Source organism: Aquimarina sp. AU119 (assembly GCF_900312735.1).
In the GTDB taxonomy this organism is placed as follows: Bacteria; Bacteroidota; Bacteroidia; order Flavobacteriales; family Flavobacteriaceae; genus Aquimarina; species Aquimarina algiphila.
In genome coordinates this window covers 1-230,686 of the sequence record NZ_OMPF01000035.1, presented here as the reverse complement: position 1 = coordinate 230,686, position 230,686 = coordinate 1, and the positions used below count along the sequence as shown (strand labels likewise).

185 protein-coding genes, 1 tRNA gene, 1 pseudogene and 1 riboswitch (1 of these 188 cut by a window edge) are annotated in these 230,686 nt (G+C 32.7%); of the genes and pseudogenes, 127 read left to right on the top strand and 60 right to left on the bottom strand.

Annotation, left to right across the window (positions count from 1 at the left end):
• The 5 genes in view from DK442_RS26085 to DK442_RS26065 are tightly spaced (at most 30 nt apart) and all read left to right on the top strand, a layout consistent with a single transcriptional unit that may run on beyond the window.
• Nucleotides 1-431, top strand: the end of a protein-coding gene (locus DK442_RS26085; RefSeq protein WP_109438854.1) for an alpha/beta fold hydrolase. 532 nt of this gene lie to the left of the window's left edge; 431 of the gene's 963 nt are visible here — the last part of the coding sequence; its start codon lies off the left edge, out of view; the stop codon is at nucleotides 429-431.
• A gap of 10 nt (nucleotides 432-441) precedes the next feature.
• Complete coding sequence (gene thrA / locus DK442_RS26080; protein ID WP_109438853.1) at nucleotides 442-2,856, top strand: bifunctional aspartate kinase/homoserine dehydrogenase I; 2,415 nt, start codon at nucleotides 442-444, stop codon at nucleotides 2,854-2,856.
• Complete coding sequence (locus DK442_RS26075; protein ID WP_109438852.1) at nucleotides 2,856-4,067, top strand: cytochrome-c peroxidase; 1,212 nt, start codon at nucleotides 2,856-2,858, stop codon at nucleotides 4,065-4,067. The genes thrA and DK442_RS26075 overlap by 1 nt, the downstream gene beginning before the upstream one ends.
• 30 nt (nucleotides 4,068-4,097) lie before the next feature.
• Complete coding sequence (locus tag DK442_RS26070; RefSeq protein ID WP_109438851.1) at nucleotides 4,098-4,523, top strand: OsmC family protein; 426 nt, start codon at nucleotides 4,098-4,100, stop codon at nucleotides 4,521-4,523.
• Nucleotides 4,520-5,698 (top strand): PLP-dependent aspartate aminotransferase family protein, encoded by a 1,179-nt coding sequence (locus DK442_RS26065; protein WP_109438850.1) that lies wholly within the window; start codon nucleotides 4,520-4,522, stop codon nucleotides 5,696-5,698. Before DK442_RS26070 ends, DK442_RS26065 begins: the two co-directional genes overlap by 4 nt.
• 52 nt (nucleotides 5,699-5,750) lie before the next feature.
• Here DK442_RS26065 and DK442_RS26060 read toward each other — a convergent pair whose 3' ends face one another.
• Complete coding sequence (locus DK442_RS26060) at nucleotides 5,751-6,296, bottom strand: lipocalin family protein (protein ID WP_160114368.1); 546 nt, start codon at nucleotides 6,294-6,296, stop codon at nucleotides 5,751-5,753.
• Between the two features lie 319 nt (nucleotides 6,297-6,615).
• Here DK442_RS26060 and DK442_RS26055 point away from each other — a divergent pair, with 319 nt between their 5' ends.
• From DK442_RS26055 to DK442_RS26010, 10 genes are all read left to right on the top strand, one after another.
• Complete coding sequence (locus tag DK442_RS26055) at nucleotides 6,616-6,882, top strand: DUF2061 domain-containing protein (RefSeq protein ID WP_109438848.1); 267 nt, start codon at nucleotides 6,616-6,618, stop codon at nucleotides 6,880-6,882.
• Nucleotides 6,883-6,897: 15 nt separating this feature from the next.
• Nucleotides 6,898-7,524 (top strand): phosphoadenosine phosphosulfate reductase family protein, encoded by a 627-nt coding sequence (locus DK442_RS26050; RefSeq protein WP_109438847.1) that lies wholly within the window; start codon nucleotides 6,898-6,900, stop codon nucleotides 7,522-7,524.
• A 21-nt stretch (nucleotides 7,525-7,545) separates the two neighbouring features.
• Nucleotides 7,546-8,505: a sulfate adenylyltransferase subunit CysD gene (cysD, locus tag DK442_RS26045; RefSeq protein ID WP_109438846.1), complete on the top strand. Its 960-nt coding sequence runs from the start codon at nucleotides 7,546-7,548 to the stop codon at nucleotides 8,503-8,505.
• Nucleotides 8,506-8,622: 117 nt separating this feature from the next.
• Nucleotides 8,623-9,870, top strand: coding sequence for a sulfate adenylyltransferase subunit 1 (locus tag DK442_RS26040; RefSeq protein ID WP_109438845.1), 1,248 nt, complete (start codon nucleotides 8,623-8,625; stop codon nucleotides 9,868-9,870).
• Nucleotides 9,871-9,992: 122 nt separating this feature from the next.
• Nucleotides 9,993-12,083, top strand: a complete 2,091-nt coding sequence (locus tag DK442_RS26035; RefSeq protein ID WP_109438867.1) for a HEPN domain-containing protein — start codon at nucleotides 9,993-9,995, stop codon at nucleotides 12,081-12,083.
• 66 nt (nucleotides 12,084-12,149) lie between these two features.
• Nucleotides 12,150-12,917, top strand: a complete 768-nt coding sequence (gene cobA, locus DK442_RS26030; RefSeq protein WP_109438844.1) for a uroporphyrinogen-III C-methyltransferase — start codon at nucleotides 12,150-12,152, stop codon at nucleotides 12,915-12,917.
• 20 nt (nucleotides 12,918-12,937) lie between these two features.
• Nucleotides 12,938-13,540: a bifunctional precorrin-2 dehydrogenase/sirohydrochlorin ferrochelatase gene (locus tag DK442_RS26025; RefSeq protein WP_109438843.1), complete on the top strand. Its 603-nt coding sequence runs from the start codon at nucleotides 12,938-12,940 to the stop codon at nucleotides 13,538-13,540.
• Entirely contained in the window at nucleotides 13,527-14,582 is a 1,056-nt protein-coding gene (locus tag DK442_RS26020; protein WP_109438842.1) for an NAD(P)/FAD-dependent oxidoreductase, read from the top strand. Before DK442_RS26025 ends, DK442_RS26020 begins: the two co-directional genes overlap by 14 nt.
• An 86-nt stretch (nucleotides 14,583-14,668) precedes the next feature.
• Nucleotides 14,669-14,989 carry a 2Fe-2S iron-sulfur cluster-binding protein gene (locus DK442_RS26015; RefSeq protein ID WP_109438841.1) on the top strand — a complete coding sequence of 107 codons (321 nt, stop codon included), beginning with the start codon at nucleotides 14,669-14,671 and terminating at the stop codon, nucleotides 14,987-14,989.
• 493 nt (nucleotides 14,990-15,482) lie between these two features.
• The gene (locus DK442_RS26010; protein WP_109438840.1) at nucleotides 15,483-17,012 is read left to right on the top strand and encodes a T9SS type A sorting domain-containing protein; all 1,530 of its coding nucleotides are present in this window, start codon (nucleotides 15,483-15,485) and stop codon (nucleotides 17,010-17,012) included.
• Between the two features lie 64 nt (nucleotides 17,013-17,076).
• Here DK442_RS26010 and DK442_RS26005 read toward each other — a convergent pair whose 3' ends face one another.
• Nucleotides 17,077-17,508 carry a hypothetical protein gene (locus DK442_RS26005; protein ID WP_160114367.1) on the bottom strand — a complete coding sequence of 144 codons (432 nt, stop codon included), beginning with the start codon at nucleotides 17,506-17,508 and terminating at the stop codon, nucleotides 17,077-17,079.
• A gap of 564 nt (nucleotides 17,509-18,072) precedes the next feature.
• On the opposite strand from DK442_RS26005, the gene DK442_RS25995 reads away from it, so the two are divergent.
• The 6 genes from DK442_RS25995 to metF all read left to right on the top strand — a co-directional run bounded on the left by DK442_RS25995 (nucleotide 18,073) and on the right by metF (nucleotide 26,668).
• The gene (locus DK442_RS25995) at nucleotides 18,073-19,626 is read left to right on the top strand and encodes a family 16 glycosylhydrolase (protein WP_109438837.1); all 1,554 of its coding nucleotides are present in this window, start codon (nucleotides 18,073-18,075) and stop codon (nucleotides 19,624-19,626) included.
• Between the two features lie 313 nt (nucleotides 19,627-19,939).
• Entirely contained in the window at nucleotides 19,940-20,788 is an 849-nt protein-coding gene (locus tag DK442_RS25990; RefSeq protein WP_109438836.1) for a hypothetical protein, read from the top strand.
• Between the two features lie 289 nt (nucleotides 20,789-21,077).
• A riboswitch (SAM riboswitch) is annotated at nucleotides 21,078-21,181 on the top strand.
• A gap of 164 nt (nucleotides 21,182-21,345) precedes the next feature.
• Nucleotides 21,346-22,347: a homocysteine S-methyltransferase family protein gene (locus tag DK442_RS25985; RefSeq protein ID WP_109438835.1), complete on the top strand. Its 1,002-nt coding sequence runs from the start codon at nucleotides 21,346-21,348 to the stop codon at nucleotides 22,345-22,347.
• 3 nt (nucleotides 22,348-22,350) lie between these two features.
• Nucleotides 22,351-25,044, top strand: a complete 2,694-nt coding sequence (metH, locus tag DK442_RS25980) for a methionine synthase (protein ID WP_109438834.1) — start codon at nucleotides 22,351-22,353, stop codon at nucleotides 25,042-25,044.
• A gap of 21 nt (nucleotides 25,045-25,065) precedes the next feature.
• Nucleotides 25,066-25,536, top strand: a complete 471-nt coding sequence (locus tag DK442_RS25975; RefSeq protein ID WP_109438833.1) for a DinB family protein — start codon at nucleotides 25,066-25,068, stop codon at nucleotides 25,534-25,536.
• Between the two features lie 178 nt (nucleotides 25,537-25,714).
• Nucleotides 25,715-26,668: a methylenetetrahydrofolate reductase [NAD(P)H] gene (metF, locus tag DK442_RS25970; protein ID WP_109438832.1), complete on the top strand. Its 954-nt coding sequence runs from the start codon at nucleotides 25,715-25,717 to the stop codon at nucleotides 26,666-26,668.
• A gap of 23 nt (nucleotides 26,669-26,691) precedes the next feature.
• Here the strand turns inward: metF and DK442_RS25965 are convergent, their stop codons facing one another.
• Nucleotides 26,692-27,372: a haloacid dehalogenase type II gene (locus DK442_RS25965; protein WP_109438831.1), complete on the bottom strand. Its 681-nt coding sequence runs from the start codon at nucleotides 27,370-27,372 to the stop codon at nucleotides 26,692-26,694.
• A 449-nt stretch (nucleotides 27,373-27,821) separates the two neighbouring features.
• Here DK442_RS25965 and DK442_RS25960 point away from each other — a divergent pair, with 449 nt between their 5' ends.
• From DK442_RS25960 to DK442_RS25940, 5 genes are all read left to right on the top strand, one after another.
• Nucleotides 27,822-28,769, top strand: coding sequence for a hypothetical protein (locus DK442_RS25960; protein WP_109438830.1), 948 nt, complete (start codon nucleotides 27,822-27,824; stop codon nucleotides 28,767-28,769).
• 313 nt (nucleotides 28,770-29,082) lie between these two features.
• Nucleotides 29,083-30,180, top strand: a complete 1,098-nt coding sequence (locus tag DK442_RS25955) for an acyloxyacyl hydrolase (RefSeq protein ID WP_109438829.1) — start codon at nucleotides 29,083-29,085, stop codon at nucleotides 30,178-30,180.
• A 78-nt stretch (nucleotides 30,181-30,258) separates the two neighbouring features.
• Complete coding sequence (locus DK442_RS25950) at nucleotides 30,259-31,002, top strand: head GIN domain-containing protein (RefSeq protein WP_109438828.1); 744 nt, start codon at nucleotides 30,259-30,261, stop codon at nucleotides 31,000-31,002.
• Nucleotides 31,003-31,335: 333 nt separating this feature from the next.
• Complete coding sequence (locus DK442_RS25945; RefSeq protein WP_109438827.1) at nucleotides 31,336-34,065, top strand: PAS domain S-box protein; 2,730 nt, start codon at nucleotides 31,336-31,338, stop codon at nucleotides 34,063-34,065.
• Complete coding sequence (locus DK442_RS25940; protein ID WP_109438826.1) at nucleotides 34,052-34,462, top strand: response regulator; 411 nt, start codon at nucleotides 34,052-34,054, stop codon at nucleotides 34,460-34,462. The genes DK442_RS25945 and DK442_RS25940 overlap by 14 nt, the downstream gene beginning before the upstream one ends.
• 13 nt (nucleotides 34,463-34,475) lie before the next feature.
• Here the strand turns inward: DK442_RS25940 and gldA are convergent, their stop codons facing one another.
• Nucleotides 34,476-35,372, bottom strand: coding sequence for a gliding motility-associated ABC transporter ATP-binding subunit GldA (gene gldA, locus DK442_RS25935; RefSeq protein ID WP_109438825.1), 897 nt, complete (start codon nucleotides 35,370-35,372; stop codon nucleotides 34,476-34,478).
• 313 nt (nucleotides 35,373-35,685) lie between these two features.
• Here gldA and DK442_RS25930 point away from each other — a divergent pair, with 313 nt between their 5' ends.
• Nucleotides 35,686-36,999, top strand: coding sequence for a glycoside hydrolase family 1 protein (locus tag DK442_RS25930; RefSeq protein WP_109438824.1), 1,314 nt, complete (start codon nucleotides 35,686-35,688; stop codon nucleotides 36,997-36,999).
• On the opposite strand, the gene DK442_RS25925 is transcribed toward DK442_RS25930, so the two are convergent.
• Complete coding sequence (locus tag DK442_RS25925) at nucleotides 36,982-37,443, bottom strand: Lrp/AsnC family transcriptional regulator (RefSeq protein ID WP_109438823.1); 462 nt, start codon at nucleotides 37,441-37,443, stop codon at nucleotides 36,982-36,984. The two genes, DK442_RS25930 and DK442_RS25925, sit on opposite strands and share 18 nt — an antisense overlap.
• A 180-nt stretch (nucleotides 37,444-37,623) precedes the next feature.
• Between DK442_RS25925 and DK442_RS25920 the strand changes: the two genes are divergently transcribed.
• The 6 genes from DK442_RS25920 to DK442_RS25895 all read left to right on the top strand — a co-directional run bounded on the left by DK442_RS25920 (nucleotide 37,624) and on the right by DK442_RS25895 (nucleotide 44,221).
• Nucleotides 37,624-38,598, top strand: coding sequence for an NAD-dependent epimerase/dehydratase family protein (locus tag DK442_RS25920; protein WP_109438822.1), 975 nt, complete (start codon nucleotides 37,624-37,626; stop codon nucleotides 38,596-38,598).
• Nucleotides 38,599-38,661: 63 nt separating this feature from the next.
• On the top strand, nucleotides 38,662-39,849 hold the full coding sequence (gene kbl / locus DK442_RS25915; protein ID WP_109438821.1) for a glycine C-acetyltransferase: 1,188 nt from the start codon (nucleotides 38,662-38,664) through the stop codon (nucleotides 39,847-39,849).
• 395 nt (nucleotides 39,850-40,244) lie between these two features.
• Nucleotides 40,245-41,075 carry a prephenate dehydratase gene (locus DK442_RS25910; protein WP_109438820.1) on the top strand — a complete coding sequence of 277 codons (831 nt, stop codon included), beginning with the start codon at nucleotides 40,245-40,247 and terminating at the stop codon, nucleotides 41,073-41,075.
• Entirely contained in the window at nucleotides 41,072-42,229 is a 1,158-nt protein-coding gene (locus tag DK442_RS25905; RefSeq protein WP_109438819.1) for a pyridoxal phosphate-dependent aminotransferase, read from the top strand. Before DK442_RS25910 ends, DK442_RS25905 begins: the two co-directional genes overlap by 4 nt.
• Complete coding sequence (locus DK442_RS25900) at nucleotides 42,226-43,074, top strand: prephenate dehydrogenase (RefSeq protein WP_109438818.1); 849 nt, start codon at nucleotides 42,226-42,228, stop codon at nucleotides 43,072-43,074. Before DK442_RS25905 ends, DK442_RS25900 begins: the two co-directional genes overlap by 4 nt.
• Before the next feature lie 64 nt (nucleotides 43,075-43,138).
• Entirely contained in the window at nucleotides 43,139-44,221 is a 1,083-nt protein-coding gene (locus tag DK442_RS25895; protein ID WP_109438817.1) for a bifunctional 3-deoxy-7-phosphoheptulonate synthase/chorismate mutase type II, read from the top strand.
• Between the two features lie 55 nt (nucleotides 44,222-44,276).
• Here DK442_RS25895 and DK442_RS25890 read toward each other — a convergent pair whose 3' ends face one another.
• Complete coding sequence (locus DK442_RS25890; RefSeq protein ID WP_109438816.1) at nucleotides 44,277-44,732, bottom strand: hypothetical protein; 456 nt, start codon at nucleotides 44,730-44,732, stop codon at nucleotides 44,277-44,279.
• A 136-nt stretch (nucleotides 44,733-44,868) separates the two neighbouring features.
• Between DK442_RS25890 and rsgA the strand changes: the two genes are divergently transcribed.
• The 17 genes from rsgA to dnaG all read left to right on the top strand — a co-directional run bounded on the left by rsgA (nucleotide 44,869) and on the right by dnaG (nucleotide 65,868).
• On the top strand, nucleotides 44,869-45,819 hold the full coding sequence (rsgA, locus tag DK442_RS25885; protein ID WP_109438815.1) for a ribosome small subunit-dependent GTPase A: 951 nt from the start codon (nucleotides 44,869-44,871) through the stop codon (nucleotides 45,817-45,819).
• A 168-nt stretch (nucleotides 45,820-45,987) separates the two neighbouring features.
• The gene (gene dtd, locus DK442_RS25880; RefSeq protein WP_109438814.1) at nucleotides 45,988-46,440 is read left to right on the top strand and encodes a D-aminoacyl-tRNA deacylase; all 453 of its coding nucleotides are present in this window, start codon (nucleotides 45,988-45,990) and stop codon (nucleotides 46,438-46,440) included.
• Nucleotides 46,441-46,465: 25 nt separating this feature from the next.
• Complete coding sequence (locus DK442_RS25875; protein ID WP_109438813.1) at nucleotides 46,466-48,382, top strand: DUF3857 domain-containing protein; 1,917 nt, start codon at nucleotides 46,466-46,468, stop codon at nucleotides 48,380-48,382.
• 17 nt (nucleotides 48,383-48,399) lie between these two features.
• Nucleotides 48,400-50,424, top strand: a complete 2,025-nt coding sequence (locus DK442_RS25870) for a transglutaminase (protein ID WP_160114366.1) — start codon at nucleotides 48,400-48,402, stop codon at nucleotides 50,422-50,424.
• A 2-nt stretch (nucleotides 50,425-50,426) separates the two neighbouring features.
• Entirely contained in the window at nucleotides 50,427-50,753 is a 327-nt protein-coding gene (locus DK442_RS25865; RefSeq protein ID WP_109438811.1) for a nucleotide pyrophosphohydrolase, read from the top strand.
• Nucleotides 50,753-51,007 (top strand): hypothetical protein, encoded by a 255-nt coding sequence (locus DK442_RS25860; RefSeq protein ID WP_109438810.1) that lies wholly within the window; start codon nucleotides 50,753-50,755, stop codon nucleotides 51,005-51,007. Before DK442_RS25865 ends, DK442_RS25860 begins: the two co-directional genes overlap by 1 nt.
• Nucleotide 51,008: 1 nt before the next feature.
• Nucleotides 51,009-52,235, top strand: a complete 1,227-nt coding sequence (locus DK442_RS25855) for a 3-phosphoshikimate 1-carboxyvinyltransferase (protein ID WP_109438809.1) — start codon at nucleotides 51,009-51,011, stop codon at nucleotides 52,233-52,235.
• A 241-nt stretch (nucleotides 52,236-52,476) separates the two neighbouring features.
• Entirely contained in the window at nucleotides 52,477-53,526 is a 1,050-nt protein-coding gene (gene queA / locus DK442_RS25850) for a tRNA preQ1(34) S-adenosylmethionine ribosyltransferase-isomerase QueA (RefSeq protein WP_109438808.1), read from the top strand.
• A gap of 291 nt (nucleotides 53,527-53,817) precedes the next feature.
• Nucleotides 53,818-54,741 (top strand): chalcone isomerase family protein, encoded by a 924-nt coding sequence (locus tag DK442_RS25845; RefSeq protein ID WP_160114365.1) that lies wholly within the window; start codon nucleotides 53,818-53,820, stop codon nucleotides 54,739-54,741.
• A 125-nt stretch (nucleotides 54,742-54,866) separates the two neighbouring features.
• Nucleotides 54,867-55,907 carry a 23S rRNA (adenine(2503)-C(2))-methyltransferase RlmN gene (gene rlmN, locus DK442_RS25840; protein ID WP_109438806.1) on the top strand — a complete coding sequence of 347 codons (1,041 nt, stop codon included), beginning with the start codon at nucleotides 54,867-54,869 and terminating at the stop codon, nucleotides 55,905-55,907.
• 54 nt (nucleotides 55,908-55,961) lie between these two features.
• Entirely contained in the window at nucleotides 55,962-56,495 is a 534-nt protein-coding gene (locus tag DK442_RS25835; RefSeq protein WP_109438805.1) for an alpha/beta hydrolase, read from the top strand.
• A 120-nt stretch (nucleotides 56,496-56,615) separates the two neighbouring features.
• The gene (locus DK442_RS25830; RefSeq protein ID WP_109438804.1) at nucleotides 56,616-57,593 is read left to right on the top strand and encodes a polyprenyl synthetase family protein; all 978 of its coding nucleotides are present in this window, start codon (nucleotides 56,616-56,618) and stop codon (nucleotides 57,591-57,593) included.
• A gap of 115 nt (nucleotides 57,594-57,708) precedes the next feature.
• A complete protein-coding gene (locus DK442_RS25825) occupies nucleotides 57,709-58,278 on the top strand; it encodes an RNA polymerase sigma factor (protein WP_109438803.1) in 570 nt (189 codons plus the stop codon).
• Nucleotides 58,259-59,095, top strand: coding sequence for a hypothetical protein (locus tag DK442_RS25820; protein ID WP_109438802.1), 837 nt, complete (start codon nucleotides 58,259-58,261; stop codon nucleotides 59,093-59,095). Before DK442_RS25825 ends, DK442_RS25820 begins: the two co-directional genes overlap by 20 nt.
• A gap of 82 nt (nucleotides 59,096-59,177) precedes the next feature.
• Nucleotides 59,178-60,245, top strand: a complete 1,068-nt coding sequence (locus tag DK442_RS25815; protein ID WP_109438801.1) for a hypothetical protein — start codon at nucleotides 59,178-59,180, stop codon at nucleotides 60,243-60,245.
• Nucleotides 60,246-60,861: 616 nt separating this feature from the next.
• Nucleotides 60,862-63,771 (top strand): T9SS type A sorting domain-containing protein, encoded by a 2,910-nt coding sequence (locus tag DK442_RS25810; protein ID WP_235011034.1) that lies wholly within the window; start codon nucleotides 60,862-60,864, stop codon nucleotides 63,769-63,771.
• A 132-nt stretch (nucleotides 63,772-63,903) separates the two neighbouring features.
• Nucleotides 63,904-65,868, top strand: a complete 1,965-nt coding sequence (gene dnaG / locus DK442_RS25805; RefSeq protein ID WP_109438799.1) for a DNA primase — start codon at nucleotides 63,904-63,906, stop codon at nucleotides 65,866-65,868.
• On the opposite strand, the gene DK442_RS25800 is transcribed toward dnaG, so the two are convergent.
• Both DK442_RS25800 and nadE read right to left on the bottom strand, forming a co-directional pair.
• On the bottom strand, nucleotides 65,865-66,497 hold the full coding sequence (locus tag DK442_RS25800) for a response regulator transcription factor (protein WP_109438798.1): 633 nt from the start codon (nucleotides 66,495-66,497) through the stop codon (nucleotides 65,865-65,867). The genes dnaG and DK442_RS25800 overlap by 4 nt on opposite strands.
• 144 nt (nucleotides 66,498-66,641) lie before the next feature.
• Nucleotides 66,642-67,430: an NAD(+) synthase gene (nadE, locus tag DK442_RS25795; protein ID WP_109438797.1), complete on the bottom strand. Its 789-nt coding sequence runs from the start codon at nucleotides 67,428-67,430 to the stop codon at nucleotides 66,642-66,644.
• Between the two features lie 175 nt (nucleotides 67,431-67,605).
• On the opposite strand from nadE, the gene gldB reads away from it, so the two are divergent.
• From gldB to DK442_RS25780, 3 genes are all read left to right on the top strand, one after another.
• Nucleotides 67,606-68,577: a gliding motility lipoprotein GldB gene (gene gldB, locus DK442_RS25790; protein WP_109438796.1), complete on the top strand. Its 972-nt coding sequence runs from the start codon at nucleotides 67,606-67,608 to the stop codon at nucleotides 68,575-68,577.
• Nucleotides 68,574-68,912, top strand: coding sequence for a gliding motility protein GldC (gene gldC, locus DK442_RS25785; RefSeq protein WP_109438795.1), 339 nt, complete (start codon nucleotides 68,574-68,576; stop codon nucleotides 68,910-68,912). Before gldB ends, gldC begins: the two co-directional genes overlap by 4 nt.
• A 98-nt stretch (nucleotides 68,913-69,010) precedes the next feature.
• On the top strand, nucleotides 69,011-69,334 hold the full coding sequence (locus tag DK442_RS25780) for a GTPase (protein WP_160114364.1): 324 nt from the start codon (nucleotides 69,011-69,013) through the stop codon (nucleotides 69,332-69,334).
• Here the strand turns inward: DK442_RS25780 and yihA are convergent.
• Nucleotides 69,331-69,936, bottom strand: coding sequence for a ribosome biogenesis GTP-binding protein YihA/YsxC (yihA, locus tag DK442_RS25775; protein WP_109438793.1), 606 nt, complete (start codon nucleotides 69,934-69,936; stop codon nucleotides 69,331-69,333). The genes DK442_RS25780 and yihA overlap by 4 nt on opposite strands.
• A 13-nt stretch (nucleotides 69,937-69,949) precedes the next feature.
• Nucleotides 69,950-70,720, bottom strand: coding sequence for an alpha/beta fold hydrolase (locus tag DK442_RS25770; protein ID WP_109438792.1), 771 nt, complete (start codon nucleotides 70,718-70,720; stop codon nucleotides 69,950-69,952).
• 301 nt (nucleotides 70,721-71,021) lie between these two features.
• On the opposite strand from DK442_RS25770, the gene mraZ reads away from it, so the two are divergent.
• From mraZ to tnpA, 16 genes and pseudogenes are all read left to right on the top strand, one after another.
• The gene (gene mraZ, locus DK442_RS25765; RefSeq protein ID WP_109438791.1) at nucleotides 71,022-71,489 is read left to right on the top strand and encodes a division/cell wall cluster transcriptional repressor MraZ; all 468 of its coding nucleotides are present in this window, start codon (nucleotides 71,022-71,024) and stop codon (nucleotides 71,487-71,489) included.
• Between the two features lie 89 nt (nucleotides 71,490-71,578).
• Nucleotides 71,579-72,475, top strand: coding sequence for a 16S rRNA (cytosine(1402)-N(4))-methyltransferase RsmH (rsmH, locus tag DK442_RS25760; RefSeq protein WP_109438866.1), 897 nt, complete (start codon nucleotides 71,579-71,581; stop codon nucleotides 72,473-72,475).
• The gene (locus tag DK442_RS25755; protein WP_109438790.1) at nucleotides 72,472-72,783 is read left to right on the top strand and encodes an FtsL-like putative cell division protein; all 312 of its coding nucleotides are present in this window, start codon (nucleotides 72,472-72,474) and stop codon (nucleotides 72,781-72,783) included. Before rsmH ends, DK442_RS25755 begins: the two co-directional genes overlap by 4 nt.
• A gap of 6 nt (nucleotides 72,784-72,789) precedes the next feature.
• On the top strand, nucleotides 72,790-74,784 hold the full coding sequence (locus tag DK442_RS25750; protein WP_200825175.1) for a penicillin-binding protein: 1,995 nt from the start codon (nucleotides 72,790-72,792) through the stop codon (nucleotides 74,782-74,784).
• A complete protein-coding gene (locus DK442_RS25745) occupies nucleotides 74,781-76,244 on the top strand; it encodes a UDP-N-acetylmuramoyl-L-alanyl-D-glutamate--2,6-diaminopimelate ligase (protein WP_109438788.1) in 1,464 nt (487 codons plus the stop codon). The genes DK442_RS25750 and DK442_RS25745 overlap by 4 nt, the downstream gene beginning before the upstream one ends.
• A 43-nt stretch (nucleotides 76,245-76,287) precedes the next feature.
• Nucleotides 76,288-77,517 carry a phospho-N-acetylmuramoyl-pentapeptide-transferase gene (gene mraY / locus DK442_RS25740; RefSeq protein WP_109438787.1) on the top strand — a complete coding sequence of 410 codons (1,230 nt, stop codon included), beginning with the start codon at nucleotides 76,288-76,290 and terminating at the stop codon, nucleotides 77,515-77,517.
• A gap of 1 nt (nucleotide 77,518) precedes the next feature.
• A complete protein-coding gene (murD, locus tag DK442_RS25735; protein WP_109438786.1) occupies nucleotides 77,519-78,853 on the top strand; it encodes a UDP-N-acetylmuramoyl-L-alanine--D-glutamate ligase in 1,335 nt (444 codons plus the stop codon).
• Between the two features lie 59 nt (nucleotides 78,854-78,912).
• On the top strand, nucleotides 78,913-80,118 hold the full coding sequence (locus tag DK442_RS25730; RefSeq protein ID WP_109438785.1) for an FtsW/RodA/SpoVE family cell cycle protein: 1,206 nt from the start codon (nucleotides 78,913-78,915) through the stop codon (nucleotides 80,116-80,118).
• Nucleotides 80,115-81,227, top strand: a complete 1,113-nt coding sequence (gene murG / locus DK442_RS25725; protein ID WP_109438784.1) for an undecaprenyldiphospho-muramoylpentapeptide beta-N-acetylglucosaminyltransferase — start codon at nucleotides 80,115-80,117, stop codon at nucleotides 81,225-81,227. The genes DK442_RS25730 and murG overlap by 4 nt, the downstream gene beginning before the upstream one ends.
• An 8-nt stretch (nucleotides 81,228-81,235) precedes the next feature.
• Nucleotides 81,236-82,582, top strand: coding sequence for a UDP-N-acetylmuramate--L-alanine ligase (gene murC / locus DK442_RS25720; RefSeq protein ID WP_109438783.1), 1,347 nt, complete (start codon nucleotides 81,236-81,238; stop codon nucleotides 82,580-82,582).
• A complete protein-coding gene (locus DK442_RS25715) occupies nucleotides 82,579-83,298 on the top strand; it encodes a cell division protein FtsQ/DivIB (RefSeq protein ID WP_109438782.1) in 720 nt (239 codons plus the stop codon). The genes murC and DK442_RS25715 overlap by 4 nt, the downstream gene beginning before the upstream one ends.
• Nucleotides 83,299-83,305: 7 nt before the next feature.
• Nucleotides 83,306-84,661: a cell division protein FtsA gene (ftsA, locus tag DK442_RS25710; RefSeq protein WP_109438781.1), complete on the top strand. Its 1,356-nt coding sequence runs from the start codon at nucleotides 83,306-83,308 to the stop codon at nucleotides 84,659-84,661.
• A gap of 199 nt (nucleotides 84,662-84,860) precedes the next feature.
• A complete protein-coding gene (gene ftsZ / locus DK442_RS25705; RefSeq protein WP_109438780.1) occupies nucleotides 84,861-86,843 on the top strand; it encodes a cell division protein FtsZ in 1,983 nt (660 codons plus the stop codon).
• A gap of 126 nt (nucleotides 86,844-86,969) precedes the next feature.
• The gene (locus DK442_RS25700) at nucleotides 86,970-87,419 is read left to right on the top strand and encodes a GatB/YqeY domain-containing protein (protein ID WP_109438779.1); all 450 of its coding nucleotides are present in this window, start codon (nucleotides 86,970-86,972) and stop codon (nucleotides 87,417-87,419) included.
• Nucleotides 87,420-87,437: 18 nt separating this feature from the next.
• Nucleotides 87,438-87,511 (top strand) — tRNA-Arg (locus DK442_RS25695).
• A gap of 471 nt (nucleotides 87,512-87,982) precedes the next feature.
• Nucleotides 87,983-88,404: pseudogene (gene tnpA, locus DK442_RS25690) on the top strand (IS200/IS605 family transposase).
• A 42-nt stretch (nucleotides 88,405-88,446) separates the two neighbouring features.
• Here tnpA and DK442_RS25685 read toward each other — a convergent pair.
• On the bottom strand, nucleotides 88,447-88,644 hold the full coding sequence (locus DK442_RS25685; protein WP_109438778.1) for a hypothetical protein: 198 nt from the start codon (nucleotides 88,642-88,644) through the stop codon (nucleotides 88,447-88,449).
• Nucleotides 88,645-88,863: 219 nt separating this feature from the next.
• On the opposite strand from DK442_RS25685, the gene DK442_RS25680 reads away from it, so the two are divergent.
• The 13 genes from DK442_RS25680 (at nucleotide 88,864) to DK442_RS25610 (ending at nucleotide 115,264) form a co-directional block, all read left to right on the top strand.
• Nucleotides 88,864-89,595, top strand: a complete 732-nt coding sequence (locus DK442_RS25680) for a hypothetical protein (RefSeq protein ID WP_109438777.1) — start codon at nucleotides 88,864-88,866, stop codon at nucleotides 89,593-89,595.
• A gap of 609 nt (nucleotides 89,596-90,204) precedes the next feature.
• The gene (locus tag DK442_RS25670) at nucleotides 90,205-90,963 is read left to right on the top strand and encodes a sensor histidine kinase (RefSeq protein ID WP_109438775.1); all 759 of its coding nucleotides are present in this window, start codon (nucleotides 90,205-90,207) and stop codon (nucleotides 90,961-90,963) included.
• Nucleotides 90,963-91,640 (top strand): response regulator transcription factor, encoded by a 678-nt coding sequence (locus DK442_RS25665; protein WP_109438774.1) that lies wholly within the window; start codon nucleotides 90,963-90,965, stop codon nucleotides 91,638-91,640. The genes DK442_RS25670 and DK442_RS25665 overlap by 1 nt, the downstream gene beginning before the upstream one ends.
• A 347-nt stretch (nucleotides 91,641-91,987) precedes the next feature.
• Nucleotides 91,988-92,683, top strand: a complete 696-nt coding sequence (locus DK442_RS25660; protein ID WP_109438773.1) for a hypothetical protein — start codon at nucleotides 91,988-91,990, stop codon at nucleotides 92,681-92,683.
• Nucleotides 92,684-92,755: 72 nt separating this feature from the next.
• Entirely contained in the window at nucleotides 92,756-93,661 is a 906-nt protein-coding gene (locus DK442_RS25655) for a lipase family protein (protein WP_109438772.1), read from the top strand.
• 130 nt (nucleotides 93,662-93,791) lie between these two features.
• Nucleotides 93,792-93,971 (top strand): hypothetical protein, encoded by a 180-nt coding sequence (locus DK442_RS25650; RefSeq protein WP_160114363.1) that lies wholly within the window; start codon nucleotides 93,792-93,794, stop codon nucleotides 93,969-93,971.
• Nucleotides 93,972-95,419: 1,448 nt separating this feature from the next.
• The gene (locus DK442_RS25640) at nucleotides 95,420-96,154 is read left to right on the top strand and encodes a thioesterase II family protein (RefSeq protein ID WP_109438769.1); all 735 of its coding nucleotides are present in this window, start codon (nucleotides 95,420-95,422) and stop codon (nucleotides 96,152-96,154) included.
• Between the two features lie 5 nt (nucleotides 96,155-96,159).
• Nucleotides 96,160-101,232, top strand: a complete 5,073-nt coding sequence (locus DK442_RS25635; protein ID WP_160114362.1) for a non-ribosomal peptide synthetase — start codon at nucleotides 96,160-96,162, stop codon at nucleotides 101,230-101,232.
• Between the two features lie 31 nt (nucleotides 101,233-101,263).
• Complete coding sequence (locus DK442_RS25630) at nucleotides 101,264-104,188, top strand: type I polyketide synthase (protein WP_109438767.1); 2,925 nt, start codon at nucleotides 101,264-101,266, stop codon at nucleotides 104,186-104,188.
• Nucleotides 104,185-105,438, top strand: a complete 1,254-nt coding sequence (locus tag DK442_RS25625; protein ID WP_109438766.1) for an MFS transporter — start codon at nucleotides 104,185-104,187, stop codon at nucleotides 105,436-105,438. The genes DK442_RS25630 and DK442_RS25625 overlap by 4 nt, the downstream gene beginning before the upstream one ends.
• Nucleotides 105,439-105,449: 11 nt before the next feature.
• Nucleotides 105,450-107,198, top strand: a complete 1,749-nt coding sequence (locus DK442_RS25620) for an acyl-CoA dehydrogenase family protein (protein ID WP_109438765.1) — start codon at nucleotides 105,450-105,452, stop codon at nucleotides 107,196-107,198.
• Between the two features lie 562 nt (nucleotides 107,199-107,760).
• The gene (locus DK442_RS25615) at nucleotides 107,761-114,345 is read left to right on the top strand and encodes a BspA family leucine-rich repeat surface protein (RefSeq protein ID WP_109438764.1); all 6,585 of its coding nucleotides are present in this window, start codon (nucleotides 107,761-107,763) and stop codon (nucleotides 114,343-114,345) included.
• Nucleotides 114,346-114,349: 4 nt separating this feature from the next.
• Nucleotides 114,350-115,264, top strand: a complete 915-nt coding sequence (locus tag DK442_RS25610; RefSeq protein ID WP_109438763.1) for a PorP/SprF family type IX secretion system membrane protein — start codon at nucleotides 114,350-114,352, stop codon at nucleotides 115,262-115,264.
• A 272-nt stretch (nucleotides 115,265-115,536) separates the two neighbouring features.
• On the opposite strand, the gene DK442_RS25605 is transcribed toward DK442_RS25610, so the two are convergent.
• Together DK442_RS25605 and folE are read right to left on the bottom strand one after the other, a co-directional pair.
• Nucleotides 115,537-115,707 (bottom strand): Lacal_2735 family protein, encoded by a 171-nt coding sequence (locus DK442_RS25605; RefSeq protein ID WP_109438762.1) that lies wholly within the window; start codon nucleotides 115,705-115,707, stop codon nucleotides 115,537-115,539.
• A 103-nt stretch (nucleotides 115,708-115,810) separates the two neighbouring features.
• Nucleotides 115,811-116,509, bottom strand: a complete 699-nt coding sequence (folE, locus tag DK442_RS25600) for a GTP cyclohydrolase I FolE (RefSeq protein ID WP_109438761.1) — start codon at nucleotides 116,507-116,509, stop codon at nucleotides 115,811-115,813.
• 287 nt (nucleotides 116,510-116,796) lie between these two features.
• On the opposite strand from folE, the gene DK442_RS25595 reads away from it, so the two are divergent.
• Nucleotides 116,797-117,291: a CIA30 family protein gene (locus DK442_RS25595; RefSeq protein ID WP_200825174.1), complete on the top strand. Its 495-nt coding sequence runs from the start codon at nucleotides 116,797-116,799 to the stop codon at nucleotides 117,289-117,291.
• A gap of 132 nt (nucleotides 117,292-117,423) precedes the next feature.
• Here DK442_RS25595 and DK442_RS25590 read toward each other — a convergent pair whose 3' ends face one another.
• Nucleotides 117,424-117,855 carry a hypothetical protein gene (locus DK442_RS25590; RefSeq protein WP_109438759.1) on the bottom strand — a complete coding sequence of 144 codons (432 nt, stop codon included), beginning with the start codon at nucleotides 117,853-117,855 and terminating at the stop codon, nucleotides 117,424-117,426.
• A gap of 50 nt (nucleotides 117,856-117,905) precedes the next feature.
• Nucleotides 117,906-118,127 carry a hypothetical protein gene (locus DK442_RS25585; protein ID WP_109438758.1) on the bottom strand — a complete coding sequence of 74 codons (222 nt, stop codon included), beginning with the start codon at nucleotides 118,125-118,127 and terminating at the stop codon, nucleotides 117,906-117,908.
• 1,275 nt (nucleotides 118,128-119,402) lie between these two features.
• Here DK442_RS25585 and DK442_RS25580 point away from each other — a divergent pair.
• From DK442_RS25580 to DK442_RS25530, 11 genes are all read left to right on the top strand, one after another.
• A complete protein-coding gene (locus DK442_RS25580; protein ID WP_109438757.1) occupies nucleotides 119,403-120,362 on the top strand; it encodes an FHA domain-containing protein in 960 nt (319 codons plus the stop codon).
• Nucleotides 120,363-120,416: 54 nt separating this feature from the next.
• A complete protein-coding gene (locus DK442_RS25575) occupies nucleotides 120,417-124,505 on the top strand; it encodes a TOMM system kinase/cyclase fusion protein (RefSeq protein ID WP_109438756.1) in 4,089 nt (1,362 codons plus the stop codon).
• 51 nt (nucleotides 124,506-124,556) lie between these two features.
• Nucleotides 124,557-125,507, top strand: coding sequence for a hypothetical protein (locus DK442_RS25570; RefSeq protein ID WP_109438755.1), 951 nt, complete (start codon nucleotides 124,557-124,559; stop codon nucleotides 125,505-125,507).
• 267 nt (nucleotides 125,508-125,774) lie between these two features.
• On the top strand, nucleotides 125,775-126,689 hold the full coding sequence (locus tag DK442_RS25565) for a hypothetical protein (protein ID WP_109438754.1): 915 nt from the start codon (nucleotides 125,775-125,777) through the stop codon (nucleotides 126,687-126,689).
• A 173-nt stretch (nucleotides 126,690-126,862) separates the two neighbouring features.
• The gene (locus DK442_RS25560) at nucleotides 126,863-129,121 is read left to right on the top strand and encodes a TOMM precursor leader peptide-binding protein (RefSeq protein ID WP_109438753.1); all 2,259 of its coding nucleotides are present in this window, start codon (nucleotides 126,863-126,865) and stop codon (nucleotides 129,119-129,121) included.
• A gap of 15 nt (nucleotides 129,122-129,136) precedes the next feature.
• A complete protein-coding gene (locus DK442_RS25555; protein WP_109438752.1) occupies nucleotides 129,137-130,432 on the top strand; it encodes a KamA family radical SAM protein in 1,296 nt (431 codons plus the stop codon).
• Between the two features lie 527 nt (nucleotides 130,433-130,959).
• The gene (locus tag DK442_RS25550; RefSeq protein ID WP_109438751.1) at nucleotides 130,960-131,319 is read left to right on the top strand and encodes a hypothetical protein; all 360 of its coding nucleotides are present in this window, start codon (nucleotides 130,960-130,962) and stop codon (nucleotides 131,317-131,319) included.
• Between the two features lie 441 nt (nucleotides 131,320-131,760).
• Entirely contained in the window at nucleotides 131,761-132,342 is a 582-nt protein-coding gene (locus DK442_RS25545) for an RNA polymerase sigma factor (protein ID WP_109438750.1), read from the top strand.
• Nucleotides 132,343-132,345: 3 nt separating this feature from the next.
• Nucleotides 132,346-133,086 carry a tetratricopeptide repeat protein gene (locus DK442_RS25540; RefSeq protein WP_109438749.1) on the top strand — a complete coding sequence of 247 codons (741 nt, stop codon included), beginning with the start codon at nucleotides 132,346-132,348 and terminating at the stop codon, nucleotides 133,084-133,086.
• Nucleotides 133,087-133,277: 191 nt separating this feature from the next.
• Entirely contained in the window at nucleotides 133,278-136,469 is a 3,192-nt protein-coding gene (locus DK442_RS25535) for a CHAT domain-containing tetratricopeptide repeat protein (protein WP_160114361.1), read from the top strand.
• Between the two features lie 291 nt (nucleotides 136,470-136,760).
• The gene (locus DK442_RS25530) at nucleotides 136,761-137,009 is read left to right on the top strand and encodes a GlsB/YeaQ/YmgE family stress response membrane protein (protein WP_109438747.1); all 249 of its coding nucleotides are present in this window, start codon (nucleotides 136,761-136,763) and stop codon (nucleotides 137,007-137,009) included.
• A gap of 676 nt (nucleotides 137,010-137,685) precedes the next feature.
• Here the strand turns inward: DK442_RS25530 and DK442_RS25525 are convergent.
• Together DK442_RS25525 and DK442_RS25520 are read right to left on the bottom strand one after the other, a co-directional pair.
• Nucleotides 137,686-142,185: a DUF6443 domain-containing protein gene (locus tag DK442_RS25525; RefSeq protein WP_160114360.1), complete on the bottom strand. Its 4,500-nt coding sequence runs from the start codon at nucleotides 142,183-142,185 to the stop codon at nucleotides 137,686-137,688.
• A 35-nt stretch (nucleotides 142,186-142,220) separates the two neighbouring features.
• Nucleotides 142,221-145,427, bottom strand: a complete 3,207-nt coding sequence (locus tag DK442_RS25520; protein WP_109438745.1) for a hypothetical protein — start codon at nucleotides 145,425-145,427, stop codon at nucleotides 142,221-142,223.
• 694 nt (nucleotides 145,428-146,121) lie between these two features.
• Between DK442_RS25520 and DK442_RS25515 the strand changes: the two genes are divergently transcribed.
• From DK442_RS25515 to DK442_RS25505, 3 genes are all read left to right on the top strand, one after another.
• Nucleotides 146,122-147,027, top strand: a complete 906-nt coding sequence (locus DK442_RS25515; protein WP_160114359.1) for an AraC family transcriptional regulator — start codon at nucleotides 146,122-146,124, stop codon at nucleotides 147,025-147,027.
• A gap of 194 nt (nucleotides 147,028-147,221) precedes the next feature.
• Nucleotides 147,222-147,788 (top strand): hypothetical protein, encoded by a 567-nt coding sequence (locus tag DK442_RS25510; RefSeq protein ID WP_109438865.1) that lies wholly within the window; start codon nucleotides 147,222-147,224, stop codon nucleotides 147,786-147,788.
• Nucleotides 147,789-148,581: 793 nt separating this feature from the next.
• A complete protein-coding gene (locus tag DK442_RS25505) occupies nucleotides 148,582-149,181 on the top strand; it encodes a Crp/Fnr family transcriptional regulator (protein WP_235011033.1) in 600 nt (199 codons plus the stop codon).
• Between the two features lie 2 nt (nucleotides 149,182-149,183).
• Here the strand turns inward: DK442_RS25505 and DK442_RS25500 are convergent, their stop codons facing one another.
• The gene (locus DK442_RS25500; protein WP_109438742.1) at nucleotides 149,184-150,062 is read right to left on the bottom strand and encodes a sterol desaturase family protein; all 879 of its coding nucleotides are present in this window, start codon (nucleotides 150,060-150,062) and stop codon (nucleotides 149,184-149,186) included.
• Between the two features lie 118 nt (nucleotides 150,063-150,180).
• Between DK442_RS25500 and DK442_RS25495 the strand changes: the two genes are divergently transcribed.
• The 4 genes from DK442_RS25495 to DK442_RS25480 all read left to right on the top strand — a co-directional run bounded on the left by DK442_RS25495 (nucleotide 150,181) and on the right by DK442_RS25480 (nucleotide 153,376).
• Nucleotides 150,181-150,393 (top strand): DUF2892 domain-containing protein, encoded by a 213-nt coding sequence (locus tag DK442_RS25495; RefSeq protein ID WP_109438864.1) that lies wholly within the window; start codon nucleotides 150,181-150,183, stop codon nucleotides 150,391-150,393.
• A 65-nt stretch (nucleotides 150,394-150,458) separates the two neighbouring features.
• A complete protein-coding gene (locus DK442_RS25490) occupies nucleotides 150,459-151,523 on the top strand; it encodes a YncE family protein (protein WP_109438741.1) in 1,065 nt (354 codons plus the stop codon).
• Between the two features lie 213 nt (nucleotides 151,524-151,736).
• Nucleotides 151,737-152,603: a zinc-dependent peptidase gene (locus DK442_RS25485; RefSeq protein WP_160114358.1), complete on the top strand. Its 867-nt coding sequence runs from the start codon at nucleotides 151,737-151,739 to the stop codon at nucleotides 152,601-152,603.
• A 71-nt stretch (nucleotides 152,604-152,674) separates the two neighbouring features.
• Nucleotides 152,675-153,376 (top strand): Bax inhibitor-1 family protein, encoded by a 702-nt coding sequence (locus tag DK442_RS25480; protein WP_109438739.1) that lies wholly within the window; start codon nucleotides 152,675-152,677, stop codon nucleotides 153,374-153,376.
• Nucleotides 153,377-153,459: 83 nt separating this feature from the next.
• Here DK442_RS25480 and DK442_RS25475 read toward each other — a convergent pair whose 3' ends face one another.
• The 13 genes from DK442_RS25475 to DK442_RS25415 all read right to left on the bottom strand — a co-directional run bounded on the left by DK442_RS25475 (nucleotide 153,460) and on the right by DK442_RS25415 (nucleotide 168,334).
• Nucleotides 153,460-154,422, bottom strand: coding sequence for a YpdA family putative bacillithiol disulfide reductase (locus DK442_RS25475; RefSeq protein ID WP_109438738.1), 963 nt, complete (start codon nucleotides 154,420-154,422; stop codon nucleotides 153,460-153,462).
• A gap of 123 nt (nucleotides 154,423-154,545) precedes the next feature.
• Nucleotides 154,546-156,315: an FG-GAP-like repeat-containing protein gene (locus tag DK442_RS25470; protein WP_109438737.1), complete on the bottom strand. Its 1,770-nt coding sequence runs from the start codon at nucleotides 156,313-156,315 to the stop codon at nucleotides 154,546-154,548.
• 84 nt (nucleotides 156,316-156,399) lie between these two features.
• Nucleotides 156,400-157,530 (bottom strand): helix-turn-helix domain-containing protein, encoded by a 1,131-nt coding sequence (locus DK442_RS25465; RefSeq protein ID WP_109438736.1) that lies wholly within the window; start codon nucleotides 157,528-157,530, stop codon nucleotides 156,400-156,402.
• A gap of 9 nt (nucleotides 157,531-157,539) precedes the next feature.
• On the bottom strand, nucleotides 157,540-158,202 hold the full coding sequence (gene rpe, locus DK442_RS25460; RefSeq protein WP_109438735.1) for a ribulose-phosphate 3-epimerase: 663 nt from the start codon (nucleotides 158,200-158,202) through the stop codon (nucleotides 157,540-157,542).
• Nucleotides 158,203-158,252: 50 nt separating this feature from the next.
• Entirely contained in the window at nucleotides 158,253-158,660 is a 408-nt protein-coding gene (locus DK442_RS25455) for a BLUF domain-containing protein (protein WP_109438734.1), read from the bottom strand.
• A 170-nt stretch (nucleotides 158,661-158,830) separates the two neighbouring features.
• Nucleotides 158,831-160,537, bottom strand: coding sequence for a GMC oxidoreductase (locus DK442_RS25450; RefSeq protein WP_109438733.1), 1,707 nt, complete (start codon nucleotides 160,535-160,537; stop codon nucleotides 158,831-158,833).
• Entirely contained in the window at nucleotides 160,534-161,076 is a 543-nt protein-coding gene (locus DK442_RS25445) for a gluconate 2-dehydrogenase subunit 3 family protein (protein WP_109438732.1), read from the bottom strand. Before DK442_RS25445 ends, DK442_RS25450 begins: the two co-directional genes overlap by 4 nt.
• Before the next feature lie 279 nt (nucleotides 161,077-161,355).
• Nucleotides 161,356-162,339 carry an aldo/keto reductase gene (locus DK442_RS25440; protein ID WP_109438731.1) on the bottom strand — a complete coding sequence of 328 codons (984 nt, stop codon included), beginning with the start codon at nucleotides 162,337-162,339 and terminating at the stop codon, nucleotides 161,356-161,358.
• 196 nt (nucleotides 162,340-162,535) lie between these two features.
• Nucleotides 162,536-163,399 carry an RNA polymerase sigma factor RpoD/SigA gene (locus tag DK442_RS25435; RefSeq protein WP_024772554.1) on the bottom strand — a complete coding sequence of 288 codons (864 nt, stop codon included), beginning with the start codon at nucleotides 163,397-163,399 and terminating at the stop codon, nucleotides 162,536-162,538.
• A gap of 458 nt (nucleotides 163,400-163,857) precedes the next feature.
• On the bottom strand, nucleotides 163,858-165,303 hold the full coding sequence (locus DK442_RS25430; RefSeq protein WP_109438730.1) for a hypothetical protein: 1,446 nt from the start codon (nucleotides 165,301-165,303) through the stop codon (nucleotides 163,858-163,860).
• Nucleotides 165,296-165,850, bottom strand: a complete 555-nt coding sequence (locus DK442_RS25425) for an RNA polymerase sigma factor (RefSeq protein ID WP_109438729.1) — start codon at nucleotides 165,848-165,850, stop codon at nucleotides 165,296-165,298. Before DK442_RS25425 ends, DK442_RS25430 begins: the two co-directional genes overlap by 8 nt.
• A 260-nt stretch (nucleotides 165,851-166,110) precedes the next feature.
• Nucleotides 166,111-167,184 carry a hypothetical protein gene (locus DK442_RS25420; RefSeq protein ID WP_235011032.1) on the bottom strand — a complete coding sequence of 358 codons (1,074 nt, stop codon included), beginning with the start codon at nucleotides 167,182-167,184 and terminating at the stop codon, nucleotides 166,111-166,113.
• A 181-nt stretch (nucleotides 167,185-167,365) separates the two neighbouring features.
• Entirely contained in the window at nucleotides 167,366-168,334 is a 969-nt protein-coding gene (locus DK442_RS25415; protein ID WP_109438728.1) for a hypothetical protein, read from the bottom strand.
• 156 nt (nucleotides 168,335-168,490) lie between these two features.
• Between DK442_RS25415 and DK442_RS25410 the strand changes: the two genes are divergently transcribed.
• The 4 genes from DK442_RS25410 (at nucleotide 168,491) to DK442_RS25395 (ending at nucleotide 171,839) form a co-directional block, all read left to right on the top strand.
• Nucleotides 168,491-169,192 (top strand): LA_2272 family surface repeat-containing protein, encoded by a 702-nt coding sequence (locus tag DK442_RS25410; protein ID WP_109438727.1) that lies wholly within the window; start codon nucleotides 168,491-168,493, stop codon nucleotides 169,190-169,192.
• A 2-nt stretch (nucleotides 169,193-169,194) separates the two neighbouring features.
• Nucleotides 169,195-169,581, top strand: coding sequence for a hypothetical protein (locus tag DK442_RS25405; protein ID WP_109438726.1), 387 nt, complete (start codon nucleotides 169,195-169,197; stop codon nucleotides 169,579-169,581).
• A gap of 115 nt (nucleotides 169,582-169,696) precedes the next feature.
• Nucleotides 169,697-170,794 (top strand): acyl-CoA desaturase, encoded by a 1,098-nt coding sequence (locus DK442_RS25400; RefSeq protein ID WP_109438725.1) that lies wholly within the window; start codon nucleotides 169,697-169,699, stop codon nucleotides 170,792-170,794.
• Nucleotides 170,784-171,839, top strand: coding sequence for a fatty acid desaturase (locus DK442_RS25395; RefSeq protein WP_109438724.1), 1,056 nt, complete (start codon nucleotides 170,784-170,786; stop codon nucleotides 171,837-171,839). Before DK442_RS25400 ends, DK442_RS25395 begins: the two co-directional genes overlap by 11 nt.
• 77 nt (nucleotides 171,840-171,916) lie before the next feature.
• Here the strand turns inward: DK442_RS25395 and DK442_RS25390 are convergent, their stop codons facing one another.
• On the bottom strand, nucleotides 171,917-174,109 hold the full coding sequence (locus tag DK442_RS25390; RefSeq protein ID WP_109438723.1) for a polyribonucleotide nucleotidyltransferase: 2,193 nt from the start codon (nucleotides 174,107-174,109) through the stop codon (nucleotides 171,917-171,919).
• A gap of 222 nt (nucleotides 174,110-174,331) precedes the next feature.
• Nucleotides 174,332-174,601, bottom strand: a complete 270-nt coding sequence (gene rpsO / locus DK442_RS25385) for a 30S ribosomal protein S15 (RefSeq protein ID WP_109438722.1) — start codon at nucleotides 174,599-174,601, stop codon at nucleotides 174,332-174,334.
• Between the two features lie 166 nt (nucleotides 174,602-174,767).
• Here rpsO and DK442_RS25380 point away from each other — a divergent pair, with 166 nt between their 5' ends.
• On the top strand, nucleotides 174,768-175,595 hold the full coding sequence (locus DK442_RS25380) for a hypothetical protein (RefSeq protein WP_160114357.1): 828 nt from the start codon (nucleotides 174,768-174,770) through the stop codon (nucleotides 175,593-175,595).
• 120 nt (nucleotides 175,596-175,715) lie between these two features.
• Here DK442_RS25380 and DK442_RS25375 read toward each other — a convergent pair whose 3' ends face one another.
• The 4 genes from DK442_RS25375 to DK442_RS25360 form a co-directional block, all read right to left on the bottom strand.
• The gene (locus DK442_RS25375) at nucleotides 175,716-178,586 is read right to left on the bottom strand and encodes a GNAT family N-acetyltransferase (protein WP_109438720.1); all 2,871 of its coding nucleotides are present in this window, start codon (nucleotides 178,584-178,586) and stop codon (nucleotides 175,716-175,718) included.
• A gap of 280 nt (nucleotides 178,587-178,866) precedes the next feature.
• Nucleotides 178,867-179,724, bottom strand: a complete 858-nt coding sequence (accD, locus tag DK442_RS25370; protein WP_109438719.1) for an acetyl-CoA carboxylase, carboxyltransferase subunit beta — start codon at nucleotides 179,722-179,724, stop codon at nucleotides 178,867-178,869.
• A gap of 66 nt (nucleotides 179,725-179,790) precedes the next feature.
• Nucleotides 179,791-180,858: a class II fructose-bisphosphate aldolase gene (gene fbaA, locus DK442_RS25365; RefSeq protein WP_109438718.1), complete on the bottom strand. Its 1,068-nt coding sequence runs from the start codon at nucleotides 180,856-180,858 to the stop codon at nucleotides 179,791-179,793.
• Nucleotides 180,859-181,057: 199 nt separating this feature from the next.
• Nucleotides 181,058-183,631, bottom strand: coding sequence for a BamA/TamA family outer membrane protein (locus DK442_RS25360; RefSeq protein WP_109438717.1), 2,574 nt, complete (start codon nucleotides 183,629-183,631; stop codon nucleotides 181,058-181,060).
• 37 nt (nucleotides 183,632-183,668) lie between these two features.
• Between DK442_RS25360 and DK442_RS25355 the strand changes: the two genes are divergently transcribed.
• A complete protein-coding gene (locus DK442_RS25355) occupies nucleotides 183,669-184,400 on the top strand; it encodes an RNA methyltransferase (RefSeq protein ID WP_109438862.1) in 732 nt (243 codons plus the stop codon).
• Nucleotides 184,401-184,406: 6 nt separating this feature from the next.
• Here DK442_RS25355 and DK442_RS25350 read toward each other — a convergent pair whose 3' ends face one another.
• Both DK442_RS25350 and ubiE read right to left on the bottom strand, forming a co-directional pair.
• Entirely contained in the window at nucleotides 184,407-185,114 is a 708-nt protein-coding gene (locus DK442_RS25350; RefSeq protein WP_109438716.1) for a porin family protein, read from the bottom strand.
• A gap of 1 nt (nucleotide 185,115) precedes the next feature.
• A complete protein-coding gene (ubiE, locus tag DK442_RS25345) occupies nucleotides 185,116-185,844 on the bottom strand; it encodes a bifunctional demethylmenaquinone methyltransferase/2-methoxy-6-polyprenyl-1,4-benzoquinol methylase UbiE (protein ID WP_109438715.1) in 729 nt (242 codons plus the stop codon).
• Nucleotides 185,845-186,053: 209 nt separating this feature from the next.
• Here ubiE and trkA point away from each other — a divergent pair, with 209 nt between their 5' ends.
• Both trkA and DK442_RS25335 read left to right on the top strand, forming a co-directional pair.
• Complete coding sequence (trkA, locus tag DK442_RS25340; RefSeq protein ID WP_109438714.1) at nucleotides 186,054-187,403, top strand: Trk system potassium transporter TrkA; 1,350 nt, start codon at nucleotides 186,054-186,056, stop codon at nucleotides 187,401-187,403.
• 1 nt (nucleotide 187,404) lies between these two features.
• Nucleotides 187,405-188,901: a TrkH family potassium uptake protein gene (locus DK442_RS25335; RefSeq protein ID WP_109438713.1), complete on the top strand. Its 1,497-nt coding sequence runs from the start codon at nucleotides 187,405-187,407 to the stop codon at nucleotides 188,899-188,901.
• Between the two features lie 21 nt (nucleotides 188,902-188,922).
• On the opposite strand, the gene DK442_RS25330 is transcribed toward DK442_RS25335, so the two are convergent.
• The 3 genes from DK442_RS25330 to DK442_RS25320 all read right to left on the bottom strand — a co-directional run bounded on the left by DK442_RS25330 (nucleotide 188,923) and on the right by DK442_RS25320 (nucleotide 191,778).
• Nucleotides 188,923-189,210: a hypothetical protein gene (locus tag DK442_RS25330; RefSeq protein ID WP_143917098.1), complete on the bottom strand. Its 288-nt coding sequence runs from the start codon at nucleotides 189,208-189,210 to the stop codon at nucleotides 188,923-188,925.
• 236 nt (nucleotides 189,211-189,446) lie between these two features.
• Complete coding sequence (locus tag DK442_RS25325) at nucleotides 189,447-190,634, bottom strand: pyridoxal phosphate-dependent aminotransferase (RefSeq protein WP_109438861.1); 1,188 nt, start codon at nucleotides 190,632-190,634, stop codon at nucleotides 189,447-189,449.
• 40 nt (nucleotides 190,635-190,674) lie between these two features.
• Nucleotides 190,675-191,778, bottom strand: a complete 1,104-nt coding sequence (locus DK442_RS25320; protein ID WP_109438860.1) for an acyl-CoA desaturase — start codon at nucleotides 191,776-191,778, stop codon at nucleotides 190,675-190,677.
• Between the two features lie 139 nt (nucleotides 191,779-191,917).
• Here DK442_RS25320 and rsmG point away from each other — a divergent pair, with 139 nt between their 5' ends.
• The 3 genes from rsmG (at nucleotide 191,918) to DK442_RS25305 (ending at nucleotide 195,211) form a co-directional block, all read left to right on the top strand.
• Nucleotides 191,918-192,547 carry a 16S rRNA (guanine(527)-N(7))-methyltransferase RsmG gene (gene rsmG / locus DK442_RS25315; RefSeq protein WP_109438711.1) on the top strand — a complete coding sequence of 210 codons (630 nt, stop codon included), beginning with the start codon at nucleotides 191,918-191,920 and terminating at the stop codon, nucleotides 192,545-192,547.
• A gap of 201 nt (nucleotides 192,548-192,748) precedes the next feature.
• Nucleotides 192,749-194,074: a M949_RS01915 family surface polysaccharide biosynthesis protein gene (locus tag DK442_RS25310; RefSeq protein WP_160114356.1), complete on the top strand. Its 1,326-nt coding sequence runs from the start codon at nucleotides 192,749-192,751 to the stop codon at nucleotides 194,072-194,074.
• Between the two features lie 24 nt (nucleotides 194,075-194,098).
• Nucleotides 194,099-195,211: a YARHG domain-containing protein gene (locus tag DK442_RS25305; protein ID WP_109438709.1), complete on the top strand. Its 1,113-nt coding sequence runs from the start codon at nucleotides 194,099-194,101 to the stop codon at nucleotides 195,209-195,211.
• A gap of 28 nt (nucleotides 195,212-195,239) precedes the next feature.
• On the opposite strand, the gene DK442_RS25300 is transcribed toward DK442_RS25305, so the two are convergent.
• The 3 genes from DK442_RS25300 to pruA all read right to left on the bottom strand — a co-directional run bounded on the left by DK442_RS25300 (nucleotide 195,240) and on the right by pruA (nucleotide 198,606).
• Entirely contained in the window at nucleotides 195,240-195,713 is a 474-nt protein-coding gene (locus tag DK442_RS25300; protein WP_109438708.1) for a GNAT family N-acetyltransferase, read from the bottom strand.
• 54 nt (nucleotides 195,714-195,767) lie between these two features.
• Nucleotides 195,768-196,877 (bottom strand): FAD-dependent oxidoreductase, encoded by a 1,110-nt coding sequence (locus tag DK442_RS25295; RefSeq protein ID WP_109438707.1) that lies wholly within the window; start codon nucleotides 196,875-196,877, stop codon nucleotides 195,768-195,770.
• Nucleotides 196,878-196,977: 100 nt separating this feature from the next.
• Complete coding sequence (gene pruA, locus DK442_RS25290) at nucleotides 196,978-198,606, bottom strand: L-glutamate gamma-semialdehyde dehydrogenase (RefSeq protein ID WP_109438706.1); 1,629 nt, start codon at nucleotides 198,604-198,606, stop codon at nucleotides 196,978-196,980.
• Between the two features lie 316 nt (nucleotides 198,607-198,922).
• Between pruA and DK442_RS25285 the strand changes: the two genes are divergently transcribed.
• Complete coding sequence (locus DK442_RS25285) at nucleotides 198,923-199,639, top strand: NRDE family protein (protein ID WP_109438705.1); 717 nt, start codon at nucleotides 198,923-198,925, stop codon at nucleotides 199,637-199,639.
• Nucleotides 199,640-199,663: 24 nt separating this feature from the next.
• Complete coding sequence (locus DK442_RS25280; protein ID WP_109438704.1) at nucleotides 199,664-200,659, top strand: DUF6695 family protein; 996 nt, start codon at nucleotides 199,664-199,666, stop codon at nucleotides 200,657-200,659.
• On the opposite strand, the gene apaG is transcribed toward DK442_RS25280, so the two are convergent.
• The 3 genes from apaG to DK442_RS25265 form a co-directional block, all read right to left on the bottom strand.
• Complete coding sequence (apaG, locus tag DK442_RS25275; RefSeq protein WP_109438703.1) at nucleotides 200,652-201,038, bottom strand: Co2+/Mg2+ efflux protein ApaG; 387 nt, start codon at nucleotides 201,036-201,038, stop codon at nucleotides 200,652-200,654. The two genes, DK442_RS25280 and apaG, sit on opposite strands and share 8 nt — an antisense overlap.
• Before the next feature lies 1 nt (nucleotide 201,039).
• Nucleotides 201,040-202,194 (bottom strand): DUF3667 domain-containing protein, encoded by a 1,155-nt coding sequence (locus DK442_RS25270; RefSeq protein WP_109438702.1) that lies wholly within the window; start codon nucleotides 202,192-202,194, stop codon nucleotides 201,040-201,042.
• A gap of 78 nt (nucleotides 202,195-202,272) precedes the next feature.
• Nucleotides 202,273-203,541 carry a DUF5103 domain-containing protein gene (locus DK442_RS25265; RefSeq protein WP_109438701.1) on the bottom strand — a complete coding sequence of 423 codons (1,269 nt, stop codon included), beginning with the start codon at nucleotides 203,539-203,541 and terminating at the stop codon, nucleotides 202,273-202,275.
• A gap of 415 nt (nucleotides 203,542-203,956) precedes the next feature.
• On the opposite strand from DK442_RS25265, the gene DK442_RS25260 reads away from it, so the two are divergent.
• The 10 genes from DK442_RS25260 to DK442_RS25215 all read left to right on the top strand — a co-directional run bounded on the left by DK442_RS25260 (nucleotide 203,957) and on the right by DK442_RS25215 (nucleotide 213,244).
• Nucleotides 203,957-205,312, top strand: a complete 1,356-nt coding sequence (locus DK442_RS25260; protein WP_109438700.1) for a Na(+)-translocating NADH-quinone reductase subunit A — start codon at nucleotides 203,957-203,959, stop codon at nucleotides 205,310-205,312.
• 4 nt (nucleotides 205,313-205,316) lie between these two features.
• Entirely contained in the window at nucleotides 205,317-206,543 is a 1,227-nt protein-coding gene (locus tag DK442_RS25255) for an NADH:ubiquinone reductase (Na(+)-transporting) subunit B (protein WP_109438699.1), read from the top strand.
• 2 nt (nucleotides 206,544-206,545) lie between these two features.
• On the top strand, nucleotides 206,546-207,301 hold the full coding sequence (locus DK442_RS25250) for a Na(+)-translocating NADH-quinone reductase subunit C (protein ID WP_109438698.1): 756 nt from the start codon (nucleotides 206,546-206,548) through the stop codon (nucleotides 207,299-207,301).
• A 3-nt stretch (nucleotides 207,302-207,304) separates the two neighbouring features.
• Entirely contained in the window at nucleotides 207,305-207,997 is a 693-nt protein-coding gene (locus DK442_RS25245) for an NADH:ubiquinone reductase (Na(+)-transporting) subunit D (protein WP_109438697.1), read from the top strand.
• 11 nt (nucleotides 207,998-208,008) lie between these two features.
• Complete coding sequence (nqrE, locus tag DK442_RS25240; RefSeq protein WP_109438696.1) at nucleotides 208,009-208,725, top strand: NADH:ubiquinone reductase (Na(+)-transporting) subunit E; 717 nt, start codon at nucleotides 208,009-208,011, stop codon at nucleotides 208,723-208,725.
• Nucleotide 208,726: 1 nt separating this feature from the next.
• Nucleotides 208,727-210,034 carry an NADH:ubiquinone reductase (Na(+)-transporting) subunit F gene (gene nqrF / locus DK442_RS25235; RefSeq protein WP_109438695.1) on the top strand — a complete coding sequence of 436 codons (1,308 nt, stop codon included), beginning with the start codon at nucleotides 208,727-208,729 and terminating at the stop codon, nucleotides 210,032-210,034.
• Nucleotides 210,035-210,148: 114 nt separating this feature from the next.
• The gene (locus DK442_RS25230; protein ID WP_160114355.1) at nucleotides 210,149-210,862 is read left to right on the top strand and encodes a hypothetical protein; all 714 of its coding nucleotides are present in this window, start codon (nucleotides 210,149-210,151) and stop codon (nucleotides 210,860-210,862) included.
• Nucleotides 210,863-210,875: 13 nt separating this feature from the next.
• Nucleotides 210,876-211,754: a DUF4846 domain-containing protein gene (locus DK442_RS25225; protein WP_109438693.1), complete on the top strand. Its 879-nt coding sequence runs from the start codon at nucleotides 210,876-210,878 to the stop codon at nucleotides 211,752-211,754.
• Nucleotides 211,755-211,859: 105 nt separating this feature from the next.
• Complete coding sequence (locus DK442_RS25220) at nucleotides 211,860-212,237, top strand: Na(+)-translocating NADH-quinone reductase subunit F (RefSeq protein WP_109438692.1); 378 nt, start codon at nucleotides 211,860-211,862, stop codon at nucleotides 212,235-212,237.
• 8 nt (nucleotides 212,238-212,245) lie between these two features.
• Nucleotides 212,246-213,244, top strand: a complete 999-nt coding sequence (locus DK442_RS25215) for an FAD:protein FMN transferase (protein WP_109438691.1) — start codon at nucleotides 212,246-212,248, stop codon at nucleotides 213,242-213,244.
• A gap of 103 nt (nucleotides 213,245-213,347) precedes the next feature.
• Here the strand turns inward: DK442_RS25215 and DK442_RS25210 are convergent, their stop codons facing one another.
• The 5 genes from DK442_RS25210 to gpmI form a co-directional block, all read right to left on the bottom strand.
• Complete coding sequence (locus DK442_RS25210; RefSeq protein WP_109438690.1) at nucleotides 213,348-214,340, bottom strand: hypothetical protein; 993 nt, start codon at nucleotides 214,338-214,340, stop codon at nucleotides 213,348-213,350.
• A 305-nt stretch (nucleotides 214,341-214,645) separates the two neighbouring features.
• Entirely contained in the window at nucleotides 214,646-215,413 is a 768-nt protein-coding gene (locus DK442_RS25205) for a class I SAM-dependent methyltransferase (RefSeq protein WP_109438689.1), read from the bottom strand.
• Nucleotides 215,414-215,472: 59 nt separating this feature from the next.
• A complete protein-coding gene (gene map, locus DK442_RS25200; protein WP_109438688.1) occupies nucleotides 215,473-216,291 on the bottom strand; it encodes a type I methionyl aminopeptidase in 819 nt (272 codons plus the stop codon).
• Between the two features lie 120 nt (nucleotides 216,292-216,411).
• Nucleotides 216,412-216,873, bottom strand: coding sequence for a RidA family protein (locus DK442_RS25195; protein ID WP_109438687.1), 462 nt, complete (start codon nucleotides 216,871-216,873; stop codon nucleotides 216,412-216,414).
• 110 nt (nucleotides 216,874-216,983) lie between these two features.
• Entirely contained in the window at nucleotides 216,984-218,501 is a 1,518-nt protein-coding gene (gene gpmI, locus DK442_RS25190; RefSeq protein WP_109438686.1) for a 2,3-bisphosphoglycerate-independent phosphoglycerate mutase, read from the bottom strand.
• A gap of 320 nt (nucleotides 218,502-218,821) precedes the next feature.
• Between gpmI and DK442_RS25185 the strand changes: the two genes are divergently transcribed.
• Together DK442_RS25185 and DK442_RS25180 are read left to right on the top strand one after the other, a co-directional pair.
• On the top strand, nucleotides 218,822-219,205 hold the full coding sequence (locus DK442_RS25185) for an ankyrin repeat domain-containing protein (protein ID WP_109438685.1): 384 nt from the start codon (nucleotides 218,822-218,824) through the stop codon (nucleotides 219,203-219,205).
• A 478-nt stretch (nucleotides 219,206-219,683) separates the two neighbouring features.
• A complete protein-coding gene (locus DK442_RS25180; protein WP_109438684.1) occupies nucleotides 219,684-220,064 on the top strand; it encodes an ankyrin repeat domain-containing protein in 381 nt (126 codons plus the stop codon).
• A 65-nt stretch (nucleotides 220,065-220,129) separates the two neighbouring features.
• On the opposite strand, the gene DK442_RS25175 is transcribed toward DK442_RS25180, so the two are convergent.
• The 4 genes from DK442_RS25175 to DK442_RS25160 all read right to left on the bottom strand — a co-directional run bounded on the left by DK442_RS25175 (nucleotide 220,130) and on the right by DK442_RS25160 (nucleotide 222,962).
• Nucleotides 220,130-220,894: a M48 family metalloprotease gene (locus DK442_RS25175; protein WP_109438683.1), complete on the bottom strand. Its 765-nt coding sequence runs from the start codon at nucleotides 220,892-220,894 to the stop codon at nucleotides 220,130-220,132.
• 171 nt (nucleotides 220,895-221,065) lie between these two features.
• Nucleotides 221,066-221,575 carry a CAP domain-containing protein gene (locus DK442_RS25170; protein WP_109438682.1) on the bottom strand — a complete coding sequence of 170 codons (510 nt, stop codon included), beginning with the start codon at nucleotides 221,573-221,575 and terminating at the stop codon, nucleotides 221,066-221,068.
• Between the two features lie 57 nt (nucleotides 221,576-221,632).
• Complete coding sequence (locus tag DK442_RS25165; protein ID WP_109438681.1) at nucleotides 221,633-222,358, bottom strand: M15 family metallopeptidase; 726 nt, start codon at nucleotides 222,356-222,358, stop codon at nucleotides 221,633-221,635.
• Between the two features lie 40 nt (nucleotides 222,359-222,398).
• Nucleotides 222,399-222,962 carry a ClpP family protease gene (locus DK442_RS25160; protein ID WP_370444685.1) on the bottom strand — a complete coding sequence of 188 codons (564 nt, stop codon included), beginning with the start codon at nucleotides 222,960-222,962 and terminating at the stop codon, nucleotides 222,399-222,401.
• A gap of 126 nt (nucleotides 222,963-223,088) precedes the next feature.
• On the opposite strand from DK442_RS25160, the gene DK442_RS25155 reads away from it, so the two are divergent.
• On the top strand, nucleotides 223,089-223,514 hold the full coding sequence (locus DK442_RS25155; RefSeq protein ID WP_109438859.1) for a GNAT family N-acetyltransferase: 426 nt from the start codon (nucleotides 223,089-223,091) through the stop codon (nucleotides 223,512-223,514).
• 73 nt (nucleotides 223,515-223,587) lie between these two features.
• On the opposite strand, the gene DK442_RS25150 is transcribed toward DK442_RS25155, so the two are convergent.
• The 3 genes from DK442_RS25150 to DK442_RS25140 all read right to left on the bottom strand — a co-directional run.
• Nucleotides 223,588-224,751: a gliding motility-associated C-terminal domain-containing protein gene (locus tag DK442_RS25150; RefSeq protein WP_109438679.1), complete on the bottom strand. Its 1,164-nt coding sequence runs from the start codon at nucleotides 224,749-224,751 to the stop codon at nucleotides 223,588-223,590.
• Nucleotides 224,752-224,988: 237 nt separating this feature from the next.
• Entirely contained in the window at nucleotides 224,989-228,783 is a 3,795-nt protein-coding gene (locus DK442_RS25145) for a Calx-beta domain-containing protein (protein ID WP_109438678.1), read from the bottom strand.
• A gap of 17 nt (nucleotides 228,784-228,800) precedes the next feature.
• Nucleotides 228,801-230,686 (bottom strand): collagen-like protein (locus DK442_RS25140; protein ID WP_200825173.1); only part of this gene is annotated, 1,886 nt, incomplete at its 5' end.

Genomic DNA, 230,686 nt, shown 5'->3' with positions numbered 1-230,686 from the left:
ATGACGCAAGATTACATGCAATGCTTATCTATAGGTCTCCAGAGTCATTTAAACAAAAATTTGATAGAACTTTTAATGAAGAAAGAGGTGTGTATAATGTAGAAAGTTGGCTTTTATATCATGGTGAACGATTGGATAGAAGGTTTACACTTTCTGCATATAAAGAATTAAATCATATTCTGGGTAATATTGATATCACAGAAAAAAGAGGGAGTTTTAAAGAAGTAGCCAAATCTATACAATCCAATATTCATATTATTAGCGTGGATTCTGATATCTTTTTTACTGCAGCAGAAGATAAAATTACATTTAAGGAGTTACAAGAAGTTAAGCATAATGTTACACACGCAATTATTAATTCTGCACACGGTCATGATGCTTTTTTAATAGAGTTTGAACAATTGAGCAAATTGTTAAAAGATATTTTTTAAATATAAAGAAATGAAGATCTTAAAATTTGGAGGAAAGTCATTAGCTAACGGAAAAGGAATTCGTACGGTAATTGAAATAATTGAAGACAAGGTTAAGAAAGATGAGAAAATAACAGTTGTGCTTTCTGCCAGAGGCAATACTACTGATGAACTAGAAGGAATTCTTGAAAAAGCATCAAAAAGTAAACCTTATCAAGAGCAATTGGATGCATTTAAAAAGTATCAATTAGATGGTTTTAAGAGTATAGATTTTACTCAGGAATTCGAAACACTAGATAAGCTTTTTGAAGGGGTATCTCTTTTAGGAGATTATAGTAAAAGAATAAAAGATCAGGTATTGTCTCAAGGTGAGGTGATTTCTGCCAAATTAGTAACACAACTTCTTCAGGAAAAAAATATTAAAGCCAATTTTACAGATAGTAGATCACTTATAATTACAGATGCTCAGTTTGGAGATGCTCAACCTCTGGATAAATTATCCAAGAAAAATGTAATTAGCCATTTTAATAAACATAATGGATCTACAGTAAACGTGGTTACTGGTTTTATAGCGTCTAATGCTAACAATGAAACTACTACTTTAGGTAGAAACGGAAGTAATTATACTGCCTCGTTACTGGCAAATTATCTAGAGGCTGAGGAATTACAAAATTTTACTCATGTTAATGGAATTTATACAGCAAATCCTGATTTAGTACCAGATGCAAGGAAAATAGAAAAATTATCATTTGCAGAAGCTAATGAATTAGCATATTTTGGAGCTAATATTCTTCATGCAAAAACGATAATTCCGCTAATAGAAAAGAATATTCCCCTTAGGGTATTAAATACTTTTGACTATAAAAATAAAGGTACCTTAATAACAGCTACATCAAACGAAAAAGGAATTAAATCCCTGTCGGTCTTAGAACATGTAGCTTTGATTAATCTCGAAGGGAGAGGACTTTTGGGTAAAGTTGGTGTAGATGCAAGAATTTTTAGAGCATTAGCACATAAAAATATTAGTGTTAGTATTATTTCTCAAGGTTCTTCAGAACGAGGAATAGGATTTGTTGTAGAAGCTAATAAAGCAAAAGAAGCTAAAACAGTATTAGAACAAGAATTCGAATCTGATTTTCACAAACGAGATGTAAGTGGTATTTCAATAGAAGAAAATGTATCTGTGATTTCAATTATTGGTCAGGATTTAAGTACATTTCATAAACCGTATAATGCATTAATTAAAAACCAGGTAATCCCTTTGCTTTTTAATAATACGGTTACTGGTGCTACCATAAGTCTGGTAGTGAAAAAAGAACAATTACATCGTGCATTGAATGTGATTCATGGAGAGATTTTTGAAATCGCTAAAAAAATTAACCTTGCAATATTTGGTCACGGATTGGTAGGAGGTACCTTAATAGAACAAATCCTGAAATCCTCTGAGCAGATCGAAAAACGAAAGAAAATAAACCTTAATATTTTTGCAGTTGCAAACTCTAAAAAAGTACTTTTAGATAAAAATGGTATTAATGAACATTGGAAAAACAGTATTGATGAAAAAGGAATTTCTTATACCATAGAAGATATAGTTCGATATGCAGATGAACATCATCTAGAGAATTTAATCGCTATTGATAATACAGCTAGTGAAGCATTCACAGCAAATTATATGCATCTGGTAGAACATGGTTTTGATCTGGTATCTTCTAATAAAGTAGCAAATACATTAAGTTTTGATTTTTATAAAGAATTACGAAAGAAACTAGAGGATAATCAAAAACAGTATTTGTATGAAACTAATGTAGGAGCAGGATTACCGCTTATTGATACGATTAAGTTATTGCATTTGTCAGGAGAGAATATCACAAGAATTAAAGGAGTTTTTTCTGGGTCATTAAGTTACTTGTTTAATACATATTCTAATGAAAATCGATTATTTAGTGAAGTCTTACAAGAAGCTATAGATAAAGGATTCACAGAACCAGATCCTCGTGAAGATCTTTGTGGAAATGATGTTGGTAGGAAATTATTGATTTTGGCAAGAGAGCTTGATTTAAGTAATGAATTTGAGGATGTGAATATTCATAATTTGATTCCTGAAGGACTTAGACAAGGAGAAGCTCAGGAATTTTTGGAGAAATTAGATAACCTGAACTTGGTATATCAAAAAGTTAAAGAAGAGCAAAAACCTAATCATGTATTGAGGTATATTGGTGATCTTTGGGGAGATTTATCCAAAGAGAAAGGAAATCTTGATGTAAAATTGGTTTCCGTTCCTCAAAGTAGCGCGTTAGGACAGGTAAAAGGTTCCGACTCTATATTTGAGATTTATACAGAATCTTATGGGGATCAACCGATAGTAATTCAAGGAGCAGGAGCAGGAGCAGCAGTTACAGCAAGAGGTGTTTTTGGAGATATATTGCGATTAACAGAAAAAGGATAATGAAGATTATAATTGGAGATACGGTTATTTGGCAAAACAAGAACGTATTGTTTTTATTGATTTTGGTACTTTTTGTTATTGCAGGTTGTTTTAATTCAGAAAAAACTGATTACAAAACAATAGCTAAAGAGGATGTGCTAGTACAATATACAGCGCTCCCTAAAACTGTAAAATCACCCAAAGATAATCCTAGTTCTCCTGAAAAAGCTGCCTTAGGAAAATTACTTTTTTTTGATCCGATATTGTCAGGAAATAAAGATGTAGCTTGTGCTACTTGTCATCATCCTAAGAATGGTTATGCTGAGTTTCGGGATATTTCTATTGGAGTAAATGGAAAAGGTTTTGGAAGTACTCGGGTGTTTAATACGCCAAATGATATTCCTTTTGTAAAAAGAAATGCTCATACCATTTTAAATACAGCATATAATGGTATTGATACAAATAATGAATATGACCCTGAGAAAGCACCAATGTTTTGGGATTCGCGAGTAGAAAGTTTAGAAAAACAAGCATTAGAGCCGATCAAAGCACTCGAAGAAATGAGAGGGCGTAAGTATGCTGAAAAGGATATCCTGGATGTGGTTATCGCCAGACTGAAAGCAATTCCCGAATATCAAACATTATTTGAGGAAGCGTTTGGAGAGAAAGATGCAATCAATAGCATTAATTTATCCAAAGCGATAGCGGTTTTTGAAAGGACTTTGGTAACGAATAATTCTCGTTTTGATCAATATGTAGCAGGAGACGAAAATGCAATTTCTCTTTCAGAAAAAGAAGGTTTTAAATTGTTTAAAAAAGTAGGTTGCGCGAATTGTCATAAAGGACCTATGTTTTCTGATTATAAAATGCATGTGTTGAGTTTGCAGGAAAACAATAAATTAAAAATAATAGATAGTGGTTTTGGTCAACAATTTTCCTTTAGAACTCCAAGCTTACGAAATTTACAATTTACTGCACCTTATATGCATAATGGTAAGATGAAAAATTTACAAAAAGTTTTAGAGTTTTATGAAGATATAGCTTCAGGAAGGTCTCAAAATCCAAATATTGAAGATGATCAATTAGATTCTTTAGTTAAAAAAATACGAATTAAGGTTATGGATATGGCACCAATCATTTCTTTTTTAAATACGTTAAATGAAACTGATTTTGATAAAGAGGTAGTTGATGCAGTGCCAAGTGGTCTTCCGGTTGGAGGAGATATTAATTAAGAGATAATACTAAATTGAAAAATAGAAATAATGAAAATACAGCTCAAAAGAATAGATAACGATTACCATTTCGAATTAAAAAACGAAAGAGGACATGTGACTCATATTGATAGTAAAGCAGAGGTTGGAGGACATGATTTAGCTCCGAGTCCAATGGAGTATGTGTTAATGGGAGTCGCGGGATGTAGTGCTATTGACGTAATATCAATTTTAAAGAAACAACGACAAGAAATTACAGACTATAGAGCAGAAGTGGATGGTAGTCGTGAAGAAATTGATGGAGCAAAGCCTTTTAAAAATATAGTAGTAACTGTATTTCTTGAAGGGGAAATAGCTCCCGAAAAAGCAAAAAGAGCTGCTCAATTGTCGTTCGAAAAATATTGTTCAGTATCCAAAACTTTAGAACCTACTGCTACCATAGCATATAAAGTAGTAGTAAATAATAAAGAAGTATGAGTCTAGATAGTACAAATTTTGAAACACAAGCGGTCAGAACACAGACCGAAAAAACACAGTTTTTAGAGCATTCTTCACCCATGTATTTGACTTCGGGATTTGTTTTTGAAGATTCTGAAGAAATGAGAGCAGCTTTTGCTGAAGAGAAAGATCGGAACCTGTATAGCCGTTTTAGTAATCCTAATACTACAGAATTTGTAGATAAAATTTGTAAGTTAGAAGGAGCAGAAGATGGGTATGCATTTGCAACAGGTATGGCTGCAGTGTTCTCTACATTTGCAGCTTTATTAGATGCAGGTGATCATATCATATCAGCACGATCTGTTTTTGGATCTACACATTCATTGTTTACTAAGTATTTTCCTAAATGGAATATAGAAACAAGTTATTTTAGGATAGATGAGACGGAAAAAATAGAAAGTTTAATTCGATCTAATACAAAAATTCTATATGCAGAATCTCCTACGAATCCGGGAGTAGATATTCTGGATTTAGAGGTATTGGGCAAAATTGCTAAAAAACATAATCTACTTTTGATTATTGATAACTGTTTTGCAACTCCATATTTACAAAACCCTATTCAGTTTGGAGCAGATCTTGTTATACATTCGGCTACCAAGTTGATAGACGGTCAAGGAAGAGTATTAGGAGGAGTAACCGTGGGCAAAAAAGAGTTAATCAGAGAGATTTATTTGTTTTCTCGAAATACGGGACCTGCATTATCACCTTTCAATGCCTGGGTGTTGTCTAAAAGTTTAGAAACATTAGCCGTTCGTGTAGACCGTCATTGTGAAAATGCATATAAACTTGCTGAGTTTTTAGAAGCACATCCCAAAGTAAATTGGGTAAAGTATCCTTTTTTGAAATCTCATCCGCAATATGAAATTGCTAAACGACAAATGAAATCAGGTGGTAATATTGTTGCTTTTGAAGTAAATGGAGGAGTACAGGCAGGGAAAACTTTTTTTGATACTATTAAAATGTGTTCTTTGTCTGCAAATCTTGGAGATACTAGAACTATAGTAACGCATCCTGCGTCTACAACACATAGTAAGTTAGCTGATGAGGATAAAGAAGTTGTTGGGATTACCAATGGCATGGTACGGTGTTCTGTAGGACTAGAACATATTGACGATATTATCCAGGATATAAAACAAGCATTAGAAGAAATATGAAGAAAAGCTGAGCAGATGCTCAGCTTTTTTTGTTTAAGAAATAAAAGTGTTGTTAGTTTTTTGTTAAGGTAAAAATTTGATCACCTGTTACGGCAAAAGTGATTCCCTGACGTTCTATGTCTTCATTAATGGTTATCTTAAGTGTCATAGTTTCAGCAGTCAAAGAAACAATTTCAAACGACTCTTCTTCTCCAGCAACAGTAGTAGTTAGAATATTGCCTTCTGTTTTCCATTCTCCAGTTCCTATAAAATCAGGAATTGGTTCTTCATATTCAATTGGGTCTTGAGTGGGGATGCTTATAGTAGCAACTGCTGTAAAACCTCCAGAACTCACAAAAGTATTGGGTTCATCTGTCGCAGAAGTTTCTGTAAAAGTTGCTTTAGCAGTATAATCCTTTCCGGTAAGTGTAAAATCACCACTTACAGGAATATTTTGGATAGTAGCAGAAACTTTACCATTTTCTGACTTGACTTCTGTTAGATTCCATTCTCCGGGAATTAAATTTTGATCGACTTCAGTGGGTGCATCATCATCGCTACTACAAGAAAAAAATAACGAGGTACTTGCTAAAAATAAAAGCATTGCAAATTTTTTCATTTTGATCATATATTTTGAGTTACTACTTAATTTTCAACGAGAGGCTGATTATCATATTGTTCCTTTTGTTTAATTGACTCTTTTTTATGGGGTTTTTAAGGGTAATTAGTAAAAGTTTAGTAAATCATTATTCATTATTATATACAATGATCCTATCAACGCTTTAATAATCTACTAAACTAGTGGGGTTTTTATTAAAGATATCATAATTCATTGAGTTTTAGTAAGATTTTTTTAATCTTTTGGACTAATACACAAATTTTATATATACATTTGTTTAATAATCTACTAATCCGATAGGGTAATAGAATTTTTAAAAATGATTGTAGATCAAATGATATTAGATAAAGTATCCACACAGAAAACAACATATCAGGATGATAAAACTTCTGAGAAACCTTTGCGTAGTATTGCAAAAGCAGTGAGCTGGAGAGTGGTGGGTACATTAGATACATTAATTGTATCCTATATTTTAACTGGAGAAATAGCGCTTGCTACTTCTATAGCGTCTATTGATTTTGTAACCAAAATGATTTTGTATTTCTTTCATGAAAGAATTTGGAATCGAATTAAATGGGGGAAGTAGAAAAGAAAGAGAATTATGAGCTTAACAGAAAAAGAAATAGCAAATCTTAATAAATCACTAAGGGATAAGACACCTTTAGAAATTACACAATGGGCGATTTTAAATGCAAAAAAACCTGTAGTTACTACTAATTTTAGACCATATGAAGCGGCTATTCTTGCAGTTTGCTCAGAAGCACTGCCTGATATTCCGGTGATTTGGTGTGATTCAGGGTACAATACACCAAATACATATAAGCATGCAGAGAATGTCATTGATTTACTGAGCTTAAACGTCAAATTGTATGTTCCAAAACAAACTACAGCGCACAGAGATGTAGTGATGGGAATTCCAGATATTGACGATCCTAAACATAAGATTTTTACAGAACAGGTAAAGCTAGAACCTTTTAAAAGAGCAATGTCAGATTTTGCTCCTGATGTCTGGTTTACAAATCTTCGAAAAGGACAAACCGCATTGCGGGATTCTTTGGATATTTTAAGTGTTGGAAAAGATGGTGTTTTAAAAGTAAGCCCTTTTTATTACTACAGTGATGAAGAATTAGATGTGTATTTAGAGGAAAACAAATTACCAAACGAATTCAAATATTTTGACCCTACAAAAGTATTAGAAAATAGAGAGTGTGGGTTACATACTAACTAATAAATTACGAAAAAGATAAGAATGGAAATACTAGAAAAGAAAGTAGAACAATTAAATGGATCAGCGGGTAACTTAGCTGGGGCATCTGTTCTTAAGGTAAATCCTTTGGAGAGCGAAGCAATTTATATTTTTAGAGAAGTAGTTGCACAGTTCGAAAAACCAGTATTGCTTTTTTCTGGAGGAAAAGATTCTATTACTTTGGTGCGATTGGCTCAGAAAGCATTTTACCCAGGAAAAATCCCTTTCCCATTATTACATATTGACACAGGACATAATTTTCCAGAAACTATAGAATTTAGAGATCGATTAGTCAAAGAACTAGGAGTAGAACTAATCGTTAGAAATGTTCAGGATTCCATTGATCAAGGTAAAGTTATAGAAGAAAAAGGAAAATATGCAAGTCGTAATAGTTTACAAACTACAACGCTTTTGGATGCTTTAGAAGAATTTAAGTTTGATGCAGCTATAGGTGGAGCAAGAAGAGATGAGGAAAAGGCAAGAGCCAAAGAACGTATATTTTCAGTTAGAGATGATTTTGGACAGTGGGATGAAAAAAATCAACGCCCAGAATTATTTGATCATCTTAACGGGAAGATAGATTTAGGTCAAAATGTGCGGGTGTTTCCAATTAGTAACTGGACAGAATTAGATGTATGGAGTTATATTCAAAAAGAAGCTATTGAAATTCCATCAATATATTTTGCACATAAACGTAAAATATTTATTCGGGATGGTATGATTTGGTCAGCAGAAGATGATGTGGTGTATAGAGAAGATGATGAGGTGGTAGAGGAACGAATGGTTAGGTTTCGTACAGTAGGAGATATGTCTTGTACAGCTGCAGTGCTATCAGATGCAATCACAATTGACAAAGTTGTTGATGAAATTAGACAATCAACAATCTCAGAACGAGGAGCTCGTATAGATGATAAACGATCCGAAGCAGCTATGGAAAAACGTAAACAACAAGGATATTTTTAAAAGTTGTTTTTGTTATTTCGGTTTGACACATTGAGCTCGTCGAAATGAAGACTGGAACTTAAATATTGATCATAAATAATAAAGAATACTACTCCCAAAGGAGAAATAATAATAGCTATGGACGTATTAAAAATAGCAACAGCAGGAAGTGTAGATGATGGTAAAAGTACCTTAATTGGTCGTATCTTATATGATACAAAATCATTAACTACAGATAAATTAGAAGCAATCGAAACCAGGAGTAAAGCTAATGGATTTGATTATCTGGATTTTTCATTGGCGACAGATGGTTTAGTGGCAGAACGAGAACAAGGAATAACGATCGATGTAGCACATATTTATTTTTCTACAAAAGAGAAAAGTTACATTATTGCTGATACACCGGGCCATATAGAATATACCAGAAATATGGTGACTGGGGCATCAACTTCTCAGGCTTCGATTATTTTAGTAGATGCTCGTAAAGGAGTTATAGAGCAAACATATCGTCACTTTTTTATTAATAATTTATTGAGAGTTAAGGATGTTATAGTGGCTATTAATAAAATGGATTTGGTAGATTTTTCTCAAGAAAAATTTGAAGCAATTAAAAAAGATTTTGAGATACTAATAGCAAAAAGCGATTATAAAGAGCAAAATATAACTTTTATTCCTGTAAGTGCTCTACAAGGAGATAATGTAGTAGATAAATCAGAAAGAACACCTTGGTATTCTGGTCAAACATTATTAGAACATTTAGAAGAACTGGACGCACAAGATGTTTATGAAAAAGCACAGGTACGTTTCCCAATTCAAACAGTAATTCGTCCTAAAAAAGATGAATTTCATGATTTTAGAGGGTATGCAGGAAAATTGTACGGTGGAGACCTTTCTATAGGAGATGAAGTCACTATTTTACCTTCATTGACTACATCAAAAGTAAAAGAAATTTACTTTTTTGATCAAAAATTTGATACTGCCGGTAGAGGAAGTTCATGCACAATTACACTAGAGGATGATGTAAATGTTAGTCGTGGAGATATGATTGTAAAATCATCAGAAAAACCAAGAGTAGAAAAACTTTTGACAGCTACGGTCTGTTGGATGGATAGTAAGGATCTTAACCCTGGAACTAATTATTTTCTACAAAGCGGAAGCAGTCGAATCCTGGCAAAAGTAAAAAGTATAAGTGGGACTATTGCTACCGATTTTTCTGGAGAAGATATTTCAAAAAATTCCTTGAGCTTAAATGAAATAGGGAAAGTTCAGATACAATTGAGTAAACCTTTAGCGGTTGATTCTTATAGTAAGAATAAAGCGTCAGGGTCATTTATATTAATAGATTCACAAACCAATAATACTTCTGGAGTAGGCTTTATAGAATAATAAATAAAAAGCTTTTTCTCTATTATAAGAAGAAGAAAAAAACAAGATTTTTTAATAGATAAAACCATCATACAAAAGTCATAACTATGTCCTTTTTTAAGGATAGAAATACGAAAAAAAAGATGCAAAGTTTTAGAACCGAAATAGAAAACCCGATTGTTCAGAAAGACATTATAGAATTAGCTAATAAAATAGAGCAATTCCATAAGGGTAAGATAGATGAAGAAAAATTTCGAAGCCTTCGTTTAGCACGTGGAGTATATGGTCAGCGTCAGGAAGGAGTGCAAATGATTCGTATTAAATTACCTTATGGTAAGGTGTTGAGTAACCAATTAAGGCGTATCTGTGAAGTGTCTGATGAATATTCTAGAGGAAGATTACACATTACAACACGTCAAGATATCCAGATTCATTATGTGGATTTGAATAGAACCCCAGAGCTTTGGTCAGAGCTAGAAAGAGATGATGTTACATTAAGAGAAGCATGTGGTAATACGGTACGTAATGTAACTGCTTCAGAGACTGCAGGGATTGATCCCAAAGAACCTTTTGATGTATCTCCATATGCAGATGCATTGTTTCGTTTCTTTTTAAGAAACCCGATCTGTCAGGAGATGGGACGTAAGTTTAAAGTGTCCTTTTCTGGAACAGAAGAAGATACAGGTTTGTCTTACATGCATGATTTAGGTTTTATAGCTAAAATTGAAAATGGAGTTCGAGGATTTAAAGTGATGTTGGGTGGAGGATTAGGCTCTCAACCTAGACACGCTGATGAATTATATAGTTTTTTGCCAACAGATAAGATCATTCCTCTAATGGAGGGGGTATTGAGAATATTCGATCGCCACGGAGAACGTAAGAGTAGAGCTAAAGCTAGAATGAAATTTTTACTAAAAGATATTGGTTTAGAAGCATTCAAAGAATTAGTAGAAGCAGAACAAAATGCAATCGAACAAAAAACAGTTGCAATTGATGCTGATGCTTATGAAGTTTCTGTTCCTGTAGCGGTTGAAGCTCCACATGTAGATATTAAAAATCAAAAAGCTTTTGAGTTATGGAAAGCCACTAATGTGATCTCTCAAAAACAACAAGGATATGTTGCAATAGGGATAAAAGTATTATTGGGAGATTTTTATACTGATAAAGCTCGATTGTTGGCTGATCTTGTAGAGAAATATGCAGCTGGAGAGATTCGTCTATCCTTACGTCAGAATATTTTGATTCCTTTTGTAAAGGAAGATTTATTACCATTTTTCTATCAGGAACTAGAAAAATTAGGATTCGTAGAATCTGGATATAATAAAGCTGTGGATATTACCGCTTGTCCTGGTACAGATACGTGTAATTTAGGTATCGCGAGTAGTACAGGTATTGCAGAAGAGTTAGAACGAGTAATCAAAACTGAATACCCTCAATATCTTGAGAAAGAAGATTTGGTTATCAAAATTAGTGGATGTATGAATGCTTGTGGACAGCATAATATGGCAAATATAGGCTTCCAGGGAATGTCTATACGTACCAAAGATAAACTAGTAGCTCCAGCATTACAAGTGTTGTTAGGAGGAGGTAATCTAGGTGATGGAAAAGGAAAGTTTGCTGATAAAGTAGTAAAAATTCCTAGCAGAAGAGGACCAGAGGCATTAAGAAGAATATTAAATGACTTTGAAGCAAATGCAAATGGAAAGCCATTTGTAGCATATTATGCTGATAAAGGGGAGAAATATTTCTATGATTTACTTACTGACCTATCCAATGCTGATAACCTTACTCAAGAAGATTTTATTGATTGGGGGACAGAGGAAAATTATGTTAAAGCAATTGGGATTGGAGAATGTGCAGGAGTTGTTATTGATTTAATTGCTACTTTGTTTTTAGAAAGTGAAGAGAAAATTGAAAATGCAAAACTCTCTTTTGAAAATGAAATATATTCTGATGCCGTTTATCATGCATATAGTTCTTTAGTAAATTCAGCAAAAGCATTGTTATTGGCAGAGAATAAGAAAACAAATACTCATGCTAGTATTATAAACCAATTTGATGATGAATTTGTAGCCAATGGAAAGATAAATTTGGACGGTACGTTTGCAGATTTAATATATCAAATTCAGAAAAATGCACCAAGTAAGGATTTTGCAGTGGATTATATCAAAAAAGCAGAGCAATTTTTACAGAAAGTGCAAGAATTTAGAACACTTGAAGTAGAAAACGCATAAAGCTGTAAATTTGATCGACTTCTTAGGAATAATTTCAATGAGGTCAAATGATTAAAATCATAAATAATGAGTAATAAAATACCAAAATTGACCGTAGTAGGAGCAGGTCCGGGAGATCCTGATTTGATTACGCTTAAAGCTATTAAAGCTTTAGAATCAGCAGATGTGGTGTTATACGATGCTCTTATAAATGAAACGTTGTTAAAATATGCACCAAAAGCAGAACAGATTTTTGTAGGGAAACGAAAAGGGTGCTATGCTTATCAGCAAGAACAGATTAATGAATTAATTGTAAATAGAGCAAAAAACTATGGCCATGTAGTGAGATTGAAAGGAGGGGATCCATTTATTTTTGGTAGAGGAGCAGAGGAGATTGATTATGTACAGCAATTTGATATAGAAACTGATATGGTTCCTGGGATATCATCATCATTTGCAGTGCCGGCTTATCAAGGAATTCCATTGACCAAAAGAGGAGTTTCAGAGAGTTTTTGGGTGATTACAGGAACAACAAAATCACATAAATTATCGCAAGATGTATATCTGGCAGCAAAATCAAATGCAACTGTGGTAATTTTAATGGGAATGGGTAAGCTGAGTGAAATAGTTAGTATCTTTGCCGCAGAAAAAAAACAAGACACCCCAGTAGCGATTATTCAGAATGGAACCACTGAAAATGAGAAGTTTGGATTAGGTACTATAGATACAATTGAAAAGATAGTTGTAGAAGGAAAACTATCATCGCCTGCAATAATTGTAATAGGTGATGTGGTAAGTCAAAGAGCAAAACTAGCTTCAATTTATAAAGAGATACGAGAAGAAGTTGTATCTTAATAGTTTGGGTTAGGAATAAAATGGAAGAAATAAATAATTTATACCCAGTTTTTTTAAAGGTTAAAAACCTCGAAGTACTTATTGTAGGAGGAGGAAATGTAGCTGAAGAAAAACTTACGTTCTTATTAAAATCCAGTCCGGATGCACAGGTAACTATAGTATCACCAATGTTTAGAGAAGGTACAATAGCATTAGCAGAAAGATTTGGAATAGAAATGATACAAAAAAAATATCATAAACGGTTTTTGAAAAGAAAACACATTGTGATAGCTACTACTGATGTTCCTAAGGTTAATATCCAAGTGTATAGAGACTGTAGGAAGAAAAGTAAATTGGTTAATGTAGCAGATAATCCTCCGTATTGTGATTTTTATATGGGAGGAATTGTAACCAAAGGTAATGTCAAAGTGGCTATTTCGACTAACGGAAAGTCACCCACTACCGCAAAACGATTACGTCAGTTTTTTGAAGAAATAATTCCAGAAAACATTGATGACTTAGTTAAGAATTTAAACGAATATAGAAAAACAATAAAAGGTGATTTCGAAGAAAAGGTGGAAACACTAAACGAATTTACCAAAGGATTAATAGGAAAAAAAGAAGTTGAAAATGATCAAGACTGATATTTTAATAATCGGAGCTGGCCCAACAGGATTATTCACTGTATTTGAAGCAGGATTACTGAAGTTAAAAACGCATCTTATAGATGCTTTACCACAACCAGGTGGGCAATGTTCAGAGATATATCCTAAAAAACCAATATATGATATTCCAGGATTCCCTGAAATTCTTGCAGGAGAATTGGTAGATAATCTTATGGAACAGATTAAACCTTTTAACCCTGGTTTTACCTTAGGAGAGAGAGCAGAAACTATCGAGAAGTTAGAAGATGATACATTTTTGGTTACTACCAATAAAGGAACACAGCATAATGCTCCGGTAGTAGCTATTGCAGGAGGATTAGGTTCTTTCGAACCACGCAAGCCACCTATCCCTAATATCGTAGATTTTGAGGATAAAGGAGTAGCATACATCATTCGGGATCCAGAAGTGTATAGAGATAAACGAGTTGTAATTTCTGGAGGTGGTGATTCTGCATTAGATTGGACTATTTTCTTAGCAGATGTAGCAAGTGAAGTAACTTTAGTACATAGACGTAATGAGTTTAGAGGCGCATTAGATTCTGTAGAGAGAGTTGCAGAATTGACCAAGCTAGGAAAAGTAAACCTAATTACCGAAGCTGAGGTTAAAGAACTAAAAGGAGAAGATCATATTACAGGCGTAGGAATTAAGCATAAAACACAAGGAGATATTCATGTAGATACAGACTATTTTATCCCGTTATTTGGTCTTTCACCAAAACTAGGCCCTATAGGAGATTGGGGATTAGAAATTGAAAAAAATGCAATTAAAGTAGATAATTCTTATGATTATCAAACTAATATCCCGGGTATTTATGCTATTGGAGATGTGAATACATATAAAGGAAAACTTAAATTGATCCTTTCTGGTTTTCATGAAGCGGCAATTATGTGTCAAAGTGCGTATCAGAGAATTTTCCCTGATAAGAAATATGTAATGAAATATACTACTGTAGGGGGTGTAGAAGGATTTGATGGTACCAAAAAAGAAGCCAAAAAAGAAGTGGTAAAAGCAATAGTATAAAAGATAATATTTTATTTTTGAACCTCATAGTTTGTCATAGCAAATTATGAGGTTTTTAAGTATATTTTGTATAGAAATAAGCAGTTATGTCAGATATTACTATAAAGATAACAGATAGAGAAGGAACAGTGCACGAAGTATTAGCACCAACTGATATGGCTATGAACCTAATGGAGGTTTGTAAAGCATATGAACTTCCTGTAGAGGGTACTTGTGGAGGTATGGCAATGTGTGCATCTTGCCAATGTTATGTTTTGTCAGATCACGAATTACCAGAAATGGGACAAGATGAGGATTTGATGTTAGCAGAGGCGTTTTATGTAGAAGATAATAGTAGATTGGGGTGTCAGATTCCGATTACTCCAGAACTTGATGGATTGGAGATAGAACTTGCACCAGAATCATAAATAGGCTCCCTGAGAAGGTTGTGAAACTCTTCACTTTCTTGTCTAGAAAAAGAATTAAAACATCTTCAAAAAAGATTAAAGGTCATTTTTACACCTTTGATACAATTTTATTTTAAGAAATACACATTGATTTAACTTAATTGTTATTTTTATTGCTGTAATAATGTTAATATATAGTGTTTTTTTATTGTGGGTAGTAAAAACTGCAATTATTTAAAAAAGAATCATTTGTTGTATAACTTTTTTTATTTTTTTGAATTGTCGTTTTACTTGTATCATCCATTATAGTTTCAATTTAAACAGTTTTGGTTTCATTAAACGAGGTAATATGGTGTCTGTAAATTAAGTGTAGTTTTATAGCTGATATTAAGATGATGTCACGCTTCTAATCATATGTTTTAGTGAGCTTAAATCATTTGTGGTATTGGTCTGATTATGAAATGGTTAAATTGTGGTAAGATTTTTTAATTACTAACAAAAACCAACATGAATTATGAAAACTACACAATTTATTAGATTATTATTATGTATTCTGGGCTTGTTTATATTTTCTATAGGATATGCGCAACCACCCGGTGAAAATGCAAGCGACTGGACAGTAGTAAATGAGCTAACAGATGAGTTTAATGGTTCAAATTTAAATACTGGAAAATGGAAATATGGGCATCCATGGTGGGGAGGACGATCTCCAGCACTTTTTGGTGGCGCAAATAATGCATTTTTATCAGGTAATGGTCTTTTAGTAATAAGGGCTACTTGGGTTGGAGGATCAACCAATTACATGAGAACTGGATCAATACATAGTACTGGCAAGGCTATGAAAGTAGGGATGTATTCAGAATGTCAATTTAGGGCTAATAGTTTACGAATGGGTTCTGCTTTTTGGTTTGCAAATAATGACCTAGATGCTAATAATCGAGCAGATGAGATTGATGTTCAGGAAGCCTTTGGGGGGTTGACGAATGGTCAAGAAAGAGAAATGCACACTAATATCCATAATCCCCAACCTAATTTTACAAATGATCAACCTCAACCCAATAAGTTTATATTATCTAGCGGGACAGTTAGTGATTCTTACCATACTTATGGTGTTTGGATAGTAAATTCTAACACCGTCCGCTTTTATCTGGATGGAGTATTTCAAAAACAAGTTATAACCAATAGTCCCCAGGATCCTCAATATATGATGATTGATGCCGAAACATATAATTGGATGAAACCCTGGCCTACTCAAGCAGAGGTAACTAATGGTGCTAAAAGAGATATGTATGTAAGTTATGTACGTACCTGGAGAAAAACCGGAAATTCAAATCCTAACCCTGGTGGTGGGTCCAAAGTTTCTCTTAAAGGAAATAATGGCAAATATGTAAGCTCAGAAAATGGAAATAAAGCGATGACCTGTAATCGTTCTTCAGTACAAGGTTGGGAAAAATTTACAATGAATGTGTTAGGTAGTGTTAACGGAAACGATCAAGTATCACTACAAGGAAATAATGGAAAATATGTAAGTTCTGAAAATGGGTTAAAAGATGTGTTTTGTAACCGAGGAAATGTTGGAGCTTGGGAAAAGTTTGAATTGATCCACCATGGCAATAATGTCTATAGTTTTAAGGGAAGTAATGGTAAGTACCTGAGTTCTGAAAATGGAAGTGGAGGAATGACTTGTAGTCGATCTAGTTTAGGATCCTGGGAAAAATTTACAATTGCATTTGGGGTTAAAAATAATCAACTTAATATAAAAGATGTCAAGGATGTCAAAAATGAAATCGCAATGTACCCTAATCCAATAGAGATAAATAACCCATTAAATATGGCCTTTAAATTAGGAGAAAAAACCGAAATTTCTATTGATCTGTATGATGCGGTTGGCCATAAAGTATTATCTAATAAACTAGGAACTTTTGACGCAGGTAATCATGATTTGGAATTATTTACAAGATCAAACAAATTAAGTTCAGGAATATACATTTTAAAAATAAAAATGAATGATGTAGTTACGGTCGATCGCCTAATGTTTAATTAAATTCTCAGCAAACAAAAAAGGGTGTAATTATATTACACCCTTTTTATCTACTTAAAAAACGTTGTTATCTTTCTAAAATTTTGATAGTTTCTTTTATTGGTTTTTTAATTCTTATAGTAATTTTTTGATACTCCCAATCTTGCCCATTTTGATAGGCAATGATATCTAGTTTTGCTTTTTTACCATTAATACTTCTGATGCCTACAGTTATAGCTATCCCATTATTATGATCCAGATATTGAACCTCTCCTTCTAATAGACGAAAAAAATCATGAGGCGATAATTCACCTAGTTTTTCAATAACTAGGTCATTTTCTTTAGCGATCTCTATGGCATTATTTACAAGAGAAGGCTGCACGTATACAGATCCATATCTAAAAATGGCATCTCCAGTCATAATGAAGAATATGAAGATAAAAGCTAATATTGCTGTAGTTGGGAGTATCCATTTCCAATTTCGATACCACCAGCTTTTTTTATGTGTTATTTCACTCATTGACATATATGTAAATATTATTTATAATGTAAATGTTGAGATTTGATGTAATGCTCTCTGGTTTTAATAAAGACATACTTTGCAATTTAATTGTTACGGATATAGTATTAAATCAATTTTCTAAAAAAAGTAACATCTTTTTTTTTGCCGAAAAACAAAAAATAAACAAATGGTTTTCAGTAATTCAGGATTTAATTAAAGAAAAAGAGTGAGGTGTAAAAGAAAAAGAATCTTTAAGAAAATCAAAGTTTTAATTAGCATTGGATAAAAATGTATACCGTATGTATCCTTTTTTGAATAGAATGTACCTCTTATGTAGTCTAAAAAATTTGGTAATTAATAATATAGATATGAAGTTATGGTATAATCAAATCTAATAATACTCAACGATTTTTGTGAAATTTTGAGTATTTTTTTTGTTCAATGTTCATTTTTAGTGTTAATATTTTGTAGAAATAATAAATTACATGTTGTTGTTTTCTGATCATATGTTGTGGTTGGTTAGAGGTGTTGATTAGTAACTTTATTACAACTTAAACATATTTAACACAAAAACTAACAGTTATGAAAAATCTAAAACACAAAATTTTATTAATTCTATGCATTGTTGGATTTCTACAAGCAATAGCTCAACCAACACCTCCAAACGGAAAAAAGTGGGAAAAAATAGAAGCTATGTCTGATGAATTTAATGGTTCTTCTTTGAACAATTCGAAATGGGCGGTAAACGATCCACAATGGGAAGGTAGACGACCAGCTAGATTTGAAACTTCCTCAGTATCTGTTTCAAACGGAAATCTTAAAATTTCAGCTTCAAAAAAATCGAATCCTTTTGGCGGATGGACTCATAGTGGAGGCTTGGTAAGATCAAAGATGAGAAATCAATATGGGTACTATGAAACCCGAATGAAAGCTAATAAAACTTTTATGTCTTCAACTTTTTGGCTTATTAATAAAAGGAATGAATTTACGGGTTGTGATTACAGAACAACAGAATTAGATGTGACCGAAAATGTTGGACGTAATACCGGTGGACAATCTTGGATCAATAGGAATATTGTTACTTTAAATGCAAATACTCATAGTAGAGGTACTTCATGTAATAGCACTCCGGTTGGTATTAGAGGAAATAAAGCAGATATCGGTGAGCCAGCTTATGCAGGATTTCATACTTATGGGGTATGGTGGAAAAATGCAAAAGAATGTTTGTTTTATTTAGATGGTAAATTTGTGTTTAAAATTACACCTGCTGCAGACTTTAACCTTCCAATGTATTTAAGAATGGTTGTAGAAACATATGATTGGAACCCTCCAAAAGCAGGTAACGATGGTATGAATGATTCAGCGGCTAATCGTACAACCTACTATGACTGGGTACGTTCTTATAAGCTAGTTAATGGAAATAGCGGACCTGTAAATCCAGGGCCTTCTAATGGAACTGTAACTATAAAGGGGCAATCTATTAACAAGTTTGTTAGTTCAGAAAACGGAAATAGATCTATGCGGGCTGTTAGTAATTCAGCAGGAGCGCAAGAAAAGTTTATAGTTAAATCTGAAGGTAATGGTACCGTAAGTATTAAAGGTAATAATGGAAAATACGTAAGTTCAGAGAACGGAAATAAAACTATGAATTGTAATCGTAATGCTGTAGGAGCATGGGAGAAATTTACATTAGTTCCTCAAGGAGGTAATGTGTATGCAATCAAGGGTAATAATGGAAAATATGTGAGCCACGAAAATGGAAGTAATAATGGAATTAATTGTAATAGAAATGCAATAGGTGCATGGGAAAAATTTGTTATCGATGGCTTAAGTAAATCTAATAGTTCTGGTAGTAGCGAAACTAATTTTAAAGGTGATATTTCAACTTATCCTAATCCAATAAATGCCAATAGTGCATTAAATATGGCTTTTAAATTAATCGAAGAAACTAAAATTTCAGTTGCATTATATGATGTAGCGGGACGTGAATTATTAAAGAGTGATTTAGGAACTTTTAAAGCAGGGAACCATGATTTGAAAGTGTTTGAAAGACCCAAAAACCTGAGTAATGGTAATTATTTTTTAAGAATAAACATGAATGGAAACGAAACAATAGAACGCCTAAATTTTAGATAAAAAAAATTTTTAAGACTAAAACCAATTGTTTTTAATCTTAAAGTATTGTGTAGTGTGTGCTTATGATGTAAATGAAATCTAAGTACTATTATGTTAAATTTTTAAAAGGGTATATAGCTTATTTACAATAAGTTGTATGCCCTTTTTTGATTCCGGTAATACACGAATAAAAAAAGGGTTTTTATCTCTAACATGCTTGATTTGAGTGTGATACATTTGAGTCTGGATAATTTATTTCCAGAGCTTCAATAAAAATGATGAAGCAAAATATCTAATCATATCAAAATTCGACCAATCTTAAAATCAAAAGACAATGAAGGCAATTTTTTTTAAATCTAAATTTTATATTTCAATCTTATTACTCGGAAGTATTCTTGTGTTTACAAATTGTGAAAAAGAATCACTTTTTGAAGAAGAGTTAAATGATTCAAGCACGATACAAGAAGAGTTCCTAGCCAAAGAGAAAGAAAATTATTTGAAAGAAAAAGGGATCAGTATTGATGTTATTGGTATTGATTGGTGTTCAATAATACCAAATTTATCAGGGTATTACTACGCTAACGATGGGGGACATTATTATGTACGGCATATTGGTAATACTATATATTGGTTTGGAGAACACCCATCAGGTAGTTGGGCCAATGTTTTCAAAGGGAATGTAAGTGGAAAAACAATTACTGGAAGTTTTTATGATGTTCCAAAAGGAGGAATCGCGGGAAGCGGAAGTTTAACATTGTCTATAGGTTGTTTTGGAAGCGGCTTTACGAAGGTGTCAGGTAATAATTTTGGAGGCTCTTCTTGGACCAAAACTACTCGACCTTCTTATTTACCACCACCACGTCCTGCCGGATTTGGTGTTGTAAATAATAGTAATGATATCACAGGTCGTTGGGTTGGAAATGATGGAGGGATTTATTATATAAGACAGGTAGGTAACCAGGTGGTTTGGTTTGGAGAACGTAATTTTGTAAACGGTCGACCTACATGGTCCAATATAGCTTGGGGAAGCCGTTTCTATAGTCAGTTATGGTTAGATTGGGCAGATGTTCCTAAAGGAAATGCAAATAGTACTGGGATTTTAAGAGGCTTCGTAGAAGGTCCAAATTACATAACTCTAGGGCATAATACAGGAGGGTTTGGAGGCTCAAAACTCTGGAGGTAAGATAAAATATTGAGTTGTTACAAGGTGTTTAACTTTTTAAACACCTTCTTTTTTTGGAGTATTTTTTGTGAAATATTTTGTTTTTGATGTTTTAAAAGAAAATTTTCAAGAGTTTGCTATTGATTTTTGAGAATAACTCAATTAAATGATGTCAAAAACTATTTTTTGATTAAGTTACTTTTTTATTTAAGTGTGAAATTTGTAAATAAACTTGCAAAACAAAGGGCTATACCTTTACTTTGTATAGTATTTGCAGCTAGACTGTATAATCGTTCATAAATTTATTTAAATGTTATCAAGAAAGGTGGAGGGAATAGACCCTATGAAACCTTAGCAACCCTTTATCTGTTAAAGAAGGTGCTACATTCTATCCGTTTAAGGACTAGATAACGAAGATGCATAGCCTCGCTATATTTTTTCCATTATTTTCTTGATATATTTTACTTGTTTTGAACGCATACTATTTGATTACGCTAAACCTATTTATAGTGTTTTATAATAGGATTATAAAATAGTATTCTAGCAGTAGTTGGAATTTAAAAAATGAATATTGAGAAATGAAAGACATACAAAAAATATTAGAAGAAAGAATTCTTGTGCTTGATGGAGCTATGGGAACTATGTTACAGCGTCATAAATTTACAGAAGAAGATTTTAGAGGAGAACGATTTAAAGATTGGCCAGTCCCTGTACAAGGAAATAATGATTTACTTAGTATAACTCAACCAGAGGCAATAAAAGAAGTGCATAGATTGTATTTTGAAGCAGGAGCTGATATTGTTGAAACGAATACATTCTCGGGGACAACCATTGCTATGGCAGATTATGAAATGGAAGAATTAGTTTATGAATTAAATTATCAATCTGCAAAAATAGCAAAAGAAGTAGCTGATGAATTTACAAAAGAAGAACCTCATAAACCCCGTTTTGTAGCAGGATCTATTGGTCCAACAAACAGAACAGCAAGTATGTCTCCTGATGTTAATGACCCCGGATTTAGGGCAGTAACTTTTGATGAACTAAGAATAGCATATAAACAACAGGTAGAAGGATTATTGGATGGGGGAGCTGATATCTTATTAGTAGAAACTGTTTTTGATACCTTAAATGCCAAAGCAGCACTTTTTGCTATAGAAGAAGTTAAAGATGAAAGGAATATAGAGGTGCCAATTATGGTAAGTGGTACAATAACTGATGCCAGTGGCCGAACATTATCAGGTCAAACAGCAGAGGCTTTTTTGATTTCAGTTTCACATATTCCTATGTTAACAGTAGGATTTAATTGTGCATTAGGTGCGAATCAATTAACTCCGCATTTAGAAGTATTGGCGCAAAAAACGAATTTTGGAGTATCCGCTCATCCAAATGCCGGTTTGCCAAATGCCTTTGGAGAGTATGATGAATCTCCAGAGCAGATGGCAGCACAGATAAAAGAATACATGGATAAAAATTTGGTAAATATTATTGGAGGTTGCTGTGGGACAACCCCAGAACATATAAAAGCAATAGCAGATTTAGCTAAAAATTATACTCCGAGAACTATTGGAGCTGTAGTATAGGATATGAGTAAGCAGGAAAAAAGGAAATATTTGAAACTTTCTGGTTTAGAACCAATGATTGTTTCTGCCGATACCAATTTTATCAATGTAGGCGAACGTACAAATGTGGCAGGATCACGCAAGTTTTTACGTTTGGTGAAAGAAGAAAAATTTGATGAGGCTTTAGATATTGCTAGGCATCAAGTAGAAGGAGGAGCGCAGGTTATCGATATTAACATGGATGACGGATTGATTGATGGTAAAGAAGCGATGATACGATTTTTAAATCTTATTATGGCAGAACCAGATATTGCCAGAGTACCTATTATGATCGATAGCTCTAAATGGGAAATCATTGAGGCTGGATTACAGGTAGTACAAGGAAAATGTGTAGTGAATTCAATTAGCCTTAAGGAAGGTGAAGAAGAATTTATAGCACACGCAAAAGCGGTCAAAAGATATGGCGCTGCAGTCATTGTTATGGCGTTTGATGAGGTCGGACAAGCTGATAATTATGAAAGGCGTTTAGAGATTTCTAAACGATCCTATGATATCCTTGTTAATCAAGTAAAGTTTCCACCAGAAGATATCATCTTTGATCTTAATATTTTTCCAGTTGCTACGGGTATGGATGAACATCGTAGAAATGCGATTGATTTTATCGAAGCAACACGATGGGTGCGAGAAAACCTTGCACATTGTAGTGTTAGCGGAGGAGTAAGTAATGTTTCTTTTTCTTTTAGAGGAAATAATACGGTTAGAGAAGCTATGCACTCAGTTTTTCTATATCATGCTATCAAGGCAGGAATGAATATGGGTATTGTCAACCCCGCCATGTTAGAGATTTATGATGATATTCCTAAAGATCTGTTAGAATATGTAGAAGATGTAATTTTAGACAGAAGAGATGATGCTACAGAACGTTTATTAGATTTTGCAGAAACGGTAGTAGGAACAAGTAAAGAAAAAACTGTAGATCTTTCATGGAGGCTAGAACCATTACAAGATAGAATTACCAGAGCGTTGGTAAAAGGTATAGATCAATATATTGTTGAAGATGTTGAAGAAGCAAGACAAAATGCAGATAAACCTATCGAAGTAATAGAAGGAAACCTGATGACAGGAATGAATGTAGTGGGAGATTTATTTGGATCAGGGAAAATGTTCTTGCCTCAAGTTGTTAAATCTGCTCGGGTTATGAAGAGAGCGGTAGCTCATTTACTTCCTTATATTGAAGAAGAAAAAAAGAAAAATCCAACATCTTCTAATGGTCAGGAAAATGCAGGTAAAGTATTAATGGCTACTGTAAAAGGGGATGTACATGATATCGGTAAAAATATTGTTTCAGTAGTTCTAGGATGTAATAATTATGAGATTGTTGATATGGGTGTTATGGTACCACCAGAAAAAATTATCCAAACAGCAATAGATGAACAGGTAGATATTATTGGTTTAAGTGGTTTGATTACACCTTCATTAGATGAAATGGTATATCTGGCAAAGGAAATGGAGCGTAAGAATTTTAATATCCCTTTGCTCATTGGAGGAGCAACCACATCCAAAGCACATACTGCAGTCAAAATTGATCCGCAATACAAGAATGCTGTAGTGCATGTAAATGATGCTTCGAGAGCAGTAACAGTTGTAGGAGACTTATTAAACAAAAGAAGTAACCAAAAATATGTAGGAGACCTAAAAGAAGACTATGAAAAATTTAGAGAAGGATTCCTAAAGAGAACAAAACAAAAAGAATACCTAAGTATCCATGATGCTAGAAAAAATAAATATAGCATAGACTGGCAAACTTCTGAAATTGTAGCGCCAAATGAATTGGGAATTAAAACAATTGAAGATCAAAACCTTCAAGCATTAGAGCCATATATTGATTGGACTCCATTTTTTAGATCTTGGGATTTGCACGGTAAATACCCTGCTATTTTAACAGATGAAATAGTTGGCGAACAAGCAACTTCCTTGTTTAATGACGCGCAGGAATTGTTACAAAAAGTATTTGATGAAAAATTATTAGGAGCCAAAGCAGTGTATGGAATATTTAAAGCTAATAGTATAAATGATGATGATATAGATATTTCTTCAGAAGAAGGAGATGTTACATTTAGAACATTACGTCAGCAATTAAAAAAACATGCACAAAAACCCAATTTTGCTTTGTCTGATTTTATAGCTCCAAAAGAAAGTGGTATTCAGGATTACATGGGATGTTTTTGTGTAACTACAGGATTTGGAACAAAAGAACTTGCAACTGCTTTTGAGGCCGATCACGATGATTATAATTCTATAATGATTAAAGCATTAGCAGATCGTTTAGCAGAAGCGTTTGCAGAATATTTACATCAAAAAGTTCGTAAAGAAGATTGGGGATATGCTGATAATGAAGTATTGAGTAATGAAGAACTGATCAAAGAAGCATATAAAGGTATTCGTCCTGCTCCAGGATATCCTGCATGTCCTGATCATTTGGAGAAAATAACAATTTGGGAATTGCTAAAAGTTAAAGAACGCATAGGAGTAGAGTTAACAGAAAGCCTTGCTATGTGGCCGGCAGCATCAGTATCTGGGTACTATTTTGCGAATCCCGAAGCTCGATATTTTGGATTAGGAAAAATAAAAGAAGATCAGGTAAAAGATTTTGCAGTCCGAAAAAATATAGATTTTGAGTATGCTAAGAAATGGTTGAATCCTAATCTTATCGAATAAGGATTTGTAAATCTTAATACAATGGATATAGAGGATAGTATAACACAATTAGAAGAGGTTTTTGAAGGACAGCCATGGTTTGGCCCTTCTATACTAAAATCTTTAAAAGATATTCCAGTTGAGTTTTGGGATAAAAAACCAGAGTATGTATCACATTCGATCACAGAACTTGTCTATCATATGATGGATTGGAGAGTATTTGTAATAGAAAAATTAAAAGATAACGAATCGTTTGGTATCGAATTAAATTCTGAAAAAGATTGGAGAAGAGATGTGTTAGTGCAGACAGAAGTTCAAAAAGAGACTATACTTAATGAACTCATTAAAACACAGGAATTGATATGTGAATTGTTAACAACAAAACCCGATTCATGGATGTATGAAAATAGTCTAGGGAACGCATATAAAAACGACTATATGATAAGAGGGATGATACAACATGATATATATCATTTGGGACAGATTAACAGTATATATAGTCAATTAAATTGAAAAAGGAAAGAATTGCGTTAGGGATAGAAGCGACATCCTTTTTTTATAAAGTACCTCGAGGTTTTGCACTGAGCTTGTCGAAGTGCTCTCGAAGGGTGATGTATTGAAAAAAGATATAGCGAATAGCCCGCTCGAACGCCAGAAGAAATCAACTAAAAAACTAAGAATTTAAAAATAAATGAAAGTAACAGATCACATAAAAAAAGCAGAGGGTAAGACTTTATTCTCTTTTGAATTAATACCACCACAAAAAGGAAGAAGTATCCAGGAGTTGTATAACAATATTGATCCGTTGATGGAATTTAATCCTCCTTTTATTGATGTTACTACCTCCAGAGAGGAATTTATATATATCGATCGCGAAGGGTTATTAGATAAAAAACTAACAAGAATGCGACCTGGTACGGTGGGAATCTGTGCTTCGATTACTCATAAATATAATGTAGATACAATTCCGCATGTATTATGCGGGGGATTTACCAAAGAAGAAACAGAATATTTATTGGTGGATTGTCATTATCTGGGGATTGATAATGTAATGGCGTTACGTGGTGATGCTATGAAGGAAGAAAAGTATTTCACACCAACAAAAGGAGGACATGGTTATGCAAACGAATTGGTTACTCAGATTGTAAATATGAACAAAGGGCAATTCTTGCATGAAGTAATAGAAACAGATAATAAGTCTGATTTTTGTATTGGAGTTGCAGGTTATCCTGAAAAGCATATGGAAGCTCCTTCTATGGACTCAGATATACGAAGGCTAAAAGAAAAGGTAGATGCTGGAGCAGATTATGTAGTAACTCAAATGTTTTTTGATAATAAAAGATATTTCTCATTTATAGAAAAAGCAAGAGCAGCAGGAATAAATGTGCCGATTATCCCGGGAATTAAACCGGCAGCGGTTAAAAGACATCTACAACTTTTACCTCAGGTTTTTAAGCTAGATATGCCAGATGAACTTGTAAGAGCAATAGAGAGTTGCAAAAACAATGCAGCAGTAAGAGAGGTAGGAGTAGAATTTGCAATACAACAATCCAAAGAATTAATGGAGTATGGAGTTCCGGTATTGCATTATTATTCGATGGGAAAATCAGATAATATCAAAAAGATTGCTTCAGAAATATTCTAAGCTTTGGTGAGAACTATTGTGTTCTATTCAGTATTTTTTAAAACCTTATTTAGATCCTTGATACTGGTAATGGTTGCTGTTGGGCTGATGTTCCACGGATCAAATATTGATGTCGAAGAACGTTGAACCCATACAGATCTCATACCATATGAAATTGCTCCAATAACATCAAAAGAGTTACTGGAAATAAGCCATGAATTATCGGGAGTAGAATTTGTTTGTGTATTAAAATGCTTGTAAACCACAGGACTTGGTTTGAATGTTTTTGTAGCTTCAACACTCACAATACCATCAAAAAAAGTTGTTATTTGTGCAGTATCAATTAGATTCTTAATTGCTAAAGAACTACCGTTAGAGAAAGCATATACTTTGTGCCCCGTTTCTTTTAATAGTTGTAATCCATCCACTACATCTGGGAATATAGGGAGTGTCGTGTATTCCTTCATCAAACTAATCTTTTGATTAGGGGTTAATTTGATATCGAGATCTAAACAGGTATATTCGAGAGCTTCTCTTGTACAAATAGAAAAATCAACATAGTCATCCATTAACCCTCTTCTAAACGAATATTCTAATTGTTTAAGGCGCCAGGTGTTCATAAATACCTTAGTTGCCTTACCCACCATCTTTTCTAAAGAATGGAAAATACCCGAAGTGTCAATCAAGGTTCCGTAGACATCAAAAGCCAAAGTATATGTTGTCATTTGTTTTTAAAATGTTTAATAAAATATAACAGTGTATTAAAGATAAAACCCATGATTTATATGGAACCATATAAAAAGTTAAAATAGTCCTGGAGTTGTCAGATTCTTAATACTTGATGAGACATTAAACGAAATTTTAAATACTCATGCGTTGTAAAAAATATAAATGATGCTTGAAGATTAGGGTAAGTGAGAAAATTATCACGGAAAACAGTGTGTTTTTGTATTATTTGATACTGTTTCTTTGAGATGGTGTATTTCCCAATGCTATATGGTTTGATTTTTCATGAAGTATACGATAGATGAGTGAAATAGCTTTTAAACATGTTCCCAAAGAGGTAAAGTAACTAAACAAAGTATTAAAAAAATAGAAAACTATATAGGATAAGAACTATCACCAAAAACAATTGGCCTGTCGCATACAAATAACTTAAAACCTAAATTAAATTATGACAAAAATGAAAATGGTATTTAGAACCATGGCTCTTATTGTATTCATGGTATTTTTATCTTGTGAAAAAGATCAAGATGAAATCCCATTTACCGAGATATCTACAACACTTGATCCAACAAGTACTGAAAACGTTGCTAAAGAATTACATGACCCATTTGCAAATTGGAGAGTAAAGGGGCCTAGTAAATTTACAAGAAATAAAGATCAGGTTCTTGAAAAGATAGATGAAAAACCCCATCCTGCATATGTAAATCTTGAGAATGAGTTAAATAAAAAAAAGACTGTTCTAGGGATTTGTTTGCTTAATAATGATTTAGACAGACTTAAATGCCCTAAAGAAGAGGAAGAATACCAAAAAGCAAAAGCCGCTGTAGAAGATTATATAGCTGCAGGATTACCACAAGTGATTCCTGGGGCTATTTTTCAATTTATAGTTACTAGAGAAGATAATAATTTTGTTTACATCAAAGATGCTTCTCGAGGTGTAGAAATAGCATTGCCAGTGGATAAGCCTAATGAATTTACGGATGCTAGAATATTGGTAAACGGAGAATATGAAGTTTGGAGGCAAGCTTTATATCGAGAATCGGGTATTATAACAGGCACCATGAATAGGTCTACCGGAGAATATCGAGACATTCCAGGCCGACGTATAAAAGTTGATTATTTTGCATCTCCAGGAGCTCCATGTTATGAAGATGAGAACCTAGAGATTCGTATTACTGGTGATGGAGTTCGTGTTTCTGTAGATGTGGATTTTGGAGGAAGAACCGCTACTTCTACACAAGGTACAAGAACATTTATAATGCCAGCCAGTGGTGTTGTGAAAATTAGAGCAGCTATAAATGCTAATAATGGATGTTCAACGGCTAGTATTAAATTTAACAACGCAAATACGATTGCGTTAGGTACTGGTGGATACGGAGAAAGAAAATTTCCATAAAATGATGTAGGAATAAAAATTTTATAGTACTAATAATTCAAAAAAGATTAGGCCAATTCTTTTTTTACCACCCATAGGAATTAAGACTTATGGGTGGTATTATTATATTTCAAAATTAACCGTTTTCATCTTATTTAGATATAGATAGATAGTTCTTACTATTTTGTTATGTTTCGATTATAAGTAGAAAGTTCACCAAGAAGGTTTGCTTATGTTGTTGGGTAAAGATAAAATCATATAAAAAGTTAAAATAGTTTTAAGAGCTATTTTAAAACGCCATAGCTATTTAAAAAGGTATTATTACATTTGCCGGATGATAAAGCAGATTTGTTTAGTGATAAGTATTCTTCATTTTGGGGTCTATGCCCAGGTTGAATCAAAAGCTAAGTATACTTTGGATGTAAATAATTTTTATGGTTCTATCCTAAAGCATAATCCAGATATCTCTCATTTGATAACAGGCCACCCATCGGGTTTGATTCTATCTTTTCAACGCAAAACTTTTGGAGATAAAGAATGGCAGCGTTTATATAATAATCCTGATTATGGAGTGTCATTTTTGTATCAAAATTTGGATAATGAATATTTAGGAGAGCATTATGGAGTGTATTTGCATTATAACTTTTATTTTTTTAATCGTCTTTTAATGTTTAGGATAGGGCAAGGAGCGTCCTATAATACTACTCCTTATGACGAGGATGATAATTTTAGAAATGTGGCCTACGGTACACATTTAGTAAGTGGATCGTATGCGCTGTTAAATTTGAAAAAAGTAAATATATTTAAAGGATTAGGATTGCAGGCAGGATTGGGGATTGTTCATTACTCTAATGGAAATTCGAAAGCACCTAATAAGAGTACAAATACATTGTTTTTAAATGCAGGTGTCACCTATACATTTGATCAGGATACTCCGGCATATGCAGAAAAAGAAAAAGGGCTGTTAAAAGGAGCAGAGCCCATTGGTTATGGATTTGTTTTTAGAAGTGGAGTTAATGAAAGCGATGTTGTAGGTTCAGGGAGGTTCCCATTTTATACATTTGCTGCTTTCGCCGATAAGAGGTTAAATAAGAAAAGTGCTATCCAGTTAGGAGCCGAAGTGTTTTTTTCTAAAGCATTAGAAAGATTTATAGATTTTAGAGCAAGTGGTGGTTTTAATGATGGAACAACAGGAGATGAAGATGCTAAACGAGCAGGTGTTTTTCTCGGACACGAATTACGTGTAAGCAGAACTTCTTTAATAACTCAATTTGGATACTATTTTTATTACCCATACGATTTTGAAGGGCAAACATATCTTAGAGCAGGGCTTCAATATTATTTTACTAAAAATATATTTGGTTCACTTACCGTTAGGTCCCATGCGGCAAAGGCAGAAACCATGGAGTTTTCTATAGGATATAGATTATGATTTTTGTTGTTAAGAGTATAGTTTTTAAGAAATTAAAATTTTGATAATTTATTATCGAAATTTATTTAATGATGAGACGTGAATAGATTTATTTTAATATTTGGATTATTGTTTATCGGTTGTGATTCTGAAAATGCTTCTGACTGTTTTCAACGCACAGGGACTATCATTACAAAAGATATTGAAACGCCTGATTTTACCAGAATTTTGGTAAATCCAAATGTAGAACTGGTTCTGAAAGAAGGAGAAACTACTGCAGTTACTATTGAAACCGGAGATAATTTAATAGAGGAAGTTTCTGCTGTGGTCGAAGGTGACCGTTTGGTACTTAGTAATACTAATGATTGTACTTTTTTTAGAGACCTTAATCAAACCAAGATTTTTGTTACAGCTCCCAATATAACTGAGATCAGAAGTGGTACTCAATTTGATATTTCTTCAGATGGTATATTAACGTACCCTTTACTTAGATTATTTTCAGAAGATGTCATAGAAGAAACAGAAACAACTACCGGAACATTTAATTTAGAGGTAGATGTTGAAAACCTAACTGTAGTAGGTAATAATATAGCTTCATTCTTTATAAAAGGAAAGGTTATGTCCTTAAACGTCAATTTTGCTTCAGGTACAGGAAGGTTTGAAGGTGCTGATTTAATAGCTGAAGATGTTCAGATTTTTCATAGAGGAACAAATAAAATGATCATAAATCCCCGAGAATCTATTCGGGGAGAAATACGCAGTACGGGAGATGTAATTTCTGTAAATCGTCCTGGGGTTGTTGAAGTTTCAACATTTTTTACTGGTAGATTGATATTTCAGTAATGTAAGCAAAATGTTTTTGTGAGTTTATGGGGATATTTCCCCTTTTTTTGCGTGCCGTAATATTCTGTGATTTCTTTTTTTTCTAATCTTTGGATTACAGTAGGTCTTACCAATTGTACTTATATACTTTTTTTAGAATAGTTTAAAAATCTGATTTTTAGTATTTTATGTTTCTGTGAGATGTCATGTTTTTTTGTTTTAAAAGAAGTGTAATAGTGCAATTCCAGAAAGGTATTACCACAAAAAGTTTGTGGAATTTGGGTTCTAGGTAATTGAAATTAATAGCTAACTTTATAAGATACCAAATTTTCACCCCAAAGTTTATATTCAAAAATGATTAGAAATAGGTCTAGTAATACACAAAATATTGACAATCTTGATGAGAATTATCTTAAAAAAGAATTATACTCACTTATAAAAAGAGATGATTCTATTTTTGATTTTATACAAAAATCAAGTTTGGATGGGCTTTGGTTTTGGGATTTAGATAATCCTGAAAATGAATGGATGAATCCCAAATTTTGGACAACATTAGGGTATGATCCAGATGAGATGCCTCATAATGTTTCTGCATGGCAGGATCTTATTAATAAAGAAGATTTAAAAGTTGTATTTAGTAATTTTACTAAGCACTGTAAAGACCCTTCGCATCCTTATGATCAGATTGTACGATACACACATAAATTAGGGCATACAGTTTGGATTCAGTGCAGAGGGCTAGCAATACGGGATGATAAAGGGAAGCCGATACGAATGTTGGGCGCCCATACAGATATTACTAAATTAAAAAAAACAGAAATACGATTACAACGACAGGTAGATCGTTATCAACATATTATTGAAGGTACACACCTTGGGACTTGGGAATGGAATGTAAAAACAGGAGAGACAATTTTTAATGAAAGGTGGGCCAGTATTGCAGGATATACCCTTTTAGAACTGGGGCCTGTTTCAATTGATACATGGGCGAAATTATCACATCCTGACGATCTGGAAAAATCAAACCTACTTTTACAAGATCATTTTGCTGGAAAATCATCAGTGTATGAATGCGAAGCAAGAATGAAGCATAAAAATGGAGAATGGATTTGGGTTTTGGATAAAGGAAGAGTGGTGAGTTGGGATGCTGAAGGTAATCCAGAATGGATGATTGGGTCACATCAGGAAATTACAAAAAGCAAGAAAGATCTGGAAAAAAATAAATTATTTATAGAACAGACACCAAGTGCAATAGCCATGTTTGATACTGATATGAGATATTTGGCAGCTTCCCAGAAATGGTATCAGGATTATAATATTAAGGACGATAATATAATAGGCAAATCACATTATGAGGTCTTTCCGGAAATTAGTGAAGAATGGAAAGCTGATCATAAAGAATGTTTAAGCGGAAAAGTGCTAAAAAGCGATGAAAGCCGTTTTAAAAGACTCGATGGGTCGGTACAATGGCTAACCTGGGAAATACGACCTTGGTATACCGATGAAAATAAAATTGGAGGTATATTAATGCACACAGCAGATATCACTAGAGCCAGAGAAGCCGAAATTCGTTTACGTATTAGCGAAGATATCTTCAGAAGAAACTTTGAAAATGCAGCGATTGGAATGGTGATGGTAGATAAAAACGGATATTTTACAAAAGTAAATGATAAATTATGCGAAACTCTTGGTTATACGAATCAAGAATTAGTCAAATTATCATTCAAAGATATTATTCATCAGGATGACTTAAAAGGTAGTAACATATGGTTTGAAAAATTATTTAATGGAAAGACATTAAATGCTAATATGGAAGAAAGATGTTTTCGTAAAAATGGAGATATCATATATGTTAACCTTTCTGTTTCTGTTATTAAAAATGAATACAATGAACCTTCATACTTTGTAGCACAGGTTGCTGATATTAGCCATAGGATTTTTGCGAGACAAAAACTTAATGAAGCTATTACCAAACTAGAAAATATAATTGATGATATTACTCAAGTGAGTATCATTGGTACAGATCAAAATGGTCTGATTACAACGTTTAACCGAGGGGCAGAGAATTTGTTGGGATATAGTAAGGAAGAAGTAATGTTTAAAAAACATGCTATAATACTTCATAAAAGGGAGGAAGTCCAAAAAAGAGAAGAAGAATTATCGTTAATATTTAATCGAGAAATTAAAGGATTGGAAGCTTTTACTGCTTCACTCGGTAAAGAAGGGTATAGTACTAGAGAATGGACTCATGTGAGAAAAGATGGTACACATTTTCCTGTGCAGCTAACAATGTCAGTAATCAAAGAAAACAATGAGGTTATAGGTTATTTAGGTGTCGCTGTAGATATAAGTGAGATTAAGAAGGTGGAACAAGATTTAAAATCTTGGTTATCAGTTGCAGAAGATCAAAATAAAAGATTGAGAAATTTTGCACACATAGTTTCTCATAACTTAAAATCACATTCAGGTAATTTTCAAATGTTATTAGATTTGTTGATCCAGGAGAACCCTGAGCTAGAAGATAATGAGATCATAAAACTTTTTAAAACCGCCTCAGAAAATCTTACTGAAACCATTGTACACTTAAATGAGGTGGTGTTAATGAATACATCGGTAGATGAGAATTTGACTGGATTAAACTTGCATGAATCAATTAACAAATCAATAGAAAGTGTTTCTGCTATTGCAATAGAAACCAACGTGATTATTAATAATATCTCAGAACCAGATATTGGAATCTTGGGAATTCCGGCTTATTTGGATAGTATTTTGCTCAACTTTATAACAAACGGGATAAAATATAGCTCAAATGAACGAGATAGTTATGTTACTCTAAGTACTAGAATAGAAGGTGATTTTGTAGTGTTAAGTATCGAAGATAACGGATTAGGGATTGACTTAAAAAAACATCAGGCTAAACTTTTTGGAATGTATAAGACCTTTCATAATAATAAAGAGGCTAGAGGGATAGGGCTATTTATTACAAAAAATCAAGTTGAAGCAATGGGAGGTAAGATTGAAGTCGAAAGTATAGTAAATAAAGGAACAATTTTTAAAATATATATGAAGCATGAGAAAAATTGATATAGCTTGTATTATTGATGATGACCCAATTTTTGTATTTGGCATAAAAAAAATAATGGAACTTGTTGATTTTTGTAACGGTTTTATGGTTTTTCGCAATGGTGAAGAGGCATTAAATAATTTGAAAGCCATCATTTCCGCAAATGAAAAATTGCCAGACGTTATTTTATTAGATTTGAATATGCCAGTTCTTGATGGATTACAGTTTTTGGAAGAATTTATTAAGGTCCCTTGCGCAAAGAAAATTATCATTTATGTAGTTTCCTCGTCAGTGGATCCAGAAGATATTCTTAGAGCCAAATCCTATGAAAGTGTAAGTGATTATATTGTAAAGCCCATTTCTGTTGAAAAACTCAAAGAAATTTTGCATAATATAGAGAAAACAACGCAGGATTAATTCGAACTCTTTTTTAAGGATTGGTTAATTCTCTAAAAATACTTTCTAGATTTTTGTTCTTTCTGGATAGTTGTAATATTTTCAGTTTGTTGTCATGAGCAAAATCAAAGACGGTAGGACGCATATCTTTTTTGGTGTCAAAGGTAATTTGATAAGAAAAACCATGTATGTTTTTTACTTCACTGGCATTCGACAACTTTGATAAGAAAGCTTCTTCTATACGGTAATCAAATTCTACCTCTATGATTTGTTGAGTTTCATCAGATATTTCATTGAGATTTTTGTCAGCAACAATTTCTCCTTTGTTGATGATAATAACTCGATCACACATAGCCTCAACCTCTTGCATAATATGAGTAGATAAAAATACTGTTTTAGCAGTACCAATGGATTTTATAAGTTCTCTAATTTCGACTAACTGATTTGGATCTAATCCTGTCGTAGGCTCATCGAGAATTAATACCTGGGGATCATGGAGAAGAGCACAAGCCAAACCAACTCGTTGTCGGTATCCTTTAGAGAGTTGATCAATTTTTTTGTTAGCCTCAGGGGTTAAACCTGTTAATTTAATCACTTCTTCAATTCTGGATTTAGAAATTTTATAAATCCGAGCATTAAATGTAAGATATTCTCTTACATACATTTCCAGATATAAAGGATTGTGTTCTGGAAGATATCCAATACTGCGTTGTACCTTTATAGATTGAGAATGAATGTCAAAATTATTAACCATAGCACTACCCTCAGAAGGATCAAGGTACGTAGTGAGAATCTTCATCATAGTGGATTTTCCTGCTCCATTTGGACCTAGAAAACCGACAATTTCACCTTCTTTTACCTCAAAAGAAATATCATTTAATGCTTTTTGATCACCATAAAGTTTAGAAATATTGGATACTGAAATTGACATATAGAATGTTTATAAAATCTGCTTACATTCAAAAGTACACAATTCAATATTTATTGTATGATAAACTCATAAAAAATGATCTTAACACTAAGATAACGTTAACATAAAATAATCTATTAATTGATGTGGTATCTTTATAAGATAAAGATTATCAGTATGTTATTTTATAATTTTAAAAGAATAATCCGCAGTTTCTTTCATAAGCTAATTTGCTTAGTTCAACGCATTATTTTCTTTATAATTTTTCCTTTTCTCAAAAAAGAAATATTTAGATAATACTATCCATGTTTTGTCCCCTAGATTTTTATAGATAATGAATGAATTTAGGCATCTAGAATGGGGAGTTACCATTGCAGCTGCTCAAACTGAAGGTGCCCATGATAAAGATGGTAAAGGTCCTTCTATCTGGGATACATTCACCCAAAAATCTCGTAAGATTAAAGATGGTTCTGATATTAAAGAAGCAACAGATTTTTATCATAGATTTAAGGAGGATATAGATTTGACTATAGATATTGGGTTAAAGATTTTTCGTTTTTCTATTTCCTGGCCAAGGATACTTCCCGAAGGAACAGGAAAGATTAACCAAAAAGGGATTGAATTTTACAATCAAGTAATCGATTATTGTCTTTTGGTGGGAGTAGAGCCATGGATTACAACATATCATTGGGATTTACCTCAAAAATTAGAAGATAAAGGAGGATGGACGAATAGGGAAATTATCGACTGGTATAAGGAATATGTGCAAGTATTGAGAGACCATTTTGCTGACCGTGTTAAAAATTGGATACTGATTAATGAAGGAATAGTATGTCTTGGAGGGGGGTATTTTCTTGGTGTACATGCTCCTGGCAGAAGGGGGATTCGAAATTTTGTTTCGAGTACACATCACCTTTTGCTAGCTCAGGCAATAGGATTCAAAGAATTGAAGAAAAAAAATGAACTTAGAGTGGGTACCGCAATAAGTTGTACTAAAATAGAGCCTTATAGAAATACGTCTGCAGATCGTAAAGCAGCCAATAGAATTGATACACTAATGAATCGCTTGTTTATAGAGCCTCATTTGGGATTAGGATATCCAGATGATGATTTACCTATTTTAAAACGTATTTCAAGATATTATAAAATAGGAGATATAGAAGCTCTTAAAACGGACTTTGATTTTTGGGGTATTCAGACCTATACTCGAGAAGTAATAAAGGCAGCTTGGTATATTCCGTATATGGGAGCATTGCCAATAAAACCAAAAAAGAGAAAAATTCCGGTATCAATAATGGGATGGGAAACATATCCCCAGGGCACACAATATTTTTTAGAAAGATTCTCTGCATACGATCCAGAAAAACCGTTATGGTTATCTGAGTGTGGAATGGCTCTGTCAGAGAAGGAAGACGATCAGGCGCGAATCGAATATTATCAAAATGTAATAGAAGGGATGAAGCTAGTTTTAAAAAAAGGAGTAAATCTTAAAGGTATTTTACTTTGGACATTGGTGGATAACTTTGAATGGGCAGAAGGTTTTGTTCCAAAATTTGGCATTATAAACCTCAATAGAAAAACAATGCAACGCAAAATGAAAAAATCTGCTTTTTGGTTAAAAAAATACTTATCAAATATAAAACTCTGAAGTGTGCTTAATTTCTTTGAGTACAAAAGTGCTGTTTAATACACCAATATTCTCGATTTTTGACAGCTTTGTTTTTACAAAATCATGATATTCTTCTAGGCTTTTAGTATGAATTTTCAAAATAAAATCCACCTGACCCGCCATATGGTAACATTCTTGTACTTCTTGTAAATTTTGAATTTGCTTTTCAAACTTTTCTATAAATGCTTCATTATGATATCGCATTGAGACCTGGCAAATTGTGGTGATAGATCGATCTATTAGTTTTTTATCTAAGATGGCCACATATTTTTTGATGAACCCTTGTTTTTCTAACCTTCGAATGCGTTCATATATAGGAGATGGAGTGAGATTAAGGATTTTAGCAATTTCTTTTGCAGTTTTTTTGGCATCTTCTTGTAAAATTCTAAGAATAGTAATGTCGGTGTGATCTAATTGTTCCATTTCGTATCAAAAAAATTACTTTAAAAGTAAAACTTAAACTTTATTAAAAGTAAATATAGCTGAAAAAACAATAATAAAAAGTAATAATTACTTAATTATTAAGTATTGATGGATGTAATATCTATGTTTTGTATTTTGGCTAGGAAATAACACGGTAAGGTGTTAAAATTTTAAGATACTATGGAAACAGTTATTTTAGTAATAGGCGCTAATGGTCAATTGGGATCTGTTTTGACAGAGTCTTTAAAGCATAAATTTGGAAACAGTAATGTAATTGCTTCTGACTTAAGACCTAGAGAAGGGTATGAAGGTATTTTTGAAATAATTGATGCAACCGATATGAATAGGATTCATGACGTGGTTACTCAATATAATGTGACGCAGATATACCATCTTGCAGCTATTTTATCAGCAAAAGGAGAGCAAACCCCATTAACTACCTGGGATATTAATATGAAAACGTTATTTAATGTACTTGAGGTTGCCAGGCATCATAAAATAGATAAAGTTTTTTTTCCTAGCTCTATTGCCGTTTTTGGTGAAGGCGCTCCTCTTAATAATACACCAAATAATGCTTACCTGGACCCAGCTACAGTGTATGGCATAAGTAAAGCAGCCGGAGAGAATTGGGCACAATATTATTTTATGCGATATGGATTGGATGTAAGATCAATCCGTTACCCTGGTGTGATTGGATATCAATCATTACCTGGAGGAGGAACAACAGATTATGCAGTTGATATATATCATAAGGCAGTACTTAAAGAAGAATTTAATTGCTTCCTGAAAGAAGATGCAACACTTCCCATGATTTTTATGGATGATGCCATTCGTGCTACTTTAGAATTAATGGATGCCCCTAAAGAAGATATTACTATCCGTACTTCTTATAATATTGCAGGAATTAGCTTTTCTCCTGCCGAAGTAGCGTCAGAAATTCGTAAATTATATCCTGATTTTAAAATCTCTTATGAGCCGGATTTTAGACAGGAAATAGCTTCCAGATGGCCAAAGTCAATAGATGATTCTGCTGCAAGAAAAGATTGGAGCTGGAAACCAAAATTTGATCTCGAATCGATTACAGGTACAATGATAGAAAAACTAAAAGAAAACTATAAAACAGGATCAAGAAATTTGGAAACTTTGATGTTTTAGTTCCTAAATAGGTTAGATAAAATATTTGACACTAATAAAAAATAACAATAAAGGATAATTATTATGTTCTCTACTATAAAAGAAGATTTACAAAAAGAGCTGGACGAAATCACAGCGGCAGGATTGTATAAAACCGAAAGAATAATAACTACACCGCAAGGAGCAAAGATAGATACAACCAATACCAAAGATGTTCTTAACTTTTGTGCAAACAATTATTTAGGGCTTTCTTCTCACCCTGATGTGATAGAGGCGGGTAAAAATGCTATTGATTCGCATGGGTATGGACTGTCATCGGTGCGATTTATTTGTGGAACTCAAGATATTCATAAAGAATTAGAGCGTAAAACGGCAGAGTTTTTAGGGATGGAAGATTGTATTCTTTATGCAGCTGCTTTTGATGCTAATGGAGGGGTGTTTGAACCTATTCTAGGACCAGAAGATGCTATTATTTCAGATGCTTTAAATCATGCTTCTATTATCGACGGAGTAAGACTATGTAAGGCAAAACGCTTTAGGTATGAACATAACAATATGGTTGACCTGGAAAAACAGCTGAAATCTGCAGAAGGGTCCAGACGTATACTTATAGTAACGGATGGTTCTTTTTCAATGGATGGGACCATTGCACAATTAGATAAAATCTGTGATTTGGCAGATCAATATAATGCGATGGTAATGATCGATGAATGTCATTCTACAGGTTTTTTAGGTAAAACAGGCCGCGGAACACATGAGTATCGTAATGTTATGGGCAGAGTAGATATCATTACGGGTACTTATGGTAAGGCACTTGGAGGAGCTTCAGGAGGTTTTACTGCAGCTAGAAAAGAAATTGTAGAGATGTTAAGACAACGTTCTAGACCTTACTTATTTTCTAATACAGTAGCACCATCTATTGTTGGAGCATCGATAAAAGTATTAGACTTATTAAGCTCTTCTACGGCCCTTAGAGATAAATTAGAAGAAAATACAAAATATTTCAGGTCAGAAATGACCGCTGCCGGATTTGATATTCTCTCTGGAGATCACCCTATTGTTCCTGTAATGTTATACGAAGCTAAACTAGCTCAAGAGTTTGCTGCAAAATTATTAGAAGAGGGAATTTATGTAATTGGATTTTTCTATCCTGTTGTTCCAAAAGGAAAAGCAAGAATTAGAGTTCAGTTATCAGCCGGTCATGAACGTCATCATCTGGAAAAAGCGGTTGAAGCTTTTACAAAAGTTGGTAAAGAGTTGAATGTAATATAGATACGAACGTTTGTTAGTGAATTAAAACATAGAAGATTCATAAGATACATTAAGTTTTAATTGAAATATTTCATAAATTCTGGTTAAAATTTTCAGATTTGATGATAATGGACTTCAAGTGATGAAAAAAAACGAAAAATATTTTGAATCGCAATAGTTTTAGCTACTTTAGCAACGTAATAATGAAACAATAATGGATACTTTATTTACTTGGAACCGATTCTATTTTTTCTTCTTTTATTTTAAAAGTAAGAACGGGATCGCTATGTAAAATAAATAAAGCAAAAATTTATAAAACTAGAATCCCGATGAAAAATCGGGATTTTTTTTTGAAACGAAATGAAAAAAAGAGTACTGGATCATAAAGAATGTACCAATACGAACCAAATTAGTTTATGAAACAAAAGGTTGCTATACAAGGAATAAAAGGGTCCTATCATCACGGGGTTGCTCAGGCATATTTTGGAGAAGATGTAGTTGTTGATGAATGTATGTCATTTCAGGAATTGATACACAGTTTAGAGCAAAATAAAAGTACAGATGCAGTTATGGCAATAGAGAACTCAATTGCAGGGTCGATTATTCCTAATTATGCATATATAGATGAGCATAATATTACTATTAGCGGAGAATATTTTCAACCGATCCATCATTGTCTGATGGCTTTAGAAGGTCAGAAAATTTCAGATATCAAAGAAGTGTATTCTCATCCCATGGCATTATTACAATGTAAAGAATTTTTTAGAGGATTGCCACATATTAAATTAGTAGAGGATGCGGATACTGCAGATGTAGCTAAGCGTATTCATGATCAACAATTAGAAGGAATTGCAGCTGTAGCAGGAGAAACAGCAGCAAATATCTATCAACTAAATATTTTAGCCAAAGAGATTCAAACCATAAAGTCAAATAGTACTAGGTTTTTTATTCTAAATACCAGAAAAGATTCAAAAGTAGCAAAAGAAGAAATTAACAAGGCATCTTTAAAATTTCTGACAGATCATAAAAGAGGAAGCTTGGCAACAGTGCTTAATGTAATGAGTGATTGTGGACTTAATTTAACCAAAATTCAATCATTACCTATTATCAGTATGCCTTGGAAATATTCGTTTTTTGTTGATGTTACCTTTACATCATACAAAGATTATGAGAAAGCAATGTCTATTTTAGAAATTATGGCGTTAGAATTAAAAGTACTTGGAGAATATAAAAATCAAAACGGATGAACATTGAAACCGCAAAAAGATTAGAGACAGTAGAAGAATATTATTTTTCCAGCAAGCTACGAGAAGTAAGAGGTTTAGTTGCAGCCGGTAAACCTGTTCTCAATATGGCTATTGGGAGTCCAGATTTAGACCCTCCCAAAACTGTTGTGCAGGCAATACAAGATGCGGTGACTGTAAACGGAGCACATAAATACCAAAGTTATCAGGGATTGCCAGAATTAAGAGAAGCTATTTCTGATTTTTATAGCAAAAAATATCAAGTGTCTTTAAATCCTGAAAATGAAATTCTTCCTTTGATGGGGTCTAAGGAAGGAATTATGCATATTTCTTTGGCGTACCTAAATGAAGGAGATGAGGTATTAGTACCTAATCCAGGATATCCTACATATACTTCAGTTACCAATTTGGTTGGAGCAACCCCTGTGTTTTATGATCTGATAGAAAATAATGGCTGGGAACCTGATTTTCATAGCCTTTCAAAAATGGATTTAAGTAAGGTGAAAATTATGTGGGTGAACTATCCTAATATGCCTACAGGGGCTTCAGGAAGTGTGGAGCTCTATGAAAAGATGATTGATTTTGCTAAAAAACATAGTATTCTATTGGTTAAGGATAACCCATATAGTTTTATTCTAAATGATAGTCCCATAAGTATATTATCTATTAAAGGAGCAAAAGAAGTAGCATTAGAGTTAAACTCTTTGAGTAAAACGTTTAATATGGCAGGTTGGCGTGTGGGAATGGTAAGTGGAAGTGCTGATAAGATTGAAGCTATTTTGAAGGTGAAAAGTAATATGGATAGTGGTATGTTTCAGGGCATACAACGAGGAGCAATAGCAGCATTACGAATTTCAGATGATTGGTATGATAAAATGAATGCAATTTATAAAGAAAGAAGAGTTTTAATATGGCAATTAGCTTCACTATTAGGTTGTAGTTATGATCAAACTGCAAAGGGAATGTTTGTTTGGGCAAAATTACCTAAAGGAATTGATGCGATAGAATTTATAGATAACATATTGTATAAAAATGATGTATTTATTGCTCCAGGAGATATTTTTGGAAGTAATGGAAAAGGATATATACGTTTTTCACTTTGTGTATCCAAGGAGAATATTAAGGAAGCGATAAAAAGATTACAAGTAACAGCATGAAAGTATTCATTATAGGAATAGGATTAATTGGTGGCTCTTTTGCTATAGATATTAAAGCGGCATTTAATGAAGCAAAGATATATGGTATAGATAGAAGTGATGAAAATCTTGAGAAAGCGCTAGAGTTAGGATTAATTGACCATAAATCGAGTTTTGACGAACTAGATAAGGCTGATGTTGTCATTGTTGCGATACCTGTAGATACAACAGTAGAAATATTACCAGTGATTTTGGGTAGTATCCACGATGATTGCCTGGTTTTTGATGCAGGTTCAACCAAGGGGAAATTATGTGATACGATTTCACAACATCCTAAGCGTAGAAACTATTTGGCGGCACATCCAATTGCTGGAACAGAATTTTCTGGGCCGCAAGCAGCAATTGCGAATTTGTATCGAGGAAAAACTAATATCATTTGCGAGGTTGAAAAAACAGCATTTAAATTGCAAGAAAGAGGAATGGAGATTTTTTCTAGATTAGGAATGAGAATTCGATATATGGACCCTTCTTCACATGATAAACATATTGCTTATGTGTCTCATTTATCACATATTAGTTCTTTTATGTTAGGTAAAACTGTAATTGAGAAAGAGAAGAATGAAAGGGATATTTTTGATATGGCAGGTAGTGGATTTGCTTCAACTGTTCGTTTGGCAAAAAGTTCACCAGCGATGTGGACCCCTATTTTTAAACATAATAAGGATAATGTAATCGAAACCTTGGAAGAATATATTGCAAATTTAGAGCAGTTTAAAAAATTAATGAAAGAAGATAATTTTGATGAAATTTATAAAGAAATGGAAGATACAAATCATATTAAGGCAATTTTGAAAGGAATAACTTAAAAATGCGATAACTTACGTAAACACAATAAAAAAATAACAATAACAACAAAGATTAAAAATAAAGATGGAGAATAAGAAAGAACTTAGAAATTGGCTTGATGCATACAACTTGGATCATCCATTAGTTATCGGCGGACCTTGTAGCGCAGAAACTGAAGATCAGGTGTTGAAAATTGCACACCAACTTAAAGATTCTGATGCAACTGTAATGCGTGCAGGTATCTGGAAACCAAGAACCAGACCAGGTAATTTTGAAGGTGTTGGAGCTTTAGGTTTGAAATGGTTGCAACGAGCCAAAGAAGAAACAGGGATGAAAATTGCTACAGAAGTAGCAAGTCCTCATCATGTAGAATTAGCTTTAGAACATGGTGTGGATGTTCTTTGGATAGGTGCAAGAAGTACGGTTTCACCTTTTATCGTGCAGGATATTGCAGATGCTTGCAAGGGAATAGACAATCCTGTATTGATAAAGAATCCAATTAACCCTGATTTATCGCTTTGGTTGGGAGCTGTAGAACGTTTTTATACTGCCGATGTTAAAAACCTGGGGGTAATTCATAGAGGGTTCTCAACATACGAAAAAACAAAATATCGTAACATTCCAGAATGGCAAATACCAATTGATTTACAAAATCGTTTTCCGGATTTACCATTGATTCTTGATCCTTCTCATATTGCTGGAAGAAGAGATTTAATTTTTGATTTATCTCAAACAGCTTTGGACTTAAATTTTGATGGGTTAATTGTAGAAACTCATTATGATCCAGATAATGCATGGAGTGACGCAAAACAACAAATTACACCAGAAACACTAATTCAGCATATGAAAGATTTAAAAATTCGTAAAGAAGTTGGGGTGGATGAAGCATATCAGAAAGCATTAGGAGAACTTCGTGCTAAAATTGATATAGCAGATAATCAATTGTTAGAGACTTTGTCAAAAAGAATGAAAATTTCTGATGAGATAGGAGCGGTAAAAGCAAAACAAAATGTTGCTATTTTACAATCTAAACGTTGGAATGAGATATTAGGGAAAATGATTCTTGAAGGTGAAGAAAAAGGATTAAGTGAAGAATTTATATTAAGAATTTATAAAGCGATCCATCAGGAATCAATTAATCATCAGGAAAAAGTGGCAAGAGGATAAAAAAAACACCCTCCTGTTATGCATAAATAGCAGGAGGGTATATATTTATAAAATATTATTTTTTTCTTTTGAAAGTGTAGCGAGTAACGTATATACCATTACCATCACCTTTACCACCATAACTTTCTACTCCACTGTTCACAAAAGCTAATTCCCAGCCTTCAGAAGACATAGTGTTAAGTTTAGAAGTTACAATAGCATCATTGGCAACAATGTTTTGAAAACGAATTCCGCCAAGGTTATAAAAGTTCAAAAGCTTAGTTTCATCAAAACCTTTAACACGAATTTCTCCACGGTCTGATTTGTTTCTTTTGTCTTTTTCACCTGTACGAGTAGAAGTGAATTCTTTGTAATCCCTGGTTTCGTTTGTAGTAAGCATTCTTGATCTACCTAAACCATTAGGAACAATCGATTCGATTACGGTAACAATTTGAAATTCATAAACATCTTGTGCAAAAGTAGATTGTAAGCCAAGAATAACTAAAGCAAAAAGTAATAGTTGTTTTTTCATAATTAATTGAATTTTAGATTAACTCCAGGCATATAATCAATAGTTATGCCAAAAAAAAGAAAGATAAGATTACGTTTTTTTTAATTAAGAAAAAAATAAGCCCTTTGAAAATATTAATATTTGCATCTTTGTATTTATGACAGGTACTGTTTATAAATCTACAGGAAGTTGGTATACCGTTAAAACAGATAATGGTAAAGTATACGAATGCCGGATAAAGGGCAAGTTTAGGATCAAAGGTATTAAAAGCACAAATCCGGTAGCTGTTGGTGACCTGGTGGATTTTAAATTAGAAACTAACAATGACCAGGAGACTGGAGTAATTGAAAATATTCACGAAAGACAGAATTATATTATCAGAAAATCTGTGAATTTGTCAAAACAAACTCACATAATTGCATCAAATATTGATGTTGTGTTTTTGTTAGTTACATTAAATAACCCTACGACATTTACCACATTTATTGATCGGTTTTTGGTGACAGCAGAAGCCTACGGAATCAGAGCTGTCTTGCTTTTTAATAAGATTGACACCTATAATGATGATGAACTTGTAGAGGTTAAATATTTAGCTGCGTTGTATAGAAAAATAGGATATGAATGTATAGGAATATCAGCAAAGACGGCTAAGAATGTAGATAAAGTAAAATCAATTATGGAAGGCAAAGTAAGTATGTTTTCGGGACATAGTGGAGTTGGAAAATCTACCTTAATAAATACCATAGAACAAGGGTTTTCATTAAAAACAGCCGAGATTAGTAATCAACATCAGCAAGGTCAGCATACAACGACTTTTGCAGAAATGTTTGATTTGAGTTTTGAGGCTAAAATTATTGATACCCCAGGGATAAAAGGTTTTGGAGTTGTTGATATGGATAAAGAAGAACTTGGAGACTATTTTCCTGAGTTTTTTGAACTAAAATCTGAATGTAAATTTAATAACTGCTTACATATCAATGAACCTAAATGTGCTGTTAAAGCGGCTTTAGAAAATGAAGAAATAGCCTGGTCCAGATATAAAAGTTATCTGCAGATCCTTGAAGGAGAAGAAGAACACTACAGGAAAAATAATTATGATGAAGATTGATTTTTTATCATATTATAACTAGAAGATTAGAGTAAATCAATTATCATTAATTTTTTTTAAAAAAAGTTCTCAGTTTCAAAAAATGAAACTCGTACTGTGTATACTTGCACTATAAATTAAATGTGTATTTAAATTAAAGCTTAGCTTTTTTAATTATTAATAGAATAAATGAGAGCAGTAATTCAAAGAGTTTCTGAGGCATCAGTAACCGTAGAAAGTAAGGTTATGTCAAAAATATATCAAGGATTACTTATTCTAATCGGAATTGAAGAAGATGACTCAGAGGAAGACGTACAGTGGTTGTCGGGAAAAATATCAAGACTTAGAATATTTGCAGATAGTGAAGGAATCATGAATAAAAGTATACAGGAGATAAATGGAGAAGCGATAGTTGTAAGTCAATTTACATTACACGCTAGTACAAAAAAAGGAAATAGGCCGAGTTACATAAAGGCGGCAAGGCCAGAAACGGCAATTCCTTTATATGAAAGCTTTGTGAAACAATTAGAAATGGATTTGGAAAAGAAAGTAGGTACGGGTATATTTGGAGCCGATATGAAAGTATCATTACTTAACGATGGGCCAGTTACCATAATTGTAGACACAAAAAATAAAGAATAAGAATACCCCTTAAAAAACATTTTTTATGCTGCAAAAAATACTACTGGTTTCGGTTGTATTGACACTATTTGGGATAGAGCAAGTTACTGCTCAGAATAATGTAAAATTACAAACGATACTCCTTGATTCTACACTGACCAAAAATGCTAATGCTATTGTTAGGTCTGAAGATGTGACTATTGAAATCAATTCTATTACTTCTGTTGTTATCAAAACAAAAAGAACCGTTACTGTTTTAAATAAGTACGGTAATGGGTATGCTGATTCATACGAGGGATATAGTCCATCAAGGAAAATTAGAAAATTAGAGGCTGTTATTTATAATGCGCTTGGGAAAGAAATAAAAAAATATAAAAAGAAAGACTTTCATGACCGTAGTGCAGTTAGTGGAGGAAGTTTAATGGAAGATACTCGCATTAAATATTTTGAATATACTCCAATAAGTTATCCTTATACCCTTACTTTTGAAAGTGAAATTGAGAGCTCTTCCTCGGCATTTATACAACGATGGAAACCTATCTTAGCATATCGATTGAGTATCGAAGAATCTAAATATAAGATATTAAATCCCAAAAAAATACCTCTTCGGCTTAAAGAAACAAATTTTGAAAACTATTCAATTGATAAAAATAAAAATGATGAAGAGGTAACATATGCTATATCTAATGTCTCCGCTCAGCTTCCAGAAAGATATGGTCCTTCACATAACGATATAGTGCCAATAGTACATGTCGCATTAAACAATTTTTCCTTAGAAGGCGTCAAAGGTTCTGCAACAGATTGGAAAACATTTGGAAAATGGCAGTATGATAAACTGATCTCAGGAAGAAATAAATTACCAGCAGAAACTATTAAGAAAATAGAAACATTAGTAGCTAATGCAAAAACACCTAAAGAAAAAGCAAAATTAATATATGAATATGTACAGGGTAAAACTAGGTATATAAGTGTGCAATTAGGAATAGGAGGGTGGATGCCTTTTCTTGCAGAAGACGTAGATCGATTAGGGTATGGAGACTGTAAGGCACTTACCAATTATACTAAAGCCTTACTTGATAGTCAGAATATACCAGCATATTATACCATAGTGTATGGAGATAGAGGTAGAAGAGATATAGATGACGAATTTGCTTCTATGCAGGGAAACCATGTGATATTGAACATACCTGATGAGGAAGAAGATATATGGTTAGAATGCACTAGTCAAACGTTACCTTTTGATTTTATTGGTGATTTTACAGACAATAGAAATGTCTTAGTAATTAAACCAGAAGGAGGAGAAATTAAGAAGACAAAGAAATATATTCCTGAAGAGAATATACTTCATACTACTGCGACAGTTAATCTTGGAGTGGATAAAACTATGTCTGCAACTCTTAAAAAAGTATCGCAAGGTTTAGAATATAACTGGAATTATGATATTCAGTTTGAAACACCTAAAGACCAAAAATTATATTATAAAGAATATTGGGGGTATATCAATAACTTAGAAATAAAAGGAATAGAACTTAAAGATGATAAAGATACTGTAGAATTTACAGAAGATATAGAAGTTTTCTGTTCATCCTATGCAAAAAAAGTAGGAAGTCGTTTATTGATATCACCAAACATATTTAGTTGGGATCAAAGCAATCTACCTAAATATGATAATAGAAAAACTCCTTTAGTAATATCTAGAGGGTATGTAAATACTGATGAATATATTATTAACCTTCCAGAAGGCTTTATAATGGGAAACTTACCTGAAAAAAAATCTATAGAAACCGTTTTTGGTAAGTATAGTTATGAGTTGGAAAAACTCAGTGAAACTCAAATTAAATTTAAAAGATTCTTAAAAATTATTGACGGGACTTTCCCGAAGGAGAAATATGAAGAGTATAGAAAATTTAGATCTCAAATAAAAAAAATAGACAAATCAAGAATAGCACTAAAACAACAATAAATAACCAATTAATTAATATGAAAAACTTAGAAAAGCTAGTTTTAGGTTTCATCCTAATGGTATCAATAAGCAGTTTTGCACAGGAATATAAGTTTGGGAAAGTTTCTAAAGAAGAATTATCAGAAGTATCATGCTCTATAGATAGTACCGCTCATGCCGCTGTTCTTTATGAAAATAAAGATATACATATAGATTATAATCAATCTCAGGGTTTTCAGTTGGTTACTGAAGTGTTTAAAAGAGTGAAATTATATTCAAAAGATGGGTTTGATTATGCAACTGACGAAATATTTCTTTATAAGAAGAATAGTGACAATGAGAAAGTGGTTGGATTAAAGGGGGTTACTTATAATTTGGTCAATGATAAAATTGAAGAGAGTAAACTAAAAAAAGAAGGTGTTTTTGAAAGTGAATTCTCAGAATATTATGACCAGGTAAAGTTTACGATGCCGTCTTTACAAGAGGGTTCGGTCATTGAATATAAGTATAAAATTATTTCTCCATTTGTTTCAAATATAGACCGTATCTATTTGCAATATGAAATACCGATTAAAAAGATTGACGTCACGTTAGAGTCTCCAGAATATTTCTACTTCAAGAAATTTACAACAGGATATCTTCCCATAGATCTAAAGGAATCAAATAGACCCGGTAAGATTACACTAACATCTAGAACAAGAACTGGAGGAGGTTGGGGTGGTCCACAAGGTTCAACAACTTCAGTTAGAGATCTTAATTTTAAAATTATTAAAAATAAAGTAAATTCAACAAATGTTGCTGCCTTTAAGGTAGAGCCTTATTCTGGGAATACTAAAAATTACATATCATCAATTAGTTATGAGTTGTCTTATATGCAGTTTCCTAATGAACCGGCAGAGAATTATTCAACTACTTGGGAAGATGTTACGAAAAGAATTTATACAAATAGTAGCTTTGGGGATGAATTAAGAAAGAAAGGGTATTATGAAGAAGATTTGAAAAAGGTGATATCTGGATCCAAAGATCAGACAACTAAGATGATTAGAGTGTTTGAGTATGTAAAAAATAGAATGCGATGGAATAATAAATATTCAGTGATTACTAACGTTGGAGTGAAAAAAGCATATAAAGAACAAACAGGTAATGTGGCTGAGATTAATTTGATGTTGACTTCTATGTTATCTTCGGTTGGCCTGAATGCAAAACCTGTATTAGTAAGCGCAAGTAATAAAGTAACGGCGTTATTTCCAACTTTAGATGGTTTTAATTATGTTGTTAGTAGAGTAAAATTGGCGGATGGAAGAATTGCTTACCTAGACGCAACAGATAGGTATGGTTTGCCTAATGTCTTGCCAGATAGAGTAATTAGAGGAGCAGGAAGAGTAATTGCAAAAAATGGTACTTCTCAAAGAATTAATTTTAGACCAACAGAGCCTTCTACTAATAGATATATGATACAATGTCAAATGGATAAGGAAGGTATGATAGACGGGAAATTTAATGTTCGTCATATGGAATATTTTGCACACGACTTTAGAGTGGCGAATGGAGCAAAAGATAATGAAAGCAAAATAGAACGTTTTAAAAAAAGGTTTGGTATTGATGAAATAGAAGAATATACTGTTAAAGGAGTAAAAGAATATGGTAAAGGTGTGAGTGAAAGTTTTAATTTTAAATCTTACGACCAGATAGAATTGATTGACAATGAGATGTATTTTTCTCCGTTGTTATTTTTAAGAGATAAAGAGAATGTTTTTAAATCTGATGAAAGAGCATACCCCATAGATTTTGGTCATGGTTTTACTAATACATATATGGTCAATATCAAGATACCCGAAGGATACGAAGTGGCTGAAATGCCAAAAGCAGGAGGTTTTAAAATGCCCGAAAACGTTGGTGCTTTTTCTTTTAAATCCAATGTGTCGAATGGTACAATACAGGTTATTGTTAATGAAACAGTCAATACGCCGTTTCTTAATGCAGAGTATTATTCGGTGTTAAAACAGTTTTATAGTCAGCTTATCGAAAAAGAAAATGAACAAATAGTGCTTAAAAAAATATAATTATGGATATCCAAAATGCACAAGAAGCCGTAGATGATTGGATCAAAAATCACGGAGTTAGATATTTTAATGAGCTTACTAATATGGCACAACTTACAGAAGAAGTAGGTGAAGTTGCTAGGATTATTGCTCGACGATATGGAGAACAAAGTGAGAAAGAAAGTGATAAAAATAAAGATCTGGGAGAGGAATTGGCAGATGTTGTATTTGTAGTATTATGTTTGGCTAATCAAACAGGAGTGAATTTGCAGGAAGCCTTTAATAAGAAATTAGACATAAAAACAAAAAGAGATCACGATCGTCACCATAATAACGAAAAATTAAAATAATGTTTAAAGAAATAATTTCTTCTAAAAAATATTGGAAAACTGTTGTTTTTATAGGAGTAGGTTTTATTATTGTTTTTAGTGTGATCGAGCATTTAATGCAATATGGAGACTTGTCTCTGGATATATTTATTGAAGAAAGAATTAGTCAAGGAAGATGGGTGAGATATTTTTTATCTCGTGTAGCAGGAGGATTGATGTATGGGATGATTATGGGGTATTATTTTGAATTAAGAAAACGAAAATCAAATAGATAGTATGAATTTGAAATTAGAGCATATTTCGAATATTAGAAATAACACATTACAAATCACAGGGTCAAAAAGTGAAACTAATAGACTACTCATACTTCAGGCATTATATCCGAATATAAGTATTGAGAATGTATCGAATAGTGACGACTCAGAATTAATGCAAAAAGCATTACAAAGTGAGGAATTAGTTGTAGATATTCATCATGCAGGAACGGCGATGCGATTTCTTACAGCATATTTTGCAGTTAAAGAAGGAAGAGAAACTGTGTTGACTGGAAGTAAAAGAATGAAAGAAAGGCCGGTCAAAATATTAGTAGAAGCTTTACAGCAATTAGGTTGTGAAATTAGTTATGAGAATGAACATGGATATCCACCTATTCGAATTCAAGGAAAACAACCTAGTACAAATCATGTCGCTTTACAAGCAAATGTAAGTAGTCAGTATATTTCTGCATTAATGCTTATTGCTCCTTCATTGCCAGATGGATTAGAAATAGTATTAGAAGGAAAGGTAACTTCGGTTCCTTATATTAATATGACGTTAAGTTTGTTGAAGGATGTAGGTATAGAAGGTACCTTTCAAAACAATAAAATTACTATTGGCTCATATCAAGGGGTTATTTCAAAAAGTGTAGTTGTAGAATCAGATTGGAGTTCTGCTTCCTATTTCTATAGTATTGTTGCACTATCTAACGATAGATCAGTAACTATTGGTAGTTATAAGAAAGAAAGTTATCAGGGAGATTCATCTTTATCAGAGATATATAAATACTTAGGAGTAGAAACAACATTCGGTAAGAATACAATTACATTAAAAAAAGTTTCAGATTCGGTTTTAGCGCTTCCTGAAGGACTAGATTTATCTAATTCACCTGATATTGCTCAAACAATTGCTGTAACGTGTTTTGGATTAGGAGTAGGATGTTATCTCACAGGTCTTCATACGCTTAAGATTAAGGAAACTGATCGCTTAGAAGCATTAAAAACAGAAATTGAGAAGTTAGGGGGGCAAGTCCATATCACAAAGGATACCTTACGCTTAGAACCTTCTGATACAATAAGTAAAGATGTATCTATAGCAACCTATAATGACCATCGTATGGCAATGGCTTTTGCACCACTAGCATTAAAGACTTCATTGTTTATCGAAGATGCTAATGTAGTTTCGAAGTCTTATCCTGATTTTTGGTTAGATTTAAAAAAGTTGGGTTTTGAAGATTCTAATGTTTAGTGTGTTAGAGTCTGTTATGAGTAATACAAATTACCCTTGCTTTTAAAAGATTATACTGGGTGGATTGAGGTGAAAACTTTAAAAAATAGCATTAAAAGAAACATGAATAGTATTGTTTTTTGAATTTAGATAATGAGTTTGGTCTGTTATACAGTAAAATAAACGTAGAAAATATATCTTGATTTACTTGACAACCCCTATCGCAAGATTGTATATTTGCACCTTCAAAAAATAAACACGAATGAAGCTATCACATTTCAATTTTGACCTTCCACAAGAGTTATTAGCCGAGTACCCTGCAGAAAACAGAGATGAATCTCGTTTGATGGTTCTTAATAGAAAGGAACAGACAATAGAGCATAAGCAGTTTAAAGATCTTATAGATTATTTTGAACCTAATGATGTTATGGTTGTCAATAATACTAAAGTTTTTCCTGCCAGATTGTATGGAAATAAAGAGAAGACAGGTGCTAGAATTGAAGTGTTCTTACTACGGGAGTTAAATTCTGAAACTCGTCTTTGGGATGTTTTGGTTGACCCAGCTAGAAAAATACGTATAGGAAATAAACTATACTTTGGAGATGATGAAAGTTTAGTCGCAGAAGTAATAGATAATACTACATCTAGAGGACGTACTTTACGTTTTTTATATGATGGTTCATATGATGAATTTAGACAGAAACTTAATGATTTAGGTGAGACTCCACTTCCAAAATATATCAAAAGAGAGGCTGAGCCAGAAGATGAAGAACGATATCAAACGATATATGCCAAAAATGAAGGAGCTGTAGCGGCACCAACTGCAGGGCTTCACTTTTCTAAGCACTTAATGAAGCGTTTAGAAATCAAAGGAGTAGATTTTTCAGAAATAACATTACATGTTGGATTGGGAACGTTTAACCCTGTAGAAGTAGAAGATCTATCTAAGCATAAAATGGATAGTGAAGAGGCATATGTAACCGCAAAGGCAGCTGAGACAATTAATAACGGTATTACTAACAAAAGAAGAATTTGTGCTGTGGGAACTACCGTAATGAGAGCTTTAGAAAGTTCTGTGTCTTCAGATAGAACATTAAATGAATTTAGAGGATGGACCAATAAATTTATCTTTCCTCCTTATGATTTTAGTATTGCAAATTGTATGATAACTAATTTTCATACACCAAAATCAACATTATTAATGATGGTTTCGGCATTTGCAGGGCATGATTTTATCAAAGAAGCTTATGAAGAAGCTGTTAAAGAGAAATATAAATTCTATTCGTATGGTGATGCGATGTTGATTATCTAAGAATTTAAAAGTTTTGAATAAAACCCTGCTAAACCCCGAATTTGGTAGGGTTTTTTCATATCTTTCTAGAAATTAGCATGTTAAATTGTTTTTTTCGCAAAAAAAGTGTTATTTTCGATGCCTTTAAAAATTACGGTAAAGCCGTAATTTTTACTGTGTATAGAAAAATAATTATATCAATTCTATCGAAAAGTATGTTTTATGAGGCTTATAAATGTACTTTTTATAGATTTGCATTGTTTTTTTGTATGTTCCAAATTTATGATACAAGAATTTAACCTATATAATATAATGAAAAAAGTAATTTATTACATAGCCTTCTTTTGTGCTGTTTTTTCTTTTGCCCAAACCAAAGTTGGAGATGTTCATTTTAATGATATCGATGTTTTTGATAAATCAGAACTCATGCTTAATGGAGCAGGAGTAAGAGAAAAAATGTATGCGATCGCTTTATACCTGGATTTTGAAGTAGATGGTGTAGAGGATGGTGTAATGGTAGCCGAAAAAGACAAAACCATGGCGATGACAATTAAAATTACATCATCAATTGAAGATAGTGATTTTAAAAATATTGTGAGAAATGGTTTAGAAAGAGCTACAGATGGAAATAGTTATTTGTTAGAAAATCAAATAAGAGATTTCCTTAATCTTCTTCCTAATAAGATTAACAAGTTTGACATCTTTAGAATTCTTTACGTTAAGGGAGGTAGTCTGTCTCTATTCAAAAATAAAGAACTCTTAGGGACAATAAATAGTAAGGAGTTTAAAAAGGCTCTATTTAAAATTTGGTTAGGAGAGAATCCTGTTGATATGGAGCTAAAAGAAGATTTATTAGCTTCATATGAACCCAATCCTATCTTGGGAAGATGGAAAACATATGATAAGAAGAGTGGAGTTGCTATAAATATAGTTCAGCTGTACATTATAGAAAATAAGGTATACGGGTCTATTCAAAGAATGTTACGAATTTCAGAAAGAGATGCAATCTGTTATGAATGCCAAGGTGATGACAAGAATCAAAATGTCGAAGGATTGGTTATCATAAAAGGTTTAAAATTGAAAGGTGATAAATATGTGAATGGAAAATTTACTGATATTAAAAATGGTAACGTTGCAGAATGTCAAATGTGGATCGATGAGGATGACTCCAATATTCTTAATGTAAAGTATAAAGGTGGTGGAGGTGTTCATCAGTGGAAAAAAGTAAAAGAATAGAATCACACAATATTGAAAACACAAAACCCTTGATAGCAATGTCAAGGGTTTTTTTTTGATAACTTTAATAAAGAGTGAAGTTGTTGCCAAGAGTACCATTTTATCTTTTTACTTTTGCAAAACGTATGGATGTGAAGAAAAAAGACATAAGAGCATTAACAAAGGATCAGTTGAGAGTATTCTTTCAAGAAAATGGAGATCAATCCTTTAGAGGTAATCAAGTCTATGAGTGGTTGTGGAGCAAGGGAGCACATAGCTTTGATGATATGACCAATATCTCGAAAGCAACAAGGCAAATGCTTGAAGAAAACTTTGTAATTAATCATATTAGAGTTGACCAAATGCAACGTAGTACCGATGGTACTATAAAAAATGCAGTGAGATTACATGATGGATTAATTGTAGAATCAGTATTGATACCTACCCCGACCAGAACAACAGCCTGTGTATCATCTCAAGTGGGGTGTAGTTTGGATTGTAAATTTTGCGCTACAGCCAGGCTAAAAAGAATGAGGAATCTTAATGCAGATGAGATTTATGATCAAGTAATGGCTATTGATAAAGAAAGTAGATTATATCATAATCGACCCTTGTCAAATATTGTTTTTATGGGAATGGGAGAGCCATTGATGAACTACAATAATGTAATTAAGGCTATTGATAAAATTACTTCTAGTGAAGGACTAGGAATGTCACCCAAAAGAATTACGTTATCCACTTCTGGAGTGCCAAAAATGATTAAGAAAATGGCAGATGATGAAGTGAAGTTTAAGTTAGCAGTCTCCTTACACTCTGCAATTGATGATGTTAGAACCTCGATAATGCCATTTAATGAAACCTTTCCTCTTTCAGATCTTAGAGAAGCTCTTGAGTATTGGTATAAAAAAACAAATAGTAGAATAACCTATGAATATGTAGTCTGGGATGGTATTAATGACAGACGAGAAGACATAGATGCTTTAGTAAAATTTTGCTCTTATGTTCCTTGTAAAGTAAATTTGATAGAATATAACCCAATCGATGATGACGGGTTTCAACAGGCATCAACCAAAGCCATTGATAATTACATTAATGCCCTTGAAGCTCGTAGGATTGTTGTTAATGTGCGTCGCAGTAGAGGTAAGGATATTGATGCTGCTTGTGGTCAACTTGCAAATAAATCATAAGAAAATATGTTGTTCATTATTTATAGAGAACAATATTAGAAAGCTAATTTTTTTATGAAACCAAGGTTAATAGTTTTGTCTGATATATGGGGAATTGAAAAATCAGATTGGGTTGTGAATTATGTAAAGATTTTAGAAACTGAATTTGATATAAAGTATTATGATTCTTGCAAATTAGGAAAAGTGAGTAAGAACATATATGAAGAAAGTAGTCTTCACTCTCAATTTCTTGAAAGAGGAATTAGTACAGCAACAGATAGATTATTAGAGTTGGAAAAAGGAAAGGTTACTATTCTTGCTTTTAGTATAGGAGGAACAATTGCATGGAAAGCAGCGTTGAAAGGTTTGGATGTTAATAAATTTTATGCAATTTCTTCAACAAGACTAAGATATGAAACTACAAAACCAGAAGGGTGTATAAAGCTTTTTTTTGGGGAGCATGATGATTTTAAACCAAAAACAAGTTGGTTTGAGCAATTAAGAGTAGACCACGAAATTAGTAGAGGAAAAAAACATCAGATGTATACTGATAAAAATTATGCAATAAAGATCTCTAATGAAATAAAAAGAAGGGTAAATATTCAATGATCATAAAAGAATTGATGATATAAAAAGTTAATATTTCTATATATAACACTATCTGTTTCAAAGAAAAACTATTTACAGTATCTTCGCATTACATAAGGAAACAGAATCAAGTACGACGTATTGAAAGTTGTAGAACAAATAAAATTACCAATCATTGATGAAATGGAGCTTTTTGAACAAAAGTTTTCAGAATCAATGTCTTCCAAAGTTGCTTTACTCAATAGAATAACTCACTATATTGTAAATCGAAAAGGAAAGCAAATGCGACCAATGTTTGTTTTCCTGGTTTCAAAAATGGTTTCTGGAGGTGAAATTAATGAACGGACCTATAGAGGAGCTTCGGTAATAGAATTAATTCATACAGCTACTTTGGTTCATGATGATGTTGTCGATGATTCTAATCAAAGACGAGGTTTCTTTTCTATTAATGCTCTTTGGAAAAATAAGATAGCAGTTTTGGTAGGTGATTATTTATTATCTAAAGGCCTGTTGTTATCTATTGATTATGGAGATTTTGATCTTTTAAAAATTATTTCGGTAGCAGTACGGGAAATGAGCGAAGGAGAATTGTTGCAAATCGAAAAAGCCAGAAATCTTGATATTACAGAAGAAGTTTATTATGAAATTATCCGTCAGAAAACAGCAACATTAATCGCAGCTTGTTGTAGTTTGGGAGCATGTTCTGTAGCCCCCGATTCTGATCATGTTCAGAAAATGAAAATGTTTGGAGAACTTATAGGAATGGCTTTTCAAATTAAGGATGACTTATTTGATTATGGCGATGATGTTATAGGAAAACCTACAGGAATTGATATTAAAGAACAAAAAATGACGCTTCCTCTGATTTATACATTAAATCATTGTACTCCAGAAAAAAAGAAATGGCTCATTAATTCTGTAAAAAATCATAATAAAGATAAAAAGAGAGTCAAAGAAGTAATAAATTTTGTGAAAACAAGTGGTGGATTAGAGTATGCCATTACAATAATGCATGAGTTTAAAAATAAAGCTCTTTCTATTTTATCAGAATACCCAGATTCTAATTATAAGACATCATTAGAGCTTATGGTTACTTATGTAATTGATCGCAAAAAGTAGTATAATACTGCTGATTTATAACATAAAATTAAAAAATTTAAACTTCAGGCAACCTTTTTCTTTTTATTCTCGTCTATGTAAATAGATGATCTAATTAATTAATTGATTTTTCAATTTGAAAGTTATTCAATTTTATAAAAGCGAGACACAACTCATTAAGAAAGCTGCAAAACAGCATCGTGATGCACAACATCAGTTGTACAATCAACATGCACCCAAAATGCTAAGTATATGTCGTAGATATATAAGAGATATACAATTTGCAGAAGAGGTAATGTTAAGTGGATTTCTAAAAGTTTTTATGAATCTCGAAAAATTTAAATTCGAGGGAAGCTTTGAGGGTTGGATACGAAGAATAATGGTAAATGAATCTATTTCCTTTCTCAGAAAAGAAAAACAAATCTTTTTTACAGAAGAAATAACAGGGTATACTGAAGAATCCTGGAATAATATAAATTCAGAATTAGAAGTAGATCAAATTCAGGAACTAATCGATAGTTTACCAGAAGGATATAGAATGGTGTTTGTATTATATGCCGTAGAAGGGTACAAACATAGCGAGATAGCCAAAATGTTAGAGATTTCAGAAAGTACATCAAAATCTCAGCTCTTTAAAGCTAGAAAAATGCTACAGCAAAAGTTAAACGAACAAAATAAGATTAGTAATGGCGCCATTGAAATTTGAAGAAAAGATAAAGGAAAAGCTAGAGCAACGCGCTATAAAACCTTCAGATAATTCTTGGGAACAATTAGCAGCTCAATTAGATGATATTCAACATCAAAAAAAAGGAAGTAAAAGGGTTTGGTGGTATACGATTGCAGCAATTTTTGTTGGAGTTTTAGTAATGACCTCAATTGTAATGAATCAGGATCCTACATCAAAACAAAGAGATAATCAATTTGTTGATAATAGTGAAGAGATTATAAAAAATGATAATGTACAAGTTGTTTTAGATAATAATACATCAGAAAAATCTATTAAAAATAATGATAAAACAGTTATAGAGAGTGTTGATGAGGAAGTTATTAAAGAAAATATCAAAAAAGAAGATATAGTGGTAGTGAATCATTCTGCCATTAAGAATACTTCAAAGAGTGTAGAACCAATAAAATCGGTGTCCAAAGCGATTGACGATAATCCACAATATGATGTAGTTAAGTTAGCAGAAAATGATAAAGGAACTACAACAATAAGGGAAGAGGTTTTACCTATTGATTCTTTAATAATAGAGGATAAAGTGGCAAATGTTATAGCCCAAATACAGGAACTCCAAAAAAATAACGCTCAAGTAACCGATGAAGAAATTGATCAATTGTTACTTAAGGCTCAACGGGAAATTACAACAAAAAAAATATTTCAATCTTCTAATGAAGTAAGTGCATCAGCTCTTTTACAAGATGTAGAGAATGAGTTGGATGAAACTTTTAAACAACGTGTTTTTGAAGCGCTTAAAACAGGTTTCGAGAAAGTTAAAACTGCTGTAGTAGAAAGAGATAATTAAAAATGTATTCATCAATCAAATCAGATTTGCGATCTTCCTTCTTTAAGGAAGGGAGGTTGCAATAGTAAAATTCAAAAAAAAAATGAAGATAATAGTTACTATTGCCACATTTGTGGCCATGACATTATTTGCTCAATTGTTAAGTGCTCAGGAAACAGATAAAAGTGATGCTGTTAAGGAATTAACAGAGCAAAAAGAACGTATTATTAATACCGAAAAAGAAGCTCTCAAAAAGGAAGTAGAAGTTATAAATGAAAGACTAATTAATAATGAAATTACTAGAGATGAGGCTCAGAAATTGAAAGAAGATGCGGCTGAAAATCATGCACTTAATATCGAAAATAGATTAGCTATTATCGATAATAAGATTGCATTGTTAGAGCGTAACGGATTAAAGAATGTAAATACCGAAGATCCTAAAATCTTTATAGGCCTAAATACCCAGGAAGAAAATGCAGACGTGATATTGGGGTTAAAAATAAATACCGGAAAGGAAAGAAAAATAAAATATGATATACGAACAAGGTCAAATCTTGTAATTGCGTTTGGACTTAACAATGCGATTGTAGATGGACAGTCCTTGGATGACTCTGATTATAAAATTGCAGGAAGTAGATTTTTTGAAATAGGATGGGCCTGGAAAACCAGAGTATTTAAAAATAGTAATTTTTTAAGATTTAAATACGGAATTTCGTATACCACAAATGGTTTGAAACCTACTGATAACAGATATTTCGTCGAAAATGGGGATCAGACCGAATTAGAGGAGTTTAGAGTAGAGCTGAAGAAATCAAAATTTAGAATGGATAACTTGGTAATTCCTATACATTTTGAATTTGGGCCATCAAAAGTAGTAGAGACAGAAAAAAAGATCAGATACTACACTTCCAATAGATTTAGGATTGGTATAGGTGGATATGCAGGAGTGAATGTAAGCACTCGTCAGAAATTAAAGTATCGGGAGAATGGGGATCGAGTTAAGGATAAAATTAAAAGAGATTACAATACTAGTGACTTAATTTATGGTTTGAGCACGTATATAGGATTTGGAGATATGTCGCTATATCTAAAGTATGATTTGCAACCAATTTTCAGAAATGCGACTGTGGATCAAAATAATGTGTCATTAGGGTTGCGTTTTGATCTTTAATATCATCGATGAAATGTTAAATCTTTTTTATAATCTTCACAATTTAACAAAAAATTAAGAAGATAATTTTTAATTGATTTTTTTAGTGTTACTATATCTTTTTAAAACAAAAGAGCTGTGTTTATTCTCAGCTCTTTTGTTGTTTTTATAATTATAGATTCTTTTAATAAGATATGATTTCCTGCCAATATGATGGATACCCCATAAAAATGATATACTAAAAATGTAAAATATTATTTTGTTAAATAATTTACTAAAACAGAATAATTGTTATATAAAAAAATGAAGTAGAAATCCATAGATTAATTATGGTTTAAGCGTAACCTTTTGATTGTAAGTATTTTATGACATTTATTTTTTTTGTTTCTTATTGAAATGCTCTATATTTAATCAGTCATAATTGAGATAATTCCTTCCTTAATTTAAGCAAAAAAGCTTATGCTTTTCTGCTATTTAAAACTTGAAACTATATACTAATTATATATACTATTAACCAAATTTCACACAAATGAAAACAAAATTCTTTTATTTCACATTGTTCATGTTTTGCAGCTTTGCGCTGCTGGCTCAAACGGGCCCTTCTATGAAAGCTAGTTCTGTAGGTAAAGCTGTCTACATGAAAAAAATCCCCGCGCTTTCTCAAATGGATAACATTATTTCTGCTAAAGGTTTAGCACATGATGCTCCGGCAAAACGTAGGGGTAGTAATACGTATGTCCCAGGAAAAGGATATCCACAAGGAAATGATCCTTTCTTTAATGAAGCATCACAAAAATCGGCTTCAAAAATGGCGACTAGCGCTCCTGTTGCTTCTTTTGATGCGCACATAGGTACTGTATTAAATGATGCTACAGGTGCTATAGGGCCAAACCACTATGTTTATGCTTTTAACTCTGGTTTTGGTATTCTGGATAGAAGTGGTAATGTTTTATTGCCAGAAGCTTCATTAGCAACATTGTTTCCTGGAGAAACTTTGGGAGATCCAATAGTGGTGTATGATAACTTTGCAGATAGATTTATTGTTATGCAATTTAGTAATACCCCAAATGGATTTCTGATTGCTGTTGGTCAAGGACCAGATCCTGTTAATGACGGATGGTTTACATACCGATTTAACACAGGTACATTTCCAGATTATGAGAAGCTTTCAATCTGGAGTGATGGGTATTATATCACTGCAAATAAGGATCAAAATGCTCCTGATGTTAATGATGTTGTATTCGTAGTAGAAAGAGATCAAATGCTTGTAGGAGATCCGGGAGCACAATTAATTGGTTTCCCTCTTCCAGGGGCAGAAACTAATGGTTTTTATAGTCCGGGTGGTTTTAATGCAACAGGTACAACATTACCACCGGTAGGTACAGGTTGTTCTATAGTGTATTTACAAGATGATAGCTGGTCAGGTGTTTCTCAGGATGAATTAAAGATTTGGACAACGACTGTAGACTGGACAACTCCAGCCAATTCGTCTATTTCTGCTCCGCAAAGTATACCTACAACTCCATTCGATAGTGTGTTTGATGGTGGATCTTTTCAGAATCTTGATGAGCCAGGTACAGGTCCAGACATAGATGCATTACAAGCAACAATGATGTACATGACCCAATACAGGCGTTTTGGAACTCATAATTCTGTTGTTATGAATTTTGTAGTAGATCTTGATGGTACAGATAGTTTAGCAGGTATTCGTTGGTATGAATTAAGACAAACTGGTGATGGTGCTCCTTGGACAATCTATCAGGAAGGAACCTATGTTCAGCCAGATGGTCTTAGTGCTTTTTGCGGTAGTATCGCCCAAGATGCTCAAGGTAATATAGGATTAGCGTATACTGTTGTAAGTAGTAGTGTATTTACTTCACTACGTTATACCGGAAGATTGGCAAGTGACCCTCTTAATACAATGACTGCCGTAGAACAAGTTTCAGCAGATGGTGATGCTCAAAATAATAGAGGTGATGGTAGATATGGAGATTACGGTCAAATGACTATTGATCCAACAGATGATATGACCTTCTGGCATATTAGCGAGTATATGAAAGGGCCATCTCCAAATGTAAGAAGAAGTCATGTTGTTGCTTTTAAAATCGAACCAGCGGTTATCGATAATGAAGCGCCATCAACTCCAGCAAATTTGGTAGCTTCTGGTACAACTGCTAGACAGACTACATTAAACTGGGATGCCTCTACAGATAATGTGGGAGTTACAGGATACGATATTTATCAAGACGGAGTAGTTGTTGCTACAGCTCCTGATGCAACATTTATAGTAACCGGATTAGCGCCTCTTACGACATATACATTCTCTGTAATTGCAAAAGATGCTTCGGGTAACGAATCAGGTGCAAGTAATACAGTAAGTGTTACTACGCTAGAAAGTACAACAGGACCAGGTTGTTTAAATGGATTATTAGCACCTTATGACGAAAGTTTTGAAAGTGGTTTAGGAGCTTGGACTCAGGCTTCTGGAGATGATCTTGATTGGACAGTAGATTCTGCGGGTACTCCATCTAATAATACAGGGCCTTCAAGTGCCGACGATGGTTCCAATTATATTTATGTAGAAGCATCTGGTAATGGTACAGGTTTCCCAAATAAACGAGCAATTCTAAACTCCCCTTGTTTTGACCTTAACGATGCTACAGCAGCAGTATTTTCTTTTAGATACCATATGTTTGGGTCTTCTAATTTTGGATCATTGGATGTTGAAGCAAGTAATGATGAAGGAGTAACTTGGACAAGTATTTGGACAAGAAGTGGTAACCAAGGAAACTCTTGGCAGACTGCTACAATAGATTTAGCAGCGTACTTAGGTTCTGGGTTACAATTACGATTTAATCGTCTTACTGGAGGTACTTGGCAAGCTGATGCAGCTATAGATGCAATATCTCTTACTGCTGGTGGTGGTCCTGGAGGAAACTGTGCTACAGGTGATTTAAGCTTAAGTATTACATTTGATAATTATCCTCAAGAAACATCTTGGACATTAGTTGATGCAGGCGGAACTACTGTAGCTTCAGAAAGTTACTCTACTGCGAATCCTGATGGATCAACTGTTACAGAAACAATAACAGGATTAGCTTCTGGTAGTTACACATTTACAATTTCTGATTCTTTTGGTGATGGTATTTGCTGTGGATTTGGTAATGGATCTTATACCTTGTCAAGTAGTGCAGGTACAATTGTATCAGGAGGTGAGTTTGGAAGTTCTGATGTAACAGATTTCTGTGTTCAGGGATCAGCTAGATTAGATACATATGAATTGACAGATGTTCAGAAAAATGACCAGAATTTTGTTTTATCACCAAATCCTGTTAATAACGGAATCTTAAATATATCAGTAGGTAAAACGGCAATTCAGAACCTTGAGATCTTCTCTATGTTTGGTCAATTAGTTCTTAGTGTTAACGATCAGGGAACTAAGCAAAAAGTTGATGTAAGTAATCTTCCGGCAGGAACATATTTTGCTAGAATTACAGGAAAAGAAATCATAGAAACAAAACAATTCGTTATTGCGAATAGAAAATAGTTTTTTATAAATGATTGTTTAATTTCTGGGGCTGCCTTTTTAGGTAGCCCTTTTTTTATTAAATACATAAGAGGATTTGGGTCTCGGGAATTATATTATTTTTGTTGCGTATAATTTATTGCTATATTATTTATGATTCATAAGTCCACCGTAGATGCTGTATTTGAAACCGCTAGATTAGAGGAGGTTATAGGGGATTTTGTGCAATTAAAAAAGGCAGGGAGTAATTTTAAAGGGTTAAGTCCTTTTAGTGATGAAAGAACCCCATCATTTATGGTTTCTCCCGTAAAACAGATCTGGAAAGACTTTTCTAGTGGTAAAGGAGGTAATGTAGTTGCTTTTTTGATGGAACATGAGCACTTCACTTATCCAGAAGCTATAAAATACCTTGCGAAGAAATACAATATAGAAATAGAAGAAACAGAACAGACTGATGAACAGAAGCAACAAGCTGATGAACGGGAAAGTATGTATCTGGTTAGCGAGTTTGCAAATACATTCTTCCAAAATTCATTACTTAAAACAGAACAAGGTAAAGCAATAGGCTTATCATATTTTAAAGAAAGAGGGTTTACCGATGAAACCATAAAAAAGTTTGATCTGGGGTACTCTCCAGATTCTTGGGATGCCTTTACTTCTGAAGCTATTAAAAAAGGATATCAATTAAATTACCTTGAGAAAACAGGTTTAACTATAGTAAAAGAAGAAAAGCAGTTTGATCGCTTTAAAGGAAGAGTGATGTTTCCTATTCAATCCATGTCTGGCCGTGTACTGGGTTTTGGAGGTAGGATATTAACAAATGATAAAAAGGCTGCTAAGTACCTTAATTCACCCGAGAGTGATATCTATCATAAAAGTAAGGTGCTTTACGGAATTTATCATGCTAAGCAATCTATAGCCAAAGAAGATAACTGTTATCTTGTAGAAGGATATACAGATGTTATTCAGTTTAATCAAACGGGAGTGAAAAATGTGGTCTCTTCTTCAGGAACCGCATTAACACCTGATCAAATACGACTAATTAGTAGATTGACAAAAAACATCACTGTGCTATTTGATAGTGACGCAGCCGGAATGAGAGCTTCTATACGAGGGATTGATTTGATCTTGGAACAGGGGATGAATGTAAAAGTATGTAGTTTTCCCGAAGGAGAGGACCCTGATAGTTTCGCAAAACAAAATACTTTAGAGGAGCTTAGCTCGTATCTGGAAGATAATATTCAAGATTTTATAAGTTTTAAAGCTTCATTGTTACAACAGGAGTCAAAAAATGATCCGATAAAGAAAGCAGAATTAGTTAGAGATATGGTAACCAGTATTTCTAAAATTCCTGATGTGATCAAAAGAGAGATTTATGTACAGGAGTGTTCTAGAATTATGGATATTTCTGAAGATGTGTTATTTGATACCTTGGCACAAATACGTAATGTAGATGCAAAGGATCAGCGCAAACAACAAAAGCAAGAACATAAATCATTAGAGGTAGTAAAAACCGAAGTGCAGAAACAGCCTAAGGTAAATAGGCAGTATATATTAGAACGTCATATTATAAAGGCACTGTTGTTATATGGTGTGCAGGAAGAGGAGTTTGAAGATTTGATAATGAAGGAGAACGAAGAAGGAGAGCTTGTTTTAGAACCTGAAATACACACCGCAAAGGTTTTTGAAAAAATATTTTTGGATTTACAAGATGATGAAATCGAATTCACTGATCAAATGTTCAAAGATATATATGCGATTTTGATTGAAGAACTAAATTTGGATACTGAGTTTAAGATCGAAAGTTTTATAAATAAAATTCCGCCTGAGATAGCTTCAGAAATTACAGAAATAATGATGACCGAAGATCGCTATGAACTCCATAGGTGGGTGGATGTGGAGATTCATGTAAAACAAAAAACCGATTCTGTATCAGAATATGTGAATAATATTATACTGGGCTTAAGAGGGTTCTTGATAGATCAAAAAATAAATGAGCTTTCACAAGAAGTGAAAGCTCAGAATATTGAAAATAATAATATGAGTGTTTTAGAGGATATTCGAGATTATCAAACTCTTAAAAAATTATTATATAGAAAACTAAATCGAGTGATTTAGCTAATATGTAATAATCTGGACTGATGAATTAGATCGGCAAGATTATCCACTTTTAATTTTTTTAGTAATCTGGTTTTATATGTGCTTACTGTTTTCTCATTAATAGATAGTGTAGTAGCGATGTCTTTATTACGTTTCCCCGAGGAAAGTAAATTAAGAACTTCGATCTCTCGAGAAGAAAGCTTTTTATACTTCACTACCATGTTGTTTTCATTGGCATTTCCGTTAGCTAACTGTTGGGTTAGGTTGTCATTTAAATAAATACCCCCTCGAGCAACACGTTCTATTGCTTTTTTAAGTGTTTTTGTCGGAACTGTTTTCGCTAAATATGCCGAAGCTCCAGCTTTAATGGCACTTAATGCATACATTTCTTCAGGATGAGAACTAAAAATAATTACTTTTATTCCAGAAAATTCTTTCTTGATTGTTCTCAATGCCATAATTCCATTGATCTGAGGTAGGTCTAGCTCCATGATGAGGACATCAGGAGTGTTAGATTTCAAAACATCATACATCTCGTTACCGTTACTTACTTTTCCAATGATCTCATAATCTTCTGAGTGGCGAAATAAAGAAACGATCCCCTTCCTTGTAATTGGATGATGATCTGCGATTAATACGGTTGTCATTCTTGTTTACGATTGTTAATGTTAGTTTAAATTTAAGAGTTTAACATTCCTTAAGGCTAGGGGTAACTTTGTAATCTTTGTGCAAAATTACTAAGAACTAGTCCTCGTAAACTTTTTTTTATGGATTTATCGATAAAATGCCTCTTATTTTAGATTAAAGGGTATTTTACAGACCGGAATCGGTGTCATTTTATGTTGATTTACGGTATTTAGTCGTGTAAAAATAGCAAAGACCTCTTGTTCTCGTTCCTTAAAATCGTTCACATTTTTGCCATCTTCTTTCATTTTCATAGCCCATTCTAATTCATCATAACTTGCTCCAATTTGATCTTCATCGCTTCTGCTGTCACCAAATAATCCATCTGTAGGAGCAGCAATTTGTATTGAGTTTGGTACATCTAAAGCTTTACCGAGATCATAAACTTCACTTTTTAACAGATCAGCTATAGGACTTAGATCTACACCGCCGTCACCATATTTAGTATAGAAACCAACACCAAAATCTTCAACTTTATTTCCTGTGCCAGCCACCAGATATTTGTGCAATCCAGCAAAATAATATAATGTAGACATTCTTAATCGGGCCCTAGTGTTTGCAAGAGACAAATCAAGTTGTGCGCTTTGTTCTGTTTTGGGAACAGCAGATTTAAACTCTTCAAAAACAGGAGTAAGATCAACTCTTACATCAGAAACATTAGAAAATCGTTCTTTTAATTGGGTGATATGTTCTTGAGCTCTAGTTACTTGACTTTGAGCTTGGTGAATTGGCATTTCTACACAAATTGTTTTTAGACCAGTTCTTGCGCACAAAGAAGAAGTAACCGCACTATCAATTCCTCCACTCACTCCGACAACAAAACCACCTATGTTTGCTTTGGTCGCATAATCCTTTAGCCAGTTTACTATATGATCAATTACTTTTTCTGTTTGCATGTTTTATGATTTATTATTATTCATTTATTATGTGCTAAGCTAAAACAAATATATCTATCAATTTTAATCTCGTAATTGGTAATTTGATATATTACCTTTGCAATTATAAAATTAATAAAAAAACATGGCGTTCTTAAGTAATCGAAATTATTTAAGGACATATTATAATTTGAGAATGAATAGTATTAAATTTTTAAAATTCACTATCGTTTTTTGTATATTATTTTCTTGCTCGCATGAAAGCAAAGTTGAAAAAGAGATAGTTAAAATTCCAGTAAATATTAAAATAGAACGTTTTGATCAATCATTTGCAGAATTAACAAGAGAAAACCTACCTGATTTAAAAGAAAACTATCCTTTTCTGTTTTCAGAAAAATATGCAGATAGTGTATGGATTAATAAATCAAAAGATACCATTCAATTAGAAATAAATGATGAAATAAAGAAAATTTTTAATGACCTTTCTGAGGAGGAAGAACAATTAAAATCACTTTTTCAACATGTTAAATATTATTTCCCCGAAATTAAAGAGCCAAGGGTTATAACGATTACATCTGATGTAGATTATAGAAATAAAGTAGTGCTTTCAAAAGGTTTGTTAATTATAGCTTTGGATACGTATTTAGGAACAGATCATCATTTTTATGAAGGGATACAGAAATATCTGAAACAAAATTTTGAAAGGAATCAAATAGTGTCTGATGCAGCTTCTATGTATGCTAAAAATAGAGTTGGACCAATACGAGATAGAACATTTTTGGGAAATCTGGTGTCTTTTGGTAAAGAGTTGTATTTAAAGGATTTGTTTTTGCCTAATAGTAGTGATGCAAGAAAAATGGGGTATAGTGAAGAACAATATGCCTGGGTAGTAGCAAACGAAGAAGAGATATGGAGGTATTTTATAGATAAGCAGCTGTTATATAGTACAGATGGCGAATTAATGCCTAGATTTTTATATCCAGCTCCTTTTTCAAAGTTTTATTTAGAAGAAATAGATAATGAAGCGCCTGATAGAGTGGGGCAATTTATAGGTTGGAAGATTGTGGCTTCATATATGAAAAATAACGATGTATCTTTGCGGCAATTATTGTTAGAAGATGCAGAGACGATTTTTAACAAATCAAAATATAAACCCAAAAGACAATGACAAAGGGACATAAATCAGAGATTAAAATAGATATAGAATTAGATGAAAATCGTATTCCTGAACAATTAAAATGGACGGCCAAAGATGGTGGGGTAGAAAATGAAGAGACCAAAGCTTTATTACTATCTGTTTGGGATAGTAAAAGTAAAGAAAGTCTTCGTATTGATTTGTGGACTAAAGATATGCCAGTAGATGAAATGAAAATCTTTTTTCATCAAACATTAGTTGCAATGAGTGATACCTTTCATCGTGCTACACAAGATGAAAAAATGACTGCTACTATGAAAGATTTTTGTGATTATTTTGCAGAAAAATTAGAATTAAAACAACAATAAACCTTATGGGTTGGTTTTGTGAATCCTTCTAACTTATTTCCAAAATTGAAGCTTTGAAAGGAATCTTGATTTTTGTGTATAATGCAAAATCCGATTTTTTGAATAAATATGTAGATGTGCTCCATAAGATTGTGAGTCCTGATACATATTCTTGTGATCTTTGTAATTTGACTCATGGTAATTTTACAGAGAAAAAAAGATGGAAAAATTATAGAGAAAATAGTAACTCAGAGTTTGTGTTTATGTATAAGGATCAATTCTTAGATACATACTTGGATTTAAATATTGAAAATTTAACGTTTCCTGCAGTTTTTAAAAAAGAAGGTTCGGTAATAGAAATTCTGTTTTATTCAAAAGTGATATCATCTCTGTCTTCAGTGGAAGATTTAATTGATCTTTTACAACAATATGAGAGGGGCTAAGAATTTTTTAGTTGTGTATTAATTTCGGAGATATAGCTAAGTATTTCGTCTTTGCCTAATCCAGAAGAGGATGATGTTATAAAATAATTAGGCATCTCTTCCCAATATTTTAGCATTTCTTTTATATATTCATCTATTTGAATAGGTAGTTTGGTTTTAGTAAGCTTATCTGCCTTCGTAAAAATAATAGAGAATGGTATTTGGTGCTCGCCTAGCCATTGCATAAATTCAAGATCTATTTTTTGAGGCTCATGTCTACAATCCACTAAAACAAATGCACTTACGAGTTGAGTACGTTTTGAAAAATACGCTGTAATAAATTTTTGAAATACTTTTTTTGAAGATTTAGATACTCTCGCGTACCCGTATCCAGGTAAATCGACCAAGAACCAACTCTTATTAATGATAAAATGATTAATCAATTGAGTTTTTCCGGGTCGTCCAGATGTTTTAGCAAGGCTTTTTCGGTTGGTAAGCATATTAATTAATGAAGACTTGCCAACATTAGATCTCCCGATAAAAGCATACTCTGCAAGTCTGTCTTTAGGGCATTTGGCAACATCGCTATTACTCATTACAAATTCAGCGCTGCTAATCTTCATCGCATTAATAAAATTAGAAGTTACGTTCTAGTAACCAATTGTGAAATAAACGGTTAAACTCTTCTGGATGTTCCATCATAGCTGCATGACCACACTTGTCTATCCAATATAAGTCAGAATCAGGTAATAACCTGTTGAAATCGTCTGCAACTTCTGGGGGGGTGACATTGTCATTCTTCCCCCATATAACACATGTTGGTGTGTTCATATTAGGTAAATCTTTTGCCATATTATGACGAATAGCACTTTTGGCAATTGCAAGAGTTCGTATTAATTTGTTTCGATCATTTACAGTAGAGTAAACCTCGTCTACAATTTCTTTTGTTGCTATTTTTGGGTCATAAAATACACTTTCAGCTTTGGCTTTAATGTATTCGTAGTCACCACGTTTAGGGTAGCTTTCACCCATTGCGCTTTCATAAAGTCCAGAGCTTCCTGTGATAACAAGTCCTTTTATTTTCTCAGGAAACATTTTAGTGCATAGAAGTGCAATATGACCACCCAGAGAATTCCCAAGAAGAATCACCTCTTTGTCACCATAACCCAAATGATCTATAAAATCTTTGAGGTACTTTGCATATGTTATAACCTTAGTTTTTAGTAAAGGTAATGTGTAAATTGGAAGTTCAGGAGTTAGTACTTTATATCCATGTTTAGGAAAGTGAGAATTCACACCTTCAAAGTTACTCAAACCACCCATCAATCCGTGTAAAATGATGATCGGTGTACCTTCCCCTAAATCTAGATAACTAAATTTTCCGTCTTTTTTTAATTCGTGCTTCATTAATATTTCTTACAAGAATTAAAAGCAAATATAGCATTTTCATAATTAGTTTTATGTTTTTTTTATTAATACTGCAAAATGAATTTTTATATTTTTTTTGACGGTTGTTTTTTCCTCCTCGGATTGATTAAAGCTACGAATTCATAAGCTTGCTCTAGTGTCTTGATAGACAAAATTTTAAAGTTTTTAATGCCTTCCTGTGTGCTATTTTAAGTACAACTTATCAACAATGTGGTAAAATGTGGTAAAATGTGGTAAAATTTTCAATATATTTGACTAATTAAACGTTTAGGGAAATAAAGTGGTAAATCTAATCGGCACATACGAATGTAAGGCAGACGCTAAGGGACGTCTGATGATGCCTGTTGCTTTCAAAAAGCAACTTTCGCCTGTGTTGCAAGATGGATTTGTAGTGAAAAGAGCTGTGTTTCAGTCTTGTTTGGAGTTGTATCCAATGGCAGAATGGAACCTTTTAATGCAAAAACTAAACAAATTAAACCGCTTTAAAAAGAAGAATAATGATTTCATCCGAAGGTTTACAGCTGGAGTGAAAATAGTAGAAATTGATTCGGCAGGTCGTCTTTTGATTCCAAAGGATTTGATAAGTTTTGCCGGTATTACTAAAGATCTGGTATTATCATCGGCTGTTAATATTATCGAAATATGGGATAAAGATCAATATGAAAAAGCAATAGATGATGTAGCTGATGATTTTGGAGATTTGGCTGAGGAAGTGATGGGATTTGATGATGAAATAAACCTTGATTAATTAAAGGATAATGTTTGAAAATACCTGATTCAAAAAATATTGAAGATTGGGTGTTTGTGTGATTATTTAAAAAGATATAAATGGAACAGATGGAATATCATAATCCTGTTTTACTTAAGGAAACCGTTGGTGGTTTGGCGATCAAGCCAGATGGGGTTTATGTTGATGTTACGTTTGGAGGAGGAGGTCATTCTAATGAAATATTAAAACAATTAGGTCCAGAGGGAAAACTATATGCATTTGATCAAGATCAAGACGCTTTGAGTAATGCAATTGATGATGATAGGTTCACTTTGATCAATGAAAATTTTAGGTTTATTAAAAGATTTTTAAGGTTTTATGGAATCAGAAAAGTAGATGGTATTCTTGGGGATTTTGGAGTTTCTTCTCATCAATTTGATGTTGCAGACAGAGGTTTTTCTACAAGATTCGAAGCCGATTTGGATATGAGGATGAATCAAAATGGAGAAGTGTCGGCTTATCATATAATTAACGAATATGATGAGTCAGATTTAAAAGTAATGTTTTTGCAATATGGTGAGTTACGCAATGCGCCTAAACTGGCAAGAGCAATAGTTGGAGCAAGAAAAGAAAGTCCTATTAAAACGAGCGTGGAGTTAAAAGAGGTGTTGAAGCCATTTTTACCAAAACATAAGGAGCATAAGATTTTAGCCCAGATTTATCAAGCAATTCGTATTGAGGTAAATCAAGAAATTGAAGTGTTAAAGGAGTTTTTAGAACAAACTACAGAATTGTTGGATGAAGGAGGGAGAATTAGTTTAATCTCATATCATTCTTTAGAAGATAGATTGGTAAAACGATTTATTCGCAATGGGATGTTTGAAGGTGAACCAGAAAAAGATTTATATGGTAATGTGTCAGTACCATTTAAAAAAATAGGAGGATTAATTGTTCCTGATAGTGAAGAGGTTAAAGTGAATAATAGAGCACGAAGTGCTAAACTTAGAATAGCAGAAAGAATTTGAAACAGACAATCTATGACATATTAAAAGGAAAATTTTTGATTGCAGATGATGCAATGAAAAATTGGAGAATGTTATTGTTTCTTTCTTTTTTGGCGATAGTAATGATTGCCAGTTCTCATAATGCAGAGAGCAAAGTACACGAAATTGCCAGATTGAATAATGAAGTAAGAGAATTAAGAACACAATTTGTGGATGGAAAGACTGAATTAATGAGATTGAAAATGGAATCATCTATAATCAAAAAGATGACACAAAAAGGATTAAAACGCCCGGCAAGGCCTCCAAGAAAAATAATAGTAAAAAATTAAGTTGTTTTGGCAATAAAAGAGAAAAACATATTAAATAGGTTGTACTTCATAGCAGCATGTATGTTTGTTTTTGCCATTGCGGTATTGGCAAAACTGGTAAATATACAGTTTGTAGAAGGAGATATGTATCGTAAAAAAGCTCAAGAAAGAGTTTTTAAAACTTTTGATATACCAGCCAATAGAGGTAATCTTTATGATAGTAAGGGTAATTTGCTAGCTACATCAGTTCCTAAATATGATATAAGATTTGATGCACTTACTGTAAACGAAAAAGATTTTAGAAAATATATTAAACCACTTTGTGAAGCATTATCCAAAGAATTTGGAAAACCTGTTTCATATTATGATAAAATTATTAGAGTAGCTAGAGATAATAAAAACAGATACTTGTTGCTTCGAAGAAATTTAGGGTATTCTCAATATATGAGAGTTAAAAAATTTCCTTTGTTTGAGTTCGGTGCAAATAGAGGAGGATTAATTGTTGAGCAGCGTACAATAAGAGAGCATCCTATTGGGAAAATTGCAGAACGAACGGTTGGGTATGAAAGAAGAGATGAGCAAGGATATTATACTAGAGTAGGTTTAGAAGGTGCGTATGGCCCTTTTTTAAGAGGAAAAGAAGGAAAAAGAAAGAAACAAAAGATAGCAAAAAATCAATGGAAACCTATAGGCGATGATAATGAGGTAGAGCCTCAGGATGGATTTGATGTGGTTTCAACTATTGATGTAAATATTCAGGATATATCACATCATGTACTATTAGGACAACTTGAAAAATTCGAAGCAGAACATGGTACTGTTGTAGTAATGGAAACAAAAACCGGAGAGATAAAAGCAATATCTAACCTTGGGCGTACCAAAGCAGGGAAATATTATGAGAAACTAAATTACGCAGTAGGAGAGTCTCATGAGCCAGGGTCTACCTTTAAATTAATGACTATGGTAGCAGCTTTAGAAGATAGGGTTATTGATTCGAGTTATGTTGTGGATACAGAAAATGGTCGTGTAAAGTTTTATGATAGGGTTGTAAAAGATTCTAAGTGGGGAGGATATGGAAAAATATCCGCTGCAAGAGCATTCGAGCTGTCTTCAAATACAGCTTTTGCAAAAATGATTAATGAAAATTATAAAGATAACCCAAGAAAGTTTGTTGATCGATTGATTAATATGGGATTAGGAGAAACACTCGGACTAGCAATTAAAGGAGAAGGAAAACCAAAGATTCCTTATCCAGGAGATGATGATTGGTATGGCACTACTTTGCCTTGGATGGCGCATGGATATGGTGTTGCAATTACTCCTTTACAAACTTTAGCTTTTTATAATGCTATTGCAAATGATGGTGAAATGGTAAAGCCAAGGTTTATCAAAGAAGTAAAAACCTGGGATAAGACGAGAGAAAGATTTGATAAAGAGGTTTTAAACCCTACGATATGTTCTAAAACAACAGCAAAAATAGCACAAGAAATGATGAAGAATGTTGTGAAGAGAGGTACAGCAGACAATATTCTAACAGATAATTTTGGAATAGCCGGTAAAACAGGTACATGTTGGGGTAATTATGGTAGAGATAAAGAACGAGAATATATCTCATCTTTTGCAGGATATTTTCCAGCAGATGACCCTATTTATTCTTGCATTGTTGTAATTCATAAACCGAATAAGAAAAAAGGATATTACGGAAGTGAAGTGGCAGCTCCTGTTTTTAAGACTATAGCAACAAAAATATATAATGATATACCAGTGATTGACGAGGTATCATATGCGGCGATTGAGAGTAATTCAGTTGTGAATAGTTATGAGAAATATTATGAGAATGCTCGAAAATATAAAACCATAATGCCTAATGTAAAAGGGATGCCCGCAATGGATGTTATTTCACTTTTAGAAAATATGGGGCTTAAAGTGGAGCTAAAAGGATCAGGAACTGTAAAGAAGCAGTCTATAGAGCCGGGAACCAAAGTGAAAATAAATCAAAAAATAAGATTAGAGCTATCGTGACAGAGTTAAAAGATATTCTATATAAAGTAGCGATTAATGCTGTTGTAGGTGATACAAAAACTAGCGTTAATAAAATCGAATTCGATTCTAGAAAAATAGGGCAGGATGATGTGTTTGTGGCTATCAGAGGATCGGTCTCAGATGGGCATGACTTTATTGAAAAAGCTATTAATCAGGGAGCATTAGCGGTGATTTGTGAAAAAATACCGGATGTTACGGTTAATGGAGTTACTTATGTAGAAGTAGAAGATACACAGTCTGCATTGGCAATAATGGCTTCTAATTATTTTGACACTCCTTCAGAAAACCTAAAATTAGTTGGAGTAACAGGGACTAATGGAAAAACAACGATTGCAACATTGTTATATCAACTTTTTAAGAAAGCTGGTTTTAAAGTAGGATTGTTATCAACAGTAAAAGTTATGGTTGATGTAGAAGAATATAAGGCAACACATACTACTCCTGATTCTTTGGCTATCAATTATTATCTAAAGGAGATGAATGAAGCAGGTGTTGAATATTGCTTTATGGAAGTAAGTTCTCATGGGATTCATCAAAAACGTACTGAAGGACTTGAGTTTGCTGGAGGAATTTTTACGAATTTGTCTCACGATCATTTGGATTATCACAATACATTCAAAGAATATCGCGATGTGAAAAAAGTATTCTTTGATGGTTTATCTGCAAAAGCTTTTGCTTTAGTAAATAAAGATGATAAAAATGGAGCTTTTATGCTTCAGAATACCCATGCAAAACAATACACCTATGCTTTAAAATCATATGCCGATTATAGAGGTCAAATCTTAGAAAATAGTCTAGAGGGATTGTTGCTTAAGCTTAATGATAATGAGGTTTGGGCAAAACTTATAGGTAGTTTTAATGCGTATAACTTATTGGCAATTTTTGGAGCAGCAGAGTTACTAGGACTCGAGACGTTAGAAACACTTCAATTATTAAGTGAATTACAAAGTGTGAGTGGTAGATTTCAATATTTGATTTCAGAGCAGAAGATTACAGCAATAGTGGATTATGCACATACTCCTGATGCATTAAAAAATGTACTGGAAACCATTAATGATATTCGAACAAATAATGAAACTCTGATTACGGTTGTTGGATGTGGAGGGGATAGAGATAAGATGAAACGCCCTGTGATGGGTAACATTGCGGCGAGACTTAGTAACAAAGCGATTTTTACTAGTGATAATCCCAGAACAGAAAATCCAGAGCAAATTATTGCAGATATAGAAAAAGGAGTAGAACCACAAGATTATAAAAAAACACTTTCTATTACAGATAGAAAACAAGCGATTAAAACCGCCTGTCAATTGGCGGAAAAAGATGATATAATTCTTATTGCAGGAAAAGGGCATGAAACATATCAGGAAATTAATGGAGAACGAAATGATTTTAATGATTTTGAAATTGTTAGAGAAGAACTAAAAAAACTAAACAAATAAATCCTTTTGTGTTTGTAGAGAGAATATAAAAAGGTAATGACTTATGCTATACTATTTATTTGAATATTTGGAAAGCGAATACCAGTTCCCCGGGGCAACGCTGTTTCAGTTTATAACTTTTAGAGCTGCAATGGCGATTATACTGTCGTTATTAATCTCTACAATTTATGGTAAGCGCATTATAGGTTTTCTTCAAAGAAAACAAATGGGAGAAAGTATTCGTGAGTTGGGATTAGATGGTCAGGCAGAAAAGGCAGGAACTCCAACTATGGGAGGTATCATTATTATTTTGGCAACTCTTGTTCCTGTATTGTTATTTGCTAAACTGGATAATATATATGTCATACTGTTAATTGTTACCACATTATGGATGGGAGTGATTGGTTTTACAGATGATTATTTAAAAATTAAAAGAAAAGATAAGGAAGGGCTTGCTGGAAAATTTAAGGTTATTGGTCAAGTAGGATTAGGACTTATCGTAGGGTGTACTATGTATTTTCATAGTGATATTACCATTAAAGAAGAAAAAGCTAATTCTGATGTAGAGCAGGTTGCTAGCTCCGAGGAGAGCTCAGATTTTAATCCAGCTATTAAGTCTACAAAAACAACAATACCATTCCTCAAAAATAATGAATTCGAATATTCCAGTTTGATTACCTGGATCAGTCCAGATCTCGTTAAATATGCTTGGTTAATATTTATACCTATTGTGATTTTTATTGTCACTGCGGTTTCAAACGGAGCCAACCTTACTGATGGGATTGATGGATTGGCTGCAGGTTCATCAGCAATAATGGTATTGACATTAGCACTGTTTGCATGGGTTTCGGGTAATATCATATTTTCAGATTATCTCAATGTAATGTATATACCTAATTCTGGAGAGATGACCATATTTATAGCAGCATTTGCAGGGGCTTTGGTAGGCTTTTTATGGTACAATACGTATCCTGCGCAGGTTTTTATGGGGGATACAGGAAGTTTGACTATAGGAGGAATTATAGCAGTTATTGCAATTGCAATACGTAAAGAATTTTTGATCCCTATCATATGCGGAATCTTTTTTATAGAAACCTTATCAGTAATGATGCAGGTAAGCTGGTTTAAGTATACTAAAAAAAAGCATGGAGAAGGAAGGAGAATATTTTTGATGTCCCCTTTACATCATCACTATCAGAAGAAAGGAATACATGAAAGTAAGATCGTTTCCAGGTTTTGGATTGTTGGGATTTTTCTGGCAATTATTGCTGTGATTACGCTTAAGGTGAGATAGTATGAAAAGGTTAGTGGTGTTAGGTGCAGGAGAGAGTGGAGTTGGAACCGCAATTTTGGGTAAAAAGAAAGGATTTGATGTTTTTGTTTCTGATAAGGGAACAATTACAGATCATTATAAAGAAGTTCTTAGAAATTTTGAAATCGAATGGGAAGAACAACAACATACAGTATCTAGGATTATAAATGCAGATGTTGTTATGAAGAGTCCGGGGATTCCTGATAAAGTAGCACTGGTACAGCAACTACTTGAAAAAGGGATTCACGTAGTATCTGAAATAGAGTTTGCTTTTGGATTTACTGCTGCGCAGATTGTGGGTATTACAGGAAGCAATGGAAAGACAACAACAACTATGCTTACTCATTATATACTCCAGCAGGGAGGGTTGGATGTAAATATAGCGGGTAATATAGGTGATAGTTTTGCAAAACAAGTGGCAGAGAAAGATGCTCCTTTTTATGTATTAGAATTAAGTAGCTTTCAGCTGGATGGTATTAAAGAGTTTGCGCCTCATATTGCGATTCTTACCAATATCACTCCAGATCATTTGGATCGATATGACTATAAATTTGAAAATTATATCGCTTCAAAATTTAGAATTGCAATGAATCAAAAAGAAGATGATTACTTTATTTATGATGCAGATGATAAGGTAATTGTAGAGTATTTAGAGAAGTATCCCATTCGCTCAAAATTACTACCATTTTCTTTGACAAAAAGAGTGGAAAACGGAGCTTATTTAGAAAAAAATAATATAACAATAACAATAGACAACAACAAAATCATCATGCCAACAGAAAACTTAGCATTAAAAGGAAATCACAATGTGAAAAATGCCATGGCCGCCGCTACGGTATCACAATTGTTGAAAATTAGAAAGACTACCATTCGAGAGTGTTTAGAGAACTTTCATGGAGTAGAACATAGGTTGGAAAATGTATTGAAAATTAATAATGTACAATATATTAATGATTCAAAAGCAACCAATGTAAATGCAACTTTCTATGCATTAGATGCTATGAAATCTGCAACAGTATGGATTGTAGGAGGAGTAGATAAAGGTAATGATTATACAGAGTTGTTTTCTTTGGTTAATGAGAAAGTGAAAGCAATTATTTGTTTAGGAGTGGATAATTCTAAAATCATAAATGCGTTTGGCAATTGTGTTGATGATATCGTAGAAACACAATCAATGAAAGAAGCGGTAAAAATGGCATATAAAATAGCTGAGAGAAATGAAAATGTTCTATTATCTCCTGCGTGTGCAAGTTTTGATCTGTTTAAAAATTATGAAGAAAGAGGTCGACAGTTTAAAGAAGCTGTTAGAGAATTATAGTCCGGTAAAAATACGATGAAGTATAGATTTAAAATTGAAGAATGAAATAATACATAATAATGACTAAAGTATTAGCAAATATAAAAGGAGATAAAATGATATGGGCAATCGCTGCTTTGCTGGCATTGTTTTCATTTCTACCTGTGTATAGCGCTAGTAGTAATTTGGCATACTTGTATGGTGGAGATGGAGATACCTTTAGTTTTTTGGTAAAACACTTTGTTCATCTCGTTTTAGGGTTTTTGATTATATATGGAGTACATAAAATACCATATCATTATTTTAAAGGACTTTCTATAATCATGATACCAATGGTAATCGTGTTGTTGTTGGTTACATTAGCACAGAATACTTCAGGAGGGGGGACAAATGCAAGTAGATGGATTCGTTTACCTTTTGTAGGAGTTGGTTTTCAGCCTTCTACTCTGGCAGCAGTAGTTTTGATGTCTTATGTAGCTAGATATCTTTCAAAAATTAAAAATGAATACGTTTCTTTTAAGGAAACATTATTGCCACTTTGGATGCCGGTTTTTCTGGTGCTTATGTTGATTTTACCAGCAAACTTTTCTACTGCAGCGATTATATTTTCTATGGTTATTATGTTGGTGTTTTTGGGAGGATATCCATTAAAATACATTTCGGTCATTTTAGGATCGGGGCTTTTGATACTTACTTTTTTTATTCTTTTTGCAAAGGCATTTCCAGGTGTTTTTCCAAATAGAGTTGATACTTGGGTAAGTAGAATAGAAAATTTTACTGATGATAAAGATACACAGGAGGATTATCAAATCGAGCGTGCAAAAATAGCTATCGCCAGAGGAGGAGTGATAGGAACAGGGCCTGGTAAAAGTGTACAGAGAAACTTTTTACCACAGTCATCATCAGATTTTATTTATGCCATAATAGTTGAGGAGTGGGGATTTGTAGGAGGTGTTTTTTTAATGCTGTTATATATATTGTTATTACTTAGGTTGGTCATTGTAGCTCATAAAAGTGTAGATGTTTTTGGGAAATTATTGGTTATCGGAGTTGGACTTCCCATTGTCTTTCAGGCACTAATAAATATGGGAGTAGCTGTAGAATTATTTCCGGTTACTGGGCAAACGCTTCCACTTATTAGTAGTGGAGGGACATCAATTTGGATGACGTGCCTAGCTATTGGTATTGTACTAAGTGTAAGTAGTAAAAGAGAAGCAATTATAAAAGAAGAGCAAATAAAAGAAAAGGAAGAAAATCCATTAGAAGTATTGAGTGAAGTTTTATGAGTAAAGGATTGAAGGTTATATTATCTGGAGGAGGAACAGGAGGGCATATCTATCCTGCAATTGCTATTGCAAATGAAATACGCAATAGATATCCTGATACTTCTGTTTTGTTTGTAGGAGCTAAAGACCGCATGGAAATGCAAAAAATACCTCAGGCAGGTTATGAAATTGTAGGGCTATGGATTAGTGGTATTCAAAGAAGGTTAACATTAAGTAATCTTTTGTTTCCTATTAAATTGATAAGTAGTCTTTGGAAATCTAAAAGAATAATTAAAAAATTTAACCCTGATATCGTTATTGGTACAGGAGGATTTGCAAGCGGACCATTGTTGAAAATGTCGAATTCGAGAAAAATTCCTACTGTGCTTCAGGAACAAAATTCTTTTCCCGGAATAACGAATAAATGGTTGTCAAAAGGAGCAAATAAAATTTGCGTTGCTTATGATGATATGGAACGTTTTTTTCCGAAAGAGAAAATAATAAAAACTGGTAATCCAGTACGTCAGGATTTGTTGCAGATTGAGGGTAAAAGAGAAGAAGCAATCAAAAAGTATGATCTAAGCAATGATAAGAAAACCATTTTAGTCTTGGGAGGCAGTTTGGGTGCAAGAAGAATTAATCAGTTAATCGAGAAAGAACTTGATTTTTTTGGTGAGAAAGAAGTACAGGTGCTTTGGCAATGTGGGAAGTTATATTATTCAGAATATAAAACATATAATGATCATAAGGATGTGCAAGTACATCAGTTTTTAGATACTATGGATTTGGCATATGCTGCAGCTGATATTATTATATCAAGAGCGGGAGCGAGCTCGGTTTCAGAATTATGTATTGTAGCAAAACCAACAGTGTTTATCCCATCTCCTAATGTAGCCGAGGATCATCAGACTAAAAATGCACAAGCTATTGTAGATCAAAATGGTGCAATAATGCTAAAAGAGAGTGAGTTGGATGTGAATTTTGAATCTGAAATTTCAGAATTGTTAACATCAAAAGATAAGCAGATAAAGCTTTCTAAAGCTATAAAAGTGTTAGCGTTGCCTAAAGCAACGTCTAGTATAGTAGATGAGATTGAAAAATTAATTGAAGATAAAATTACCAGGAATTAAAAGTGTAAATGAATACTAGTTTAGACAACATACAAAATATATATTTTATCGGTATTGGCGGTATTGGTATGAGTGCACTTGCTCGATATTTTAAATTCCTTGGTAAAAATGTAGGAGGATATGATAAAACGCCTACTCAGATTACTGTTGATTTACAGAAACTAGGTGTTGATATTCATTTCGAAGATAATATTGATCTTATTCCTAAAGTATTTTTAAATAAAGAAAATACATTGATTGTATATACTCCGGCTATTCCTAAGGATCATAAAGAATTTGTTTATGTGCAGGATAATGGATTTCTGATTCAGAAGAGAGCAGAGGTTCTGGGGATAATTACCAAAGATGTGTATACACTTGCGGTAGCTGGTACTCACGGTAAGACAACCACTACTGCAATTCTTGCTCATTTGCTTAAAGAAAGTGGGGCTAAGGTGACTGCATTTTTAGGAGGTATAAGCGAAAACTACAATTCTAATCTGGTATTAGAAGGAAATGAAGTTGTGGTGGTAGAGGCAGATGAATTTGATAGATCATTTTTGCAATTATACCCTGATATTGCAGCAATCACTTCGATGGATGCAGACCATTTGGATATTTATGAGGAAGAAAATGCATTAGAAGAATCATTTATAGAATTTTCATCCAAAGCAAAGGATCATCTTTTAGTGTGCAATGGATTGCCACTTTCGGGAATTACTTTCGGAATCGAAGATGACTCAGATTATTGTGCTCAGGATATAAAAATAGATAATGGAACATATATTTTTGATTTAAAAACTCCTCACGAACTCATTAGGGATTTGCATTTAAACCTGCCAGGTAGACACAACTTGTTAAATGCTATTACGGCCTTTGCTATAGCAACGCTTTACGGCTCCCCGACCGGGCCTTTGGCAAAGGCTTTATTTTCCTTTAAGGGGGTTCAAAGAAGGTTTAGTTATCAAATTAAAACAGATAATTTGGTGTATGTAGATGATTATGCACATCATCCAACAGAAATTAATGCCTTGCATCAGGCGGTACGAGAAATGCATCCTGATAAAAAGGTATTAGCGGTTTTTCAACCACATTTATATAGTAGAACAAGAGATTTTGCAGCAGATTTTGCAACAAGCCTAAGTCAGTTTGATCAATTGTTGCTTTTAGATATATATCCAGCCAGAGAATTGCCTATAGCAGGAGTAACCTCTGATTGGTTATTGGATATGATAAATATTGAGAATAAAAAAATAATAAAAAAAGAACATCTAATAAAAGAAATAACAGGAAGTAATGCCGAAGTTGTGTTAACAATAGGAGCAGGAGATATAGGAGAAGAAGTGAATGGCATAAAAGAAGCTTTGTTGGTATGAGGAATAAAATTTTGACATATTTAAAATTTGGAGGTCTGTTGATTTTGATTACCGTTCTTTTTGCATTTGCAAGTAAGCGAAATGAGCGCAGAAAGATTAAAGAAGTGCTTATAGAATTTATAGAAGAACAGGATCCATACATAAATGAATTGACGGTTAATAAATTGTTAATACAAAATCAGGAAAGAGTTACGAGCGTGGGTAAAGAAATTTTAGTTTTGAATACTGTAGAGCAAGAACTTGATGCACATGAAATGATTGAGCATTCTGATGTGTATCTTACTGTAAATGGAGAACTTAGGGCAAGAATCAAGCAACGCACCCCAATTGCTAGGGTTAACGCGGTTACTCCTTTTTATGTTGATGTTACGGGAAATACGATGCCTTTATCTGATAGTTATTCGGCTCATGTGCCGATTATACATAATGTATCAGAGAGAGAAGTCGCTCAGATTTTTCCTTTACTAAGAAAAATTCAGGAAGATGAGTTTTTAAAAAAGCATGTTGTAGGTGTTTATCTTGGTGCTGATGGAAATTATGAGTTAGAGTTACGTGTGTACAGGTTTAAGTTGATCGTTGGGAAAATAGAGAATTTAAATAATAAGATTAAAAATTTTAAGGCGTTTTATCAAAAAGCATTGCGAGATAAAAGCCTTGGGTCATATAAAAAAGTCAGTTTACAGTTTAGTAATCAAGTGGTGTGTACAATAAAATGATACCAATATGGAACGAGAAGTGAATGAAATAGCGGTAGGACTAGATATAGGAACAACTAAGATTGTTGCCATGGTAGGACGGTATAATGAATACGGGAAGATGGAGGTATTGGGAGTTGGTAAATCCAAAAGTTTAGGAGTGCACCGAGGTGTTGTAAATAATATAACACAAACAATTCAATCTATTCAACAAGCAATTCAGGAAGCAGAAAGTGTTTCGGGATTAAAAATTAATGATGTAACTGTTGGAATTGCTGGTCAGCATATTCGTAGTTTACAACATAGTGATTATATCACCAGACCTAATGCAGATGCTGTAATTGATGAAGATGATATAGAAAAATTGTGTAATCAAGTGCACAAGTTAGTAATGCTGCCAGGAGAGGAAATCTTACATGTATTACCTCAGGAGTATAAAGTAGATGGTCAAGCAGAGATAAAAGAACCAGTGGGGATGTATGGGGGAAGACTCGAAGCCAATTTTCATGTGGTAGTAGGGCAAGTGACTTCTATTCGCAATATAGGTAGATGTGTTAAAAGTTCAGGGTTAGAATTGTCTGATGTTACTTTAGAGCCTTTAGCTTCAGCAAATGCTGTATTAAGTCAGGAAGAGAAAGAAGCTGGTGTTGCTCTTATTGATATTGGAGGAGGAACAACAGATTTAGCCATTTTTAAAGATGGAATTATTCGTCATACAGCAGTAATTCCTTTTGGAGGAAATGTAATTACAGAGGATATCAAAGAAGGATGTTCTATCATCGAAAAACAAGCAGAGTTATTAAAAATAAAATTTGGATCTGCATGGCCAGGAGAAAATAAAGATAATGAGATTGTATCAATTCCTGGGTTAAGAGGTAGAGAGCCAAAAGAGATAACGTTAAAGAACTTGTCCAAAATTATTCATGCCAGAGTAGTGGAAATTATAGAACAGGTTTTTTTAGAAATCAAGAACTATGGACATGAATCTCCTAAGAAAAAATTAATTGCAGGAATTGTATTGACAGGAGGAGGGTCGCAACTTAAGCATTTAAAACAGCTTGTGGAGTATATTACAGGTATGGATACACGAATCGGATATCCTAATGAACATCTAGCCGGGAATAGTGATTCTGAAACTACAAGCCCTATGTATGCGACTGCCGTAGGGTTAGTAATGGATGGGCTGATTCATATTAAAAAACACAAAAAAACAGTTAAAAAAGAAACCTTGGCAAGTGCAGAAACTGCATCGCAACCTGAAGCAGCAGTAAATGAAAAAACAGTAGTTGAGGAAGAAAATCATAGGGTTGATTTAAAACCAAGAAAGAATATTTTAGAGAAGTGGACAGAAAAATTCAAGGAATTCCTTGATAATGCAGAATAGGACCGAGCGTAAAGAAATTGTCCTGAGGACAATTTTAGTGAGGTGCCAGCATTGAGGGGCAAGGGCGCGTAAAGAAATTGTCCTGAGGACAATTTTAGTGAGGTGCCAGCACTGAGGAGCAGGGGTAAATGAAGTTCCTCATAGAATAAAGAATAAAAATATATAAAGAATAAGTAGGAGAACCAGAAAATTAGCAATTATGAGTAAAAATGAGGAGTTTGAAAATATTTCGTTTGATTTGCCCAAAAATCAATCAAATGTAATTAAAGTGATTGGAGTAGGAGGAGGTGGTAGTAATGCCATCAATCATATGTTCTTACAAGGGATAAAAGGAGTTGACTTTGTGATTTGTAATACAGATGCACAGGCGTTAGAAAATAGCTCGATCCCTAATAAGATACAGTTAGGAGTTTCGCTTACAGAAGGATTAGGTGCTGGTGCCAATCCAGAGGTAGGAGAACAATCTGCTGTTGAGAGTTATGAAGAGATAAAAACAATGTTGGACACGAATACCAAGATGATTTTTATCACCGCAGGTATGGGTGGTGGAACTGGTACAGGTGCTGCTCCTATTATTGCCAAAATGGCTAAGGAGTTAGATATTCTAACAGTAGGTATTGTAACGATTCCTTTTCAATTTGAAGGACGTATGCGTAATGAACAAGCTCAGTTGGGAGTAGAGCGACTTCGTGCACATGTGGATTCTTTAATCGTGATTAATAACAATAAATTGCGAGAAGTATATGGTAACTTAGGATTTAAAGCTGGTTTCTCCAAAGCCGATGAAGTTCTTGCTACTGCATCTCGAGGTATAGCCGAAGTAATTACACATCACTATACACAAAATATAGATTTACGTGATGCTAAAACGGTTCTAAGTAATAGTGGTACAGCAATTATGGGGTCTGCTAGTGCCTCTGGTAATAAACGCGCTCATGATGCTATTGTAAAAGCATTAGATTCACCATTACTTAACGATAATAAAATTACCGGGGCTAAAAATGTGTTACTGTTAATCGTATCCGGTAAAGAAGAAATTACAATTGATGAAATTGGAGAGATCAATGATCATATCCAACAGGAAGCTGGTCATGGAGCCAATATTATTATGGGAGTTGGAGAAGATGAATCTTTAGAAGAAGCAATTTCGGTAACTATTATTGCTACCGGATTTGATGTAGAGCAGCAGGATGAAATTGTGAATACTGAAACTAAGAAAATAATCCATACGTTAGAAGACGAACAAAGAGCAGCAACACAAAACTTGTCCCCAAAATCAACAAGTAGCGCTGTTACTCCTTTGAGATCTCCTGTGCCAAAGAAAGAAGAAGAAAAAAAAGAACCTTTGATCATTAAGCACGAATTGATAGAAGATGAAGAAGTAGATGAAGATAATCCATTAATACCGACTTCAGATTTGTTGAAAAATATAGATGTGTCGTATGAGGTTGTTGATGCGTTCTCTTCAGAAAATGATTTTGTGATCATTAATGCACAGGATATTATTAAGCAAATAGAAGTTAATGATGAAGAGGAAATAAGTGCAGCAGAAGATAAAGAAGATCAGTTTGCTTTAGCATTTGATATGCCTGTTGGAGGAAACAAAGAAGAACGCGAGCAAGAACCAATTGCTCCGATAGAGGTTCATGAAGAAAAGAAAAATGAAGAGGAAGAACAACCAATAATTTTTGATTTGAGTGATGATATTCTAGATTTAGAAGTTAAAGATCCAATAGAGGTTGTTCCGACGGGAGAGGCAATATCTGGGGGAGGCCGTAGATATAGTCTAGAAGAATATATGGAAGAGGAAAAACGACTATCAGAAGCAAAACCTGCAGGGGTAATAGAGGAAGAGGAAATCGTTTTAGAAAAGAAAACTGTAGCTCCTTCTCCAGAAACAGAAATACAGGAAAATGTAGACCCTGTTGATCAACCTATTTCTGAAACCTTAAAAGCTAGAGCCGCAGAACGTAGAGCAAAAATGAAAGAGTTTAATTATAAATTCAGAAATAGCTCTAATATAGATGATATTGAGAAGGAACCCGCTTATAAAAGAGCTGGAATTGATGTAGATGCTAAGCCTGATGATGCTGGATTATCCAGAACCTCATTGGGTACTGATAGTAATGACGATATACAATTGCGCAAAAACAATTCTTTTCTACATGATAATGTAGATTAAAAGATGTTTTAATTGATATCTGGTGCAAGCTAGAATCCATAAAAAGTTATAGATAACCGATAATCTACTCTTTGATTATCGGTTTATTTTTTATCTTCGCAATCCAAAAGATCAAAATCAAATAAGATGAGTTTAGAGCAAAAAGTAATGACCGCAATGAAAGAAGCTATGAAAGCTAAAGATACCAATGCATTAACATCATTACGTGCTATAAAATCTGCTATTTTGTTAGCTAAGACAGAAAGTGGAGTACAAGAAGAGCTTTCTGAAGAACAAGAATTGAAATTATTGCAAAAGCAAGTGAAACAACGTAAAGATAGTGCAGGAATCTTTACAGAACAAGGTAGAACTGATTTGGCAGAACCAGAATTGGCACAGGCAGCGGTAATAGAGCAATTCTTACCTGAGCAATTAGGAGAAGAAGAGATTGAAAAAGTAGTCGTTGATATTATTGCGAAGACTGGCGCAGAAGGTATGAAGGATATGGGTAAAGTAATGGGGATGGCTAATGCAGAACTTACAGGAAAAGCAGACGGAAAAACAATATCTACCATAGTAAAAAGTAAATTATCATAAGAAATTAAAAATTAAACAGGCCCAGTGGCGCAACTGAATAGCGCATCAGATTTCGGCTCTGAGGGTTGGGGGTTTGAATCCCTCCTGGGTCACATCAAGCAAGAAACCACGCCATTTGGCGTGGTTCTTTATTTTATGGAAAAGCCAAACGTAGTTTGAAGCTTTGGAATAAAATAAAGAACTAGAGCGATAGCTCGTGGTTTCTTATTTGCAGTAGTGAGTGTAATGGGATCAACGCTAGTTAATCCCTCCTGGGTCAATTTTAAGACAATTTTACCAAAGCCAGACAATTTTGTCTGGCTTTCTTTTTATTATAACTTATTGATATATAGTTTGCTATTTCCATAATAGGGTTTGTCTTTAAAGTTTTAATTTTGTCTTTTTTCTTACTATACAAAATCCCTTCGGGGAATAATAATTTTTGCAACCGTTATTTCTCATTGTAGATACTTAACTTCCATGATTTATCGAGGTTAGGCTTCATCGGTCTCAGATTTGGGTGAAAGCCCTGCAATTTCATTGCAACACTTTTAGTAGTTCGAATATATATATATTAGATTTAGATGGATTTTAAAATACGAAAAGGTTCTCATACAGTAAGTCGATTGACCTATCATATAGTTTGGTCTACTAAGTAATAGGTATAAAGTTCTACGTGGCGATATTCAAATACGTTATAGAGAACTTTTAATTCAAATTTGCTGAGATATTGAAAAGTGTTGTTAGTACAGACCACGTTCATATGCACATTGAATATGCTCCAAAGTTGATTGTTAGTTATATAGTAAAACAATTGAAAGGTAGGACATCAAGGAAGTTACAACAAGAATTTCTAAGCATATAAGATTGTTATTGAGGGAAGCATTTTTTGGCAAATGGCTATGGTGTTTGGAGTACAAGGAATATTACAGATAAGATGGTTAATGAATATCTAGAGTATCATCGTCGGGGTAATAATGATGATTCCAATTTAATATTGGAATAGGCTTAGAGACTTTAGTCCCTTGCGAAAACGAACCCCTGCACTTTAAGTGCAAGGTGGTTTAGTGCTAATAAATTCTTCAAAGTTTACATCGATACTCCAACTCAACTTGTTTTTAGAATTTGATTTAACTTCAGAATTATCTGCTTCCAAATGTTGCACCAATAATTTTTTAAGAATGGAGATGAAATCTATGAAGATACATATTCTTTCACTTTTATAAATTATTGGGTTATTATTCATTTTTGTTTTTTTGGAATTAATACTAAAAAAAGTACAAATAAAAAGGTATATATTCTGCAATAGGTCTGAAAATAAATTAGTTATATTTTTTCAAGGGTATAGAGTTGGATGATTCAGATGTAGTTACATCAAAAATGCACATCTGATTGTGTAATATTTAAGTATCTTTGATTTAATCACTCTATTGTATTACTCAACTCTTAAAACAATTTAAAGACAATGCAGTTAGAAAGTATCAAAAAAGCCATTAGAGAATGGGGAATTTTAAGACAATCTGAAAAAGCTTCCACAGATTTTCTTGGTCAGGGTTCATTATTCCATATTGATGTCAAAAAAGTATTAAAGGTTTCACCAAGAATCGATCCGATTGTTCCTACATATGTTCATGCCTATCTTGGCGTACATGAGGGGAAGTTATTATTCTTTTTAATGAATAATATAATGGACAGTGAAAGTGAATTCGGTAAAGAAGGAGAAAGAATTGAAGATTTCATAATTGTAGAAGAAGCTAAATATATGGACCAAGATCTATTCGGTCCTTTTATTACCACTTCTCAGTCTAGATATTTTAATAGCACAGATGCCATCCCATCTAATGAAGCAATTACAAGAATCATTCACTGGTCTGTGCTTAAAGATAAATGGATCAATAGTGCTATAACAACGCCAAATGGCCTTTTTGAGGCTTTTGTTATTCCTTCTACTGATTTAGAAAAAGAAACTGAAGTTTTTGCTTTGTTTGGACTTAAGAAAAAGAAACTCTATCACTACCCCGAAGCAGAGTTGATAATATGGAATGAAACAAATGGCTTTTTATTATCTAACTCTGAAGTAGAATCTTCATTTGATGATATTGTTCGCCCTGTTCCTCCATTTGGTCAGGGGACTATTGCTCCCCAAAATTTTCATTTAATGCAGGTTTCAGAATTGTCAAGAAATGTTGCTCCATGATGTTCTTGAAATAGTTCTTTACCTATCTCCGATCACTTTGATATTTGGAATAGGACTAGGATTATATCATTACAAACATCTAACGTCAGTATATAAATTACTTATTGTTTATTTTGTTTTTGGGCTTCTGACAGATTTGATAAGTAGACTCCTTGATACTTTATATGGAAATAACCTATTGATAATACCAATATATGGATTAATAGAACTAATTATATTTTCATGGATGTATTATAGATATTTGCTAAGGGACAAACGTTCTATTTTACTCCCTTTAATAATCATTTCTTTTGCCATTATTGTTATAGATATCATTCATGTTTCTGCACAAAGCCCAGAACAATTCCAATCATACGGAATAGTAATGGGAGATATTTCCATTATTATATATACATTTCTTTTTTATGGAAATGTGCTTAATGAAAAAGAAGAAAAGACACATATATATATGTCATTAAATGCGACATTACTGTTGTTTTTTTCGGTTAACCTGTTGTTATACTTACCTATCAACTTGTTAATCAATATTAATTCGGAGGTAAAATTTTATTTCTGGGCAATTAATTTTGTCATTACGGTAATGTTTTACTCATTTCTTATCTACTTAATATGGAAAAATGGCAAGAACCCGAAACTCTCATACTTTGGTTGAGTATCTCACTACTTGTGATTACCTCTTTCGCATTGGCTATTATAGTATTTACTCGTCTTTATTTCAAAAGGATACTCAAATCAAAAGCCTTGCTTATAGAGACAAAATTAGAACATCAAAAAGTATTAACGCATATCAGTATTGAGATTTTAGAGCGAGAACGAAGCAGAATTGCTCTGGAATTACATGATGCACTGATCAATAAATTAAATGTAATACTTCTTATTTTTTCTTCACGCGATCTTGAAAAACACTTTGAAAATAGTATAGTAGAGTGTATCTCACTTACAAGACAACTATCTCATAACCTCAAGCCGCCATTTATCGAAGAATTATCCCTTTATGAATTATTGAAAAGTTTATTTTTGCCACTAAAATCATCATATCAAGTAGGGTACACCCTATTACGGTATAATACTAATATCACGCTATTATCGGAGCAAAAATTACATCTGTTAAGAGTGGTACAAGAAATCATTAATAATATCATCAAACATGCTCAGGCCACAGAAATATATTTTTATTTACGTATATCAAATACTACAACAGCATTAAAAATTAGCGATAATGGAGTTGGATTTGATACTCTCAAGATTCAAGGTTTAGGATTGCAAAACATTGAACTTCGTTTGCAAATATTAAATGGTGTGTATAAATTTAAGTCAAATCAAAAAGGTACAACTTTTATTGCCTGTGCCCCATTAACCCAAGAATAATGAGCAAACCTATTTCATTAGCAATAGTTGATGATGACAGTCTTTTAGTATCATTATTGACTTCCTTTTTTGAAAGTCATAATATGTTGGTGAGTATATGTGCTAAAAATGGGATAGAGTTTTTTAATGAACTAAAAAATATAGAATCTGTTCCGGATATTGTGGTGTTAGATCTTCGTATGAAAAAAATGGATGGTATGGAAATATTGGAATTACTAAAAAATGATTTCCCTGAAGTGAAGGTTGCTGTTATTTCTTCATATTACAGTAACTCCTCTATAGGTTTTATGCTTAAGGCAGGAGTCAACGCGTTTTTACCTAAAGGCATATTACCAGAGCAACTATTGGAAGCAATTCATGAAATAGATCAAAAGGATTTTTACTTTACCTCAGAACAAATAGAAGTACTAAGACATCAGTTGCCTGAAAACCCTTCTGCAAAACCCCAAATTGTAAAGCATGATCAAATCTCAAAAAGAGAATTCGAAGTGTTGGACTTAATTTGTATGCAATATACTGCAAAGGAAATAGGAGAAAAACTCTTTATAACACAACGCACAGTAGAAGGACATCGAACCAACTTATTATTAAAAACGGGTGTCAAAAATACCGCGGGTTTAGTCATTTATGCGGTAAGAGAAAACTTATTTGATCCCTCAAAATTAGTACTATATTAATTTGAATAAGTATTAATACACTATCCTCTATTTTTCTTCTGTTTAGTAAATTATAAAGACATCAAAAGTTAAAATGGTCTAACTATTCAGGAGTAATCCTGAGATATTGATATTGTTATATCTCTTTATATTTTTTGCCACTTTATCTATTAATCTTTTTAAGCACGTATTTTTACCTGTTTTTCTTAATACAGTAATTCTACGCTGATTTTTATAAGAGATTCGTATCACCTTTGTCATGTATTAAGATGCTCGTCACCCTTAATAAAGAAACGTTTCACACTAATTAGACGCAGGTATAAAAAATACCTGGAAATAAATTAATAATCATTTTAAAATTTAGAATTATGAACAATGACAATTCAAGTGCAATAAAAGATACATCATTAAAGGGTGTTTCTGCAATTCCACAACTTTTCTCTTATGTTAATGACAGTATGAGTATTTTTGTAAACGGTACACCACCAACACCAGACTCAACAATAGCTGGATCTATGGTAAGTGATACTAATAAACCTGGTAGTATCGCGTTTGTAGCTACTCCGAATACTCAAAGTAGTACACAAACAATGATCACTAATATTGTTAGTAACAACAGTGCACCTTCTAATAGAGCTTTTAACTTTATGTTACCACCAAAAGCACTACAAGAAAGTAGACCTGGTCAGATTTGCTTACAAGTACTTCCTATTACTACATCTTTGTCTAATGCAGATAGTCCATTACTCCATAATGGGCAAGGAAGTGGTAACTTGATTCCAATTATTGTTGGCCCGTCATCTGTAAGTTTAGCCCAACCATTGACAACCGAAGAAATGAAGCTTGCTGGTTTTAAGGAAGATCTTGGAGTTGATTGGGGAGGATTATTAAACGGTGTAACGAAAGCTATTCCTGTAATAGCTGATACTGGATTAAAAATTTATAATGAGCTCTCTTCAAGCAGTCAAAGTGACACCAAGTCGGGTGTAAAAGTAGAAGGTATCTTTTCGAGTATAGGATCGGTTATTGATACGGCAATACCATTTGCCGCAGCATTACTTTAAATCTAATCATTAAACCCTATCGGTACAAATCCATATGTGCATGATAGGGTTTATCTTTCAAAATATAAAATCATGAATAATAAAATACAAGATCCGGCAGGGGCACACGTTTTTGGTTATAATGGGGAGTATTCTTCTTCTTTTAACTTTCAAAACATAAATACTTATAACCCTATTAATAATTACCTTTTTGCACAGCTATGTGGGCTTATTTACGCTGATATAGGAAGTATCAACGAACAAGTGAATCTATGGAATGCTAAAAGTCCCTCATTAAACTTGATTGTAGATATCAAAGATGTAGACAGTTTTAGATTTATGGTGCTCTCTAATCAAGATTTTGTTATTGTTGTTTTTAGGGGCTCGTCTAATCTAGCCAACTGGCTGGCAGATTTTGATATTATCCTTACACCATTTGAGAATATGAAAAATAATCTTGTGCATCAAGGTTTTTATTTTAGTGTATTATCAATGTTAGATGAACTTCAAGAAGTAGTTGCAAAACGAAAAAACAATGCACAAAACATGTATATAACAGGCCACAGTCTTGGAGCAGCGCAAGCAATTATTTCGGCATTTGCTTGTCCATTTCTATCAGATTTTGTTAGCGTTACTACTTTTGGAGAGCCTAAAATAGGAGATAGTGGACTCATTACATGTTTTAACTCAAAACTACAAAGTTGTCCTCCTTCAGGGCAAAGTAAGCTTTATAGAGTTGTAAATGGTTGGGATCCTATACCTAGCCTTCCTTTATTTTATAAAACTCAATTTTATTACCATGAAGGGTGCTTCTACCTATATGCAAAAAGTGAAGGTGATCATTATGATGTAAAGAATACATCAACACCATTGAATCCAGATCTTATTGACCATTTTCCAATAGGGCAACAGGAAATACTAGAATGGCGTATTAATTACCATGCAATTGGACTTTATATCAGTAATGCACTGGCAAATATTGATAATTCTGTTTTCTAATTAAAGAATAACTTAAATACATTAATAAATATCTAACCTTGATGATTTTGTAAACTCAATTATTTTTTTTCGCAAAACATCAGTAAATACCACTTTGGGGAGTTTTGAAATAAAAACCAAACAGCAAGAATTGATTTTTCCTAAAGGTTTAATGATTAATCCAGAAAACAGACAATATCGAACCAACGAAATCAATTTTTTATTTGCTCTAAATGCAACAATAAGAAGGAATATGGGGATTTCTAAAAAGTCCTATTTAGTAGCGGGAGCAGGACTCAAACCTGGGACTTTCGGGATTATGAGTCTATAGGTTTGTCAGTAGCACTAATTAATCCTTATTTACATATATGAAAATTATTAACTTATGTTAAAATGATTTCAATAGTAAAGCACGCTAATCTTTGTCTTAAAAACAATTTAATTCATTGGTTTTAAGTGGTTAAAAGGGTAGGGTGTTTATTTGCAAACATATTTATCTTTTTCAAATCTTGCACCAAAAAGTTTGAACTCTGAGGGTTCTGAGGCACATCAAGCAAGAAACCACGCCATTTGGCGTGGTTTCTTATTTGCAGTAGTGAGTGTAATGGGATCAACGCTAGTTAATCCCTCCTGGATCACTTTTAAGACAATTTTTACCGAAGCGAGACAATGTTGTCTTGCTTTTTTACATCATACAATATTCTTTAAGAGATTATATGATGTAAACAGGAAATATAAAACAATTTATTCAGATAGCATTTTTAGTATTTCTAATCAATAAACATTTTATTTTAATTCTAAAAAGCCTGGCAATACGAGAGATTTTAAAACCTAATTTGAGAAAAATTGGTTTAATAGAATGTACATTAATCTCCCTAAAAGTAATAAGTTAATTAAATATCCAAAATTGTACTACTCAGGTTTCTTTTTAGAAATGAAGTCATTGTAATGTGTTGATTTTTATTTTTTTAAAAATAAAATGTATATCAAATTACAACATGGAATTTATAAATTTCAGGAAAGTTTTCTTGCTGAGGTATTACCATTAAAATATCTTTAAATGGGATTTAAAAATTACTTGATGATATCTGTTGTTTGATGTTATAGTCATTTTTTGAGTTTACAATATGTTAATATTCATATGATTAACTTATTAATGACAAGTGTTAATATTGGATAATTCTATCATTAAAAAAAAGAGTATTAAAACTTGAAAAAAGTACAGTAACTATTTTGGAAAACAAACCTTTAAGTATTGAAGGAGGTTATTTACCTCTTGCTAGTAGACGTATAATATGTAATGTGACCAATATAAAGACATCAAAAATTTTATGTTAGAATATTACAGATTATCAATAATTATTAATCCAAAAATGTTTTTTGTTTACAACACTTACTTTCCAACCCTATTTAAAGTTGTAAAAGAGTTAAAATATTTTTGCTGTAATAGTTTTAGGGTACAATTAATAGGGCTTCATGCCTTAAAACCCCTTCTAATTTTTTGATAGAAACTTTAAATGTTTAACGCTATAGATTATATCAAGTAAAAAACTTGTGACTACCTCATTAGTAAATATTGGATTGTATACCGTCTGAGGTGGTTGAGGGAGGTAATCGTTGATAAATATGTTGTAATGGAGCTTTTTGTTGTAAAGAAAGCTCTGGAAAAAAATAAAAATAAGTAAAAAAATCAGGTAACATTTTTTTACAAGATACATTAATAGAATATCAGGCAATAATGAATTATTAATACATTTTATGTAATACTATTTTTTGTTTATGAGCAATATCTTTTTAAAAGGGGCTAAAGAAAATCAAGGGGATGAATCTAAAATTTTTTTCTTTCCACATAGTGGAAGCGGTCCTGGATTATATATGAACTGGGGGAAATATTTAGAGGGATTTGAAGTAATAGGCGTTCAATATCCGGGCAGAGGTTCGAGAATAGCAGAAGAGTTTAGTAAAACTCTGGAGGAGCTTGTGACATCAATTTTTAATAGTTTGGATTGGAAATCAATTTCTGGAAATTTCTTTTTTTTTGGTCACAGTCTTGGGGCTCTTATAGCGTATGAACTTGCTAAAAAAATTGAAAAAAATAATTTACCAACTCCAAAATCTATCATAGTATCTGCGCTACCATCTCCTATTTCTAATTCTTATAAAGATAGAGTGAAAATTGTAGATGAAGTAGAATTAATTGATATGATGTACAGTTTATCTGAAGAACTTGCTGAAGAGTTTACTAAAGATAAAGACCTGATAGCACTCTATGTGGAGATCGTTAATGCAGATATTGCTCTTTTAGGAACTCATACTCCATCTGCAAATGATACATTAGATACAGATATTCATGTTTTTGGAGGAACCGAAGATTCTATAGCGATTAATGCTTTAGAAACTTGGCAGGAGCATACTTTATCAAATTTCTCACTGCATCTTTTTAATGGAGGGCATTTTTATTATCAAAAAAACTTTGATGCATTTATCAATACACTTAAAACTATTCTAAAATGAACATTATGGAAGAAAAGTCAGCAATATCTTTTTTAAAGAAGATTATTAAGAATGCTATTGAAATTCCTAACCAGATAGCATTAACTTCAAATAACGTTAATTATTCTTATAGTGAGCTTATTAATAGAGCTATCACCGTATCGTCAATACTTAAAGAGAAAGATATTAAGGAACAGGAAGTGATTGCACTTTTTCTTCCTTCTGGATATGATCTGATAGCTTCGCAATTAGGGGTTTTACTGAATAAACAAATTTTTGTTACCATAGAGCCAAATACACCCAAGAAAAGAGTAGAGGCTATTTTATCAGATTTGGATATTAGGCTACTAATCACTTTTAAAGAAACCAATTTTGATAAAAGGTTTAAAACCTTAAATATTAATAATGTAAAAAATGAAGATATACCTCTCAATGCATTAGAATTTGAGGATTTTAATACTTTCAAATCTGATGCATCAGTGTATATTATTTCTACATCCGGTTCTACCGGTAGACCCAAAAATGTCGAAATCTCGTATGCAGGTTTAGACAATTTCTGTAAATGGCAAGCTAATTATTATAGACTTGATCAGGAATCAAGAGTATCATCGATTGCTGCTTCAGGTTTTGATGCTTCTATAGGTGAAATATGGCCTGCCTTAATGGTAGGAGCAACTATTGTTTTTCCTGATCCGGAGAAAAAAACGTTACCCTCCTATTTAGTAGAATGGATTTCAAGTTGTCGAATTCATCATTGCTTTATCCCTACTCCGTTAGCAGAAATAATGCTCACATTAGAGTGGCCAAAAGAAAGTCAATTAAGAACAATGATTGTTGCAGGTGACAAAATGTACAGTTTTCCAGATAAAAATATACCGTTTAAAATATACAATAATTATGGTCCTAGTGAATATACGGTATGTACAACTGCAGGGCAAGTATTATCAGATCATAGAGATACCTATAAAACTCCTACTATTGGAAGACCTATAAAAAATACAGAAGTGTACATACTTAATGAGTATCAGGAAAAAGTAAATGATGGAGAAATAGGACAGTTGTTTATAAGCGGAGAAGGATTAGCTAAAGGGTATTATGGTGATCCTGAATTGACCAAAGAAAAATTTATCAAAAATCCTTTTGGAACATCTGTAAATACAATTATGTATAAAACTGGGGATTTGGGTAAATGGACTAAGGATGGGGATATCGAATTCTGTGGACGAGTCGATAATCAGGTTAAGATTCTTGGAAATAGAGTTGAGATTGAGGAAATAACTGTCAGCCTCAGAAAACATCCTGATATAAAGGAAGCCTATACCAAAGTTTTTTTTGAAGATAATCAACAAAATAAAACTCCCTATTTGGTCTCATATTTTAGTCCTAAAATATATAGACAAGCTCCTGGAGAGCAAGAAATTTATACGCACTTAGAAGCACTATTACCCAAATACATGCTTCCTACAAAATTGATACTTATTCATGATTTTGCTTTGAATAAAAATGGTAAAATTGATGCTAAACAACTCCCAAACCCTGAAATTCAACAATTAGATAATAGAAAAATAGACCCACCTTCTAATCCTTTAGAGGAAAATCTGGTTTGTTTTTGGTGTGAAATACTTAAGAGAAAAAATATAGGGATCCATGAAGACTTTTTTAATTTGGGTGGTAATTCATTGGCAGCAATTCAAATTTTAGAAAGAATTCGTTCAACTTATAAAATAGAAATTACGATTAAAGATTTCTGGAAGAATGCAACGATTCATCAATTAGTAAAAATAATAGAAAGTTCAAATAAGGTTTCAGAATCTGCAAATATTCAGGAAATAAGAAAAGAAGGAGAAATCCCATTGTCTGTTCAGCAAGAACAGGTTTGGTTTCTTCAACAATATGCTCCCAATAGTAATGCTTATAACGCTCAGACTAGCCTTAGAATAAAGGGAGCCATTAACATCCCAATTCTGGAACAGACATTACAGGAAATTTTTAACAGACATGAACTTTTAAGAACTACCTATGAAGAGAAGGATGGGAAACCTAAACAAAAAGTACATCCTAATTTTATTTTTTCTATTGACCATATAGATATAAGATCATATGAAAATGAAGAAAAAGAGCATGAAAGAAGTAAAATTAAGCATCAAGAACTTGCTCATATTTTTAACCTAAAACAGCTGCCGTTATGTAGATTCACTTTGATTCAAATTGAGGATGAATTATTTGACCTTTTACTTATTGAGCATCATATCGTTCACGATGGAGTCTCATATTCATTATTAATGAACGAATTACATACCATTTATAATGATTTAGTTAATGGAAATAAGATTTCATTAGCACCTCTGGCTATTCAATATGCAGATTATTCCATTTGGCAACGCAATAAGATTAATTCTGGTGCAATGGATAAGCATTTGAATTTTTGGAAAAATAAATTACAAGATGCACCAAGACTTACACCATTACCAGTAGATTTTGCCAGGCCCAAAATTCAAAGTTTTAAAGGAGACCAAATACGATTTGACCTCCCATTATCCTTGTCTGAAAAAATTAAGGGTTTTAGTAAAAACAATCGAGTTACTTTGTTTTCAACAATGTTTACAGCTTTTGCATTGCTCTTACATAAATATACTTTAGAAGACGATATTAATATAGGTTCTGCGGTAGCCAATCGCCAACCTCATGAAACTGAAAGAGTAATCGGCATGTTTGTTAATGCAATTGTGATTCGATGCCTAATGGATAAAAAAAGCTCATTTCTCGAATTAGCAAGGTATATACAAGATGAAATTATGGAGGCTCATACACATCAATCTTGTCCGTTTCCTAATATCGTGAAAGAACTAAATATCAAGAGAGACTTAAGTTATAATCCTATTTTTCAAACTATGTTTAGCTTTCATGATGCCCCTGTTGCAGAACCAGTATTAGGGAATGCTAAATGTACAATTCATGAAGAAGGCAATAGCTCGGCAAAGCAAGATATCGATGTAGTAATTATTCCAAAATCAGAAAGGTATCAAGGGAATTCACGTTTTGTAGATAACAGAATCAATATTATTTGGGAATATAATAAAGGACTGTTTGAGCGCGATAGCATGATTAGAATGGTAAATAACTATCAATTTTTGCTAGAAAACTTAGTTGATCATTATGATAAAGCTGTAGAGGAAATACCATCTGTATGTAATACAGAACTTAAAATGATGACCTCTCATTTTAATACAAAAGATGATCAAAATTCAACTCAATCAAAAATTAATTCTTATGAACAGCTATTAAAAACTTTTAAATCGAATGACAAAACAGTGGCTTTACATTCTCAAGAGGGTATGACTACGTATAAGGATTTATATGATCAAGTAAAATGCATCATAAAACATCTATCTTCCTTAGATTTAAAAGAAAACGATATTGTAGGATTACATCTGGATAAAGGTGTATCTATGATTGCTTCTCAAATTGCATGTTTAGTATATGGAGTTGCATTTGTTCCTATTACACCAGATACTCCATCTGAAAGGAAAAGATATATTCTAACAAATGCCAATTGTAAAGGGCTTATAACAAATCAAGATATAGAAAAAGAGGTAGTTATGGACGTTATGATTTCTATAATCAACTTGTCCTCTTTAATTTCGGAAAATGAATATCTATCTTTAGAAGATCTACAATTATTAAATGTTACTGGTAGCAATCTGGCCTATATAATTTATACTTCTGGTTCTACAGGAAAACCTAAAGGAGTTATGATTCCAAGAAAAGCATTGCTCAATTATATAAATTGGCATATCGAAGAGTTTTCTTTAACCTCTAAAGATAAATCTACTTTGCTATACTCATCTGGATTTGATGCTTCATTAGCTGAAATTTGGCCGCCAATAGCCGTGGGAGGAACACTATATAATGTGCAAAAGGAGGATATACTAAACCCTACTTCATTACAAAAATTTATTATAGAAAATGAGATAACGGTTTGTGATGTTCCTACCCCTTTGGTAGAAAGATTACTACAATTAAAATGGCCGTCAAAATCAGATTTACGGATTATGTTGACTGGAGGACAGAAGCTCACCGTGAGACCTTCAAAAGATATAAATTGGAAACTGTATAATCAATATGGCCCAACAGAAACTACTATAACTGCAACATCATCAGAAGTTACTTCATATTGTAAAATTTCTTCATTGCCAAGTATTGGGAAACCCATTAAAAATACGACTATTTATGTCTTAGATGATCAACTAAATAGGGTTCCCATTGGAGGTGTAGGAGAATTATATATTGGAGGAGATGGTCTCGCTAGTGGTTATTTAGGAGATGAAGAATTATCTAAAAATACGTTTATATCTAACCCATATTCAAATCATAAAGAAGATAAAATATACAGAACGGGGGATATGGTACGTGTTCTAATAAGCGGAGAGTTATATTTTATTGGTAGAAGAGATACACAAGTAAAAATTAGAGGATTTAGAATAGAGTTAGAGGAAATAACTAAAAATGTACAGGAGATTGAGGAAGTAAAAAAGGCGCACACCTTTGTACGTGTTTATAATAATGATGAACATTTGATTTGTTGTTATACAAGCAATGAGAAAATAAAAAATAGGAATAGTGAAGTAATTAAAGCGAATCTTAGGAAGAAATTACCTGAGTATATGATTCCAACTCATATTGTTGAATTAGATAACATGCCGTTGACTTCTAATGGTAAAATCGATGAGAAGAAATTACCAATTCCGACTTTGGAAAGTAAAAAAGACCCTGTAGATATCAGACCTAGCAGCGAGTTAGAAAAACATCTTATAGATATTTGGAATCAGATTCTGGGGCATTCTAATTTTTCTGTAACCGATAAGTTTTTTGATCTGGGAGGGCATTCCTTAAAAATTGTAGAAATGCAATCGCTAATACAAGAAAAAATAGGTGTGAACATTCCTATAATGACATTTTTTGAATATTCAACTATTGTTGACATTTCAAAATATATCAATGGAAATGATCAAAAGACAGATATCGTATTAGAAAACAATAATAGAGCTTCACTTAGGAAAAAAGCTATGAGTAGAGGAGTTAGAATAAAAAATGTATAAAAATTATTATTGATAGATCACGAACGAAATAATGACAGCAAACAATAATTTAGAAGGGAAAATTGCAATTATAGGAATGTCCGGGAAGTTCCCAGGGGCTTCAGATGTTTTTTCTTTTTGGAACAATCTATTAGAGAATCTTGAAGGCATTAGTCATTTTTCCAAAGAACAAATAGCATCTCATTTCAATATAAAAAAAGAAAATATCTCCAAGGATTTAATTACATCTTTTGGAGTCCTTGGAGAAGAAACATCATTTGATGCAGATTTTTTTAAGTTTTCTGATAATGAAGCTGTTATCACGTCACCTCAACAGCGATTGTTTCTTACTTGTGCTTATGAAGCTTTAGAGCAAGGAGGTGTAATGATTGAAGATTTTAATGGATTAATTGGCATTTATGCAGGATCTAGTGAAACAGATTATCTAAGAACTCTGGAAGAAAATAAAGAAGTTAGAAGTAAAACAACATCGTGGCAACTTAGGCTGGCAAATGGAATTGATTTTTTATCTAGTAGAGTTGCCTATAAATTGGGGCTAAGAGGCCCTGCAATCACTGTTCAAACTGCTTGTTCGACCTCCCTGGTTGCAGTACATCAAGCTTGTAATAGCCTATTGTTAGGAGATTGTGATATTGCTTTGGCTGGAGGTTCTAGTGTTCATGCCAGCCCAATATTTAGTGAATATATGGAAGGTGGAGTTCTATCTCAAGATGGAAAGTGTAGAGCTTTTGATCAAAAGGCTAATGGAACGGTTGCGAGTAATGGAGTAGGTGTTGTGGTGTTAAAAAGACTTGAAGAAGCTGTCTTAAATAAGGATAATATCATTGCTGTGATACGAGGAACCTCTGTAAATAATGACGGTAATCTTAAAATCGGATTTACAGCGCCAAGTATTCAGGGACAAGTAGATGTATTTAATACAGCTCTTGAAATATCAGACACTATTCCCGGAGATGTACAATATATCGAGACTCATGGTACTGCAACAGAATTAGGAGATCCTATCGAGGTCACAGCACTAAATAAAGTGTATAACTCTCTTACTACAAATCATAAAGATAAATGTTGGATAGGGTCTGTAAAATCAAATATTGGACATACCGATGCCGCAGCAGGGATTTGTGGGTTAATAAAGACGTCATTAACGGTTAGTAACGGGATAATTCCGGCAAGCCTTCATTTTAACACACCAAACTCTAAAATTGATTTTACCAACAGTCGTCTCGAAGTAGTTTCAGAAAACAAGAACTGGAAATCAAATCGAAGAGTAGCGGCAGTTAGTTCTTTAGGAATTGGAGGAACCAATGCTCATGCAATTTTAGAAAATTTTGTAAAAGAGAAACAAGAGATATACGTTAATAAAAAATTCGTTTTTCCGATTTCAGCAAAAACAACAAATGCACTTTCAAAACTAATAAACAAATATTCAAAATTTGATTATAAAGATGTCTATCTTGAGGAGGTAGCCTGGACCATGCAAACGGGTCGTTCACCATTGCCATATAAAACCTATGTTGTTGCGTCATCTTTTAAAGAACTGATAAATGAATTACATATCAAGTCTCAATTTGATTTTGGACAAATACCTCTAACGACGAATAAGGATTCCTTTGTTTTTGTTTTTTCAGGTCAGGGTGGGCAATATAATCAAATGGGGAAGCAGTTGTATGATCAGGAGCCTGTTTTTAAAGGTTTTTTAGATGAGTGTTTCGATATATTTGAGAGTTTTGGGATACCCTTAAAAACCATTCTTTTTTCGGAAGAAGGAGATCAAATTCATGAAATGACTTATGCGCAGGCAGCAATATTTTCGATAGAATATGCATTGTCACAATATTACATGACCCTTCTTGAATTAAAACCCGCTATGGTTTTAGGTCATAGTTTAGGTGCTTATGCAGCGGCAGTGGTTTCAGGGATATTTTCATTAGAAACTGCTATAAAAATCATAGTCAAAAGATCAGGAATTCTAGAACGTATAGATCAAGGAGCAATGATCGCAGTTCTAGGAGAAGTCAGCGAGGATATAGAAAGATATGGCGTTTCGATCGCGGCTAGAAATTCCTCTAATCAAACTGTGCTATCTGGTAAGAAAAAAGATCTTGAAACATATATAACTAAACTTGAAGCACAAAATATTGAATATAGATGGCTTCATATTAAAAGCGCTGCGCATTCTCATCTATTGGATCCATTCTTAAAGGATTTTTCAGAATACATACATACATTACAATTCTTCCCTCCTAAAATTACGATGATATCTGATCATTATGGAAGAGCATTGGAGGCTAACGAAGCAACAAATCCTCAATACTGGGTAGATCATTTGAGAAATACTATTGATTTTAAAAAATGTTGTGATTTTATCCTCAAAAAGGGAGATTATTCTTTTCTGGAACTTGGGCCAGGGCAAACGTTATCTACGTTAATCAATCAGAATTCTTATTTTGAAGAAAGTAAGATATTTGGAAGTATTCCACACATTAAAGATGAGGTTTCAGAATACATTGGTTTTTTGGAAAGTATAGGAGAACTATGGAAAGCTGGTGTAACGGTACATTGGAAGTTTTTTTATTCATTAGAAAAACCTTGGCGAGTAGCATTGCCGGGATATGCTTTTGATAATAAAAATTATTCCGTAAGCGATACTCATTTAGATTCTGATAAAAATAAAATAGAAAAATTGTCTTCAAAACCTCATCCTATCAAACCAGGTAATGAAGAACAAATACGAAAACAAATCGAATTACTTTTCATTAGAATTCTTGGAAATAAAGAAATAAAGGGTGACTCTAATTTTTTTAATAATGGAGGAGATTCTCTAATGGCACTTAAACTTTTTAAAGAGGTAAAATCCACATTTGCCGTAAAGTTATCTGTGCGCGAAATTTTTAAAACACCCACTCCATCTGCTTTGGCATCAAAGATTATTAATTTAATTGATAAGAAACATTGAAAGCGCACAAGAAAAGCTTATTCGGGCATAGTAATTTTAAAAAGCTATGGGTCGCACAGATTTTAAGTCTTGTTGGGACACAAGTGACTGTAGTGGCTCTCCCAATTATCGCAATTAAATTGTTAAATGCCTCTACATTACAAGTTGGTTTATTGACAGCGATGTCTTATCTCCCTTTTTTACTATTTGGACTTCCAGCGGGAGCCTGGGTTGATAGATTATCTATTAAAAGGTTAATGATCGTTTGTGATATGTGCAGAGGAGCAATTTTAATATTAGTTCCTATACTTTATAGTATGGATTTTCTAACTATTCCACTATTGTTCATCATCGCTTTTTGTAATGGGATTTTCACTGTTTTTTTTGATATCAGTAATCAATCTTTCTTACCAGAAATTTTACCTAAAGAACAATTAACAGAAGGTAATAGTAAATTGGGGACTTCTTATACAACATCGCAGATGGTTGGACCAACCATAGCAGGATTCATGATCAAAATATTTTCTGCACCCATTGCAATTCTAATAGATTCGATAAGTTATTTTTTGTCCGGTATTTTTATTTATAATATAAAAATACCTAAGCAAAAAACAGTTTTAGACAAAAAAAAACCTGGAATTTTCAGTGAAATTAGAGAAGGATTAAGGTTCGTTGTTAAAAATAAGTATTTGAAACCTATAGCTATTTCTATGAGTATTGCCAATATGTTCGATTTATTTGGTATGATTCAGGCTATCTTACCAATATATATATTATCAACCTTAAAGCTATCTCCCTTTGAATATGGAATTATTCTATCCATGGGTAATATAGGGGCTATTCTAGGGACGTTTATAAATAAAATCATAGTCAATAAATTTTACCTGGGTAAGGTTTTAGCGATATCTTCTATTCTTCCCGGAATTTCGTTATTGATTTTACCTTTTGTACAAGGGGAGTACGCTATGTATATTATAGGTTTGTCACTTTCCTTGGCAGGATTAAATATTGCGGTTTTCAATATAAATCAAATCAGTCTTAGACAAGCTATTACACCATTAAATTTAATGGGAAGAATGAATGCAACTATTCGATTTATAATTTGGGGAACTGTTCCTCTTGGAGCTTTTCTTGGAGGTTTATTGGGAGAACAAATTGGAGTTAGAAACACTTTGTTGGTGGCAGCAATAGGAAGTATTTTATCATCAATACCTATATTATTTTCAAAAAACACATCACTTAAATCACTTAAAGAAATATATACTCATTAAAAAAATGTATTATGAATTACCTTTGGTCAAAAAATATTGAAAAAAGCTTTCTTGCTAACGTTTATCTAGGAATTTTTAAATGGGATATGGTCAAAGCATTTCCAGAACAATCGGCATCAGAGAAAGAGATTGGTGACAAGTTTTGTGAAAGAATTGATCAAATTCTTAATGAAAATGTAAAAAAAGAAGATATTGAGGATACAGGTATGTTACCTGCTAGATATTTAAAATTAATAACTGAGGAAGGCTTTACTCGTCTTCAATTGCCTAAAGAATATGATGGGCACGAATTATCTCATTATAATACTTTTAGAATTTTGCAAACAGCTATTCGTAATTGTTTTCCTGCCGGATTTACTCTAGCCACACATAATGCATTTGGTGCGGGTTCTATTCTCAGCGCTTTACCCGAAGGATATCTTAAAGATTACATATCAGAAGAATTAAGAAATGGAGGTTTTTCTGGTTGGGCTGATACAGAACCAACAGGTGCTGCAAATCGATTAGTAAGTACTACGGCAACACTATGCGAAGATGGTGAACATTATATCATTAATGGTAGAAAGGTATATATAGCTAATGGATCGATTGCAGATATTCTTATCGTTTCTACAACGGTAACAAAAGAAGATGGTACTGATGAAGGTTGCTTGTTTATTGTAGATACTAAAAATCAGGGGTTCTCTGTGGATAAGGTTCATGATCTCATGGGACTAAGAGGGTTTCCTATAGCAGCGCTTAATTTTAATAATGTAAAAGTTCATAAAAATAAAATGGTGTCTATGAAAGAGGGGCATTGGAGAGATACATTTTTATTAGAGCCTATTAGTGCTTTGGGAAGAATGTTTTCTCTTACTTCTGCATCGTTAGCTGTTTCTAAAAAATGCCTGACATGGATGAAGGATTTCTGTAATAGAAAAAAAATTAATGGAATTTCTTTGGGTGAATATGAAGAAATACAAAGAAAAATATCTCAAACAGCAGCAGAAATATTTGCTATGGAATCTGTTATAAAATGGGGAATAATCAATATAGATTTTGAAAATCTGGCGGATAGATGGTGGGAACTGTTTTCTACAAAAAATATAACTACATTATTTGCAAATCATATCGCAGATAGGACGATAGCTGTTTTTGGAGCAGAAGGGTACGAAAAAGCACAAAGCAAAAAGGAAATAGGGTATTCTGCAATAGAGTTAGAACAAGTGTTTAGAGATATAAGAGGGTTAAGAATTTCAGGAGGGGTTGATTTTCAGATAGATAATCGTTCTACGCAACTTTGGTTAGAAGCATTTTATTATAATAGTGATTTTGATATCGATGTAGTTAAAAATAGTTTTGGTGTAGCAGAAGAGATTGTTAAAGAAGCACAGAATTTATCATCACTAAATAAAGAGCATCTTATAAAAGTAAATGATGAAGTCGTTAAGTTAGGAAATCATATTAAATATCTGGTGAAGTCATTTGATAAAGAAGAACTATTTGCCAAGCAAAGAATCATGATTTTGACAAACAAAATTGTTAGAGAAATATATCTTATATCCTGCTGTTTGTCTAGAACTAACGCTGCAAATAAAGAATTAGCTAATGATTATAATATGCTGACAGAAACCTATTGTATAGATTCATTGCAGAAAATTCAATCATATTGGCATCAATTGGATTGTGAATTACAACAAGAAAATAAAAACCCTTTTAATATACTTGGGAATCGTATTTTGGATGGAGATTTGGATACCATAGTTTTGGAAAATATCTAGGGAGAAGTGATCAAAGTATTTAACACTTGAAGTAAGCCGAGTAAAATGAGTTTATGACTCTAAAACTCGGCTTCTTTTTAAGATTCTCCTGTAGTATTGATCTTCCAAACTCTTCATATTGGATTCCAATTATATACTTTTAGAAAAGTTCTTTTTTGATTAAAATTTGTTTTATCAGGTAAGGTTATATACTTCTATATAATAAATCAAATTAATGGGGTAATAAAAACTTCAAATTATCAAGAACACATCTTCTGTTTATCTGCTATGAAATAGATTTAAAAGTAAAATTTCTTTTAATAAAGTATTCCAAAACATAGTAGCTGTCACACCTTTGATACATAGAAAAAGGAGTGTTTAAGCCACATTTTTAGGTTCCACATTATAACTTGAAACGCCTTCGCTAAGATTTATCTATAGTTTTGATGATAATAAAAACAAGGATTATCAGACTTTACTTAAATATTGCTGACACTCATTTTGCGTACACAATAAATTCAGTCAGATGTGAACTGTTTTTAATTCAAAAGTAAAGAGAAAATTGACCTTTTAAATCGTACTTATGATAAAAAATATACACCTACGTACGCTATTATATTTTGTAATATGTTATCTGTTTATTTTACCCACTTGCTATAGTTTTTGTTTAAAATCAGATAACGAAGAATTGGAGTTCTCTAGTTTTATAGGTGAATTTACTTCGATATGGGATACAACGCAACCAGGTAGTTCTGCAAACAATGAAATTACAATACCTACTAACCCGGCTTTTACTTATAATTATACTGTTGATTGGGGTGATGGAAGTAGTAACACAGGGGTAACAGGTGATATAACGCATACGTACGCCACAGCAGGAAGTTATACCGTGAAAATAAGTGGTGCTTTTCCTGCTATTTATTTTAATGACACAGGGGATAAGGAGAAAATCATCGAGATTCTAGAATGGGGTATTATCGAGTGGCAGACTATGGAGAATGCTTTTTATGGATGTGAAAACTTAAACTTTGATGCTATAGATTCTCCAGACTTATCTCGAGTAACCAGTCTTAAAAATATGTTTCGAGATTGTGACGTATTCAATGGAATTGTGAATAATTGGGATATAAGTACAGTAACAGACATTTCTGGAATGTTTTCAAATACTCGTTTTAATAGACCTTTGGCTAATTGGAATACAAGTAGGGTAACAGATATGTCAGAAACGTTTCAAAGCTCCAATTTTAATGAACCTTTGGATAGTTGGAATACATCATCTGTAACGAATATGAGCAGGATGTTTAATTCAGCCACAAGTTTTAACCAAAATATTAATGCTTGGAATGTGAGTAATGTGACCAATATGTCGAGGATGTTCGAAGTCGCTTTGCGATACAATAACCCCATGGATAATTGGAATGTAGCGAACGTAACCACTATGTTTAGAATGTTTTATAGAGCACGTGAGTTTGATCAACCCCTCAATAGTTGGAATGTTGGCAAAGTGACGAATATGTCAGAGATGTTCGCTGGCTTTTTAGACATGATTTTTAATCAACCACTCAATAATTGGAATGTAGAAAATGTTGAAACTATGAGTGCGATGTTCTTTAGATGTGCATCATTTAATCAACCATTGGATAATTGGAATGTACAGAATGTTACAGATATGAGTAGAATGTTTGAGAGAGCCAGAGCTTTTGATCAATCGCTCAACGATTGGGATGTTAGTAATGTTACCAATATGAAAGGAATGTTTTCTGGCGATAACCGAATCATGATTTTTAATCAACCTCTAAGTAACTGGGTGGTAAGTAAAGTTACGGATATGAGCGAAATGTTTAAAAATTGTACAGCCTTTGATCAGCCGCTAACTACCTGGAATGTAAGCTCGGTTACCAATATGGAGCAAATGTTTTTTAATGCTTCTCAGTTTAATCAATCAATTAATAATTGGACTACAACTAGCTTGAACAATATTACATCTATGTTCTTTAGAGCAACTCTATTTAACCAACCATTAGACAATTGGGATGTAGGCGATGTAACTGCTATGAACAACACATTTAACCAGGCTACAGCTTTTAATCAAAATTTAGCGTCTTGGAATGTAACCAGTGTAGAGGGTATGGCTAATATGTTGAATAATACAGGTATGACTCAAGAGAACTATGATAATACACTCATAGGTTGGGCTTCTCAAAATGTGATGAATGACGTGTCCTTGGGAGCTTTAAATTTAACCTATTGTAATGCATTAACTGCAAGGCAAGAACTCATAGATGATCATAATTGGACTATTAGCGGCGATGCTGTTAATTGCTCTTTTGTATTATGTACTTCAATTATATCACCCGTAAATGGAGATACCAACGTACCTGCTAATTCTGATATTAGATGGAATCCGGCGCCTAATGCCACAGGATATTTTATAAGTATACGAAGAGAAAATGATGCAGGAGATATAATACAAGTAATTTATGATAATGAAGATGTTGGTAATGTAGTTGGAGTAGATTTTACCAATGAATTTATTCCTGGAGACAATGTTTTTGTAACCGTTATACCTTATAATGATGAAGGGCCTGCTGTAGGATGTGAAGAAATACAATTTAAAACAGTAGAAAGTTGGGTAAATAGCCCAGATGCCTTTAAATTCACTGTAGATACCAGGAATTTAGATAGAAGTTCAAGTGCAGCAAACCAATTGATCATTGAAACCGTAAGAGGTTATGATTTCAATTTCTCTATTGATTGGGGAGATAATCAATATGATAATAATGTTACGAATGAAATTACACATACCTATTTAATCCCGGGGATTTATACAATTGCAATTATAGGGGATTATCCTTCGCATTCTTATGGGAGAACAGATAGAGATAATAAAAAACTAATCTCTGTAGATCAATGGGGGACACAACCCTGGCAAACTATGCAGCAAGCTTTTTGGTTTTGTGATAATATGGAATATAACGCAATCGATGTACCAGATTTATCCAATGTGATTAGCATGGCTCGGATGTTTAGAAGGAACAAATTATTTAATGGTAATATTAATAATTGGGATGTAAGTAACGTGACAAACATGGCAAATTTATTTTATCAGGCCGAAATATTTAATCAACCATTAGATAATTGGGATGTAAGTAATGTGACTACCATGACTAATATGTTTAACACCGCAAAAGCCTTTAACCAACCATTAAATACTTGGGATGTAGGAAATGTTACTAATATGAGTGATATGTTTAACGATAGTGAAGCTTTTGATCAGCCTTTAAATAGGTGGAATGTTGCTAAAGTAACTACTACAAAAAGAATGTTTGCCAATGCTAGAAGTTTTAATCAGTCACTTAATAATTGGGACGTAAGCAATGTTGAAGAGATGGAAGAAATGTTTAGTTCTGCAGAGGTTTTTAATGGAGAGCTAAATAGTTGGACTATGGGAAAAGTGACTACAATGAGAAGAATGTTTTACAATGCAAAACAGTTTAATCAGCCCTTAGACTTATGGGATGTGAGTACAGTAATTGATATGCAAAATATGTTCAACATTACGAGTTCATTTAACCAACCTTTAAATACTTGGGATGTGAGTAATGTAACCAATATGTCCAGTATGTTTAGAAGTGCAAACTCATTTAATCAACCTTTAGATCAATGGCAGGTAACTTCTGTGGTAAACATGTCTAGTATGTTTTCGTATGCTTCTAGTTTCAATCAAAATATTAATAATTGGGCGGTTACTAATGTTAGATTTATGGGAGGTATGTTTGAGTTTGCTATTGCTTATAATCAACCACTTTCTAACTGGGATGTAAACTCTGTAGTAACCATGAATAATATGTTTAGAGGGGCTACTGTTTTTAACCAACCCATTGGTAATTGGAATGTAAGTGCAGTAGCATCTATGAATTCTATGTTCGAAGATGCTATAGCTTTTAATCAACCATTAAATACCTGGGATGTAAGTTCTGTTACTCTAATGCAATACATGTTTAAAGGGGCATCAATATTTGATAATCCAATAAGTAATTGGGAAGTAGCTTCTGTTACGAATATGGAAAGTATGTTTAAAGATGCAATTCTGTTTAATCAACCATTAGAAAATTGGAATACAGAAGAAGTACTAAATATGAAAGAAATGTTTAGTGGAGCAACTGTGTTTAATCAAAATCTAGATTCTTGGAACGTCTCATTTGTTACAACAATGGAAGAAATGTTTAGAAATGCTACTGCTTATAATCAAGCGATGGACTCTTGGAATGTCGCCTCGGTAACAACTATGAAAGGTATGTTTCAAGGTGCAACTGCTTTTAATGAAGTTATTAATAATTGGAATGTAAGAGGTGTACTTACGATGTCTAGTATGTTTAATGGTGCGTCTGCTTTTAATCAGTCCCTTAATGGATGGAGAATAAATGGAGTTCAAAACATGGATTTTATGTTTGTTGGCGCTCTTGCTTATAATCAAGCGATGGACACTTGGAATATTGGTAATGTTAGTATGAGATCAATGTTCCAGGGAGCATCCACTTTTAATCAATCTTTGGATAGCTGGAATGTGAGTAACGTTAGTAATATGCGTGATATGCTGGATAACACAGCACTTACTCGAGAAAACTATGATAATACACTCATTGCCTGGTCTACACAAGCTTTAACTTCAGGGATTAATTTTGGTGCAGAAACCTTGCCTTATTGTGATAGTATAGAAGAAAGACAATCTATGATTGATACCTATGGATGGGTTTTTACAGGAGATATTCGGGATTGTCCTATTCCAGAATGTACACAGTTGATCTCACCAGAAAATGGAGCTATTGATATTCCTGTAAATACTAACCTTGTTTGGAGTCCAACACTATACGCAACAGAATATGACTTAACAATCACTTTATTACCAAGTAATGTAGTAATTAACCAAACTGTAAGTACTGAGTTTTACGAATTTGCAGTCAATACGCTTGTGGGTTCTACAGGTGTACGGGTTCTTATTGAACCTAAAAATGATGAAGGTATTGCTACAGGATGTGTTGCAGAAACTTTTAGTTTGTCGATGAATTCTGCTTCAGTTCCTGGTTGTACAATGCTTACCAGACCTTCTGCAAATAGTACAGATGTTGAAGTAGATGTTGATCTTTTTTGGGGAGCAATTGCAAATGCAGATGGATACTTTTTAACGATAGGGACTTCTGCTGGTAGTAGCGATATTCTAAATAATGAAGATGTCGGTAATGTAACGACTTTTGATTTGTCTAATGATTTACCAGAAGATACTGAAATATTTGTAACCCTAACTCCTTATAACGAACAGGGTAATGCTACAGGGTGTACAGAAGAAAGTTTTACAACAGAACTGATTCCTGTTGCACCTCTGTGTACCACTATTTCTAATCCGCTAAATGATGCCATTAATGTACCTGTAAATACCAATTTAAGTTGGAATAGTTCTGATGGAGCTACTGGATACCTGGTTAGAGTAGGAACTACACCTGGAGGTATTGAAATTGCAAATAATATTGATGTTAAAAATGTAACTACCTATGATTTCCCAAGTGATCTTAGTGAAAATAGAACTTTTTATGTGACAATTACACCATATAATGGCGTTGGAGATGCAATCGGATGTTTAGAAGAAAACTTTAGAACAGGTGGATCAACATTAAATACTCCGCCAATTTGCACAACACTTATTACTCCTTTAAATGGAGCGGTAGATATAGGAATAGATACTAATTTAACCTGGAATGGAAGTGCTAATGCAGATGGGTATAAAGTAACGGTTGGAACGACGGCTGGAGGAACTGATATCTTAAATAATTTTGATGTAAATAATGTTACTACATACGACTTAATGAATGATTTACCAGAAGGGGAAGAAATCTTTGTAACCATAACCCCATATAATAGTTTTGGAGATGCCACAGGATGTAATGAAGAAAGTTTTACAATAGAAACTACAGCTGTACTTCCAGGTTGTACTACCTTGACTACGCCAACTAATGGAGCTAGAAATATAGCATTAGATACTAATCTAGCTTGGAATACGATAACTGATGCTTTAGGATATCGAATTTCTGCAGGGACTACTTCGGGAGGTGTTGATATTGTAGACAATCAGGATGTAAGCAATATGACTACTTTTGATTTCCCAAATGATCTACCCGAAAATACAGAGATATTCGTAACAATTACACCTTATAATGCTGTGGGTAATGCTACAGGGTGTATAGAAGAAAGTTTTAGTACAGAAACCTTATCTACTGGTCTTGGTTGTACTACTTTGACTTCACCAACTAATGGAGCTAGAAATGTATCGACAGATACTAATCTAGATTGGGATGAGGTAGCCGATGCTACGGGATATCGAATTTCTGCAGGGACTACTTCGGGAGGTAATGATATTGTAAACAATCAGAATGTGAGCGGTATGACTACTTTTGATTTCCCAAATGATCTACCCGAAAATACAGAGATATTCGTAACAATTACACCTTATAATGCTGTGGGTAACGCTTCAGGATGTATAGAGGAAAGTTTTACTACAGAAAATATGACTATAATTCTGGGTTGTACTACTTTGACTACACCAACTAACGGAGCTAGAAATGTATCGATAGATACTAATCTAGATTGGGATGAGGTAGCCGATGCTACGGGATATCGAATTTCTGCAGGGACTACTTCGGGAGGTAATGATGTTGTAGACAATCAGGATGTAAGCAATATGACGACTTTTGATTTACAAAATGATTTACCCGAAAACACAGAAATATTTGTAGTGATTACACCCTATAATGCTGCAGGTGATGCTACTGGGTGTATTGAAGAAAGTTTTACTACAGAAAATCCAATAATAGTTGTAGAAGATAATACCAAATACGGATTTTCACCAGATGGCGATGGAATTAATGAATTCTGGGAAATTGACGGAATAGAGAATTACCCGGACAATACTGTTTCTATTTACAATCGTTGGGGTGATATGGTATTTAAAATTTCAGGTTACAATAATACATCAAGAGTCTTTAGAGGAGATGCCAATCGTCTAACCAATCTGGGGGGAGGTCAATTACCAGAAGGGACTTATTTCTTTAATATTAATATTCCTCAAAGTAATACTCTAAAAAAACTAAAAGGCTTTTTAGTTTTAAAACGATAACCTTATGACAAAATTTAGATATCGTATACTGGCAATACTTCTTTTGTCTTTATATAATTATACTATAGAGGCTCAGCAAACACCTGTGTTTTCTGATTATTATTACAATCAAGTATTAATTAATCCTGCTCATTCTGGTTATCATCAAAACACCGAGGTAAGTATAAGTAACTTCGGATATTTAAGTGAATTTGAAGGAAACCCAAGAACATTTTCGGGTATTTTTAATACAAATGTTTTTAAGGAAAATGTTGGAATTAGCGGAGGTTTTATAAGTGATCAAATCGGTGTAACTTCTGTAAGAACAGTCTTCGCTTCGTATGCATATAAAATATCTTTTGATCACAATTATGATCGAGCTCGTTGGTGGAACTATAACCCTAATGTTTTATCTTTTGGACTTACTACTGGGATGCTTTTTTTAAATGAAGATTTATCACGCTTAAATATACAGGGGGATCCAAATTTTGAAAACGATGTAAATGTAACGGTTCCAACTTTTGGTTTGGGAGTACTCTATAATCATGATAAACTTTATATTGGTTTTTCAGCACAAAATATAGGGGCTAATAGTATAAATTCTGATCAAAATGTAAATATCCAAACACCTTATTATTTGTATGGAGGATATAGGTTATATTTTAGTAGGTTTGAAGAAATACGTGTCCAACCAAGTGTATTGGCCAAGTTTGAACCAGATGCTCCCGCTCAGTTTGATTTTAATGTATCTGTTAATTATAAAAATAAAATAGAAATAGGAGCAGGTTATCGAAGTAGTTCTTCATTGAATGCTCTTATCGGACTTTATTTATTTAAAAATTGGCGCTTTGCTTACACCTATACTGCTTTTGACAGAAATACTCCTTTTAACGACACCAATGGTTTTATACTAACCTATAAATCTGGCAAAGGATTTTAGTTTTGTTAATCTCATTCATTTGATAAATAATTACCAAAGTCAGACCATTTTTCAAGCTTTAAGTGATTTATTTTTTACAACAATAGTGATACCTGATACCATTGTTGAATCTATTTTTACCATAGGATATAATATAAAACCAATTTATTTAAGGATTTTACTTTCATTTTCTAATAATCTTACTTGGGGATGAAATAAGGATACAGTATAAAATGAAAGATGCAAGTTTTTTAATTATTTAGGCTTACAGCTTAAGAACCATAGCTTTTATGTTATGCCTTTTTGATGTCTTCTATTTGTTCAAGAATGGCTTGAGCTTCTGCGTATTTCTTATCACTTTCAGTTCTGTTAATACTTGATAATTCATGCCATTGACTCATCAGTTTTTTATATTTCTTCTGCAAAACTTCGGTTTCACTTTTTTTCTTAAATAATCCAAACATAGTTAGTTTTTAAATATTATTGTAGTACACATTTGATGCCTCATGATTTTTACATTAAGAAATTCATAATTTTCTATTATTAGTTTCTCTTTCTTATCAATTTTTAAGTATTGAGATAGTTCTGTAATTCTGCTATCTTGTTAGGTGTGTTAAATACTCCTCCATAATAACAGGTTACTGTTGCAGATGTATCATCTTTAATTCCTCGTGAGGATACGCACAAATGTTTAGCATCAATAATAACCGCAACATCTTCTGTGTTTAATACTTCTTTTAGTTCTATTGCGATTTGATTTGTTAATCGTTCTTGTACTTGAGGCCGCTTTGCAAAATATTGTACAACTCTATTCAATTTTGATAACCCAATCACTTTACCTGATGAAATGTATGCAATATGTGCTTTACCAATGATAGGCACAAAATGATGTTCGCAGTTAGAATAAAATGTGATATTTTTTTCAACTAACATTTGCTGATATTTATATTTATTATCAAACAATGCAATCTTCGGTTTATTCTGTGGATCCAATCCCGAAAAGATTTCATCAATATACATTTTTGCAACTCTTTTTGGAGTTCCTTTAAGAGAGTCATCTGATAAATCTAACCCCATAACGTCCATAATTTCTGCAAACAAATGAGTGATACGTTCTTTTTTTTCATTATTTGATAACTCAAAAGCATTTTCTTTCATCGGGGTTTCTATTCCGGTACTGATATGATCATCTCCTATTTCATCTATAGAAAAACCATTTAAATTGTAACCATTAGGCTTTAATAAAGTTTCGGTTTCTAGTTTCATTTATGTTTTTTTAGAACTGTAATTGATAAAAATTAACTGTCATCATTAAATACAGAAAGATTGTAAAAAAAGATTTCTCTGTTTTGAAAATTTATTGATGCATTATATATTCAAATTTACAATATTGTTTAATATTTTTTTACATTAGTTAAACAAAAATTAACATAGTGCTATAAGTTTTATTGATTGAAGCATCGTAAATTTGTTGACATTCAGTTTTTTGGAAAACTTTTTTATACACTTGATTTATGAATTCTTTGTTCCTGTTCTGTTGTTTTTTAATGCTTATGAATAACCCTTTACTCATTTTTGATTTTAATAAAGATACCGATAGTACTAGTTGGAAAATAGTTGATGATAAAGTTATGGGAGGTCGTTCTGGGGGTAACTTCTATATTAATAATGAAGGTTCTGGAGTTTTTGAAGGATATGTATCCTTAGAAAATAATGGTGGCTTTTCTTCGGTGAGATATAATTTTGAGTCCAGAAATGTTGATAATTATAGCAAAATTGTTGTTCGTTTGCGAGGAGACGGAAAACGTTACCAGTTAAGAGTTAAGTCAAATAAAAGTGATTCACATGCTTATATCAATTATATCTTGACAACAAAAAATTGGCAAGTGATCGAGATACCTTTATCTGAAATGTATCCTACTTTTAGGGGGAGGAAGTTGGATATTCCTAATTATCCAGGTACAACTCTTGAAGAAATAGCTTTTCTTATTGGAAATAAAACAGCTGAGCAATTTAAATTGGAGATCGATAGCATATCATTGCATTAATCCTGTCTATTTATGATAAAATAATTTTGAGATTAGTATAATCTACTAAAGGGCAATACATAAAGAGGAAAAATATAATATAGATATTAATTTCTTTTTTAACCCATTGATCAAAAATTTTACTCTAAAGAATTAAATTGAATCTACGTGAGGAAATCTTAGATCATAATCTGCTTTTAAGTGTATTAATTTTTCAAAAAAAGAAGCATTTTCTTTATGGGTTCTATTGTTTTTGAAATGAATAAACCTACCCTGAGCATGAATACTAATTCCATTAGTTTTATATAAATAAAATTGGTAATAAGGTATAACCCAAGTGTAATTTTTTAGCCCTTTATTTATCCCTATTAAAATTCCATTAGGTCTTAATTCAATATTGCCATAATTGAGGTCAGAAACAGTGTTTAAGTAAGATTTCAAATTAGGACTCACTTCTTGTATTATCATACGTTTTGAACCTATACCATTTAATTTTAAACGTTGTAAAAAGGAAAATGGTTTTCCAATCAAATTGTTGATTGTTTTTCTGGTATCTTTATTCGTATAAGTAGTTTCTAAAACCATTTTTTTCAAAATGTTATTTATAAGTAAGTTTTTGTGGTTAAATAACCAATTTAAACAACAGGTGTCCCTTTAAGTCGTTTTTCTATTTTCTTCTTCTTAGCAGTTACGCGTTTCATAATATCCATAAGTTTGGTATCCTTGGTTTTTTTATAAATTTCATTTATTGCCAAAATAATTGATTTGGCTTCTCTTGAAGCTACGACCCGATCACTTGTACTCATGTTACTCATTTTCATCCCTTCAAATTCTAAGGCTCTTTTTATTAGTTCCATAATTAAATTTTTATTTAAAGATACAAATTGTTTAATAATAGATCGAAAACTTTAAACAAAATTAACATTACATAGAATTTGAGTTAAAAATTTGATTTCATTAAAGATGTTTTTAGTCAGATAATAGATTAGATTTTTTAAAAAGTTATAATCTAAGATAAGTGGTTCATAATGTATACTAGCATCTTTTTCGAATTTATGCTAAGAAGACAGTGTTTTTCTGGTGAGTAAATGCTTGGATGAATGACTTAAAAATATTAATTAAATATAATAGTAATACATTTCATTTGTATGAGCATTCCTTATTTAAGATAGAAATTAAAAGCAAATATTTGGAGAATCAAATTGGATGAAAATAAAAAAGTGACACTGCAAATAGATATATTCCCCCAAAATACCCGATTTTTTTTGTGTCACTTTTTTGATACGCCCAACTTACATTAAGTTTTCCAAAAAAAATATTTCATCTTATTTCATCAAAGTAATAAAGCTGAGTTTTTTTGGCTTTTTTAAGTGTAACAAATTCATTGTAAATGTTTTAATAAAAGATTAAAAACAATGTTTAAATTTTGTGCAAAATCCAATATACTTTATTGACTTATTAAAAGTACGGTAAAACCATAAACAATTGTATATCAGACATTTAATTTTGTTTTTTTTCTTAAAAAAATGATAATCTTTTTTATATTTGATAAGTACTAAATAACCTTTAAAATGTGAAGCTATTGGGATGAAATATTCTTTTTTATACCCCAAAAAAGAGTGTATTGAGCTTGTGATTATAAATGTTATGGATGATTAGGTATTCATGATTTTTTTAAACTGAAATTTAAAATTATATAAATTTATTATAACACATAAAATCTAAATACTTAGTAAACATATCAATTAGTCATAATTAACTCCAATCGTACTCCTTTTTCGTTGCTAAAGTATTTATAATAGGTGCTCTGATATAGATATAAATTGTTTTTATATTAATAGTAGGTAGTAATGGATTTATGTGTTTTCAAGTATTATTTAGTTAGACAATTATGACAATACCATAGGTTTTGATTGTTATAAAAGTTTATAAACAGGGGTTTTAGAGATCTGTTTTGTTAATTATAATGTCTTGATATATTAATGCTTCTTAGGTGTTATAGGGAGATTTATGGTAAAGATATTTTGATCATATGATGTATTCAGCATTTATTTTATGCTTTAAAATCAGAAAATAACAGAACCGAATTTAAATAGTGTAAGAATTTTATAACAGAAAAAGGTTCGCTCGCAATGGGAATTATAAAAAATAACCGTACACAAGAAATTATATACCTTAATACTCAACATACGTTTGGGAGAAATCGACATACTTCCAATACTTATCTTTCTGAACAAGATATATCACAGTCTCATGCATTAATATCTTGGAAAGGTAGTCATTGGTATATCCAGGATCATAGCAGAAATGGTACTCTGGTGAATGGAGAATATATTAATCATGCGACCGTGAAACTTTCTAAAGGATCCAAAATCCAGTTTGGAGAGCAGGAAACTACACAGTGGGAAATGATAAATTTAGATTCTCCTTCAAGTTATCTGAAGTCATTAGAAAATCCAAGTAAAATAATTGAGTTAACCTCTTGTCATGCCTTTCCAGATGATGAAAAACCTGAAGTTCTTATTTATCCTGGAGATACAACCTGGAAATTAGAAAAAAATGGAGAAGCTCTTGATTTAATTCAGGATGAGGTGTATGGTATTGATAATGAGGAATATGTGTTTGTAGAGAATAACATATTAGAAGATACTATGGATAATGGGCATGTCGTAAATAATGCCTATTTCCAATTTATATTGAGTTCTGATGAAGAACATATTCGAATTAAAATTATTACTCAAAGTCAAGAATTAGATTTAGGAGAACGAGTACATAATTATATTTTATTGGCCTTGGCAAGAAAAAGATTAACAGATGTTAATAAAGGTCATGTTTTGGGGGATCAAGGTTGGATTACCATTGATGATTTACTAAAAGATATGAGTAGAGAATTCGGTAAAGAATTAGATGTATATTACTTAAATCTTAAGATTTATCGCCTTAGAAAATTATTGCTAGAAACAAAACCATACGGATATCTTTTTTCTAATATAATAGAAAGAAGGTACGGAGAAATACGGCTTGCACATCGTTACTTTCAAATACTTAAGGAAGAAGAATGTATTGGAGAAGTATTGGCTGTCGAAAGTTGAAACACGTTTCAAAACAATAAAGAAGTTTATGCAAATCACTAATACTACTTGACCATGAAAAATGTTTCGACAACCCACAAATCAGATGTCGATATTGATCTTAAAAACTATAGAATACAAGAAAAAATAGGAGAAGGAGGGTATGGTAAAGTTTTTAAGGCAGAGCAAATAAGCACAGGTCAGACGGTGGCTATCAAAATGCTTAAATTTAAAGATACGCTCAGCGAACAATCAAAAAAGCAACATATTGCTCGTTTTGAAAGAGAAACACAATTGTGTGTGCAAATTAACCACCCTAATATCGTTACACTTTTAGATAAGGGGTATACTATTGATGAAGAACCTTATGCTGTTTTCGAATATATTTCAGGAGAAACATTAAAAGACCTTATCAATCGTACTAATGGTTTGTCTGCAGAAGAAACCGGAGTGTTGATGGAACAGGTTTTAGATGCTCTTGAATGTGCTCATGCCAAAGGAATTATTCACCGTGACCTAAAACCACATAATATCATGGTCACCAAAAGAAAAACCAAATCCTATGTAAAAATATTGGATTTTGGGATGGGAACGTTTTCTTACGATTTTAAATCTGATGATTATAAAGATTTAACATTAACTCAAGAAGTTATAGGTACACCTGCCTACAGTGCGCCAGAACAATTAAGAGGAGAACCTCCTACTGTAAAATCAGATTTATATGCCTGGGGATTAATATTCTTAGAATGTCTTACGGGCCAGCCGGTAATGAAGGGTACAAGTGTTGCCGAAATATTTCAACAGCAATTAAATGCTGTTAATGTTCCTTTACCACCATCGATTATGGATCATCCTATTGCCAAAATACTAAAAGATGTATTGCATAAGGATCCTCGTCAACGTATTCATAATGCAGAGATGATTTCTGAAGCATTTGCAGAAATAAATTTGAGCACAATTGTAGGGCAAATACAACCGCAAAATACAATTGTACAACCTGCTGAAGATGCCACTCAAATTAATCAATTTGCCTGGCTTAGTAATCATAGTGAGAAACGACAACTTACTGTACTTTGTGCAAAACTTAACTTATCGATATCAGGTAAGTCTGCCTTGGATATAGAAACCCTTGAAGCTATTCAAAAAGATCAACTACACCTTTGTAAGGATATGGGAGTACGTTTTGGAGCTCATATTTCTGGTACCATGGCTGATACCATTATTATGTATTTTGGATATCCACAGGTAAGTGACAATGATGCCAGACGTGCTGGTAGAACAGCATTAGAACTCATAAGTCAATTACAAAAAAGAAGTGCATTACTCTATGCTCAGCACAGAATAAAAATTGATATACGAGTTGCGATCAATTCTGGTACAGTACTTATCAAACATAAAAGTGCCCCAGAAGGATTGGTAACCAATACAGCATTTAATCTTTTATACGAAACTCAACCAGGGCATATTCTGGTAGGAGAGACTACCAAAAAATTATTGGATCCTTATTTAGAGTTCGAACCTCATAGTAGTCAGGGGTTTTCTGGAAGTGGTCATGCAACATCTACATTCTTACTTACTGGTGAGCGTCCTGCAGAAGCACTGTCAAATCTTAGTTTACGTAGTGCCGAACAAAAAATGATCGGTCGGGAAACAGAACAACAACAGGTTCTAGAGACGTGGGAGTCGATTGTATCTGCAAACGGAAAAACTGTATTGATTAAAGGTCAAGCCGGAATAGGAAAGTCTAAACTTATTTATGAAACTAAAAAACAAATCATTAATGAAGAGTTTTTAGTTAGAGAATGTCGTTGTCTTCCCGAATACCAGAATAATGCATTGTATCCTATTTTTGAGATGCTTAAAAAAGATGCAGAAATACATGAAGATATTACCGATAGCATCCCGCAACTTCAAAAAGTATTACAAAAAGCGGGTTGTGATCCTGCTGTTGCTATCCCTGTACTATGTTCCTGGTTTTCTATTCCTTTGGGAGATTCATATCCAACCTCAGATGCTTCTCCTTTAGAACAAAAAGAAATATTATTTAACACATTAGAAAAATGGATTTTGAGTATTGATACTCAACAAAAATTCATGTTGATTGTAGAAGATTTACATTGGATAGATCCAACAAGTCTTGAGTTTCTAAATATATTGGTCACAAAAAATTCTACGCAAAACTATTTTTTACTGCTTACTGCTCGGCCAGAGTTCACTACCGATTGGACAGAGGAACAAGTAACTACTATAGTCTTAGATATACTTAACAAGACCTATACAGAATCATTGATCAAAGATCTTATTCATCAAAAACCTATTGAAACCAAAGCGCTAGGTTATATTGTAGAACGATCTGATGGAATTCCTTTATTTATTGAAGATCTAACCAGTATGTTGCTTGAACAAGATTACTTGGTTTTAGATAACGGAACCTACCAACTGGCAGAAAAATTTGATACGTCCTCAGTACCAGTAACTTTAAAAGGTTTACTCAATACAAGATTAGGACGTACCGGTTTTGCCAAAGAAACGGCACAATTGGCAGCAGCTATTGGTCGTGAGTTCACCTATGATCTCTTGGTAAAAGCATCCATGCATGATGAAGCTATGGTACAAGGTAATCTTAATGTACTACAGGAAGCTAATCTGATATATCGTCAACGTCGAGTACATAATGAGATTTATATTTTTCGTCATGCATTAATTCGAGATGCGGCATATGAGAGTATGGTGTCTCAGTTAAAAAAAGAGGTACATAGCAGAATTGCAGAGGCTATAGAAAATAATTTTAAAGAAATTATTAAGGAAAATCCATTTGAATTGGCTAGACATCAGGCTGAAGCTGGGCAATATGAAAAAGCTTCAAAATTAGGATTAGAAGCCGTCAGAAAAGATATTAAAAACTCAGCTAATGAAGAAGCGTTGAGTTTACATCTTGTAATTAAAGAATGGATAGACCACATTGAAGACGAAAGTCAAAAGATAGAAACAGAATTAGTGTTAAATGATTTAATTCTGCCTGCCCAAATGGCGATCAGTGGTTATGGTAGTAGAGAAGTAATTAAAATTAATAAAAGAAACGAGCTATTGATTAGTAAAGCTCAGGCTGATAATAATATTATTTCAAATAAAATAATAAATGAAATAGCTCATAAAATTGAATGGGGTTTGTTTTTGAATTATCATTTCCATTCAAAACGTAAGGATGCTGGCAAAGTAGCTAAAAGTATTTTGTATAAGCTTAAAAAATATCCGAACAGAGATATAGAAGTTGGAGTTTTGCCATTAATTGCTCAGGCGTTTCATGCGGATGGAAAATTAGATGAAGCGGAAAAACTTTGTAATAGAGTATTCGAAATATATAAGGCAGATACTGATATTGCAATTGGGTTTAATTATAATATGGAGCCAAAAAGTTCTTCATATTATTTTTTGTCTAGTATTTATTTGTTTATGGGAGCCCCTAAGAGAGCCGAAGAATACGCTTTAGAAGGGATAAAATGGTCTGAAGAAATAAAACATCCAGTTTCAATAACACTTGCATATTTGTTTTATGCACTATTTGGATATTTTTTGGATGATAAGGAACTAGTTAGAAATATAGTAAAGAAACATGATTCATTGCACAAAGATGAATCAGGTAAAAACTGGGTTACTACACATTTAAAAATGATAGAAGAATGGAGTCATGGAAATGTAGAATACGCTGAAACATATGTAAAAGATACTATATCAAGTCAACAATATTATGCATTATCATGGTATGAACCATCTTTAGCACAAACTTATTTAACTAAAAACCATGTTGAAAAAGCAATTCATTTGTTAGAAAAATCTTTGGAACGAAGCTTGAATGATAAAGAAGTTTGGACATTATCTTTGGTAAGAAGAGTATTAGCAGAATGCTATTATGCGAAATATAATGCTTTGAATGAAAAAGTGAAATTTCAGTTAATTACATCGATAAAAGATGCAAATAATATTGGGGCAAAATGGTTTGAATTGGAAGCGTTAGTAACTTATGGGGAATTACATAGAAAAGAAAAGATATTATTACCTGAAAGTACATTAAAAAATATTAGCTCACTTTTAGATGTTATGGTAGGAATTGAAAAAACTAAATTAAAAGTTAGAGCTCATAAGCTTCTGAATACAGATTTGTAAACGTGCACAATGAAAATAATTGTAAAACTCTATTATTAAAAATTTAAAATTATGGAAGAAACATTAGGAAAAGAATTAAAAGAAGTATTAATATCTGATAAGAATCAATTAGTACAAAAAACTAAAACCTTAAAAGGGAAAGTTAAAGTGCTTTTTTATTCAAATGATACCTTAAAAAATCAAATGCTTTCTTATGATGCTATAGTTGGAAGACTTAATATCTTAGAGGAGAAAGCAAAAAGAGAAGTGAAAATTGAAACAAAACATAGTATAGAATATATTGAAAACAAATTTAAAATTTTAAGAATTATATCTAAATATAATGAGATGAGCACTTTAATAGGTGTTTATAATGAGTATAACGAAGCTTTTTTAGATTCTAATGAATCTAGAAGGGCTATGTTAATAGATTCAGGGTGCTTGTTTTATAAGGACAAAAAGGAACTAAAAGTTTATCCTATAGAAAATTATTTAGAAAACGAAGATGAACTTCTAGAATTAGTAAAAGACAAAATAGAAAATAATACAGAGAATGATTTATATTTTTGGCAAGGTTGTGAGATGGCCATACCTAAAAATTCGAAAATTATTTTAAATTTTAATAAGCCTTACCCTTCTGTATACATCAAGAAAAAAGAAGGAGAAGATGAAATATTTATTGAAGAAAATTCGTGGCATGTTAATTATATTGCTGATAAAGGGTTTTTAGAAGTAATTGAAGATCAACATAACAGTAATTTTTTAAGTGCTATTGCAGAAAACGAGATTATTTCGGTAAAAACAAATAAAGTATCTATCTCAAAAAAGGAATTTGCTAATATACTTGAGGAAAACGGAAATTTACAAAAGAGTTATCAAGCAATTGATATGAAGGTTTTAAAAGCACTTAAAGATTGTGAAGTAGTAGTTCAAATGCCATATATAACTCCTAGTGCTGATATGCTTGTGAAAGTATCATTTAAGGGGTCAGAGGCTGATGAGTTAATTCTTTCAACTTCGTGAGATTATTTTGCTGTGGGATTAAATAGTGGTCTATAAATATTTTTGAAGAATATTAAAATATCATAAAAGCATCTATATTTTTAGGTAAGAGATTTAATTTCTAGTATATTTTTTAAGAGTTTGATTTTTAGTTGGTTAAATCCATATTTGTATAACGTTGAAGCCATATCATTTTCATTTTTTACTATTGAAATGGTAGATGTGTTATGTTTATTTTACTAAAAATTAAACTCTTTAATATAATAATAACTCTTAAAATTTTAAAGCATGCTTACAAAAGAATTAAAAACTTCCGCAGTAAAGAAAGAACTGGATTTACAAGAATTTGTTCGAAATGAAGTAAAATCATTATTTGACATGAAGCCAAATAATGATCCTTTGTATCAAGTCTATGATACTATAGATAAAGCAATATCTGCAAAATTTAAAATACCTGATAATAAAGAGGATACTACAAAGATTGATATATTAAGAATTGTAGAGTTCTTTAATACATTCCATTTTTTTGAATCTATTAATGATTTTATCCGAGATGCTTATGTAAATTATAATCATTTAAGACATGGTTTTCTAACCAATGGAGTTTTATTAAGAACAGAAAAGATAGAAGATGAGTTAAAAGTTAAAACTGGATATACGATACAAGAACTGGTAAAATTACATATAGAAAAACCAGAGATGTATAAAAATATACTTAATGAGATAAAAGGAGAGCTAGAAGGATTTATTGCTACAGGTTCTGGAGAAAAATGGTATTTCTGGCCAGGTTGTGAGATGAAAATCCCAGTTAGAACAAATATTGTTTTAGATACCTCTATTTCAAAATCTAAATTTGTAATTACAGAAAAAACGGGAGATACAAATCATAATAAATCTCAAATTGTTATGGAGGAAAAACCATATCAACTTGAATTTTCGATTTTAATGGATACTGACTTTTTTTATAAAAAGACAGATAATGATAAACAAAAATTAAACCCTGGTTTTTTTAATATTAATAAGTCATCAGAAAATTATACTACTGTAGATTTTAGTGAAATTGAGCTTGAACTACAAAAAGGAGAGAAGTATGATTATACGCTTTATATTCCTTATGCAAGCCCTAGATTGGATGTGAAAACTAATATGAAAATTTTTAATACAGATGAAACAGTAGAAGAATTTATTGCTACCTGTACTTGATTTTAGGTCAATATATGTTTCTGGGATATTCTTAAAAACTCATAAACAATTTTTCTTTTATTACATAAATAATCAATGTCGTTTAGAGCTTTGTTAGGCGATATTGATTATTTATCTTTAGATGTTTTTATTACTATCAATTTTAAAGCCTTCCTAAGAAACCTTCAAATACAATGCCCAATACATTTTACAGAATTAAAGAAAATTATGCCAAAGTAAAGGTAAATGATCACTATACTATAATGTCTTCAGAGCAAGATAGTGTAGTACTACAATCTCCTTTAGCGATTCAACTTTTGGATGTGATTACTACCAATACAATAACAAAAGACGATATCATAGCTAATTATAATCAATATGGCAGTAATCTTAGTGAAGTATTAATTACACTTCACCAATTAGAAACCGAGGGGTATATCACACATACTAAACCGATATTTACTCCAGAAGAAACTGCCTATTGGGAAGAATTGGGGTATCATACACAGAAGCTGTCTTCTGTATTTAGTACCAAAACTATTGCTGTCAAAACTCTGGGTTCTATAGATGATGCTGTTTTTAAAGAATCATGTATTGCGACAGGCTTACAATGGTCAGATACTCCATATGTGACGATTGTATTGACTACAGATTATTTGCACCCTGATCTGGAGCAAATTAATACCGAGATGATCGAGCAGCATAAGCCCTGGGTATTGATAAAATTGGAGGGTACGACTCCATATGTTGGGCCACTTATGGTCCCTGATGCAGAAGATGCTGCTTGTTGGAAGTGTTTACAACATCGATTAATGCTACATGATCAGGAAAATAAATTGTATCAGGCATTGGCCAAGACTAATGATACCATTGCTCGTCCTTTGGTGAGTCACCCTATATCAAAGCAATTAGCAACCAGTGTGGCCATCTCAGAACTGGTTTCATGGTTATATCATGAGCAAAATGAATCGTTATGTAATACCTTAATTTCATTAGAGACCAAAACTGGTGAACGTAAAATAAACCACGTCGTAAAACGGCCACAATGCCCATCTTGTGGTGATATAGAAATAGTAAAACAACATCCTATCCCCATCCAATTACAATCACAGGATACTATTGCTGATTATCCAGGAGGATATCGCTCGGTTTCGCCAGAAGAAACTTTACAAAGATATAAACATCATGTGAGTGCCATAACTGGGGTTGTCCCGTATGTAAAAGAATACCACCCTGTTGATGATGTACCCATCTACAATTTTGGCTCTGGAAAAAATCTGGCATTACAAAGTTCATCACTATTCTGGTTAAACTTACATCTAAGAAGTGCTAATGGAGGTAAAGGAAAAACAGCAATACAAGCCAAAACTGGAGCTTTATGTGAAGCTATAGAACGATATAGCTTGATGTATCAGGGAGAAACCTATACGGTTTCAGCTTCTTATGCTACTTTAGAAAAGGCAATTCATCCAAATACCTGTATGCTATATAGTGATGATCAATATCAAGATCGGGAACGTATTAATACTAAAAGTACAAAGTTCTATTCATTGATTCCAATTCCGTTTGATGTTAATGAAATAATGGATTGGACACCAGTATATAGTCTTACAGAAAAAGAATTTAAATATCTCCCTTCTTGTTATTGTTATGCACAATATCCTTCAGTAGATGAAAAACGGTTATATGCATATCCTGATTCTAATGGCTGTGCGGCCGGAAATACTATAGAAGAGGCTATTTTACAAGGGTTTCTGGAATTGGTAGAGCGTGATGCTGCTGCTATCTGGTGGTATAATCGTGTGCAATATCCTGCAATAGCTTTAGAAACAGCTCAGAATCCATATATCAATCAGATGATTGCATATTATAAAAGTATACATAGAAGTTTGTATGTTTTGGATATTACCACAGATATTGGTATTCCAGTTTTCGTAGCGATCAGTCATAGTTTGAAAGAGAATGATAAAGATAAAATTTTATATGCTTTTGGAGCTCATGTAGATGCTAATATTGCTTTGGAAAGAGCTATCATAGAATTGAATCAATTGCTCCCTGTGGTGATCAATAAAAATGGATCTTATCTAACCACTGATCAGGTATTTATTGATTGGTTGGATACAGCTACGCTTCAGAATAATTCATATTTGATACCTGATGAAGGAGAAGATAAGAATATGCAAATAGATTATCCACGACTATGCAATGCCACGGTGTATGACAGCGTACAATTTTGTATAGAGAGGGCAAAGCAACTTGAACTCGAAACATTGGTTATTGATCTTACACAACCCGACGTTGGGCTTCCTGTGGCAAAAGTGATTGTGCCGGGATTACGACATTTTTGGAGACGTACAGCTCCTGGTAGATTATATGATGTACCAGTAAGAATGGGGAAATTAGAACATCCTCATACCGAGTCAGCATTAAACCCTTTGAGTATTTTTATTTAAAAACGAAAATCAGCCATGAAATTTATATCTTATAATAACACTTCATTTAAAAAAACAACGTACTATAAAAGATTACCCGAAAATGAAAGAGAAGTATTTGATATTTTATCTAGTGTTTTTCATTTTAAGGTAAATAATTATGTTCTAGAGCATCTTATTGATTGGGAAACAGTGCCCAATGATCCTATTTATAAATTGATTTTTCCGAGGAAAGAGATGTTGCAACCTACAGATTATAAGACATTACTCTTATTACATCAAAGCGGGCTTGATGAAAAAACATTATTTCAGTTTGTTCAAAAGGTAAAGAAGAAAATGTATCCAGAGGTAAAGCATGCTGAAACAAGTATCCCAAAGGTAAACGGAGTGAGGATTAGAGGAATGTATAGTAATTTTGAAACTATCGTAAGCCTATTTCCTGATCCTATGGCTAAAACATGCCATTCCTATTGTTCGTATTGTTTCAGATGGATTATGTTTAACAATAAAGAAGCACAACAAAACTCTTCATATACAGACCCTAATGAACCTGTTGAATATTTAAGAGCACATCCCGAAATTACTGACGTATTATTTACAGGAGCAGATCCACTAGTATTAAAAGCTAAAACATTACAGAAATATATCGATCCGGTTTTGGATATAGAATCTGTAAAAGTAATTCGTATTAGTTCAAAATCATTAGCGTGGTGGCCATTTCGATTTACAACAGATAAGGACGCTGATGAATTATTGAAATTATTTAAATACATTCAATCCAGGGGAAAACATCTTAATTTTTGTGCTCATTTCACTCATGTTAGAGAACTAGAAAATGATGTAGTCAAAGAAGCAATACAAAGAATAAGAGATACGGGGACCGTAATTCGATGTCAGGGACCTATTGTTGAAGGTATTAATGATACTCCCAAGGATTGGAGCGCATTATGGAACACTCAGATAGCATTAGGAATGGTTCCTTATTATATGTTTATAGAAGCTGATCATAACTCTGAGTCCTGTTTTAGAATTCCGTTAGCAAAAGCATTACAAATTTTTCAGGAAGCACAGAAAAAGACTACAGGTTTAGCAAGAACAGTTAGAGGCCCTGTTTTTATGAATGATTTGCATAGAACATTATTAGATGGTATTGTGACTGTTAATGATCAACGATATTTTGCATTAAAATCGTTACAAGCACCTCCTAATATGGTTGGTGAAGGTACAATCAAATTAATTCCGTATAGCGAAACGACCAAGGATGCTGGAGATTTGATTGCCTTGTTTAGTAAAGAACAAGAAGCTAGATCTACTACTGTTGATATTCTATAGCATCAAATGTCAAAGTAGAAACTCTTCATTATAATTTAATTTCTTCCCTTTTGGGTATCTGGATGGTATTTCCGCCATTTTTATACTTCATATCTATACTCATGAAATATTGTGAAATATTTTTTTGAGATGTCCCGATATATATTTGTCTCATCAAAATAAGTATAAAAAGCAAGATCAAAAATGATAACTCAGAATACTCAAAATCAATACAGAAAAAGCATGGTGTGCTGGGTGATTAAAATACTTTTTGTACTTCATAGATAAAATAATTCATGTTCTTTAAAAACAACATCAAATAAGGAAAATAGTTGGATACTTCTATTGGGGGAAATTATTTGATGTTAAGAAAAGCCAAGTAGACAGTTGAAATAATTGCGCTGTAGAGTTATTGGGGGAAAATTCTACAGCTCCTTGGCGTTTAATTAGGTTTTAAGAACAATAGAAATAACAATGAAATATCGTGAAATATGTTTTAGAAACCGTAATATTTAATTTCACATTATAATTAAAGAAATAAAGGGGCTATGGGACATTCATTAATTGACAAAAAAACGCAAGAGGTTAGATTTGGATACTGGCCGTTTCAGGATCGAGTAAAGACAACGCTTACATTGATCAGTTTGGAGAATGGGAGCTTTGATATCCACTACTTAGGCCAGTTTAATAAATTGAAAATAGGAAAAGTGGAAAACATAACAATTCCTGAACATGGCAATGTTACAAAAAGAATCAATGATTATCCTGAAATAAAATTTGAGATTTGTAAATACAATGTTGCCAATAATTATGCGGCTATGCAGGTTAAAATAGATGCAGAAGTTCCTGGTTTGGGTTGTCAAACTATTTATGATCAAACTTTATTAGATCATAAAATTGCATCCTAGAAACAACAAAAATAGAATCAAATGTTTAAAGCAATACATATAGAATCGAATGGTTGGGGAGTATCTCCATTTAATCTAACAAGATTGTTAAGAAAGTATATAAAAGTTTAGTCAGTACATTACGAATAGGGGGCTATTTAATAATGACAATGTTTATTTTCCAAGACTAATATATAAGGTTTGGCTATTTTGCCAAACCTTTTTTATTTTTAAATTCATGTAATAAAATTGGCTAAAGGCTATTAAGATGAGATAAGTACAGAAGTTGGTTTTAATTTTTAATTATTGAAAAACAGGGATTTATGATTTTTTTCTAAAATATTATTGATTAGAAATAGTTATTTTATCAGGTATATTAAAATTTAAAAATATCTTTACAAATGAATTACGATTTCAAAAATAGTATATTAAGATTAGAAAAGATTTAGCGATATATCGTTGATGGGCAAGGAAAACAATAACAAAATTATAACAGCATTCATTCAGAATGATGATAAAATTCTTAAAGAGTTTTATGTAAAGCATTTACCTATGGTAATTAGGTATGTTAACAAAAACTCTGGAAATGAATATGATGCAAAGGATGTTTTTCAGGATGCGATGGTTATTGTGTATGAAAAGGTTAAAAATAATACATTGGATATAAGTTGTTCTTTGGGGACATATGTATATGGTATCAGCAAAAATTTATGGCGTAATAGATTACGAAAGAATGATAAGATAATAATAACAGAAGATATTACCACAAATGATGGCGAAGGAGTAGAAACTATTATCGAAAATATAGATAGATTAGATAAAATATTCTTGATCCAAAAGTACCTTTTAGAACTTGGAGAAGGGTGTAAAGAAATCTTATTGTTATTTTTTGCAGGATATAGTTTACGTGAGATTGCTGAGAAAAGAAAGCTCACAGAAGCATATGCCAGAAAAAGAAAGTTCATCTGCCAAAAACAGTTGATGGAAAAGGCAGAGAAAGATCCGATTTTTAAGGAATTAAAAGAGTCATCTAATTACAAGTAAATCATGAAAAAGAATCAGGAATTATTTGAAAATATAGATGCGTACTTAAATGGTAATTTAGTAGGTGCAGATTTAGAGTTGTTTGAAAACACTTTAAAGTTAGATACTGAGCTACAGGAAGAGGTTGAGAAGTATCGTTTGATAAAAGAAGCTTTAAAAGATAAAGATATCATTAATTTTAGGGAGAAACTTAAGGATATCGATCGTGAAATAGAGGAAGAAAAAGTAAGAGAAATTCAACCCAAAAAATCATTTAAGACCTATTATAGAATAGCAGCTATTTTTATAGCAATAGTGGGTATATCTTCTTTGTTTTGGATATATCAGGAACCAGATTTGTATGCACAGTATTATGTTCCTTATCCTATGAATGAGCTTACTCGTAGTAGCGAGGAGTCTACAATAGAAGTGTTAAAAGAAGTATCACTACAGTATAAAAGAAAAGAGTATCAAAAGACAATTCCTGTTCTGGAACGTCTTATCCAAGAATATCCTAATGATGATCGATTAAAATTATATCTGGGGAATAGCTACCTCAATACTGATCAAGAAGAAAAAGCTATTACCTTATTTCAGAATATTGTGAAGAATGATACTCTTCATAACGATGCATTATGGTTTTTGTCATTAGCTCATGTGAAGACAGAAAATAATGGTAAGGCAATTACTTTTCTTAAAGAACTAACTTCTTACGAAAACTTATATAAAAAGAGCGCTATAGATTTGCTTGAAGAATTAGAATAACAATACTTTTTTTGAATCATAAATTCACTTTATAATTTCGTTGTTTTTTCGTAGTTTAAAACGATTACTAACCTCAAATATCATATTTTTAGTTACATTACGATTTAATATTTATTAACCTTTATATGATAATTACCCCACACTTTCGTCTAATACAAGTATTCTTTTTTTGCACTTTCCTTTTTTCTTTTATGGGTGCAACTGCACAAATTAAAATTGATACGACAAGGGCTTCGCAGTATTACAAAGAAGCAGATTCTCTGTTGATTCAAAAAAAGTATGAAGAATCTATTGCGCTTTTTAATAAAGCACTTCCTGAATATAAAAAAGCAAAAGCGTGGGAAAAAGTAGCAAGTTGTTATAATAAGATTTCTGAAAATCAGTGGTATAAAGGAGATGAGTCTCTTTTAAGCGCAAAAAAAGCATTAGAAATAAGTACAGATTACCTTATGGAAGGCAACAAGTTTGAGGCTGATTCTTATGATAATATAGGTTTTTATCATAAAGGAGTTCCGAATTATGATGAAGCTCTACAATATTATGAAAAGGCACTGAAAATAAGAGAAAAGATTTTTCCTAATGAACATCTTGATATCGCTAAATCCTATAGTAATTTAGGATCAGTTTACTGGAGCACATCTAAATATAAGGAGGCTCTAGAGTTTCATAAAAAGGCATTAGCTATTAATTTGAAAATTTTAGGTCCAGATCATTCAAAAACTGGACGAAACTATAATAATATTGGTCTTGTTTATGATAACTTGGGAAAACTTGATATCGCTTTAGAATATTATAAAAAGTTTTTGAACAATACTATAAGAAATTCTGGAAGCGATGATATTTATGTAGGATATAGTTATGTTAATATGGGGGTAACTTACCTTAACCTTAAACAGAATAATAATGCATTAAGTTATTTTCAAAAAGCATTGCCCATTTTACTTAAAGAAAATCGATTAAATGGACTAAAAGCTGTGTATCAAAATATGGGTATTGTATATGATATAAAAGGGGAATATGATAAAGCATTAGAATATCAAAAAAAAAGTTTAGAGATTGCTTCAAAAATATTTGGAGAACAGCACCCGGCTATAGGTGTTATATATGCAAATATTAGTGTTATATTTCATAAAAAAGGTGATGAAAAAAAAGAAATAGAGTATTACAAAAAAGCTTTGGAAATTTACACCGCTTCCTTAGGAGAAAATCATTATTTGGTTGCTCTATCGTATCATAATATGGGGAATACATATTCTATTAATAAAGAATATGATAAAGCACAGAAATATTTTAATAAAGCTTTAAGTATACGTAATAAGATTTTTGATAAGAATAATCCTAATATTTCGGTGTCATATAGTGGTATTGCGAATCTCTATTTTCGACAAAAAATGTATGATGAATCATTAAAATATCATAAAAAAGGTTTAACAATTCTACAAAACTCATATGGAGAACAACATCCTCGCGCGATAAGTTTATATAATAATATTGCATTTGTTTATCAGATACAAAAAAATCATGCAAAAGCAATTACTAATTTTGATAAAGCATTACTCTCAAATACTAAAAAGAAGTTTCAAAAAGGAATAGAAAACACTTTTGATCCTAACCATTATTCTGATTGGAAATTATTATTAGAAACACTTAAAGGAAAAGCTAAAACTCTTAAAGATTTATATCAAGAAAGTAATGACAGAGAGTTTCTTAATCAAAGTATAGTTATTTATAAAAATGCAGATGTGCTTATCAAGAATATGCGAAAAATATATCAAAATTACGAGGATAAAGTTGTTTTTGCTAAACAAGTAAAAGAAATCTATACAGATGCTATTAATACGTATTTATTAGAATATGAAGAGGCAAAAAAACGGTCATCTTTGACACGAATATTTTATTATATGGAGAGAAGTAAAAGCAATATACTAAAAGAACTCTTAAATGATTCTTATGCAAAAAGTTATACTGGATTGCCAAATGAACTGTTAACAACGGAAAAAATAATAAGAACAAATCGAGCTTTTTATATCTCGCAGATTTTAAAAGAAGAATCTAAAAAGTCAATTGATACGATAAAAATTGAGGAGTATGAAAATGAATTATTTAATATTAATAGAAGAAGAGATTCTTTAAATCAATCACTAGAAAAAAACTATCCTAAATATTTTAAGCTTAAATATAATAATGATATTGTTAAAACTTCTAATATCCAGAAACAATTAGATAACAAAACAACGTTATTAGAGTTTTTTACAGGAGATAGCATCACCTATGCTTTTACCATTTCTAAAAATGAAATTGCTGTGCAAGAATTAGCAACTCCAAAACTCACAAAACAGGTTGAACAATTTCGTAAAAGTATTACAAGTAAAAACATCCAAGAATTTAAAAAGCAATCACATTTACTTTATAATGCACTTATAGCTCCGGTAAAAGAACAACTTAAAGGAGATGAACTCGTTGTCGTTCCTGATGGTCCCTTATGGCATCTTAACTTTGAATTGTTACTGACTCAGAACGATGTATCAGAAAATCCGGGAGAACTTTCATATTTACTTAAAGATTATGCTATTACTTATGCCAATTCTGCGAATCTGTTGTTTAATCCTTTTAAAAAGGTAACATCGGAAGATGAGAAGGAAGGATGCCTTGCATTTTCTTTTTCAGATTCGACCAATATTGTAACCTCAAAAAACATAAGTCTTGCTACTTTAAGAGATACTGGGGATGACCTACCGGGAACTCGTAAAGAGATTAGAGCTATTGCCGATATTATCGATGGGCAATATTATTTTGGAGCAGAAGCAAATGAAGCTAACTTTAAGAAAAAAGCGAATCAGTATAAGATTGTACATTTAGCCTTGCATGGTGAGGTGGATAATGAAAGGCCAGAGAACTCTAAATTATTTTTTACCAAGTCTAACGATACAATAGAAGATAATTTATTGTATGCTCATGAGCTATTTGCTTTGGATATTCCATCAGAACTTACGGTATTAAGTGCTTGTAATACAGGAACAGGTAAAATTGCCAAAGGCGAGGGAATCATGAGTTTGGGTAATGCTTTTCAATATGCTGGGACCAAAAGTTTGTTGTTAAGTAGTTGGGAAGTACCCGATAATACTGCACCAGAATTGATGCGGTATTTCTATACCAATCTTAAAGCAGGGATGCATAAAGGCAAAGCCTTACAACAAGCAAAATTACAATACCTTAAAACAGCAGATCGATATCATAAGGATCCTTTTTACTGGGGAGGATTTTACCTGGTGGGGGATAGTGCTCCTATACAATTTAGGGATACTAATTCCTGGTATTGGATTATTGGATTAGGTGTTTTACTCATACTTGGATTGTTTTTATATAAGAGGAAAAGAGGGTAGTTTATATCATAGTATTGGTAGTACTTAAATTATACATTGTTTTATTATATTTCTTTAAGATATACATATATAATTAATTTGTAAACCTTGTTGAGTGTTTATATACTTGTATCATACATAGGTATGAATATATGTCCAAATCATTAATTGTCAAGACTATAATTATCAATTATATTTTGTGTCTCTAAACAATAAATTAAATGATTATAAATAAAATAATATCTAATAATGTTAACATTATTAGATATTTCTGTTAAATTAGTGGTGTTTCAATAATTTAGTTTTTTAAAAATGGGAATAATTATTACAATTCTTATAGGAGCAGTAGCTGGTTGGTTAGGTAGTCTAATTTACAAGGGTAGTGGCTTGGGTATTATTGGCAATATTATTGTTGGGATAGTTGGTAGTTTTGTTGGTTCCTGGCTTTTAGGAAAACTTGGTGTTAGTCTTGGCTCTGGATGGATTGGAGCAATACTTACTGGTGCCATAGGGGCAATACTTATTTTGTTTATACTCAATTTAATATTTAAAAAGCGGTAAGTATTTGTTCTTAGAAAATGTAAATAGTATGAACTTGTAGAAGTCTAATAACTCCAAACTTGAAGTACATCCATTGCTCTAACGAATGTCTATGACTTCGTAGTTTATTACAACATATTCTTAAAATAATAACAGCCACAATTTTACAAATGTGACTGTTATTTCAAGTTTTCTATACTTATTCTATTACTGTTGCTGCTACGAAACTGCAAACTTCGTAGAGCAGTTTAATGTAAAATATGTAACCTTTTTTAGGACGAGACATTCTTACCGCTTACTCAAAACGCCACTAGAGACACTTTAGAGGGAACGGGGATCTACGCAAAATCTTCTTGACCATTGGCATCAAAAATCCGCTCACATTCACCGTCTCCACTTTCGTTCCCTGCGCAATGACCTCCCTTAACTTGAATTAATACTGTTCTTTCTAACGTTTGCACTCCTTCTAAATTTAAAATGTTTTGTAACATACTATTAAAATATTTAATGATTTGTATATCTCTTGATCATTTTATAGACATCCAAGAGTTCTGTCTTGTTTTTATCCATCGAATGCGCGATCGGGTCTTATTCTATTTATTTTTACCGCTACCGAAGTTGTAAAGCTCACAAAGCAGGAATCTCTATAAACTTCTTTTTAGCTTCTTAACAATTCGATTATGTTTGTTTATATCCATCATTTCAATGTTTTCGTTCTAGTAAGTTGAGTTGATCCATTAACTATTTTAGTAGAAACTTCATATCCAGCTTTAATATATGGACCACTTGCTAAACCAGCTGCTGTTTCGTCTAATACATTACCTACAACTTTAATACTAGACATTCCATTTTCAACAGCAATAGATTCTACAGCATTAATTAAACTAGCGTTTGCTGAAGGGCCATCTGCAAATTTTGATATAGCTTCTATTTCTACAGTCATGGCTCCTCCCTCTCCAGAAATAGTTCCTGAGAATTCAGTACCTGCGACTAATTCAGTAGATTCATCAAAAGTTTTGGTAGCAAATGATTTACTAGCTTTTGTCTTTCCTAAATTTTTGAGAGATTTAGCTGTTTTAGAAATTGCTTTTCCTCCAGCCTCTCCTGCAGCTGCAGCTGCAACTTCAATCGTTAAATCAGCAACTTTCTCACCATATACTTGTCCTGCAGTAGCCACAAGATCATCAGATGTTGCAACTTTTGCTACATCTTTAGCTATTTCATGCACCCCTCCAGAAACAACATTTAATGCAGTATCAGTTGCTTGCATCATACCGACAACTGTAAAATGGTTGGATGCAGCAGCTTTAACTGTCTGAATAGGACTATTAACTAGCTTTTTAGCACCTTCGTATGTGTTATAAAGAGTTGATTTATAGGCGTTAAATGCACTATTTAGAAATTTCTTGCAAAATTCACAATTACCATCTGGATCGGATAAAAGAATAGGGTTGTTCATACTATATTTATATGGAGCCCAACCATAAAACATTTCTGCCATTGGATCAAGATTCATCCATCTTCCTAAAGAAGCATCATAATTCCTTGCTCCAAAGTCTAACCATTCTAAACCTAATTCTGAGTTCTCTTCTTTACCAACAAAACCATAGTTATGCTCCCGACCAATAATTGTATTATTATACCCCTTGTGTTCGAGTCCAAAAGGATAATAATTCTTTTCCTCTACAATCTCATCCTGAGTAATTGATCCATCTTTATCGGTATCTTTATAGGATAACCTTATATTTCCAAGGTGATCCTTATATTGATAGATATACTCAAATGATGAGATTGCAGTGCTACCACTTTGGGTGACAGGTTCTACATAACCTTCTGATGTATTAAAGAACTCTAATTCTCCATTCTTATAGATGTAATTCCCAGCATACTCTGTTATTGTTAAAGAACTTCCACTAGGAGCTGTCTTTTTAAGTTTAACTCCAGTAGCATCATAAATATAAGTAATATCTCCTGTTCCTTCGTTATTACTAATAGAAACTGTTTCTGGTAAATTTAAATGATTGTAGGTAATATTGGTAATCCCTTTGTTACGATCTTTAGTCATATTACCATTTTTATCATAATCATAATCATTACCAGATGTATTTCCATCCTTAAAACCTTTAGTATTACCAGTATCACTTACTGATAATAATTTATTACCCCAATCATATGTATAGGTGAGGTCATCCATTGTATCGCTAAAAGAATTCTGATCGAATCGAACAAGTGTTTCAATATTTCCATTTTTATCATAAGTATATGAGCTAGAATAGCCTATACCAAATATAAAAGAGGCTTGTTTTAATCTGTTTAAGGCATCATAACTGTAATGGTAATTACGCAATATATCATCATTCGCTGTTCTCCAATGTGTTTCACTTATATTGCCATTATATAAGGGGTTACTATTTACAATCTCGGTAGTATTATAATTAATTTTATAAGCAAACAAATCAGTACCCAAATTCCGGGTGAGATCATTTATTTGTTTTAGCCAACCACGTACGTTGTATTTGTAGTTTACCGTTTGTAGTGGTTGGACTGCCGGACTAATGATCGTATTACCTGTACTTAGCATAGTAGAAGTGCCTCCCACATCCTTTTTGATCAATTGCCCAAGGGCATCGTATTTGTTATGTACCAAATGTTCTACATTTTGGGTATTGATCTGTTGGGTTTGGGTTAATAATCTACCTACATGGTCATAACTGAACTTGTCTACCGTTACTATTGGAGGATTGCTATCCTTGGTATGCGTAGTTTTGGTTTCTTCGACTCTGCCTATAAAATCCAATTTACTTTCTACAATGTCTGTAGTATTGAGATAGTCATTTTTACTCGCAACATATATTGGTCTTGCTTTTTGATCATAATAAGTAACGGTAGTAATCCAATTATCTGTTTCAAGTACTTTTACTTTACTTCCTGTGGCTAACGATTTGGTACGATCACTGGTGTCTATTCCGTATACCGTACCTGGATTTGATAACCCATTGATATCAAAATTATAATCATCATAATAGTTGACTGTAAGTATTTCTATGTCTGTATTTGGAAACGCATCATTACTATAATATAATGTAGTTCCTCCGGTTGCAGTAGCTGGTTCTCTCTTCTCCCAAAACGTGTCTATTCCGCTCATTACCAAGATTAAAGTCCCTCTATTGCGCGTACTTTTATATATACCGGTATAGGCAACCCTTCCAAAAGCATCGTATTTGGTGAACAACCATTCTCCTTTTACTTTTTGGTTGGCATCTTGTGTGAGTATCGGTTGGTCTAATTTGTTATAGATGATAGACTCCCAATCGGTGAATCCTCCCTTTCCAGGAATTTTCTTTTCTACCAAACGGTTTCTGTAGTCGTACTTATATTGATAACAGAGTGCATTTAATTCTACAGAATTAACACCATCACTAGTAGTTACTTTTGGCGGAATTACATAAGTTAAATTCCCGAAATCATCATATACATAATAGGTGTCATGTGGTATACCTTCATTAAACGTTTGTTTTAAAATTACTCTACCTAATTTGTCTTTATATTCCTTGGTCGTATGATCATTTGGATGAGTTTGACCGGGTTGCCAGTTTTCATCTTTTGTAATAGTGATGTGCAGTTGGTTAGAAGTATAAAAGCCATCTTTTACCAGTTGTGGTTTTCCCGTGTTTTCTCTTTCAAAAGTAACTTTAAAGTGTATTACTTCATCTATAAGATTAGTGTTCCAATCAAATTTGATAGTATGATCATTGTTACTAGTTGAATCTACTTTCCAATCTTTACCAGGCGCTCCTTGTTTTTGCACTCGATTTAGAGGTGAAGCTTCAAATGCACGTCCTGAGTATGCATTAAAATCTTGATGATTAGCTGGCACATCTATAAAATCATCACCATAGGTCGTTTTATAGTAACTATTGATGTCATTATTGATATTTACGGTAGCATAGCTTCCTATTGCTGTTGTACTATTTCTTTCGAAAGGTAAATAATCCTTTGTCTGTCTACCATAGTCATCATAAGGGATATGGGTAACAATATCTTTGATATTTGGTGAAGCTTTAATTCCTACTTGTTGCTTTGGTCTTCCTAAACCATCAAAGTATGTAATACTCTCAATCACATCTTTGTTAAATCTAATATCATCTGATGATACCATTGCTTCCTGATATACTCGTGTAAAGATGTAATTTTCATTACTTATTGTGATCGGAGTATAAGGAGCAACGACACATCCGTTATCCAGCCCATATACCTCAGGACATTGATCATTTGCATTATTTACATATCCTGTAGGTTGTGTACAATCACTAAGAGAAGTATTAGGGTCACCAAATCCATCACCGTCTGTGTCTGCATACCATATAGAACTAGAATTAATTATATAATCAATTCTTGTAGCTGTACTCCAACATCCCGTAGTATTATCTTGAGCTTTTATATAATGTACATTTCCTGTAGCATTACCTTCGGTAAAACTTATTGATGATTCAGAATTAGAGCTATCAGTTCCAGAATCTGAGCTCTGCCAATACCAAGTAACACCATTAGGAACATTAACAGAGTTAAAACTTAAAGTCGTACTACCACAAAGTTCTGTAATAGAGGGGATAGATGGAGGCGTTACTAGTGGTGGTATAGTAACATCTACAAAACCAGAATCATCGCTCCAACCACCATTATAATCATAGGCTCTAATATAATAACGCCCAGAACCTTCATTAGCTGTATATGTTGCGTCATTTCCCAAATTAAAATTTTCACCATCAGGATTTTTCCCTTGCCAATACCAAGTAACATTAGGGTCGGGATCTCCCGTTCTGTTTAATGTTGCATTATTACACCCCAAAATAACAGTGGGATTTGGAGGAGCAACAACATTTGGAAATACCGTAACATTATAATCATAAGCATAAATTTGATCATTATTTGAAAAGCTAACGATGCACGTTATAGTTACAGTACCAGAATCTACAAAGCTTATATCTGCTTTATTGGTTGTTTGAGAAACTACAAGTCCCCCCGTTACTTGCCATTGGTATGTGGGATTTCCTTGAAAACCAGATAAAAATAACTCATATCTATGAGTTTCCCCAATATTTGAAATAGTAGGTCCGCTAATATTTCCCTGGACTTGCGCTGCTATTGTATTCGATGTTAAGACTATGAAAATCAACATTAGAACTAATGTGATCATCTTGTTTTTTATTGTTTTATTTTTTATCATCATCATTAGTTTTTGTAAGCATATTTATTCTCTGAAACCAGGTTTCCTTCATCATCTTTTACGGATTTGAGACGGTTAAGATCATCGTACTCATAATACATAGTATATCCTTTTGGATCTGTCATACTGGTTACTCCAACTAAAGGGTCATAGGTATAGGTAGTAATTTGTGTTTCTGGTAAAGTATCTCTTAGTTCATTAAGTGCTTGTCGTAATATCCCTTCTTTACCAGAATTTCCAAAAGTGCGGTCATTATCAGCATTTGATTTGGCTTTTAGATTGGCCACATATGAGGTGATCTGATTATAGGTAGCATTTTCTATTTTTGCAATTGGTAACCTATCTTGATATCCCCAGATATAAGCTACATGAGGTCCATCAGTTTTTGAAACTTCTAATGGATTACCAAAATTGTCATAATCATAATAAGTAAGTCTTGGTTCTGGTGTATCATTATTTTTGGCTGTTTTTATAAATTCTGGAAGTAAGATGTTATTATCCCAATCTTTATACTCCATATTTTGAGTATTTAGTAATGATTGATCTTCAAAGATTTTTGTTTGAATAGGAGAGGAAATCCTATTTAGATTCGATAGATTATTAGCTATAGCAGTAGTAAAATTATATGGATAGAAATAGGTATTGATTACTTTTTCATTAGTACTATTTATAATTTCCTGTTCTTTTAGGTGTCCCTGTGGATTATTATACTTGTACAGGTTTTGGGTAAATACAGTGGAGCCATTATAATGATCTGTTACTGCGGTTTGGATGAGTCTATCTACATTACGGCTTGCATTAAAGCTTGTAGTATCTGCAACATAATTTCCTGGACCTTGGGATGAAAATAGATTTTGTCTAACTTTTACAGAGTATACTCTTTGGTTAAAACCTAAATCGTCGTCATAATCATAATGATTCACAGTTTCTTTTACGAGAGTTCCATCAGATTTAGCAATTTCTTCCTTAAGTAGTTTCCCGTTTTTATAAGCATTATCATCTTTTATTAGAAATGGAAAAATAACGGGTGCTGGGATATTACGATTAAAAATCAATTTTCGTGACCCGTTATTCCCATTGGTTGAAGTGAATTTTTCTATAACTTGTTTATATATTATATGGCTTCCCATATAATATCCTAGAGGCAGGTTACTAGAACTAGAATAGCTTCTGTATACACAGTCTTGTACGCCTCCATTCACGACGTTAGTTGTTCCATACACATATGTAGTTAAATTTCTTCTTCTAAATAGGAGTCCTTCACTCACGCCTTCAGCATTTTCGTAGACATATTCTTTGGTGATGCAGTTATCTGGATTATTATCGGGACAACTTTTGATCGTTTGAATCCTGATACCTCCTGTTGCCCTAGATCTGGCTTGTGGTTGTTGTGTATTACCTCTATTTATTTTTACTGTTGCTGATCCTTCAACATAAGAACCTATAGTAGAAGTGCCTGCATTACTTACTGAAGCAGAAACTCTATATGTTCCCGGTTTTAGATATACTTTTCTATTAAAACTATTTGTAAGTATTTGCCCGGGTTGTAAAAAACCTCCACCATAAGACAGGGTTGCTATATAGCATGGCGTGAGAGGGTCACAATCATTCACCTCTCTATAATCAGCACAAGCAAGCCCAGAGGTTGTGTTTATTTCAGCAATTTTAGCAATAACACTTCCTCCTACAGCAGCTTTAGTTACAGTAATAGAAATATCTGCTGCCGTAACCTCTGTAATGGTAAATGTTTTGGCTTCAGCATCATCATCTCCATTTGGATAAGATGCATTAGCAAATGCCCTATATGTTTCATTTGGGTTAGTACAAGCTGAATTGAGAGGATCATAAAAATCATCAAATTCATCCCCATCTACTCCAGGGTCATACGTGTTTTGCTCGTAAACAAATTCTGTACTCCCTTTTGTTGGATAAATAATTTTTTGCAATGCTCCATCAGAAGAACGATCAAAATTAGGTTGTCTAGGACTATATAAATCATTAATATCTACTAATTTCCCAGTGTTATTTACGTTAGCAAATCCCCAAAAATCTTGTTTAGTAAAAGCGATGTTATCAGAAGGACTATTCTTATAATAAAATTGATAACGATGACTAGGATCATTATTAATAGTGATATCTGTTAATAATTTTCTTGTTTTATTGTTATTGTCATATACGAGGTCGTAGTTGAATATTTCTTTACTAAAGTAATCGTTTACCTTTATTTTATCTATGCGTGCGAGGTATTGGTTTAATTCTGTGGTCACTGGTCTTGTAGAAACAAAATTAACAGTACCTAATGAGAAAGATATACTTTCGAGTATTTTTGAAGAGATACCATATCTGGCTTCAGAGTTTCTTAAATTATTGCCACATCCACTTGGTCCTATTGATTTTGTATAGGATTGCGAAAATATCCTTTGAGTATGATAGTAACCTGTATAATTAAGGGTGATCACTCTGTTATCGGTTAGTAGTATTTTTGAGAGTTTCCATCCAGAGATGTATCCATAGGCAGGGGTCGAAACAAGGTCATTAATCCCAATAGGAGGTATTCTCTTTGTAGTTTCTGTAGATTGAAAGAAATATTGTATTCCGTTATCATCAGTAACTTTAAGTCCTTGTGCGAAATCTCCATTGATGACTTCGATTTTATAGGGTTTATAGGGTTTAATAACTGCATTTTTGTTTTCATCAAAATAAAAACTCGCCTGAATATTCCCGACACTTATCATAAACTTATCAGGCTGAGTATCCCAGATTCCTAAGGCAGAATTTTCTTCAAAACTTCGTCTATCTACAGATGATAATTGATTATTTATGTAGGGGATAACTTTGTTTAACCCAATCCTATTAGTTCCTATATATCCGTTAGGCTCCTCATCTGGTCTTCCTCTTAATTGTCGGGTTATAATGCCACCAGCGCTTAAGGACCAACCCAAACCTGTAGCCCCTGGAATTTCGTCTACCAATAATCCAGTGTAGTTATAATTTAGGGTTATAGGTAGTTGAAAATTACCTTCTTGTATGGTATATATTGGAATACTTTGATTAGCTACTCCAATACTCATATTTACGGGGATCTCACCAAACTTTCCAAGTGTTGATGCTTCTGGAGAAGCAGGGAAAATTTGTGGAATGTCAATTGGACCCGATTGAGAAAAAATGAGGTGTCCAGAAATTAATAGAAAATTAAAAATTATTTTTTTCATATGTCTAGTGTAAAAAAGTGCAGTAGTAATTGGTTAATTACTCTCATGATGATTTATTTTTTATTTTTTAATATGATATTTGATTGAGTAGTTTCAAAAAAGACCTTCGAAGTACCTATATGGTTTAATGATATGACAAGGGATTTTGAATCGTGCAATAGGTGATAACTGTTTCATAATGTGAATGTATTTGTGTGATTAATAAAACTCACTCTTTATTCATTTTTAAATTAAAAGAGAGATTGTTTTCACCCTTTAGTGTTACCACAAAAAAAAATGATACCCTGTTTTTTTTAGATTTTTTTGAGAATTGTATTTTTTACATTAAAAAAGTTGCGTTATAAAATGTTGTATTTGTACTCAACGTGTAACTTTATCATAGCTTTATGAGTCTATAGAATAAGATTCTGTATAGAGAAAAAACAGTTGTTTTATCGACTAGATTTAAATAGTGTAATACCCAAAAATGTAATTAATGGACTTAATTTTGGATTTTATTTTTGTTGGGGGGATAATCATAATCTCTATAATTTTATGGCTGTTAATAAAATCAAAAAAGAAACAGCTATCGCAAAAAATACTGATTGTGTTTTTTGTACTTCTATTTTTTATTACACTATATTTTTATGCCCAGCTACATCATATTATTTGGCTAATACGAATTTGTTTTGTGCCAAATGATATCAGTGTGTTAATGATAGGACCACTATTATTCCTGTATATAAAATCGTTATTTTTAAAAGAAGAAAACCTGATAAAGAATTCATTATCACATTTTGTTCCAGCTGCCTTATTTGCTGTTTTTATAGCAATTCCAACAATTGTATATGATGTTATACCTCTGGGTTGGTTATCATATGTACATTCAGATTTTATACGTATTATTCTTAAAACCGAGGATATATATATGATAGGATATCTCTTGATTTCGTTGCGATTATTATCAAAATATAGAGCATTATTAAAATTTAAATATTCTAATTTAACACTGTATGATTTTAATTGGATTAAGATGATGTTGATTGGGGCATTGTGTATTATTAGTTTCAATTTTAGTGTTTTGACATATGAATTCTTTTTTGGAGATTTTAAAATGAATATAGAATTTATTGCAGTGGCAACAATGGTCATATGGATTGCGTATTTGGGGTATTATGGAGTGTATCAATCAAAAGTATTACTGCCCGATTTTCTGTTAGATAGTGATGAACTAAATACTGAGGTTCATGTTAATTCACTATCAGATGTTAAAAAAGAAGAGTTTGAAGTATTAAAAAATAAGCTTTACGATATCATAGAAAATAGTAAGCCTTATTTAGACGAAAATCTGACATTAAACACATTAGCACAACAACTTTCTACTACCGATAAAAAACTATCTATGTTGCTCAATCAATATATGAATACGAACTTCTATGACTTTATTAATACATATAGAGTAGAGGAAATAAAACAAAAACTACAATCAGAGCAATATGAAAATTATACCCTTTTAGGAATTTCTTATGAGTGTGGTTTTAAATCTAAAACTAGTTTTAATAGAGTCTTTAAAAAAGAAACAGGGCTTTCGCCTTCTGCCTACAAGAAAAGCCTGTCATAGATTTCTTCAATTTTTATGATCAAAAAAAGACCAATGCTTCTATTGGGACGATTAGCCTGTTTTATTTTTATTGATTTGTCTTCAAGTCTTTAATCAGGCAATGGATAAGATATAGTAAAGTAACTTTTTATTATATGGATTAAAATTTCATTGTTTTTAAGGTAATGACATTGTTTAATTTAAAAAATCAAAAAATGAAGAAAAATCTATTGACATTAATTTTCCTTTGGATAACCTTAATTGTTACCTCTCAAGAAGCAAGTGTGGAAAAATCGGTTTTCGGAATCCAAGCGGGATTTTCGGGAATATGGGCGCATACAGAGTTAAAATTATCAAATCAAATTGCACTACGAGGAGAGTTAGGTTTTGATGGTATTTGGGATCATGAATTTTATGAAGAAACTGATTTTTTATTAGTAACAGTACTTACTGTAGAACCTAGATGGTATTACAATTTAAATACCCGAACAAACAAATCCAAAAGAATAGATGGTAATAGCGGTAATTTCTTTTCGATAAAAACGAGTTTACGGCATTCTGATTTACTGATTGTTTTAGATAATGAAGAAGATACCAAAATTGTAACCAATCTATCCATAATTCCTACTTGGGGAATTCGACGTAATATAGGGAAGCATTTTAATTATGAAACCGGAATAGGAATTGGCTATATCCATTATTTTGGAAAGGACGCAGGTTTTCCTAAAAATAAAGATGAAACCGCAATTAATTTACATTTACGAATTGGATATAGGTTTTAGAATTTTAAACAAAATACATTAAGATATAAATGATCTACTCAGGGTTTTGTTTTTTTAGCTCGAGAACACCATTCTCAAAAGACTAACAATTATAAAATAATTGATAACAGATATTTGAAAGTTTACACGCAAAAGTTTTTTAATTCACATTCAGCAGCTTTTAATAGTTTTTTTAATTTTCTCTTTTTAAATCTACACTTAGTATTTGATATGTCATCTTTGATTCGGTAAATAAGGGATTCACAGTATTTAATTCGATTTGAAACGGGTAACTTCAAGATTACATTTTTGTATAATTGATCTAGATGGACCAATGAGTTTGGGGAATTTTTATAAAATAAAAACATTTGGGTTATAGTTTTATCTCGTTATATATTTTGGTTTTAAGATTAAACACTGACTGTTTTAATTGCATCAAACTTCATTCCCAAGTCCTAGTAAAATAGTTAAAGTATTACTAAGAATAGTTGTGGTTTTATACGATTAATACTATGTTATAACACCCTTTTAAAAGCAAGAGTTTGATGGTAAGAGAAATAGTTTATGGTACTAGTGAGTTGTTTTTCTTAAATATTTTTTACACAATCAGAGAGTTAACAAATACTATTTTAAAACGAAAAGAGGAACGAAGTAAAGATTATATGAAAATTTGTAAATATTCTATTTTTTAATCGTCTATCTTAGAGTACCTAATAGCAGTATACTATTCAGGCAATACTTAGAAACAAAAGTAATAAAAGATAAAACGTTGATAGCTGAAGCTCTAGATACCTATTTCCCTAAACTAGCTACTATGCCAGAACTCAAAGCAGAATTGGTAGCGATAAGCAGTGTACATAAATTTAATTCGGGAACAGTAATTTTAAGACAAGGATCATATATAAAAGTAATACCCTTAGTGATTTCTGGTTTGATAAAAATTTTTAAAGAAGAACCAATACATGGAAATGAAGTTCTGTTATATTATATAAAACCTGGAGAGAGTTGTGTGATGTCTGTAACTACTTTGGTTAGAAATGAAACAAGTAGGGTAAAAGCCGTGATTGAAGAAGACTCAGAAGTAGTTATTATTCCCGCAGATAAAGCATTGAAAATTGCTAAGGCATACCCAAAATGGAATGAATTTATCTATGACCTCTTTAATTTTAAATTCGAAGAACTTATTAATGTTATTGAGATATTAACGTTTTCGAATAAAGATAAACGACTCCTAGAATATTTGAAAAAAGAAGCACAAGTGAAAGGGGATAATATCCTTCGTACCACTCATAAGGATATAGCTTATGATTTAGGTTCTTCTAGAGAAGTGATTTCCAGATTGCTTAAAAAATTAGAACAAAAAGGCGTAATACGTTTAAAACAAGGAGTTATAGAGCTTTTACAAATAAACTAATGTTATTTTGCTTTTTTGTTCCAGAAACCATGCACAATTTGACCAAGAAAGCTTTTAGGAAATTGCTCTTCACCTTCAAACCCTAATTCAATTGTACCACTATCCTCTGGAATATAATTTGTTTTAAAAATATAGTCCCATAAACTCAAGCTAATACCAAAATTTACTCCAAATCTGCCTTCGGGTAATTTATATGAATGATGATACAAATGCATCACAGGGTTATTAATAAGGTATTTAAGCGGACCCCATGTAATTTTTATATTAGAATGATTAAAATGCCCGATAGTAATTGCTAAAAAATGTATGATATAAGCCTGTTCGGGTTCAAACCCACCCAAAATCATAACTGCAAACGTCTTTAATGGCTTGTAGAGGATATTTTCCATCCAATGATAACGTAAATGCGCAGCAAATCCCATTTCTTTTGTACTATGATGTACTTGATGATATTTCCATAAAAATGAATATTTATGTAATAAAATATGAGTAAACCATTGCACAAAATCTAATAGTATAAAGAAAATAAGTAGTTGTGTCCATAATGGCCAATCTGATATTTCTATTATAGCTAAACTTTTGGAGGTAATATGAATATCATTAAACAGAACTTCCAATAATTTATAAAAACCACTTATGGCTATAGAAAAAATAAAGAAATTGAAAAACATATAAAAGCCATCAATCCAAAAGTCTTTTCTAAATATCGATTGATTTTTCCTCCAGGGAAATATTATTTCTAATCCCCAGACTAAAAGCGATATGATAATAATCCCCCAGAAATAATTTGTATACCAAGGAACCTCAAAAAGTATTGAATTCCAAGTCCACTGTATTGTTCCTAAAAATGCATCGATAAATGCATTCATATACTTCTCCATAAAAATCCTTTTGCATAACAAAGATACCAATATCCTATTTTGGAACTTGTAACAAATGTCACAGTATTTCTTTTTTGTACAGATTAGTTTTGATTCTCAGAATTTTAAAAAAAATAAGATGAAAAAAAATATGAGTAACCTGGATCGCATTATTAGATTAGTGATTATAGCAGTAATTGCTATTCTTTATTATACAGGAACTGTTCAAGGAGTTTTTGCATTTATTTTATTAGGTATTGCAGGAATCCTATTACTTACCAGTTTTGTTAATTTTTGTCCTTTATATCGATTACTCGGAATTAATACATGTAGGATAAAAACACCAAACTAATGACAATTAAATAGTAATGTATAAACAAGTATACATTTTTTAGTCCAACTTAAATATTCACACAAATGAAAAAAATCTTTTTAGTATTAGTATTCAGTGCTTTTATATTCAATTCTTGCGAGAAGGAACCAGTTGAAAGAGAAAGTAATGCATTAGAGAATTTAGATACAGAAGCCAACGGGAAATTTGGTTATTATGGTAATAATAACTATTTCCTTGTGGCCAATAGAGGAGCATCTACGGTAAGTATTTTTAATGGAAGAACTACAGAGTTTGTTGAAGAAATTACGCTTCCTGATGAAGGAGCTCAACCTACTTATCTAGCATATAGTAGATATAATAACAGCTTTTATGTTGGGGATTTTACCAATAGAAAGCTTGTGTATTATGATGCAAGTTCTTTTGAATTTCAAGGAGAGATCGAGATAGAAGAAGGAGCATTTCATATGTGGATTAATGATTATGCCGGACAATTATGGGTTAATAATATAGTTTCTAAAAGTACTTCGGTTATTGACCTTAGAACCAATACAGTTTTGCAAAATCTTCCGCTACCAAATGATGAAATTCCTGAGTTAACAGAAAATGCAGTACAACATGATGTTACGATCTCTCCAAGTGGGTATGCTGCCTATGTAACTGTTCTTGATGGGCCTGATAAAAGTTACGTGGTCATGTATAACACCCGAACTCTAGAATATATAAAGCATGAAGTAGTTGGAGGAGATGCTCATTTATTACCTGTGGGTGGAAAACTTTATGTTCCTGCTCAAAATGCAAATACACTAACTGTATTTAGTAGATTCAACTTACGTAAATTAGGAGAAATACCATTTTCATCTACACATGGAATTTCAAATAATAGAAGATTTGTATTTACCACTGGTATTGCAGACAATAAAATAGGGGTAATTGATCGTTTTAGGAATAAAGTAATTTCAGAAATCGATACAGATTTTAATACTCCGCATAATTTAGCAGTAAATAGGAGAGGAGATATTTTGTTTTTGGCACATTCTGGAGGTTCTGCTACCAAAGTTGTTTTTTATAAAATAAGAAGAAACGGAATGCTAAAAAAACTGTCAGATTTTGATTCTGGTCTAAATCCATTTGGAGTGCTGTCTTATTAGCTCTTTACAAGAAAAGCTCATTAATAGAGTTTATAAACATAAAAAACTTACATTTCTCCTTAATTTTTTAAAATTAAGGAGAGGTGTAGAAAATTATAAGATAAAGGGTTAGCAGTAAGTTTATTAAGTGTAATTAGTGTTAAATATTCATTTTAATAACATTTTTGTTTCTAAAACGTTATTTTTAGTAGACTTAACCTAGATCGCCCTTTTTTGAATTTATATATAACGACTTTATTATCCTTTGAAGAAGTACCTACTAATTCTATACTCCAAAATGTAATTGGAGTATTCTTAACGGCTACTATTGTTTCTATTTGTATATATTATGTCCTTCGATATCTAGAATCGATTTATGTAAAATATAAGAAGAAACCATATTTTATTCATTTTTATCCTACCCTTAAAAAGTTGCCTGCCAATTTGCAAGCATTTCTCGATGAGAATGATTTTTATACTTCTTTGGGTAAAAAAAGAAAACGATATTTTTCTCATAGAACATTTAGATTTCTTGAGAAGACACATTTTGTAGGCAGAGAAGGATTAGTTGTTGACGATTTCATGCGTATGCAGGTATCGATAATGGTAATACAACTTACTTTTGGAATGCGCCATTATTTATTAGAACATCTAAATACTATTGTATTGTACCCAACATCATTTTATTCAATTCTTAATCAAACAGAAAATATAGGAGAATTTAATCCCAGATCTAAAGCACTAGCACTATCCTGGAAAGATTTTCAAAAAGGAAATATGCATCAAGATAAAGGAAAAAGCCTTGGGATTCATGAAATCACACATGCAATCCACTATAATTCTATTAAGAATAATAACATTAGTTGCGAAATTTTTTATGATACTTTTTTAGAACTTGAACAATATTTGGGTGATGAAGAAATAAGAAAAAATATTGTAGATACTAGAATATTAAGGGATTATGCATATACAGATAAGTTTGAATTTATAGCTGTTTTGGTAGAAGTTTTTATGGAATCCCCTATGGAATTAAAAGAAAAGTTTCCCGAGATTTACTACTACGTAGTGCAAATGCTAAATTTTAAGTATTTTGAGAAGTAGTTAGGTTAATGATTCTTAAGAAACGAGTATCTTTATCTAATTAAAATCGTTAACAATTTATAGTTATATCTATGGAAGAATTTAAACAAATACTGCCCGTTAGTGCACTTAGTGATGACAAAAGGGTTGCATTTTATAGAAAAACATATACTCATCTGGCTATGGCTGTTCTACTTTTTGTTATTGTAGAATGGGTGTTTTTTCAAATTGAACCTATTGTAAATTTAGCATTTTCATTGACAGAAGGATGGAGATGGTTTATTATGTTAGGAGGTTTTATGCTGATCACAAATTATGCAGAAAAAATGGCACATAAGAACCATAACATTAATCAGCAGTATTTAGGCTTACTATTGTATGTGGTTGCAGAAGCTTTTATTTTCATTCCGCTTATTGGTATCGCAATGATGATTGCAGAAAGTGGAGGAGCTAATATTCTTAATCAAGCTGCAATTTTAACTTTGTCTTTGTTTACGGGACTTTCTGCTATAGTTTTGATTACTAAGAAAGATTTTTCATTCTTAAAATCGATGCTAACTATTGGATTTTTTATCGCTTTAGGATTGATCGTCGCCGGATTGATATTTGGATTTAATCTTGGGCTTTGGTTTAGTGTTGGGATGGTTATACTCGCATCGGGATCTATTCTTTATCAAACTTCAAATATGGTTCATAAGTATTCTGAAGATCAATATGTAGGAGCTTCATTAGGATTATTTGCTTCACTAATGTTGTTGTTCTGGTATATCTTAAGTATTCTGTCAAGAGAATAAACATAAAAATGATACATAAAAAAAAGCCGAACATCGTTCGGCTTTTTTACGTCATGGTAATAATCTATACTGTGAAATTGATGCTATTTTTTTGTAATCGATTTAAATATTGTTTTTGCATGTATTCGGGAGTTTTCGATAAACCATACATGAGTATCCATTCCACCACATATTACTCCAGCCAAATATAAATTTTCAATATTGGTTTCCATAGTGTCTTCATTATACTGAGGATACAATTTTTGGTCATCAGAAAGTTTAATTCCAATTTTTTTAAGAAAATCAAAATTGGGTTTATATCCTGTTAACGCCAGTACATAATCATTTTCAATACTAAATTCGCCATCTAAGGTCTCTATATTGATTTTATTTGGTAATATTTCTTTTATAGTAACATTATAAAATGCTTTTATACTACCTTCTTCAATACGATTTTCTATATCTGGTCTCACCCAGTATTTTACACGTCTGCCTATTTCTGAACCTCGAACTAACATGGTGACTTCAGCACCTTTTCGATAGCATTCTAGAGCAGCATCTACTGCAGAATTACTAGCGCCAATAACTGCTAATTTTTGTTTAGCAAAAAAATGAGGATCTTTATAATAGTGTGATACTTTTGGTAAATTTTCTCCAGGTACATCTATAGTATTTGGAAGATCATAAAAACCCGTAGCAATAATGATATAAAGTGCTGTATATTCTTCTTTATCTGTTTTTACATAAAATGTGTCTTCCTTTTTGGATACAGAACTTACTTTCTCGAATAAATTAATATTTAGATCATTAGAAGTCACAATTCTACGATAGTATTCTAGTGCTTCATTGCGTTTTGGTTTTGCTTCGTTACTAATAAAAGGAATATTATCGATCTCAAGTTTTTCTGAAGAAGAAAAAAATTGCATGTTAATCGGATAATTATATAATGAATTGGTGATAGTGCCTTTTTCGATAATACAATAGTCAAGTCCTTTTTTCTTAGCCTCAAGACCACAGGCAATGCCAATGGGACCACCACCAACAATTATTACATCTATATGTTTCATTAGAAAAGGAGTATTGAAAAGATTTATTGCTCTTGTAAAACTAATAAATTTTGTGCGTTCTAATGCAAAAAAAGGTAAGCTTCTACAGTGAAACTTACCTTTTTATAATTAGTAACTAACTACTTATTTAATTACTACTTTTTTTACGATGTTTTTTTGAGCTACACTTATATTTAAAAAATAGTTTCCACTGGATAGAGAAGTTGTGTTTAGAATGATATCTTCCTGGGTTCTAAAGCTGTTTTTAGAAATAAGCAATCCATTATTATCTAGAATCTTGACTATTATCGGAGATTTGCTTTCTAAGGTATTGATTTTAATTTTTATTCTTTTTTTAGAAGGGTTGGGATATACAATTACATTGAGTTTTTTTGCATTTATTTCTTTAATGGGAGGGCTAATCGGTTTTTTTTTACCTTCTTCTAGAGTGTAAAATTTATTCACTCTTAAGTTTTCGAAAGTATCGATATTGCCCGAAGGCCAATAGATAGCTAGTTTATCAATTTTGGTAGCTTTACCTAACCCAAAATGAGCTCGTAAGCTATTATGGCCCATAAAAGTATTAGATGCAGAAATTTCTCTTTTCTGAGTAACTATTTTACCCCTTATTTTTGTGGTTAGTTCTAGCCTTGCTCCTAATCCAGCTTTGTTCGAAGGGTTACCTATAAGTTTAATATTAACATAATGATTTTTAAGAGTTAAATCGTTTCTAAAAAGTCCTTTTATACCCTGACCCACAACAAAAAAATCCAAATCACCATCATTATCATAATCTCCTGCCGTTATTCCTGTTGAATTTCCAGAAGTTGTAGTATTGATAAGGTTGACACTACTCTCTGCAAATGTTCCATCACCATTATTAGTAAAGTACCCGCTCCCGGTTGCACTTGAAGCGGTAACAATGACATCCAGGTCACCATCATTATCAAAATCTCCCCAGGTATTGGATAAGTTTTGATGATTAGAAGCTGTAAATGGGGTCTCTGTACTTATGTAATTGCCCGAATCATTTTTATAAAATTTGTTTTTTACACCAGAATAATTGGTAAGACAAATATCAAGATCTCCATCATTATCAACATCAATAGCATTATAGCATTGGCCATCCTGTGGATCTTCTGCGAATGAGAGTGATGTACTGGTTAATTTTTCAAATCCTTCGTTTCCTGTTTCTACTTGTAAGTTTTTATATAAAAAATCAGGCTTGGCTCCAGTAGGACCAGCTGCTGGACCACTGGCGATAAATAAATCGGTATCTCCATCTTGATCATAATCGGTCCAATTCGATACTGTATAAGCCGCTTTTTCTGTTAAAAATTCATACGGTTCTGTTACTTCAGTAAAGCTACCATCACTATTTCCTCTGTATAAACGATTAGGAAATCGATTTGATCCCAGGAATAAATCTGCAAATGTGAGAATGAAATCAACATAACTATCATTATTATAATCACACCATTGTACACTCCATGTTGCAGAATTAATAGTATTAAGAACAGAATTTACCTCAGAAAATTGACCTTTTCCATCATTAGCATAAATTCTGGTTTGTAGTGTAGATGGCAGGGTGAATCTTGAATAAATCAGATCTAAATCTCCATCATTTTCATAGTCTGCCCAGCTAGCGCTGTTTAGAGATGTTGCATTAGGAATGTTTGCACTACTTTCTGCAACTTCAAAGTTTCCGTTTCCTAGATTTTTAAAAATACTTCCGGCGTAGAATAAATCAATATTACCGTCATTATTGATATCTGTCCATGCAGTTCCAAAGTATATACCTGCAATGGCTGGCTCAGAAATTATTGGGTTAATACTATCAGTTATTAATGTGAATTTCTGTGCAGAAATAATACCGGTAAGGCTACAAAAAAAAAGTAAAAATAAAGTTCTCATAAGCTCGAAGATTTTAAGAGTTATAAGAATAAAGTTCAATAAAGAAGTGCTGAAACTGGTTTAGAATTATAATTTCTTACCTTTTTAGTTATTTTGAACTTCAAGATTTTTTCTTTTATACTCTGAAGGGGTGCAATTAAATTTATTCTTAAAAGCGGTATTAAATGTAGCTTTATTGTTAAATCCAACATCATAATAAATAGTCTTGATACTTGCCTCAGAATTTTCCACAAGTAATTTTTTAGCTTCTTCTAATCTATACTCATTGATAAATTGATTAAAGTTTTTTCTGGATTTTTCATTAATGAGTTTTGAAAGAACATGACTAGAAAAACCAATCTCATCTGCTAATTGAACTAATCGTAAATCATTATTCAGGTATGGTTTATTTACTTTGATATACGATAACAATTGAGTGTAGAATTCATTTTTTGTAGTTTCGGTAAGTTCGGTATTTTGCTCTTCTGTTAGGAATAATTTTGATAGTAATTCTCCATTAAAAATTGAAGGCTCTTTGTATACCATATATCCAATGCTATATATGGCAATGGTCATAGAAAAAGAAATCGCATAATCCCAATGAATATTAAAGAACGAAAATTTTACTAAAACATAGTAACTAACATAGGCTATAATAAAGATCAGAAATAAATGAATAAGAAAAGTAGACCATTTTTTTCTGATGATTTCATATTGATGTTTTTGATCATTCTTTTGAAATGTAATAAAATCTTTTATGATGATGAGGTAAATTGATAATGACAGTGCTGCTAACCATGGAGATCGAAGTGATCTAAAAAGATAAAGAGAAAAGCTGCCTTTATAATTTTCAAAATTTTGGAAACCACTTGAAATAATAAGATAATATGCATTAATGATAAAAGATAAAACTGAAGGAACAAAATGATACCATTTTATCTTAAATGATTTTTGATAAAATTTTGTGATATATGCGTACAATAATGGACCAAATGCAAGATACCAACTAGAATCAAAAAAATATAAATATGAGTAGACAGAGGAATAATTTGTCCAGAAAAAGACATATTGTAATAGAATAAATGAAAACCCCATAATTAATAAAATTATGGGGAGGTTATTGATTCGTCCAGTTTTATGAATACTAAGAATAATACTTAAAAAGAATCCCATTGCACTTACGATTAGGAAAACTGATGTCCATGTATCAAAAGATGGGATAGGATTCTGCTCCATTGTTGTGATCTAGATATTGGTAATCTCCTTCAATTCTCTGATGGTTTGAGTTGGATTTTCACTTTTAAAAACAAAGCTACCAGCAACCAAGACATCTGCTCCTGCTTCTACTAATTGTTTGGCATTTTTACTGGTAACACCTCCATCAATTTCAATTAAAGTGTTGGCATTGTTTTTAACAATAATTTCTCGTAATTGTTTAACTTTCTTATACGTGTTTTCTATAAAGGATTGTCCACCAAATCCAGGGTTTACGCTCATAATACATACCAAATCAATGTCATTTATAACATCTTCCAATAAATTTACATTGGTATGAGGATTTATAGCTACACCTGCTTTCATTCCTTCGGCTTTAATAGCTTGTAATGTTCTGTGTAAATGGGTACAAGCTTCATAATGTACAGTAAGAATATTACTTCCAAGATCAGCAAATGTCTTGATGTACCTATCAGGATCTACAATCATTAAATGTACATCGATAGTTTTGTTAGCATGTTTTACGATATCTCTTAAAACGGGCATCCCAAAAGAAATATTAGGAACAAAGACACCATCCATGATATCTATATGAAACCAGTCGGCCTCACTATTGTTAATCATTTCTACATCGCGCTGTAAGTTCGCGAAATCTGCAGCTAATACCGATGGGGCAATTCTTTTTGAAGACATAAAGTTGTGTTGTTTGCGGCAAAAATACTACTTAAGTTTTAAATAATATACTAACCGAGCTTCATAAATTTTTGAGTCAGATAAGAGATACTTTTATAATGTTCTGGGTTATTTATTTTTTCTTTTTGTAAAAATAGTTGTAATTCTTCTTGGCTAGAACCATTTGATATTACTGTAAAAGAAGAGTGGTATTCTGTAAAAGAAGTCTTCTTTATTTCTTTATCTAACATTTTAATGATATTGTAATGTCTGGAGTCTTTTTTAATTCTTTCGAACATCATTTTAACGAGTTCTTCTTTACCTTCCAGAATTTGAAAGAAATTCCCTTCAGAATAAATAAGAATACCCGTGATATTTATAGCGTTGTTATGAGAGCTAACATAATCCATAAGTTCGGAGATATCAGAATTTGATATATCAGGATTAACCGTACTAACATAACTAATAATATATCTCATAAATAAAATAATAAGGGAGACGTCACTTAAAGATACAATTTTTGAGATAACTTAATTGAGAAATTAATTTTTAAAGTTATCAGAAGTACGTCTTAAAGCTTAAATAATTTAGTAATCTTTGAGATATATGAATTACAGCTAACGTTTTTAGTTAAACAGAGTATCGGTTATCATAATTTTCCTTCTTTGATTTGCTTATCTGCATAATCAACTGCTCTAGCGGTTAATGCCAGATAAGTAATACTTGGATTCTGGGTTCCCGAACTTGTCATACAAGCTCCATCTGTAACAAATACATTAGATACCTCATGCATTTGATTCCATTTATTTAATACACTTGTCTTAGGATCATTTCCCATACGGGCGGTTCCCATTTCATGGATACAAGCACCAGGAGCGGTCTCACTATTGTAGGAACTAATATTTTCGCATCCAGCTGCTTCGAGCATTTCAATAGCGCATTTTACAGCATCTTTTCGCATTTCCAATTCATTCTCTCTTAATTCGGCATCAAAAGTTATGGTTGGCATACCATATTTGTCTTTTTTTTCAAAATTAAGAAACATCTTGTTTTCATGATTTGGTAATATTTCCCCAAAAGCTGTCATATTTAACCAATATGGACCAGGCTTGAGAATTGCATCTTTTAATTCTTCTCCATAAGCATCCTCGGGATTATTTGTAACACGGGATATTCCGCCTTGATAACCAAAACCTCTTAAATAGGTCTCTTTCTTTGTTTTTTCATTTATATTCGTAAATCTTGGAATGTAAAACCCAACGGGTTTTCTTCCTTTATAGTACTTGTCTTCGAATCCAGATATTTTTCCACGAACTCCCATGCCGTAATGATGATCCATTAAATTATGACCTAATTCTCCGCTTCCATTACCTAATCCATTTGGGAAGGTTTCGGATCTACTATTTAATAAAATTGCTGTTGTGCCTATGGTACTAGCGTTACAAAATATAATACGTGAAAAAAAGATAATTTCTTCCTTGGTTTCGGCATCTATAATTTTTACACCAGATGCTTTTTTTGAAATTTTATCATATACTATTTCAGATACAATACTATTTGATCTGATGGTTAAATTACCTGTCTCTTCTGCTACTGGTAAAGTTGCTGAAACACTACTAAAATAAGCACCAAAAGGACAACCTCTCCAACACCTGTTTCTATTTTGGCATTGACTACGGTATCCTTTATGTACTTCAGGTTTATATTCTGAAAGATTTGCAACTCTTCCCGGAGTAACCACTCTTTCTGGATATGCTTTTGAAACTTCTTCTCTGAAATATTGTTCAGCGCAATTTAAGGGGAAAGGTTTTAAAAATTTTCCATCAGGAATTTGGGCTAAGCCTTCTGCTTGTCCGCTTACACCAACAAAAGTTTCGACTTTATCATACCAGGGAGCAATGTCTTTATAACGAATTGGCCAATCAACTCCTATTCCTTCCTTTTTGTTTGCTTCAAAATCCAAATCACTCCAGCGATAACAATGTCTACCCCACATAATCGAACGACCGCCAACGTGATGTCCACGTATCCAATCAAATCTTTTTACCTCGTCATAGGAATAATCACTGTCTTTATTGATCCAATGTTTATTATCTTGATTTACCCACCAACCCAGCCTTTTTTGTTGAAAATAATCTTTTTCTTTTTCTTCATGTGAAACCACATTTTGACTAGGTAATTCCCAGATGTCTTTGTTAGCGGTTGGATACTCTCCATGGGTTACCATTCTACCTCTTTCTAATACAAGGGTTTTATATCCTTTAGAACAAAGTTCCATCGCAGCATAACCGCCACTAATACCTGAACCTATTACAATTGCGTCATAGGTGTTTTTTTCTGAATTGTTTATACTCATAATGCCCAAGCTTTTCCACCAATCGATTCTAAAGAAATACAGGCTTCGTACTCTCCAGGGATAGGTAAATAATTTAAATAATTAGTTGCGATTTCTTTTGTTGACAGATAATATGTAACTGCTTGTTGCTTTATATCCAGTAATGCTGTTTTTGCTAGTTTATTTTGTTTATTATCAGACTCTAATAAAAGTTTAACCTCGTCTAATTGCGCTTCGTAGCCCATAAATTCGGTTAAAGCTGTGAATCGATCTGTAAATCTTTTTTGCTGCGCCGGATTATAGATAGTCCCGATCATAGTATCCATGATTTGGTGTACACCAACATCAGTTGCTGATGGGCTATCTGATTTAGGAAGAAGTATGCCTAGCAAATTCTGAACGAAAGAAAACTCCTTTTTATTAAAAAAATAAAGCTTATAATCCGAATCTTTTACATGCTCTATTTTTTTGCAAGCAGTTAATAATGAGCTTGATAAAGGTATTGAAATAACACCACCTGTTGCCAGAGTTATTAATTTAATAAGTTCTCTCCTTTCCATTTATTAAATTTTTATTTTTTGCAAATATCCGTATGCAATTAAATATATGGCATTTAAGGCAGACCGCAATTGATTATTTTTCGGATTTACGAAAAGTCAAATCTTTTTTTTCGCTTTTTGTTTTTAAAGCTGAATGAAAAGATTTAACAACCAGCAAACACGTTGTTTTTGATTAATCACGCTATCTCGTTACAGAACTATGTTGTAGAGGTCAAATAGGAGTTATGGATGTTTTTAGCTACTGTTGTCTTCTTTATTTTAATCTAAATCTAACATTGTCTAGTAAACTCCTCGAATATGGCTATGAATATTTTTTTTATAAAACTCTTCTAAATCAGTTATTAGTTTTTCTGATAGAGGTGGTAAATTACTAGTTTTTGAATTTCCTTGAATTTGTGCAGGAGAGCTTGCCCCAGGAATAATGGTCGATACTTCTTTGTGATCCAATATCCATCTAAGAGCCATTTCTACCATTGTCATATTTTGAGGACATAACATTTTCAATTCATCCAACAATTTTAATCCTTTGTCAAACGGAAGTCCTGCAAAAGTTTCTCCCACATTAAAAGCTTCTCCATCGCGATTAAAGTTTCGGTGATCATTTTTTGAAAATTGCGTTTTTTCAGAGAATTTCCCTGTGAGTAGACCACTTGCCAAAGGTAAGCGAACGATAATCCCCACACCTTTTGTGTATGCTTGAGGTAATAATTCTTGGGTTAATTTTTGTCTAAAAATATTATAAATAACTTGAAGTGATTGAAGTCCTTCTTGTTCAAGACATAATAAACCCTGTGTTACGCTTTCTACACTGGCTCCAAAATGAGTGATTTTTCCTTCTTTTTTTAAGGTTCTTAACCAATTAAAAATTTCACCTTTTTTTAATACTTCTGTTGGTATGCAATGTAACTGCAATAAATCAATGCAATCTATATTTAAGCGTTTTCTTGAAGCATCCACACTATTTCTTAAAGCCTGCTCGGTATAATTATCAGGGAATATATTTGAGCTACGCCCAAATTTTGTTGCAATTTTAATCTTAGCATGAGTGTTATTTAAAAACTCACCGATTAATTCTTCACTTCTTCCATTACCATATACATCTGCAGTGTCAAAAAATGTAACTCCATTATTAACAGCTTCGTTAAGAATTTCGAAAGTTTTTTCCTTGTTGATTTCATTCCCCCAATCTCCACCAATCTGCCAACAACCTAAACCAACCTCGCTTATTTCAAATCCATTCTTTCCTAAGTTTCTTTTTTTCATTTTTTGATTAGATCTACATTAAAATTAGTTCGTACAAGTTATAAATTTATCTTCCAATAGCACATTACTAATCTTAAATATAATTGTTTTAAAAACCATATAAATGAAAAACCTCCGGTAATCAGCCGGAGGTCATTCATCAATCAAAAAACGAACAGTTATGTTATAAAACTGTTTGTAACCGCAATTTAGGAATTTATCCTAAATAAGTCTTCAATATTTTACTTCTAGATGTATGTTTTAATCTACGAATTGCTTTTTCTTTAATTTGACGTACACGTTCACGTGTTAAATCAAATGTTTCTCCAATTTCTTCTAAAGTCATTGGATGTTGATCTCCAAGACCAAAATATAAACGAATAACATCAGCTTCTCTTGGTGTAAGGGTTTCTAAAGCACGCTCTATTTCTGTACGTAAAGATTCATGTAATAATGTTCTGTCAGGATTTGGAGATTCTCCAGAGTTTAAAACATCATAAAGGTTAGAATCTTCTCCTTCAACAAGAGGTGCATCCATACTGACGTGACGTCCAGAGTTTTTCATAGACTCTTTCACATCATTAATAGTCATATCAAGTTCTTTGGCAATTTCTTCGGCACTTGGTGGGCGCTCATGAGATTGCTCTAAGAAAGCATATGTTTTATTAATTTTATTTATAGAACCAATTTTATTTAATGGTAAACGTACAATACGAGATTGTTCTGCTAGTGCCTGTAGAATCGATTGACGAATCCACCATACAGCATATGAAATGAATTTAAAACCTCTTGTTTCATCAAAACGTTTTGCTGCTTTTATTAATCCTAGGTTACCTTCATTAATTAAATCAGGAAGTGTAAGTCCTTGGTTTTGATATTGTTTTGCAACAGATACCACGAATCTAAGGTTTGCTTTCGTTAGTTTTTCAAGGGCTCTCTCGTCACCAGCTTTTATTCGTTGAGCTAATTCCACCTCTTCATCTGCAGTAATAAGATCGACTTTTCCTATTTCTTGCAAATACTTATCTAGCGATGCAGTCTCACGATTCGTTACCTGCTTCGTAATTTTAAGTTGTCTCATCTATGTTCTCCTTGAAGTTTAATTTTGTGAATTTTTAGGGCCTTTTATTAATAATACGTATAATGTTATAAAAATGTTACAAAAAGGTTGATTTTATTTTATGATTTATCAATTTATAACAAAATATTAGTCGCTTTTTCAATGAAAAGATTACAGAATTTTTTCTTGTTTTTTTAAGAGTTAATATTCTTTCTTACATTGTAAGAAAGGATTTAACGTTTTTAAAGTCAGTATATTATGTTTTGTGAGGTAGTGCATGAAGGCAAATTCAAATAGAATTACTATGAAAGCAATAATTATTTTTAATAGTAAAAATTTTCTTGAGAGAAAAAAAATAATTTATTTGAGTTAAGCCTGAATATATATACTTTTTACAAGTTCCTTATTTAAGTATAGAAGGAAGATAGGTTTACCTAAAAAAGTAATCAAAATAAAAACAACTTGAAAAAATATTTATTTCAAAACTCATAAGAAAATCCAGTTTGGATAGTAAAATGTAATGGACTATAACTATTAGAATTTTCACTGGCATTTTTTAATTGATAGTTGATAAGGGGCTCTACATTAAACATAATTTTTTTTGAAAGCTCATATCTGAAATTTGCCCCCATGTGAATGCTAAAATTGGTCTTAAGCAGATTTTCATTACTCCCTACCTTAAAATCATTTGATGCAGTGTTAATTGTAATATTATTTTTGTCAAAAAACAGAAAGCTTAGCCCTCCAATTAGGGATGTATTTATTTTTTTGTCTATGATACTATATTGCATTCCTATAGAAAGTTCATGCAGTTTTGTTTTTTGGGTCAAATCTACATCTTCAGAATTTTGAATAGTATCATTACTAGAAAAGAATATTCCAGCATCACGTAATGCAGCAGATAATTGAGTTGCAGGAACGTTTTTTATAGTATTGCTTAACTTTAATCTATTATATCCAATTCTTAAAGCAGTTTTTTTATTAAAATATGTCTTAAAAACAATGCCGTAATTAAGGCTTATTTTACCATTGTTTTTGTTTTCTGATAAGCGATCACTTATTAAAGATCCACTTAAAGGAATTAAGTATGTTGGAGCAACATGTAATGCCAGACTAAACTTCTGAAATGGTTTTTTCTTTAAAGGATTCATGTATATTAAGGTATCCTTTGGCTTACGCATAGTGATTAAAGTTTCTTTTTTATGAATTGAATCATTTTCCAAAGACCTTTCTTCATTTTCAGTAAAGTTCTTATCTCTAGTATGAATTGATGATTTTTTTGAATTTGATATTTCTGCACCTAATTTTTCTGATTTTATTTGATATTTAGGGTACTCTTTGTTTTTATCTATACTAGGATTAGTATATGAATTCTCTTTTTTTCCTAATGAAAGATTGTTTTTTTGTGTAGTATTTGATGAATTGCTTTTATCTCTAAATGTAGAACGAACTGTAGTAGTAGTTTTAAATTTAGAATTTGAATTGCTCGTATTTGTTGATGAATTGCGTTTGTAGTTGGATGTATTATATGGTAGAGATAGTATATTTAATATTGCATTATCAGTATTTACTTCTGATGCTTTTAAAGCAGATACAATAGATTTGTTTTCAATATTGTTTACAATAATTTGATTATTTTGTTGCGTATCGATTTCTTCACAGTGGTCTATAGTGCTATGATTTTGCTGAATCGAATTATTTGATAAAATGGAAGTGTTGCTATCAGGGTAAGTATCTGATGTAGATAAAATTAACAAAAGGAGTAATAAAGATATGCCAACACCTTTTGCCCAGTATGAAAGGGTATTTTCTCTTTTTTTAGGTAACTTAGGTTCTATATCTTCCCACGTCAATGTACTGCGGGCTTGATCAAAACCTTTAAGTTTTTCTTTAAAAGCTTTTCCTATGTCTTTTGGGTCAGCCATTACTTATTGCAATTTTTTTTAAACAATTATTACTCGATAGTATTTTGGTCTTTAGTATAACTTTGGCCCTGTGTAAATTAGATTTAGAAGTTCCTTCAGAAATATGTAGCATATTGGCTATTTCTTTATGAGAATAATTATCTAGTTCATATAGATTAAAAATCAATCTATATCTATCAGGTAGTTCTTGTATAAATGCTAATAATTCATCTAACGGAAAATTTAATGTTTCAGGATCAACTCTGGTATCAGCAATTTTTTCTTCATCGATGCTTATATCTAACAAAGGTGCTTTTTTATATTTGTCAATGGCTTTATTGATGGTTATTCTTTTCATCCAACCTTCAAAAGATCCCTTGAAATTATATTGATTTATTTTTTTAAAAATGGTGATAAATGAATCCTGTAAATTATCTTCTGCTTCGCTATAATTTTTACAATACTTTAGACTCAGGGCAAAAAGTATATCCTTATATAGATGAAACAATTCACTCTGCGCTTTGCGGTTATTTCTTTGGCACTTCTTAATTAATTTTCTTGTGTCCAATTGGTTTTAAGCTTTATAAAGACCATTATCTGTATTTGAACTCTATATGATTCATAAAAAGCGTTTAAATTTTTAATGCTAAGCATGTGGTATTTAAAAATAATACATTAATCATCATGTTCATTCTTTTAGACTGTATTGTTTTAAAAGGTTGCGTTAATTATTTTTTTTTTTATTTATAATCAATTCATATGAAAAATAACTACAATTAAAAAAGTAACCTTACCCCAGAAAGAGGTAAGGATACTGAACAAAATAGATTAGTTCTCTTCATGACTATTGCAGGCTTCAGCAAATAATACAATTCTAATGATTTTTGATTCTGTGGTGTCTTCGTTTTTAACGTTAACAAAAACTATTTGTGGATTAGTGGTATTGAGATAAGAAGAGGAGTCTAATCTATTTATTTCTTGTTCTGCTTGTTCCTGAGTCTCATAAAATGATAATGAAAGTACAGCAGTAGTGTTTTCCTGGAATGAAAGAATACAATCTGTATAATTATCAAAAACAAATGCTGCAGTATGCTCTGAGTTGGGTATTTCACATTCTCTAAATTCAACATAATCACAAGCATTATCTACGTCACATTCTTTCTTAATCCTGTATTTTTTATCTCCATTGGATAGTTCTATAGTATCTTCTTCTATTATTATTGCTTTCCAATCAAAATTCCAATCTTCTGAAACTTCAGAATCTCCTTCAAGATGAATGTTGACATGTAATTCTTCTTCTAAAATTAATGATATCCAAGAAGTTCTATAGGCATTTCCGTTATCATAAAAAATTCCGGTACCATCTTCATAAAAATCTAGTAGAGAACTATTATACCTGGAGTTTTCTGTCAATGATGTTATTTTCCAAACACAATTTTTCTCTTCTAATACTCTATTACAATAATTGATGATTTCTGATTCGATACACTTTTCTATAGTTTCTTTTAATTCTTCATTGTTGTGTATACTAAATGTGCTACCATCGGCTAGAATGGTAGTAATAGGATAACTTAATCCTATGCCTCCTGTGTCATTTTCAACATTTCCAAGAAGTTCTACAAATTCCAAATTGTTATTTACTATCCGGCTATCTTCAATTTCTGAATCATCATTAAATAAGTATACATTAAAAGGATATATAAAAGTGACACAAATAGGTTCGGCAACATCATTCTCATTTTGAGATATGCTTTTTAATGAATTAAATAATGCTGATTCTGTATCAATTTTCTGAATATTATCAGGGAATAAATCAAAGGTTTCATTAGTACAAGAAATTATCGTGGCTAATGAGGTTATGGTTAATAAAACCAGTATTAAAAAAAATTTAAACTTTATCATAATCAAACTATTTTGGATCTATGTTGTATAGACTAACAAGTGCCAAAAGGTTGCGTGACCTTATAAAATGATTCTTGTAATAATTTGCTCTGATAGTATGTAAAATGCTTATGCCGCAAGACGATAAGTCTTTAGAATAATAACTTTAATATGCCGAAATAAGACTAGATTTGCGCTGAGATTACTCAAAATCAAGTACATCATGAGCTTCAATTAGTGATCGTAGCGCATTAATCTTTTTTTGGACTTTATTAAAAAAGAGATTTCTTTCTTTTTCTCCGGCAGTACTTAATAATTTGGAACCTTCTATCTGGGTTTTTATAAACTCTTCTGCCTGATCACACGTGATTACATCATTAGTTCTGTAATATGAAAGAATGGTGAAAGGGACATATAAGGACCTTTCTGAAGGGGTTTTTACTAAAACCGTATTATTCATCAGTAATAATTCATTATAATAAAACTTAAAAGTATCTTTTTGTGAAATCACTTTTTTGGCAATCGAATCAATCAACTTCTGAAGATCATTGCATATTTCTAAGGCATCATCAGAAGAAAGAGAATTGGCTTCAAAATAGAAATGTATCTGTTTTAAGGTGCTATTTATTGTGGTGATATCCCATATTTCTATAGAGTTAAGATTGTTATAGATGTTTCCAAGACGTTTTGCTGCTTCTAGAATAGACAGTGGTGGATTAAAAGAAGTAAATTTAACATCGTTAATTCCTGAATCCAGAATTTTTAGCCACACATACATTTTAAATTTTGACAATAAACTATCATCTGAGGTGTAGAAAATTGGTAAATCCTTTGCTGAATATATCATTTCTACATTTGGATTATTAACCAAGGGAGATAATGATTTATAAGAGTTTTCATAATATACCAGTAAACTCTCCATGTCAGTTATAGGTGCTGTTTTTTTTACAGCTACAATATGTTCGTCTTCATTAGAAAATAATTGATCAATAGAAAGACTAAAGTATTTGGCTAAGGATACAGCTTCCTCTAATGATAATTTACTTTTCTTGTTAGTTCTTCTGTGTGCAGCATCATAGCTTATATCTAATGCGGTAGCTACTTCATCAATCAAAGAGGTTTTAGGATCGATCTGTTTTTTAATAAGTTCTAAAAAGTTTTCTTGTATCATCAATTGGTTATTTAGCTAATCATAATGGGCAGTGTATCAAAAATAAACTAATTTTTGTGATTTTCGCAAAAAAATAATTTCACATTCGCGATTTATATCTTCTTAATTGTTTTTATCACAATAATTTTGACTTGTTGAATTTTAAAAACAAAAAGAATGAAAAATAGAATTTTAATAATCATTGTATTGTTGATTTCGATATCTGTAGTTGGTCAGAATAGAAAAACATATTTTCCAGCATGGACCTTTCATAGTAGTAATAGTGATATTATTGGATTATCGTTGGGAGTTGTTCCTAAGGATTTTCTTAATGAAAATAATACAACTTTGACCAGATCTTATGGTGTTAGACTAGAAGCTCCCGGATTAGGAGTGTTCTATTTTATGGCACCATCAACCCTTATTTCTGGAGGAGCAGATATGAAATCACTAACAGATCATGTATATGGGATTAATATTTCTGGAGGCAGTATAGGGGATATAGCTGTTGATGGCATCTCTGGAGCTTTGATGGGACAATATTTACAAAGAGTAAATGGAATTGCCTTTGCTGGAATAGGAAACTCTATAGAAGAACAACGAGGAATATCTTTATCCATTTATGGAAATGAAATGTATGAAGGTTTTGGAATCTCTGCCTCTGTTTTGGGAAATCAAACCTATTACTATACAGGAGTGCAAATAGGGGCTATAAATGATATTGAAGTAAAAGGAGTCGGACTTCAAATAGGACTTTTTAACAAAAGTACAAACCATAGAGGAATTCAAATAGGGCTATGGAACAAAAACGAAAAACGTTCCTTACCTTTTATTAATTGGCAGTTTTCGAAGAAAAAAACAAAAATTAAGGAATCTTAGTTATGAAAATCACAAGCAATCTGAGTATAGAAGGGGATTATAAGTTTGAAGCATTTTATGTGCTTACAGGAAATTTGGTTGGGCTTATTCCTGAAAAAGGAGATTCGTTTACCCGTATCAAATTATTAAATAAAAAAACATTAAAAGTGAGTTTAATGAAATCTGGAGTTCAAAAAACTACCAAGTATATTAAAGGATCCTTGAGAGATGGAGTTTTTGATGTATGTGTCTCCAATCCATTGACGACTATAGTCTCGTTTATAAAACATTGGCGAACACAAAAAATAAATGTGCATTCTACTAGAGAGCAATTGTTAGTTTTTTTGTCTAAAACCGGGAGTGTGAAAATTGGAATTTTTAAGGACAGTACATCACATAACAAAAAGTAATCCCTTTGAAGTAATAGTTATTACTTAATTAATTATCAATAATGTATTTGTAAACAGTAAGAGTCTTATTACTGTATGCACACTCTTTTCTGTCGAATTTTAAAAATGAATAATTATGAAAAAAATAAAATTTTCTAAGGATGAAGGTTCTTTATTCTATAAAGAATTAAATGAAAGTATTAAGAATTATTTTGAAGAAAACAAGATCAATAAAACAGGAAACCAAAAGATGATGTTTAAGATAATAATGTATTTTGGGCTTGTGATGCTGTTTTATTCTTTGATGATTACTTCGTCCAGTGTTTGGATATTTTTTGTTTTATATATTCTCTTAGGAATATCTGTTTTGTTAACGGCATTTAATGTCTCGCATGATGCTGCACATGGAGTAGCTGTCAAAAGTAAATTTTGGAATAAATTATTATTCCAATTAAGTTTTAATTTACAAGGAAACAATGCTTATGTGTGGGGTAAGAACCATAATGAATCACATCATTTGTATACTAATATAGAAGGAAGTGATATAGATGTAATTCATAACCCCTTAGTGAGAATGACTACGAGTCAGGATTTAAAGTGGTATCATAAGTTTCAGCATCTATACACTCCATTTTTATATCTATTGTATTCATTAAATTGGTTTTTGTTTAGAGAGTTTTTAATGATTTTTAATCGCTCTAGCAGAACTATTAAAATTTCAATTCCGAAATGGGAGATTGTTAAACTTATTTTTTTTAAGGTATGTTACCTCTCTTATATGGTCGTGTTACCATGTCTATTGTTGCCATTTGATTGGCGCTTTATTTTATTAGCATTTCTTTTTAATCATTTTTTAGTTTCTATAATTTTTACAGCAGTATTGGCGGTTTCTCATTTGTCTGACTATGTAGAACATCCAGAAACTGATGTAGAAGGAAGGCTAGCAATGAGTTGGCCAAAATTACAAATGTGCACATCGGTTGATTATAATGTAGATAGCTCTTTTTTGAACTGGGTTTTGGGTGGGTTTAATGCACATGCATTACATCATCTTTTACCCAATGTTTGTCACGTACACTATATTAAATTACTACCCATTTTTAGAAAATTAGCAAAAAAACATGGTATTATTTATATGGAAATGTCATATCTCGAAGCATTAAAATCACATTTTAGATTCTTAAAGAAAATGGGAGAACAAACAGAATTTAAACCTATGGCTTATGAAATCTAAACATATTTATAATCAATTACATGCTGATTTGTTGAAAACAATTCAGGTAGAAATAAATCAAAAGCTATCTTTTTGTCCGAAACGATTTAATAGAATACTAATCTTTAAATGCTTTGTTTATTTGATATTAACGATAATTACTTATGTTTCTCTTTATATGATTACAAATACGTTTTTGTTTATGGGGTGTTTTGTATTGTATGGGATAATATCATTGTTATTTGCGTTTAATTTTGCACATGATTTTTCACATAATACAATTTTTAAAAATAAGAAAGCAAATCATTACTGTTTCATTATTTTGTACACAATAGTAGGGGCTCATGCAGAGGCTTGGAAAGATAGACATGTAACATCACATCATCATGCACCAAATGTAGAAGGGGATGATACTGATCTGGAGATAACAGATTTAATAAGAGTAGTTCCAGAAAGTAGATTGAAAAAACATCATCGATTTCAGCATTGGTATGCACCCTTTTTGTATACTACGTATTCTTTGTTTTGGGTATTTGTAAAAGATTTTAAGGTCTTTTTTACTAGAAAATTGCCTGGGAAAACTAAAACTCTTCGCTATATGATATCTTTTTGGATGCAGAAAATGGTTTATGTATCATATTTAATTGTTTTACCAATAGTATTGAGTAATCAAAATTGGGGTATAGTATTGATTGGGTTTGTCTTAATGCATTTAATACAATCAATCTTTTTACTCTTTACATTTTTTATGACGCATCATATCGAAGGAGTGGTTTATCCTAAAACTAGTGCCAATGGCTTTATAAAAATTTCATGGTTAATGAATCAAATACAGAGTTCTAATGATTTTTATCCTTTTAGTAAAATAGCTAATTTTATTTTTGGAGGTTTTAATAATCATATTGCTCATCATCTTTTTCCACATATTCATCATGTCTATTATCCAGAAGTAAATAAAATATTATATAAGGTTTTGATCAATAATAATATAATTCCGAACCAAACATCATATTTGGGCGGAATTAGGTCTCATTTATTGCATCTACGGCAATTAGGAAAAGCATAAAAGAAATAGTTTAATCAATAAAAAAGAGTCCTTAAAAATTTTTAAGGACTCTTTTTTATGATCATAATAAAAGAAAATTAATTTTCTTTTTTATCTCTACGAGGAGGTCTTCTGTCATCCTTTTTTCTATCACCACCTTCTGGTCTAGGAGGTCTAGGTAATAAAGCTTTTCTAGAAACCTTTTCCTTTCGTGTTCTAGAATCAATTCCGAAATATTTCACATCAAAAACGTCACCCATGTTTACAACATCGCTAACATTTTCTGTACGTTCCCAAGCTAACTCCGAAACATGAAGAAGTACTTCGTTACCTGGAGCTTCCATATACTCCACTACAGCACCAAAATCTAACATTTTGATTACTTTCACTTCATATACACTACCAACGGCAGGCTTGAACGTAATAGAATCTATTTTTGCTAATACAGCATCAATTCCTTCTTGGTTAGTTCCAAGAATTTCTACATTCCCTTCTTCGGTAACAGGATCTTCATTGATCACAATAGTAGTACCTGTTTCTTTTTGTAATTCCTGAATTACTTTTCCACCAGGTCCGATTAAAGCACCAATGTATTCTCCTGGAATAGTTTTGGTTACCATTTTTGGAGCATGAGCTTTTACATCAGCATTTGGAGCAGCAATAGTATCAGTAAGTTTTCCAAGTATATGTAAACGACCATCAGCAGCTTGCTTTAATGCATTTACCAGAATCTCATAAGAAAGACCTTTTACCTTGATATCCATCTGACAGGCAGTAATACCATCAGCAGTACCAGTAACTTTAAAGTCCATATCTCCTAAATGATCTTCATCACCTAAGATATCAGATAAAACAGCATAGTTTCCTGTTTCACTATCAGAAATTAACCCCATTGCGATACCAGAAACTGGTTTTTTTAATTGCACACCAGCATCCATTAATGCCATAGTACCAGAACAAACAGTAGCCATAGAAGAAGAACCGTTAGATTCTAATACCTCTGATACCACACGAACAGTATATGGACAATCTTCAGGAATCATTCCCTTTAATGCGCGTTGAGCCAAATTACCATGTCCTACCTCTCTACGAGAAGTTCCTCGAATAGGTCGTGCTTCTCCGGTAGAAAAAGGAGGGAAGTTATAATGCAGGTAAAAAGTTTCTTCTCCTTCATAAGAGGGCATATCAATTTGATTTGCTTCTCTGGAGGTTCCTAAAGTTACCGTTGCTAATGCTTGAGTTTCTCCTCTTGTAAAGATGGAAGAACCATGAGTTGAAGGTAAATAGTCAACTTCACACCAGATAGGTCTGATCTCATCCGTTTTACGACCATCTAGACGTAATCCTTCGTTAAGAGTTAAATCACGAATGGCAGCTTTTGAAGCTTTGCCGTAGTATTTTGAAACTAAATCTCCCAAATCTTCTAATTCTTCTTCAGAAAATGTAGCTATTATTTCTTCTTTTATTTCAGAAAAAGCTAAGCCTCGTTCTTTTTTAGAAGATCCTGCTTTTGCTACAGCATATACTTTATCATATGCCATATCATGAATTTTCTTAGCTAGATCTTCATCTTCTCTTTCTGGATCATATTCTCTAATTTCTTTTTTTCCAAAGGCTTCTGCTAATTTAAGTTGAGCAGCACATTGTACTTTGATAGCTTCGTGAGCAAATTTTATGGCCTCCACCATTTCTTCTTCAGAAATCTCATCCATTTCTCCTTCTACCATCATAACAGAATCTGCAGAAGCACCGATCATCATATCAATGTCTGATTCTTCTAGCTGAGCTCTGGTTGGATTGATGATGAATTCTCCATTGATACGACCTACACGTGCTTCTGAGATAGCACACTCAAATGGAAAATCAGATAATTGTATTGCCGCTGAAGCTGCTAATCCAGCCATAGCATCTGGCATAACATTTTCATCATGCGACATTAACTGGATCATTACTTGCGTCTCGGCATGATAGTCTTTTGGAAAAAGAGGACGTAGTACTCGATCAACTAATCTCATTGTTAATACTTCACCATCACTTGGTCTTGCTTCTCTTTTGAAAAAACCACCAGGATATCGTCCTGCTGCAGCAAATTTCTCACGATAATCTACAGTTAAAGGAAGGAAGTCTACATCACTTTGTTTGTAATTTGAAACAACTGTACATAATAACATACAATTGCCGGATTGCACAACAACAGAACCATGAGCCTGTTTTGCTAATTTTCCGGTTTCGATAGAAATCTCTCTACCGTCACCAAGGTCAATGACCTCTCTATAAACTTTTGGAATCATAATTTTTTTGATTCTAACGTATCTGTCTTATCTAATACTATTATGACAATACGTTTCATTAAACATTGGTTTCCGTCTTACTCGGACGGACAAGGTTGTGTTGTTGTTGTAGTAATTGCGCGACCAATGAAAAACTAAGGCATGCATTCAAAACTTTTGGTAATGAATGTTTTTAATTTATAAATATAAAAAAAGAGGCACGTAGCCTCTCTTTTTTTTCAATTATTTTCTTAAATCTAATTCTTTAATAATTGCACGATATCTCATAATATCTTTCTTCTTAAGATAATCAAGTAGATCTCTACGTTTACCTACCAGTTTTACCAAAGAACGCTCAGTATTAAAATCTTTACGATTCTTTTTTAAGTGCTCTGTAAGGTGAGTAATTCTGTGAGTAAACAATGCAATTTGACCTTCTGCAGAACCACTGTCATTCTTTCCTTTACCGTGTTTTGCAAAAATCTCTTCTTTAACTTCTTTCGTTAAATACATTCCAATATTATTTAAATGATTTTTATGTATCGATAGCGCTTTGCTATCAGCGTGCAAATATAATATTTTTTGTATTAGAAATACATTTTATAGTAAAAAACATATTGAAATTAAACGTTTTGACAGATTTCAGGTCTTAATTCTAGTAACGTTAAAATTAAATATTATGAAAAGTAACTTAATTAGATTCAGTGTAATTGTCTTTTTTTCTATGTTTTTAGTTAATTGTGACAAAGATGAATCAGAAAATCAAACTTTACAATCTTTCAATGTAGAAGAGACAGAACTTAATGCCAAAGTAGATAATACTACAGAGGTAATAAGTGATATATTTTTACAAACATATGAACATGAAGAGAGTATTGTTAAAAGTCCTATTCATCCTTTTTTGCCAGAATGTGCTATGGTAACCATTGAGATAACAGGCACTTCAAAAGAAGTGATCGTAGATTTTGGAACCGAAGGGTGTGAAGTGCGTAGTGGATATATTTTAAAAGGAAAAGTACATATGTCTTATACTAGGAATGTCGATGCGATGACATTAGTCATTAATTATACTCTTGAAGACTTCTTTGTAAATGATATTCAGTTTTCTGGATCTAGAACGGTTACAAGACAAAAGGCCAATGATAATGGTAATCCTCAATATATTATGAATATGGATCTGGTAGTTACTTTTGCAGATGGTACAGAGGCATCTAGAACAGGAACCAAAACCCGAGAATGGATTGAAGGTTCTTTTAATGGAAATTGGGGAGATAATGTTTTCTTAATTACAGGAGAGTGGTCAACTAATTTTAAAAACGGAAACATGCATAGTACAACCATTAAGACTCCATTACGTCGTGAAGCTGGTTGTAGATTCCTGGTTAGTGGAGTTGTAGACATGGTAAGAACAAATTATAGTGGTTCATTAAATTATGGAGACGGATTGTGTGATAATCTGGCAATGTTTACAAGTTCTGATGGAGAAGAATATGAAATTAGGTTATGAGCTAAATCAGTTACAAGCATACTTAGAAAAACACCTATAGTCAAATAGGTGTTTTTTATTTGCTTTTATTTAGTTAATAGATTTTAGTTTATCTATTTACTATAGATATAGGAAGAAACGTTATTTGACTTGAAAAATCATTTTGGTTTTGTCTTCCAAAACTTCTACTATTCTTGCACCAAGTTTTTTATAAAATTCAATAAGATTGATACCTTCTTTGCTAACATTTTTACAATAAAATAATGCTTGAGAATATTTTGATAATTTTGATATATCTAGCATGCTTTTAACGATCAGTTTTCCTATTCCTTTTGATTGATACTTTTGTCTTATACACATGGTATCAAAAAATATCGTATGATCTAATAAAGAAGGATCATAATAGCATAAGCTAGAGGCTATTGGGATTCCATCATCTTTTATAATCGCCAGGAAGGTGTCTTTATAATTGGATCTTTCTTTTAATTCTTCTCTGTTATACCTTAAATCGATATCAAATTCTTTTTCAAGGTCAATAATGACCTGAAGAGCATTGTGATCTAGATCAAATAAAATTTCTACTTCTGGAGAAGGAATGATTTTTTTTAAAGTTGTTACTAATTCAGCTTTTAATACCTCAAAATCTTCAATATTTTCTTTTATTTTTAATGTTAGTTGCTTTATCAAAAGATTGCTGATTGATTTAAATTGATTAGAAATTAATTCAAATCCATTCCTTTTATAAAATTTGATTAGGCTTTCTGATTTTTCACCTTTTTCAGTAAGAACATATATTTGAGAAAAACCATCAAAAAGTGAAATTTTAGAATATAATTGTAACATTATTTGTCCTAATCCCAGATTTTGTTTTTCAGAAATGATACCAATAGTATCGAGATAAATAATCTCATTTGATAAGTTAGGGCTTACATAAGATAAAATAAATCCAACAGGTGTTTTGTTTTCATATATCATTATTATCTGAGAAGCTTTTTGCTGTAGTCTTTTTTTGATATCATCAGTAGAATATCTTAATTCGTTAGAAAAAGAATCCTTTTCAATAGATAACAATTCTTCTATCAATTCATCGCTAAATGCTTTGTTAGTAATTTCAATTTTGGGATTAGAAAGCTTTTCACTTAGTTTCTTTGTAAATTTGTCAATCACTTTCTCTTTTCTTTCATTTATAGTTGTTTCATGATAATCAGGTTGGCGATCGATTAACATTTTTGGAGTAGAAAAGCTTGTTTTTTCCTTTTTATGAATTTGCGATATCAATTTATTCTCTTTTATATATTCTTCTACATCAATTTCGAATACTCCTTTATTACCATCAACTAATTTTTCAACTTTATTTGCGCCCACTTGAGTGAACCCATAGTCAATTACACCTTTTAAAGGTTTGTTGTACCCAAGAGCAACAGTATAATGATGTTTTGAATTTGATGAAGAATGAAGTGCAGTGTTGTCAGGATCTACAGATTCAAAATAATATGCTTCATGAAAAGAAATACTAGCTTGTTTCTCGCTAAACTTTTTTACATAATTTACAAAGTTTATTGGTTTTCCATAAGGAGCAGCAAAGATGACCACTTTTTTGGATCCTGCCTGATGCGCATCCATTAGGATTGAATTTAAAATGAATTTCATCGTTCCGTTATTTCCTCTTAACTCAAGAAGACGATTGTCATATTCTACTGTATCTACCAAAATAGTTTTTTGCCCTAATCGATTTACACCTAAGTATAATGTTGCTATTCCGAGAAATTCCTGATAAGGTTCCAACCAAAATTCGATAATCGGTGTCGTTGGATTAAGAGTTAATCTTGTTATTTCTCCATGAAAGAGTCCTGTCGGTTTAAATATACAGCATGATAATCTCTTGTTATCAAACAGTAATTCAGGAATATTTTTAGAACTTCTGACTGCGTATAGTTTTCTGGGTTTAGGTAATTTACCTTCGTAATTTTGTAGGATATCTTTAATGTAGTCCAATTCTAATTTAAGATTATCTATTTTTACTTCTTCATCTAATTTATTTTGTTTTTTTAGAATGGAATGACCTTTATCCAGGGCAGGAGAAATTAGATTAATAATCTCCAAAGCAGCAACTTTATCCTTTTTGTTTTTTAGTAAGGTATAATGTTCTTTAATTATATTGAATAATTTATTTCTATTCTGTTTGATGTCAACTTCTGGTTTTTCATCTTTACTACCTAATATTTTTTTAATGATCTGAAGCAATCTTTCATCCCACTCCGTTTGCTTTTCTAGTTTACTGGGACCGATACTATGAATCTGTGAAGAGTTAAAAATTATATAATCTGTATCAAAACCTTTATGAGATATCTTTCTTAAAATTTCACTGGTGATTTTGTTATTCTGATAGTAGGCTTGAAGACCGCCATAAGTGCTTATCATCTGAAAGTAAAGCATAATATTGAGATCTTCGGACAAAAGTGTATTTATAGATTCTAATAGCCTAATCTTACTCCTGAGGTTAAGGTTTGTATTGGTTGGATGAAGTTCGGTTTTGCTGTATAGTAAACCCATGTATTGAAACAAAATTTCATCAATTATTTTTACTATTTTTTCATCTTCGATAAAATTTATAGTTTCTTCTGAAAAAGCAATACTATGATAATTCTCCTGCAACAGTTTTGATAATGCTTTATAGTGTTTGGGAGGGATAATACTCAGTAATCTTTGATGGAACAATAGGTTTTCTGGGTGATAATCTTCGCGATTAACTATTAAATGTAGATAACTGATTATTTCTGAAATACTATTTAGTTCGTAATTAGATAATAAGTTAAAAAATGAAATGTTAGAGATTCCTATACTTTGAAGATCTGCTAATAAATTTTTAAAAGTATTTTCGTTCTGATTTTTAGATATAAAAATTTCAGGTTTTGGAATCAATGTTTTGGATAGTTCTGATTTTCTATAGTTTTGGAATGGTGATTTTGGGGAAAGTGAATTAGGTTTTGTGATAAGAGTGTTTCTTTTCATGATTTTATGCTTTTAAGCTGTGTATAATCTTTTAAAAGGGGTGTGGTGTTTATCGAGTAGGGGAAATCTGAATATGAATAAATCAATTTTTAGTAGTCTATTGATCTATATGCTTTATAAAACAAAAATATTAGATAAGAATAATGTTTGTAAGAGGGGAATATCCCTTTTTTTTAAGGTAAATGACTGTTTTTGAAAAAGATATGAGATTTAAGTTTGTTTTTTGATAATAAAAAACCCGACATAAAGCCGGGTGAGTTCATTTTTATGTCGATATAGACTAATTCGCTAACGGTCTATTCAAAATTAAATTTAAATATAGATTTATTCGTTGTTTTAATTCTTGTCTAGGGGTAATAAAGTCAAGGAATCCGTGTTCTTTTAAGAATTCTGAAGTCTGGAAACCATCAGGAAGTTCTTTTCCTGTAGTATCTCTTACTACACGAGGTCCAGCAAATCCAATTAATGCTCCTGGTTCTGCAATATTGATATCTCCTAACATCGCAAAAGAAGCAGTAGTACCTCCTGTAGTTGGATCAGTACATAAAGATATATAAGGTATCCCTGCATCTGCTAATTGAGCTAGTTTTGCCGATGTTTTGGCCAATTGCATTAAAGATAATGCTGCTTCCATCATACGAGCACCTCCCGATTTAGAGATAATCATAAATGGAATTTTGTTTTTTAAAGCATAATCAGCAGCTCTAGAAATTTTTTCACCTACGACGCTTCCCATAGAACCTCCTATAAATGCAAAATCCATACAAGCAATAACAATGTCATTTCCGTTGGATTTACCTACCGCTGTTCTAACTGCGTCTTTTAATTTTGTTTTTTCTTGTGCGTCTTTAAGACGATCAACGTATTTCTTCTTGTCTTCGAATTTAAGAGGGTCTTTTGAGGTAACACTTTTGTCTAATTCTTTGTATTTGTTATCATCAAATAGAATTTCAAAGTATTCTTTACTCCCTATTCTTACATGATACCCATCTTCTGGGCTTACATAGAAATTTTTCTCAAGTTGCTCTGCGTCAACAATTTTTCCTGTAGGAGACTTATACCAAAGTCCTTTTGGTACGTCTTTTTTGTCTTCGGTAGCTGTTTGTATACCTTTTTGTGTTCTCTTAAACCAAGCCATAAATTATTGTATTAAAAAAAGCTGAAACTTATTTAAATAAGTTTCAGCTTTGGTTTTTTAGTAGTACTACAATGTATTTACATTGTTTAAATCCTCGAAAGCCTTTTTAAGACGGTTCTTAAAGGTAATTTCTCCTTCTCGTAACCATTTTCTAGGATCATAGTATTTTTTATTAGGTTCTTCTGCTCCGTCAGGGTTACCTATTTGTGTCTTTAGATATTCAACTTTACTTGTCATATAATCACGAATTCCTTCATTAAAGGCAAACTGAAGATCTGTATCTATATTCATTTTGATTACACCATATCCAATAGCTTCTCTGATTTCTTCAAGAGTAGATCCACTTCCTCCATGAAATACAAAATCGATGTGGTTAGGCTCGACATTATATTTTTCGGAAATAAATTCTTGAGAGTTTTTAAGAATTTTTGGTGTTAGTTTTACATTTCCAGGTTTATATACTCCGTGAACATTACCAAAAGCAGCAGCTACAGTGAATTTATCACTTACTTTGCTTAATTCTTCATAAGCATATGCAACTTCTTCTGGTTGAGTGTAAAGCTTAGAATCATCAACATCACTGTTGTCAACTCCGTCTTCCTCACCTCCGGTAATTCCCAATTCAATTTCTAAAGTCATGCCCATTTTACTCATACGAGCCAAATATTCCTTACAAATTTCAATATTCTCTTCGATTGGTTCTTCTGATAAATCAATCATGTGAGAACTATAAAGTGGTTTTCCTGTTTCTTTGAAAAAAGCTTCTCCTGCGTCAAGTAATCCGTCGATCCAAGGAAGTAATTTTTTTGCACAGTGGTCAGTATGCAAAATTACAGGTACTCCATAAGCTTCGGCCATTAAATGTACATGCCTTGCACCTGCGGTAGCTCCAGCTATTGCAGCTTTTTGATCGGCATTAGATAATCCTTTTCCTGCGTTGAATTGCGCCCCTCCATTAGAGAATTGAATAATTACAGGAGAGTTTAATTCTGCAGCGGTTTCTAAAACAGCGTTAATTGTATTAGAACCGATTACATTAACTGCAGGTAATGCAAAACCTTTTTGTTTCGCATATTCAAAAATTGCTTGTACTTCGTCTCCTGTAGCAACTCCCGGTTTGATGTTGTGACTCATAATTTAGTTTTGGTTTATAAGGGTACAAAAATAGTAAAATTATATATAAACCTATACGATTAGTATAATGATTAAAGTACATCAAATTAAACCTGTTGCAAAGAGTAAACAATCAGGTGTGATCATAGGAAATAATATTATAGTGATCCCTTTTGCAAACTAAGAATTAAAATACTGTAATGTTGATAATAAGTGTTTATTAAAAAGGGTAATTAATACCAAAGTTATAAATGGCTTCAGAAAAGTTGTATCCTTTAAACCACCTTTTATCATTATCACTGGCTGGGTTAAAGGTTTTAAAACCAACATCAAGCCTTAAAACAAAGAAATTAAAATCATACCTAAAACCAAAACCACTTCCAACGGCTATTTCTTGTATGTCATCTAGTTTAGAGAATACAGCGTCTTCTTCCTCTACGCTATCTAAAACATTCCAGATATTTCCTGCATCGATAAATAAAGCACCATGAAGAGATCCTAAAATATTATATCGATACTCAAGATTTGATGCTATTTTCATATTAGCTTCATTAAATTCATTTCTTCCTCCACTACTACCAGGGCCAAGGTCATATGCAAGCCATGCTCTATTATCATTTGGTCCACCTCCAAAAAAACTTCGGGCAAAAGGAATGTTATCGGCATTGCCATAGGGTATTGCTATACCTCCAAATGTTCTAAAAGCAATTATATTTTTTCTTCCCAAATCCCAATGTTTGATATAATCCAATTCTGTTTTTGCATATTGTGAAAATTCAACACCAAAAACTTCAAAACGATCATTAGAATTTTTCTTAAGACCAGCTATATCAGAGATCGTACTTAAGACATTACCCGCAAATTCTATTTTAGCTCTAAATCTAGAATATTCTTCGTCATAGAGATTTTCTCTATTGTTTTTTGTATAGGTGTAACTAGAAGCAAGAATTAGATTGTCTTCTGTTAATCGTACTTTACGCTCATTAATATTGCTAATTTCTTGTAACTGATCCGTAGTTAAATTAGAATTTGGAGTTGTGCCTAAAGATTCGTCTATAAAACTATTAGCTCCGCTAGGGATGTTTAAGACAGCATCGTTTATGTTTGGGGTTCCGGTATCTGGTTGTACAAAGAATGGAGAATCTGGCTGAAGTACTTGTGTGGCAATATTGTTTAATCGACCAAATGAAGTTCTGTAAATATTGAAATAATTATTGGTATTTAAATTTCTAACATATTGAACATTAACAATATCTAATTGATTGGTTAGGGTATTGTTTGGTTTCCATTGGTAGTTAAAAACTCCAGTAGCATTTTGTTTATCAAGGCCAATATTCTGCTGAATATTTATCCCAAAGATAAGGTTAGTTGTCGGGGACATGTGTTTTGGGATAATTTTATTGGTTTTGAAGGGGAAAACTATTTTTGGAAATGATAGTTTTACATCGGTTCCAACTTCTGATATGTTGAAGAACTTTTGTCCTCCATCTACAGCATCACTAGAAGAACCAATACTACCTCTGGCAGAAATTTCTAAAATTTCTGCACCTCCAAAAACATTTCTGATTAATAAGGAGCCTCCAAAACCTATTCCAAATGCTTGTATACTAGAAGTAGATACATCAAATTGAACACTTGTACTATATTTTTTCTTGGGGGTTAATAAAATATTGGCAATAAGACTTTCTCCATCATTAGGATCTATGTCGTATCTGATATTTGGATATTTAAACGTTCTTAAGTTATTAATTTGGTTATATGTAAAAGTACGATCCTTGTCTCTGAAAATTTCGCCAGGTGTTATTAAAACAGAATTTGTAAGTGCTTTACGAGTATATTTTATTTTCTCAAAACCATAAATTTTATATCCTTTATAAGAAGTACTGTCTTTTGGTGTTTGATTTCTATTTTGATAAGAGTAATCAGTGAAAATATTTACTTTACTTATTTTATGTACTCTAAAAGGAATTCTTGCTGTAGAATCAGCAAAAGTTACAGGGCGATTCTTTATAAGAAGATTTAAGTTTACTTTGTGACCCGTGTTTATTGTATCTGCATCAAATTTTATGAATTCTTTTTCAAAATGATATAATCCAGAATTTCTAAATAAATATGTTAGTCGTTCTCTTTCCTCTTCTATATCTGATGTTTTGTATTGTTTTCCAGAAATAATTGTCGATTTTTCTGTATGGAGTTGATAAATAGAATCAGCGACTGTAGACTCTATTTTGGAGGTTAGGGAATCGATTAAATAGGGTTGATGAGGTTTTACATAATAATCTACTGTGGCTGTTTTATTGTCTTTTGTGTTAATTTTATAGTCAGCTTCAATATTAAACCAGCCATTATTCCAATAATATGATTGTAATCTTTTTACAGACCGTTTTATTTTGGATTCATCAAGAATAGATGGTGATTCTCCTGTGCTTTTTACCCATTCGTTTATTCCATTTAAACCAACACCTAAACGATCTACTTGTTTTTTAGAAAGAAAACGAGTAATTCTCTTTTTCCTTTTTGGTTTTCGTACCAACCAATCTTTATATAAAGAATCTTGATTAACTTTGGCTAAGTTATATATATGAAGCCTGACAGGAATTCCTAATAGTTTGGTGTTAGGTTTTTGGTATAATTGATTGTAGAGCTTAACGTCTTTGGTTTTAACGCTATCAACAAAAATTTGATTTTTTTCTAATAAATATTTGCTTTCCGGAACTCTTTTTACCGCATCACACGAAAATAAAAAGATGGTGGTTATAGTAATTAATAATATTTTTGTCAGAAAGTCTTTCAATCCATATTCATTATTGATTCAAAAATACACTATTTGTATGGTTAGCAAAAACCAAAAGAAACTAATAAAGAGTTTATATCAAAAAAAATACCGAAAACAACATGGTTTATTTGTTGCTGAAGGTAAAAAGGTGATAAAAGAGTTACTTGAAGCTGGTATGAAGCTGCATTCTCTTTTTACTTTGGATCCAAATATTTTTGATATTCCTACATCATGTGAGTATGAAATCAACAAAGAAGAACTAAAACAGATAAGTTTTTTAACCACACCACAAGTCGCTTTGGCAATATTTTATATTCCAGAAACCAAAAAAGTAACCTTAGATCATTTAATTCTTGCATTAGATGATGTTAGAGATCCTGGTAATTTAGGGACTATAATTCGATTGTGTGATTGGTTCGGGATAAAAGATTTAATTTGTTCTGATCAAACTGTCGATTGCTATAATCCAAAAGTCATTCAGGCAACAATGGGGTCTATAACGAGAGTAAATATTAGCTATGTAGATTTGAAAGAGTTTTTAACAGATAAAGTGGGTGTTTTAAAAGTTTTTGGGACTTTTATGGATGGAAATTCTATTTATGCAGAAGAATTACCAGAACAGGCCATTGTAATAATGGGGAATGAAGCAAACGGAATTTCAAAAGATGTTCAAGATATTATCGAACACCAAATTACAATACCTCAGTTTGGGGCTAGTAAAGAAACAGAAAGTCTTAATGTAGCTACTGCTACAGCTATTGTTCTTAACGAATTTAGAAGATCTTAAACTAGACTATTGGAATGTGAAATTTATAAAAATTCCTCTTGTTGACATCTTGTCAATAGTTGATGTATATGGACTATTAGGGTCATTGTCTTTTACCAATTCATCAGACATGGCAAACACTCCACGTATCGAAGGAGTGAATTTAAAATAAAATAAATAAAGATCTACCCCAAAACCAATCTCATAATAATTGGTATTCGTTTTCATTCTAAATTGTCCTGCATTATTATCGTCAGGATTATCTTCATTACTGGATAGGTTGAGAGAGGTAGAAATACCACCTACAATAAAAGGTTTAATATTGTTAATTCGTTTAGTAGATATCTTTAATAATAGAGGTATGTGAACATATGTCGATTTTACTTCTCTATTAGCGTCAAAATCGGTAGTGAATTCTGGGCTAGAAAAGGTGAGATTACGTGTGGTGAAAGTAACCATTGGTTCTAGTCTAAGATCAAAATAATCATTAATTCTCATATTCCCTAAAAGCCCAACACTAAAACCTGTTGTTTTATCTACGATAATATCTGTATTTGGAGCATCAGCAGTATAATCAAAATTAAAATCATAACTATTGAATCCAAGAATATAACCGTAACTAAACCTAGGTTTATCAAAGTTCTGAAGATTTTGAACTTTTTCTTTAGAAAATAATTGAGCACTCAAGTTTTGAGTACATACTAAAACAGCAATTAAGATAAATAGTTTTTTCATATTATTTTGTGGCTGTATAAATTGTAGCAACACCAAAAGTTTGTGGGTTATCTTTGACTTCTATAAACCCAATTTTTCTCAAAATATTGTTGAGTGCTTCTCCATAAGGAAAAGCAGCTGCACTTTCACGTAGATAGGAGTATGCCGATTTGTCTTTGGAAAACAACTTTCCTACAAGAGGTAAAATGGTACTCGAATAAAACTTGTACCCTTGTTTATAGGGCGTTTTGGTTGGAATAGAAGTTTCTAGAATTACAAATATTCCACCGGGTTTAAGAACTCTGAAAATTTCAGAAAGTCCTTTCTCTAAATTTTCAAAATTTCTTACCCCAAAAGCTACGGTAATTGCATCAAAATAATTTTCTTCATAAGGTAAACTTTCGCTGTCTCCTTGTACCATATGAATTACATTATCTAGTTTTTTAGCCGTAATTTTATGTTTTCCTACATCTAGCATTCCTGCAGAAATATCAAGGCCTATTATTTCTGATGCCCCTGTTTTAGATAAATTAATAGCTAAATCACCTGTTCCTGTAGCTACATCCAAAATTCTTTCAGGATTGGTTTTACTTACAAGACGAACTACTTTTTTACGCCATTTCACATCTATACCGAAAGAAATAACACGATTTAGCCCATCATAGTTTTTGGAAATCGTATCAAACATCTCGGCGACCTGCTCTTTCTTAGATCTCGATTTATCTTTATATGGTGTTATTTTTTCAGACATTCAAAAAAATTTAGGCAAATATACATTTTTGATATTGATCGTCAGAATAGATTTTAATTAAGTTGGTGATAATCAAATTTTATCAGTTACTCAATTTACATTATCTTTGTACGCTTTTATATTCTAAGATTCTTTACTTGTTATATTTTTAGTAAAAAATAAATCTTAGATTGATTTTATCTTTAGATGGAAAACAATAAACAAAACCAATGAAAATCATTATTGCCGGAGCTGGTGAGGTGGGGTTTCATTTGGCTAAATTACTCTCTTTTGAGTCTCAGGACATTACGCTTATAGATACAGATAAGGAATGTCTTAACTATGCAGATACTCACCTAGATATTAGAGTTATTAAAGGGGATTCTACATCAATTGCTATATTAAAAGAAGCAAGAGTAGAGAATGTGGATATGGTGATCAGTGTCACCTCTAGTGAAACAACAAATATCACAATATGTGTATTAGCAAAGCAATTAGGAGCTAAACGTACTATTGCTAGAATTTCGAATGCAGAATTTATAGAAAATAAAGAAGAGGTCGGGTTTACAAAATTTGGAATAGATGAATTGATTTCTCCAGAAGCTCTTGCGGCCAGTGAAATTGAACTCCTTCTTAATCAATCTGCATTTCATGGTAGTTATGAGTTTGAAGATGGAGCGTTAACTATGGTGGGGACGACATTGTCTAAAGAAGCTTTATTTGTTGGGAAATCGGTTAGAGAAGCCGCAGATGTCTTTCCAGAATTACATTTTATGCCAATTGCTATTCAGCGGTCAGGTACTCAATACACCTTAATACCAAGAGGGGATACAACTTTTAAAGAAGGAGATCAGGTGTATTTTGTAACTTCTCAAGGTGGGGTAGAAGAACTCTATAAATTGACAGGAAAAGTAAAAGAACAAATCAAGAATGTTATGATTCTTGGAGGAAGTAAGATAGGATTTAAAACTTCTTGTGACCTCTGCGATCATAAGTTTAGAGTAAAACTTATTGAGAAAGATAGGGATAAGTCTTTTGATCTTGCTGATGATTTGCCGAATGCTTTGATAATTAATGGTGATGGGAGAAATGTTGAGTTATTGCAAGAAGAAGGTATTGATCGTATGGATGCTTTTATAGCCGTTACAGGGAATTCTGAGACTAATATTATGTCGTGTCTTGTGGCAAAATCTAAAGGAGTAAGAAAGACTATTGCATTGGTCGAAAATATGGATTATTTCCAATTGTCACATTCTATAGGTATTGATACTCTAATAAATAAAAAGCTATTAGCTGCTAACAATATTTTTAGGTTTATTAGAAAAGGAGAGGTCGTTGCTATGACCAAACTTAATAATATGAATGCCGAATTACTTGAGTTTATTGTTAAGCCAACTTCAGAAGTAAGTGAGAACCTGATAAAAGATTTAGATTTTCCAAGGTCAGCAATAATTGCAGGAGTGATACGAGACGGAATTGGAATGATCCCATTGGGTGATTTTTATATTCAGGCAGGAGATAGAGTCGTGGTATGCTGTCTTCCTAAATCCATTAAGAAGATAGAAAAGTTGTTCTTGTAAGATGTCTAGATTAAACTATAAAATCATCTCGCACATTATGGGGTTATTACTACTCTGTAATGGTTGTTTCATGTTAATTGCTGCGATCATTAGTTTTATTTATAAAGATGGTGTTACCATAGAGATCATGATGGCGTCTTTTGCTACGATGTTTATTGGTATAGTGTTGATGTTTTTAACAAGAGAACATCAAAAAGAAATTAATAAACGAGAAGGATATATCGTAGTAACGTTTGGGTGGATTTTTATGTCGCTCAGCGGAACCCTGCCATATTTGTTTTCTGGTGCTATTCCTGGATTTACGAATGCCTTTTTTGAGACCATGTCTGGATATACGACTACAGGAGCTTCTATTCTCAATGAAATAGAAATTGTTCCGAAAGGAGTGTTGTTTTGGCGTAGTTTAACACATTGGATTGGTGGAATGGGAATTATTGTGTTAGCTATCGCAATTTTACCGTTGTTAGGAATAGGGGGGATGCAACTTTTTGCTGCCGAAGCTCCGGGTCCTAGTGCAGACAAATTACATCCAAGAATTACAGATACTGCAAAACGATTATGGTTGATTTATTTTGGATATACAGTTGCTGAAACCATTCTTTTGAAACTTGCAGGAATGAACTTTTTTGATGCTATAAATCATGCGTTAAGTACATTGTCTACTGGGGGGTTTTCTACTAAAAATGCTAGTGTAGCATATTGGAATGATAAACCGATTATACAGTATATTATTATATTATTTATGTTCCTGGCTGGAATGAATTTTGTCCTTAGTTATTTTGGGTTTAAAGGTAAGATTCAAAAAATTATAAAAGATGAAGAATTCAAGTTTTATACTTTATTTACCGTTGTATTTACCCTAATTGCTACGGTTGTGATTTACTTTAAATCTGATCCATCTATTTCATCGATTGATCATCCAATGGTATGGGGAGAAGCGGAAAGTGCTTTTCGTCATGCTTTGTTTCAAGTAGTAGCTGTAATTACCACAACAGGATTTGTTAGTGCAGATTTTACAATGTGGACTCCGTTTTTGACTATTCTTTTCTTTGGGATTATGTTTTTAGGAGGGTCTGCAGGTTCTACTTCAGGAGGTATAAAAGTAATGAGACATTTAATAACCATTAAAAATGGAATTTTAGAATTTAAACGTACTCTGCATCCAAGAGCGATTTTACCAGTTCGATATAATACAAAAGCAGTTTCTAAAGAAATTGTATTTAATATAATAGCATTTTTTATTCTATATATGCTGGCATTTATTATTGGGTCAGTGGTGCTTGGAGCTTTAGGGTTAGATTTTGAAACAGCAATAGGAGGAGCCGCATCCTCTTTGGGGAATGTTGGTCCTGCTTTTGGTAAACTTAGTCCAGTAAATAACTTTGACGTGCTTCCTGATATTGGGAAATGGTGGTGTTGTTTCCTTATGTTAATAGGAAGGCTAGAGCTCTTTACAGTGTTGATACTTCTTACTCCGTTCTTTTGGAGAAACAGATAAAGGTCGAAAAAGATTTCGCAATTATTGCATTTGCCAATTCCAGGTTGCAGATGAGTTTGGTAATGTAGTCCATAGCTCCGCCACTTTCTTAATAGTGTCTTTTACCTTTCCTGTAATACTATCAAGATGTTCTTCTTCTATAAAGAAAATATCTAATATGGATTCATAATATCTAAGGTAATTAGATCCGGATTCCTTTTTAGGGTTAATATTTAAGATCTCATCATCTGTTTGGTATACATTGAAGTTTTCTCGGTAAAGTTCAAGTATATTTTTTTTGACGATACGTTCTTTTTCCATGGTGTCCATGACGATTTGGTTTAAGTTGGTTTTATAATCACTGTTTTAGGTTAATACAGCTTATTTAAGTAATAAAAGAGTATAACTTTAATTTTGTTTGTTTAGTATATAAGAGGATGAATTAATAATGATAAAATAAGGTTAAAATTTGTTAGTGTTTTCCAAAAAAACAAACAGATTAAAAAAACCGATTATCTTATGGTGGAGATAACCGGATATTTTTTAAAAATAAAGCAATAAAGTAATTAGCTAACAGCTTCTTTAATTCTTTTGATTGCTTCTATAATTTGTTCTTTACTTGCAGCATATGATATTCTAATGCAGTTGCCATTGCCAAAAGCTACACCCGTAACTGTTGCTACATTTGACTCTTCTAATAAAAACATAGAAAAATCTGTTGCGTTTTCTATGGTATGCCCTTTAATTGTTTTTCCAAAGTAATATGAAATATCAGGAAAAACATAAAATGCTCCCTCAGGTTCATTGCATTCAAATCCAGGAATTTCGGATAGCAGATTAAGGATTAATTTTCTGCGTTCTTTGAATTCATCAACCATGTACTGGATTTTGCTAACTGGAGCTTCTAGTGCTGTAATTACCGCACGTTGGGCGATACAATTGGCTCCACTAGTTACTTGGCCTTGCATTTTATTACATGCTCTGGCAATTGTAGCGGGAGCTCCAATATATCCAATTCTCCATCCAGTCATTGCAAATGCTTTTGCAACACCATTAACAGTTACTGTACGGTTAAACATATCTTCAAATTGAGCCATTGATGCATGGCCTCCAACGTAATTAATATGTTCATAGATTTCATCACTTACCACAATGATATTAGGATGTTTCTGTAATACATCTGCTATTGCTCTTAACTCTTCTTTACTATAAATAGATCCGCTAGGGTTACAAGGAGAACTATACCATAACATTTTAGTTTTTGGTGTGATCGCTTTTTCTAGCTGCTCTGCAGTTATTTTAAAATCAGTATCAATTGCAGTCTTTACTTCAACAGGTACTCCTCCTGATAGTTTTACGATATCGCTATAGCTTACCCAATATGGGCAAGGAAGAATTACCTCATCTCCTGGGTTTAGGCATACTTGAGCAACGTTATAAAGTGCTTGTTTAGCTCCTGTAGATACAACAATTTGTGAGCGATCATAAGTGAGGCTGTTATCACGCTTAAATTTTGTTATAATCGCGTCTTTTAATTCTACATATCCATCAACAGGAGTGTATGAATTGTAATTATCATTTACAGCTTGAATAGCTGCATCTTTGATGAAGTCTGGAGTGTTAAAATCCGGCTCACCCAGGCTAAGGCCAATAATGTCTTTTCCTTCTGCTCTTAATTCTCTTGCTTTCGCAGCCATGGCAAGTGTTGCGGATGCTTTAAGCGCGTTAATTTTGTCTGATAACTGAATACTCATTTCCGATACTTGTGTGCTCATTTTAATTGGTAAATAAAAGTTATGATTGTATTGTCGCAGGCTTCATCCCCATTTCCTTAAGGTGTTTGAAATGTGCAATGATAGCCTTGCGAGTACTCTTGTATTCATTATATGGTAAATTAAATTCTAATGCCGTTTGTTTTACGATTTTAGAAATTTTGGTATAATGAACGTGGCTTATATGTGGAAAAATGTGGTGTTCCACCTGATGGTTCAAACCGCCAGTAAACCAATTGACTAATCTATTTTTTGTTGAAAAATTAACTGTTGTAAATAACTGATGGATAGCCCATGTGTTTTTCATAGTACCTGTTTTATCTGGTATTGGCATTTGCGCCTCTTCTACCATATGAGCAAGTTGAAATACAACACTTAGTATTAATCCTGCAACATAATGCATTACAAAAAATCCTATTAAGATTTTCCACCAGGCTATAGACATAAAAATCATAGGGATTACAATCCAGATAGATACATAAATAATTTTGGTAACAACAATTGTACTCCATTGTTTTAAGGGACTTGGTAATTTGCCATATGAAAGCTTACGGGCCAAATAATTTTTAGTTTGTTTAAAATCTGTTGTAAGTGCCCAATTAAAAGTTAGCAATCCATATAAAAATATGGAATAATAGTGCTGAAACTTATGAAAACGTCTCCATTTTGCATGCTTAGTAAAACGAATAACTCTTCCTGCATCCATATCCTCATCATGTCCATGAATATTTGTATAGGTATGGTGAAGAACATTATGCTGTACTTGCCAATTATAAACATTGCCAGCTAGAATGTATAAACTACTTCCCATTAACTTATTGATCCATTTTTTTGAAGAATATGAATCATGATTACCATCGTGCATTACATTCATACCTACACCAGCCATTCCTACTCCCATTATTATAGTTAGCAATAGCATCCACCATTGTGAAATGTCAAGCGTAAGCATTAGGAAATATGGAGTTAAAAACATAGAGAACATAACAATTGCTTTCAGGTGTAACTTCCAGTTTCCTGTCCGTTTGATGTTGTTTTCCTTGAAATACAAGTTAACACGTTTGTTAAGTGTTCTAAAGAATTTTGCAGAATCTACTCTGCTAAAACGTATGTTAGGTGTAGTCATCATTATTGAGGTTTATAACCAAACGTTATTGATTATAATTATATTGGGTAAAGTTAGGTATTTAAATTTTTTTAAGTTCCTAAAAAGAAGTAAAATATATGATCTTAACATGTATTTTTGTGCTTTAATTTAATTATTGATGGATATTATACTAAAATACTTCCCGAACCTTACAGAAGAACAAAAAGTTCAGTTCTCAAAACTGGGAGAATTATATGCAGAGTGGAACGCCAAAATTAATGTGATTTCGCGTAAAGATATTGAATCACTTTATGAACGGCATGTATTACATTCTCTTGGAATAGCCAGGGTTATGAAGTTTGTTCCCGGAGCGAAGGTATTAGATGTTGGTACAGGAGGAGGTTTTCCAGGGATACCATTGGCAATTTTATTTCCAGAAACTCAGTTTTATTTAATCGATGTAATCGCCAAAAAGATACGTGTTGTTAATGAAGTAGCTAAAGCACTGAGTTTATCAAATGTAAAAGCAGAGCAACGTAGGGCGGGAACTTTTGATGATCGTTTTGACTTTATAGTGAGTCGCGCAGTTACCAATATGCCCGATTTTGTAAAATGGATTCGCAAGAACACTTTGAAAAAGGATAAACACGAATTTCAAAATGGTATTTTGTATCTTAAAGGGGGTGATCTAACCGAAGAATTATCGTTATTCCCAAAAGCAATAGAATATAAACTTTCTGATTATTTTGATTCTGAGTTTTTCGAAACTAAAAAAGTAGTGTACTTGCCATTAAAATATAAAGTTTAATGTTTGCTATTTACTGCGAATAATAATAAATGATTATCAAATATTAATTAAAATCAAGCAAGTTTTTATCGCTGATAGATATCATTAAAATTAAAAGTATTTTAGTGTTTTAAAATTACCGTTCAAACCCTTTTTTGTAGAATGTGTGTTTTAAACCATTAGAACCGATATAAAGAGGCAAATAATTTAAGATGATTCTGTATGATAAAGAAATTACTAACATGTTTACTTATACTGATTTTTATATCCTGTCAAGAGCAAATTAGTAAGTCACAAACTGAGACGAGTCATAAAGATTCCAAAATAGACTCGATAACGGTAATGAAAACAGAAACTCTTGACCAGGTCGTTCTTATAGAGCCATCAAAAGAGCTTTCTAAGGAAGAAATTCAATCCCTTTTTACAAAGAAGATAAAAGATCAGTTAGGGATAAATTATGGGATTTGGAAAGCATATGTTTATAACGACCACGAAGGTGAACATTATGCAGTTTTTACAGAACACTTTTTAAGAACCAATGAAAAGGAAGAATCGCTGTATGATAGTATTAGGGCATTTAATTTAATATATAGAGATAAACAATTTAAAATTAATTATACTACAAATGATTTTAAAAAGGAAGGTGAAGAATCAATTTGGTTTTGGACAAAATATTCTGAGTTTTCAGATTGGGATAAAGATGGGTTGATAGATCCTTTAGTTATTTATGGTTCATCAGGTCAAGACATGTATAATGATGGAAGGGTTAAGATTTTAATTTATTATAAAGGGAAAAAAATAGGAATACGACATCAGAATAGTGAAGTGGATGATGAACGATATACTACTGTGGATAAAGAGTTTTATATGTTGCCTGTCAAAATACAGCATGTAGTAAAACAAAAGATGCAGATGATGATAGAGAAAGGACATGCTTATTTCCCTGGAGGTTGGAAAAAGGAAATGGCATTGGGAGCTACCCATATGGGGGGAGGAAATCAAACAAAATATAGCGATGAAATAGAAGCTATAGATGGATATACTCCGGATAATAACAAGTTTTATTTAAATTATTTGGTTGTAAATCAGCTTCAAAAGATGAAAAAAGCACTTGCAGATCAAAATAAGGTAGAATTGTCTAAATTTATTGACTTTCCCACCAAAGATTATCTATTTGTAAAAAGAGATGAAGAGTTAAATAAGCTCATAGAAGCTCAAAATGGGTACTTAACGCGACAAGTCTTTATTGAAAAATCAACCATACTATCAGAAAAAAGTCACCCAAGTCTTTATCAACTATTTCAGCATTTGGATTTAAACGCATTAAAAGATAGTTATACAGTAGATAAAACGGTTGAAATTCCCGGAGATAATTGTGATTATATATATTCAATATATTTGAATGAAAATAAGTTATCTATTAGTTATGGGATAAATACGGGTAGAGATGCAGAAGAGGAAGAGGCTTGCGGAGAGTATAATATATTTTTATATTTTACTTTAGAAGGAGATAGATTGATATATGATAGGAGTGATATGGCAGGATAAACTTGATTTTTATAAATTGTGAATATGAAGTATAGTATACGATGTCTTTTATGGTTGCTTATAGCAACTACACAGGTTTTTTTTGCCAATGATGGAGCCTATTATGCAAGTGGAAATCATTTGGTTCCTATAACCGATGCAGATATTGCTGTTACAAAAGAAATATTGAAAGTAACCCGGTATAAGGAAGAGTTTTTGAGTGTAGATGTATACTATGAGTTTTATAATCATGGTAATGACAAAAAGGTTCTTGTGGGTTTTGAAGCACCTTCTCCTTCTGGAGATGTAGATGGATATCCCATTAATGGAAAGCATCCATATATTAATAGATTTTCAGTAGAGATGAATACTGTTAACCTTTCTTACAAAACTGCTATCGTTTCAGATAGCTTATATTATAAAAATGGTGAGATTCTGGCAAAGACAGAAAATGAAGTTATAGGGAGTGATTTTAATACCAATGACCCCGAATTTTATTATGTCTATCATTTTAATGCAAATTTTAAAAAAGGAAAGAATGTAATTAGGCATAAGTATATCTTTAAGCTTTCGGGTTCGGTAATGGATAAGTATTCATTTGATTATATATTAACTGCTGCTAATCGTTGGTCCAATAAGCAGATAGACGATTTTACACTTATTGTTGATATGGGAAATGAAGCGAGTTTTAGTATCAATAAGTCATTTTATTCCGGTAATGAGGATTGGGAAATAACAGGAAAAGGATTGAAGAGTTTTAATAAAGAGAGGGAATTTACAGATTTTTATATTGAAGAAGGTTCCCTGACATTTCATAAGAAAAATTTCGTGTCCAAAGATGAGTTATATATATCGTCATCCAGGAATTTCCAGTATTGTCAAAAAGAAGAGTTTGATGCACAAGAATGTACAATTATTCCTTTTGATATTTCCTTTCAGGAAAAATTACAAGATGTAAAAGATGAAAAATCGTATAAGATTTTAAGAAATTTACCCTATGCAAGGAGAGGATATGTTTTTAAAACAGATTTTATACAAGCATATTATCAGAAACAATCCTGGTATACAAAAAATCCTACTTATGTTGCAGAATTAGAACCTTTGACAAAAGCAGAGAAAAATTGGTTAAAGTTTTTAAAAGCTAATGTCTCTTTCTAAGACAAGGCATTAAAAGTAACAACGATATTTATTTAGAATATTGATTTTTTAGATTGACCCGCATTTCGATTAAATGTTTCTCAAAACCTGTTTTTTCGTAAGCTTTTATAGCTCTGGGGTTTTTTTCATAGACGGTTAAGCGAACTTCTTCAAGGTTTTTACTTCTGAACCATTCATATAGATTTTGGATTACCATTTGACTTATTCCTTTACCGCGGTGTTCTTCTTTTACATACATAAAACCGATATATCCAAGTTGTTTTTGTTTAAAAAAGTCCTTTCGATCTCTAATTTGTCCATAGCCGCTCCCTACAATTTCTCCATCAATTTCGGCAACGACTACCTGGGTATGATCAGCCGTGATGTAGGCGCCTATATCATAATAGCTAATCTTTTCTAATTTTAAAGTAACATCCATTGGACGCTCTGCTTCAATGAGTAATTGTTCAAAATTAAGAAGTATTGGGAGGTCTTCTGTTTTGGCGGTTCGTATTGTAATCATGTTTTTCAAAATTTATTGTTTTTTATGTGCGCTAAATAGAGTTTTATTGTTAACCTACCAGTTCGGAGTTTCGGCAAGTGGTTTGTAATCTTCAGTCCAGTTTTTTTCTCCTACTTTTTTTAATCCTAGTTTAGCAATCCAATACGGTAGTTTAGAAAGTTTTTCTCGTTTTTGGTTACGAATCCTTGTCCATTCAATACGATGCGTTCTGTTTTTGGAGAAAGTAGAAGCTACGTTGCTCCAATCCTCATCTTCTAATAGGGTTGCAAGCACTGCAGCATCTTCAAGAGCTAATGCTCCTCCTTGAGCCATAAAAGGAGGCATTCCGTGTGCGGCATCTCCAATTAGCACTAGTCTTCCATCACCCATAATAGGTAGTTTTGGGAGTTCTTCAAGGTCATTCCAATAAGAATGATCAGGAGACCACTCTTCAAGAATTTCAGGAACGGGAGAAGCAAATTTTTTGAAAGGTTCCATATAGAGTTCTTTGTCAAATGTTTTTAGGCCTTTTGTTTTTCGATTTACATAGCAATATGCAGAATCGTTATCTATTGGAATAATTAGAAATTGGCCTATAGCACTTATAAATAGTGTCCATGAATTGACTTTTTTAGGTTTTTTGATGATGAAACGACATACTTGAGCGGTAACTTTTCTCAAAGGGATATCTCCAAATATCAATGTTCTGGTTTTAGAATATAGACCATCAGCTCCGATAACCAAGTCGTATTTTTCTTTGTGACCATTAGATAATTCAATATCGATATATTGAGGATCGGTTTTTAAATTTTTTATAGTAGTGTCAAATAGGATGTTAACCTTATCGATACCATCTATAAGAATATCATGAAGTTTTTTTCTTTTAATTCCAACACAAGCTTTTTTTCTTCCCCATATTTTTTCGAGATCTAGCTCTAGTAACATTTTGGCATTTGAATCCATAATATGTCGAGAACTTACTATAAAACCTTCTTTTCTAACCATATCACCTAACCCTATTTTATCTAAAGCTACAATTCCGTTAGAAGGGATATATAGCCCAGTACCCGAAATTTGCCATTTGGGTTGTTTTTCTATTAGTGTTATATGATGCCCTTTGTGCTGGAGCATCCTAGCAATAGCAAGCCCTGCTATTCCTCCTCCCGCAATTAGTACCTTCTTCATTTTGTGTATATATGGTTTCAAGTAAAATTAAATGTTTAAGCCGGTATACCCAAACAAAAAAAGCGCCCATTGGACGCTTTTTTGTTTGGGTATAGTAGGTTTATTCTCCTAAGAAAGGATACCTGTAATCTACCGGTGTGACAAAAGTCTCTTTTATAGTACGAGGAGATACCCAACGCAGTAAGTTGAGGTATGATCCTGCTTTGTCATTAGTTCCTGATGCTCTGGCACCACCAAATGGTTGTTGCCCTACGACTGCACCAGTCGGTTTATCATTGATATAGAAATTACCTGCGCTATTTTGTAACGCTTTGGTAGCTTCTGCCGCAGCATAACGATCAGTAGAAAATATAGCTCCGGTTAAGGCATATTCACTGGTTTCATCAACTAACTTTAAGGTTTCTGACCATTGGTTGTCATCATATACATAAATTGTGATCACAGGGCCAAAAAGTTCAGTACACATTGTTGTGTATTTTGGATCTTTTGCAAGGATTACCGTAGGTTCTATAAAATATCCTTTAGTTTTATCATAATTACCTCCAACAATGATTTCTGCATCACTATCATTTTTAGCCTGATCAATATATTTGGCTAGTTTATCAAAAGACCCTTCATGAATCACGGCAGTGATAAAGTTACTCATGTCTTCTGGAGATCCCATTTTGAAAGACTTTATATCTTCTTTTAAAAACTTCTCTACATCAGTCCATAGGCTTTTTGGGATATATGCTCTGGAAGCGGCACTACATTTTTGTCCTTGAAATTCGAATGCACCGCGAGAAATTCCTGTGGCAACTTGTTTTGCATTTGCACTAGGGTGAGCAACAATAAAATCTTTACCACCGGTTTCTCCTACAATTCTTGGATATGTTTTATAATTATGAATATTAGTTCCGATTTTTGCCCAAATATCTTTAAAAACATGTGTGCTTCCTGTGAAGTGAATTCCTGCAAAATCAGGACTAGCCAAAACCGTATCTGTAATCATTACAGGATCACCATATACAACATTAATCACACCATCAGGAACACCAGCTTCTTTAAAAATATCAACAATGACTTTTGCTGAATAAATTTGACTATCACTAGGTTTCCATACGACAGTGTTTCCCATTAAAGCAGCACTTGCGGGAAGATTTCCTGAAATAGCGGTGAAGTTAAATGGAGTAATAGCATATACAAAACCTTCCAATGGGCGATATTCTAATCGATTCCATGCACCCGAAGTAGAATCTGGTTGATCTTCATAAATTTGAGTCATGAATTCTACATTAAAACGTAAGAAATCAATAAACTCACAAGCAGCATCAATTTCTGCTTGAAATATATTTTTGGACTGGGCCAGCATAGTAGCTGCATTGATTTTTGCGCGGTAAGGTCCTGCAATTAATTCGGCAGCTTTTAAGAAAATTGCAGCACGTTGTTCCCATGCAAGATCGGCCCATTGCTGTCTGGCATCCAATGCAGTATCAATTGCTTTCTGGATGTGTTGTTTTTCTGCTCTATGGTATGTTCCCAGTATGTGTTGGTGCTCATGTGGAGGAGTCATTGTAGCAGTGTCTCCGGTTCTAATTTCTTCGCCATTAATATATAAAGGTACGTCGATAGTAGTATTGTACATTTCTGTATATGTTGCCAAAACTTCTTCCCTTTCAGGAGTTCCAGGAGCATATGACTTTACAGGCTCGTTTATAGCTGTAGGAACTTGAAAAAATCCTTTTCCCATAATGTAATGTGTTATAATTTAAATTAGTAAGATGTGTTTCTCAAAATGAGTTAGTCATTTAGGATTGCAAAGATAAAAAATTATGATGGCTAAAATCTATTTTAACCTTTTATGCAAAAAAAACACACAAAATAAGTAAAATTCTTCTGTCGATTCCTTTGTTTTAAAAGGTATAACATTTACATCTATAAGAAAAAGATGTTAAAGGTTGGTAAACAAAGTTAAAGAAAAACGAACTTAACCTTTTGGAGCTATAAAGGTGTAGAGTATGTAATTTTTTTTGTAAGTTGTGAGATATTTAGGCGACCCAAAATTTATGTGTACAGTTACGTTAATTCCAACTCAAGAAAATAATTTTATCCTTACCTCTAATCGTGATGAGGCCATAAATCGAAAAACATTACTTCCTGAATTTTATCAGGTGAATAAAACAAGAATGTTATTCCCAAAGGACGCCGTTGCCGGAGGCACTTGGATAGGGGTGAGTGATAAGAATACAATGATATGTTTGCTTAATGGAGGTTTTGAAATCCATGAAAGATCTTTGTCGTATAGGCAAAGTAGAGGTGTTGTTGTTAAAGATTTGCTAGAAGCAGATCATCTAGAAGAAGCAATTTTGACCTATAATTGTAAAGGAATAGAGCCTTTTACTATTGTGGCTGCAAATTGGCAATCTGACCTTTTGTTTTTTGAATTTGTCTGGGATGGACAACAAAAACATTTTAAAAGGTTAAAGAAAGAAATGCATATATGGTCATCTTCTACTTTGTATACCAAAGAGATGAAAGCTATGCGTAAAGAATGGTTTTCTGCTTATGAGAGCCAGAATGTATTGACATCAAATTCCCTTCTGGATTTTCATAAAAATGCTGGAATAGGAAATAAAGATGTAGATCTGCAAATCGATCGAGGTTTTTTAAAAACCAGAAGTATTACTCAAATCGTAAAAAAAGAAGAAGAGCTTTCTATGCGATATGAAAATCTACAAAATAAAGAAGTAAGTACTGTGGTTTTTGAAGCGATAACGGCTTAGAAAGATGATTTTAAATTAAGAAGATTGAACTATACAGGCAAAATAATTTCGCTTGCGTTTCCCGATACTTTTGTTCGTTTTTCTGATGAAAAAAATGCTTCAAGTTTATTGCAATTGTTTGGCTTGGGTAAGAATGGAGTTATTAAGGCGGGGCACGCAGCTTTTGTGCTTATCGAAAATAAAACTGGTATTGCAGAATATTATGATTTTGGACGATATATAACACCTCACGGAAAAGGAAGGGTTAGGAGTGCTATTACAGATGTAGAGCTGGAGATACCATTTAAAGCTACGTTTACTACAGATGGTAAATTGGCTAATATCAACGAATTTTTGTTATGGTTAGAAAAGCATCCTGAAAAAACTCATGGCAGTGGACGTTTGGTGGCGTCTGTATGTGATTATATTTTCTACGATAAAGCAAAAAAATATGTTCTAGAAACACAGGATAGAGGAAGTATCCCGTATTCTACTTTTAGAAAAGAAGGGAGCAATTGCTCAAGAATAGTTACAGATACAATTTTGAAGAGTACCGATAATTCTAGAATAAGAACTCCTTTGTTGAGAAATAAATTATTTACTCCAAGTCCTTTGGGGAATGTTGAAAAAGGATCTATGGAGAATAAGATATACCAAGTAGAAAAGGGAGTTCTTGTGGAGTATCCAAATTCGGTCTTCAGGGAAAATCTCACTAATTATTTTGATAAAAAAATACCGCCATTTGAAGAAAAGAAAAAGGTCGTGGTGCCAGATTTTTTAAAAGATGCTCATTTTCTTTCTGGGATTGGAAGTAGTGCATATTTCATAATCAAGGAATCTTTGCAAAAACAACTTTTTGAAATCAGAAGATATACCGAATATGGAGAAGAGGATTTTAAAGGATTGTTTAGAGCAACAAGAGATGGTTTTGATATCACCAAAGAGCATCATTTTGTATATGATTCTAACTGTAAATATTGTCACATAGAACAAGATGAGAAAAGATTTAGGTTTGAACAGGTAGAAATTATTACTAATTAAGTGCAAAAGGGGCGCTTAACTTAAAACCGGGAATCATTACTTGAAATTTTCGAGTAGATGTAAAATTAACCATATTATAATGTCCTTTCATTGCTCCAAAAGGTGAGCTAAGTAAACATCCACTATTGTAAGAGTGAGATTCTCCAGGTTTTAGGACAGGTTTTTTTCCGATTACTCCTTCGCCTTCGACAATTTCGGTGTTATTAAGGGCATCCTTGATCTCCCAAAAACGTGAAGTGAGCTGCACAGAATCTTTGCTTTGGTTTTCAATAGTAATGCGATAACCAAAGGCAAAGTGAATCTTGTAGTTCTTATAGAACGTGCCTTCAAAGGTGGTGTCCACCGAAATTTTTATACCTCTGGTAATTTGTTGAACCATATCAAAATATAAACACGGATCCTACTAAAGTTAGTACAGAACCTACACCTGCTAATATAAAAAATAATACATTCACTAACAGAAATTTAACAATAGTTTTACCTCTCCCTTGATTATAAAACTTTCGCATGGCTTTATACAGGTAAAATAAGAAAACAAGCATTGCGATATTAAAAAATGCATTGACGTTTGAGATTTTAGAAATTAGAATAGCGAGACCAATTACTATGAAAAACATGGTTTGCGTATGGAATATAAAAACTAGATGTTCCATATAATTGAAAGGTCTTCTAATGTATAAAAGCCAAATGCCTAAAGCAAAAAATGGCAGGAAGAAGAAAATTATAAAAGGTAATTTGTTAAATATGAATTCAAAAAACTCTTGCCCATAGTTTTCTTCTATTGATTTGGTTTTTAAAACTCTGTGATAAACGTATTTGTTAAGTTGGTTTTTTTTATGTTTTAATTCTGATAAAGCTCTATACGTAGATTTCTCTTCTGTTTTTTTATAATAATCTCTATACATTGCCCAAAGTTTAAAGCCTCTTTTAAAGAATCCGATACTATCGATTTGCTCTTGTGAATAATAGACAACTTCTTTGGGAGTATCTTCCTCAATATCTAAGAAAGAAAGTCCATCCGCATTTAGGATTTCTTGGCTAATTTTATCTTTTTCAGATTCAGGGATGCCATTAGTTGTTAATATTTGATCACTAATTTTTTGCTTTGTAGAATCATCCATTTTGATGCTTTCTTTGATCTCATCGATGGCTTCTTTTCCGAATTTAGCTTTATCTTCCATTTCTGTTCTATAGCCATCAAAATCAATAAATAAACCATTAATGATAAAAAATATGATAGAAACACTAAGGTAGAATCGAAATGGATTAGCGTATTTTACTCGTTTACCTTGAATGTATTCTTTTGAGATTTTTCCAGGTTTAAAAAGTAATGCAATTATAGTGTGTCTTAATCGGGAATCATAAGAAAAAATACTGGCAAAAAACTCACTAAAAAAATCTTTAAGAGATAATCTCTTATTGGTGTTTATTTGTCCGCAATGATTGCAGTATCTATCTATAATGTCCAAAGGAACTCCACAGTTAAGACATTCGTCTCCTCTGTACTTTTTAAGAAATCTCCCCGTTTCTTTCATTTTTTTAGTTGTTTAGCCGGTAGGGGTCTAAAATAGGAGGAGTTTATTACAATCCCAAAAAATAAATTAGGAATTATTTTAGTTTGTAATATTTGCTGAGTTAGCTACGCCTTTTCCGATAGCTCTGTCATAACGTGCGCCCGGGGCACGATAATAAGGTATCACGGTGTATTCGTTTTCGGTTTCATCAAAATTGCCACTTATAAATCCAGGATCTATAGTTCCATCTGGTCTAAGTAATACATACTTATAGTTATAAAATCCTTGCTTGAATAGTCTTTTGTTGTAATATATGGCGTCTTTCTCATTATATTCGAGAAGAGTAGATTCGTCTAAGGTGTAATTATTAAAATTACCATAAAGATGAATTTTTCCACCGTCGAGAGGTTCATAGCATTCCAAAAAGAAATGCATCCAAACATAATCAGCTTCAACATTATTATCCTCTGCATCAAGATTTCGAATCACAAAATTTCCATTAATATCTGGATTATAGGTGTATTTTCTATTTGCTCTTACAATATTTGGATATAAATAGTTGTGGTAAATTCCGTCTAGTTCAATTCTTCGGGTACTCACTGTGGAAGCTCTGATGTCCTTACTGTCAAAAAATAAAAATTCATTTCCTCCCCAAAAACTGGATTCCTGATCGTATTTATATACGAGTTTATCTGCAATGGTGAATTGAGGTTTTAGATTGGTAATTCCTCTGTTAATGTCATTGTTCTTCATGACTAAGGTCTTTACCGTTTGTTTGGGGTTTCTTAGAATTTCTCTAGCAGAATTTATTTCAAATTGAACAGATTGTTTTGTGTTGATGTATTTTAAGTCCCTTGATCTCTTGGTGTATACTTTTACAGTAGTAAGAGGTTCGTAAACTATAAATTTCCTTGAAAATACGACTTCATCATCGTCGTCGTAGATTTCTATTAGGTAGTTTCCGCTTACTTTAAGTCTTCTGGTATCTTCATTAGGGATGTTTAATGTATAGTGACTATACATTTGTAGCGTATTGAATGAGTTTTCATAGGTTACAATTCTAATTTCGTCAAATCCATCCAGGTATTCATTTTTGTATAGAGCAGAAGGAGTCCAATCAAAATTATAATGACTTATTCTATAGTAGTAATCCGATTCATCTCCTGTAGTGTCATCAAAAGCAATACTTATGGGTTCTCCTATTTTTAAAATAGGTACCCCCGCGAATTCTGCATCAGTAAGAAATTGAATGGTGTTGATATGACTTGCAGCTGGAGTTTCTTTGATTATGGACTGAGTATAAGAGGTATAGCAAGCCGCAATAGAAAATATAAAAAAGAATAAAATTTGTCTAAGTTTTTCTGGCATTATAAATAATGATTTCAGGTGTAAATATAAACAAATAGAATAGAGTTTTATTGCCTGCAAGATGGTTAAAGGAAATGTGTTTACTTCTTTTTGTTCTAAAAACTCTTTGTGAGATGAACTTTCAATTTTGTTTTATTTTTTTGACTGGTAATTTAAATATGGATGCACAGATATTGTTTTGTTAATTATTTGGATAGTGGTATTTAAATTTGAAGAAATATGAAATGTATGTGATAAAGGATACGGTAAGAGATTGTATATTTGCCTCATAAAGTAGATGTTGTTTTTTTGATTCAAAAAAACACTTATTTAGAAACGTTATAAATAAAATCTTATAACAGAACCTGCTTTCACTTACGTGTTTTAATTAGTAAATTTGCACGATTTTTTTAGTTAATTAACATAGACTACAAATATGTCAAAAGACATTCGTATCAGAAAGGGCTTAGACATTAAGCTTGTTGGCGAAGCAGAGAAAGTTACTGTAAATGCCACTACAAGTAATGTTTACGCAATTAAGCCTGACGATTTTCACGGTATAATCCCCAAAGTTATTGCCAAACAAGGGACAGAAGTTAAAGCCGGCGAACCACTTTTTCACTCAAAATCTAATGAAAATATGCTTTTTCCTTCTCCAGTAAGTGGAGAGATTTTGGAAATAGTGCGTGGTGCCAAAAGAAAGATTTTAGCTTTCAAAATTCTAGCAGATAAAGAACAGCAATATGCAGACTTTGGTGCAAAAGATGTAAATGCTATGGATGGTGATGCTATAAAGGCACACTTATTGGCTTCGGGATGCTGGCCTTTTATTAAGCAACGTCCTTATGATGTCATTGCAAATCCTGACGCTACTCCAAAAGCTATTTTTATCTCTGGTTACACTACAGCTCCTCTTGAAGCAGATAATGACTATGTGTTGACAGGGAAAGAGAATGAACTCCAGGTAGCAGTTACGGCATTAAGTAAACTAACCAAAGGAAATGTTCATGTATCTGTTGGGAAAAATGGAAATTCTCCATTAGCAGGTTTAAATAATATTTCAGTTCATAGGGTTTCAGGTCCTCATCCAGCAGGAAATGTAAGTGTGCAAATAGCTAAGATAGATCCTATTAATAAAGGAGAAGTAGTTTGGACAATAAGCCCACAGGATCTTTTGATTATAGGAGAGTTGTTGCTTACAGGGAAATTTAATGCAGAAAGAACAATTGCTTTGGCAGGTTCTTCGGTTAAAACACCTAAGTACTATAGAACCAAAATAGGAGCTGAAGTAGCTTCTGTAGTGTACAATTCTGGAGTTATAGATGAAGGAAATATTAGAGTGATTAGCGGTAATGTTCTTACCGGTGAAAACGTAAAGCCCGATGGTCATCTTGGATATTATAATAGTAGTATAACGGTAATTCCTGAAGGAGATGATTATGAATTCTTTGGATGGAATAAACCTGTTTTTAATAAAATATCACCGTCTAGAGCGCTTACTTTTTCTTGGTTGTTTCCAAATAAAAAATACGATCTAAATACTAATACAAATGGTGAACATAGAGCATTTGTAGTTACTGGAAACTATGAGAGTGTATTTCCTTTAGATATTTACCCATTACAATTACTTAAGGCTTGTGCGGTAAATGATCTGGATGCAATGGAGCAGTTAGGTATGTATGAAGTTGCTCCTGAAGATTTTGCCCTGACTGAATTTATATGTGTTTCTAAACAACCACATCAGCAAATCATAAGAGAAGGGTTAGACTTAATGTTAAAAGAAATAGGATAGTGCTATGGGATTAAAAGATAAATTACATAAACTAAAACTTAAATATAAAGGCAAAAAAATGGCCCCTGCATTCAATGCAATCCATACTTTCTTGTATTTGCCTAATGAGACTACTCATTCTGGAGCTCATGTTCGTGGAGCAGATGATTTAAAACGAACCATGAATACTGTAATCATGGCGTTACTACCATGTTTAATTTTTGGAATGTTTAATGCAGGATATCAACATCATCTTGCAGAAGGAGAAATAGAAGCTGTAGCTAACGGGTTTTTTAGTGCAGGATTCTGGTCAATAGATAATCTTGTGGTAGGACTTTGGAAGGTATTGCCGTTAGTTGTTATTTCTTACGGAGTTGGACTTGGAGTAGAATTTCTATTCGCAGTAATAAAAGGACACGAAGTAGAAGAAGGGTATTTGGTTACAGGAATGTTAGTACCATTAATCGTTCCGATAGATACACCATTATGGATGTTGGCAGTTGCAGTAATCTTTGGAGTAGTAATTGGTAAAGAGGTATTTGGAGGAACAGGTATGAATATACTAAATCCGGCCCTTACTATAAGAGCATTTTTGTTCTTTGCTTATCCAACATGGATGTCTGGAGATAAAGTATGGGTACACGGTGCTGTAGAAAGAGCTAACGAGATAGCCGGTGGAGCACAGTTAGATGCAATATCAGGTGAAACTGTCCTGGGAAGCTTGGCACAAGGAAAAGAAATTTCATACTCGGTTGCTGATATGTTTTTAGGGTTTATTCCTGGTTCTGTAGGTGAAACTTCTGCGTTATTGATTTTACTAGGAGGATTGTTTTTGATCTTTACCAAGATTGGAAGCTGGAGAATTATGGCAAGTGCAGTTCTTGGAGCATTAGCTATGGGATTAATTTTTAACGGAGTTGTAAGCGCAGAATGGATTAGTGAAGGAAGTAAATTCTATAGTTTGATGAGTACAGAATTCTGGCATCATTTAATTATAGGTGGTTTTGCTTTTGGGGTTGTATTTATGGCTACCGATCCAGTAACTGCTTCGCAAACAAACAAAGGGAAATGGATATATGGATTCTTGATTGGATTTATCTCTATATTGATTAGGGTATTCAATCCAGCATATCCAGAAGGAGTAATGCTAGCAATTCTATTAATGAACGTATTTGCTCCAACGATCGATCACTATGTGGTTCAGGGTAATATCAAGAAAAGAATGAAACGTTTAAAACTAAAAACGGCTTAATCATGGCGATGAATACAGATAAAAATTCATATACGATCATATTTGCCATTGCAATGGTAGTTGTGGTCGGTTCATTATTAGCATTTACTGCATCTTCATTAAAAGACAGAATAGATGCCAATAAGCGTACAGAAAAACAACAGAATATTTTATTTGCAATGGGTGTTGCAGATGCAGAGGATTCTAATGAATTTGTACCAGCAGAAAAAGCTCAGGAGTTGTTTGATAAATATGTAGGTGATGAACAGTATATTATTACTGGAAGTTCTGCAGAGAAAACAAGTGATGCTTTTAGTATTGAGGTAAAAAAAGAAAACGATAAAGTTAAGCAAGATCCTAATTACCAGAGAAAAATGCCTTTGTTTATAGGGAAGAAAGATGGTCAGGAATACTATGTGGTTCCTATGAGAGGTAATGGTCTTTGGGATGCGATTTGGGGTTATGTTTCTTTAGATAAAGAATTCAAGACAGTTAAAGGAGCGTTCTTTGATCATAAAGGAGAAACACCAGGTTTAGGAGCAAATATAAAGGAAGCATATTTTAGAGATGATTTTATAGGAGAAAGCATTTTAGATGCTTCAGGAAACTATAAAGGAATTACTGTGAAAAAAGGAAATGCAGATCCTAAAAATGTGGATAAAAGTGATAATGAAGTAGATGCCATGGCTGGAGCAACAATTACAGGCGATGGCGTTACGGCAATGGTAAAGAAAGGAATAAAGATGTATCAACCTTATTTCGAAACTTTAAAAAAATAACAAATGGCTGAAGTAACAGAAGAAAAAGTTAAAGTAAAAGAGCCTAAAGAGCCTTTGTTTTCAAAGAAAAACAAGAAATTACTTACAGATCCTCTTGCTGATAATAACCCAATTACAATACAAGTATTAGGTATTTGTTCTGCATTAGCGATTACAGCGCAATTAAAGCCATCCATCGTTATGGCAATCTCAGTAATTTTTGTTTTAGGAATAGGAAATGTAGTCATCTCTTTAATGAGGAATATCATTCCATCCAAAATTAGAATTATTGTTCAATTGGTTGTGGTAGCTGCACTTGTAATCGTAGTAGATCAGGTGCTAAAAGCTTTTGCATATACACTAAGTAAAGAACTTTCTGTATTTATTGGTTTGATTATCACGAACTGTATTATTATGGGGCGTTTTGAAGCCTTTGCTTTAGGTAATGGACCTTGGAAATCTTTCTTAGACGGAATAGGAAATGCAGCCGGATATGGAGTCTTATTAGTGATTGTGGCATTCTTTAGAGAATTACTTGGATCAGGGACGTTATTCGGAGCTAAAGTGTTAGGAGATCCTATAGAAAAAACAGGATTGTATGCTTTGGGATACGAAAATAATGGTTTTATGGTATTAGCACCAATGGCGTTAATTACCGTTGGGATTATTATCTGGATCCAGAGAAGTAGAAATAAGGCATTAATTGAAGATCATTAAAATAAAGAAACATGGAATATTTAGAATTATTTTTAAAATCGATCTTTATAGATAATATGGTATTCGCATTCTTTTTAGGAATGTGTTCATACCTTGCTGTTTCCAAAAAAGTATCTACAGCAGTAGGTCTTGGAGCTGCGGTAATATTCGTATTGGCAATAACAGTACCATTAAACTTCTTATTAGATAAATACATTCTTAGAGAAGGAGCTTTGGTGTGGTTAGGGCCAGAATATGCAGATTATGATTTAAGTTTTTTGACTTTTATACTTTTTATTGCAACCATTGCAACAATGGTACAATTAGTAGAAATTATAGTAGAGAAATTTTCTCCATCACTTTATAATTCATTAGGTATATTTTTGCCATTGATTGCTGTTAACTGTGCAATCTTGGGAGGGTCTTTGTTTATGCAGCAAAAAGAGTTTGCAACAATTACTCACGCTGGAGTTTATGGAATCGGATCTGGAATCGGATGGTTCTTGGCAATTCTTGCGATTGCGGCAATTCGCGAAAAGATCAGATACTCTAATGTGCCAGCTCCTCTTAGAGGGTTAGGAATAACTTTTATTCTTACGGGATTAATGGCTATTGGTTTTATGAGTTTTGGTGGAATGTTAACTGGTGGAGATGAAGAGGAGAAAAAAGAGACAAAATCAGTTCAAGTCGAAAAAGAAGAGACTACAAAAGAAGTAGCCGAAAATACTAACGTTACAACACTTAAATAATATGATATTTTTAGCATCTACCGGTGGTACAATAGCAATAACGATTATTTCGTTTTTGGTGCTGATTCTTGTTTTAGTAGGAATCTTATTATTTGCAAAAGATAAGTTACTGCCATCTGGACCAGTAAAGATTACCATTAATGGTGAAAAAGAAATAGAAGTAGCTTCAGGAGGGACATTATTATCTACTTTGGGAGCTCAGAAAATATTTTTACCCTCTGCTTGTGGTGGTGGTGGAACCTGTATTCAATGTGAATGCCACGTATTAGAAGGTGGTGGAGAAGCGTTACCTACAGAGACGCCTCATTTTTCACGAAAAGAATTGCAACATGGAGCGCGTTTGGCTTGCCAGGTTAAGGTAAAACAAAATATGAATATCGAAGTTCCGGAAGAGGTATTCGGGATTAAGAAATGGGAAGCTGAAGTAGTTCGTAATTACAATGTGGCTTCTTTTATTAAAGAATTTGTAGTACGTATTCCAGAAGATATGGGATATAAAGCGGGTGGATATATTCAGATCGAAATCCCACAATGTGAGATTAAGTATGAAGATATTGATATTACTGCCCATCCAGAAGAGCATGAGACTCCAGATAAATTCCAGGCAGAATGGGATAAATTTGGTCTTTGGCCATTAGTTATGAAAAATGACGAAACGGTAGAGCGTGCATATTCTATGGCTTCATATCCAGCAGAAGGAAGAGAAATAATGCTTAATGTACGTATTGCTACTCCGCCATGGGATAGAGCAAAGAATGGATGGATGGATGTAAACCCTGGGGTAGCATCATCTTATATTTTTGCTCAAAAACCAGGAGATAAAGTAGTTATTTCTGGCCCTTATGGAGAGTTCTTTATTAATGAATCTGAGGCAGAAATGCTTTATGTAGGAGGTGGTGCAGGTATGGCACCAATGCGATCTCACTTATATCACCTATTCAAAACCTTATCGACTGGACGTAAAGTGACATATTGGTATGGTGGGCGATCTAAGCGGGAGTTGTTTTATCTGGATCATTTCTATGACTTAGAAAAAAACTTCCCTAACTTTAAGTTCTACCTTGCACTTTCTGAGCCTTTGGAAGAAGATAACTGGAAAGTGAAAGCAGATATTGATGCAGAGGGAGATGGATTTGTAGGATTTATTCATAATTGTGTTATAGATAATTATCTAAATCATCACGAAGCTCCAGAAGATATTGAACTGTATTTCTGTGGTCCACCATTAATGAACAAAGCTGTTCAAAAAATGGGTGAAGATTTTGGTATCCCAGATGAGAATATCAGATTTGATGACTTTGGAGGGTAAAATATAGTATTGATCAATATTTTCTTCTAAGTAGAGAAAATATATAAATGATTCACGGGAAACCGGTATAAGTAATTATATCGGTTTTTTTATTTTTGGATAAATCTGTTTTCTATGATGAAATATGATATTCTTAGGGTTTTAATATTTGTAATTCTGTGCACTGGTTTATTAACTTGTTCAACATTATATTCCCAAAACATAAAAATATCCAGAGACTCTTTGGTTAATATCATTGAATTTGATGGGGCTTTTTATAATAAATATACGTTAAAGCGATTGATAGTAGATACTTGCAAAGCCTCTAGTGTTTTACGAAGTAAAAATCAAAATTATTCAGAAAACAACCTTATTGATAACAATGATCATACCGCGTGGGTTGAAGGTGCTTTGAATGCTGGTATTGGAGAAAAAATTCGGATTACTTTTAAGGATAAAAATGCTTTGCCTTATGCAATTAGGGTAGTTCCAGGATATTTAAAATCTGAAGAAATTTGGTATAAGAATAATAGAGTTGCTAATATTACTATCAGAACCGTAGGAAAAGAGGGAGATTCAGAATATATAATTGATGAATGGAAAGATGTGAGTTTTAGAAGAGATTCTTTATCTAAAGTTTCGATTTCTCCTGTATATATTGATATTAGCCAAAATTATATTCAGCATATGGGGTATAACGATTTTGTGGCCATAGAATTCGAAATTATGGAAGTTGATAATGTTGGAGCGATATATAATGACACATGTATTTCTGAAATGAGTTTTTATGAAATTAATGAACTAATCAAAAGCTATTCTCCCGAAGAATATCAAAAAATAAAGAATTAATAATCCTGATGTTATGAAAAAATATATAATATCTCTGACTATAATAGTCATTTTGTTTTTGATATTTAGAAATACATCAAAAGGTAAAATGGTAACTAACCACATAAAATCCGTTGTAAGTAATGTGGTTACGGATGCTGATTATATTAATACTAAAGGAGATTCTATATCAACAAGAGTTATTGTTCCCAAAGGATATAGTAGAGTTAAGTATGCTGTAGGCTCGTTTCAAGAGTATCTTCGTCATTATAGGTTAAAACCTTATGGGAGTAAAATTATTAATTATGACGATAGTGAGTATTTTGCACAAGATTGGCATGACGCAATTTTAGAAGTTCCTGTTCCGTCTAACGGATTGCAACAATGTGCAGATGCATTAATGAGGATAAGATCAGAGTATTTGTGGGAGAAAAACAAAAAAGATAAAATAGGGTTTAATTTTACTTCTGGACATTATTGTTCGTGGATCAAATATGCAGAAGGTTTTCGACCTAAAATAAAAGGAAATAAAGTAACATTTCACAAAACAGCAAGTCCCAACCATTCCAAAGCAAACTTCTATACATACTTAAATCTGATTTATACCTATGCAGGAACAATGTCGATGCATAATGAACTGAAAAAAATACAAGTTAAGGATGTTCGAATCGGAGATATGTTGGTTAAACCAGGTTCCCCAGGACATATTGAAATCGTAGTAGACGAAATCCAAAATGCAGATGGGGATAGAATGTATCTTCTGGCTCAAGGAAACACACCAGCGCAGAATGTTTGTTTGCTTAAAAATTTTGAAAACACTAAATTTTCTCCCTGGTATAGGTTTGATAAAAATGAACCTGTATATACCCCTAGTTATTATTTTGATAAAGCAATATTTGTTCGGTTTAAGTAATTTTTACAATATCCTATTTAGAATTGATTTTTTGATAAGAATAGTATAGAGAAAAGGTTTGAAACTAAAGTATAATTTATTTCAAAATAATATCTTTGTATCCCTATGACAAGGACACTCACCAAACAAGAATTACATAATCTTGCAATGAATATTGTAGGAGAAGAATTAGAAAAAAGAGGATTTGAATTTATTGCTATAAATAGCAAATTAGGGAAGCATCCGCAATTTGTTTGTGTCGACCCATCTAATCAACGATATTTTGTTCTTGTTAAAGCAGTTTCTTATCCTGATAATCCTCATAACTATGACATGATCTGGATGGAATCATTTAAAAAACATGCAATAGAACAAGAAGCAAAGGTGTTTTATGCCGGAGTGGGGTTGCAAAATCCTGATAATCCTAATAAACCTGTATTACTAAATGAAGAATATGTTTTAGAATATGCCGGTCTGCAAGTAATAGAAACTCATCTGAACTGAGAAAGGTTATGATTAGAAAACTAAATGTTTTATTAGTACTCTTATTAGCTATTGTTTCATGTAAAAATGAAAAGAAATTAGAACTTAATTACACTAGTGGAAAAGCTTTTGGAACTACGTTCTCTGTTCAATTTATAGATCGACAAGAATTAGATTTCTCCCATTCTTATGATAGTCTTATATCAGTGATTAATGCTTCGATGTCTACCTATATTGATGATTCTGATATCTCCAGAATCAATAGTGGAGATACGACGGTTACTATTGATAAGCATTTTATAAATGTTTTTAAAGCGTCTAAGAGGTTATACGGCGAAACAGAAGGGGCTTTTGATCCTACTATTGGTGTTTTGGTAAACGCGTGGGATTTCGGGCCAAAAGGGAGAATAAAGTCGTTAGATAGCCTTAAAATAGATAGTTTGCTAGTATCTGTTGGTTTAGATAAGGTAACTTTGAAAAATGATAAGATCATAAAGAATAATCCCAATACATATATAGATTTTAATGCTTTAGCCAAAGGATATGCTGTTGATGTGTTTGCGAATTTTCTTGAAGATAAGGGGTTTAATAATTACTTGGTAGAGATAGGGGGCGAAATTAGAGGTAAAGGAAGTAATGTGATCAAACAAAAACCATGGAGAATAGGAGTGGAAGACCCTAATTTTGACGAAAAACAATCATATAGTAAGGTGGTCGCATTAAAAAATGAAGCTATGGCTACTTCTGGGAGTTACCGAAAATATAAGATAGATGAAAAAGGAAATCGGTACGCGCATATCATTAATACTACAACCGGGCATCCACATAAATCTAATCTGTTAAGTGTATCTATACTAGCAACTACTTGCATGGAGGCAGATGCATATGCCACGGCGTTAATGTCGATGGGATTAGAACGTTCAAAAGAATTTTTGAAAAATCATCCAGAACTCAAAACATATTTTATTTATGAAGATGAGAACAAGGAACTCCAAACGCTTTCTCTAAACGGTTTTCCAGAAGAGTAAGCTTTTTGATTAGACTTTGTGACTATTTTATAAACAGTATTATGCTGTGATAAAAAAAGCCTTGCTTAGTTGGCAAGGCTTTGATGATTAGTTAGTAAATATTTTAAAATTTAATATCGCGTGTTTTTAATTTGTCTTTTATGGTGTCAATCAAATCATCCGTTTTAACATCAAACTTAAAGAATATAAAGTTTTGACCATTTAAACGTTCTTTATAAAGCCCTTTGTAGTCTACATAGGCCTTGGAGATAAAATCATAAGAAATATTAAGGTTTACATCTTCTCGGATAATAACAAACCTTTTGACAATCTGGTTTAGAACAGCAATGATAGGATTGAAAATAAAGCTAGTAATATGAATGCGATCCACTTTTAGAGTATTTACTTTTAATGTATTAGTTTTAGCATCAAAATTAAGCGGTATATGTAGATCGGCAGAAAGTCTTTTGTTAATTATTCTACGTCTTTTCCCAAAAAACTTTACATATCTTCTATATCTTATTTTACATCTAATTTCTATTTTAATTCTTGAAGAACCAGAGACTTTAATTCTTCTCAGCGAAAATCTATAAAGATTAATTTTTTGTCTTTTACTATAAATTTTAAACTCAGGAAATGAAGCAATAGTCTGACGAATCAATTTATCACTTAATCCAAGGTCGAAAAAAGGACTACGATCCGAATTGACTCCTATTTTTGCTTGAAAATATTTTCCGGGTTCTTGTTTAATGTCATTTAGCATATTTGTTATGGCACCAGCAAGTTCTCTTTGGTTATATTGTGTAGCTTTATTATTAGGATCAATAGCTGTCATGTTCTGAAACTGATCATTTAACTGCTTTTCAAATTCGACAGCATTTTTCATGTCATCTTCTTCAATAGATGTTAAAAGTTCTTCCTCTGTCATGCCGATTTCTTGTAAATAGGTTTGATTAATACCATTTACAAACACGTCATTTTTAAACTCGTCTTCATCATCAGTTTCAGGTTCAATATTAGTAGTGTCAGGTTCGGTTAAAGTATTGTCATCAGTATTACATCCAATTAGTATTGTCAATGTTAAAAATAGTAATGGTAAATAAATTGATTTTTTCATTGTTTAGGTTTTAATTAGTTTATATTGATTTTCATGAATTCTTTACTAATAAATTTTGGAGATTAAATAATGAAAACCTTGGGGGAACACTTATATGTATTTAGTGTAGATTGACTTTTCAAAAGTATATCATAAAGTCAGAAAAGATGGATCAGATTATAAGTTGGAACCTCTTTTTATTCAATAAGACTTGTTTTGATTTTTATAACTTGTGTCTGAGAAGAATGTGTTGTCAGTAAAGAAGAAGAGGAATCTTTTAAAGTATTTGATACCTTATCTTTTCCGTCCAAAAAAATAAAAAAGAATTATGGTTTATAACAAACCGGAAGAATTTCTCCTGGAGCGAGACAGAATTGAGTAACGTCGTCCTTGGATAATTTTTGGGTATAATCTACTTCATCTACTTTAAAACCGATAGCTCTTAGTTTTTCAAAATAATCCCTGCCATAAACTCTCACATGGTCATATTGGCCAAATATTTTAGCACGTTCTTGTGGGTCTGTTATGCTATCGTCTTCAAAAGTAGTGGCTCTATTCAGATCTTGCGGTATCTGTAAAATAGCCATTCCGCCTGGTTTTAAAACTCTAAATAACTCTTTCATGGCCTTGGTGTCATCTGGGATATGTTCTAACACATGATTACAAAAGATAATATCATATTCGTTATCTTTAAAAGGAAGGTTGCAAATATCAGCTTTTACATCGGCTAATGGAGAATTAAGATCAGTAGTGGTATACTCAAGATGTTGTAATTTCCTGAACCTTTTATAAAATGCTTGCTCTGGAGCAAAGTGTAATACTTTTGATGTAGTAGTAAAAAAATCAGTCTCATTTTTAAGGTATAACCATAATAACCGATGACGTTCTAAGGATAGTGTTGAAGGAGAAAGGACATTTTCTCGTTGTTTACCATATCCATACGGTAAAAATTTAGAAAAACTCTTTTCATCTATTGGATCGGTATATGTTTTTCCTCTTAAAAGTATAGCAATAATAGGCCTGGCAATATAACTCAACCGAATTAAAAGTGGTCTGGGGATGGTGTTGAGTATAAATTTAAATAGCTTTTTCATAATTGATCGCACAAAACCCTATAAGAAACTCTGTGTAATTTTATAAAGAAAAAAGTGTATTACACGGTTAATACCTCTTGTCTAAAAGCATCTTCCTCATCAGATTCAATACCAAGAGCTTGATATATATATTTAAATGTAGAAAGAATTTCGGGCTTACCATCAATAAGAGCAACGTCATGTTCAAAATGAGCACTTGGTTTGCCATCTGCAGTTACAATCGTCCATCCATCTTCTAGCTGTTTTATTCTATGTGTTCCCATATTGATCATCGGTTCTATGGCGACAACCATACCTTCAATAAACTTTTTACCCTTGCCACGACGACCATAATTTGGCATCTCAGGATCTTCATGTAATTTCTTCCCTAGTCCATGACCAACAAGTTCTCTAACAACTCCATAGCCAAAGTCTTCAGTATATTTTTGAATAGCATATCCTACATCTCCAACACGATTTCCGAATTTAAATTCTGCAATTCCTTTGTATAAAGACTCTTTGGTAACTTTTAATAGTTGTTCTACTTCTGGTGGAACTTCACCTATAGTAAAAGTGTATGCATGATCTCCATAAAAATCATTTTTTATAGCTCCACAATCGATTGCTACGATGTCACCATTTTCAAGAGGTTTGTCAGTTGGTAATCCATGTACAACAGCTTCATTCACACTGGTAAGAAGAGTAGAAGGACAGCCATATAAACCTAAAAACCCTGGAGTTGCTCCCTGATCTCTGATAAACTCTTCTGCAATTTTATCCAATTGTGCAGTAGTAACTCCTGGTTTTAGCTCTGTCGCTAACATTCCTAAGGTTTTAGAAACAACCAATGCACTCTCTCTCATTAATTCTATCTCTTCACGTGTTTTCGTAATAATCATATAAGCTTGTAAAAAATTCACATTATAAGGAAGACAAATTTACAAAGAATATTGGTTGTTAGGGGTAACCATAACCTCTATTTTAAGATTTGAGTAATTCAATAAGATGAGAGGGGGACTTTATACTGTTTTTAGAGTAAAAGATGTAGTTAATCCCACGCAAAAATTCAAGGGAAGTTTTTCTACTCCAAAAATGGCTCTAGAATGTGTACCTTTTTCTTCTAATATTTTGACGAATAAATCAGAAGCACCATCAACTACAGCAGGAGATTTATCCCAATCTGTCCCGGATTGAAAATAAGCGTCTATATGATTAAGTCCTTCGATTGCTTCAAAACCGATTTTATGATTTATTTGTGCTAAAACATTTAGAGCGCATAATTTCATAGCTTCATATCCTTGTTGCGTAGATATAGTATCTCCTAATCTTCCTTGATATAGATATTCTTGATTTAGTATAGGAAACTGAATAGCAACGTAGGCGATATTTCCTCTTCTGTTGACAGAGACGTATGACCCGCCAGGAATAGAAACTTCTGGAAGTACAAGCCCCATTTCTTTTAGCTTTGCTTTAGGATTCATATTACTAAGAGGTTTTATCTTTAGAAGCACGAATATACCACCACTAGAAAACCTACTACACTATTTTATAGGTAGTTTAACAAAGTTGACTTCAAAAATGTGAACTCTCCTTATTTTATGAGAGTGTTTTGTGTCATAGCATCTGGTTTGTCAACTCCCATGAGATGTAAAATGGTTGGAGCAATATCTCCCAAAACTCCATCTTTTACATCGATTTGATTGTGATCAATCAGAATAAAAGGAACCGGATTTGTAGTGTGAGCGGTATGAGGTGTTCCATCAGGATTAATCATCGTTTCACAATTACCATGATCAGCAATCAGAATGGTAGAATATCCATTTTCTAAACCTGCGGTGATTACATCTTTTGCACATTCATCTACAACTTCACAAGCTTTAATAGCGGCTTCCATTACTCCTGTATGTCCTACCATATCACCATTAGCGAAGTTAAGACATACAAAATCCACATCTCCTTTTTGCAATTCGGGAACAAGAGCATCTCTAAGTTCATATGCGCTCATTTCTGGTTTAAGGTCGTATGTGGCTACCTTTGGAGAGTTTCTTAATATCCTGGATTCTCCTTCAAAAGGTTCTTCTTGTCCACCAGAAAAGAAAAAAGTAACGTGTGGATATTTTTCGGTCTCAGCAATTCGTATTTGAGATTTACCTGCCTTAGAAACAATTTCTCCCAGAGTTTCTGTAATATTATCTTTATTGTAAATAACCTTGATACCTTCAAAATTTTCATCATAGTTCGTCATAGTAACATAGTATAATGAAAGCTTATGAGTATTAAATTCATGCATGTCTTTTTGAGAAAGCATTTCTGTTAATTCACGACCACGATCTGTTCTAAAATTAAAGAAAATCACAACATCATCCTCTTTTATAGTGGTTACTGGATTGCCATTTTTATACATGCTAATAGGCTTTATAAACTCATCAGTAACATCATTATCATAGCTTGCCTGAATACTTTCTATTGCATTTGTACTTGATTCTCCAACCCCATTAACGACAAGGTCATAGGCTAGTTTAACACGTTCCCATCTTTTGTCTCTATCCATAGCATAGTATCTTCCTATAATAGATGCTAATTCACCTGTTGTTTTAGACATGTGATCCTGGATATCCTGTATATGGTTTATTCCTGATTTTGGATCAACATCTCTACCGTCTGTAAATGCATGGAGGAAAACATTTTTTAGTTCATGCGAATCTGCAGCGTCAAGTAAACCTTTGATATGATTGATGTGAGAGTGAACTCCACCATCGCTTACTAAACCAAGTAAATGAATATTTTTATCATTTTCTTTTGCATATTGAAAAGCATCAGCTAAAACTGATTCATCTTTAAGTTTATTATTTTCGACAGCCATATTAATTTTGGCCAAATCCTGATATACAATTCTACCAGCCCCAAGGTTCATATGTCCAACTTCGCTATTACCCATTTGTCCATCAGGTAGCCCAACGTGAAGACCGTCAGTACGCAAAGATGCGTTAGGGTATGTTGTATATAAACTATCAATATATGGTGTGTTAGCATGATCTATTGCCGATACTTTTGGGTCAGGAGAAGTTCCCCATCCATCCAATATCATCAGGATTACTTTTTTGTTCATGGTATTTATACTCTTAATTAAAGTTTTGGTTGGTTAATGATGATTGAGCTAAAAAAAGCCCAAAAATAAAGCAAAGAGACAAATTTACAACTTCGTTGATAAGCATGCAAAATGCATATGTTATTCCTGAGTGATTTAAACCTGTATTTAAGATTAACTATAGAGGAGTTTTTGTGAAACTATTAACGGATTTGTGTAGGCAAGGTTAAAAGTGAGTTATTCTTAAAATTAGAGCCTTTTTTTTAGGAATAATATAATTTATTTGCAGTGTCAAAATTTGACATATCACAAATCAATAATGAACCTAAAAAAGTAAAAAAATGAAAAAGTTAATTGTTTTAATGTTATGTATGGTAGTTAGTTTTGCATTTGCAACCGATCCTGTGAAAAATGATAATGGATATAAGGTTAAAAAAACTGAAATTATTAGTGTTTCTCCGTTTTGTATTTCAATAGCCAAGGGTGATTATGAAATGGTAAAAAAAATGATTGAATTAGGCACAGAAGTTAATAAATATTCTGAGGGAATGACGCCTCTTATGTATGCAGCTCGTTATAACAGACTTGAAATTATTAAACTTTTGGTGTCCAATGGAGCAAAAATTAATACAAAAAATGATAAAGGATTTAATGCACTTAAATATGCTGAACTATCTGGAGCAGTTGATGCTAAAAAACTTTTGTTAGAACTCAAAAAGAAGTAGCTTTTATAGAGTTATCTATATAGTAGTACTTAATCTGTTTACCTGGTATTTGTATATGCTTAGGTAAACAGATTTTGTTTTTAATAGAATTACTACCACTATCATAATGTTTTGTTATTTAATAATTTATATCCCAATGTTAAATATAATAGTGTTATTTTTGTTTGTATTACTTTTATAATGTGATAGTAATACTTTTAATTCTTGAAATTTGCAATATCTATTTAATAAAAATAGTAGCTCATTTTCAATATAAATTAGGAGTGATTTGTTTGATTTGATAATCTCCCAGAAACTCTGCTTGTTAACATCAACAAGCAGAGTTTTTTATTTATTAAAAAGTAAATAATATGAAATGTAACAGCATAATTTTTTGTTAGATGAAGGTTAAAATTATGTTATTTAGTACAAAAGGGTGTAACAAGGTATAGTAAATAAGGTCATACATGTATAAGTCAATCATTAAATCGAATTCATTATGAAAAAAACAGTTTTTGTAACCGTATTGGTTATGAGTATTACTTTTGTTGGTTTTGCAACAGAATCAATCGAGACTTCAGTTAGTCACGATTATGAACTAAACAACTATAAATCAAATCCATTTTGTATGGCTATAGTAAAAGGAGATGTAGAAGTTGTAAAAAAAATGATAGAACTTGGGAGCGATGTTAATGAAAAGTGGGATGGTATGACACCACTTATGTATGCTGCTCGCTATAATCGCGTAGAGATTATTAAAATCTTAGTGAAAAAAGGAGCAAATGTCAAAACCAAAGACCCCAAAGGTTATACGGCAATGAAATTTGCAAAATTATCTAACGCAAAAGAAGCGATAGCATTATTAGAAACATTAAAATAGGTACATAGAGTATCTATACTTTACGTAAACACTCTGTCTAATGGATATTTAGACAGAGTTTTTTATTACCTGCTATATTCTAATATAGCTTCTCTGATTTTTTCTACACGATTATCTGGATCGGGATGTGTGCTTTGAAATTCTGGTGTGCGATTAGGTCCGGCAGCTGCTTTTAGAATTTTCATAACCCCAATCATTTCTTCTGGATTATATCCTGAATTAATCATAAATAACACTCCCAGTTTATCACTTTCTAGTTCATCATCACGTCCATTACCTAGCAATACATTTTGTCCTATACTATTTACAATTCCTCCCGCATCTGCACCTACAGAAGCTCCTGTCGAAATTGTTTTCCAAAATTCGTGCTCTGCTATTCTTTCTGCTGAGTGCCTTCCCAAGACATGACCAATCTCATGACCAAGTACGCCAGCAACCTGATCTTCATTCTCTAATTTGGATAATAGGGCATAGGTAATAAATATCTGACCTCCTGGTAGAGCAAATGCATTAATAGTATTGGGGTCGGCCAGTAAGTGAAATTCATATTGGTAAGGGGTTTGCTTAGCCATACTCGAATTCACTAATTTGTTCCCGATCATATCGATATAACTTTGTAATTTTTGATCTGGGTATAGTCCACCATGTTGCTGAGTCATTTGTGGAGCACTTTGTAATCCTATAGAAATTTCTTGATCACTGGTCATATTTATATTTTGTACTCTATCAGTATAAGGATTTAGCGTTTTATTATTACATTTTTTAAAAAATGCAAAAGCAACAATTGCTAAACCTATTAATATTCTAAGTTTTAAGCCACCACGTCTCATTAGAAATTAATTTTTTTAAAATGTCAAGCTTAAAGTTAATAAATATAAAAGTTGCTTACTAAATAAAATGTAAAAAACACTTTTTAGTAAGCAACTACTAGAGGTTAGATATCATTTACAACCAATATAAACGAAATTAGTGCTATCCTAGCATAGTTGAGTTAGCATAGTTTAGCGATAAAATAACTGAGTATAATAATATTTTCCGCTTTCATCTTTAATAGCGGCAATACCTGTGTGAGTATAATTTCCTTCTATGTTTTTTCGGTGTCCGTCACTACTTATCCAGGCATCAACTACACTTTTTGCATCTGGATAAAAATTAGCAACATTTTCTGCCATTCCTCTTGCATTCTCTTTTTCATTTAACACATCTCCTCTTGCATCAAAATTATCATGATTAATTTGACCCTGAGAAATCATATATCTAGTGTGATCAGCTGCTAATTCATCGGCAGTTTGATTTGAGGTCAATGCCGATAAGCCTTTTGTTGCACGATATTCATTAACTAATCTTAATATTTCCTCGGTAATTGAAGTGTTACTTGGAGTTCCATCCACTCCTGTAGGGTTTTCAACTCCCGTATTTTCATCAGGAGGAGTGCCATCATCATCAGAACAGGAAATGGCTATAGATAAAATAATAAATACAAATAAATATTTAATTGAAGAAATTTTCATAAGTGGGGCTTTTTTATTTAGAATAACTAAAATAGTATAAATTTAGTATATAACCCCTTATAATAATTCTGGATTTATATCCAGTATGTTTTCTTTAATGTACTGATTAATAAAGTTTTCTGTAAAAAAATCACTTCCTAATAACTTTACTTTTTTTAACTCTGATGCGATATCTACTTTTTGATATGCTTTTAGCATAGGAATGGATATTGGAGCATAAGAATAATGCCATGGTTCATATTTAAATCCTTTTCTGTCTTCTTTATCAGTATATACCAGATAAAAACCAAAAGAATTAGCATGTGTATCCATCCATTCTTTAAATTTACAAAAAGGACCTTCACTATCAAAATTCTTTGCTAAAAGCAAGCCTTTGGGTTGAGGTGGGTTACCATCTACGATATCTAAATCAGTACCCCAATGGTGTCTTGATGTTCCTGGTATTGTGGAGTACTCCACAATTTTTTTGATAGCGTTAATAGGAGATAATCCCTCTTGTGTAAACTTTTTATATTTGCGTTCCCATATGCGATTTTGATGAGCATAATTTCTATAACTGGAAACGACTTTAATTTTAAATCCACTTTTCAATGCTTCAGCTTTCATTTTTAAAAATGCATCATAGGCTTTCTTTTGCAGTTTATATCCATCTCCGTATAGAGAAGGATCACTTTTACCCATTAAATCATCTTTAGAAAACTCTGACTGAAGCATAGAAAATGATGACAATGAAAACCCTATCATTCCTAAAGTGCTTAGACTAACAAAATCTCGTCTTTCCATTGACATTATAATTTATAATGGTATTCTCTTTAATTATAATTTATTCAAGAATTCCATCTACAATTCCATACTCTAAGGATTCTTGAGCATCCATCCAGTAATCTCGATTAAAATCTTTTAATACTTTTTCTATGTCCTGGTCACAATTGTCTGCTAGAATCTGTGCGCTTAATTCTTTTGTTTTAAGAATTTCTGCAGCTTGTATTTCTATGTTAGAAGCTTGACCTCTTGCGCCACCACTAGGTTGATGAATCATTACTTTTGCATGAGGTTGTATAAATCTTCTTCCTTTTGCTCCTACACTTAATAGAATAGAGCCCATAGATGCTGCTAGGCCTGTGCAAATAGTTGACACAGGGCTTTTAAGACTTTTTATAGTGTCATACATGGCAAATCCTGAAGTAACATATCCTCCTGGACTATTAATATAAAGTTTAATTTCTTTATCACTGATCATATCCAGATACATCAATCTATCGATAACATGCTTTGCAGATTTATCATCCACTTGACCCCAAAGAAAAACACTACGTTCTTCTAAGAGTTTTTTATCAATAAGATCTTGAGTTTTTCCTGATTTTTCTTTCATTTTTATGGTTTTAATTTTTAAAGAAAGACAAAAAAATAAAATAATTTGATGGTATTAATAAAATTACCGTATTCTATATTTTTTAAGAATTCTTTACATCTTCGAGATAAATGTATAATTATTTTTGCAGAAAAGCATCATATGAATTTAGCATTTCACAAAATTTTAAAAGAGGACTTTAGTCAGGCTCTTCCTCTCATTCAAAAACTAATGAATAATCAATTCACAGATGAAGTGTTATTAGGAAGATTTAATGAAATGTTTGATCAGAATTATGAATGTTTTGGTGTATACTCTGATGAAAAGTTAATAGGAGTTTTTGGATTGTGGTTTATGACAAGACACTATGCAGGTCGTTCTTGTGAACCAGATCATGTGTATATAGATGATCACTATAGAAATCGAGGAATAGGGAAGAAGGTGTTTGATTGGATTTATGCTTATGCGAAAAATAGAGGTTGCGAAACCTCAGAATTAAATAGCTATGTTGCAAATTATCCTTCTCATAAATTTTATCTGAATGAAGGTTATGAGATTTGGGCGCATCACTTTGTGAAAAAATTGTAGTTTTTATTTGATGAAGAATATTGAGGTTAATGTAAAGTAATAGGTATTTAATCTTGATTTTTAAGTCAAAGATTTATTCATTAATATATAAATAACCAGCACGATCTTTTTCTCCATCAATTTTAAGGACATAATAATATGTACCTACCGGAAGTTTTTCACCTTTGGCAATAGTCGCTCTTCCTTCAGAAATACCGGCAAAACCATCTGAATTGGTTTGTGCTTCATGATATTGTTCTCTTTGGTATACTAAAACTCCCCATCGATTATATACGAATAGTTCATTATTAGTTTCTCCAAGACCATCAATTCTAAAGAAATCGTTGTCTCCATCACCATTTGGAGAAACTGCAGTGTATATCTCTAAGTCTCCGTCCAACAGCATATCAGATGTCCCAAAAGTAAGAACAGTATAATTGTCAGGAATCATAAGTTCAGAAGTAATTTCACCTGTGTTTAGATCTCCAGATACTGTAGAATTTCCAAGATTTACCCATTGTCTTAAATTTGAGTCCCATCCAACTACTCTTAAATTATTGATATCATCTACAAGTGTTGGAATGTTGCTATTGTCATCCCAGGTTAGTGTAACTCGTGTTTCTATATCTCCATCAAGATCCCAAAACTCAAAACTACTTACTCCAAATAATAAGTTATCAAAACTATTGGTGTTGAAGCTTGTTGGGAAGAAATTAGGGGAATTTGGATCTTCAAAATAATATGCTCCTCTTGCTGTATTTGTAGCTGCTTGACTTTCTATACGCATAGGTCGTAGTCTGAAATCATCTCCAATAGGAAATGTAAAATCTAATACTCCGGTAATAGAAGCATATCCATCTACATAACGATCATCATTTTCACCTAAATACGGTGCATCATTAATGTAATCTAAAGAAACATTACGCCTATCTCTTGGTGTTTGAACTCTCCCTGCAGTAAACTCTTGAAAATTAGTTACTGCTACTGCAACTTCAAGTTGTAGGTCATCTCTTACGTCAACTTCCATATCGTAAAAAGTAGGCCTGTTATTTCCAGAAACAGTTAAGTCGCCAGATGTATTGTAAAAACCAACCATGCCACCATCGTTTTCATCAAAAGTACCATCATTTATTAGATCGGTATGAAAACCAACTTCTGCATCAGTATGTGTTTGTAGATTTCCATAGTTGTGAAATGCTTGTTGTCCTATTGTTGTGTAGGTCAGGAAGAATGCGATTATGTAGATTATTTTTTTCAAAGTATATAGGGGTATTACGATAATTACGGTTAAACAGTAATTAATAGGTGGTAAATATACTCAAATACTTACATTTGACAATGGTTTTTTTCGATAAAAATCAATTATCTATCGATAAAATGCGTTTTTAGTTCGATTAAGTGCAGGTATGCTTGGGTAATTAGGAGTTGTTTTTGACATATGTGTTATTTTTATGGGGTATAATTATTTAACGATATTAATGTGATTTTATTGGTCTCATAGTTTATAAAAACTTACACATCCACATGCTGGACCTGTACCTTGGGGTGAAGGTGCAGCTCCAGAGCCGGATATTATGGTGTTTTGAAATGCACCCAAAGCCATTGTACTTGTAAATAGATAGTTAAATGTTCCGTCTCCATTATCTGTTGTAATTAAAGTATGGTTACCAAGGTTTAATCCTGGAATACTAGCATAGGGAACATTTTGTATATATATTTCATAGTTAAATGGTGTAGCTGTTGTATTTTGGACCTGTAATTGATATGGGCTAAACGCGCTATTTTGTCCATCATCAAAATTGTTGATAGATAGATCAGTAGTAAGCGTTCCTGTTGGTACAGAGCTTGTGCCTCTTCTACCTCTATTTACTCTATATGTTATTCTTCTATTGGTTATTACAGTTCCATTTCTTACATCTAATAGTACTTCATTGGAAATAACGTCAATACAAGAACTATTCTCATTATTGATTATAACTCTATATTGATAGGTGTCATAGTTAATAGGAATAGTAGTCAAAGTTAATGTGTTTGTGGTAGCTCCTGAGATTGCAGGACTACTTCCACCGTCTATCAAATTTGTCCAAGATATGCCACTATTTGTACTTTGTTGCCATTGATAGAATAATGTTCCATTTCCAGTAGCTGCTACAGAATAATTAGCCGTTCCGCCAGTAATAACAGATTGCGCAAGGGGTTGAGTATTTATGTTTGTTGTAGCAACTGTAATTACTTCTGTTGTTGTTGCTTGTCCATTTGGAGATACCACGTTAGGTACTCCGTTAGTCTGGACACCTCCTGTAAGTTCACCATCCCCATCAATATCTGCCGTGGTAAAACTTCCTGCCGCTTCAAGAGCGTCAAAACAACCATCTCCATCACTGTCGTTATCAATAAAATCGGGAAGGTTATTAGTATTGGTATCAGGGTTTTCTATAATATCTACAGATGCATCTGCTTGACCATCATTATTAGTATCTGTATACCCTGTATCACTACTATTGATTACTCCATCATTATTAGTGTCAAAAGCTCCGTCTCCTCCTTCTACAACATCAAAGATACCATCATTATCACTATCTAGGTCGAGATAGTTGGGTATACCATCACCATCTTGATCTACAAATAAAGGGATTTCACAAAGATCTCTAAATCGAATTCGTTGATCGTTAGCAGCACCTCCGGTGGAAGCTGTAAATCCAAAAAAGACCAAATTGTTTCCACCAAAATAATTGTTAATTATATCATTAGTAAGTGTACCTGCTGTAGTGCCATCTACAGTGTAGGTAATTGTATTAGTAGTTGAATCCCATGTGATGGTAATGTCATGCCAGTTTCCATCTTCTAAATTTCCTAGGCTTATGGCGGTAGTTAATAATCCGGAACCTTGCTGATTATCAGAATCCCAAATCATACCATGGTCAGCTCCTATATCACCACGGGGTGTTGGTCCATTGTTCCATGTATCTAATTCGAGTACAATTCCATTTTGAATACCTTGTGCTCCCATTCCTTCTCCAGTTCCACCTACTGCTGCTGCTCCAGCAGGGTCATCATGAAAAATAATAGCAATTCCATCAGCGCCACTATTATTATTGCTTCCAAGGAATGCTTCAAATGAAAAAGAGAAACTGTCATTAAAATCTATTCTATCCGTAATCGTAGCTGAACCTGCCTGATTATTCAGATCTTGAGTTAGTTGAGCTTCAAGGGGGCCAATCTGAACTGCATCTCCATTGATCGAAAATATATCAGATATTACAGTGTTCTCAGCACCATCTTCAAAACAATCTGGGATTCCATCATTATCATTATCAATATCATTATTATTAGGTATACCATCTCCGTCGATATCTGTAGAAGTATCAACATCTAATATGGTTCCGATTCCTTGACTATCAGTAATAATGACAGCCGGGTTACTTACTCCTGTCAGGTTTACGAAAAAAGTCTCTGTAGGCTCTGTTGCCATATTAAAAACAAGTGGTACACTGATCGTTTGTGTCTCTCCGCTAGTTCCTGAAAAAGTTAGAACAGGAGGAGAGCTAGTTGTTATATAATCTCCAGGAGCTGTAGCTGTATTATCTGCTGTGGTAAAAGTTACAGTGAAACTTCCGCTAGTATCAGCACCATTATGAGTTACCGTAAAGTCAATTGTTCCCGCACTTTCAGATCTAGTTAGGTCATTGATAATAATTGAAGCATCATTATCTTCAATAGTTGCTTCTCCTTGATTATCACTTGTTGCAACTAATGAACTGCTCACCGTACCTAAGTTTACAAAAAAGTTGTGATTTCCTTCGATATCAGTATCATCTACTATTGGTATTGTTATTTGTTGTGTTTCATTAATATTACCGGTAAAATTAATAGGAGAAGGGGTGGCTCCAACAGTAGTATAATCGGCTGGGTTAGTTGCAGAACCATTAACAAGCGTATAGGGCACAGAAAATCCTCCTGCTACATTTGCTCCTGATAACGTAATGGTAAAAGTTGCTGTTCCATCTCCTTCATTAACAGTAACATCATTTATTGCTATAGAGGCATTGTCATCATCATTAATTGTAATTTCTCCTTGTCCATCAGATATAGTTATAGAAGGATCGCCCACAATAGTACCAAGGTTTACAAAAAAACTTTCAGTGGCTTCTGCAAAATTATCATCGACAATAGGGATAGGAACCGTTAAAGTTTGATTTTCAGGACTGGTACCAGAAAAGGCTATAGTTGAACTTGTAGTTGTATAATCAGCAGGTGTATTGGCTGAATTATTGGCCGTTGAATATGCTACCGTAAAAGCTCCAGCAGCATTTCCACCAGAGTGACTAACGGTGAGGTCAGCAGTACCTGCATTTTCGTTTACAGTGATATCTGATATAGCTAATTGTGGAGTAGTAGCACTACATGAAATTGTAGCTTCCCATCCATCTTCTGTAAAAGAATTGTCAGAGCTAAAAACAAATGTTAAACATCCAGAAGGATTTGTAGCGGTTATTGTACCAGGGGGGTTAGTGTTATAAAATGTACCGATTAATGTTCCAGAGGTATCACTACCATCATAGATTTGTAAAAAATCCCAAATAAAACCAAAGGATGGAACCTCTACATCAAATGCAGTAAAATCTGCAATAAGCATGGATCCCGGAACATCTGGACAGATAGTATGTGTTAAGTTTTCATTGTTTTGATACTGGTTAAGATCACCTCCTGTATCTCTAAAAATAGTGTTACAGGTAGTTGTAGTGATTCCATCTGTAATATTAAGTACGCCAGTCTCAAATTGAACGTTATCGATAAAAACAGTTTCATTAGTATTATTCCAAGTTCCGCTCCCTGTGATGAATCGAATACTCGAAGCACCAGAAATTTCAGAAGGATCTAATGAATAAGTTATAGAACCAGTACCAGCTCCTGTGGTTGCAACTGTATTCCAGCCTGTACCATTCCATAATTGTACAGATATGGTTTCGTTACCAAAAGTACGGTTATAGTCTAATGTTAATACAACTGTAGAATAAGTGGATAAATCAATAGCTCGACTGATATTAGCATTATCCATGTTTCTAAATCTAAGTTGATTTGAGTTTACCCGAATTCGACCATTAAAAGCGCTATTATTGTCAAACTCCACCCAGCTAGTAGTCCAAAGTTGGTTCCCACTGCTATTTGCGTAATTGGCTCCACCGTTAAAATTATCGGCATATGTATCTTGACCAAAAGAAGTGCTAATTGGTAAAATAACCAATAGAACCAGTTTAATCAGATATGATTTATTAAATATAAACTTCATATTATATTATCAGCAGATTATGGTCTAGATGTTTTAACAACAAATACTACATTAATTAGTGCATTAAAATCTGCAGGAGTATTGACAATTTCATAACTCATCATTCCAGTAGCACTGATAGAAATTGTTGTTGGGCTTCCAAAAACAAAACTATCGGCAAATGTTACATAATAATATAATTCATCTCTGTCATACGTTGGTATGGTTGGCGCAGTTGGATCACTAGCAGCTACTGGAGAACCAAATTGATCTAAATATTGTTGATATAAATCAATAGGTGTTTTTACACCAGTAGAAGAAGCGTCTACCGCTATTGACGGTGGATAGAAAATTCTTGCTGCCTTAGTAACAATAGGAGTAATAGCTTCTATTACCTCTTGTACTGTGGTTTCGTCAGTCCCATCAACATCAAGATCTACTGGGGTGTTAGGGACTTCAGAGGCTGTTTGATCATCAGTTGAAGGATCACCTTGAGGTCCAGTAGCACCCGTTGGCCCTTGCGCTCCTGTTGCTCCAGTGGAGCCAGTTGGTCCTTGTGGTCCAGTTAGTCCGATTGGACCTGTAGCACCAGTTGGTCCTTGCGCTCCAGTTAGTCCAGTTGGTCCTGTATTACCAGTCGGTCCTTGTGCACCGGTTGCTCCAGTAGCACCTGTAGGTCCTTGAGCTCCGGTTGCTCCAGTGGCACCTGTCGGTCCTTGTGCACCTGTATTTCCTGTTGGTCCTTGCGCACCTGTTGTTCCAGTGGCACCTGTATTTCCTGTTGGTCCTTGCGCTCCTGTTGCTCCAGTGGCACCTGTCGGTCCTTGTGCACCGGTTGCTCCTGTTGCTCCAGTGGCACCTGTCGGTCCTTGTGCACCAGTTGCTCCAGTAGCACCAGTTGGTCCTTGTGCTCCGGTTGCTCCTGTTGCTCCAGTGGCACCTGTCGGTCCTTGTGCACCGGTTGCTCCAGTGGCACCTGTTGGTCCTTGCGCTCCGGTTGCTCCTGTTGCTCCAGTGGCACCTGTCGGTCCTTGTGCACCAGTTGCTCCAGTAGCACCAGTTGGTCCTTGTGCTCCTGTTGCTCCAGTGGCACCTGTCGGTCCTTGTGCTCCGGTTGCTCCAGTGGTACCTGTCGGTCCTTGTGCACCAGTTGCTCCAGTAGCACCAGTTGGTCCTTGTGCTCCGATTGCTCCAGTGGCACCTGTCGGTCCTTGTGCTCCAGTAGCACCTGTATTACCAGTTGGTCCTTGTGCTCCAGTAGCACCTGTATTTCCTGTTGGTCCTTGCGCTCCTGTTGCTCCAGTAGCACCTGTTGGTCCTTGTGCTCCGGTTGCTCCAGTGGCACCTGTTGGTCCTTGTGCACCAGTTGCTCCAGTAGCACCTGTTGGTCCTTGCGCTCCTGTTGCTCCAGTGGCACCTGTCGGTCCTTGTGCTCCAGTAGCACCTGTATTACCAGTTGGTCCTTGCGCTCCAGTAGCACCAGTTGGTCCCTGTGCTCCGGTTGCTCCAGTGGCACCAGTTGGTCCTTGTGCTCCGGTTGCTCCAGTGGCACCTGTTGGTCCTTGTGCACCAGTTGCTCCAGTAGCACCTGTCGGTCCTTGCGCACCTGTATTTCCTGTTGGTCCTTGCGCTCCAGTTGCTCCAGTGGCACCTGTTGGTCCTTGCGCTCCGGTTGCTCCAGTAGCACCTGTCGGTCCTTGCACACCAGTTGCTCCAGTGGCACCAGTTGGTCCTTGTGCACCAGTTGGTCCTTGTGCTCCGGTTGCTCCAGTGGCACCTGTTGGTCCTTGTGCACCAGTTGCTCCAGTGGCACCTGTTGGTCCTTGTGCACCAGTTGCTCCAGTGGCACCTGTCGGTCCTTGTGCTCCAGTAGCACCTGTATTACCAGTTGGTCCTTGCGCTCCAGTTGCTCCAGTAGCACCTG

Coding starts and splice junctions, on each gene's coding strand:
- thrA (WP_109438853.1), top strand. CDS start 442: ATGAAGATCTTAAAATTTGGAGGAAAGTCATTAGCTAACGGAAAAGGA.
- DK442_RS26075 (WP_109438852.1), top strand. CDS start 2,856: ATGAAGATTATAATTGGAGATACGGTTATTTGGCAAAACAAGAACGTA.
- DK442_RS26070 (WP_109438851.1), top strand. CDS start 4,098: ATGAAAATACAGCTCAAAAGAATAGATAACGATTACCATTTCGAATTA.
- DK442_RS26065 (WP_109438850.1), top strand. CDS start 4,520: ATGAGTCTAGATAGTACAAATTTTGAAACACAAGCGGTCAGAACACAG.
- DK442_RS26060 (WP_160114368.1), bottom strand. CDS start 6,296: ATGAAAAAATTTGCAATGCTTTTATTTTTAGCAAGTACCTCGTTATTT.
- DK442_RS26055 (WP_109438848.1), top strand. CDS start 6,616: ATGATTGTAGATCAAATGATATTAGATAAAGTATCCACACAGAAAACA.
- DK442_RS26050 (WP_109438847.1), top strand. CDS start 6,898: ATGAGCTTAACAGAAAAAGAAATAGCAAATCTTAATAAATCACTAAGG.
- cysD (WP_109438846.1), top strand. CDS start 7,546: ATGGAAATACTAGAAAAGAAAGTAGAACAATTAAATGGATCAGCGGGT.
- DK442_RS26040 (WP_109438845.1), top strand. CDS start 8,623: ATGGACGTATTAAAAATAGCAACAGCAGGAAGTGTAGATGATGGTAAA.
- DK442_RS26035 (WP_109438867.1), top strand. CDS start 9,993: ATGCAAAGTTTTAGAACCGAAATAGAAAACCCGATTGTTCAGAAAGAC.
- cobA (WP_109438844.1), top strand. CDS start 12,150: ATGAGTAATAAAATACCAAAATTGACCGTAGTAGGAGCAGGTCCGGGA.
- DK442_RS26025 (WP_109438843.1), top strand. CDS start 12,938: ATGGAAGAAATAAATAATTTATACCCAGTTTTTTTAAAGGTTAAAAAC.
- DK442_RS26020 (WP_109438842.1), top strand. CDS start 13,527: ATGATCAAGACTGATATTTTAATAATCGGAGCTGGCCCAACAGGATTA.
- DK442_RS26015 (WP_109438841.1), top strand. CDS start 14,669: ATGTCAGATATTACTATAAAGATAACAGATAGAGAAGGAACAGTGCAC.
- DK442_RS26010 (WP_109438840.1), top strand. CDS start 15,483: ATGAAAACTACACAATTTATTAGATTATTATTATGTATTCTGGGCTTG.
- DK442_RS26005 (WP_160114367.1), bottom strand. CDS start 17,508: ATGAGTGAAATAACACATAAAAAAAGCTGGTGGTATCGAAATTGGAAA.
- DK442_RS25995 (WP_109438837.1), top strand. CDS start 18,073: ATGAAAAATCTAAAACACAAAATTTTATTAATTCTATGCATTGTTGGA.
- DK442_RS25990 (WP_109438836.1), top strand. CDS start 19,940: ATGAAGGCAATTTTTTTTAAATCTAAATTTTATATTTCAATCTTATTA.
- DK442_RS25985 (WP_109438835.1), top strand. CDS start 21,346: ATGAAAGACATACAAAAAATATTAGAAGAAAGAATTCTTGTGCTTGAT.
- metH (WP_109438834.1), top strand. CDS start 22,351: ATGAGTAAGCAGGAAAAAAGGAAATATTTGAAACTTTCTGGTTTAGAA.
- DK442_RS25975 (WP_109438833.1), top strand. CDS start 25,066: ATGGATATAGAGGATAGTATAACACAATTAGAAGAGGTTTTTGAAGGA.
- metF (WP_109438832.1), top strand. CDS start 25,715: ATGAAAGTAACAGATCACATAAAAAAAGCAGAGGGTAAGACTTTATTC.
- DK442_RS25965 (WP_109438831.1), bottom strand. CDS start 27,372: ATGACAACATATACTTTGGCTTTTGATGTCTACGGAACCTTGATTGAC.
- DK442_RS25960 (WP_109438830.1), top strand. CDS start 27,822: ATGACAAAAATGAAAATGGTATTTAGAACCATGGCTCTTATTGTATTC.
- DK442_RS25955 (WP_109438829.1), top strand. CDS start 29,083: ATGATAAAGCAGATTTGTTTAGTGATAAGTATTCTTCATTTTGGGGTC.
- DK442_RS25945 (WP_109438827.1), top strand. CDS start 31,336: ATGATTAGAAATAGGTCTAGTAATACACAAAATATTGACAATCTTGAT.
- DK442_RS25940 (WP_109438826.1), top strand. CDS start 34,052: ATGAGAAAAATTGATATAGCTTGTATTATTGATGATGACCCAATTTTT.
- gldA (WP_109438825.1), bottom strand. CDS start 35,372: ATGTCAATTTCAGTATCCAATATTTCTAAACTTTATGGTGATCAAAAA.
- DK442_RS25930 (WP_109438824.1), top strand. CDS start 35,686: ATGAATGAATTTAGGCATCTAGAATGGGGAGTTACCATTGCAGCTGCT.
- DK442_RS25925 (WP_109438823.1), bottom strand. CDS start 37,443: ATGGAACAATTAGATCACACCGACATTACTATTCTTAGAATTTTACAA.
- DK442_RS25920 (WP_109438822.1), top strand. CDS start 37,624: ATGGAAACAGTTATTTTAGTAATAGGCGCTAATGGTCAATTGGGATCT.
- kbl (WP_109438821.1), top strand. CDS start 38,662: ATGTTCTCTACTATAAAAGAAGATTTACAAAAAGAGCTGGACGAAATC.
- DK442_RS25910 (WP_109438820.1), top strand. CDS start 40,245: ATGAAACAAAAGGTTGCTATACAAGGAATAAAAGGGTCCTATCATCAC.
- DK442_RS25905 (WP_109438819.1), top strand. CDS start 41,072: ATGAACATTGAAACCGCAAAAAGATTAGAGACAGTAGAAGAATATTAT.
- DK442_RS25900 (WP_109438818.1), top strand. CDS start 42,226: ATGAAAGTATTCATTATAGGAATAGGATTAATTGGTGGCTCTTTTGCT.
- DK442_RS25895 (WP_109438817.1), top strand. CDS start 43,139: ATGGAGAATAAGAAAGAACTTAGAAATTGGCTTGATGCATACAACTTG.
- DK442_RS25890 (WP_109438816.1), bottom strand. CDS start 44,732: ATGAAAAAACAACTATTACTTTTTGCTTTAGTTATTCTTGGCTTACAA.
- rsgA (WP_109438815.1), top strand. CDS start 44,869: ATGACAGGTACTGTTTATAAATCTACAGGAAGTTGGTATACCGTTAAA.
- dtd (WP_109438814.1), top strand. CDS start 45,988: ATGAGAGCAGTAATTCAAAGAGTTTCTGAGGCATCAGTAACCGTAGAA.
- DK442_RS25875 (WP_109438813.1), top strand. CDS start 46,466: ATGCTGCAAAAAATACTACTGGTTTCGGTTGTATTGACACTATTTGGG.
- DK442_RS25870 (WP_160114366.1), top strand. CDS start 48,400: ATGAAAAACTTAGAAAAGCTAGTTTTAGGTTTCATCCTAATGGTATCA.
- DK442_RS25865 (WP_109438811.1), top strand. CDS start 50,427: ATGGATATCCAAAATGCACAAGAAGCCGTAGATGATTGGATCAAAAAT.
- DK442_RS25860 (WP_109438810.1), top strand. CDS start 50,753: ATGTTTAAAGAAATAATTTCTTCTAAAAAATATTGGAAAACTGTTGTT.
- DK442_RS25855 (WP_109438809.1), top strand. CDS start 51,009: ATGAATTTGAAATTAGAGCATATTTCGAATATTAGAAATAACACATTA.
- queA (WP_109438808.1), top strand. CDS start 52,477: ATGAAGCTATCACATTTCAATTTTGACCTTCCACAAGAGTTATTAGCC.
- DK442_RS25845 (WP_160114365.1), top strand. CDS start 53,818: ATGAAAAAAGTAATTTATTACATAGCCTTCTTTTGTGCTGTTTTTTCT.
- rlmN (WP_109438806.1), top strand. CDS start 54,867: ATGGATGTGAAGAAAAAAGACATAAGAGCATTAACAAAGGATCAGTTG.
- DK442_RS25835 (WP_109438805.1), top strand. CDS start 55,962: ATGAAACCAAGGTTAATAGTTTTGTCTGATATATGGGGAATTGAAAAA.
- DK442_RS25820 (WP_109438802.1), top strand. CDS start 58,259: ATGGCGCCATTGAAATTTGAAGAAAAGATAAAGGAAAAGCTAGAGCAA.
- DK442_RS25815 (WP_109438801.1), top strand. CDS start 59,178: ATGAAGATAATAGTTACTATTGCCACATTTGTGGCCATGACATTATTT.
- DK442_RS25810 (WP_235011034.1), top strand. CDS start 60,862: ATGAAAAAAATCCCCGCGCTTTCTCAAATGGATAACATTATTTCTGCT.
- dnaG (WP_109438799.1), top strand. CDS start 63,904: ATGATTCATAAGTCCACCGTAGATGCTGTATTTGAAACCGCTAGATTA.
- DK442_RS25800 (WP_109438798.1), bottom strand. CDS start 66,497: ATGACAACCGTATTAATCGCAGATCATCATCCAATTACAAGGAAGGGG.
- nadE (WP_109438797.1), bottom strand. CDS start 67,430: ATGCAAACAGAAAAAGTAATTGATCATATAGTAAACTGGCTAAAGGAT.
- gldB (WP_109438796.1), top strand. CDS start 67,606: ATGAATAGTATTAAATTTTTAAAATTCACTATCGTTTTTTGTATATTA.
- gldC (WP_109438795.1), top strand. CDS start 68,574: ATGACAAAGGGACATAAATCAGAGATTAAAATAGATATAGAATTAGAT.
- yihA (WP_109438793.1), bottom strand. CDS start 69,936: ATGAAGATTAGCAGCGCTGAATTTGTAATGAGTAATAGCGATGTTGCC.
- DK442_RS25770 (WP_109438792.1), bottom strand. CDS start 70,720: ATGAAGCACGAATTAAAAAAAGACGGAAAATTTAGTTATCTAGATTTA.
- rsmH (WP_109438866.1), top strand. CDS start 71,579: ATGGAATATCATAATCCTGTTTTACTTAAGGAAACCGTTGGTGGTTTG.
- mraY (WP_109438787.1), top strand. CDS start 76,288: ATGCTATACTATTTATTTGAATATTTGGAAAGCGAATACCAGTTCCCC.
- murD (WP_109438786.1), top strand. CDS start 77,519: ATGAAAAGGTTAGTGGTGTTAGGTGCAGGAGAGAGTGGAGTTGGAACC.
- DK442_RS25730 (WP_109438785.1), top strand. CDS start 78,913: ATGACTAAAGTATTAGCAAATATAAAAGGAGATAAAATGATATGGGCA.
- murG (WP_109438784.1), top strand. CDS start 80,115: ATGAGTAAAGGATTGAAGGTTATATTATCTGGAGGAGGAACAGGAGGG.
- murC (WP_109438783.1), top strand. CDS start 81,236: ATGAATACTAGTTTAGACAACATACAAAATATATATTTTATCGGTATT.
- DK442_RS25715 (WP_109438782.1), top strand. CDS start 82,579: ATGAGGAATAAAATTTTGACATATTTAAAATTTGGAGGTCTGTTGATT.
- ftsA (WP_109438781.1), top strand. CDS start 83,306: ATGGAACGAGAAGTGAATGAAATAGCGGTAGGACTAGATATAGGAACA.
- ftsZ (WP_109438780.1), top strand. CDS start 84,861: ATGAGTAAAAATGAGGAGTTTGAAAATATTTCGTTTGATTTGCCCAAA.
- DK442_RS25700 (WP_109438779.1), top strand. CDS start 86,970: ATGAGTTTAGAGCAAAAAGTAATGACCGCAATGAAAGAAGCTATGAAA.
- DK442_RS25685 (WP_109438778.1), bottom strand. CDS start 88,644: ATGAATAATAACCCAATAATTTATAAAAGTGAAAGAATATGTATCTTC.
- DK442_RS25680 (WP_109438777.1), top strand. CDS start 88,864: ATGCAGTTAGAAAGTATCAAAAAAGCCATTAGAGAATGGGGAATTTTA.
- DK442_RS25670 (WP_109438775.1), top strand. CDS start 90,205: ATGGAAAAATGGCAAGAACCCGAAACTCTCATACTTTGGTTGAGTATC.
- DK442_RS25665 (WP_109438774.1), top strand. CDS start 90,963: ATGAGCAAACCTATTTCATTAGCAATAGTTGATGATGACAGTCTTTTA.
- DK442_RS25660 (WP_109438773.1), top strand. CDS start 91,988: ATGAACAATGACAATTCAAGTGCAATAAAAGATACATCATTAAAGGGT.
- DK442_RS25655 (WP_109438772.1), top strand. CDS start 92,756: ATGAATAATAAAATACAAGATCCGGCAGGGGCACACGTTTTTGGTTAT.
- DK442_RS25640 (WP_109438769.1), top strand. CDS start 95,420: ATGAGCAATATCTTTTTAAAAGGGGCTAAAGAAAATCAAGGGGATGAA.
- DK442_RS25635 (WP_160114362.1), top strand. CDS start 96,160: ATGGAAGAAAAGTCAGCAATATCTTTTTTAAAGAAGATTATTAAGAAT.
- DK442_RS25630 (WP_109438767.1), top strand. CDS start 101,264: ATGACAGCAAACAATAATTTAGAAGGGAAAATTGCAATTATAGGAATG.
- DK442_RS25620 (WP_109438765.1), top strand. CDS start 105,450: ATGAATTACCTTTGGTCAAAAAATATTGAAAAAAGCTTTCTTGCTAAC.
- DK442_RS25615 (WP_109438764.1), top strand. CDS start 107,761: ATGATAAAAAATATACACCTACGTACGCTATTATATTTTGTAATATGT.
- DK442_RS25610 (WP_109438763.1), top strand. CDS start 114,350: ATGACAAAATTTAGATATCGTATACTGGCAATACTTCTTTTGTCTTTA.
- DK442_RS25605 (WP_109438762.1), bottom strand. CDS start 115,707: ATGTTTGGATTATTTAAGAAAAAAAGTGAAACCGAAGTTTTGCAGAAG.
- folE (WP_109438761.1), bottom strand. CDS start 116,509: ATGAAACTAGAAACCGAAACTTTATTAAAGCCTAATGGTTACAATTTA.
- DK442_RS25595 (WP_200825174.1), top strand. CDS start 116,797: ATGAATAACCCTTTACTCATTTTTGATTTTAATAAAGATACCGATAGT.
- DK442_RS25590 (WP_109438759.1), bottom strand. CDS start 117,855: ATGGTTTTAGAAACTACTTATACGAATAAAGATACCAGAAAAACAATC.
- DK442_RS25585 (WP_109438758.1), bottom strand. CDS start 118,127: ATGGAACTAATAAAAAGAGCCTTAGAATTTGAAGGGATGAAAATGAGT.
- DK442_RS25580 (WP_109438757.1), top strand. CDS start 119,403: ATGGGAATTATAAAAAATAACCGTACACAAGAAATTATATACCTTAAT.
- DK442_RS25575 (WP_109438756.1), top strand. CDS start 120,417: ATGAAAAATGTTTCGACAACCCACAAATCAGATGTCGATATTGATCTT.
- DK442_RS25570 (WP_109438755.1), top strand. CDS start 124,557: ATGGAAGAAACATTAGGAAAAGAATTAAAAGAAGTATTAATATCTGAT.
- DK442_RS25565 (WP_109438754.1), top strand. CDS start 125,775: ATGCTTACAAAAGAATTAAAAACTTCCGCAGTAAAGAAAGAACTGGAT.
- DK442_RS25560 (WP_109438753.1), top strand. CDS start 126,863: ATGCCCAATACATTTTACAGAATTAAAGAAAATTATGCCAAAGTAAAG.
- DK442_RS25555 (WP_109438752.1), top strand. CDS start 129,137: ATGAAATTTATATCTTATAATAACACTTCATTTAAAAAAACAACGTAC.
- DK442_RS25550 (WP_109438751.1), top strand. CDS start 130,960: ATGGGACATTCATTAATTGACAAAAAAACGCAAGAGGTTAGATTTGGA.
- DK442_RS25545 (WP_109438750.1), top strand. CDS start 131,761: ATGGGCAAGGAAAACAATAACAAAATTATAACAGCATTCATTCAGAAT.
- DK442_RS25540 (WP_109438749.1), top strand. CDS start 132,346: ATGAAAAAGAATCAGGAATTATTTGAAAATATAGATGCGTACTTAAAT.
- DK442_RS25535 (WP_160114361.1), top strand. CDS start 133,278: ATGGGTGCAACTGCACAAATTAAAATTGATACGACAAGGGCTTCGCAG.
- DK442_RS25530 (WP_109438747.1), top strand. CDS start 136,761: ATGGGAATAATTATTACAATTCTTATAGGAGCAGTAGCTGGTTGGTTA.
- DK442_RS25525 (WP_160114360.1), bottom strand. CDS start 142,185: ATGATCACATTAGTTCTAATGTTGATTTTCATAGTCTTAACATCGAAT.
- DK442_RS25520 (WP_109438745.1), bottom strand. CDS start 145,427: ATGAAAAAAATAATTTTTAATTTTCTATTAATTTCTGGACACCTCATT.
- DK442_RS25515 (WP_160114359.1), top strand. CDS start 146,122: ATGATAGGACCACTATTATTCCTGTATATAAAATCGTTATTTTTAAAA.
- DK442_RS25510 (WP_109438865.1), top strand. CDS start 147,222: ATGAAGAAAAATCTATTGACATTAATTTTCCTTTGGATAACCTTAATT.
- DK442_RS25505 (WP_235011033.1), top strand. CDS start 148,582: ATGCCAGAACTCAAAGCAGAATTGGTAGCGATAAGCAGTGTACATAAA.
- DK442_RS25500 (WP_109438742.1), bottom strand. CDS start 150,062: ATGGAGAAGTATATGAATGCATTTATCGATGCATTTTTAGGAACAATA.
- DK442_RS25495 (WP_109438864.1), top strand. CDS start 150,181: ATGAAAAAAAATATGAGTAACCTGGATCGCATTATTAGATTAGTGATT.
- DK442_RS25490 (WP_109438741.1), top strand. CDS start 150,459: ATGAAAAAAATCTTTTTAGTATTAGTATTCAGTGCTTTTATATTCAAT.
- DK442_RS25480 (WP_109438739.1), top strand. CDS start 152,675: ATGGAAGAATTTAAACAAATACTGCCCGTTAGTGCACTTAGTGATGAC.
- DK442_RS25475 (WP_109438738.1), bottom strand. CDS start 154,422: ATGAAACATATAGATGTAATAATTGTTGGTGGTGGTCCCATTGGCATT.
- DK442_RS25470 (WP_109438737.1), bottom strand. CDS start 156,315: ATGAGAACTTTATTTTTACTTTTTTTTTGTAGCCTTACCGGTATTATT.
- DK442_RS25465 (WP_109438736.1), bottom strand. CDS start 157,530: ATGGAGCAGAATCCTATCCCATCTTTTGATACATGGACATCAGTTTTC.
- rpe (WP_109438735.1), bottom strand. CDS start 158,202: ATGTCTTCAAAAAGAATTGCCCCATCGGTATTAGCTGCAGATTTCGCG.
- DK442_RS25455 (WP_109438734.1), bottom strand. CDS start 158,660: ATGAGATATATTATTAGTTATGTTAGTACGGTTAATCCTGATATATCA.
- DK442_RS25450 (WP_109438733.1), bottom strand. CDS start 160,537: ATGAGTATAAACAATTCAGAAAAAAACACCTATGACGCAATTGTAATA.
- DK442_RS25445 (WP_109438732.1), bottom strand. CDS start 161,076: ATGGAAAGGAGAGAACTTATTAAATTAATAACTCTGGCAACAGGTGGT.
- DK442_RS25440 (WP_109438731.1), bottom strand. CDS start 162,339: ATGAAAAAAAGAAACTTAGGAAAGAATGGATTTGAAATAAGCGAGGTT.
- DK442_RS25435 (WP_024772554.1), bottom strand. CDS start 163,399: ATGAGACAACTTAAAATTACGAAGCAGGTAACGAATCGTGAGACTGCA.
- DK442_RS25430 (WP_109438730.1), bottom strand. CDS start 165,303: ATGGCTGACCCAAAAGACATAGGAAAAGCTTTTAAAGAAAAACTTAAA.
- DK442_RS25420 (WP_235011032.1), bottom strand. CDS start 167,184: ATGATAAAGTTTAAATTTTTTTTAATACTGGTTTTATTAACCATAACC.
- DK442_RS25415 (WP_109438728.1), bottom strand. CDS start 168,334: ATGATACAAGAAAACTTTTTAGAACTTATTAAAAAACAGATCGATCCT.
- DK442_RS25410 (WP_109438727.1), top strand. CDS start 168,491: ATGAAAAATAGAATTTTAATAATCATTGTATTGTTGATTTCGATATCT.
- DK442_RS25405 (WP_109438726.1), top strand. CDS start 169,195: ATGAAAATCACAAGCAATCTGAGTATAGAAGGGGATTATAAGTTTGAA.
- DK442_RS25400 (WP_109438725.1), top strand. CDS start 169,697: ATGAAAAAAATAAAATTTTCTAAGGATGAAGGTTCTTTATTCTATAAA.
- DK442_RS25395 (WP_109438724.1), top strand. CDS start 170,784: ATGAAATCTAAACATATTTATAATCAATTACATGCTGATTTGTTGAAA.
- DK442_RS25390 (WP_109438723.1), bottom strand. CDS start 174,109: ATGATTCCAAAAGTTTATAGAGAGGTCATTGACCTTGGTGACGGTAGA.
- rpsO (WP_109438722.1), bottom strand. CDS start 174,601: ATGTATTTAACGAAAGAAGTTAAAGAAGAGATTTTTGCAAAACACGGT.
- DK442_RS25380 (WP_160114357.1), top strand. CDS start 174,768: ATGAAAAGTAACTTAATTAGATTCAGTGTAATTGTCTTTTTTTCTATG.
- DK442_RS25375 (WP_109438720.1), bottom strand. CDS start 178,586: ATGAAAAGAAACACTCTTATCACAAAACCTAATTCACTTTCCCCAAAA.
- accD (WP_109438719.1), bottom strand. CDS start 179,724: ATGGCTTGGTTTAAGAGAACACAAAAAGGTATACAAACAGCTACCGAA.
- fbaA (WP_109438718.1), bottom strand. CDS start 180,858: ATGAGTCACAACATCAAACCGGGAGTTGCTACAGGAGACGAAGTACAA.
- DK442_RS25355 (WP_109438862.1), top strand. CDS start 183,669: ATGGTTAGCAAAAACCAAAAGAAACTAATAAAGAGTTTATATCAAAAA.
- DK442_RS25350 (WP_109438716.1), bottom strand. CDS start 185,114: ATGAAAAAACTATTTATCTTAATTGCTGTTTTAGTATGTACTCAAAAC.
- ubiE (WP_109438715.1), bottom strand. CDS start 185,844: ATGTCTGAAAAAATAACACCATATAAAGATAAATCGAGATCTAAGAAA.
- trkA (WP_109438714.1), top strand. CDS start 186,054: ATGAAAATCATTATTGCCGGAGCTGGTGAGGTGGGGTTTCATTTGGCT.
- DK442_RS25335 (WP_109438713.1), top strand. CDS start 187,405: ATGTCTAGATTAAACTATAAAATCATCTCGCACATTATGGGGTTATTA.
- DK442_RS25330 (WP_143917098.1), bottom strand. CDS start 189,210: ATGGACACCATGGAAAAAGAACGTATCGTCAAAAAAAATATACTTGAA.
- DK442_RS25325 (WP_109438861.1), bottom strand. CDS start 190,634: ATGAGTATTCAGTTATCAGACAAAATTAACGCGCTTAAAGCATCCGCA.
- DK442_RS25320 (WP_109438860.1), bottom strand. CDS start 191,778: ATGACTACACCTAACATACGTTTTAGCAGAGTAGATTCTGCAAAATTC.
- rsmG (WP_109438711.1), top strand. CDS start 191,918: ATGGATATTATACTAAAATACTTCCCGAACCTTACAGAAGAACAAAAA.
- DK442_RS25310 (WP_160114356.1), top strand. CDS start 192,749: ATGATAAAGAAATTACTAACATGTTTACTTATACTGATTTTTATATCC.
- DK442_RS25305 (WP_109438709.1), top strand. CDS start 194,099: ATGAAGTATAGTATACGATGTCTTTTATGGTTGCTTATAGCAACTACA.
- DK442_RS25300 (WP_109438708.1), bottom strand. CDS start 195,713: ATGATTACAATACGAACCGCCAAAACAGAAGACCTCCCAATACTTCTT.
- DK442_RS25295 (WP_109438707.1), bottom strand. CDS start 196,877: ATGAAGAAGGTACTAATTGCGGGAGGAGGAATAGCAGGGCTTGCTATT.
- pruA (WP_109438706.1), bottom strand. CDS start 198,606: ATGGGAAAAGGATTTTTTCAAGTTCCTACAGCTATAAACGAGCCTGTA.
- DK442_RS25285 (WP_109438705.1), top strand. CDS start 198,923: ATGTGTACAGTTACGTTAATTCCAACTCAAGAAAATAATTTTATCCTT.
- apaG (WP_109438703.1), bottom strand. CDS start 201,038: ATGGTTCAACAAATTACCAGAGGTATAAAAATTTCGGTGGACACCACC.
- DK442_RS25270 (WP_109438702.1), bottom strand. CDS start 202,194: ATGAAAGAAACGGGGAGATTTCTTAAAAAGTACAGAGGAGACGAATGT.
- DK442_RS25265 (WP_109438701.1), bottom strand. CDS start 203,541: ATGCCAGAAAAACTTAGACAAATTTTATTCTTTTTTATATTTTCTATT.
- DK442_RS25260 (WP_109438700.1), top strand. CDS start 203,957: ATGTCAAAAGACATTCGTATCAGAAAGGGCTTAGACATTAAGCTTGTT.
- DK442_RS25255 (WP_109438699.1), top strand. CDS start 205,317: ATGGGATTAAAAGATAAATTACATAAACTAAAACTTAAATATAAAGGC.
- DK442_RS25250 (WP_109438698.1), top strand. CDS start 206,546: ATGGCGATGAATACAGATAAAAATTCATATACGATCATATTTGCCATT.
- DK442_RS25245 (WP_109438697.1), top strand. CDS start 207,305: ATGGCTGAAGTAACAGAAGAAAAAGTTAAAGTAAAAGAGCCTAAAGAG.
- nqrE (WP_109438696.1), top strand. CDS start 208,009: ATGGAATATTTAGAATTATTTTTAAAATCGATCTTTATAGATAATATG.
- nqrF (WP_109438695.1), top strand. CDS start 208,727: ATGATATTTTTAGCATCTACCGGTGGTACAATAGCAATAACGATTATT.
- DK442_RS25230 (WP_160114355.1), top strand. CDS start 210,149: ATGATGAAATATGATATTCTTAGGGTTTTAATATTTGTAATTCTGTGC.
- DK442_RS25225 (WP_109438693.1), top strand. CDS start 210,876: ATGAAAAAATATATAATATCTCTGACTATAATAGTCATTTTGTTTTTG.
- DK442_RS25220 (WP_109438692.1), top strand. CDS start 211,860: ATGACAAGGACACTCACCAAACAAGAATTACATAATCTTGCAATGAAT.
- DK442_RS25215 (WP_109438691.1), top strand. CDS start 212,246: ATGATTAGAAAACTAAATGTTTTATTAGTACTCTTATTAGCTATTGTT.
- DK442_RS25210 (WP_109438690.1), bottom strand. CDS start 214,340: ATGAAAAAATCAATTTATTTACCATTACTATTTTTAACATTGACAATA.
- DK442_RS25205 (WP_109438689.1), bottom strand. CDS start 215,413: ATGAAAAAGCTATTTAAATTTATACTCAACACCATCCCCAGACCACTT.
- map (WP_109438688.1), bottom strand. CDS start 216,291: ATGATTATTACGAAAACACGTGAAGAGATAGAATTAATGAGAGAGAGT.
- DK442_RS25195 (WP_109438687.1), bottom strand. CDS start 216,873: ATGAATCCTAAAGCAAAGCTAAAAGAAATGGGGCTTGTACTTCCAGAA.
- gpmI (WP_109438686.1), bottom strand. CDS start 218,501: ATGAACAAAAAAGTAATCCTGATGATATTGGATGGATGGGGAACTTCT.
- DK442_RS25185 (WP_109438685.1), top strand. CDS start 218,822: ATGAAAAAGTTAATTGTTTTAATGTTATGTATGGTAGTTAGTTTTGCA.
- DK442_RS25180 (WP_109438684.1), top strand. CDS start 219,684: ATGAAAAAAACAGTTTTTGTAACCGTATTGGTTATGAGTATTACTTTT.
- DK442_RS25175 (WP_109438683.1), bottom strand. CDS start 220,894: ATGAGACGTGGTGGCTTAAAACTTAGAATATTAATAGGTTTAGCAATT.
- DK442_RS25170 (WP_109438682.1), bottom strand. CDS start 221,575: ATGAAAATTTCTTCAATTAAATATTTATTTGTATTTATTATTTTATCT.
- DK442_RS25165 (WP_109438681.1), bottom strand. CDS start 222,358: ATGGAAAGACGAGATTTTGTTAGTCTAAGCACTTTAGGAATGATAGGG.
- DK442_RS25155 (WP_109438859.1), top strand. CDS start 223,089: ATGAATTTAGCATTTCACAAAATTTTAAAAGAGGACTTTAGTCAGGCT.
- DK442_RS25145 (WP_109438678.1), bottom strand. CDS start 228,783: ATGAAGTTTATATTTAATAAATCATATCTGATTAAACTGGTTCTATTG.